This window comes from Streptomyces sp. NPDC001920 (assembly GCF_053594495.1).
In genome coordinates, this window is sequence record NZ_JBSFEP010000020.1 from 1 (window position 1) to 175536 (window position 175536).

Annotated in this window: 149 protein-coding genes and 3 pseudogenes; 78 read left to right on the plus strand and 74 right to left on the minus strand. The window is 71.6% G+C overall.

Going from position 1 to position 175536, the window contains the following annotated elements; translation table 11 throughout:
* Positions 1-343: 343 nt before the first annotated feature.
* The 6 genes from ACWCPI_RS29685 to ACWCPI_RS29710 all read left to right on the plus strand — a co-directional run bounded on the left by ACWCPI_RS29685 (position 344) and on the right by ACWCPI_RS29710 (position 9632).
* Positions 344-1867 carry a LuxR C-terminal-related transcriptional regulator gene (locus ACWCPI_RS29685; RefSeq protein WP_451041035.1) on the plus strand — a complete coding sequence of 508 codons (1524 nt, stop codon included), beginning with the start codon at positions 344-346 and terminating at the stop codon, positions 1865-1867.
* Positions 1868-2113: 246 nt separating this feature from the next.
* A complete protein-coding gene (locus tag ACWCPI_RS29690; RefSeq protein WP_451041036.1) occupies positions 2114-2359 on the plus strand; it encodes a DUF5133 domain-containing protein in 246 nt (81 codons plus the stop codon).
* A gap of 132 nt (positions 2360-2491) precedes the next feature.
* Positions 2492-3478, plus strand: a complete 987-nt coding sequence (locus ACWCPI_RS29695; RefSeq protein ID WP_451041037.1) for a hypothetical protein — start codon at positions 2492-2494, stop codon at positions 3476-3478.
* A gap of 225 nt (positions 3479-3703) precedes the next feature.
* Complete coding sequence (locus tag ACWCPI_RS29700; protein ID WP_451041038.1) at positions 3704-5569, plus strand: HSP90 family protein; 1866 nt, start codon at positions 3704-3706, stop codon at positions 5567-5569.
* Between the two features lie 2 nt (positions 5570-5571).
* Positions 5572-8511, plus strand: a complete 2940-nt coding sequence (locus tag ACWCPI_RS29705) for a hypothetical protein (protein ID WP_451041039.1) — start codon at positions 5572-5574, stop codon at positions 8509-8511.
* Between the two features lie 155 nt (positions 8512-8666).
* Positions 8667-9632 carry a YihY/virulence factor BrkB family protein gene (locus tag ACWCPI_RS29710; protein ID WP_451041040.1) on the plus strand — a complete coding sequence of 322 codons (966 nt, stop codon included), beginning with the start codon at positions 8667-8669 and terminating at the stop codon, positions 9630-9632.
* 76 nt (positions 9633-9708) lie between these two features.
* Here the strand turns inward: ACWCPI_RS29710 and ACWCPI_RS29715 are convergent, their stop codons facing one another.
* A complete protein-coding gene (locus tag ACWCPI_RS29715; protein ID WP_451041041.1) occupies positions 9709-10431 on the minus strand; it encodes a hypothetical protein in 723 nt (240 codons plus the stop codon).
* A 119-nt stretch (positions 10432-10550) separates the two neighbouring features.
* Positions 10551-11975: a Gfo/Idh/MocA family protein gene (locus tag ACWCPI_RS29720; protein ID WP_451041042.1), complete on the minus strand. Its 1425-nt coding sequence runs from the start codon at positions 11973-11975 to the stop codon at positions 10551-10553.
* A gap of 240 nt (positions 11976-12215) precedes the next feature.
* Between ACWCPI_RS29720 and ACWCPI_RS29725 the strand changes: the two genes are divergently transcribed.
* From ACWCPI_RS29725 to ACWCPI_RS29740, 4 genes are all read left to right on the plus strand, one after another.
* The gene (locus ACWCPI_RS29725) at positions 12216-12509 is read left to right on the plus strand and encodes a hypothetical protein (protein WP_451041043.1); all 294 of its coding nucleotides are present in this window, start codon (positions 12216-12218) and stop codon (positions 12507-12509) included.
* Between the two features lie 168 nt (positions 12510-12677).
* Entirely contained in the window at positions 12678-13472 is a 795-nt protein-coding gene (locus ACWCPI_RS29730; protein WP_451041044.1) for a hypothetical protein, read from the plus strand.
* Positions 13473-13545: 73 nt separating this feature from the next.
* A complete protein-coding gene (locus ACWCPI_RS29735) occupies positions 13546-14526 on the plus strand; it encodes a threonine ammonia-lyase (protein WP_451041045.1) in 981 nt (326 codons plus the stop codon).
* Positions 14527-15016: 490 nt separating this feature from the next.
* Positions 15017-16699, plus strand: a complete 1683-nt coding sequence (locus ACWCPI_RS29740; RefSeq protein ID WP_451041046.1) for a hypothetical protein — start codon at positions 15017-15019, stop codon at positions 16697-16699.
* A 53-nt stretch (positions 16700-16752) separates the two neighbouring features.
* Here ACWCPI_RS29740 and ACWCPI_RS29745 read toward each other — a convergent pair whose 3' ends face one another.
* Genes ACWCPI_RS29745 through ACWCPI_RS29755 form a run of 3 tightly spaced genes read right to left on the minus strand, consistent with a single transcriptional unit; the run spans position 16753 to position 19947 of the window.
* On the minus strand, positions 16753-18027 hold the full coding sequence (locus ACWCPI_RS29745) for a sugar ABC transporter permease (protein ID WP_451041047.1): 1275 nt from the start codon (positions 18025-18027) through the stop codon (positions 16753-16755).
* Between the two features lie 5 nt (positions 18028-18032).
* On the minus strand, positions 18033-18806 hold the full coding sequence (locus ACWCPI_RS29750) for an ATP-binding cassette domain-containing protein (protein ID WP_451041048.1): 774 nt from the start codon (positions 18804-18806) through the stop codon (positions 18033-18035).
* 52 nt (positions 18807-18858) lie between these two features.
* Positions 18859-19947, minus strand: coding sequence for a sugar ABC transporter substrate-binding protein (locus ACWCPI_RS29755; RefSeq protein WP_451041049.1), 1089 nt, complete (start codon positions 19945-19947; stop codon positions 18859-18861).
* Between the two features lie 273 nt (positions 19948-20220).
* On the opposite strand from ACWCPI_RS29755, the gene ACWCPI_RS29760 reads away from it, so the two are divergent.
* The 3 genes from ACWCPI_RS29760 (at position 20221) to ACWCPI_RS29770 (ending at position 25263) form a co-directional block, all read left to right on the plus strand.
* Positions 20221-22752, plus strand: coding sequence for a SpoIIE family protein phosphatase (locus ACWCPI_RS29760; protein ID WP_451041050.1), 2532 nt, complete (start codon positions 20221-20223; stop codon positions 22750-22752).
* Positions 22749-23834, plus strand: a complete 1086-nt coding sequence (locus ACWCPI_RS29765) for a substrate-binding domain-containing protein (protein WP_451041051.1) — start codon at positions 22749-22751, stop codon at positions 23832-23834. Before ACWCPI_RS29760 ends, ACWCPI_RS29765 begins: the two co-directional genes overlap by 4 nt.
* Before the next feature lie 169 nt (positions 23835-24003).
* Positions 24004-25263: a hypothetical protein gene (locus tag ACWCPI_RS29770; protein ID WP_451041052.1), complete on the plus strand. Its 1260-nt coding sequence runs from the start codon at positions 24004-24006 to the stop codon at positions 25261-25263.
* 56 nt (positions 25264-25319) lie between these two features.
* Here the strand turns inward: ACWCPI_RS29770 and ACWCPI_RS29775 are convergent, their stop codons facing one another.
* Complete coding sequence (locus ACWCPI_RS29775) at positions 25320-27134, minus strand: ABC transporter ATP-binding protein (RefSeq protein WP_451041053.1); 1815 nt, start codon at positions 27132-27134, stop codon at positions 25320-25322.
* A gap of 484 nt (positions 27135-27618) precedes the next feature.
* Positions 27619-28545, minus strand: coding sequence for an N-acetyltransferase family protein (locus ACWCPI_RS29780; protein WP_451041054.1), 927 nt, complete (start codon positions 28543-28545; stop codon positions 27619-27621).
* A gap of 94 nt (positions 28546-28639) precedes the next feature.
* On the opposite strand from ACWCPI_RS29780, the gene ACWCPI_RS29785 reads away from it, so the two are divergent.
* Positions 28640-29458 (plus strand): DUF817 domain-containing protein, encoded by an 819-nt coding sequence (locus ACWCPI_RS29785; RefSeq protein WP_451041055.1) that lies wholly within the window; start codon positions 28640-28642, stop codon positions 29456-29458.
* A gap of 261 nt (positions 29459-29719) precedes the next feature.
* Here the strand turns inward: ACWCPI_RS29785 and ACWCPI_RS29790 are convergent, their stop codons facing one another.
* The 5 genes from ACWCPI_RS29790 to ACWCPI_RS29810 all read right to left on the minus strand — a co-directional run bounded on the left by ACWCPI_RS29790 (position 29720) and on the right by ACWCPI_RS29810 (position 34746).
* Positions 29720-30013: a hypothetical protein gene (locus tag ACWCPI_RS29790; protein ID WP_451041056.1), complete on the minus strand. Its 294-nt coding sequence runs from the start codon at positions 30011-30013 to the stop codon at positions 29720-29722.
* A gap of 145 nt (positions 30014-30158) precedes the next feature.
* Positions 30159-30488: an antibiotic biosynthesis monooxygenase family protein gene (locus ACWCPI_RS29795; RefSeq protein ID WP_451041057.1), complete on the minus strand. Its 330-nt coding sequence runs from the start codon at positions 30486-30488 to the stop codon at positions 30159-30161.
* Between the two features lie 101 nt (positions 30489-30589).
* Complete coding sequence (locus ACWCPI_RS29800; RefSeq protein ID WP_451041058.1) at positions 30590-31753, minus strand: S1 family peptidase; 1164 nt, start codon at positions 31751-31753, stop codon at positions 30590-30592.
* 189 nt (positions 31754-31942) lie between these two features.
* Positions 31943-33355 carry a M1 family metallopeptidase gene (locus tag ACWCPI_RS29805; protein ID WP_451041059.1) on the minus strand — a complete coding sequence of 471 codons (1413 nt, stop codon included), beginning with the start codon at positions 33353-33355 and terminating at the stop codon, positions 31943-31945.
* A 59-nt stretch (positions 33356-33414) separates the two neighbouring features.
* A complete protein-coding gene (locus ACWCPI_RS29810) occupies positions 33415-34746 on the minus strand; it encodes a cytochrome P450 (protein ID WP_451041060.1) in 1332 nt (443 codons plus the stop codon).
* Positions 34747-35141: 395 nt separating this feature from the next.
* Here ACWCPI_RS29810 and ACWCPI_RS29815 point away from each other — a divergent pair, with 395 nt between their 5' ends.
* Entirely contained in the window at positions 35142-36938 is a 1797-nt protein-coding gene (locus ACWCPI_RS29815) for a serine/threonine-protein kinase (protein WP_451041061.1), read from the plus strand.
* Between the two features lie 25 nt (positions 36939-36963).
* Here the strand turns inward: ACWCPI_RS29815 and ACWCPI_RS29820 are convergent.
* Positions 36964-37796, minus strand: a pseudogene (locus ACWCPI_RS29820) (ATP-binding cassette domain-containing protein); the annotation flags it as partial.
* Positions 37797-37858: 62 nt separating this feature from the next.
* Here ACWCPI_RS29820 and ACWCPI_RS29825 point away from each other — a divergent pair.
* Complete coding sequence (locus tag ACWCPI_RS29825; protein ID WP_451041062.1) at positions 37859-38794, plus strand: polysaccharide deacetylase family protein; 936 nt, start codon at positions 37859-37861, stop codon at positions 38792-38794.
* A gap of 28 nt (positions 38795-38822) precedes the next feature.
* On the opposite strand, the gene ACWCPI_RS29830 is transcribed toward ACWCPI_RS29825, so the two are convergent.
* The gene (locus ACWCPI_RS29830) at positions 38823-39014 is read right to left on the minus strand and encodes a hypothetical protein (protein ID WP_451041063.1); all 192 of its coding nucleotides are present in this window, start codon (positions 39012-39014) and stop codon (positions 38823-38825) included.
* 106 nt (positions 39015-39120) lie between these two features.
* Here ACWCPI_RS29830 and ACWCPI_RS29835 point away from each other — a divergent pair, with 106 nt between their 5' ends.
* Genes ACWCPI_RS29835 through ACWCPI_RS29845 form a run of 3 tightly spaced genes read left to right on the plus strand, consistent with a single transcriptional unit; the run spans position 39121 to position 43081 of the window.
* Positions 39121-39837 carry a FadR/GntR family transcriptional regulator gene (locus ACWCPI_RS29835; protein ID WP_451041064.1) on the plus strand — a complete coding sequence of 239 codons (717 nt, stop codon included), beginning with the start codon at positions 39121-39123 and terminating at the stop codon, positions 39835-39837.
* Positions 39834-41228 (plus strand): hypothetical protein, encoded by a 1395-nt coding sequence (locus ACWCPI_RS29840; RefSeq protein ID WP_451041065.1) that lies wholly within the window; start codon positions 39834-39836, stop codon positions 41226-41228. The genes ACWCPI_RS29835 and ACWCPI_RS29840 overlap by 4 nt, the downstream gene beginning before the upstream one ends.
* The gene (locus ACWCPI_RS29845) at positions 41225-43081 is read left to right on the plus strand and encodes a GMC family oxidoreductase N-terminal domain-containing protein (RefSeq protein ID WP_451041066.1); all 1857 of its coding nucleotides are present in this window, start codon (positions 41225-41227) and stop codon (positions 43079-43081) included. Before ACWCPI_RS29840 ends, ACWCPI_RS29845 begins: the two co-directional genes overlap by 4 nt.
* A gap of 286 nt (positions 43082-43367) precedes the next feature.
* On the opposite strand, the gene ACWCPI_RS29850 is transcribed toward ACWCPI_RS29845, so the two are convergent.
* Entirely contained in the window at positions 43368-43667 is a 300-nt protein-coding gene (locus ACWCPI_RS29850) for a putative quinol monooxygenase (protein ID WP_451041067.1), read from the minus strand.
* Positions 43668-43809: 142 nt separating this feature from the next.
* Here ACWCPI_RS29850 and ACWCPI_RS29855 point away from each other — a divergent pair, with 142 nt between their 5' ends.
* From ACWCPI_RS29855 to ACWCPI_RS29875, 5 genes and pseudogenes are all read left to right on the plus strand, one after another.
* Positions 43810-44769, plus strand: a complete 960-nt coding sequence (locus ACWCPI_RS29855; protein ID WP_451041068.1) for a GlxA family transcriptional regulator — start codon at positions 43810-43812, stop codon at positions 44767-44769.
* Positions 44770-45036: 267 nt separating this feature from the next.
* Entirely contained in the window at positions 45037-45711 is a 675-nt protein-coding gene (locus ACWCPI_RS29860) for a hypothetical protein (RefSeq protein ID WP_451041069.1), read from the plus strand.
* A gap of 270 nt (positions 45712-45981) precedes the next feature.
* A pseudogene (locus ACWCPI_RS29865) lies at positions 45982-46696 on the plus strand (LLM class flavin-dependent oxidoreductase).
* A gap of 101 nt (positions 46697-46797) precedes the next feature.
* Positions 46798-48003, plus strand: a complete 1206-nt coding sequence (locus ACWCPI_RS29870; RefSeq protein ID WP_451041070.1) for a glycoside hydrolase family 64 protein — start codon at positions 46798-46800, stop codon at positions 48001-48003.
* Positions 48004-48199: 196 nt separating this feature from the next.
* Positions 48200-49351, plus strand: a complete 1152-nt coding sequence (locus ACWCPI_RS29875) for a ferritin-like domain-containing protein (protein WP_451041071.1) — start codon at positions 48200-48202, stop codon at positions 49349-49351.
* Between the two features lie 103 nt (positions 49352-49454).
* Here the strand turns inward: ACWCPI_RS29875 and ACWCPI_RS29880 are convergent, their stop codons facing one another.
* From ACWCPI_RS29880 to ACWCPI_RS29895, 4 genes are all read right to left on the minus strand, one after another.
* Positions 49455-49721 carry a transposase gene (locus tag ACWCPI_RS29880; protein WP_451041072.1) on the minus strand — a complete coding sequence of 89 codons (267 nt, stop codon included), beginning with the start codon at positions 49719-49721 and terminating at the stop codon, positions 49455-49457.
* A 78-nt stretch (positions 49722-49799) separates the two neighbouring features.
* Positions 49800-50222, minus strand: coding sequence for a transposase (locus ACWCPI_RS29885; protein WP_451041180.1), 423 nt, complete (start codon positions 50220-50222; stop codon positions 49800-49802).
* A 6-nt stretch (positions 50223-50228) separates the two neighbouring features.
* Complete coding sequence (locus ACWCPI_RS29890) at positions 50229-50771, minus strand: transposase family protein (RefSeq protein WP_451041073.1); 543 nt, start codon at positions 50769-50771, stop codon at positions 50229-50231.
* 176 nt (positions 50772-50947) lie between these two features.
* Entirely contained in the window at positions 50948-51904 is a 957-nt protein-coding gene (locus tag ACWCPI_RS29895; RefSeq protein WP_451041074.1) for a proline dehydrogenase family protein, read from the minus strand.
* A 133-nt stretch (positions 51905-52037) separates the two neighbouring features.
* Here ACWCPI_RS29895 and ACWCPI_RS29900 point away from each other — a divergent pair, with 133 nt between their 5' ends.
* The 3 genes from ACWCPI_RS29900 (at position 52038) to ligA (ending at position 56407) form a co-directional block, all read left to right on the plus strand.
* Positions 52038-53042 (plus strand): GlxA family transcriptional regulator, encoded by a 1005-nt coding sequence (locus ACWCPI_RS29900; protein ID WP_451041075.1) that lies wholly within the window; start codon positions 52038-52040, stop codon positions 53040-53042.
* Between the two features lie 179 nt (positions 53043-53221).
* Entirely contained in the window at positions 53222-54214 is a 993-nt protein-coding gene (locus ACWCPI_RS29905) for an NUDIX hydrolase (protein WP_451041076.1), read from the plus strand.
* Positions 54215-54286: 72 nt separating this feature from the next.
* Positions 54287-56407: an NAD-dependent DNA ligase LigA gene (gene ligA / locus ACWCPI_RS29910; RefSeq protein WP_451041077.1), complete on the plus strand. Its 2121-nt coding sequence runs from the start codon at positions 54287-54289 to the stop codon at positions 56405-56407.
* Between the two features lie 105 nt (positions 56408-56512).
* Here the strand turns inward: ligA and ACWCPI_RS29915 are convergent, their stop codons facing one another.
* Positions 56513-56788 carry a DUF6355 family natural product biosynthesis protein gene (locus ACWCPI_RS29915; RefSeq protein ID WP_451041181.1) on the minus strand — a complete coding sequence of 92 codons (276 nt, stop codon included), beginning with the start codon at positions 56786-56788 and terminating at the stop codon, positions 56513-56515.
* Between the two features lie 256 nt (positions 56789-57044).
* Between ACWCPI_RS29915 and ACWCPI_RS29920 the strand changes: the two genes are divergently transcribed.
* Complete coding sequence (locus tag ACWCPI_RS29920; RefSeq protein WP_451041078.1) at positions 57045-57644, plus strand: 2'-5' RNA ligase family protein; 600 nt, start codon at positions 57045-57047, stop codon at positions 57642-57644.
* 57 nt (positions 57645-57701) lie between these two features.
* On the opposite strand, the gene ACWCPI_RS29925 is transcribed toward ACWCPI_RS29920, so the two are convergent.
* The 3 genes from ACWCPI_RS29925 to ACWCPI_RS29935 form a co-directional block, all read right to left on the minus strand.
* The gene (locus tag ACWCPI_RS29925; protein WP_451041079.1) at positions 57702-58535 is read right to left on the minus strand and encodes an alpha/beta fold hydrolase; all 834 of its coding nucleotides are present in this window, start codon (positions 58533-58535) and stop codon (positions 57702-57704) included.
* Positions 58536-58655: 120 nt separating this feature from the next.
* Positions 58656-59213: a TetR/AcrR family transcriptional regulator gene (locus tag ACWCPI_RS29930; protein ID WP_451041080.1), complete on the minus strand. Its 558-nt coding sequence runs from the start codon at positions 59211-59213 to the stop codon at positions 58656-58658.
* A gap of 10 nt (positions 59214-59223) precedes the next feature.
* On the minus strand, positions 59224-59805 hold the full coding sequence (locus ACWCPI_RS29935; RefSeq protein ID WP_451041081.1) for a sugar O-acetyltransferase: 582 nt from the start codon (positions 59803-59805) through the stop codon (positions 59224-59226).
* Positions 59806-59957: 152 nt separating this feature from the next.
* Between ACWCPI_RS29935 and ACWCPI_RS29940 the strand changes: the two genes are divergently transcribed.
* Positions 59958-60752 carry an SDR family NAD(P)-dependent oxidoreductase gene (locus tag ACWCPI_RS29940; protein WP_451041082.1) on the plus strand — a complete coding sequence of 265 codons (795 nt, stop codon included), beginning with the start codon at positions 59958-59960 and terminating at the stop codon, positions 60750-60752.
* A 212-nt stretch (positions 60753-60964) separates the two neighbouring features.
* Positions 60965-62581, plus strand: a complete 1617-nt coding sequence (locus tag ACWCPI_RS29945; protein WP_451041083.1) for a phospholipase D family protein — start codon at positions 60965-60967, stop codon at positions 62579-62581.
* Between the two features lie 66 nt (positions 62582-62647).
* On the opposite strand, the gene ACWCPI_RS29950 is transcribed toward ACWCPI_RS29945, so the two are convergent.
* Positions 62648-63145, minus strand: coding sequence for a hypothetical protein (locus tag ACWCPI_RS29950; RefSeq protein ID WP_451041084.1), 498 nt, complete (start codon positions 63143-63145; stop codon positions 62648-62650).
* Positions 63146-63206: 61 nt separating this feature from the next.
* Between ACWCPI_RS29950 and ACWCPI_RS29955 the strand changes: the two genes are divergently transcribed.
* Positions 63207-63449 carry a hypothetical protein gene (locus ACWCPI_RS29955; protein WP_451041085.1) on the plus strand — a complete coding sequence of 81 codons (243 nt, stop codon included), beginning with the start codon at positions 63207-63209 and terminating at the stop codon, positions 63447-63449.
* 166 nt (positions 63450-63615) lie between these two features.
* On the opposite strand, the gene ACWCPI_RS29960 is transcribed toward ACWCPI_RS29955, so the two are convergent.
* Positions 63616-64182 (minus strand): GlcG/HbpS family heme-binding protein, encoded by a 567-nt coding sequence (locus tag ACWCPI_RS29960; RefSeq protein WP_451041086.1) that lies wholly within the window; start codon positions 64180-64182, stop codon positions 63616-63618.
* Positions 64183-64413: 231 nt separating this feature from the next.
* Here ACWCPI_RS29960 and ACWCPI_RS29965 point away from each other — a divergent pair, with 231 nt between their 5' ends.
* Both ACWCPI_RS29965 and ACWCPI_RS29970 read left to right on the plus strand, forming a co-directional pair.
* Positions 64414-65619 (plus strand): sensor histidine kinase, encoded by a 1206-nt coding sequence (locus tag ACWCPI_RS29965; RefSeq protein WP_451041087.1) that lies wholly within the window; start codon positions 64414-64416, stop codon positions 65617-65619.
* Positions 65616-66257, plus strand: coding sequence for a response regulator (locus tag ACWCPI_RS29970; RefSeq protein WP_451041088.1), 642 nt, complete (start codon positions 65616-65618; stop codon positions 66255-66257). The genes ACWCPI_RS29965 and ACWCPI_RS29970 overlap by 4 nt, the downstream gene beginning before the upstream one ends.
* A 196-nt stretch (positions 66258-66453) precedes the next feature.
* Here ACWCPI_RS29970 and ACWCPI_RS29975 read toward each other — a convergent pair whose 3' ends face one another.
* From ACWCPI_RS29975 to ACWCPI_RS29985, 3 genes are all read right to left on the minus strand, one after another.
* Positions 66454-66888: a subtilase-type protease inhibitor gene (locus tag ACWCPI_RS29975; protein WP_451041089.1), complete on the minus strand. Its 435-nt coding sequence runs from the start codon at positions 66886-66888 to the stop codon at positions 66454-66456.
* A gap of 474 nt (positions 66889-67362) precedes the next feature.
* Positions 67363-67797, minus strand: a complete 435-nt coding sequence (locus tag ACWCPI_RS29980) for a hypothetical protein (protein ID WP_451041090.1) — start codon at positions 67795-67797, stop codon at positions 67363-67365.
* 28 nt (positions 67798-67825) lie between these two features.
* On the minus strand, positions 67826-68662 hold the full coding sequence (locus ACWCPI_RS29985; RefSeq protein ID WP_451041091.1) for a DUF1206 domain-containing protein: 837 nt from the start codon (positions 68660-68662) through the stop codon (positions 67826-67828).
* A 229-nt stretch (positions 68663-68891) separates the two neighbouring features.
* Here ACWCPI_RS29985 and ACWCPI_RS29990 point away from each other — a divergent pair, with 229 nt between their 5' ends.
* The 3 genes from ACWCPI_RS29990 (at position 68892) to ACWCPI_RS30000 (ending at position 71101) form a co-directional block, all read left to right on the plus strand.
* On the plus strand, positions 68892-69125 hold the full coding sequence (locus ACWCPI_RS29990; RefSeq protein ID WP_451041092.1) for a hypothetical protein: 234 nt from the start codon (positions 68892-68894) through the stop codon (positions 69123-69125).
* Between the two features lie 319 nt (positions 69126-69444).
* Positions 69445-70263 carry a class I SAM-dependent methyltransferase gene (locus ACWCPI_RS29995; RefSeq protein ID WP_451041093.1) on the plus strand — a complete coding sequence of 273 codons (819 nt, stop codon included), beginning with the start codon at positions 69445-69447 and terminating at the stop codon, positions 70261-70263.
* Positions 70264-70384: 121 nt separating this feature from the next.
* A complete protein-coding gene (locus tag ACWCPI_RS30000) occupies positions 70385-71101 on the plus strand; it encodes a hypothetical protein (RefSeq protein WP_451041094.1) in 717 nt (238 codons plus the stop codon).
* 61 nt (positions 71102-71162) lie between these two features.
* On the opposite strand, the gene ACWCPI_RS30005 is transcribed toward ACWCPI_RS30000, so the two are convergent.
* Positions 71163-72026 carry an endonuclease/exonuclease/phosphatase family protein gene (locus tag ACWCPI_RS30005; protein ID WP_451041095.1) on the minus strand — a complete coding sequence of 288 codons (864 nt, stop codon included), beginning with the start codon at positions 72024-72026 and terminating at the stop codon, positions 71163-71165.
* Between the two features lie 489 nt (positions 72027-72515).
* Between ACWCPI_RS30005 and ACWCPI_RS30010 the strand changes: the two genes are divergently transcribed.
* On the plus strand, positions 72516-73892 hold the full coding sequence (locus ACWCPI_RS30010) for a rhodanese-like domain-containing protein (RefSeq protein ID WP_451041182.1): 1377 nt from the start codon (positions 72516-72518) through the stop codon (positions 73890-73892).
* A 94-nt stretch (positions 73893-73986) separates the two neighbouring features.
* Here the strand turns inward: ACWCPI_RS30010 and ACWCPI_RS30015 are convergent, their stop codons facing one another.
* Both ACWCPI_RS30015 and ACWCPI_RS30020 read right to left on the minus strand, forming a co-directional pair.
* The gene (locus tag ACWCPI_RS30015; protein WP_451041096.1) at positions 73987-74649 is read right to left on the minus strand and encodes a response regulator; all 663 of its coding nucleotides are present in this window, start codon (positions 74647-74649) and stop codon (positions 73987-73989) included.
* Positions 74646-75773 (minus strand): sensor histidine kinase, encoded by a 1128-nt coding sequence (locus tag ACWCPI_RS30020; protein WP_451041097.1) that lies wholly within the window; start codon positions 75771-75773, stop codon positions 74646-74648. The genes ACWCPI_RS30015 and ACWCPI_RS30020 overlap by 4 nt, the downstream gene beginning before the upstream one ends.
* A gap of 219 nt (positions 75774-75992) precedes the next feature.
* On the opposite strand from ACWCPI_RS30020, the gene ACWCPI_RS30025 reads away from it, so the two are divergent.
* The 4 genes from ACWCPI_RS30025 to ACWCPI_RS30040 all read left to right on the plus strand — a co-directional run bounded on the left by ACWCPI_RS30025 (position 75993) and on the right by ACWCPI_RS30040 (position 79577).
* Positions 75993-76415 carry a DUF6223 family protein gene (locus ACWCPI_RS30025; RefSeq protein WP_451041098.1) on the plus strand — a complete coding sequence of 141 codons (423 nt, stop codon included), beginning with the start codon at positions 75993-75995 and terminating at the stop codon, positions 76413-76415.
* 194 nt (positions 76416-76609) lie between these two features.
* A complete protein-coding gene (locus ACWCPI_RS30030) occupies positions 76610-77950 on the plus strand; it encodes a ferredoxin reductase family protein (protein ID WP_451041099.1) in 1341 nt (446 codons plus the stop codon).
* Positions 77951-78142: 192 nt separating this feature from the next.
* The gene (locus ACWCPI_RS30035) at positions 78143-78544 is read left to right on the plus strand and encodes a DUF3662 domain-containing protein (RefSeq protein WP_451041100.1); all 402 of its coding nucleotides are present in this window, start codon (positions 78143-78145) and stop codon (positions 78542-78544) included.
* Positions 78545-78713: 169 nt separating this feature from the next.
* Positions 78714-79577 carry an alpha/beta fold hydrolase gene (locus ACWCPI_RS30040; protein ID WP_451041101.1) on the plus strand — a complete coding sequence of 288 codons (864 nt, stop codon included), beginning with the start codon at positions 78714-78716 and terminating at the stop codon, positions 79575-79577.
* A 60-nt stretch (positions 79578-79637) separates the two neighbouring features.
* Here ACWCPI_RS30040 and ACWCPI_RS30045 read toward each other — a convergent pair whose 3' ends face one another.
* Positions 79638-80636 (minus strand): glycosyltransferase family 2 protein, encoded by a 999-nt coding sequence (locus tag ACWCPI_RS30045; protein WP_451041102.1) that lies wholly within the window; start codon positions 80634-80636, stop codon positions 79638-79640.
* 93 nt (positions 80637-80729) lie between these two features.
* Here ACWCPI_RS30045 and ACWCPI_RS30050 point away from each other — a divergent pair, with 93 nt between their 5' ends.
* Both ACWCPI_RS30050 and ACWCPI_RS30055 read left to right on the plus strand, forming a co-directional pair.
* On the plus strand, positions 80730-81200 hold the full coding sequence (locus ACWCPI_RS30050) for a GtrA family protein (protein ID WP_451041103.1): 471 nt from the start codon (positions 80730-80732) through the stop codon (positions 81198-81200).
* Between the two features lie 82 nt (positions 81201-81282).
* On the plus strand, positions 81283-82659 hold the full coding sequence (locus ACWCPI_RS30055) for a hypothetical protein (protein WP_451041104.1): 1377 nt from the start codon (positions 81283-81285) through the stop codon (positions 82657-82659).
* Positions 82660-82741: 82 nt separating this feature from the next.
* Here ACWCPI_RS30055 and ACWCPI_RS30060 read toward each other — a convergent pair whose 3' ends face one another.
* Positions 82742-82945, minus strand: a complete 204-nt coding sequence (locus ACWCPI_RS30060; protein ID WP_451041105.1) for a hypothetical protein — start codon at positions 82943-82945, stop codon at positions 82742-82744.
* A gap of 222 nt (positions 82946-83167) precedes the next feature.
* Between ACWCPI_RS30060 and ACWCPI_RS30065 the strand changes: the two genes are divergently transcribed.
* The gene (locus tag ACWCPI_RS30065; protein WP_451041106.1) at positions 83168-83836 is read left to right on the plus strand and encodes a HEAT repeat domain-containing protein; all 669 of its coding nucleotides are present in this window, start codon (positions 83168-83170) and stop codon (positions 83834-83836) included.
* 6 nt (positions 83837-83842) lie between these two features.
* Positions 83843-84847, plus strand: coding sequence for a HEAT repeat domain-containing protein (locus ACWCPI_RS30070; RefSeq protein WP_451041107.1), 1005 nt, complete (start codon positions 83843-83845; stop codon positions 84845-84847).
* A 78-nt stretch (positions 84848-84925) separates the two neighbouring features.
* Here the strand turns inward: ACWCPI_RS30070 and ACWCPI_RS30075 are convergent, their stop codons facing one another.
* Positions 84926-85255, minus strand: coding sequence for a helix-turn-helix transcriptional regulator (locus ACWCPI_RS30075; protein WP_451041108.1), 330 nt, complete (start codon positions 85253-85255; stop codon positions 84926-84928).
* Between the two features lie 107 nt (positions 85256-85362).
* On the opposite strand from ACWCPI_RS30075, the gene ACWCPI_RS30080 reads away from it, so the two are divergent.
* Together ACWCPI_RS30080 and ACWCPI_RS30085 are read left to right on the plus strand one after the other, a co-directional pair.
* Positions 85363-85767, plus strand: a complete 405-nt coding sequence (locus tag ACWCPI_RS30080) for an STAS domain-containing protein (RefSeq protein WP_451041109.1) — start codon at positions 85363-85365, stop codon at positions 85765-85767.
* A gap of 411 nt (positions 85768-86178) precedes the next feature.
* Positions 86179-86676: a hypothetical protein gene (locus ACWCPI_RS30085; RefSeq protein ID WP_451041110.1), complete on the plus strand. Its 498-nt coding sequence runs from the start codon at positions 86179-86181 to the stop codon at positions 86674-86676.
* 15 nt (positions 86677-86691) lie between these two features.
* Here ACWCPI_RS30085 and ACWCPI_RS30090 read toward each other — a convergent pair whose 3' ends face one another.
* A complete protein-coding gene (locus ACWCPI_RS30090; RefSeq protein WP_451041111.1) occupies positions 86692-88083 on the minus strand; it encodes an NAD(P)-binding domain-containing protein in 1392 nt (463 codons plus the stop codon).
* Between the two features lie 437 nt (positions 88084-88520).
* Between ACWCPI_RS30090 and ACWCPI_RS30095 the strand changes: the two genes are divergently transcribed.
* The gene (locus ACWCPI_RS30095; protein WP_451041112.1) at positions 88521-88895 is read left to right on the plus strand and encodes an ArsR/SmtB family transcription factor; all 375 of its coding nucleotides are present in this window, start codon (positions 88521-88523) and stop codon (positions 88893-88895) included.
* Between the two features lie 98 nt (positions 88896-88993).
* Here the strand turns inward: ACWCPI_RS30095 and ACWCPI_RS30100 are convergent, their stop codons facing one another.
* From ACWCPI_RS30100 to ACWCPI_RS30110, 3 genes are read right to left on the minus strand one after another with little or no spacing between them, the layout of a single operon-like run.
* Complete coding sequence (locus ACWCPI_RS30100; protein ID WP_451041113.1) at positions 88994-89389, minus strand: hypothetical protein; 396 nt, start codon at positions 89387-89389, stop codon at positions 88994-88996.
* Complete coding sequence (locus ACWCPI_RS30105; protein WP_451041114.1) at positions 89328-90113, minus strand: aquaporin; 786 nt, start codon at positions 90111-90113, stop codon at positions 89328-89330. Before ACWCPI_RS30105 ends, ACWCPI_RS30100 begins: the two co-directional genes overlap by 62 nt.
* A 60-nt stretch (positions 90114-90173) precedes the next feature.
* Positions 90174-90488 carry an ArsR/SmtB family transcription factor gene (locus tag ACWCPI_RS30110; RefSeq protein WP_451041115.1) on the minus strand — a complete coding sequence of 105 codons (315 nt, stop codon included), beginning with the start codon at positions 90486-90488 and terminating at the stop codon, positions 90174-90176.
* A gap of 146 nt (positions 90489-90634) precedes the next feature.
* Between ACWCPI_RS30110 and ACWCPI_RS30115 the strand changes: the two genes are divergently transcribed.
* Positions 90635-91054, plus strand: a complete 420-nt coding sequence (locus tag ACWCPI_RS30115; protein ID WP_451041116.1) for an arsenate reductase ArsC — start codon at positions 90635-90637, stop codon at positions 91052-91054.
* Positions 91055-91159: 105 nt separating this feature from the next.
* Here the strand turns inward: ACWCPI_RS30115 and ACWCPI_RS30120 are convergent, their stop codons facing one another.
* Complete coding sequence (locus ACWCPI_RS30120) at positions 91160-92239, minus strand: barstar family protein (protein ID WP_451041117.1); 1080 nt, start codon at positions 92237-92239, stop codon at positions 91160-91162.
* Positions 92240-92426: 187 nt separating this feature from the next.
* On the opposite strand from ACWCPI_RS30120, the gene ACWCPI_RS30125 reads away from it, so the two are divergent.
* The 3 genes from ACWCPI_RS30125 to ACWCPI_RS30135 are packed head-to-tail and all read left to right on the plus strand — an operon-like array spanning position 92427 to position 93876.
* Positions 92427-92771, plus strand: a complete 345-nt coding sequence (locus ACWCPI_RS30125; protein ID WP_451041118.1) for a PadR family transcriptional regulator — start codon at positions 92427-92429, stop codon at positions 92769-92771.
* Positions 92768-93604, plus strand: a complete 837-nt coding sequence (locus ACWCPI_RS30130; protein WP_451041119.1) for an HD domain-containing protein — start codon at positions 92768-92770, stop codon at positions 93602-93604. The genes ACWCPI_RS30125 and ACWCPI_RS30130 overlap by 4 nt, the downstream gene beginning before the upstream one ends.
* Complete coding sequence (locus ACWCPI_RS30135; protein WP_451041120.1) at positions 93598-93876, plus strand: hypothetical protein; 279 nt, start codon at positions 93598-93600, stop codon at positions 93874-93876. The genes ACWCPI_RS30130 and ACWCPI_RS30135 overlap by 7 nt, the downstream gene beginning before the upstream one ends.
* A gap of 86 nt (positions 93877-93962) precedes the next feature.
* Here ACWCPI_RS30135 and ACWCPI_RS30140 read toward each other — a convergent pair whose 3' ends face one another.
* From ACWCPI_RS30140 to ACWCPI_RS30150, 3 genes are all read right to left on the minus strand, one after another.
* A complete protein-coding gene (locus ACWCPI_RS30140) occupies positions 93963-95033 on the minus strand; it encodes an ABC transporter ATP-binding protein (RefSeq protein WP_451041121.1) in 1071 nt (356 codons plus the stop codon).
* Positions 95030-96628: an ABC transporter permease gene (locus ACWCPI_RS30145; protein ID WP_451041122.1), complete on the minus strand. Its 1599-nt coding sequence runs from the start codon at positions 96626-96628 to the stop codon at positions 95030-95032. Before ACWCPI_RS30145 ends, ACWCPI_RS30140 begins: the two co-directional genes overlap by 4 nt.
* Before the next feature lie 94 nt (positions 96629-96722).
* Entirely contained in the window at positions 96723-97769 is a 1047-nt protein-coding gene (locus ACWCPI_RS30150; protein ID WP_451041123.1) for an iron ABC transporter substrate-binding protein, read from the minus strand.
* A 274-nt stretch (positions 97770-98043) separates the two neighbouring features.
* Here ACWCPI_RS30150 and ACWCPI_RS30155 point away from each other — a divergent pair, with 274 nt between their 5' ends.
* Positions 98044-100719 (plus strand): AMP-binding protein, encoded by a 2676-nt coding sequence (locus tag ACWCPI_RS30155; RefSeq protein ID WP_451041124.1) that lies wholly within the window; start codon positions 98044-98046, stop codon positions 100717-100719.
* On the opposite strand, the gene ACWCPI_RS30160 is transcribed toward ACWCPI_RS30155, so the two are convergent.
* Complete coding sequence (locus ACWCPI_RS30160) at positions 100640-101356, minus strand: bleomycin resistance protein (RefSeq protein ID WP_451041125.1); 717 nt, start codon at positions 101354-101356, stop codon at positions 100640-100642. The genes ACWCPI_RS30155 and ACWCPI_RS30160 overlap by 80 nt on opposite strands.
* A gap of 205 nt (positions 101357-101561) precedes the next feature.
* On the opposite strand from ACWCPI_RS30160, the gene ACWCPI_RS30165 reads away from it, so the two are divergent.
* From ACWCPI_RS30165 to ACWCPI_RS30205, 9 genes are all read left to right on the plus strand, one after another.
* On the plus strand, positions 101562-102323 hold the full coding sequence (locus tag ACWCPI_RS30165; RefSeq protein ID WP_451041126.1) for a Crp/Fnr family transcriptional regulator: 762 nt from the start codon (positions 101562-101564) through the stop codon (positions 102321-102323).
* A gap of 212 nt (positions 102324-102535) precedes the next feature.
* Positions 102536-103699: a TRAFAC clade GTPase domain-containing protein gene (locus ACWCPI_RS30170; RefSeq protein WP_451041127.1), complete on the plus strand. Its 1164-nt coding sequence runs from the start codon at positions 102536-102538 to the stop codon at positions 103697-103699.
* Complete coding sequence (locus ACWCPI_RS30175) at positions 103684-104499, plus strand: hypothetical protein (protein WP_451041128.1); 816 nt, start codon at positions 103684-103686, stop codon at positions 104497-104499. The genes ACWCPI_RS30170 and ACWCPI_RS30175 overlap by 16 nt, the downstream gene beginning before the upstream one ends.
* Complete coding sequence (locus ACWCPI_RS30180) at positions 104496-108176, plus strand: CHAT domain-containing protein (RefSeq protein ID WP_451041129.1); 3681 nt, start codon at positions 104496-104498, stop codon at positions 108174-108176. Before ACWCPI_RS30175 ends, ACWCPI_RS30180 begins: the two co-directional genes overlap by 4 nt.
* A 10-nt stretch (positions 108177-108186) precedes the next feature.
* Positions 108187-110040, plus strand: coding sequence for a caspase family protein (locus tag ACWCPI_RS30185; RefSeq protein ID WP_451041130.1), 1854 nt, complete (start codon positions 108187-108189; stop codon positions 110038-110040).
* A gap of 41 nt (positions 110041-110081) precedes the next feature.
* Positions 110082-111395 carry a hypothetical protein gene (locus tag ACWCPI_RS30190; protein ID WP_451041131.1) on the plus strand — a complete coding sequence of 438 codons (1314 nt, stop codon included), beginning with the start codon at positions 110082-110084 and terminating at the stop codon, positions 111393-111395.
* Between the two features lie 76 nt (positions 111396-111471).
* A complete protein-coding gene (locus ACWCPI_RS30195) occupies positions 111472-111897 on the plus strand; it encodes a VOC family protein (protein WP_451041132.1) in 426 nt (141 codons plus the stop codon).
* A 138-nt stretch (positions 111898-112035) separates the two neighbouring features.
* Positions 112036-120069, plus strand: a complete 8034-nt coding sequence (locus tag ACWCPI_RS30200; RefSeq protein WP_451041133.1) for an SDR family NAD(P)-dependent oxidoreductase — start codon at positions 112036-112038, stop codon at positions 120067-120069.
* Positions 120066-120731 (plus strand): TetR/AcrR family transcriptional regulator, encoded by a 666-nt coding sequence (locus tag ACWCPI_RS30205; protein ID WP_451041134.1) that lies wholly within the window; start codon positions 120066-120068, stop codon positions 120729-120731. The genes ACWCPI_RS30200 and ACWCPI_RS30205 overlap by 4 nt, the downstream gene beginning before the upstream one ends.
* 7 nt (positions 120732-120738) lie before the next feature.
* Here ACWCPI_RS30205 and ACWCPI_RS30210 read toward each other — a convergent pair whose 3' ends face one another.
* Together ACWCPI_RS30210 and ACWCPI_RS30215 are read right to left on the minus strand one after the other, a co-directional pair.
* On the minus strand, positions 120739-122406 hold the full coding sequence (locus tag ACWCPI_RS30210; RefSeq protein ID WP_451041135.1) for a carboxylesterase/lipase family protein: 1668 nt from the start codon (positions 122404-122406) through the stop codon (positions 120739-120741).
* 32 nt (positions 122407-122438) lie between these two features.
* Entirely contained in the window at positions 122439-123683 is a 1245-nt protein-coding gene (locus tag ACWCPI_RS30215) for a choice-of-anchor Q domain-containing protein (protein WP_451041136.1), read from the minus strand.
* A 671-nt stretch (positions 123684-124354) separates the two neighbouring features.
* Here ACWCPI_RS30215 and ACWCPI_RS30220 point away from each other — a divergent pair.
* The gene (locus ACWCPI_RS30220; protein WP_451041137.1) at positions 124355-125029 is read left to right on the plus strand and encodes an esterase/lipase family protein; all 675 of its coding nucleotides are present in this window, start codon (positions 124355-124357) and stop codon (positions 125027-125029) included.
* 71 nt (positions 125030-125100) lie between these two features.
* On the opposite strand, the gene ACWCPI_RS30225 is transcribed toward ACWCPI_RS30220, so the two are convergent.
* Both ACWCPI_RS30225 and ACWCPI_RS30230 read right to left on the minus strand, forming a co-directional pair.
* Positions 125101-125475: a hypothetical protein gene (locus tag ACWCPI_RS30225; protein WP_451041138.1), complete on the minus strand. Its 375-nt coding sequence runs from the start codon at positions 125473-125475 to the stop codon at positions 125101-125103.
* A 353-nt stretch (positions 125476-125828) separates the two neighbouring features.
* Positions 125829-126497, minus strand: coding sequence for a DUF4232 domain-containing protein (locus ACWCPI_RS30230; RefSeq protein ID WP_451041139.1), 669 nt, complete (start codon positions 126495-126497; stop codon positions 125829-125831).
* A gap of 269 nt (positions 126498-126766) precedes the next feature.
* Between ACWCPI_RS30230 and ACWCPI_RS30235 the strand changes: the two genes are divergently transcribed.
* Entirely contained in the window at positions 126767-127537 is a 771-nt protein-coding gene (locus tag ACWCPI_RS30235; protein WP_451041140.1) for a hypothetical protein, read from the plus strand.
* Positions 127538-127720: 183 nt separating this feature from the next.
* Here ACWCPI_RS30235 and ACWCPI_RS30240 read toward each other — a convergent pair whose 3' ends face one another.
* On the minus strand, positions 127721-127912 hold the full coding sequence (locus ACWCPI_RS30240; RefSeq protein ID WP_451041141.1) for a hypothetical protein: 192 nt from the start codon (positions 127910-127912) through the stop codon (positions 127721-127723).
* Positions 127913-128693: 781 nt separating this feature from the next.
* Here ACWCPI_RS30240 and ACWCPI_RS30245 point away from each other — a divergent pair.
* Positions 128694-129119 (plus strand): VOC family protein, encoded by a 426-nt coding sequence (locus ACWCPI_RS30245; RefSeq protein WP_451041142.1) that lies wholly within the window; start codon positions 128694-128696, stop codon positions 129117-129119.
* A 162-nt stretch (positions 129120-129281) separates the two neighbouring features.
* Here the strand turns inward: ACWCPI_RS30245 and ACWCPI_RS30250 are convergent, their stop codons facing one another.
* A complete protein-coding gene (locus ACWCPI_RS30250) occupies positions 129282-129533 on the minus strand; it encodes a hypothetical protein (protein WP_451041143.1) in 252 nt (83 codons plus the stop codon).
* 426 nt (positions 129534-129959) lie between these two features.
* On the opposite strand from ACWCPI_RS30250, the gene ACWCPI_RS30255 reads away from it, so the two are divergent.
* On the plus strand, positions 129960-130910 hold the full coding sequence (locus ACWCPI_RS30255) for a serine hydrolase (protein ID WP_451041144.1): 951 nt from the start codon (positions 129960-129962) through the stop codon (positions 130908-130910).
* 114 nt (positions 130911-131024) lie between these two features.
* Here ACWCPI_RS30255 and ACWCPI_RS30260 read toward each other — a convergent pair whose 3' ends face one another.
* Complete coding sequence (locus ACWCPI_RS30260) at positions 131025-131594, minus strand: DUF6328 family protein (protein ID WP_451041145.1); 570 nt, start codon at positions 131592-131594, stop codon at positions 131025-131027.
* A gap of 171 nt (positions 131595-131765) precedes the next feature.
* Between ACWCPI_RS30260 and ACWCPI_RS30265 the strand changes: the two genes are divergently transcribed.
* From ACWCPI_RS30265 to ACWCPI_RS30280, 4 genes are all read left to right on the plus strand, one after another.
* Positions 131766-133775 carry a protein-arginine deiminase domain-containing protein gene (locus ACWCPI_RS30265; RefSeq protein WP_451041146.1) on the plus strand — a complete coding sequence of 670 codons (2010 nt, stop codon included), beginning with the start codon at positions 131766-131768 and terminating at the stop codon, positions 133773-133775.
* A gap of 219 nt (positions 133776-133994) precedes the next feature.
* The gene (locus ACWCPI_RS30270; protein ID WP_451041147.1) at positions 133995-134423 is read left to right on the plus strand and encodes an ATP-binding protein; all 429 of its coding nucleotides are present in this window, start codon (positions 133995-133997) and stop codon (positions 134421-134423) included.
* 42 nt (positions 134424-134465) lie between these two features.
* Positions 134466-134831: a hypothetical protein gene (locus tag ACWCPI_RS30275; protein WP_451041148.1), complete on the plus strand. Its 366-nt coding sequence runs from the start codon at positions 134466-134468 to the stop codon at positions 134829-134831.
* 234 nt (positions 134832-135065) lie between these two features.
* A complete protein-coding gene (locus tag ACWCPI_RS30280; RefSeq protein WP_451041149.1) occupies positions 135066-135959 on the plus strand; it encodes an alpha/beta hydrolase in 894 nt (297 codons plus the stop codon).
* Between the two features lie 105 nt (positions 135960-136064).
* Here ACWCPI_RS30280 and ACWCPI_RS30285 read toward each other — a convergent pair whose 3' ends face one another.
* Entirely contained in the window at positions 136065-136874 is an 810-nt protein-coding gene (locus ACWCPI_RS30285; RefSeq protein ID WP_451041150.1) for a DUF4397 domain-containing protein, read from the minus strand.
* 564 nt (positions 136875-137438) lie between these two features.
* Positions 137439-138350, minus strand: a complete 912-nt coding sequence (locus ACWCPI_RS30290) for a helix-turn-helix domain-containing protein (protein WP_451041151.1) — start codon at positions 138348-138350, stop codon at positions 137439-137441.
* Positions 138351-138380: 30 nt separating this feature from the next.
* Here ACWCPI_RS30290 and ACWCPI_RS30295 point away from each other — a divergent pair, with 30 nt between their 5' ends.
* The 4 genes from ACWCPI_RS30295 (at position 138381) to ACWCPI_RS30310 (ending at position 142032) form a co-directional block, all read left to right on the plus strand.
* A complete protein-coding gene (locus ACWCPI_RS30295) occupies positions 138381-138674 on the plus strand; it encodes a hypothetical protein (protein WP_451041152.1) in 294 nt (97 codons plus the stop codon).
* Between the two features lie 388 nt (positions 138675-139062).
* Entirely contained in the window at positions 139063-139467 is a 405-nt protein-coding gene (locus ACWCPI_RS30300) for a hypothetical protein (RefSeq protein ID WP_451041153.1), read from the plus strand.
* 7 nt (positions 139468-139474) lie between these two features.
* The gene (locus ACWCPI_RS30305) at positions 139475-140704 is read left to right on the plus strand and encodes a hypothetical protein (RefSeq protein WP_451041154.1); all 1230 of its coding nucleotides are present in this window, start codon (positions 139475-139477) and stop codon (positions 140702-140704) included.
* Between the two features lie 116 nt (positions 140705-140820).
* Positions 140821-142032, plus strand: coding sequence for a hypothetical protein (locus tag ACWCPI_RS30310; protein ID WP_451041155.1), 1212 nt, complete (start codon positions 140821-140823; stop codon positions 142030-142032).
* Between the two features lie 101 nt (positions 142033-142133).
* Here ACWCPI_RS30310 and ACWCPI_RS30315 read toward each other — a convergent pair whose 3' ends face one another.
* Positions 142134-142496 carry an STAS domain-containing protein gene (locus ACWCPI_RS30315; RefSeq protein WP_451041156.1) on the minus strand — a complete coding sequence of 121 codons (363 nt, stop codon included), beginning with the start codon at positions 142494-142496 and terminating at the stop codon, positions 142134-142136.
* A 211-nt stretch (positions 142497-142707) separates the two neighbouring features.
* Here ACWCPI_RS30315 and ACWCPI_RS30320 point away from each other — a divergent pair, with 211 nt between their 5' ends.
* Positions 142708-143133 carry an ATP-binding protein gene (locus ACWCPI_RS30320; RefSeq protein WP_451041157.1) on the plus strand — a complete coding sequence of 142 codons (426 nt, stop codon included), beginning with the start codon at positions 142708-142710 and terminating at the stop codon, positions 143131-143133.
* Positions 143134-143334: 201 nt separating this feature from the next.
* On the opposite strand, the gene ACWCPI_RS30325 is transcribed toward ACWCPI_RS30320, so the two are convergent.
* From ACWCPI_RS30325 to ACWCPI_RS30355, 7 genes are all read right to left on the minus strand, one after another.
* A complete protein-coding gene (locus tag ACWCPI_RS30325) occupies positions 143335-143490 on the minus strand; it encodes a DUF6131 family protein (protein WP_451041158.1) in 156 nt (51 codons plus the stop codon).
* 201 nt (positions 143491-143691) lie between these two features.
* A complete protein-coding gene (locus ACWCPI_RS30330) occupies positions 143692-144546 on the minus strand; it encodes an RNA polymerase sigma factor SigF (protein WP_451041159.1) in 855 nt (284 codons plus the stop codon).
* Positions 144547-144778: 232 nt separating this feature from the next.
* The gene (locus ACWCPI_RS30335) at positions 144779-145708 is read right to left on the minus strand and encodes an anti-sigma factor RsbA family regulatory protein (protein ID WP_451041160.1); all 930 of its coding nucleotides are present in this window, start codon (positions 145706-145708) and stop codon (positions 144779-144781) included.
* Positions 145705-146052: an STAS domain-containing protein gene (locus tag ACWCPI_RS30340; protein ID WP_451041183.1), complete on the minus strand. Its 348-nt coding sequence runs from the start codon at positions 146050-146052 to the stop codon at positions 145705-145707. The genes ACWCPI_RS30335 and ACWCPI_RS30340 overlap by 4 nt, the downstream gene beginning before the upstream one ends.
* Before the next feature lie 314 nt (positions 146053-146366).
* Positions 146367-147209 carry an alpha/beta fold hydrolase gene (locus ACWCPI_RS30345; RefSeq protein WP_451041161.1) on the minus strand — a complete coding sequence of 281 codons (843 nt, stop codon included), beginning with the start codon at positions 147207-147209 and terminating at the stop codon, positions 146367-146369.
* 5 nt (positions 147210-147214) lie between these two features.
* Complete coding sequence (locus ACWCPI_RS30350) at positions 147215-147832, minus strand: dihydrofolate reductase family protein (protein ID WP_451041162.1); 618 nt, start codon at positions 147830-147832, stop codon at positions 147215-147217.
* A 108-nt stretch (positions 147833-147940) separates the two neighbouring features.
* On the minus strand, positions 147941-149413 hold the full coding sequence (locus ACWCPI_RS30355) for an MFS transporter (RefSeq protein ID WP_451041163.1): 1473 nt from the start codon (positions 149411-149413) through the stop codon (positions 147941-147943).
* Between the two features lie 119 nt (positions 149414-149532).
* Between ACWCPI_RS30355 and ACWCPI_RS30360 the strand changes: the two genes are divergently transcribed.
* Positions 149533-150120, plus strand: a complete 588-nt coding sequence (locus tag ACWCPI_RS30360; RefSeq protein ID WP_451041164.1) for a helix-turn-helix domain-containing protein — start codon at positions 149533-149535, stop codon at positions 150118-150120.
* An 84-nt stretch (positions 150121-150204) separates the two neighbouring features.
* On the opposite strand, the gene ACWCPI_RS30365 is transcribed toward ACWCPI_RS30360, so the two are convergent.
* From ACWCPI_RS30365 to ACWCPI_RS30385, 5 genes are all read right to left on the minus strand, one after another.
* Entirely contained in the window at positions 150205-155130 is a 4926-nt protein-coding gene (locus tag ACWCPI_RS30365) for a hypothetical protein (protein ID WP_451041165.1), read from the minus strand.
* Between the two features lie 189 nt (positions 155131-155319).
* Positions 155320-155997, minus strand: a complete 678-nt coding sequence (locus ACWCPI_RS30370; RefSeq protein ID WP_451041166.1) for a hypothetical protein — start codon at positions 155995-155997, stop codon at positions 155320-155322.
* 521 nt (positions 155998-156518) lie between these two features.
* Entirely contained in the window at positions 156519-157838 is a 1320-nt protein-coding gene (locus ACWCPI_RS30375) for a CHAT domain-containing protein (RefSeq protein ID WP_451041167.1), read from the minus strand.
* A 515-nt stretch (positions 157839-158353) separates the two neighbouring features.
* On the minus strand, positions 158354-158527 hold the full coding sequence (locus tag ACWCPI_RS30380) for a hypothetical protein (RefSeq protein ID WP_451041168.1): 174 nt from the start codon (positions 158525-158527) through the stop codon (positions 158354-158356).
* Positions 158528-158705: 178 nt separating this feature from the next.
* A complete protein-coding gene (locus ACWCPI_RS30385; protein WP_451041169.1) occupies positions 158706-160889 on the minus strand; it encodes a hypothetical protein in 2184 nt (727 codons plus the stop codon).
* Positions 160890-161661: 772 nt separating this feature from the next.
* Between ACWCPI_RS30385 and ACWCPI_RS30390 the strand changes: the two genes are divergently transcribed.
* Positions 161662-162531 carry a nuclease gene (locus ACWCPI_RS30390; protein ID WP_451041170.1) on the plus strand — a complete coding sequence of 290 codons (870 nt, stop codon included), beginning with the start codon at positions 161662-161664 and terminating at the stop codon, positions 162529-162531.
* 125 nt (positions 162532-162656) lie between these two features.
* Here ACWCPI_RS30390 and ACWCPI_RS30395 read toward each other — a convergent pair whose 3' ends face one another.
* Positions 162657-163775, minus strand: coding sequence for a hypothetical protein (locus ACWCPI_RS30395; RefSeq protein WP_451041171.1), 1119 nt, complete (start codon positions 163773-163775; stop codon positions 162657-162659).
* 802 nt (positions 163776-164577) lie between these two features.
* Here ACWCPI_RS30395 and ACWCPI_RS30400 point away from each other — a divergent pair.
* Entirely contained in the window at positions 164578-166761 is a 2184-nt protein-coding gene (locus ACWCPI_RS30400; protein WP_451041172.1) for a hypothetical protein, read from the plus strand.
* Positions 166762-167038: 277 nt separating this feature from the next.
* Here ACWCPI_RS30400 and ACWCPI_RS30405 read toward each other — a convergent pair whose 3' ends face one another.
* From ACWCPI_RS30405 to ACWCPI_RS30440, 8 genes and pseudogenes are all read right to left on the minus strand, one after another.
* A complete protein-coding gene (locus ACWCPI_RS30405) occupies positions 167039-169795 on the minus strand; it encodes a fumarate reductase/succinate dehydrogenase flavoprotein subunit (RefSeq protein WP_451041173.1) in 2757 nt (918 codons plus the stop codon).
* On the minus strand, positions 169792-170586 hold the full coding sequence (locus ACWCPI_RS30410; protein WP_451041174.1) for an ABC transporter ATP-binding protein: 795 nt from the start codon (positions 170584-170586) through the stop codon (positions 169792-169794). Before ACWCPI_RS30410 ends, ACWCPI_RS30405 begins: the two co-directional genes overlap by 4 nt.
* Entirely contained in the window at positions 170570-171502 is a 933-nt protein-coding gene (locus ACWCPI_RS30415) for an ABC transporter permease (RefSeq protein WP_451041175.1), read from the minus strand. The genes ACWCPI_RS30410 and ACWCPI_RS30415 overlap by 17 nt, the downstream gene beginning before the upstream one ends.
* On the minus strand, positions 171499-172845 hold the full coding sequence (locus ACWCPI_RS30420; protein WP_451041176.1) for an ABC transporter substrate-binding protein: 1347 nt from the start codon (positions 172843-172845) through the stop codon (positions 171499-171501). The genes ACWCPI_RS30415 and ACWCPI_RS30420 overlap by 4 nt, the downstream gene beginning before the upstream one ends.
* Before the next feature lie 15 nt (positions 172846-172860).
* The gene (locus tag ACWCPI_RS30425; protein ID WP_451041177.1) at positions 172861-173088 is read right to left on the minus strand and encodes a 4Fe-4S dicluster domain-containing protein; all 228 of its coding nucleotides are present in this window, start codon (positions 173086-173088) and stop codon (positions 172861-172863) included.
* Between the two features lie 33 nt (positions 173089-173121).
* Positions 173122-173910 carry a GntR family transcriptional regulator gene (locus ACWCPI_RS30430; RefSeq protein ID WP_451041178.1) on the minus strand — a complete coding sequence of 263 codons (789 nt, stop codon included), beginning with the start codon at positions 173908-173910 and terminating at the stop codon, positions 173122-173124.
* 660 nt (positions 173911-174570) lie between these two features.
* Complete coding sequence (locus tag ACWCPI_RS30435) at positions 174571-175353, minus strand: TSUP family transporter (RefSeq protein ID WP_451041179.1); 783 nt, start codon at positions 175351-175353, stop codon at positions 174571-174573.
* A gap of 52 nt (positions 175354-175405) precedes the next feature.
* Positions 175406-175536, minus strand: a pseudogene (locus tag ACWCPI_RS30440) (winged helix-turn-helix domain-containing protein); the annotation flags it as partial.

The following is a 175536-nucleotide window of genomic DNA, read 5'->3' on the forward strand; positions in this document are numbered from 1 at the left end:
CCTCCGCCTTGCAGCTGCACGCACCAGACCCCGCTCGGGTGGGCTGAGAGGCGTGGTTTCTCTCAGCCGACCTGATCCAAACGACAGACCCTAGCGGGAACGGTGGCGGACGCGTGCCGTGCGTCCGCCACCGACGCCCGGGCGGCAGCCCCGACGCCGGCGTCAGGACACCCGGACGTCAGCCTTCCACCCGGCGATACGCGCAAGTAACGTCCCGGGAATGACCGGAGACACGAGCGGTGTTCCGGCGGTTCCCCCGTCAGGGAGCCGGCGGACACGAGACAGTGCCGGCTCCGACCCCGTCAGCCGCGGCCTCGCCCAACTCGCACGGGGGAAACGGCAGTTGGCGGACGGACCGGTGGGCGACGCCCGCGCGTCCCTGCTGCTGGCCGCGTCCCTGCTGGCCGCCCAGGCACCGGATCGGGCCGAGGCCGCCCGCCTCCTCGCCGTGGACGCCGCCTGGGCGGCGGGAGACGTCACGGCCTGCCTGACCATCCTCGACGGCACGGACCACGAGGGCCGTCACGGGGGTGACGCCGGACCGGGCACCGGCGCGGGCAGCGACGCCACCGGAGACATGGCACGCACCCCCGCAGCCGTACCGAACGACGCCCGCACACCACCGCCCGAGTCCTCCGACCGTCCGCAACAGCCTCCGGTCCGCCCCGCGTACGTGCGGGACTACCGCGACGGAATGCGGGCCATGCTGGCCCGGCAGCCGGACCGTGCCACCGGGCCGCTGCGGCGGATCCTGGAGCACGCCCGCGCCGACGACCGGCCGGATCACCTGCTGCGCGCGGCGGCGGCCGCCCTGCTGCTCGGAGACGTCCACGCGGCCCGTACCACGGGGGCCCGCGCGCTCGCGGCCGCCCGCACCGCCCACTGCGCCGCGTTCGAGGCCCGGGCCCTTGAGTACCTGGCCTACGGCGAACTGCGCGCCGGCCGGCACGCGCAGGCGCGCGCCCACGCCGAGCAGGGCGTCCGGGCCGCGCGGGCGGCCGGGCACCGCAACACGGCGGCGAGCCACCATGCGATGCTCGCCCTCTCGGCCTCCATCGAAGGAGACACCACCGCGGTCGCCGGGTACGCCTCGGCGGCGCTGACAACCGCCCGCCGCCACGGCCTGACCCAAACGGCGACGCTCGCCGAATGGGCCATCGCCCGCGCCGACCTGGCACGCGGCCGTCCCCTGGAAGCCGCCGACCGGCTCCGTCCACTCGTCGGGTCCGGCACCCGGCGCGGCCACTTCGCCGTCTGGATGCTCGCCGTGCCCTGCTTCGTGGAGGCCGTGGCGCTCGCCGGGCGTCCGGAGGACGCGCGGCCGGTCGTCACCGACCTCGCCGTGTGGGCCGCCTTCGGCGCGGACCCGCACGCGCCCGCCCAACTCGCCCGCTGCCGAGCGCTGCTCGCTCCCGTGGACCTGGCCGACGACCTCTATCTGCGGGCGCTGGCCCTGCACGACGCGTACGACGGCGGCGACTTCGAACGCGCCCGCACGGAACTGCTGTACGGGCGGTGGCTGCGCCGGCGCCGCCGACTGCGGGAGGCCCGGAGTCGGCTCGGCGCCGCTCTGGTCGGGTTCGAACGCTGCGGAGCCGGCGCCTGGGCCGACCAGACACGCGGCGAGCTGCGGGCCAACGGAGCCGCCGCGTCCGGGAAGGAGGCGAGCGCAGGACTGTCGGCACTGACCCCGCAGCAGCTGCGCATCGCACGGTACGTGGCCGAGGGTGCCACCAACCGGGAGGTGGCGCAGCGGCTGGCCGTCAGCACCCGTACGGTCGACTACCACCTGCGCAACGTCTTCGCCGCCCTCGGCGTGCGCTCCCGCGTCGAACTGGCCCGCATGGTCGACCAAGAGGACCGCTGATCCGCGCGGGCGAGCGCCGGGGCCGTGACGGCGCGTGACGGCCGGCGAGAGCCCGCCGTGAGCAGGGCGATCACCCGGCAGGGGGATCCGAGCCCTCCGCAGGCATAGACCTCTGCGCTCAGGGCACTTGCAGATCCGCTCGACGCCGCCCGGCGTCGAGCAGCGCTGCGAGAGGGGGCAGGCACATGGCCCGTCCCCTGTGCGCACCGACGGACTCGCGAGCCGTGCCCCGAGAGAGGAACCGCCATGCTCCTTCCGGCTGAGAAGCAACTGCGCGCAGGATTGGCCCAGTACGCCCAGGCGCGCATCGAACACGACGTGCTGCCCAGCGGTCGCACCAGCCGCGCACTCGAGGACGCCACCCACACGCTCTGCGCCATGACCGGGGCCGCCGACGCCGCGCAGGCTCTGCTCGCCGCGGACGCGCTGCTGGAGCGGTACCGCGCCGACCGTCGGAGCAATCCGAGAACCGGAGGGACACTGGCCGCCTAGGAGCCCGGCGCGGGGAGCCGCGACGCGCCCCGTCCGGCCCGTGAAGCACGGGTGAAAACCCTGTGGAAGCGGTGTCGGTGGGGCCGTTTATGCTGCACCCGAAGATCACGCGGGACCAGGGGAGGGCGCGGCATGTTCGGCAAGCTGTTCGGCAGGAGTGCGGAGAGACCGGTGGCGGATCCGCACGCCCTTCCCGTCCCGCGCAGACAGAAGCACGGGATGTACACGCTGCGCGCGCTCGGGGACACCCGCGTGCTCGCGCTGGTGGAAGCGGCCGACGCGGGTGACTGGGAGGCGGTCAAGGCGGCGCTGGCCCCCTTCGATCTGGGCCGCGACCACCAGGTCCTGGGCGAACTCGCCGACCTGGACGGGGTGCAGGACTGGATCGGCAAGGCCGTCGACGAGGACAAGGAGCACCGGGCGACAGCCCTGCTGATATCCGGTGCGCGCCACATCAGCTGGGGCTGGGAGGCACGCACCGCCGAGCGTGCCGTGAACGTCACGCAGGAGCAGTGGCGGATCTTCCACGAGCGCCTCCACACAGCCGAGGAGCACCTGCTCGAAGCCGCCGAGCTGCGACCGGAATGGGTCACGCCGTGGCGCCGTCTCCTCACCTCGGGCCGCGGCATGTCCCTGGGCACCGCGATCAACGAGACCCGGCGCGACGCCGCCCTGCGCCGCGATCCGCTCGATCTGGAGACCCACCTCGAGTGGGTGTCGCAGCTGCAGCCCCGGTGGGGCGGAAAGCCGGGGCAGGCCCTGGCGTTCGCACAGAAGTCGTTCGCCCGCGCCCCCGAGGGACACCGCCTCGGCTGCGTGATCGCCATGGCGTACATCGAGGAGTGGGTGGAGTCGGACCGCGGGGACTACCTCGCGACCGACGAGATCCGGGCGCAGCTGCGGGAGGCGGTGGACCACAGCATCCTCCACCCCGCCTACGCGTGGCGTCCTGGCTGGCAGCAGGACTTCAACATGTTCGCCATGGCACTGTCCCTGGCGGACGAGCGCCACACGGTCCGGCGCGTCTTCCAGACGCTGGACGGCGCCTACACCACATGGCCCTGGACCTACTTCGCGGAGCCGGAGAAGCAGTTCGCGCGCCACCATCGCCGCGCCTGAGCGGACGCGATCTGCGCCGCGCCCCGTGCGCGCGCCACCGTCGGTCGCGCCCGCGCGGACACCATCGCCCTGCCCGAGCGCGCGCCGCCATCGTCGCGCCCGCGCGGACACCATCACCGCGCCCGAGCGCGCGCCACCACCGCCGTGCCCGAGCACGTACCGAACCGCCGGGCCCGCCCCTCGCCCCGATCCTCACCCCCCGCCCTTCCCACCCCGGACTGCCCGATGACACTGCCCCACACCGCCGCCAACCCGCCCGGTACCGACCGCACCTTCCAGGTGGATCTGCGCGGCCTCGTCGATCTCCTCTCCCACCACCTCTACTCCAGCCCCCGCGTCTACCTGCGCGAACTGATGCAGAACGCGGTGGACGCGCTGACCGCCCGGCACGGCCTCGAACCGTCCGCCCCCGCCGACGCCTTCGGCGTCCGCCTGTACGCCGACGGTTCGGTGGTACGCGTCGAGGACGACGGCGTCGGTCTCACCGAGGCCGACGTGCACACCTTCCTCGCCACCATCGGCCGCAGCAGCAAGCGCGCCGACCGCATCGCCGAACAACGTGCCGACTTCATCGGCCAGTTCGGCATCGGCCTGCTCTCCTGCTTCCTGGTCGCCGACGAGATCCACGTGGTGAGCCGCTCCGCCCGCACCCCTGACGCGCCCGCCGTGGAATGGCGGGGCCGCGGCGACGGCAGTTACACCGTCCGGACACTGCCCGTCTCGGCCCGCCCCCGTCCCGGCACCACCGTCACGCTGACGCCGCGCGCCGACGCGGGGGAGTGGACCCGCCCGGCACAGGTGCACGCGCTGTCCCGCCACTTCGGCTCCCTGCTGCGCCACCCGGTGACCTTCGACGACGGAACGGGCGGCGAGGACGGCCCCGGCGGGCCGGGCGTCCGCGTCAACCCCGAGCCCGCCCCCTGGGCGCGCACATACCCCACGCCCGGCGCCCGTTCCCGTGCCCTGGCCGCGTACGGCGAGGAGGTCTTCGGCTTCACGCCGCTGGACACCATCGAGCTGGACCTGCCGGCCGTCGGTCTGAAGGGCATCGCCTGCGTGCTGCCCGAGGCCGTGCCGGCCGGGCGCCGCCACGGCCACCGCGTGCACGTCAAGGGCATGCTGCTGTCCGAGCAGGCCGAGGAGATCCTGCCCGACTGGGCGTTCTTCGTCCGCTGCGTCGTCGACGCCGAGAGCCTGCGCCCGACCGCGTCCCGCGAGTCCCTGTACGAGGACGACACCCTCGCCGCCGTCCGCGACGCCCTCGCCGAGCGGCTGCGCGCCTGGATCGCCCGAGCCGCCGCCAGCGACCCGGACCTGCTCCACCGCTTCCTCCAGGTCCACCACCTGGCCGTGAAGTCGCTCGCGGTGCACGACGACGAGATCCTGCGGATGCTGCTGCCCTGGCTGCCCTTCGAGACCACCGACGGGCACACCACCCTCGACGAGTTCTCCCGCACCCACCGCACGGTGCTCGTGACGTCGAGCGTGGAGGAGTTCCGGCAGGTCGCGGCGATCGCCTCGGCCGCCGGTCTCGGCGTCGTCAACGGCGGCTACACCTACGACCGCGAACTGGTCCACCGACTGCCCGAGATCCGGCCCGAGGCCACCGTCGCCGACCTCGACCCGGCCACCCTCACCGCCCACCTCGACCCCGTCGACCGGGAGACGGAACTCGCCGCCGCGGCCTACCTCGCCCAAGCCCGCGACGCCCTCGCCGTCTTCGACTGCGACGTCGCGCTGCGCACCTTCCAGCCGGCCTCCGCTCCCGCCCTCCTCGTCGACAGCCGCGAGGCCCGGCACGAACGCACCCGCTCCCAGCTCGCCCGTGAGCAGGAAGGCGGCCTGTGGGGCGACATCCTCGGCGCCCTGCGTCAGGAGGCCCCGCGCGCCCAGCTGATCCTCAACCAGCTGAACCCGCTCGTCCGCACCGCCGTCACCATCGACGAGCCCGAGCTGGCCCGCACCAGCGCCGAAGCCCTCTACGGGCAGGCCGCGATGCTGTCCCGGCGCCCGCTCAGGCCCGCCGAGTCGAGCCTGATCAACCGCTCCTTCCTCGACCTTCTCGCCCACGCCCTGCGCAAGGACAGCTGACGATGCCCACCACACCCCATCCCCAGAACACGGACGAGCTGTACCAGGCGCTCCAGGAGAACGACCGGCGCCCCTACGGCCGCACCCGCACCGTCATCGCCGAGGAACTCGTCGAGGCCGCCGAGCAGTTCGCCGAACCCGTCCCGCTCGTCCGCGCCCTCCTCGAACTGCAGGAGGCGTACACCTACGGCTCGGAGCCGCGGAAGTCACCCGTCGTCTTCGCCCGGCTGCTCACCCTCTTCGACGAGCAGCCCGACGTCTTCGACGACGGCCTGCGCCACATGCTGTTCTGGCGGTTCAAGTGGGTGGCCAACGCCCTGCGCCACCTGCCCGAGATACCGCTGCCCAGCCTGCGCCAGTGGCTGACGGAGATGCGCGACCGGTACGAGAAGGCCGGCCTCGGGCTGCAGCCCTACTACGGTCAGGCCTACCAGCTCGCGGCCCACGTCGGCGAGGACACCACCCTCGCCTATGAGCTGTGGGCGGGCCGCACCCGCACCCGGCTCAGTGACTGCGAGGCCTGCGAGATCTGCGAGCGCGCCCTGTACCACCTCGCGGCGGGCGACGACGAGCGGGCGCTGCGCGCCTGGGACCCCGTCCTGAACGGCAAGGAGTCCTGCCAGGAGGAGCCCGCCCGCTCCGTCTCGTACGCCCTGCTGCCGCTGTTGCGCACCGGCCGCACCGACCAGGCCCGCGCACTGCACCTGACCGGCTACCGCGGCTGCCGCCGCAACCCCTCGATGTCCGGCGAGGTCGGCCGGCACCTGGAGTTCTGCGCGCTCACCGGGAACGAGGCACGCGGCCTGGAGCTGCTCGCCGAGAACCGGAACCTGTTCGACGAGGTGGACTCACCGCTGGACCAGTCGGACTTCCTCACCGGTGTGGAGGTGCTGCTGCAGCGCGTCGAGATGCTCGGCCACGGCGACCTGCCCGCCGCCGGATACGCGGGCCGCACCTGGACGGTGACCGCCCTGCGCGCCGAGGTGCGGGGCCGCGCCGACGACCTCGCCGCCCGCTTCGACGCCCGCAACAAAACCACGGCCCACACCGACCGCCGCAGGGCCCGCCTCGACCGTGCCCCGCTCCTGGACGCGCTGGAACTGACCCTGCGCACCCGCAGCCTCGACGAGGTGGCCCCGGCCGCCCCCCTCGCCGCGCCCGCCCCCCGCGCCTCGGCCGACACCCCGGAGGCGCTGCCCGAACTCATCCTCCGGGCAAGGACGTTGGAGGAGCAGGGGCACCCGGAGACGCAGACCTGCTGGGCTCGGCTGCGTACGCTCGTGGGCGCCGGCGACTACACCCACCCCGACGACCCGGCCGTGGGCCCGCTGGGCCGGCTGCGCGCGGACCTGCTGGCCGACGAGGCGAGCCGGGCCGGAGAGAAGGACGACCACGCAACCGCCGCCGACCTCCACGAGGAGGCCGCGGGCCTGTACGACGACGCCGGGCTGCCGGGGCACGCTGCGGTCGCCCGCGGCTGCGCCCTGCTCGCCACCGCCGAGATGCCCGCGGAGGGCGCCGACGGAGCCGAGGCGAAGGTCGCCGCGCTGACCGCCGCCCACGCCCGTCTGGTCCGGCTGCACGAGGAGACTTCCGGCCTCGCCCCGTACCAGGAGGCTCGTCTGCTGCGACTGCGGGCGACCGCGCTCGGCCTGCGCCTGCAGACCTCCGGCGACGAGGAGCACGTCGCGCCCGTCTTCGCCGAAGTGGAACTGCTGCACGCGTTCGCCACGCGGCACGACGTCGTCGGGCAGATCTCCGGGGCGCTGCTGCTGCGGGCCAGCACGCACGCCATCTCCGGCGATCTGCCCGCCGCGGTCGCCGAGATCGACGTGCTCCTCGACCGGCTGAAGACGCACGGCCCCGCCTGGCACCTGCCCCGCACCCTCGCACTGCGCGGCCGGCTCCAGCTCGGGCTGCGGGACGCGCAGGCCGCGCACGCGGACCTGGCAGAGGGGCTGCGCCTGGCCGCCGACTGGCAGGGCGACACCGTCGACACCGCCCGTCTGCACGGTGACCTGGCCGAGGCCTGCATGCACCTGGGCCGCACCGACGAGGCACTGCGGCATCTGACGCGGTCGGCGGAGCTGGAGCTGCGCCGCGGCAGCCGGACGGACGCGTTCTGCACCTACAGCAACGCCGCCCAGCTCACCCTCGACCTGGGCCGTGTGGAGGACTGCATCGCCCTGCTCGACTCCCTGCTGGCCGAGCCGGACGTCACCGCCGGCGAACTGGACGACCGGCTCGTCGCCCAACTGCGCCTGACCCGCGCCCGCGCCCTGTACGCGGGGGAGGACCTCAAGGCCGCCACGGCGGAGTTCGTCACCCTCGCGGCCGAGTCGGCCGGCTGGGACGACGACCCCGGCAGCCACGCCATGATCGCCGCCGAGGCGGCCGTACTCCTCGGCGAGTCCGGCGAGTTCGGCCGGGCCCGTGAGGCCGCGGACCAGGCGATCGCCGCCCACGCCCGGGCCCCGCGCTACGAGCAGCTCAGCAACTGCCTGCGCGAACTCGCCCGTCTGCAGACCCAGCGGCAGGGCCCCGACGGTCTGACGGACGCCCTCGCCTACCTCGCCGACGCCGGCCGGATCGCCGACGAGGCCCGCGCCGCCGCGTACGAGGCTCACGGCCGCTCCCTGGACACGGCCCTGGCCTACGAGCACGGGCGGGTCAACGCCTACGCGGGCGAGTACGAGGACGCACTGGCCGCCCTGGAGAAGGCCCTGGACCTGCTCGGCGAGCCGGGGCCGGAGGACGGGCACGCCGGCGAGTGGGCCGAGTGCGTTCGCCTCGCGGGCGCGGTCGAGGGCCTCTACCTCGAACGCCCCGCCCCCGCCCTCACCCGTCTCGACGCGGCGGCCTCCCGCCTGACCGCCCTCGGCCACACCGAGGAGACCGAAGCGCTCTCCTCGTTGGCGGCCCGCCTGCGCGACGAGGAGTGACCCGGTGGACGACGGCGGTCCACCCCTTCCGGGTGTGACCGCCTCGCCGAACGGGGGACGGCCGTACGGGCCGGTGTCGGAGGTCCGAGGACGTAGGGGGAGGTTCACGGGGCATCCGGACCGGTAGCGGCCGCAGAGCAAGGAGCGTTGACGCCATGGGTACTGCCGTCCACGTCCCGCAGACCCGGGACATGATCGGGGACGAGCTCTCCGGAGACGAGGCGCTCGGCGCGTTGCGTCACTACGGGGGGCTGCGGCTGCTGGTCGATTCCTTCACCCGGTTCCGGTACGCGGACGGCTTCACCAACGCGCGGGCGCTCGCCTTCCAGGTGGTGCTCGGGCTGGTTCCGTGCACCGTGGCGCTGGTGGGGCTGGCGACCTCGGTGCACACGGAGGGAGTGGGCCGGATCATCGAGCTCACGCTGGGCCGGATCGTGCCCGGCGCCAGTGCCGAGATCGTCCAGGACGCGTTCGAGGGGACGCGGCGCACCGCTCACGGCGACGTGTGGAGCACGCTCGCGCTGTGGCTCGGTCTGGGTTTCGCGCTGGTGAACCTCGCCTCGGCCATGGGTCAGATCGAGCGCGGCGCCAACCGCATCTACGGCATCGAGCGCGACCGGCCCTTCCCGCGCAAGTACGCACGGGCGGGCGTCCTCGCGCTCGCCGCCGGTCTGCCCCTGGTGCTGGGGTTCGTGGTGCTCGTCGCCGGAGAAGCCGTGGGCGACGCCGTGGCGCGGACCGTCGGCCAGGAGGGCGGTGGCCCGCAGTGGTGGGCCGTGCTCGACCTCCCGGTGGGGCTCGCGCTGGCCTGGGTCGCCTCCGCCGTGATCTTCCGGTGGTCACCCCGCCGGGTGCAGCCCGGTTACACGTGGCTGGCCTTCGGCTCGGCCGTGCACCTGCTGCTGTGGGTGTCGGCCACCTGGCTGCTGGCGCTGTACGTCGAGCACAGCGGGGCCTTCGGCGCCGTGTACGGGCCGCTCACCGCCTTCATCGCCCTGCTGCTGTGGGCCAATCTCACCGCCGTCGCACTCTTCCTCGGCATCGCGTTCGCCGCCCAGCTGGAGGCGGCCCGCGCAGGCATCGAATCAGCCGTCCAGCCGGACCCCGGACCAGGCGCGTAGACGGTCGCGGCCAGTGCACCTCATACGGTGCGGTGCGGTGTGGTGCCGTGTGGTGCGGTCCGGTGCGGCGACGGTGTCAGGGGGCGGGCCTGGGGTCGATCCACAGTGCTTCGGAGAGGGCGCACACTTCACCGTCCGCCGTGGCGAGCGCCACCCCCATCGTGTGCTTGCGGCCGGACTCCGAGAGCAGCCACGCGTAGGAGACGTAACGCTCACCCGCGACGACCGGTCGCAGGATCGTGCCCGTCAGGGATGCCGTGACCGCTCCCGGTTGCTGGGCACCGAGGAAGCGGCCCGCCCAGTGCCCCGGGCAGTCGAGAGCACCCCAGACCAGCGGGGTCGGGAGCAGACCGTCCTGACCGGCGAAGACCCGGGACGGCACCCAGGCGGAGGCCACCAGAGCGCGATCCGGCACCGGGGTGCCGTGCACGCGCAGACCGCGGTCGGCCGCACGCAGACCGCAGCCGAAGCAGTCGGCCACACCCGACGGCGGCGCCGCCCGGAATCTCTCGGCCGCCGCGTAAGCCTCCTCCCAGGAGGGCGCGGCCGGAGGGTCGAGCCGCAGTTCGGCCGGGCGCGCCGCGGTGAGGGGCCGCTCGGCCTCACCCAACTCCGCACCGCCGTTCGCCGTTGCGGCGATCCGCACGGGTACGTCGAGCGGCACCGGCCCACGGAAGTCCACCCGCACCGTGGGCGCCCCCACCCTCTGCGCCAGCAGGCCGGCGACATAGCCGCCGAAGGCCACCCGCGGGTAGCCGGCGTACAGCTCTGGCACCACGATCGTGTCGCTCGTCGTCATGATCACCAGTTCACCACACCCGGGAATCGCGCTCACACCGATCGGCGGGACGCCCTGCCGCCCGCCCCGCGGGCGACGGAGGCGACGTACCCGGGGCCGAGGGCTTGGGTGCGGCGGCCTCAGCCGACGGGCGGCATGTCCGTGGGGTCGGAGTCGAGTCCGGGGCGTCTGCCGGCCCAGGCGCCGCGGGTGAAGTCCGGGATCTCGACCGGGCGGCCCCGCCTCGCCAGCGACGCGGCGCTCAGCGGGACCGCCGCGCACCAGGCCGCCGAGTCGTACACGTCGATGTCCGGTACCAGACCGGCGCGCATCAGCTGGACGGTGCGCCACTGCAGGACGTAGTCCATGCCGCCGTGGCCGCCGTTGTTCGCCGCGTCGTCGCCGACCTTCCGCCACAGCCAGTGGTCGAACTCCTTGCGGTAGTCGGCGAAGTCGCGCCAGGTGTGGCCGCCGTGGTCCGGTTCGAGGTAGACGCGCGCGCCGGTCGGTGCGGGCCCCACGTAGTCCTCGACGATCCCGCGGCTGCCGGCGAGGGTGTTGATCCGGCTGTACGGCCGGGGTGAACTGACGTCGTGCTCGGCCCGGATGATCCTGCCCCGCTCCGTCTCGATCAGGCAGGTCACCAGGTCACCGTTGATGTACGTCTCCTTCCAGGACGGGTGGTCCCGGGGGACGAAGCGCTCGCGGTAGTCGGCCAGCCCCCGGGGCGCGGTCGCGGTGGCGCGCAGGGTGGTCATCCGGTCGCCGCGGTTGATGTCCATGGCCGCCGCGATCGGGGCGAGACCGTGCATCGGGTAGAGGGACGCGGTGCTGCGGGTGTGCCACAGCCGCCGCCAGGAGTCGGTGTAGTACGTGTCGGAGAAGAGGAGTTCACGCAGGTCGTGCAGATAGCCGCCGTGCCCGTGGGTGATGTCTCCGAACAGCCCGGCGTGCGCCATTCTCAGCATGGCCAGTTCATTGCGGCCGTAGCTGCAGTTCTCCGCGAGGAGCAGGTGCCTGCGGGTGCGCTCGGAGGTGTCCACCAGGTCCCACAGCTGGCGCAGTTCGGTGGCGACGGGAAGTTCCACCACGGCGTGCCTGCCACTGTGCAGCGCGGCTCGGCCGTGTTGGTAGTGGAACTCCCAGGGGGTGGCGACGTACACGAGGTCGATGTCGTCGCGTCGGAGCATCCGGGCGTAGGAGTCTGCTGATCCGCCGTATTCGGCGGGGCGAGGCTCACCCTTGCTCACCAGCCGGTCGGCGGCGCGTCGTGCACGGTCGGCGCGGATGTCGCAGACGGCGGTCACGGTGCAGCCCGGTACGGCCGCCCAGCCCGTGATCATGCCTGCGCCGCGGTTGCCCAGCCCGATGACACCGACGCGGACCGTTTCGTGCGCCTCGAACGGCACCCCGATCATCGACTTCTGTCCAGGACGCCTGCGCGGAGTCTGTCCGGTCGCGGCGGCCGCGGCCGGGGCCGAGGCGGCCATCCCGGCCGCGAGCGCACCGCCGGCGACGGCTCCGCCCAGGAGCAGTCGGCGGGAGACAGCGGGTGTTTCGGACATGACGGCAACACTCCTCGTGGGGGGTTCGCATCACTGCCGGGACACTGTCGGGACGTTCGGGCATGACTCTGCGGGCTTCGACGGGGGCATGTCAATACGTGCTCGATGGAAAGCAGTTCCGAGCATGAACGAGCATCAGGGGCCCCCGGTGGCCGCGCGGAGCCGGCTTCTCCGGCAGAGGACGACCACGAGCTTGTCGACATCTGATGCAGAACGCGGAACGGGGGTACCCGCGCACCCATGACTTCGCAAACCGATCACGCCGAATCCGTACGAGGCCTGCGCCAACTGCGCCGGATCCGTGTGTTCTACGCCGGGGGCGCCGTCCTGTGGGCGGTTTCCGCCGCATCGGCTTGGTGGGAGGAGCCCGGGAGCCGACCGATGTGGGTGTCGGTGCTGTTCCTGGTGGTCTTCGTAGGTCTGCTGTCCCTCACGTCCCTGTGGCTGTCCCAGCGGCAGGGCGCCCGCACGGGTACCCCCGTGCACCGCGCCGCGCCGCGCCGGATGGCCTGGCGCCACCACGCCGACGCCTGACCGCGGGGCCCCGCGCCCTTTTGGCCGCTGTCGCCCGCAGCCCACGTCCCGGACGAGGACGTGGGCTGCGGGCGGTCAACGGCGGAACCGGTGTGCCGGGCGGCGCCTCCGGGTTCCGGTCGGCCGGGACCGGGCGCGCTGTCAGTGCGGTGCGCTTCACTGTCCGTCATGGAGCTCACGCAATCGACCGCCGACGCCCTGCTGGCCCGACTCGGCCCCGAGAGCGGCTGCACGTACCTGCCCGCCGACCTGGACCCGCAGGACCTGACCGACCTGCTCGAAGGCAGATACGGCGCACCGCGCACCCTCGTCCTCGACGGCTTCGCCGATCCGACGCCGGACGAGTCGAGCGGCGCGGCTCTGCTCGCCGCCTTCGGCGACCGGGCCGTGACCGTACGGGCGTGGGCGTACGGGAACCAGTGGGTCGGTACCGGCACGGCGCGAGACGCGGACGGAATCGAGCGGCCGGTGCTCGTGGTCGCGCGCAGAGAGGTGCCGGAACTCGCGGCGGTCGCTCAGGCCGAGGACCTTGACTGGATGGAGCGGCTCAGACGCATCACCGGCTGGACCTGGCCCGACCGGCGCCCGGACATCGACTGGACCGAGACACAGGCACGGCTGGGCACCGCGCTGCCGAGCGAGTACAAGCGCATGGTCGAGACGTTCGGCAAGGGCGCCTTCGACGGCTTCCTGAGCTTGCACCAGGAGCCGTGGACCCATCTCAGGGAGGAGGGACTGCTCGTCTGGGCGGGCACGGAGCACGAGAACCTGTACTGCTGGAGGGTCGACGGCCACCCCGACCGCTGGCCGGTCGTGGTCCGGTCCTTCGACGGTGAGGACGTCCCGTTCGACTGCGGGACCGCGGAGTTCGTCTGCCGTGTCCTCACCGATCCGCACCACCCGTTCACGATGGCTCGCCATTTCGACACGCACTGGTTCATGAACCACCGGGAGACCGACTGACCGAACAGGACGGGAACACGTTCTGAGCGGAACACCGGGGAAGCGCCGGCCGACGGCGCTACGCTGCTGTGCCGTGCAGCAGACGCGCCTCGACACCGCTCGGATCCGGGCGGCCCGCCAGGTGATCGACCCGGTGTTCCTCGACACCCCGCTGTACCGATGCGAGGCGCTGGAGCCCGTCCTCGGGTGCACGGTGAGCGTCAAACTCGAAACGGCCAACCCGGTCCGCAGCTTCAAGGCCCGCGGGACCGAGGTGGTCGCGAGCCTGCTCGCCGAGCAGGGGCCGTCGGCCGTGGTGTGCGCCAGTGCGGGCAACCTCGGCCAGGCCCTCGCCTGGTCCGGTCGCGGCCGGGGGCTCGACGTCACCGTCGTGGCATCCCGCTTCGCGACCGCGGCCAAGCTCGATCGCATCCGTGCGCTGGACGCCAGGCTGGAACTGGTCGACGGCGACCACGAGTCGGCCCGGGAGCGGGCGGCGGCCATCGCGCGGCACCACGGCATCAGGCTGCTCGAAGACAGCCTGGACATCGAGACCTGCGAGGGCGCGGCGACCATCGGCCTGGAACTGGTGGACACGGTGCCGTCGTTCGACGCCGTCCTCGTCGCTCTCGGCGGCGGGGCGCTGGCCACCGGTGTGGGTCATGTGGTGAAAGCCATGGCGCCCGGAGTGGAGGTGATCTGCGTCCAGCCGCTCGGCGCACCGGCGATGACACACTCGTGGCACAGGCGCCGCGTCGTCACCACCGACTCGGCCGACACCATCGCCGACGGCGTGGCCGGCCGGTACCCCATCCCGGCCGTCCTGGACGACCTCCTCCTGGTCGCCGACGATGCCGTCCTGGTCCGGGAGGCGTCGATCACCGCCGGTATGCGGATGCTCCTCGAACACGCCGGCCTCGTCGTCGAACCGTCGGCCGCGCTCGGCATCGCGGCGATCCTCGAAGACCGTGACCGCTTCGCCGGCCGCCATGTGGTCACCATCGTGTGTGGCAGCAACGTCGACGTGGACGCCTATCACCGCTGGGTCGGCGCGGCTCCCCGTCACGGGTCGTGACGCAGCGGTCCTCGTGGCCGACGGGAGCCTCGTGAGTCCCCCTGCTCCACCTGCCCTGTTCCCCGGGCGAGGGCCACGGGGTCGCGGCGGCGGTCGAGCAGCGCGTCCACCTGGCGTGTTCCCCGCGGACGCGGCGAGTGGTCCGCACGTCGCCGGGATGATCAGGAGGCTGTGCCCGGAAGGAACGGCGCCCACGCTCACCGGGTGCCACCGTTCGCCGCCTGAGCCGGCTGTGGCCGGCCCGCGCTCGTTCGACCGCCGTCGGCGACGGGCGCCGCGGTGCGTCCGCGTCCGGACCACGCGTCCGGCGGCCCCCTCCGGTACCGCGACGCCGGTGCCGGAGAGTGACGAGCGCGTACCCGCATCTCCGGCTTCGGGACACCGGGATCGCAACCGCGCACGGCTCCGTCCCGTTGTCGGTGCGAGACCCGAAGGGCTCAGGAAGACTCGGGAACAGACCGGCGGGCGCCGCACAGTCAGGAGACAGACGATGGACTACTACGACCTCGGCACCTACAGCCGCCCCGTGACCACGTCCTCCGACCGGGCCCAACTCTGGTTCGACCGCGGGCTGAGGTGGACGTACGCCTTCAACCACGAGGAAGCCGTCGCCTGCTTCGAGGCCGCCGCCGCGGCCGACCCCGACTGCGCCATGGCCCACTGGGGCATCGCCTACGCCCTCGGCCCCAACTACAACAAACCGTGGGAGTTCTTCGACGAGCAGGACCTCGCCCGCACCGTCGACCGCACCCATGCCGCCGTGGAGCTGGCCCACCAGCAGGCCGCGACCGCCACCCCCGTCGAGCGGGCGCTGATCGGCGCACTGCGTGCCCGCTACCCGCGCGCCGAGGCCGTCGAGGACTGCTCGATCTGGAACGTCCCCTACGCCGACAGCATGCGCGCGGTCTACGAGCTCGCCCCCGACGACCCGGACGTCGCCACCCTCTACGCCGACGCCCTGATGAACCTCACCCCCTGGCAGCTGTGGGACCTCAGAAGCGGCGAACCGGCCGAAGGCGCCCGCACGGCGGAGGCCAGGGCGGTCCTCGAACGGGCTCTCGCCACCGACGCGGGGCGCCACCACGCGGGCATCGTGCACCTGTACATCCACCTGATGGAGATGTCCCCGACCCCGGAGGCGGCGCTGGACGTCGCGGACCGGCTGCGCGGGCTGATGCCCGATGCCGGACACCTGCTTCACATGCCCTCCCACCTGGAGGTGCTCTGCGGCGACTACCGGCGGGTGGTCTCGGACAACACGTCCGCGATCGCGGCCGACGAGAAGTACCACGCACAGGCCGGGGCGATGAACTTCTACACCCTGTACCGCTCGCACAACTACCACTTCAAGATCTACGGTGCGATGTTCCTCGGGCAGTGCGAGGTGGCTCTGCGGACCGCCGCCGAGTTGGAGGCGTCGATCCCCGAAGAGCTGCTGCGGGTGCCGAGCCCGCCCATGGCCGACTGGCTGGAGGCCTTCGTGGCCATGCGGGTCCACGTACTGATCCGCTTCGGCCGCTGGGACGACGTCCTGGCCCTGCCGCTGCCCGCCGACCCCGAGCTGTACTGCATGACGACCGCGATGATCCACTACGCCCGCGGCGTCGCGTTCTCCGCCACGCACCGCGTCCCGGAGGCCGAGGCGGAACGCCGGCTCTTCCACGAGGCCCGCGCCCGTGTCCCCGGGACCCGCATGCTGTTCAACAACACCTGCGCCGACATCCTCGCGATCGCCTCGGCGATGCTCGACGGCGAGCTGGAGTACCGCAAGGGCGACCACGACGCCGCCTTCGCCGCGCTGGAACGCTCCATCGAACTCGACGACAACCTGCCCTACGACGAACCGTGGGGCTGGATGCAGCCCGCCCGGCACGCCTACGGCGCGCTGCTCCTCGAACAAGGACGCGTCACGGAGGCCGAGGCCGTCTACCGAGCCGACCTGGGCCTGGACGGCACGCTCCCGCGAGCCCTGCAACACCCCGGCAACGTCTGGTCGCTGCACGGTCTCCACGAGTGCCTGACGCGGCTGGGCAGGACCGGCGAGGCGCAGATGGTGGCCCAGCAGCTGCGGCTGGCCGCCGCGCTGGCGGACGTACCGATCGACGCGTCCTGCTTCTGCCGGCTCGACACCCATCACGGTGCCGCCGCCGGGAGCGGCTGCTGCGCCGACTGACCTTCGGCGTGCCGCGCGTTCCGGGCAGGCCCGTGCCCGCCCGGAGCGCGGCCTCAGGCCCGCCCGTGAGCCTCCTGCGAACGGCGTGACAGCGCGTCGATCACGACGGCGGCGAAGAGCACACCGCCCGTGATCATGAACTGGACGGCGGTGGGCGTGTCCGTGATCACCATGCCCGAGGCGATCGACTGGATCACCAGCATGCCGAGCACCGCGGACCAGGTCGTCCCGCGTCCCCCGAAGAGGCTGGTGCCCCCGATGACGGCCGCCGCGATCGCGTTGAGCAGCAGGATCCCCGAGCCCGCGCCCTGGCTCACCGAGGTGATGCGCGAGGCCAGGAACAGTCCGCCGAGCGCGGCCATGGTGCCGGAGACGGCGAGCACCGCCGTCTGCACCCGCGTCACGCTGAGGCTGGCGCGGCGGGCCGCCTCGATGCTGCCGCCGAGCGCGTAGACCTGCCGCCCGTAGTGCGTGCGGCGCAGGACCACATCCAGACCGGCCACCACCACGAGGAAGATCAGCAGGGCGAGCGGCAGCCCCTGGAACCGGTTGAGCAGGTAGGCGGCGAAGAACGAGACCGCCGCGAGCACGGCCGTGCGCACGATGATCCCGCGCAGCGAGCGGTGCCGCATGCCCATGGCGTGGCGGCGCCGCCGCTCCTGCCAGGACGCGAGGAAGACCAGCCCGGTGCCGACGGCCGCCACGGTGTACGCGGCGACGTCATGGGTGAAGTAGTGGCTCGTCAGCTTGGCGACCAAGCCGTTCTCGTCGAGGTTGATGGTGCCGCTGGTGCCCAGGATGTAGAGCATCAGGCCGTTGAAGGTCAGCAGCCCGGCCAGGGTGACGACGAAGGCAGGCACCCGCGTCTTGGCGACCGAGTACCCCTGGACCGTGCCCGCCACGGTGCCCACGAGCACCGCCACCACGAGGGCCAGCCACTCCGGCACGCCGTTGTTCACGTTCAGTACGGCGAAGACGGCGGCGGCGAGACCGCTGATCGAGCCGACCGACAGGTCCAGCTCGCCGAGGAGCAGCACGAAGACGATGCCGACAGCGATCAGTCCGGTGCCCACGATGTCCACGCTGAGGTTGGACAGGTTCCGCGGCGACAGGAAGCTGTCGTTGAGGGACTGGAAGGTGATCCAGACCGCGGCGAGGACGAGGACGACCGGGAGTGAGCCCAGTTCGCCGGCGCTCAGCCTGCGCCGCAGGACGGCGACGCCGCTCTCCGCCAGCCGGGCGACGGCCGGTCTGCGGGCAGGCCGCCGGGGGCCGTCGGTGGCGGGCTCGTCGAGGGCCGTCCGCGTGCTGTCGTCGCTGTCGTGCATCCCCTTCACCACCCTGCCTCCCGGTGGGCCATCCGGCGGGGCACGTTCTCCGTGGCGCCGGTGATGGACGCGATGATCTGCTCCTGCGACGCGGTGTTCACGTCGAAGAAGCCGTTGTTGCGGCCGAGCCGCAGCACCGCGGCCCGGTCCGCGAGGGCTTTGACATCGCCCATGTTGTGGCTGATGAGCAGCACCCCGAGGCCCCGGTCGCGCAGCTGGTCCACGAGGTCCAGGACCTCGCTGGTCTGCTCGAAGCCCAGCGCCGCGGTCGGTTCGTCCAGCAGGAGGATCCTGGGGTCGCCGAGGAGGGAGCGGGCGATGGCGACCGTCTGGCGCTGGCCGCTGGACAGGGAGACGACGGGCGCGCGCAGATCGGGGATGCCCCGCGTCAGCCGTTCCAGCAGCCGGCCGGTGCGGCGCTCCATCTCGACCTCGTCCAGGAAGCCGTACCTGCGAAGCTCCCGGCCGAGGAAGAGGTTGCCCACGACGTCGAGGTTCCCGCACAGCGCGAGGTCCTGGTAGACGGTGGCGACGCCGAGGTCCCGGGCGTCGTGGGGACGCCTGATCTGGACCGCCCGGCCCTCCCACTCGATCAGGCCCCGGTCCGCGGGGGCCACCCCGGAGATCACCTTGATCAGGGTGGACTTGCCGGCCCCGTTGTCGCCCAGCAACGCGACGACCTCGCCCGCGCGGATCTCCAGCTCGATGTCGGTGAGGACCTCGACCGCACCGAAGCGCTTGCACACGCCGCGCAGCCTCAGCAAGGGGGGACTCGGCACGAAGGACCACTCCTTCCCATGACCGGTACCGGCCCGCCGCGGGGCTGGCCCCTCAGGTGAGTCCGGCCTTCTCGCAGGCGGCGGCGAGCTGCGGGGCGCAGATCTCCTGGACGGTGTACACGCCGTCCTTCACCAGGGTGTCCTCGATGGTCCCGGCGGTCACGGAGAACGGGGTGAGCAGGACGGCGGGAACCGCCCGCCCACTGTCGGTGCGCACGGTGTCCTTGGCGACCCGCTCCAGGTTCTCGCCGCGGGCCGCGGCCACGGCCAGTGCGGCACCGGCGGAGGTCTCCGGCCGGAAGGGCTTGTACACGGTCATGTACTGCTCACCGGCCACGATGCGCCGCAGCGCCGCCAGTTCGGCGTCCTGCCCGGTGATGGGAGGCAGCGGAACGACCTTGTTGGCCTTCAGCGCGGCGATGCTGCCGGCGGCGAGGCCGTCGTTGGCGGCGTAGACCCCGTCTATGCTGTCGGCGCCCAGCGCGGAGATGGCGCCGGACATGTTCATGTGGGCGACCTCCGGCCTCCACTGGCGGGTCTCGTACGTCTTGGCGATCTCGACCTTTCCCTCCAGCACCGACAGTGCGCCCTTCCGGAACGACACAGCGTTGGGATCGGTGGGGTCGCCGTTCATCATGACGATCCGGCCAGGGGGCTCCCGGTCTCCCATGGCCTCCAGCAGCGCCTTGCCCTGGAGCCGGCCCACCTCCTCGCCGTCGAAGGAGGCGTAACCCGATATCGGGCCCTGGGCGAGGCGGTCGTAGGCGATCACGGGAATGCCCGCCTCGTCCGCCTTCTCCACCGAGGGGCGCATCGATCTGGAGTCGACGGCCACGAGCAGGATGGCGTCGACCTCCTCGGTGATCATGGAGTCCATCTGGGCCTGCTGAATGGCGACGTCGTTCTTGGCGTTGGCGTGCTCCACCCGGCACTCGGCGCACAATTCCTCGATGTGCCGGTCGAGCAGCGGTCTGTCGCGGGTCTCCCAGCGAGCCGTGGTGGAGTCCGGCAACAGCACGCCGATCCTCGGCTCGTTCACCCCGTCCGAGCCCGTCGACCCGTCCTCGCCGCAGGCCGCGAGTGCCGCGGCCGTGGCGGCCGCGGCCACAGCAGCGACCGCCCCCCGTACGCGGGCCTTCATGCGCGAGACCTCCCAACGGGCACGAGGTCTGGGTGTCGGCGCCGGGCGTCCCGCCTGGGATCAACTGGCTGAAAGGCGCCAAGACGGTTATGTCGTAAGTGTGACACCGGCCGAAGTGAACTGCGAACGCGGCCGAGGGAGGGCCCGACGGCGGGAAAGAGTGGGTGATATGTACGGATCTGTCCACTTCGTTCTCATGTGAGACGCTGGTAGCTGAGCGCCCCGATCTCAAGCCGGCGGCACCTGTGGCCCGGGCGGGAGGAAGGTGCGGACATGCCTCATGACGGCGGTGCCCGGGCCGGCGTCTCACAGCTGCGGGCATCTCAGCCCGGGGCCGCGAGCACCGGTTCAGCGCCTCCGGCGCGTGAGGCCGTACCGGGGGAGCGGGCCCTCACGTTCGCCGGAGCGGCGCTTGCGGCTGTCTACGCGCCCGGTGCCGGGCAGGACGAACTCCGGCTGCTGGAGACGGCCGGAGACGCCGCTGACCGCTACCGCCTGCCACAACGCCTGCCCCTGGCCGGTGGCTCGCCCGCCGCGCGGGCCTTCAGCGGCGGACGCCCGCTGTGGCTCACCCCGGCGGCCCTCGCCTCCTACGAAGGCGGACCGGCGCCGTCGGGAGCACAGACCTCGCTCGGCGCACTGCCCCTGACGGCCGAGGGCAGGAGACTGGGCTGCCTCGTCGTGGTAGGGGCCTCGGCCGACGGATTCGAGGCCGGGCAACGACGCTTCCTGACGCGGTACGCCGACGCGGTCGCCGACCTGCTCCGGGCCGGGACCGACCGCCCCACGAGGCCGTCGCTGCTGGGCCCCGCCCTGCGCGCGCTGAGTGTCGGCTCCTTCGTCCTGGTACCGGACACCGGAGTGATCGACGCCGACGAGACACTGCTCGACCTGGTCGGCCTCACGCCCGACGAGTTCGACGGCAAGGCGGACAGCCTGATCGCCAACGCCCTCCCGGAGGACATGCACGCGCTCATGTCGGTCCTGGAACCGTCCACCCCCGCCTTCGCCCGGCGGGAGCTGGAGTTCAGGGTCCGCTGCCCCACCGGTGAGATGCGCTGGCTGAGCCTGAGCTGCCGGGTGCCGACCGGCCCCGGCGACCGGCCGCAGCAGGTCCTCGGGGTGGTGACGCCGACCTCGGTCCAGCGCCGCGGCGCCGACGACGTCTCCCGCATCCAGTGGCTCACCGCCGCACTCGACGACGCCACGACCGTCCACGACGTCGCCCGTGTGGCCGTGACCGCGCTGCGCGAGCCGCTCTCCGCCGACCGCGTGGCCCTCGCCGAGCTGCGGGAGGACCGGCTGATCGTCATCGTGCTCGATCCGCCGCAGCCCGCCGCCTGGCCGGAGACCTGGCGCTCCGAATGGCGCTCGGAGTGGCCCGACGCCCCGGTCCGCGCCCTGCCCACCCTCCAGCTGGCCCTGCGGGACGGGCGCATGGACCTGTGGCCCGCCGGCACGCCCCTGGAACCGCAGCTCGCCGGCATCGGCGCCGGCGGCCTGGCCGTCATGCCGCTGCCCGCCAAGGGCGGGGTGGTCGGCGTGTGCCTGGTCGGCTGGGACCAGCCGCACGAGTTCGCCACCGAGGAGCGGTCCGTGCTGACCGCGACCGCGGCGCTGATCGGGCAGGCCCTGGAACGCGCGCACGCCTACGACGCCGAACAGGAACTGGCGACGCTGCTCCAGCGCAGCCTGCTGCCCCGGCGCCTGCCCGAACTGCCCGGCGGGACGGCCGTCGCCCGCTATCTGCCCGCCCGGCGCGGACTCCAGGTGGGCGGTGACTGGTACGACGTCATCGTGATCTCCGAGGACCGGGTGGCGCTCGTCATCGGGGACGTGCAGGGGCACAGCGCCGGAGCCGCGACGATCATGGGCCAGATGCGCACCGCGGTCCGTGCCTACGCGGTGGAGGGCCACCCGCCGGACGTCGTCGTCTCGCACGCCAACCGGCTCCTCGTCGGCATGGAGACCGACCTCTTCGCCACCTGCTGCTACGTCGAGCTGGACCTGGAGGAGGGCAACGCCCTCTTCGTACGGGCCGGGCACCTCGCCCCGCTGCTGCGCCAGCCCGACGGCACGACCGAGGAGGTGGAGGTCGAGGGAGGGCTTCCGCTGGGTGTGCTCGCCGAGGCGGAGTTCCCCATGACCGCCGCCGCGCTGACCCCGGGCACGGTGCTCGCCCTGGTCACCGACGGCCTGGTCGAGGCGGCCGACCTGCCCCTGGACGAGGGGATGGACCGCACCCGCGCGGCGCTCGCCGCGGCCGACCCCGCCGACGCCGGGCGGATGGCCGACGAACTGCTCGGCGACGCCGGCCGCCGGGAGGACGACGTGGCGCTGCTGCTGCTGCGCTACGACGGTATGACGGCCCGGCCGATCCGGTCCGGCTGGGTGGTGTGGCGGCTGCCCGACGCCGTCATGCACGCCCGCCGTTTCACCGCGCGCACCCTGCGCAACTGGAAGGTCGCGGAAGTGGCCGACGGTGTCCTGCTGGTCGTGTCCGAACTGGTCACCAACGCGCTCGTGCACACCCAGGGGCCGGTCCGACTCGACCTGATCCTGCGCGGCGACCTGGTGCGGGTCTGCGTCAGCGACGCCTCGCCGCGCGCACCGGCCAAACCGGTGATCGTCGACTGGGAGTCGACCGGCGGCCGCGGCCTGCTGCTGGTCGAGGCGATGTCGGAGTCCTTCGGCTCGGTGCCGGTCGCCGGCGGCAAACAGGTCTGGAGCGAGATCCGGGTGCCGCGCCGCGAGCCGTCTGCCATGGACTCGGCGCCCCGAGAGGAAGGCGGGGGTCCGCCATGAACACCCGGATCCGTGTGCGGCACCTCGTCGCCGCGTTCGTCGCGGCCCTCATGACCATGTCCCTGACGGCCTGTTCGGAAGACGACGGCGCGCCGGACGCCTTCGCGGTGGGCCTGCTGCTTCCGAGCCGGGCCGTGCCCCGCTGGGAGAACTCCGACAAGCCGCTGATCGAGCAGCGGATCGACGCGCTGTGCCCCCGCTGCACCGTGCAGTACGCCAACGCCGAGAACGACGTCTCCCGGCAGCGGGAACAGATCACCTCCATGATCACCAAAGGGGTCCGGGTCCTGATCCTGGACGCCGTGGACAACAAGGCTCTGCGCTCCTCGATCCAGGAGGCGCGCCGGGCGGACGTGCCCGTCGTCGCCTACGACCGGCTCGCCCAGGGCCCGATCTCGGGCTACGTCAGCTTCGACGGGGGGCAGGTCGGCCGGCTCCAGGGGAAGGCGCTGCTGAAGGGGATGGGGGAGAAGGAGACCAAGGGCAGCGTCGTCATGATGAACGGCGATCCGTCCAGCCCCAACGCGGCCTGGTACCGCGCGGGCGCGCTGTCCGTCCTGCGCGGCAAGGTCAGGATCGGCAAGTCGTACGACACGCCCGGCTGGAGCACGGACAAGGCCCACGCCAACATGGCCGCCGCCATCGCAGCCCTGGGTCCGGACCGGATCGACGGTGTCCTGGCGGCCAACGACGCCATGGCCGCGGGCGTCATCGCGGCGCTGAAGAACGCCGGTGTCGGACGAATGCCTCCGATCACCGGCCAGGACGCGGACCTGGAGGCCGTGCGGCGCATCGTCAAGGGCGAGCAGTACATGACGGTGTACAAGCCGTTCAAGACGCAGGCCTCCGCGGCCGCCGCCATGGCCATGGCCCTGGGACGCGGCGAGGACATCCGGGACGTCGCCAGGATGACGGTCGACAGCCCCACCACCGAGGACATCCCCTCCGTCCTGCTCACCCCGCGCACCGTGACGGTCGACAACATCCGGCAGACCGTCGTCAGGGACGGCGTGTACACCATCGCGCAGATCTGCACGCCGCCGCTGCGGCCCGCCTGTGTGCAGGCCGGGCTCCTGTCGTGACGGACGCACACCTGCAAGGCCGACACCACGTCAAGCGCCGCGCTCCGTGCAACCCTTCGGCCCCGACAGCAGTCTCCTGTGCGGGGACACGTGTTCCCCCGCAGTTCATGCGTACGTCACTGCCGTTCAATCAGAGGATCCCATGCCCCGACCCGCCACCGGCCGCCGCGTGTTCCGACAGACCGCGGGCGTGATCGGCGCCGCCGCCATGGTCTCGCTGGGCGCCACGCCCGCCTTCGCCGAGGACCCCGCACCCACACTGGTGCTGGGTGAGATCGGCCCGTACCAGGGAGTGCAGCCGGGCACCACCTTCAAGGTCCCCGCCGCGTTCACCAACACGGGCACCCAGGCCCTCGACAAGGTGTGGATCACCTACGTCGTCAGCCACGGGCTGAGCCAGGGCGAACTGCCCTCCAACTGCACCGCCTGGAAGATCTGGGGATTCGACGAGATCCCGGTCAGCACCCAGGCGGTCTGCGCGTTCGACCAGACGGTGAAGCCCGGCGTCGTCTACGCCCCCGAGGGGGGCCTGCGGGTCGACGTACTGGACAGCGCGCTGCACGACGCCCTCACGGTGATGGTGACCGAGCACGACAACCCCCCGTCGGACGAAGCCTCTTCGGGGCCCGTCAAGGGCACCGGCCCGGCCCTGAAGCTGGCGGAGCGGCCCGACGCCACCACGGACGACCTCGGCACCGCGGCCGAGGACCCGAACCTCCGCCGGGTGCCGGTGACCGCCGCGAACACCGCCGACTTCAAGGTCGCGGGAGACCGGCTGAAGGGCCGCGTCGGAGACACCGTGGACCTGACGGTCGAGTTCACCAACGCCGGGCCGGCCTGGTACCGGGGCACGGCCGGCACACCGGCCACCCGCGTCCTGATCAAGATGCCCGCCGGCACGAAGGTGACCAAGGGACACGCCTTCTGCGACAAGGCGTCGTCCGGAACCTACGAGTGCGGCACCAGCCAGGCCTGGATCAACGAGGGCGACAGCCAGACGTACACCTTCAAGCTGAGGATCGACAAGGCCGTGCCGGGCGCCAAGGGCTCGGTGGCGCTGGAATCGGAGCCCCGGCCGTTCGACAAGAACAAGGGCAACGACAGGGCCGACATCACGCTCGACGTCGCCGGCACCGGCTCCACGGGCGGCAGCGGCTCGACGACCTCCGGCTCGGGCTCCTCGTCGACCGGGGGTTCCGGTTCCGCCGGCGGTTCCGGGTCGACGGGCGGCGGTTCGGCCACCGGCGGGGGTTCCGCCGGCGGCGGCACGTCGACGACCGGCGCCACCGACTCGACCCCCGTCTCCGGCGACCTGGCGAGCACCGGCTCCGGCTCCGCCCTCCCGCTCGCGGGTGCCGCCGCCGCGGCCGTCGGCGTCGGCACGGGCGCGGTGCTGCTCGTACGCCGCCGCCGCGCGGCACGTCAGTAACGACCGGCCGGGCAGGCGGGCGACGGACCACGTCCGCCGCCCGCTCGGCCCGCCGGTCAGGGCAGTTCGACCCGCGCGGGGCCCTCGTCGAGGAAGCCGCCCGACTGGTGCTGCCACAGCTTGGCGTACGCGCCGTCCAGCGCGAGGAGCTCCTCATGGGTGCCCTGCTCGACGATCCGGCCGCTGTCCAGGACGACGAGCCGGTCCATGGTGGCGACGGTGCTCAGCCGGTGCGCCACCACCAGCGCCGTCCGCCCGTCCATGAGCCGCCACAGCGCCTCCTGCACCAGGATCTCGCTCTCGGAGTCCAGGGCGCTCGTCGCCTCGTCGAGCAGCAGGATCGGCGCGTCCCGCAGGATCGCCCGGGCGAGGGCGACCCGCTGGCGCTGGCCCCCGGACAGCTTGACGCCACGCTCGCCCACCATGGTGTCGAAGCCGTTCGGCAACGTGTCGGCGAACTCCGTGACATGCGCCGCCTCGGCCGCGCGGCGGATCTCGGCATCGGTGGCGTCCGGCCGGGCGAAGGCGATGTTGTCCCGCAGGGTGCGGTGGAACATCGCCGGGTCCTGGGGTACGTACGCCATCAGTCCGCGCAGGTCGGCCTGGCGCAGTGTGCTGATGTCCTGACCGCCGATCAGGATCCGGCCGGCATCGATGTCCGTCATCCGCAGCAGCAGCCGGGTGAGCGTGGTCTTGCCGCCGCCCGACCGGCCGACGAGACCGATCTTCGCCCCGGCGGGCACGACCAGGTCCAGTCCCTCGAACAGCGGCCGGCCGCCGGAGTGCGCGAAGCTCACCCGCTCGAAACGGACATCCGTCGCGCCGGGCGGCAGCGGCTGCGGCTGCGGCGGATCGAGCACGGTGGGCGGAGTCAGCAGCAACTCGGTGAACTGGGCGGCCTCCGTCATCGAGCTCTCCAGCCGACGGTAGATCTGGTTGAACTCGAACATGATCCGCGTCGCGTTGGTGTAGTAGGTGAAGGCCACCACGACCGCCTCCACGCCGTGCTCGCCCCCGCTCAGAGTGACCGCGAGCAGCAGCCCCAGGGCATTGGTCAGCACGGACATCGGCGCGACGAACGTGTCGATGCGCAGATTGCCGTAGTCCCAGGACCGCAGGGTCAGGCGCCGCGACGTCGCGACCCGGGAGCGGTGCTCGGCGGCCTCGCGTCCCTCGGCGGCGAACGCCCTCACCGTGTCCATGTTCATCAGGCTGTCGGCGACATGGCCCGACACCCGGGCGATCGCCTCCTCCCGCTCGTCGACGAGCGCCTGTCGGCGCCGGATCAGGGGCACCACGCACACCGCCGTCAGCGCGATCATCACCAGCAGCCCGACCACGAGCAGCGGTTCGTAGCGCCACAGCACCACCGCCCCGAAGGCCAACGGCACGAAGCTGCCCACGATCTGGAACGTCAGCGTGTCGACGAACTGCTCGAAACGCGAGGCGAAGCTCAGCACGCGCTTGGTCAGCGATCCGGCGAAGTTGTCGTGGAAGAACGCGGCGTCCTTGGCGAACAACTCGTCCATCCCGATCACATACAGATGCTCGATGCCCAAGGCGTCGAGACGGTTGAGGCAGTGCAGGGCGATGCGCCACAGCGCCTCCGAGAACAGCAGCACACCGGCGAACCCGAGGACGTACGGCAGCGTCGAGGCGACCGTGACGTCCTCGTCGCCGGCCAGGTCACCGACGAGCTTGGCGACGATGAGCGGCGCGACGTAGTTGATTCCGATGTTGCCCAGCGCCGAGAGCGACATCGCGGGTACCGTCAGCCGGCGGAGCCGGGCCAACTCCCGTCCGTAGTGACGAAGTGCGAGCAGCACCGAGCGTTTGCCCGGCTGAACCCTGCGAGATTCGGACGTTCCCATCCCACCCCTGGTCCTGTCCGGCGGCGGAAGCCGGCCACGCGCTACCGCGGGCAGGGGCCATCGCCGCAACGGTCGTGTGGATTTCGATTCGAGTCCGGCAGTGTCCCGCGCCGACGAGTGCCGCGTCCAAGCGTTTTCCGGCCGCGCCGGCACGGTGCGCAGGGATACGCCGAACCATCCAACTCCCCTGTCCCGCGCAGGACTTCGTACGACTCCCGCCCCACGCGCGCTGGTTGGATCACGGATGTCCGGCCCCTGCGAGCCACCGGTGCCGCGCCGACGCGCTGGATCCGCAGACGTCGGCCTCGGCCACCGCGCGCCCCTGCGCGGCGCCCCGGCGGGCCAGCCCCACGGCGGCCATGATCCGGCCGGGCCGGCAGCGGCCGCACCGCGCCGCCGTCCCCGGCCGGTGCCATGAGGCGCCCCCGGCTACGGCCGGCTGCCCCGGGCAGGGCTCACGCCCCGGTGCCGTCGCTTCGGGACGTCACGGCAGGACGGCCTCCCAGGTGTCGACGGCGTAATGCACCGCCATGCCATGGCGGGCGTAGAGAGCCGGAGCACCGGTGGCGTTGGAGGTGTCCACCCCGAGTCCCACCGTGTCCCGCCCGCGAGCGGCGAAGGCCGCGAACGCGTTCCGCAGCAGCAGCCCGCCCAGACCCAGCCCACGGGCCTCACGTACGACGCCGAGGCTCCTGATCCAGCCCATCGCCTCACGGTCGTCGCGGGCGAGCAGGAAGCCGACGTCCCCGAGCTCCTCGGTAGCGGCGATCCACACCAGCGACCAGTCGAGCACATCGGCGTCGACGTCCTGCAGCCACTGCTCGTAGCCGCGGGGCTGGAAGTCGAAGTGCTCGGCGAAGCTCGACTGGTACAGGGCATGGACGCGCGCCCGGTCCGCCTCCTCGACGCACGACCGCAGCCGAACGCCGGACGGCACCTCCGGCACGAGGTCCGCTGCGGGGTCCACCGGCCGTCGCAGCACGTGATAGCGGCGTACGACGGACCAGCCCCGCTTCTCGATGAGGCCGGTGTCGAGGGTGGGCTCGGTGTTCAGGTGCAGGTGCACCACCGCCCTGGCCGCCCCGTTCCCCCGGGCCCGGTCCAGGGCGCGGACCTCCATCGCGTCCAGCAGGAGCTGCCCGGCGTGCTGGTGCTCGGGCAGCACGTAGTGGTCGATGTCGACGCGTTCGCCCGCCGACTCGTCCCACAGCAGCCCGTAGGCCACCAGCCGGCCGTCGTGGAAGGCGAGCCAGGAGTCGCGCTCCAGATCGACGTCGGGCCGTTTCAGATCGGCCTCGACGGTGTGCAGATCGGTCTCGGGCCGGCCTATCTCGATCCGGTCGACCTCATTGAGCAGGTCGGTGATGGCGGCCGCGTCGGTGAGGCCGGCCGGGCGAAGGGTGTAGGACATGGGCTCAGCGTCCGGGGAGAGGAAGGCGGTCGCAACGCATTTTCCGCGCGGGCCCGGCAACCGCGGGGGGCGCAGAACCGTCCTCGATCACATCATGGTCACCACAAGCGTCACGGGCCCCATGGCCTCATCGGTTCGTCAACTGCTCGACTTCGCGTGGACACAGACCCGGGCGTGCGCGTTCGCCATCGCCCTGCTGTCCGGCGTGGCGGCGTCCGCACTGCTGCCCGGCCTGCCCATAGCCCGGTACGACCTGCTCGTCGCCTACGGTGTGCTGCTCACCCTGCTGTTCTGGCTGCGCGGCTGGGAGAACGGCCGGGACGTGGCGGTGATCGCGATCTGCCATGTCATCGGCCTGGCGTTCGAACTGGTGAAGGTGTCCCTCGGGTCCTGGAGCTATCCGGAGCCGGCCGTCCTGAAGTTCGCGGGCGTCCCGTTGTACGGAGGGTTCCTCTACGCGGCCGTCGGCAGCTACGTCTGCCGTGCCTGGCGCCTGTTCGACCTGGAGCTGGTGCGCTACCGCCCGCGCTCGACGGCCCTGGTGGCGGCGGCCGTCTACATCAACTTCTTCAGCCATCACTGGCTGCCCGACGCACGGTGGCTCCTGGCCGGCCTGCTCCTCGCCGTCACCACGGGCACCTCGGCGCGCTTCACGGTGCGCGGCGCACCCCGGCGGATGCCGCTCGCCCTCGCCTTCTTCCTGATCGGCTTCTTCCTGTGGGTCGCGGAGAACCTCGCCACCTACCTGGGCGCCTGGCGCTACCCCTACCAACTCGACGGCTGGGAGCCCGTCGGCGTGGACAAGATCGTCGCCTGGTCACTGCTGATCAGCGTCACCGTCGTCCTGGTGGCGTGCAGCCGACCGCACCGCGGGCACAAGGGCCGGGCCCTGCCGCCGAGTTCAGGGCGCTAGGAGCGTGTCTCGGCAACCGGCTGCCCACTTCGCAGCAACGCCTCCCGACGTCACGAAGCCACCCGGGCCGAACACCTGACGGGCAGTACCAACCACCGCCTCACAGGTGCCGCCGGGGCGGCCGCGACCCATCCCGTCGATCACGGTCAGCCGGCCGCTTGCCCGTTCCCGACCCACGCTCCTGGCCCTGAAGGGTCGCACCGGTGCCCACCGAACACCCGGAGAAGGAGTGGGCGTTGGCTGCTGGGGGGCGAAGGCGCGTTACCGGCCCGGTCGGCGGATACGCACCGTGCCGTTGTCCAGGTCCACCTGGAAGGGCGGCTCCTGAGCAGGCCTGACGTTCTTGCGCACGCGCTCCTGCTCCATCGCCCGCTTGAGGGCTTGGGACCCCGGAGCGATCTCCTGCGCGACGTCGGCTCCGATGGAGGACAGGGTCTTGGTCCTGCGCCAGTAGACCCAGCCGCGAGCCTCCAGCGCGAGCAGCGCCCGGTCCGCCAGAAACGCGACGGCGCCCAGCGCGACGACGCTCGCGCCGACGAACAGCAAGGCCCGCATGGTCAGCGCCCCGCCCTCGGAGCGAGGATGATCGGAAAGGGTAAGAGAGCGTCCATGGATCCGACCCTACTGGTCGCCCGCGACACCCGATGAGGCCGGCGCGGCCCGTCGACCGGCCGGCCCCACCGAGCCCGCAGCCAAAGCGTCAGCCGTTCTTCGGTGCCGCCTGCTGGACGACCTCGAAGGACCACAGGGTGGATCCGCTCGCCGCCGGCTTCGGGCGGTCCGCGCTGTCCGCCCCGCCGCCCTGGTGGGCGGCCTTCATGGGGCCCTCCATCCAGGCCTGGAAGGACTCCTCGTCACGCCAGCGCGTGTACACGAGGTAGTTGTCGGTGCCCTCGACGGGGCGCAGGAGTTCGAACCACTCGAACCCGTCGGAGCTCTCCACGGCGTGCGCACGGGAAGCGAACCGCTTCTCGAGCGTCTCGCGCTGCTCGGCCGGGACGGTGAGTACGTTGATCTTGACTACGCTCATGGATCTCATCCTGCCGTACGGATGCCGTCGGCCGGGCAGCGGCTCGGGTTTGTGGCCGGCGGGCCGGACGAAGAAGCCGTCTCCTTCGTCCGGCCGCCGGGTCAGGCCGTGTGCAGCCGCAGCCCGTACCGCGCGAGGATCTCGTTGACGGGCTGGAACCACGTCTGGCCGCCGCCCGAGCAGTTGCCCCAGCCTCCCGACGTGACCCCCTGTGCCTGGTCGCCGCTGATGAACGAACCCCCGGAGTCGCCGGGTTCCGCGCAGACGCTGGTCTTCGTCATCTGGTGCACCGCGCCCTGGCTGTAGTTGACCGTCTCGTTCTTGGCCAGCACGGTGCCGCAGTGCCAGTGCGTCGTGGAGCCGGACCGGCATACGGAGGTGCCGACGGGGGCCTCGGCCGAGCCGCGCACGAGACGGTCGGGGACGGTGCCCCAGCCGAGGACCACCGGCACCGTCCACCAGCCGCTGCCGACGCTCACCCAGGCGTAGTCGTTGTCCGGGAACGAGGAGCCCTGGAAGGTCCCGATGTGGGAACCGTCCCAGCCCCTGACGGAGGCTCCCTGCCGGCCGCAGTGCCCCGCGGTGACGAAACCGCCGTGCACCGAGAAGCCTATGGAGCAGCGGACGTTGCCGGTGTAGTACGGGTCGCCGCCCACCGTGCCCGCCGCGAAGGTGCGGGGCGCGGCGGCCACGGTGCCGACGGTGACGGGGCCGGCTTCGAGGGCGCGCGCCACGAACCGCCGGACATCGTTGTCCGCCTGCCGGTCCCGGACGACGTTCACGACGACCGTGTTGGCCACCGGATCCACGTGCCAGCCGCTCACGCCCGGCGGGGCGGAGAGCCGGTCGATGCGGGCCTGGGTCGCGTCGAGTTCCCGCGCGCTGTGCGTGACGGTGCGCACGGTCGCTCCGGTGGCCCGCACCTGCCGTACGGTCGCGGGCGGCGCTTTCGAGGTGACGGCCACGGTGAGCCGCTCGCTCCGCGCGTCGAACCACGAGCCGCCGTAGGCGGATCCGGCCGCCTCGCGCGCCTTCGCCGCGATGCCGAGGGCGACGCGTTCCGCGGCCAGTCGGGCCTCGGCCCGTTCCTTCGACAGGCCGAGGTCCCGCTGCATGGCCTGCAGCATCCCGGCGGAGATGGGCGCGGATCCGGCCGCCGTCGCCGCGGAGTCGTTCGCGGAGGCCGGTCCGGCGCCGCCGGCGGTCCAGCCGCCGAACGCGAGCAGCGCGGCGAGGCAGGCGTACGTGAGTCTGGTGCGTCTCATGGGAGTTGCCCTTCGTCGTTCCAACGAGGTGGGGTGGAACAACCGCAGTCTGAGAGCGCTCTCACTCAGGTCGGGCAGAGTTTATCGTCGTGGACCTGTCAGGTCCATACCAACAGCACGGTTGAACGGCGGACCGCGGACGCCGCGTCCGCCGGTCCCCGACAAGCTGCGCGGCTTGGGAGCGGCCCCTCAGCGGATCCGGTGCTGCTTCCAGAACCCGCTCAGATCCTGGTCCGTCACGGACTGCGCGGCCTTCTTGAAGTCGGCCGTCGTCGACACGCCGTACCAGTGGTCACGGGCGTACCGGCGCAGAAGCCCGGCCATCGTGTCGGCACCGAGCGTGCGCTCCAGGTCCGCGAGAGCGCAGGGGCCGGCCGAGTAGATCAGGTGGTAGTCGCCCGGGTTCTCGGCCCAGTACGCCATCGAACCGGTCAGCGCGGTACGGCTGCTCGGCCACTGGACGTCCGACCAGCAGTCACCGGTCTCCCAGCCGTAGAACCGCGCGGTGGCGTACTGCGCGAAACTCTCGTCCAGCCAGGGTGCCCGGTACTCGTCGTTGCCGATGATCCCGTACCACCACTGGTGGGCGACCTCGTGGACGACCGCGCTGCCCTCGTCGGTCGTGCCGAGGAGGACCAGGCCGGGATACTCCATGCCGCCGCCGAACCGGCTCGTCATCACGAGGTCGATCTCACCGTACGGGTAGCGGCCGAACTCCTCGCCGAACCGGTCGACGGCGGCGGCGCCCTCCTCGCGGCTGAGGCGCACCCCTTCGGCGGAGGTGCCCGGAGCCCAGAACGACCGCACCCGCACACCGCCGGGTGTGGTCTCCTCGGCGGTGCGGAACGGGCCGGCGGCCCAGGCGAAGTCCCGTACCCGGTGGGCGATGCTGAACGTGAGGCTGCGCCCGTGATCGCCGGTACGGGTCCAGGTGCGGCCGGTCGCCGGGATCTTCAGGGCGGAGGGGTGGTCGAGCGCCACCCGGAAGTCGCCGGCCAGGGCGTAGAAGCTCTCCCCGGTGGACACGTACGGGTCCAGGTGCCATCCCGTGGCGTCGCGCACGGCGAGTACGGGCAGCGCGTTGCCCAGGAAACGGAAGGCGCCCTCGCGGCCGAAGCGGTCGTTGCGCTTCGGCACGGTGACCGACACGTCGAAGGAGACGGCGGTGCGTTCGCCCCGCGTGAGTGGCTTCGGCAGCGCGATGCGCAGTGCCGTGCAGCCCACGGTGAGCCGGCCGGCGACGCCCCCGCGGACCCCGGTCACCCGGACCGGAGAGGGCACGCCGGGCCTGCCGCACCCGTCCACGCCGTTGCCCCACAGGCGTACGTACACCTCACGCAGCGGCCGGTTTGAGCCGTTGCGGAACGACACCCGCTGCCGGCCCGTCCAGCGCGAGCCGTCGGCGTCGGCGCGCAGCGCCACGTCGTAGCGCGGCCGGTCGGGGGTTGCGGCGTCGGTGCTCCGCGCCCCGGCCGCGGAGGCCGGGGCGGCACCGGCCCCGGTGCCGCCCTGCGCCACGAGCAGCATCAGCAGGACACTCACCAGCAGGACGACTCGCGGACGGGCGACGGGACTTGACGAGTACGCGGACAACGGGGACATGACAGCGGATGATGTCATACGGCCGTCGCACCGCGACCGGGATCGCTGCACCCGCCCGTTCAGGCCCGCGGCGGCGCCAGGGTGGCGGGCACGGGTCCGTCGGGGCGGACGGTGAAGCCGAACCGGGCTTTTGTGGGGTTGGCCGCGAGGACCGGGGTACGGACCGGCAGCAGGTGCTCCAGCAGGACGGTCGACTCCTTGAGCGCGAACTGCATTCCGAGGCAGGCGCGCGGACCGATGCCGAAGGGGAAGTAGGCGCCCGGGTGGCCGGGCCGCCCGTCCGGTGCGGTGAAGCGCCGGGGGTCGAAGCGCTCCGGAGCGGGCCACAGTTCGGGGTCGCGGTGGGTGAGGTACGGGCAGACCAGGACGTCGGTGCCCGCCTCGACGGTGTGTCCGGCGAGGAGGTCGTCCTCGGCGGCGTGGCGGGGGAGCAGCCATGCCGAGGGGTAGAGCCGCAGGGCCTCGTGGACCAGGGCCCGTACGGCCTCGCGGCGTTCCGCCGAGCCTTCCTCGCCCGCGTCGAGGGCTTGTTCCCGGGCGGCAGGGTGCTTGTCGAGGAGAAGGTGGAGCCAGGTCAGGGTGGTGGCGGTGGTCTCGTGCCCGGCCGCGAGCAGCGTGACCAGTTCGTCGCGGATCAGCCGGTCGGTGTACTCGGGGCGTTCACCGGCGGCGTCGATCAGGACGTGCAGCAGGCCCGGACCGTCCGGTCCGGCCGTCCCGCGGCGGGCGGCCTCGATGGCGCGCCGGGCGACCTCGTCGATCCGCGCGAGGTCGGCGGCGACGGCGGCCTCGGCGTCCGTGACGTCGGCGGGCAGCGTGGGGAGCGCGGCGCCCACCGCCGAGACGGCTTCCAGTTCGCGCTCGGTCGCGTCATCCAGCGCATGACCGGTCAGGGAGCGCCAGATGGCGTCCAGGGCGAAGCGGCGCATCTCCTGCCCGACGTCGAAGGTCTGTCCGGTACGGGCGTACGACTCCCAGCGCTCGGCGGTGGTCCGGGCCGCCTCGGTGATCCGCCGCTCGTAGCGGCGCATCCCCGTACCCGTGAACTGGGACTGCAGCAGACGCCGTTGCCGCTTCCACGCCTCGCCGGTCGCGGACAGGACGCCGTCGCCGACCAGGAGGCGGGCGCGGTGCGAGCGCTTGACGTAGCGTTCCGGGTGCCGGGCGAGCACGTGCTGGACGGCGTCGGGATCGGTGACGAGCACGGTGGGGTTCGGCCCGAGGCGGAACGCGGCGACGCCGCCGACCTCCTGGCGCACCCGCGTCAGCAACTCCACCAGTTGACCTCCCCCTGCCTGCCACGACCGTACGAGACCCGGCTCGGCTTCGGGGACCGGACGCCGCGTCGCGGGAGCGTGCGGGAGGGAGCCGAGGCCGGCTTCGGTGTCCATGTGTCGTCTCCTGGTGAGGGCGGGCACACCGCCGGGTCTGCCGCGCGGAACACTGCTGCCACGGACTGTACGGGAGCGGACACGTCCGGTGTCACGCCGTGCGACCGGCCGCGCCACGCCCCCGACGATCCCTCAACGCCCCTCGCCCACCCACAGGTTCAGCCACCGGGACCGGTCGGTCCGTGCGGCCTCGGCGGCTTCACCTGAAGGCATGACGGGGGCGGCCGTACCGGACGTGCGCGACCCGGCGCGGCCGGTGCCGCCGCGCCGGCTGTGGGATGCGGGGAGTAGACAGCGGTTGCTGCGCGGCCCTCCGCGTCACGCGGAGAGTTCGCCGGTCAGAGCGGGTACGGGGGGTGCGAGAGGTGTCGGTGGTGGCGGCTAAGCTCCCGCCCATGAGTGAGGGTGACAGAGGTCCCGGCAGACGCGTCGTCGACGGGCGCTTCGAGTTGGAGGGCCGCCTCGGGGGCGGCGGGATGGGGACGGTCTGGCGGGCCAGGGATCTGGCGTTGCACAGGCTGGTGGCGGTCAAGGAGGTCCGTCCGCCCGACGTGGACCTCGCCGAGTACGATCCGGACGGCGCGCGGATGCTGCGCGAGCGGGTGCTGCGCGAGGCGAGGGCCCTGGCCCGGATCGACCACCCGAACGTCGTCACCGTCCACCACATAGTCGACGGCGGTGAAGGCACGTACCCGTGGATCGTGATGGAGCTGGTCAGCGGCGGCTCGCTGGCCGACCGGCTGGCTCAGGGGCCGATGCCCCCGGCCGAGGCGGCGCGGATCGGCAGGGGAGTGCTGGCCGCCCTGACCGCCGCGCACGACGCCGGCATCCAGCACCGGGACGTCAAGCCCGCCAACGTCCTGCTGCGGCCCGACGGGAGACCCGTCCTCACGGACTTCGGCATCGCCGCGATCCGCGAGTCGACCAGCCTCACCGCCACCGGCTCCATCATCGGCACGGCCGACTTCATGGCACCTGAGCGCATCTCGGGGCAGGAGGGCGGATCCGCCTCCGACCTGTGGTCGCTGGCGATGATGCTGTACACCGCCGTGGAGGGCAGCCACCCGCTGCGCCGGGGCACCACCCTGGCCACGCTCGCCGCGGTGCTCCACGAGGACGTACCGCCGCCGACGCGTGCCGGCGCCCTCGGCGACGTCCTGATGAGCGTGCTCGTACGGGACGCGTCGGCGCGGCCGTCCGCCGCCGAACTGGACCGGAGGCTGGCCGAGATCGAGTCGGCGCCGTCCGGTGGGCAGGTCCGCGAGGAGCCGACCTCCTTCCCGCTGATGCCGCCGCCCGGCCCGGCCCCCTCGGCCACGTCGTCGCCGCCGGCAGCCGCCCCGCCGACCACGTTCGGGCCGTACGGCGGTGTCACGTCCCCCGGGTTCGGCCCAGCTGCCGCCCCCGGAGTCCCCGACCCACGGCAAACGGCCACCCCCGCCGGCTTCGGGCCCCCGCCGGTCTATCCAGGACCCGGACAGGTACCGCCCCAGCCGATGACCACGCCCGTGCGGCCGGCAGGCCGGGGCAGCCGCCGCCCGGCCGTGGTGCTGGGCGTCTCGGGGACCGCGCTCGCCGGTGCCGCGGCCCTGCTGTGGTGGCTGCTGCCTCCCGGGGGCGACGCGGGTGGCTCGAACAAGGGCGCCACGTCGCCCTCGACGACCTCCTCCGCCCGGAAGCCGACCGATGCGCCGACCACCCCCGTGCCGGCCGCCCAGCAGCCGCAGGAGGCGGACACCGCCAGCATGCTCACGCCGGACCGCATCCGCGCCGCCATCGAGGCGCTGAAGAAGGAGACCGGCCGGGACAGGTTCGGGGACTTCACCGTCTACGACGACTACGTGTCCGCCGAGGTGATGGTCAAGGGCAGCGACACCAAGCACGACTCCTACACGTACCGTCCCGGAAGGGGCGTGGAGAAGGGCATCATCAGCGGCACCCTGTCCGGTGGCGATCAGCCCGTCACCCTCGACGAGTTCGACTGGGACAGGGTTCCGGCGCTCCTCGAAGAGGCGAAGAAGAAGGTCAACGTCGACAAGCCGAACCTGCGCTACGTGACGGTGAGACTGCCCGACGACCTCTTCGGGACCGCGGCCGGAATGTCCGTCTACCTGACCGACGAGTACTCGACCGGCTTCCTGGAGACCGACACCAAGGGCAAGGTGACCCGCGTCGTACCGGCCGAGGACTGACCCGGCCAGGCCCTGGCCCGGCCAGTCAGCACCTGCGGCCGGCGCTCAGTTCCAGCCGCTCGCCCTCGAACCGCCCCGCCGGAACCCGCGGTCGTGCGAGACCGCCACGACCGCCCCGGGGCAGCCGGCGAGTGCCGCTTCCAGGTCCTCGACGAGGTCGAGCGCGATGTGGTTCGTCGGCTCGTCGAGGACGAGGAGATTTGCGGGCCGGGCGCGACGGCCATGCCGGCGACGGCGGTCGGGTGGCTGCCGACGCCACCAGGCGCGCGATCTGCAGGCGCCGCTGCTGTCCGGCGGACAGCGCCGCGACCGGGACATGCAGATCCTCCTCGCGGAACAGGCCCATCGCCAGCAGCACTTCGGCATACTCCTTGGGCGCTTTGGGCCGCCCGGCCGCGAACGCGTCGAGCAGCGGCAGCGGGCTGGAGCGCGCGGGGCAGCTCCTGCGCCAGGTACCCGATCCGGGCGGGGCGGGACACCGTGCCCGCATCGGGTTCCAGGTCGCCCGCCAGGACCCGGAGCAGGGTCGTCTTGCCCGCCCCGTTCCCGCCCGTCACCAGCAGTCCGCTGCCCGAACGCGATCCTCAACGGCCCGTTGGGACACAGCCGTTCGCCCACCACGACGCCGTCCAGCTCGGCGAGCGGACGCTCGGCGGGACGTCCGCCGACCGCAGCGGTCGGTGCCGCCGTGAACCGCAGCGGTTGCGGCGGCGCCGCCACCGGATCGCGCCGCAGCTGGGCCAGCCGCTCGCGAACCGCCCGCACCTGTCCGCCGAGCTTCGCCTCGTGCGAGCGGCGGTGCTTGCCGAAGCCCTGCCGCGGGTCCTTGCCGGTTCCGGCCAGCCGCCTGGGCGGAGCAGGCGCCCGCGTGCGGCCGGCGCCCGCTCAAGCGGGGGCGAGGGCACGCCGATGGCAGGGGCATGGAAAAACGTTCTTCCCTCGCCGCACCCCGTCTCGTACCCCGTCGGCCCTTCCTGGCCGCCGCGGGGATTCTCTGCGCCCGGTGGGCGCTGCCACCGTGCGTGCCGGGCCTCACGGACGTCCCGGACCAGGCTGACGCGCGGGACCAGGCTGACGTCCGGGACCAGGCTGACGCGCGGCGCCAGGTTGACGCCCTGGACCAGGCTGACCTCCCGGACCGAGCTGACTCACCGCGCCGGGCGGTGGCCGCGGGTGAGGAGGGCCTGCGGGCGCTGTTCGGATCGGAGAACCGCCGGGTCCGCACCCAGGACCGGATCGCCGCCGTGACCTTCAACGCCGCCTGGAACGACGCCGGCCTGGACCACGCCCTCGGTGAACTCACCAGCCGACGCACCCCGGCCACGTTCTTCCCGACCGGCGACTTCGCCGACCGGCACCCCGCGGCGATCAGGAGGATCGCGGCGGCGGGGCACGGCCTGGGCAACCACTCCTACAGCCACCCCCGTTTCCGGGACCTGACCGCGGCCGCGCGGCAGCGCGAGGTTCGGGCAGCCGACCAGGCCCTGCGCGCGGCCGGGGCCGGACGGGCCCTGACCCCGTTCTTCCGGTTCCCCTACGGCGAGACCGGTCCCGAGGAGATCAGGGAGGTCAACGCCCTGGGGTTCGCGGACATCGAGTTCACCACCGACACCAACGGGTGGATGGGCGCCGAGGGCGGCATGACCGTGGACCAGGCGGTGCGCAGGGCGCTGGACGCTTTGCGCCCAGGAGCGATCCTGCAGATGCACGTCGGCGCGTCCGAGGGCCGCACCGAAGTGCTCGACGCCCAGGCACTGCCCCGGATCCTCGACGGCGTCGCGTCCCGCGGCTACCGCGTCATCGACCTCCGCAGCCTCCTCGCCTCCCCGGCCCACCCCGCTCGCTCGCCGAGGTGACCCCCCCCGCCACGATCCGGTCGGCGGCTCACGGTGCGGCGCCCCCGGCCGGGCGCAGCGTGAACACACGGTCCGGACCGGCCAGGGACAGCACGCGCAGCAGACTCGGCGGTACGCGCTCCAGGGCGACGTCGGCCTCGGCTGCCAGGGCGTGCCGGCGGGCGGCGAGCAGGGCGGCGGTGATGCCGGAGGAGTCGAACCCCGGACACCGGCCGCGCAACTCGTCGCCGGGCCAGACCCATTGACGCGCCGTCGACTTCAGTGGTTCAGTGGCTCATCCACTGAGCCACTGAGCCACTGGACCACCGAAGGAACGGGGAGCCGGGATGCCCGCACTGCCACGCGAAAGCATCGTCGATGTCCTGGAGCACCGCCTGCGCCAGCAGATCCTCGCCGGGCAGCACCCGGCCGGCACCTACCTGCCTCCGGAACGCGAACTCGCCGACGAGTTCGGGGTCAACCGCACCACGCTCAAGCATGCCTTCGGCCGGCTGGTGCACGCGGGACTTCTGGAGACACGGCACGGAGTGGGGACCCGCGTACGGGACTTCCTGCGCCTCGGCGGAGCGGATCTGCTGCCCATGCTGGTCCGCCACAGCCCCGACTGGATCGGCGAGATCTTCGAAGTACGCCGCAGCATCGGAGCGTTGATCGCGGAACGCGCCGCCGCTCGCGCCACCGCCGCCCAGGTCACCGAACTGCGGCTGCTGACGGCGGCCGTGCGGGACGCGGCCGGTGGCGAGGACGTGCAACTGGCGGACGCCGAGGTGCACCGGGCCCTGGCCCGTGCCACCGGCAACCGGGTGTACGTCCTGCTGACCAACACCCTGTTCAACGCCTACCTGCCGGTGCGCGCGGCGCTTGTCACGCCCTTCATGGACGCGCGGGCCGCATACGACCGTCTGGCACCTGTCGTCGAGGCCGTGGCCGCCGGTGACCAGGAAGCGGCGCGCGTCGCCGCGGGCGCCTACCTCTCGGCGACCGAGCGCATCATGCTCGAAGGCCTGGCGGGCCCCCGCGAACACGGGGACGGTGCCTCGTGACCGCACGCGCGACGGTCTTCCGGGAGACGCTGCTGGGCCGGGTGCGCATGGCCGACGAGGAGCACGAGCGCCCGGTCCGACTGGACCTCGTGGCCCGGGCCGACGCCGTGCTGCTGCCCCATCGCACGACACGGGCGCGACTGACGGGACGGATACGGGTGGCGGGGCGGGCGGACGACGCCGAAGCCCAGGGGGAGGTGGAGATCTCGCCGCTGGCCCGCCGCAGGATCCGCTACCGGATCACCTTCACCCTGGAGGGCAGGCGCCTGGAACTGGACGGCTGGAAGTCCGTCAGGCCCGCGCGTCCGGTCGCGTCGATGACCGTCCTGCCGTACACCCTGTACGAGGACGGCGACCGGGTGGGCGAGGGCACGCTGCGCTTCCCGCTCGCCACCGGCCTGCTGCCCTTCCTCGCGAGCTTCCGCTTCCCGCGCGCGGCCGCACCGGAGGCCGATCGGCACCTCACGGCGCGCTGGGACGGCAAACCCGGGCGGACGGAGGTCTGGTACACGACCCTGACCGATCCGGCGACCGGCAGCGGAGTCTGGCTGCACCACGAAGTGGTCGCGCCCTCGGACGGTTCCGGGGCCGAGGCGCACGGCTGGATCGCCGTCTTCCCCAAGGACGGCCCCGTCGAGCACGCCCGTTTCGGCCGCGTACCGTTCACCGCACGACCCCAGGGCTTCGCCATCGACGGCGTCCAGGTCGGCCCCCGTCAACTCACCGGATCGGCCGGGAAGTTCAGCTGGTCGCTCACCGAGCACCCCGAGGGCGCCCCGCTCCACACCTTCCCCCGCTGGTCCTGGCGCCGCCCCTGGCTGCCGGCCAGCCACATGCTGCCGTACGCCCGTTGCCGCTACGGCGGACTCGTCCGGTACGGCGACGAAGAGCTGCGGCTCGACGGGGCCGTCGGCGCCAGCGCCCGTATCTACGGGCACGGCAACGCGCGGCGCTGGGCCTGGCTGCACGCGGACCTGGGCGGCGGTGACGTCCTGGAGATCGTCGCCGCCGTGTCCATGCGGCCCGGACTGGACAGACTGCCCCCGCTGGTGTTCCTGCGGCTGCTGCGTGACGGACGCGTCTGGCCCGGGCGCGCGGAGCGCACCGCGGTGGGCTGGGCGGGCGCCGGCCGGTTCCGGGCGGACATCGCACTGCCCGAGTGGCGTGTGGCGGGCCGCGTGGGCAGGCGTCGCATCCGGGTGCGGGTGACCCAGCCGCCGGAGCGGACGCTGGCGCTCGACTACACCGACCCCGACGGTTCCCGCGCGGTGTGCCGCAACAGCGAGACCGCGGACGCGGTGGTCAGCCTGGAGCGCTGGTGGGGCAGGTGGCGGCAGGAGGCCGAATGGCTGCTCTCGGGCACCGCGCACGCGGAGGTCGGCGACCGATGACCCCCGCGCCTGCCTCCACCCTCGCCGCGCTCGCCGCGGCCCTGCTCGCCGACGACGGCTCGGCCGAGTGGATGCGAGCGGTGCCGCGCCGCCTCGAAACCCTCCTGGCGGCCATGCCCGCCCCGGCACGCACAGCGGTACGCGGCGCGACGACGGCGATCGACGGCTACGCCGTGGCCCGCACCGGCCGTCGGCTGAGCTCGCTCGGCGCCGCCGAACGGGACCGCCTCCTGGCCCGACTCGCCTCCCACCGCGCCCTGCTGCCCCTCCTGGACGCGGTCAAGGTGCCGGTGCTGCTGGCGGCCGGCACTGAACGGACGCTGCGGCACGGCCCCCCGCCCTCGTCTGCCGCCCCCGACGACCCGCCGCTCGACTGCACCCCCTCGCAGGCCTGGCCGACACGTTCCACCGCCGACGCCGTCGTCGTCGGATCGGGGGCCGGCGGCGCCATGGCCGCCCGCACACTGGCACGCGCCGGGATGCGCGTCGTCATCGTCGAGGAGGGAGAGCACCACACCACCGCGTCGTTCGGGCGCAGAACCCCGCTCGACCGCTTCACCGACCTCTACCGGGACGGCGGGGCCACCCTCGCCCTCGGCAGTCCTTTGCTGGTCCTGCCCGTCGGCCGCGCGGTCGGCGGCACCACCGTCGTCAACTCCGGAACCTGCTACCGCACCCCGGACCATGTTCTGTCCCGCTGGACGGGCCGCCACGGATTCGCCGCGGCCGAAGACCTCGACGCACATCTCGACGAGGTGGAACGCACTTTGCGGGTGGCAACGCAGCCACTGGACGTCCTCGGCGACAACGGGCTGCTGGCACTCGCCGGCGCGAGAAAGCTCGGCTGGGCCGCGGCCCCGCTGCGCCGCAACGCCCCGGGCTGCCGAGGCTCCTGCCAGTGTGTCGTCGGCTGCCCCACCGGCGCGAAACAGAGCGTCCAGCTGTCCGTGCTGCCGCAGGCGTGCGCGTCCGGCGCCCGTATCGTGACCGGCGCCCGGGTACGCAGGATCCTCACCGACCCGGACCGGCCCGGCGGGCCCCGCGCCGCCGGAGTGGCCGTGAGCCGCCCCGACGGCAGCGAACTGGAGATCCTCAGCCCCCTCGTCGTGGTCGCCGCCGGCGCTCTGCAGACCCCGCCGCTGCTGCGCCGCTCCGGCCTCGGCAGCCACCCCCTGACCGGCCGGAACCTCAGCGTGCACCCGGCCATCAGCGTGGCGGGCCGATTCAGCCGCCCGGTCACCGGCTGGGAAGGCGTGCTGCAGAGCGTGGGCGTGGAGCAGCTGAGGGCCGACGGCATCCTGATCGAGGCCACCGCGGCGCCCCCGGGCATGAGTTCGTTCGTGCTGCCGGGCGTCGGACGCGCACTGCGCCGCGAACTGGAGGACACCGAGCGGCTGGCGACGCTGGGCGCCATGGTCGCCGACCGGCCCTCGGGCCGAGTCCTCGGCAGGGACCGTACGCTGCTGCGCTACGACCTGGCACCGCGTGACGCCGGCCGTCTCCTTCGCGCCCAACGAGCCATGGGCCGCCTGCTGTTCGCCGCCGGCGCCGAAGAGGTCCTCACCGGCGTCCCCCACGCTCCACGCGCTCGCAGCCAGGCCCAACTGGATGCCATGCTGTCATCAGTGACGGCACGTCAGCTGCATGTCTCGGCGTTTCACCCCACGGGTACGGCTGCCGCCGGCGCCGACCCCGAGCGGTTCCCGGCCGACCCGGAAGGGCGTTTGCGCGGTGTGTGCGGCGTGCTGATCGCCGACGGCTCCGTGCTGCCCAGCTGCCCCCAGGTGAACCCCCAGCTCAGCATCATGGCGGCGGCCCTGGCCGTAGCGGACCGCTGTGTCACGGGCCTGTGAGGCTCGGTGCCGGCACCCTCCGCCGCGGACAGCCGGCTCGGCCGTCACGCGTCGACCCGGTCGCGGGCGACGGGCAGGTCAGGTCGTGGGCACCCGCCGCCCCGGCGGCCCACCTCCCGCCCCTGCCGGGTCCGACGGGTGGCCTGCAGATACGCCTCGTCGGCCTCGACTATCCCTGGTGACAGCGTGCCACTTCGCACGGGTGCCTGCTTCCGGCGCACTGCCCGCTCCTCGGCGCAGGCCGGGCGGCGGCACGGGGCACCGCGCCACCGCCCGGCGGTGGGGATCAGGGCAGCTTGACCGCGAGGAGGTCGACCGGCCGGATCTCCGGCGCCTCACTGAGCATGGTCTCGGTGGCTTCCATGAGCGCGCCCGCGATCCGGCCCTTCAGGTGTCCCTGGCGTCCCTCCTCGTCGTCGAAGGTGTCGAAGACGCCGAAGGTCGTGGCGCCCTGCCGGAACGCGAACCAGGTGACGGTGTGGTCCTCCTGTTCCGCGAGCCGTACCGCGTCCCGCAGCAGGGCCTCGACCTTCTCGGCGTACTCCGGCTTGGCCTCGATGCGGGCCAGCAGCCCCAGCTTCGTCATGCTGCGCTCCTGTGTCTGTGATCACCGAATGAACGGGTGGTGCCGGTACCGGGCACCCATGTCGTCCGGACACCACAGAACCTAGGCCTCCTCCACAGCCTCGCCCAGCGTCGCAAACGACTCATCCGATACCGTTTCCGTCATGGATGTCGCTGTACTGACGTACGACGGGGTGTTCGACTCCGGCCTCGCCGCCCTGCTCGACGTGCTCGACGGGGCCAACGCCATGCGCGCGGAACTCCCCGAGCCCCCACCCGCCTGGAACGTGTCCACGGTCGGGTTCCGCCGCCGCGTTCGCACGGGCGCGGGGCACGTGGTCGAGACCCTCCCCGCCGACACGGCGAAGGACGCCGACCTGCTGCTGGTGCCGGCGCTGGCCGAACGGCGGCCCGAGGCCCTGGTCGCGCATGTCTCGGGCCCGCAGTCCGCGTCCGTGCGCCGACTGGTGGCGCAGACACGTGAACGCCGCATCCCCGTCGCCTCCGCCTGCACCGGCACGTTCCTGCTGGCGGAGTCCGGAGTGCTCGACGGGCGCCGGGCCACCACGAGTTGGTGGCTCGCCCCGTACTTCCGCAAGCGCTACCCGGCGGTGACGGTCGACCAGAGCCGCATGGTCATCACGTCCGAAGGGGTGACCACGGCCGGCGCGGCTTTCGGACACGTCGACCTCGCGCTCGCGATCGTACGGATGAACAGCCCGGCCCTCGCGGAGCTCGTCGCCCGCTACCTGGTCGTCGACGAGCGCCCCTCGCAGGCGGCGTACACGATCTCCTCGGCGCTCGCGCAGAGCGACCCGACACTGGCGGCCTTCGAACGCTGGGCCCGGTCGCACCTGGACCAGGCGCTCTCGATCGCCGACGCGGCACGGGCCGTCGGGGTCAGTGAACGCACGCTCCAGCGCTCCGTGCGCCGCACGCTCGGCACCTCGCCCGTCCGCTTCGTCCAGGACCTGCGCGTCGAGCGCGCCTCCCACCTGCTGCGCACCACGGACCTGCCGCTGGAGGTCATCGCCCGCAGGGTCGGCTACGAGCACGCCAACACCCTGCGCATCCTGCTGCGCGAGCGCACCGGAGAGACGGCGAGCGCACTGCGGGGGCGATGACCCGTCGGCCGGAGGCAGGGCGCGGAGAGCCTGCCCCCGGAGCCCGTCGAGCCCGTCGAGCCCGCAGTCGGGCTGCGTCAACGTCCGCTGTGCGCAAGGTGGTTGAGGGCTCACCAGTTCTGGTGATCAAATATGATTTTGCCATTCCTTGGTGTAGGTCGGCCGGTGATTACGTGAGCCTCATGGGCACCAGGCGGTGACCGCGGCCCCGCCAGAACCGAGGGCACCACGGTCACCGTCCCCCCACGTAGGTGAAAGGCACCAACGATGACGATGAACCGCGCCCTGCGGTACGGCGGCCGCACGCTGGCGTTGACCGCGACCGCTCTCGGGACGATCGCGGCGGCGGCCGTGCCCGCGGCGGCCGAGGAACAGCCCACGGCGGAGCAGATCGTGGCCGACTGCGCTTCCGGGGAGGGCAAGTGCACCTTCAACTCCCCTGAGATCGGAGAGGCTTACCTCGGCGAGCCCCGCCAGGTCTCCGAACTGCTCTACAACTGCACCGCCTCGCCCGCGTCCCAGTCGATGTCGTGGGCCGACACCGTGGGCTCCTCCCACTCGGTGGGAGGCTCGGTCACCGTCGGCGGCGGAATCGAGGGCATCGTCACCGCCAGCGTGACCGCGACGTACAACTACACCTGGCAGAGCTCGCACACGGAGACCAGCACCTTCACGGTGTCCGTGCAGCCGGGCGAGGTGGGCTGGATCTCCCGCGCCCAGGTGATGCAGCGGATAACCGGCACCTGGCAGACCCACTACGACGACCCCAAGTGGGGCCACTACTACTGGTTCGTACCCGATGTGATCACCGGCCCCGCCCCGAACGGCACGGACGGCAAGCACAACGCGGTCGTCGTCAAGTCCCGCAAGATGACGGCCGAGGAGAAGAAGCTCTGCTCCAACGGCTCCACCAGGAACGAGGTCTTCACCCGGAGCGCCTGACCGGCACCGCCGGTTCCCCGCAGGGGGAGGGAACGGAAGGGGCCTCGCCGCCGGAGCGGAATCGGCGGGGTCCCTCCGGCGCGATGCCGGCCCGTGAGATCGGCCGGCGAGCATGGTCGCCGACCCCGGGCGCAGCATCTCGTCCGCGGGGGAGCGGCAGCGGACCCGGTCACCTGTCGTCGGGAACCGTGCGGCGCCGCGGGCCGCGAAAGCCGACCCCGGCCCTGGCATCCGATTGCCGCGTCGACGTGGTCGGCGCATCCTGCCGGGATGCGCTTCTCCGTCAACATCCCCGCCTTCGGCGACTTCGCCGACCCCCGCAACGTCGCGACCGTGGCGATCGCCGCCGAACAGGCGGGCTGGGGCGGGCTCTTCGTCTGGGACCACGTGCTGCACCGGTACCACCAAGGGCGCCCCTTCGCGGACCCCTGGATGCTCCTGACGGCAGCGGCGCTGGCGACCTCCCGGATCCGCCTGGGGACCTTGCTGACGCCCGTCCCGCGTTACCGTCCGCAGCAACTCGCCCGACAGGTGGCCACGTTGGACCACCTGAGCGGTGGCCGGGCGATCTTCGCCGCCGGTCTGGGCGGCCCCATCGAGGACGAGTACGGCAGCTTCGGCGACAGCACCGATCCACGCGTTCTCGCCGAACGCTTGGATGAGGGACTGGAGTTGCTCAGGCGCTTGTGGTCCGGGGAACCGGTGGAACACCAGGGGCGGCAGGGTCAGGTGCCCGACGTCGCCCAGGTGCGGGACCTCGTCGCCTACGTACGCAAGCACCGGACAACCGAAGCCGAGCGCCCCTTCGAGTTCGTGCTCGGTGGCGCCACACCGCCCGACGCGACCCGGGCCAAGGACCTCATCGGTCCCCTGTACGAGGCCGGCGCCACCTGGTGGGACGAACGACAGCTCCAGACCGGACCCGACCTGGACCCGCCTGGCCCCGGTGCTGCGCCGGGTCGAGGCGGGTCCGACGGTGCTCTAACGGGTTCGATGCTCAACTCATTGACAGGTCCGGACCAACACGCAAATCTGAGAGCGCTCTCAGGACTTCCTGAATCGGCCGACGTCGAACGGAGACAGAGCATGTTACGAACACTGGGGCGCCGCACCGCCGCCGCGGCCTTGTCCCTGGCGACCGCCGTCGCCGGCGCACTGCTCGCCACCGGAGCGGGTACGCCGGCCCACGCCGCCGTACCGGCCACGATCCCTCTGAAGATCACCAACAACTCGGCCCGTGGCGAGCAGGTGTACATCTACAACCTCGGCACCGAACTGTCGACCGGACGGCAGGGCTGGGCCGACGAGAACGGCACGTTCCACCCCTGGCCCGCGGGCGGCAACCCACCGACTCCCGCGCCCGACGCGTCGATCCCGGGCCCGGCGGCGGGACAGTCGAAGACGATCCGCATGCCGAAGTTCTCCGGCCGCGTCTACTTCTCCTACGGCCAGAAACTGGTGTTCAGGCTCACCACCGGCGGCCTGGTCCAGCCGGCCGTGCAGAACCCGACCGACCCCAATCGGAACATCCTGTTCAACTGGTCGGAGTACACACTGAACGACTCCGGTCTGTGGATCAACAGCACACAGGTCGACATGTTCTCCGCGCCCTACGCCGTCGGTGTGCAACGAGCCGACGGCACCACCGCCAGCACCGGCCGACTCAAGCCCGGCGGATACAACGGCTTCTTCAACGCCTTGAGAGGACAGCCCGGAGGCTGGGCCGACCTGATCCAGACCCGCCCCGACGGCACCGTGCTGCGTGCCCTGTCGCCTCTGTACGGACTGGAGACCGGCGCACTGCCGACCACCGTCATGGACGACTACATCAACCGCGTCTGGCAGAAGTACGCCACCTCGACGCTGACGGTCACGCCGTTCGCCGACCAGCCGGGCACCAAGTACTACGGCAGGGTCTCCGGCGGCGTCATGAACTTCACCAACGGCGCCGGTGCCACCGTCACCAGCTTCCAGAAACCCGACGCCTCCTCGATCTTCGGCTGCCACAGGCGGCTCGACGCCCCGAACGACCTGGTCCGCGGCCCGATCTCACGCACCCTGTGCGCCGGATTCAACCGCTCCACCCTGCTCGTCAACCCCAACCAGCCCGACGCCTCAGCCGCCGACTTCTACAAGGACCGCGTCACCAACCACTACGCCCGCAAGATCCACGCCCAGATGGCCGACGGCAAGGCGTACGCGTTCGCCTTCGACGACGTGGGCCACCACGAGTCCCTGGTGCACGACGGCAACCCGCGCCAGGCCTACCTCACCCTCGATCCCCTCGACTGACCGCCCGTCGCGACCCGACCCGACGCGCGCCGGAGCCACGCGCGTTGGCCCGACAGGGTGGAGGTCGCCGTATCGCTGCTTGTATGCCCAGGTGGTCGCCATGGTGACTGCTAGCTTCGCCTGCTGTTGACAAGGGCCCGGGTTCTGTCCAGTCCTGGTGGACCCATGGCTTCCGACCGAGGCGAGGGTGACGGGTATGAGCGAAGAGTCGGGCAGCCCGGCGGTTGCTCCTTTCAAACGCAGGAGTTTTCTGGCGTCGGCGGCCCTGGCGGCCGGTGCGCCCGCCGCGGTCGCCGGCGCTGCGGAGGCGGCCGCGGTGCCGTCGGCCGCGCCGTCGGCCGCGACCGGCCTAGGGTCCGTGGCCCGGCTGCTGGCCGTTTCCGAGGACGCCCGGGGCGTCGCCTGGATCAGGTCGGCCCTGCAGGTCGCCGTAGGACTCGAACTCGCCACCATCCCGCCGTACTTGTGCGGCTGGTGGTCCGTCAAGGACCGGGGCAGCGAGGTGGCACGGATGATCCGGCGTATCGCCGGTGACGAGATGTACCACCTGGGCATCGTCTGCAACCTGCTCGTGGCCGTGGGCGGCAGGCCCCGTATCAAGGCCGCGGCGCCCGTCTACCCGGGCCCGCTGCCCGGCGGGGTGCGGGCCGGGATCACGGTCTACCTCTCCGGTCTGACCAAGCCGTTCGTCCGCGACGTGATGATGGCGATCGAGGCCCCGGAGGAATCGCTGGTCAGAAGCGCCCAGGCGGCGCCGACCGTCGGTGAGTTCTACGCCGGACTGCAAAGGGCGTTCCAGGTCGTGCGGCCGGACCTGTCCGTGCGCGGGCAGTTGTCCGGGTACGTCGGCGGTGACGACCTGCGGCCGGTGGAGAGCCTGCAGGACGTCGAGCGCGCCATCGGGATCATCAGGGAGCAGGGGGAGGGTACCGCCGGCTCCCCGGCCGACTCGTTCGAGGACGACCACCCCGCGCACTACTACGCGTTCGGCGAGATCTACCACGGTCGGGAGTTGCGCGAGACCGAGGAGGGCTGGAAGTACGTGGGCGGCCCCGTGCCGTTCCCCGACGTGCGCCCCATGGCCCCGGTCCCGGTGGGCGGCTGGCCCCACCCCTCAGCGCGGGTCGGGCAGCTCCTCTACCAGTTCGACGCCACGTACAGCACCGTCCTGGACACGCTCGACGCGGCTTGGGCCGGCGGCGGCCACCGCACACTGGGCGCGGCCCTGCACGCGATGCGGGGCCTGGAGGATCCGGCCGTGGAGCTGATGGAGACCAAGATCCCCTACGCCCCGGGCACCTACGGCCCCCAGTTCCGGGCGCTGCGCAGGCGGACCCAGGCGGGATGAGGTGGCGGCCGAAGCCGCTTCGGGCACGGGGCACGGGCACGGCCTCCTGGGCGGCCGTGCCCCCGGCTGAAGTGGATCTCGACACGTCCGAAAAACGGGGTCTTCAAAGTTGAGCGGTGCGGAGGTGTCCGCGGGCTCGGCGGGTGGTGACGCAGCGTGTGCGTAGGCGTTGGTCCTCTGCGTTGCGGAAGCCGAAGGCGTTGCGGGCGACGAGCTTGATCACGCGGTTGATGCCCTCGCTTTTGGCGTTGCTGTGGCCGGTGTCGAGGAACGCGGCGATCTCCGCCCACCACCGGTCCACGGTCACGGCCAGCCGGACGACCTCGGGGATGCCCGAGTCCGCACCAGGTGAGGAACTTCCATCGGGCATGGCCGACTTGGTGCCGGTCGGCGCCGGTGCGGGCCAGGGCGAGGAGATTGCGCAGGCTCTCTTTCGCGATCCACGCGGTCAGCAGCGTCTGCCCGATCTGCCCCTTGTCCAGCAGCGGGTTCCACATCTTCGCGAACTGCTCATCGGTGAGGTCCTCGCGGTGGCGCAGGAGACGTCGTCTGGCCTTCCACTCCGGGTCACTGGCGCGTCCGCGCGTCCGCGGGCCTCGGCGGTGGTGCGGCGCCGGAGTGTGGAGAGCATTTTGTTGGTGACCTGGACGACGTGGAAGTGGTCGACCACGACGATGGCGTCGGGCAGGCCGGTGCGGATCGCGGCGCGGTACGTGGCCGACATGTCGATGGCGACGTGGGTGATGTTCTTGCGCCAGGTCAGCGGCGTGGTGGACGGCCAGGCCAGGACGTCGAAGACGGTGCGGCCCTCGACCTGGCCGAGCAGCCTCGCCGTGGCCCAGCGCGTCGACGAACCCGGTGTGCCACCGATCCCGGGTCAGGCGCCACTTGCCGCTGTCGGGGTCCTGCTCCCACTTCGTCCGCCCCGTCGGGTCTCGTCGACGCCCAGCACCTTCACCTCGGGCAGCGGGACGTCGACGACCTCGCGCGCCGATGCACGGAAGGCCCCCATCACCGTCGGCCAGGACAGGTGCAGGTCGCGAGCGGCCTGGATGACAGTGGAGCCGGCATCGCGCACCCGGCGCCCGGCCGCCTGGGGCAGCCGGGTGGTGATCCGCGCCCCGGCCGGTATCTGGGCGACGCTCTCGGTAAACGACTTCCTCGGGCACTTCGGCTCGCGGCACCACCAGCGGCGCTTGTGCCACAACAGCACCAGCCCGCGCTCCCCGTAGGGAAGATCCCGAGGACGGGTCCGGGCCGTGCCCTTCACCTTCCAGGCGAAGGTGCCGCACTCCGGGCAGGCACGAGCCGCTTCCTCCGCCGTGGCCAGATGCACCCGGCGGGTGCCGTCCTCAAGCCGCTCGACTCGTCTGACGGACACCCCGTCGAGGTCGAGCAACAACGTCGCTTCGTTGGGCAAGCCCGTGGCTCCTGCTTGATCTCTCCCCTGAGAACAGAAATGATCACGCGCTCGATGGCGAGGCAGCAGCGACCCGGGGCTGTAGTTGCGGCGGATCGGCTCTGGCCGTCGGGTCGCTGGCGCTTCGCAGGGCAGTGTGCTCAGGCGTCATGACGTGGGCCCGGATCAGGTGGTGGTCATGCTGCCGCGTCGACGAGGGCTTGGAGCAGGCGCTGGGGGTCTTCGGCGATGCGGTTGCAGACGTAGAGCCACCATTCCGTGCCGAAGACGATGTACTCCCGGGTGGGGTGGCCGCGCTCGGCCATCGCTTGGAGGCGGTCGGGCCCGAGGCCGAGGAGAGTCTCGAACTCCCAAGGATTGGAATCGGTACCCTTCCCTCCGAGGTGCTGGTCAATGCGGTTGATCAGATCCCAGTCGTGGGTAGCGAAGGAGCACAGATGGCCCGAGTCGGCCAACTGTTGCGCATACGCAAGATAGGCGGCGGTCAGGGCCGGGGCCTCGCGCCGGTGGGCGATGGCCTCAGGTTCGAGGAAGGCGCCCTTGACCAGGCGGATGCGGCCGGGACGGGAAAGCAGCTCCGGCAGGTCGTCTGCGGTGCGATACAGGCGTGCCTGGACGGTGATGCCCACATGGTCGAACCGCTCGCACAGCTTGCGGTGCAGGGCAAGAACCTCATTGGTCCGGTCGGAGCCTTCAGCCGAGATCACCATCTCCCGCCCGGTGTCGGCGGTGGCCTGGGCGATGCGGGAGGCGTTGGCAAGGGCAAGCTCCGCATCGACGGCGAGGCCGATGTGGGACAGGTCGAGGGAGATCGAGCACCCGGGTGGCAGCAGACGGGCCGCGGAGAGGAACGTGTCGGTCTCTTCCGTGGCTCGCTGCGGGTCGCGGCAGCTCTCGCCCATGTACTCCACGTTCACGCGGTGGCCGGCGGCCAGGACCTGCTGCGCCCGATCCACAGCGTCGGGCAGGGTTTCACCGGCCACGTACCGCCGCGCAACTTTGCGGGCCAGAGGGCCGAGGACCGGGTCGCCTGGGACGCGCCACTTCAGCTCCTCGTCGAGCGCAAGCCCACGCAGGACTTGGGCAGCCTGTGACGAGAGGGCAGGGTTGGTGGCGGGGGTCTGCGTGGTCATGCGCTGTGCCTAGCTGTTCGCGGGATGGATGAACGCCTGCGAGCCTTCCAGACCGGTACTCCCACCTGAGAGTGGCAGAAACGTCAGGTAAGCTGAAATTCCTGCCACCGTCGTAAGAAGGGATCGGGAACCTGTGCTTCACGACGTCGCCGTCCTGGCCCTCCAGGGTGCCCACGCGTTCGAGCTCGGCGTGTTCTGCGAGGTCTTCGGGATCGACCGCAGCGACGACGCGCTGCCCGCGTACGACTTCGCTCTTGTCTCGGCCACCGGCGACAGCGTGCCGACCCGCCACGGCTTCGAGGTGCGGGCCCGGCACGGCTTGGAGCGACTGGCCTCGGCGGACCTCATCTGCGTCCCGGCCTACGACCTCAATGTGCGCCAGCCGGACCACCTGACCGAGGAACTGCGGGCTGCTGTGAAGCGTGGCGCTCGGGTCCTGAGCATCTGCACCGGGGCCTTCCTCCTGGGCGAGGCCGGGCTGCTTGACGAGCGACGCTGTACCACGCACTGGCGCTACTCCGACGAACTCGCCCGCCGCCACCCGCGTGCCCGGGTCGAGTCGGACGTGCTCTACGTCGACGAGGACCCGGTCATCACCGGCGCCGGCACCGCCGCCGGCGTCGACACCTGCCTCCACCTCATCCGCAAGGAGCACGGCAGCGCCGTCGCCAACGCAGTCGCCCGCCGCATGGTCACACCCCCGCACCGGGACGGCGGCCAGCACCAGTACCGCCAACGCCCCCTCCCCCGGGAGGGGACCGGGTCCCTCGCCCCTGTCCTGGCCTGGGTGGAAGCCAACCTCGACCAGGATCTGACCGTCGACGCAATGGCCTACCGTGCCCACCTCTCCCCACGGACCTTCGCCCGACGCTTCCGGCAGGAGACCGGGACCACGCCGCTGCAATGGCTGACCGGACAGAGGGTCCTGCTCGCGCAGCACCACCTGGAGACCACGGAGGACCCAGTAACCGCTATCGCCCACCGCACGGGCTTCGGTACCGTCGACAACCTCCGCCACCACTTCGCCCGGCACCTCGGCACGACGCCCCAGGCATACCGGCGGGCGTTCAGAGCCCTGCCCACCAGCCGACGATCCGCGCCCCTCACAGTTTCACAAGGGCCGCGCAGTACTGACTGATCGCTGTCCGGTCTTGAGAACAGAACCAGGTCGGCAAGCCTGTCGCTCACCGTGACTGCACGGCGGTGGCCCAGACGCTGTGTACCGCTCAAGATCGAAGACCCGAAAAACGTGCGTTCGACGGGCTCGCCGGATCGTTGGGCTGAGGGACACTGCATTTCGCGCGACTTCAGGGGGACATGGTGGCGACGGCTCACGACGACATACGCACGCCCGCCGGAACGAGTGGCTCCGACCCGGCCCCGCCACCGGAGCCGGAGAACGCCTCGGTCCTCGTCGCCAATGACGAGGGCGAGTACCTGCTGCACCTGCGGGACAACCTGCCGGGCGTCTGGGAGCCCGGGGCTTGGTCCCTGCTCGGCGGGGGACGGGAGCCGGGCGACCGGTCCTTGGAGGAGACGGCGCGCCGGGAGTTGTGGGAGGAAGCCGGCCTCGTGCTGCCGCTGCTCCAGCGGTTCCGCGTGGAGCTCGTGACGGCCCTGGACGGGGCGACCGTCCCCGTCCAGGTCTTCACGGCACGCTGGAACGGCGACCCCGACTCCCTTCACCTCACCGAAGGGGTCATGCTCCGCTGGTTCGCCCCGGAGATCATGCCCAGGCTGCGGCTGAGCCCCTCGACACTCGACCTGGTGCGCGACCACGCGGCGCGCCGACCGGCCGGACCGCGGAGCACCGCGGGGGACGCGCCCGTCCCGCCCGAGGCACGGCGACCGGCCGAGAGCGCGCACCGTCGAGGCGTCCCCACCGGGGTCGGCGTCCACCTCTACCTGGAGAACGCGCAGGGTGAGGTTCTGCTCGGCCTGCGTCACCCCGACTGCGCGTTCGCGGGCGGCCAGTGGCACTTCCTGGCCGGGCACGGGGAACAGGAGAGCGCGATCGCCTGCCTCGTACGGGAGGCGTACGAGGAAGCGGGCCTGCTGATCCACCCCCGCGACGCCGAACTCGTGCATGTCGTGCACCTCTGCGACGCGCCGGGCAGCCGACCGCGCCTGCAACTGGTCTTCCGGGTACGGCGGTGGGCGGGGAATCCGGTGATCCGCGAGCCCGACAAGTGCCTGACCTGGCGCTGGTGGAATCCCGATGCCTTGCCGGAGCCGATCGTGGACTACACCCGCACGGCCGTCCAACGCCTCCGGGAGGGCCACCGCTACACCGAGACGGGATGGGCGTGAACCCTCACCGTCGACGCCCCGTCCGGATCGCGTCCGGGGGCGTTGTCAGTGGTGGCAGGCAGGATGACAGGCATGACCACACCAGTTGCGCAGATCGTGGACGCCGTCGGCTACGCGCGGGCCGTCGAGGACGTCGTGAAGGCCGCGGCCGCCTACTACACGGACGGCACCTCCCCCCTGGACGACGACACCTACGACCGGCTGGTGCGGGGGATCGCCGCATGGGAGGCCGAGCACCCCGACCAGGTGCTGCCCGACTCACCGACCGGAAAGGTCGCCGGCGGCGCCGTGGAGGGCGACATACCGCACACGGTCGCGATGCTGAGCCTGGACAACGTGTTCTCGGCCGAGCAGTTCACGGCCTGGACGGCGTCGCTGGCCCGTCGCATCGGACATGAACCGCAGCGGTACAGCGTCGAGGCGAAACTCGACGGTCTCGCGATCGCGGCCCGCTACACCCGAGGACGCCTGACGCGGCTGATCACCCGGGGCGACGGGACGGCCGGGGAGGACGTCTCGCACGCGATGGGCACCATCGAAGGCCTGCCCGAGACCTTGACCGAGCCGGTCAGCGTGGAGGTGCGCGGCGAAGTCCTCATGACCGGTGCGCAGTTCGAGTACGCCAACGAGGTGCGCACCGCACACGGCGGACAGCCCTTCGCCAACCCGCGCAACGCGGCCGCGGGCACCCTGCGCGCGAAAGACCGCGCCTACACGGTGCCCATGACGTTCTTCGGCTACGGCCTGCTGCCGCTGCCCGACACGGACGACGCCTCGGCCGCCCGGCTGGACGGTCTCGCGCACAGCGAACTCATGGCGTTCGCGGGGGAGCTGGGGGTGAACACCACCGCCTCCACGGCAGTGCCCGGCATCACCGCGGCCACGACCGACGAGGTCCTGGTCCGGGTGCAGGAGATCGCCGCGCTGCGCGCGGGGCTGCCGTTCGGGATCGACGGGATCGTCGTCAAGGCCGACCTCGCCGCCGACCAGCAGGCCGCCGGCTGCGGATCGCGGGCCCCGCGCTGGGCCGTCGCCTACAAGCTGCCCGCCGTGGAGAAGATCACCCGGCTGCTGGAGGTCGAGTGGAACGTCGGGCGCACCGGCGTCATCGCCCCCCGAGGCGTCCTGGAACCGGTCGAGATCGACGGCTCCACCATCACCTACGCCACCCTCCACAACCCCGCCGACATCACCCGCCGCGACCTGCGTCTGGGCGACCGGGTGATGGTCCACCGCGCCGGTGACGTCATCCCGCGCATCGAGGCCCCGGTCGCCCACCTGCGTACCGGTGTCGAAATACCGATCGCCTTCCCCGAGGTGTGCCCGCGCTGCGGGTCGGCCATCGACACCAGCCAGGAGCGCTGGCGGTGCGAGCAGGGCCGCAACTGCCACCTCGTCGCCTCCCTCTCCTACGCCGCGGGCCGCGACCAGCTCGACATAGAGGGCCTGGGCGCCACCCGTGTCGTCCAACTCGTCGAGGCCGGCCTGGTCACCGACCTCGCCGACCTGTTCACCCTGACCCGTGATCAGCTTCTCGGGCTGGAGCGGATGGGTGAAACCAGCACGGACAACCTGCTGGCCGCTCTCGACACGGCAAAGACGCGGCCACTGTCGCGGGTGCTGTGCGCCCTCGGTGTCCGCGGCACGGGCCGCTCCATGTCCCGCCGTATCGCCCGGCACTTCGCCACCATGGACAACATCCGCGCCGCCGACGCCGACCAACTGCAGCAGGTCGAGGGCATCGGGGTCGAGAAGGCACCCGCCATCGCCGCCGAACTCGCGGAACTCGCCGAACTGATCGACAAACTCGCCGCGGCCGGGGTGAACATGACCGAGCCCGGCGTCACCTTCCCGCCGACGGACGCCGACACCGCCGCCGACACCGCCGCCGACACTGGCGCCCCGCCCGCCGTGACCTCCACCCCGTCCGCCGCGGGCCCGCTGGCTGGGATGACCGTCGTGGTCACCGGTGCCATGACCGGCCCGCTGGAGAACCTCACCCGCAACCAGATGAACGAACTCATCGAACGGGCCGGCGGCCGCTCCTCGTCCAGCGTGTCCAAGAGGACCAGCCTCGTGGTCGCCGGAGAAGGCGCCGGATCCAAGCGCGCCAAGGCGGAGGATCTCGGCGTTCGCCTCACCGCACCCGATGAGTTCGCGGTCCTCGTGGCCGACTACCTCGACGCACCCTGACGGCAGGTCCCGCGCCGCCCCCGGTCAGCAGGCCGGGCGCCGGGGCCCGGGTACGTACCCGGGCCCCGGCCCGCCGGGCTGTGCCCTACGAGGGGCGGCCTGCCGTCAGCACGTGCGGCCGACGTAGTGAGCGCCCTGGATCTTGTCGGCGGAGCCCAGCCAGGTCTTGCCGGGCGCGACGCACCTCTCGTAGTCGGGCGCGAGGGCGACCCGGACCTGGATGATCACCCGCGAGCCGTCGGAGGTGCAGTGGTTGTACCAGGCGTCGGAACTGGTCTCGTAGAAGCCGCACGGATCGGCTGTCGCTGGGCTCGACTGGGCGGTCACCGCGCCGAGGGACGTGAGCACGAGAGCGGCGGCTCCGAGAGCGCCGGTCACCATACGACGAAGACTCAAGGGAACTCCTTGGCCAGTGGCGGCAACAGGCCGTGAAAACGCCCTTGCTCGCCGATGAGTCGGATACGCGCACAAGGATGGCCGCGTCCTGCGGCGCCATTGGTCGGATGTCGCGCCGTTCACCTGGCGAATCGTTCGCCCTGTACGTCGATGGGATGATCTTGCTCCGGCTGTCGGTTCCGGGCCGAACAGGCTGGGTACCTGCGGCGCACTCGCGGTCTTCTTTTGCGACCATGACCGTGTGGACGGTGATGCGGCCTTCGGCACCGGCGACTCCCGCGGTGCGCTCGACGTGGCCCCCACGGCCCGGACGGCCGTGGCCTGGCTGCCGCCACGCGAGGTCTGGCCGGTGATCCAGGACATCCGCTGGGAGCACGACCCGCAGGTACGGCGCTGGCCGCCGCATGTGAACCTGCTGTTCGGCTTCGTGCCCGAGGAGGAGTTCGCTCGGGCCCTCCCGCTGCTCTCGGCCGGGGCCGCGGCGAGCAGGGCGTTCCCCGCGCGGCTGTCCGGTGTGCGGTACTTCCGGCACAGGCGCTGTGCGACGGTCTGGCTCGATCCGGCGGCGGCCGGCCTCGGGCCCTGGACCCGGCTCCAGCGGGAACTGCAGCTGCGGTTCCCGCGCTGCCTCGCACGCGGTGGCCGTTTCACCCCGCATCTGTCCCTCGGCCGCACCCATGACCCGAAGCGCCTGGCAGCCGAGTGTGCCGCCCGGCTCGGCACACTGTCGGCGGTGGTCGGCGAGGTGGTCGTGCTCTCCCGGCGGGACGAGGACCCCATGACGCCCCGGGCCGTGATCGAGCTGGGCACGGGCGAGATCCGCCACCCGCGCACACCGTGAGGAGTACGCGACCGGGCGGTGAGCGGGGGAGTCCGACGCCGTACGGACCGCCGCGAGTCAGCGCGATGGCTGGAGGAAGGCCATGAGCGCGGCCGTGAGTTCGGCAGGCGCGTCTTCCTGCACGAGGTGGCCCGCACCGGCGATCGGCTCGAAGCGCGCTCCAGGGATGCGGGCGGCGAGTTCCCTGCCTTTCGCCACGGGGATCCAGCTGTCGTCCTCGCCCCAGCACACCAGAGTCGGGAGGCCGATCTCGCCGTACCGGTCCTGCACTTCGTCGGTGTACCGCTGGTCGGCCTGAGCGATCTGCCGGTAGAAGGCCGCCTGGCCGAGGCCGTCGAGCCAGGGCCGGACGAGCCGGTCGAGCACGTCCGGGCGCAGGCCGGGGCTGCTGGCGGAACCGACGTACTCACGCACGAGTGCGCGGTGCAGCGGGGGCGGCAGCTGTTCGAAGACCTCGGAGTGCGCGCCGACGAGCCGGAAGAAGGGGGAACCCCAGGGGGCGAGCGCCACCGGATCGACCAGGGCGAGCACACGGTAGCGAGCCCCGTGCAGCAGATGTGCGCGCAGGCAGACGGCACCGCCGAAGTCGTGGGCGACCACCGACGGTTCTTCGAGGCCCCAGTGGGCCAGCAGCTCGGTGAAGATCCGGCTCTGGGCGGCGAGGGAGACGTCCTGGTCGGCGGACTTCTCGGAAGCCCCGTAACCGGGCATGTCCCAGACGAAGACATGGTGGCTGCGGGCGAGCGCGTGGGCGATGCCGCGCCAGACGTACGAGGAGAAGGGGGTGCCGTGCAGGAGCGCGACCGGATCTCGGCCGGGTGTGCCGAGGCTGCCCCAGCGGACGTCGCCCGAGGTGCTGTGGAAGGTCTCGGGCAGGTGCCATTCGGTCACGGTGCGGTTCCTTTCGGCTGTGTGCGTGCCCCGGGCCGGTGAGAGGACCGGTCGTCGGTGATCCGCGTCGACCGTGGTGACGAGGACCGTGATCTCGTCGTGCCCGCGCCGCACGGGCGGTCAGGGGTGTCGCTTGCCGGTTGTGGTGATGCGGGCGATGGCCTCCAGGGTGAGGGCGCGGTCATGAGGCTCGTGGGACAGCGCGCGGTGCAGGGTCAACCCCTCGATGAGGGCGTCGAGTTGGCGGGCGGTGTCGGGGTCGAAGTGCTTCTCCAGGTGGATGCGGCTGCGTCGCATCCATTCATGGGTGAGTGCACGGTACGCGGGCCGGCGGGCGGCGAGCGTGTACAGCTCCTGGGTGAGCACGAGGTCGCGGCCGCCGCTTTCGGACAGGGCGTGGACGAGGTCGGCCACCGCCTGCCGTGCCTGGTCGGGGTCGGACGGCGCGCAGAGGTGGGTGTCGAAGACGGCGACGATGTGGTCGGTGAAGTGCTGGAAGGCTTCCCGCAGAAGCTCGTCCATACCGCTGAAGTAGTAGGTGGTCGACCCCAGCGGGACGCCTGCACGTGCGGCGATCCTGCGGTGGGAGACGTGTTGGATTCCTTCCTCCGCGATCAGGTCGAGGGCGGCGGTGAGGATGCGTTCGCGGCGCTGGGGGTCGGTGTGTCCGGTGGCCATGGCGCTTGGTTCACAGCGTGCGGACGGGGCGCGCGGGGTTGCCGACGGCCACGGTGTTCGCGGGGACGTCCTTGGTGACGACGGCACCGGCACCGATGACGGAGTTGTCCCCTACGGTGACACCGGGCAGGACGATGGCGCCGCCTCCGAGCCAGACGTTGTCGCCGATGGTGATGGGTCTGGCGGCTTCCAACTTGTCGCGACGCGGCTGCGGCTCCAGCGGATGGGTGGGTGTCAGCAGCTGAACACCGGGGCCGATCTGGCAGTCCTCGCCGATGGTGATCGCCGCGACGTCGAGTGCGGTCAGGTTGTAGTTGACGAAGGTCCGCGCCCCGATGCTGATGTTGCTGCCGTAGTCGACGTACAGCGGCGGCCGCACGTGCGCCTCCTTGCCCAGGAAGCCGAGGAGTTCGGCGAGGACCGGCTGTGCGGCCTCGACGTCCTCGGCGTAGGCGGCCTGGTATCGGGCGGCCAGGCGCACGGCCTGCTGCTGCCTGCGGGCGATCTCGGGGTCGTCGGCGATGTAGAGATCACCGGCCAGCATGCGCTCCAGGTTCGTGCGGGGATCCTTCGCGAAGTGGTCCGTCGGCATACGGGCGAGCGTAACCCGAGAGTGTACGAACGTACATTCCTCAGTGGATTTTGTTGCGGCCCGTCACTTCCAGCGTTTGCGTATAGGAGTCGTGTGCAAGTGATCAGGGGGTACCCGGTCGGTCCGCGTCCGCATATGAAAGGGCTGCCAGCATGCACATCGATCTGAAGGGCCGTACCGCCCTGGTGACCGGTTCCACCCAGGGGATCGGAGCGGCGATCGCCGCCGGCCTGGCCCGTGCCGGGGCCCGCGTCGGGGTCAACGGCCGCGACCCGGAGCGTGTGGAGCGCAGTGTCGCCGAACTGGCGAAGGAGGTACCCGCAGCGGAATGGGTGCCCGTGCCGGCGGATGTGAGCACACAGGAAGGCGCCGACCAGGTCGTCGAGAGGCTGCCGGAGGTGGACGTCCTCGTCAACAACCTCGGCGTCTTCGGCGCCGCCGACCCCCTGGAGATCAGCGACGCCGAGTGGCGGCGCTACTTCGAGGTGAACGTGCTCTCCGCCGTACGGCTCACACGGCAGTACCTGCCGGGCATGACAGAACGCGGCTGGGGCCGCGTGCAGTACATCGCCAGCGACTCGGCGCTCGTCACCCCGGCCGAGATGATCCACTACGGCATGTCCAAGACGGCGTTGCTCGCGGTGAGCCGGGGGTTCGCCAAACAGGCCGCCGGCACCGGGGTGACGGTGAACTCCGTCATCGCCGGGCCCACCCACACGGGGGGCGTGGAGGACTTCGTCTACGAACTGGTGGACCGCGACCTGCCCTGGGACGAGGCCCAGCGCGTCTTCATGCGCGAGCACCGCCCGCAGAGTCTGCTGCAACGGCTGATCGAGCCGGAGGAGATCGCCCACATGGTGGTCTACCTCAGCTCCGACCAGGCCTCGGCCACCACCGGCGGTGCCCTGCGGGTGGACGGCGGGTACGTCGACTCGATTCTGCCGTGACCGAACGCGCGTACGCGGGGGAGGCAGCAGATCCGAGGATCAGATCAGGGTGACTTCTCCGACCGATCCGGTCGGCGCCGGGCCGCGTGCCGCTCACGGCAGCCCCGTCCGGCATCGGCGGGCGGCGAGGACGGCGCACGCGGTCACAGCCGCCGCCGCGATGAGACAGCGCGAACGGGGTACCCGTCAGCCCTGTCTGGAGGACCTGTGCTGTGGAACTGACCGACTGGCTGCTGACCTCGGACGAACGCGGCAACAGTGCCACCCGTCTGGACAGGCGCCGACCGGACCGCGCGGCCTGGTCGCGCGGAAACCTGGTGCGGCCCCTCGTCCACGGCGGGACCTACTTCCCGGCACTCCACAGCGCGATCCGTGAGCAGCGCGCCGGGGACCTGCTGCTGTTCACGGACTGGCGCGGCGACCCCGACGAGCGCCTCGACGGCCCCGGCAGCGAGATCGGCAAGGTGCTGGGGGAGGCGGCCGAACGCGGGGTGATCGTCAAGGGGCTGCTGTGGCGCTCCCACCTGGACCGCTTCCAGTTCAGCGAGGAGGAGAACCGCCACCTGGGCGACGAGATCGAGGCGGCGGGCGGCGAGTGCCTTCTCGACATGCGGGTACGGCCCGGTGGCTCGCACCACCAGAAGCTCGTCGTGCTGCGGCACCCCGACCGCCCCGAACGCGACATCGCCTTCGTCGGGGGTATCGACCTGTGCCACAACCGCCACGACGACGCGAGCCACGCCGGCGACCCGCAGGCACTGCCCATCGCCGCCGCGTACGGACCGCATCCGCCCTGGCACGACGTGCAGCTCGCGATACGCGGGCCGGCCCTCGGCGACATCGAGGCAGGGTTCCGGGAACGCTGGGAGGACCCCGCCCCGCTCACCCGCAGCCCGCTGGTCCGCCTGCGGGAACTCGCCCATCATGAGGACACCTACGCCGACGCGCTGCCACCGCAGGCGCCCGACCCCGAGCCGTGCGGCACCCATGTCGTCCAGGTCCTGCGCACCTACCCGAATCGCCTGCTTCGCGGCTACGACTTCGCCCCCGACGGGGAACGCAGCATCGCCCGCGGCTACCGCAAGGCGCTGAGACGGGCCCGAGCGCTGATCTACCTGGAGGACCAGTACCTGTGGTCCCCCCACGTGGTCGAGTGCTTCGCCGAAGCCCTCACCGCCAACCCCGATCTGCGCCTGATCGCGGTCATTCCCTCCGTGCCCGAGCAGGACGGCAGGCTCACCCTGCCGATCAACCTCATCGGGAGGATCACGGCCCTGGACAGACTGCGCCACGCCGGTGGCGGGCGCGTGGCGGTGTATGGGGTGGAGAACCACGCCGGCACACCGGTCTACGTCCATGCCAAGGTGTGCGTGATCGACGACGTGTGGGCCTCGGTCGGCTCGGACAACATCAACCTCCGCTCCTGGACGCACGACTCCGAACTCACCTGTGCCGTCCTGGACGAGAGCCACGACCCGCGCGAGCCGCGCGACCCCGGCGGTCTCGGAGACGGGGCGCGCCGTTTCGCCAGGGAGCTGCGCCTGGAACTCTCGCGCGAGCACCTGGATCAGGAGGCCCCCCGGGGCGCGCAGGCGCCCGACCCGCTCTGCGACCCCCGGAAGGCGTTCGAGACCTTCGCGGCGACCGCTGCCGCCCTGGACGCCTGGTACGACAACGGCCGCCGCGGCCCGAGGCCGCCCGGGCGGTTGCGCACGTACCGCCGACCTAACCTCTCGCGTCCGGCGAGGACGCTCTACGCGCCCCTGCACCGCCTCCTCGTCGATCCGGACGGCCGCCCCTTCCTGCTGAGGCGCCGCAACGACTACTGACGACCACTGAGGGCTGCCGACGCTGGACACCTGCCCACGGCAGGGCGCGGTGCCTTGCGCCGATTCCTACGGGCCCTCGTGGTGGGCCGAGGCTTCCGCGACCTTCTTGAGCGCCGACGTCGTCTCGGGGTCACCGACCTTGGCGGGTTGGTCGTGCCTGCCGTTCTCCGCGTGATCGGGATGGAAATGGGAAGGGGACAGCCGGTCGCCGGGGCCGTGGGACTCCGACCGGTCGCCCGGGCCCTCCGAGGGGGCAGCGGCAGTCCGCCCGTCGCCGTCGACGGTCTCCTGCGGAGTGTCGCGGTGGGGGCGCGGCTGGGTCAGCCATGCGACGGCCGCGCCGGTGAGAGCCAGCGGCCACTCCACCACGCCCGCCACGCCCAGCACACCGGCCCCGGTGTAGACCGCGATCCGGCGGCCACGTGGCGAGACCGCCCCGATCCGGTCCAGCGCACCGTCGGCGACCTTGCTCACCTGCTCTGCTCCGGGCAGGCGGCGGATCCCCGAGCCGAGGGTCCGGAACGGCTGAGGAAGATCCGACGAACTCGTCCTGGCCTGGCTCATTTCGAACTCCCTCCGAGTGTTTTCGGGGTGTTCTGCCCGAGTTTCCCCTGTCACGGCACATATGCGGCGTTCCAGCCTCGTGTGGCCCCCCGAACCTGGGGCCGCCACCGCTGACCGCGACGCCCTCGGGGCGGACGGCGACCTGCTGGCGTCCTGCTTCCGGCTCAGCCGGTCCCTGGGGACGGGCGAGCTCAGGAAGAAGGACTCCGGGATGGAGGACGCCGCCCGGGTCGAGAACGGACTTCGCGTCGGTGAGCGCGGCGGCGAAGGGACCGGGTACCGGCGGTCGTACCAGGGCCGGTGATCGCGGCCCGACCGGTCACGCCGCCGACACCCTGGCGGCGATCTTCACCGCCGCCGGAGCACCGCCGGTACACATGGTCCCGGCTCTACGACCCGGCGCTCCCGCCGGCCGGTCAAGGGCCCTTCGCCTCGTCGGCGGCCGGATCCGCCGGACCCGGCCACACCCCCTAGCGGGCGATCGCCTGTACGCCGGCCTGTGCGAACTTCTCGTCCAGCGCTCCGGACGGGGCGCCCGCGACGCCGATGCCGGCGATCGGGGCCTTGTCGGCGGTGACGGGCACGCCGCCCGCGAGGAACAGGGTGCCGGGGATGTCCTTGAGGTTGGGCGCCTGCTCCAGGCGCTCGGTCAGCTGAGAGGTGGGGGCGTTCCAGGCGACCGCGGTGAACGCCTTGCGCTCGGCGGACTCGTACGACTGCGGGCCGGCGCCGTCGCCGCGCAGGGTGACGACGGTGTTGCCGTTGCGGTCGACGACGGCGACCGTGACGCGCTGGTTCTCCTGCTCGGCGGCGTCGAGCGCGGCCTGCGCGGCCCTGGTGGCGGCGTCGATCGTCAGGTGGGTGGAGGTGGTGGTGGCCCGGTCCGGGGCACCGGCCGCGGCGGCGGTGGACGTCGTGGCGGGCGCCGAGGCGTTCGCGGAGACCGCGCCGAAGCCCGCCAGGGCGGCGACGGCGAGCACCGCCCCGCCGGTGGCGACGCGGGCACGACGCGAGAGGTTCTTGCGTACGCGGTTCATGGTCGGTCGACTCCTTCGGTGGGTGGGCGGCCCGAGTGCCGCCCCGCTTGGTCCGCTCTCCACCCTCGGCCCGCGACGGGGCCCCCGCGGTCGACGTTCCGGCTGCACCGCTCGCACGCGACGGACGACACCGGGGTCATCCGATCGATTGACACGCCCGGACTTCGCACCGGGCCACAATGAAGGTGTTTGCCCAGTTCAGCGCTGACGTGCGGAAGGGAGGCGACCCGTATGGGAGACCGGTCGCGCGCACCGGACACCGTGGACACGCGGTGGCTCGGCGTCGTGATGCACGCGGCGTTCTTCCTGCTGCTCGGCGGAGCGCTGGCCCGCTTCCTGCTGCGGCACCCCGGCGAGCCGCGCACACCGTGGATCATCGCGCTGTGCGGCGTGCTCGCCGCGCTTCACCTGCTGGGCCCCAGGCCCGCGGACTCGACCACGCGGCGTACCAGGCGGCACACCGCCTGGCTGACGCTCGTCGTCATCGTGTGGATGGTCCTCGTCGTCCTCGCGCCCAGCTTCGCCTGGTGTGCGGTGCCCTTGTTCTACGTCGGCCTGCGCACACTGCCGCCTCGCGCCGCCCTCGCCCTGGTGGCACTCCTGACCGTGTTCGTCGTCGCCGCTCAGGTCGAGCTCGCGGGCCGCTTCGACCCCAACCTGGTCCTCGCGCCGCCCGCCGTCGCGGCCCTCGCCACCGCCGTCTTCCTGCAGATGGAACGGCACACCGCACGCCAGCGCCTCCTGATCGACGACCTGATCCGCACCCGGCACGAACTCGCCGCCTCCGAACGCCGCGAGGGCACCCTCGCCGAACGCCAGCGGCTCTCCATGGAGATCCACGACACGCTCGCCCAGGGTCTGTCCAGCCAGCGGATGCTGCTCCAGGCGGCGGACCGGGTGTGGGACACCGAACCGGAAAAGGCCCGCGCCCATGTCCGCACCGCCGCTTCCGTCGCCGAGCACAACCTCGCCGAGGCCCGGCGCTTCGTGCACGACCTGGCCCCCGCCGACCTCGCCCGGGGTGGCGGACTGGGTAAGGCGCTGCGCACCCTGGCGGCGCGGGAGTCCGCGGCGCACCTCACCGTACGCGTTCACGTGGACGACGACGGCCGCCTGCCCGACCTGCCGGACCGGGTGCAGTCCGCCCTGCTGCGCATCGCCCAGGGCGCGCTGGCCAACGTCCGCGAACACGCCGAAGCCACCACGGCGGCCCTCACCCTCACCCTGCTGGACGACACGGTCGTACTCGACGTCACCGACGACGGTCACGGCTTCGACCCCGCGGCACCACCGGTCGCTTCCGGAGGGGAGCGCGGCCACGGACTGCCCGCGATGCGGGCCCGGCTCCGTGCCCTCGGCGGCACCCTGACCGTCGAGTCCGCTCCCGGCCAGGGCACCGTGCTGTCCGCCGCCGTCCCCCTGGAGGCGCCCCGATGACCCCCGACCGCGCTCCCGTGCGGATCCTGGTCTGCGACGACCACGCCGTCGTACGGGCCGGGCTGCTCGCGCTGCTCGACAGCGCCCCGGACATCGAGGTCGTCGGCGAGGCCGGCACCGGCGAGGAGGCCCTCGCGCTGGCCGCGAAACTCGTCCCGGACGTGGTGCTGATGGACCTGCAGCTCGGTGAGGGCATCGACGGCGTGGAGACCACCCGTCGCCTCACCTCCACCCCCGGCTCCTCGACCCATGTCCTGGTCCTGACCACCTACGACACCGACGCCGACATCACCCGCGCCATCGAGGCGGGCGCCACCGGGTATCTGCTCAAGGCCGAGCGCCCCGACGAACTCTTCGCCGCGATCCACGCCGCCGCCGGGGGACGCACCACCCTGTCGGCGCCGGTCGCCGGCCGCGTCATGGCCCACCTGCGCCGGCCCCGCCCCACTCTCACCGACCGCGAACGGGACATCCTCGCTCAGCTCGCCCGAGGCATCGGCAACCGCGACATCGCCCGCGCCCTGTACATCAGCGAGGCCACGGTCAAGACCCACCTCCGGCGCATCTACGACAAGCTCGGCGTCGACACGCGCGCGGGCGCGGTGGCGGTCGCCAAGGAGCGACGTCTGCTGCCATGACCGGCCGTCGCAGGAGGACTGGACCGCCTTCGGTGCGTGCGGAATTGAACGAACGCGAAATTGAACACGAAATTGAACCGTGACATTGAACACGGCATTGAACGCGACATCGACTGTGGAGTTGAAAATCGAACGAGCGGGCCGCCCGTCACCGGGCGACCCGCTCCGTCGATGAGGCTTTACTGAGTCGCGTGACTCAGAAGGCGAATGCCGAAGCCCCCTGGGTTTCCTTGATGCATGAATTGGCGAAGGTGTGCTCGTAGTTTACGCGCGTACCACGCCAGACACCCTGAACGGTGACGACAATGGGGCGGTATTCGCGCGTGCAGGGCTGCCCCGCCTCATTTCCGCGGAGCGTGGCCAGGCGGTCGAAGTCGCCGTTCACGCGGTCCAGGTCCGCACAGGCCTTCCGGGGGTCGGGGTGAGTCCCGGACGTGGTGTACGCGCAGTTCACGGTCACCGCGCGCTCCGGTGTCGCGGTGGCGGCCTGCTCCCCGTGGCCGACGGTCATGACCAGAGCGGAAGGGGCGTACAGCGAGGCCGGGGCGCTGTGGGCGGGCACGCTCAGGGGACCCGCGACAGCCGTGGTGAGCAGAGCTCCTGTCATTGCCCAGCGTGTCATTGGACGCATGATGTGTCTCCTTTCTGTTCGCGGTGCTTCAACGCCTCGCAGTACCCGCGTCGTTGCCGGCGTCTCAGGAAGGAAGGGTTCAAATGTTTCCCGGTGCTGCAATTCGGACCATATTGCTCGTTCAATCAGTGGCCTGATCGGTCGACCCGGACTCGTGACTGAGGAGGTGAGCGGCCTTGCATTTCATTCTTCGGGGAAGGCGTGGCCGATGTGCCTGGGGTGGGATATGGCTCGAAAGTGGTGAGTTCGTTTTCGGCCCCGGGCCAGCCACGCAGGCGTGGGCCCGCCACGCAGGCGTGGGTCCGCTCCGCGGGCGGCCGCACCCGGTTCGACGCAGCCGGAGCGGGGCAGCGGCGGTCGTCGTCCGCACACGCGGACGGGCCCCGCCCGCAGTCCCCGAAGGAGGCTGCGGGCAGGGCCCGTCCCGAGCGTTGAGTGACGCAGACCTCACTCAACGCCCACGCGTGCTGGGGGTCAGAAGTCGGTGGGCAGTCCGCTCACCTCGGCGATGCCCCGTAGCTCTTCCGTCTGCCGATGTCGTTCCCTGATGTAGTCGGCGATCTCGGCAAGGCGGTCGGGGTCGGAAGCGGTACTCGCGTCCGTGACGATCCTGACCGGACCGGAGTCGTCGACGTCGATCTCGATCACTTCGTTGTCGAGGCGGCCGGTGACAGCGGTGGCGATGACGAGGGCGGCCTCGTCACGGACCTCCTGGGGCAGCTCGTCGTCGGACCCGGTGTCGAGCGCGAGGTCGAGGCTGGAGAGGCGCTCCTCTTCGATCGCCTGGAGGACCGGTTCCACCATGCGCAGCAGAAGGCGGTAGTCCTCCGTCTCCATCCGGATGCGCAGGAGGTCCAGGTACGCGTCCACGGGCCGGCCGCCGCCATGCGGAATCTCGGAATCGCTCATTGGCTCCGTGTTCCCCGTGAGGCGCCGCTCAGACCCTTCGCCAGCGAGCCATGGCGAAGGAGAACACACCGAACAGCACCAGACCGGCCGCGACGCAGACCAGCAGCCAGGGGCCGAGCGGAGTGTCGGCGAAGGTACGCAGCGTGTCGTCCAGCCCCTTGGCCTGGTCGGGCTCGTAGTCGATCGCCGCGCGGACCGCGAAGACACCGGCCACGGCGAACACCATCCCGCGGGCGGCGCCGCCGGCCACGCCGGTGATGTCCACCAGCTGACGTGTCCGGTGACTCATCTGCCCGAGCCTGAGCTTGTCGTGGTACTTGCGCAGGACCGCCCGTACCCCGATCCAGCAGCCGGCCGCCACGACGCCGATCCCCGCCGCTGCGACCAGCCACTGACCGGCTGGTATCTCCAGGGCCCTGGCGGTGGCGTCCCGGGACTGCTGGTCGCTGGACCCGCCGCTCTGGTTCCGGCTCACAGCGAACGTGAGCACGGAGTAGGCGACGAAGACGTAGAACGCGAAACGGACGGTGGCCAGCAGGCGCTTCCGGGCGCTGCGGCCGTCCCGCCCGACGGAACCGAAGAGCGCTTCGGACAGCCGCCACAGGGCCATGCCGACCAGCCCGATGCCCAGCGCCCACAGCAGCACCGCACCGAACGGTTTCTGCGACAGCTCCGCCAGGGCGCCCCCGCGGTCCGCCTGCTTGTTGCTGTCACCGAAGGCGATCTGCAGCGCCAGCGCACCGACGAGCAGATAGATCACCCCCCGAGCGGCCAGACCCGCCCGTGCCGCCGTCTCGGTGGCCGAACCCCGGGCCGCCCGTCGGGCCCGCAGTCGCCCCGTCCCTGCCAACGCACTCGTGTCCATGTAGACCTCCCGGCAGTCCGGATGCCCCGGCTCGGCCGCCACACACGCGGCTCGGCCGCCGTCGAGCACGGGAGGAAGCACGGGGGCGCGGCCCGTGTGACGAAGCGGAACCGCTGCTGCTCGGCTGTGCGCGAGGCCCGGACGGGGACCACCCGCCGCGACGCTATGCGCAGCGCCGCAACTGCCCGGCGGTACCCGACTGCGCGAGCAACGCGGCCCCACGATGCCGATGCAGATCTGGCTGGACGACGACGGCCGCATCCGCCGCCGGCAGGTCGACATGACGGTCGAGGCCCCGGCGTCCGCCCAGCCGGACGCCGGAGCCTCGCGCCCACAGGTCAAGGTCACCACGATGATGGAGTTCTCCGGCTTCGGGACGGAGGCCGACGCCGACGCCCCGCCGGACGACAAGGTCGCCGACATGACCGGCCAGGTGCTCCGAAACGGCCAGAAGGAGAGCTGACCCGGCGCGGGCCCGGCCGAACGGTGCCGGGCCCGAGCCAGGTCGCAGGCGGCGGGCGGCGGCCTGCCTCCGGCCCTCTCTTCGGCCCCGGCGGCCCACAGCCCGGCCTTCGACGGCGCGCGGCCGGCCGGCTTCGCTCCGTTGAGCCGATGGGCTCGGACCCGGCGCGCCTCGGCGGTGACGGCGCCCGCCGCTGGAGGATCGATGCGAGGCGGTCCGCGACCGGCTGCCCAGGCACCGCCCCACCGCGAGGAAGAGGTCCGGCCATGAACCTGTTCGACCGTCTCGACGGCACCTTCGGAGCTGAGCGGGCGGCGGCGTGACGGCCGCTCCGCGCGGGGGCGCGGCGGGCGGTGGCCGTTACGGCGAGGCCGTCTTCCGGCCTGAACAGGCAGGAGAGGGCGAGCGTATCGACTTCGGGGCCCTCGCCTACGACGACATCACCATGGCGCGGTTGCGGGCGCTCGGGGTCGGCCCCGGATGGCGCTGCCTCGACGTGGGCGCAGGCACGGGCACGGTCTCCCGCAGGCTGCTGGACGAGGCCCGGGTGGCGAGCGTGCTCGCCGTTGACCGCGACGCACGTTTCCTCTCCGAGCGGCCCACACCCGGCCTCGACGTGTGGGAGGCCGACATCACGGCCCCCGACTTCGATCCCGGACGATTCCACCTCGTCCACGCGCGTTTCGTACTGATGCACCTGCCCGAGCGTGAACGTCTGATCAGGGCACTGGCCGAGTGCGTCGCGCCCGGCGGAGTGCTGGTCCTCAGCGACGCGATCGACCTGACGAGCGAACGGGCGCCCAGCACGCCGTACGCGGTGGCGATACGGGCGATGTGGCAGGGGTTGCGGGCCACCATCGGTACCGATGTCTCCTGGGTGCCCACCTACCCGCAGCTTCTGCGCGGGACACGACTCGTGTCCGTCGCCGCCGAGATCCATGTGCCGCCGCTGCTGCCGGGCAGTCCCATCAGCCGCTTCTGGGCGGACACCTGGGAGCGGAGCAGGTCGGCGATGCTCGCCACCGGCAGGGTCGACGACGCCGCCGTCGACGCGGCGGTCCGGTACCTGGATTCCGACGAGTGCGCCGCGCTGTCAGCGGGGATGCTGACCGTCTGGGGACGGAAGCCCCAGAGATGAAGCCCGCACCCCGCCTTCAGGGCCTGCCCGTCAGGCGGTCCGCGCAGGAGTCGGCCCGGGGGAAAGGCGTACCCGGCGAAAAAGAGTGTGCGGCCGCGAGGCCTCAGCCGATGATGTGGGTATGACCGATGCGCCGACGATCAGCACTTTGACCTTGCGGCACAGGATTCCGGACGACTGGGCGGCGGGCCCCTGGGCCGAAGTGCGGCCTCTGATCGACGGCGTCGACGTCCTGCGGCAGGTCCACCCGGAAGGCACGGCGTCCAGTTGCCGGGACTGGACGGGGCCGGCCGAGAGCTGGCCGCTGGCCGTCTCGGAGAGACCCCGCAGGGTCATGATCACCGAGCCGACGTGCACGGCCGGTTGTTGTGGTGCCCTGTACGTCACGATGCGCCGCGAGGGCGACCGGGTGGTCTGGGACGCCTGGGAGAACACCAGCGACACCGCTGCCGTGCCGGCCGTTCTGCGCTTCGACGCGGCTCAGTACGACGCGGAACTCGCGCGGGCCGCGGCGGACCGCAGTTGGGAAGAACCCGTGGACACCGTCGCCCGGCTCCTTGAGCGGACGCTCGCGGACAGCCGATGGTTCGAACGTTGGGGCTGTGTCCTCACGAGTGTCTCGCCGCGACGCGAGGAGCCCGGCCTTCCCGAGGCACTCACAAGCCCCGAGGGAGTCGATGTCGAGTTCCGTCAGGCCGAAGGACCGGGCAGGCCCGCAGTCGCCTACCGGTACGAGTTGTTCGTCACCCGCGGCGAGTCCGTGCAGGCGCAGGTACGCAGGCTCGCCGACGGCATTCTGGCGGGCGATCCGCGCAAGACCGCTGAGCGGGAAGGCTGAGGCCCGCTGACGCAGAGGCTCTGCTTCCGGGACCACCGGGAAAGCGTCCGAGGACGTCCGCTCAGGTGAGGTCCAGGTCGGTGACGAGCAGGTGGTGATCCGAGTACGGGGTCGGGCGTACGTGGTGTCCGAGCGGGACGATGCCGCGCAGGAAGACGTAGTCGAACTTGCTGTGCCAGTCGGTCGTCGCCTTGCAGGTGCCGGTGGGCAGGGGATGACACCGGCCGTCCGTGTCCGCGGCCAGTGCCCACATCCTGCTGAGTTCGGGCGCCTCCGGAACGGCGTTGAAGTCGCCGAGGACGATCGCGCGGTCGTGCCCGGCGACGTCCGCGGCCAGGACGCCGGTCTGGTGCGCTCGGACCGCCTCCTGACGGCGTTGCGCGAGGTGCGTGTTGAAGACCCGTACGGTCTGACCGCCCACGGTCGTGGTGACCGCCGTGTAACCGCGGTCCTCGGATCCGCCGTCGGGGTATTCCACGTTGAGGGGGTCCGTCATCGGTGCCGCCGAGAGGAGGGCCTGGCCGAATCCCCCCGGGCTCCACGGCGCTCCTCCGCAGCGGCTCCAACTCTGCAGAACCGTCCCGTACTCGACGTGGTAGACCAGCCCGTGGAGGTGCTCCAGATAGTCCCGGATCCTCTCCACGTCACGCACGCACGCTTCTTGCAGACCGATGACCTGGGGCGCGTACGCGGCGATCTGCGCTGCGCGGTCGACGTTGCTCGTGTCGCAGGGATTGCAGATGTTCCAGGTCATGACCCGGTTCGCGACGACATCCCGGGCGGATTCGACGGGCTGTGACCTGGCGGCGAGGGCACCGCTCGGCGCACTGGGGCCGACCAGCATCACGAAGGCCGCGGTCAAGGCGGCCGCGAGCAGCCGTGTGCTTCTTCCGAGCACTGTCCCCTCCTCACCGTGGACATCCATGGCATCCGATGTCCTCCTGCATGAGGTTATGGGACGAGGCTGTGAGCGACGCGTGCCGGTGCGCCCGGCCCCATGGGGCTGAAGGCGCTGCGATGCACCGCCCCGGGCCGGTGTCGGCGGACAGTGGAGGGCGACGCGGACCGGCCCGGCCGTCGCGGTGGCGAGCACGGGGGCGAAAGGCGGGGTTCGCACGGGTTGCCGGGTACGGCAGGGCTACGCGCAGGTGTCCACTTGTGCGCCTCGCTCCAGGTCTCAGCGAGGCTGCGCACCGGGGTACTCGTGAGCGTACGAGCAGACGTGCGGCCACTGTGTGCGCCGATGTCCGGTTCTCAGGACAGGACCGGGTACCCGTCGCAGCGGGCGGCGCGGAGACGGAGCCCGGCGAGGGAGCCGGGCGGAGCCTGCCCACCAAGATACCCCTGGGGGTATTACTGAAAATGGGTGGACCACAGAGACCCCCGGGTGCACCGTCCAAGAGGAGTCGTGATCGTGTTCTCCGTCGACACCTTGGAGTTCGAGGGACTGGGCAACCGCAGCTACCTGGCCGGCGGCGTCAGGGCGGCGGTCGTCATCGACCCGCCGCGCGACGTCGACCAGGTCATCGCCGCCGCGGCCCGACGGGGAGTGCGGATCGCCCTCGTCGCCGAGACCCACGTGCACAACGACTACGTCACCGGCGGCCTGGAGCTGGCCCGGGTGACCGGGGCCCGCTACCTGGTGCCTGCCGCCGCGTCGGTCGCCTACGCCCGCACCCCCGTCACCGACGGCGACATGTTCCCCGTGGACGAGGGCTTGGAGCTGCGGGCGATGGCGACGCCGGGCCACACTCCGCACCACACCTCCTACGCGCTTCAGCGGGACGGGCAGGCGGTGGCGGTGTTCACCGGCGGCTCGCTGCTGATCGGCACCGTGGGGCGGCCGGACCTGGTCGAGCCGCGGCTGACCGAGCGGCTGGCCCGCGACCAGCACGCCTCCGCCCGCCGCCTGGCCGACGAGCTGGACGACGAGGTGCAGGTGCTGCCCACCCACGGCTTCGGCAGCTTCTGCACATCCGCCCAGGCCACGGGGGACACGACCACCATCGGCAAGGAGCGCCGGACCAACGACGCGTTGACCCAGGACGTCGACACCTTCGTCGCCCGGATGCTCGCCGGACTGGACGACGTGCCCGCTTACTACGCCCACATAGGCCCGGTCAACGCCGGGGGCCCCGCACCCGTGGACCTCACCTCACCCGAGGCCGCGGACGCCGAGGAGATCGCCGCCCGGCTGGCGGCGGGGGAGTGGGTGGTGGACGTACGCAACCGGGTCGCGTTCGCCCAGGGACATGTGGCCGGGGCCTTCAACTTCGAGGGCGAGGGCAAACTCGCCACCTACCTCGCCTGGCTGATCCCTTGGGGCAAGCCGGTCACCCTGCTCGCCGGCACCCCCGAACAGGTCGCGGACGCCCAGCGGGAACTGGTGCGGGTGGGCATCGACCGCCCGGCCGCCGCGGCCACCGGCGACCCCACGACCTGGATCCGCTCCGACGAGCAGCTCGCTTCCTTCCCGCGTGCCCGCTTCGCCGACCTCGCCGAAGCGCGCGAGAGGGGCGAGCGGGTGGTGCTGCTGGACGTGCGCCGGGACTCCGAGCGTGCGGACGGCTATGTCGACGGCTCGGTGCACATCCCGATCCACCAGCTGTACGGCCGTCTCGACGACGTCCCGGACGGGGTGGTGTGGGTGCACTGCGCCGGCGGGATGCGTGCGGCGATCGCCGCCTCCCTCCTCGACGCGGCCGGCCGTGACGTGGTCGCCGTCGACGACGGCATCGCCGCGGCCGCCGACGCCGGCCTCACTCTCACCCGCCCCGACACCATCCGCTGAACGACCTGCCCGCCCCCGGGCCCGCAGATCGCGCCATGCTCTCGCTCCTGCGCCGCGGCCCCGTGGGAGGCCGGGCACGCGCCGGCGCCCTGTGTCAGCAGCTGTGCGGGGTGACCAGGCCGGATTCATAGGCCAGGACGACGAGCTGGGCCCGGTCGCGCACGTGCAACTTGGTCATGGCCCGGTTGATGTGGGTCTTGGCCGTCATCGGGCTGATCACCATGCGGCCGGCGATGTCGTCGTTGGACAGGCCCTGGGCGACGAGGACGACCGCCTCGCGTTCGCGACCGGTGAGTTCTCCCAGCGCCTTCGTGCTGCCGGCGGGGAGCGGTTGGGTGACGTACCGGTGGATGAGCTTGCGCGTGATGGACGGGGCCAGCAGGGCGTCGCCGCGCGCTGCCACATGTATGGAGTGCAGGAAGTCCTCCGGCAGGACGTCCTTGACGAGGAACCCGGCGGCGCCGGCGCGCAGCGCGTCGAAGACGTACTCGTCCAGGCCGTAGTTGGTCAGGATGACGACGTGCACCTGGGACAGCGCCGGGTCGGCGGCGATGCGACGGGTCGCCTCGATGCCGTCGAGGATCGGCATCTGGATGTCGATCAGGGCGACATCGGGCAGGTGCTCCCGGGCCAGGTCCAGGCCCTCCTCGCCGTCGGCGGCCTCGGCCACCACCTCGATGTCGTCCTCCAGGTCGAGGAGGGCGCGGAATCCGCTGCGGATGAGCGGCTGGTCGTCGACGAGCAGGACACGGATCATGGCGTCCGGTCCACGGGGAGTTCGGCTCGGACGGTGAAGCCGCCCTCGCCGCGCGGTTGTGCGCGCAGCCGGCCCCCGAGGGCGGTGACGCGTTCGCGCATGCCGAGCAGGCCGAGGCCCGGTGACGTGGTGGTGCCCGGCGTCGCTCTGCCGTCGTCGTCGATGCGTACGGCGAGTGCGTCCGCACGACAGTCGATCCGCACCGACGCCGTGCTCGCGTCCGCGTGACGGGTGATGTTGGTGAGGGACTCCTGGACGATCCGGTAGACGGTCCGGGCCACCGCCGCCGGCACGTGCTGCCGTTGCCCCTCGATGGTCAGTGTCGCGTCCAGACCGGAGGTGCGGGCCCGTTCCACCAGATCCGGGACGTCGTCGAGGCCACGGGGCGGAGCCGTGTCGTCGTCGCGCAGCGCCTCCAGCGTCGCGCGCAGTTCACGGGTCGCTTCCCGCCCGGCCTCCTGGATGGCCAGCAGCGCCTGGGGCACCTCCTCGCCACGTCGGCGGGCCACATGCACGGCGGCTTCCGCCTGCACCTTGATGACCGAGATCTGGTGAGTGAGCGAATCGTGCAACTCCCGTGCGATGCGCAGCCGTTCCTCGTCGGCACGACGTCGCGCGGTTTCCTCGCGGGTGCGTTCGGCCTCGTCCGCCCGCCGTTCGGCCTGCCGCAGCGCCTCACCTGCCGCGCCTGCCGCGACCAGCCAGGCGATTTCGAGGGCGCCACGGGCCTGAGTGAACGCCTCGCTCGTGCTGTTCGGGCCCGAGACCAGGGCCGCGACGGGCAGAGCCGTCAGCATGGCCACGCTCGCGGCCACCGTGACGAGGCGGTGTCCCGCCCGCATGGCCGCGTACACGGCGAACAGGTAGGCCACGGCAGGCACATCGAATCCGGCCGCCTGGTACCCCACCGCACACACCCCGGTGACGGCCAGGACGGCGACCGGAGCCCGGCGGCGCGCGACCAGCGCCAGCCCGCCGGCCGTCAGCAGCGCGTACCCGAGCACGTCCGAACTCGCGGTGGAACGCTGCCCGGACAGCCCGGTCACCAGCAGCGCCACCGCCACACCGACAGCGATGACCCGGTCTGCGACGCGGGCCCGGCCATCGGTATCCCCTGCACTCATGCGCGCACCCTAACCGGCCGCCGTCTCGGGCGAGTCGGCCTCGCGGGGGAGGGGCCCACTACCGCGTACGCAGTACCTGCGGGGCCCGTGCGGCGTGCGCGGCAGCCCGATGCGGGATCGGCGGCAGCGCGAAGTGCCCGCGTTCGCCGGACGACTTGGGGTGGGCCCGGCGGACATGCTCGGCTGACACCCAGTCGCAGGAAGAGAAGGAACCCTTCGATGTCTGCTCGTCGTCTGCTCTCCGCCGCCGCGTTCGCCCTGCTCGCCGGCATCGTTCTCGCCGCACCGGCGGCCGCACAGGCTTCGGCCCACCCCGTCGCGGCCGGTGCCTACGAGTTCGGCGTCGGGCGAGCGGGGACCGTGGCGGGCGCCATGTCGGGGCTCGCCGGTGTGCTTGTGGCCTGGCTGGCACTCGCCCGCCCGTCCGGGCGCCTCGGCACCGGCAACGGACCACTCGGCGGCGTGCTGGCCATCGTGACGGGGCTGGTCGGTATCGCTCTCGGCGGCTTGGTCGCGGCCACCGCCGACGGAGGTCTCGGCACGGGCAACGGGCTGGGCGGTGCCTACGTGGCCATGCTGACGGGGCTGATCGGTACGGCCCTCGGAGGGCTGGCCCTGACTCGTTCCCGCCGAACCGGCTGACCTTCACGGACGCCCGTGGCCCCGGCAGAACCGGGCGGAGAGCCCGGCTCGGCGACCCACTCGACGTGCCCGTTGCGGGGCGCGTGTTCGAGTGAGTGCTCCCGGCTACGCCATCGGACGGGTTGCCGCCGGAGCACGCATGGCGGGAGGCTGCTCCGACGCAGAGCCATCGGCGGGAGATTGGTGGGCAACCCATGACGACGGCGAGTAATGCGGTGCGCACGGGCACCGTGCTTCCGGTGGCTGCGGCGCGCCGGGCGGTGTGGGCCTTCGTCATCGCCAACGTGGTGGTGGTCGAGGCACTGTTCCTCAGCGCCGATGCGGGCAAGAACCAGGTGCTCACGGTCGCCAGGTTCTTCGGCGTGCACGCGGCCCTGCTGATGGTGTTCCAACTGCTGCTGGTGGCCCGGCTGCCGTGGCTGGACCGCCGCATCGGGATGGACCGGCTCACGGTGTGGCATCGCTGGGTCGGCTTCCTCCTGCTGTGGACCGTCCTCACCCATGCGACGTCGGTGGTGCTCGGCTACGCGACACTCGACGACACGTCCATGGGGAGGACGTTCGTCGCCCTGAGCGGTGTGCCGGCCTCCCTGCTGGGCATGCTCGCCGCGGCCGTGATCGTCGTGATCGCCGTGCTCTCCACCCGGGCGCTGCGGCGGCGGCTGCGGTACGAGGTCTGGCACGGTCTGCACCTGTTGCTCTACATCGCCCTGGGCCTGTCGTTCGTCCACCAGTTGCTGGAGACGACGACCTTCACGTCCTCCGCTCCCGCCACGGCCTACTGGTGGATCCTGTGGGTGTTCGCCTTCGGCGCGCTGCTGACCGGGCGTCTTGCCCTGCCGCTGTGGCGCAACGCCTATCACCGTTTCCGCGTCGCGGCCGTGGTACCGGAGTCCGAGAACGTGGTCTCCGTGTACGTGACCGGTCGCCATCTCGACAAACTCCCCGCTCGGGCAGGCCAGTTCTGCATCTGGCGGTTCCCCGGGCACCACCACTGGTGGCTGGCCAACCCCTTCTCCCTGTCGGCGGCGCCGGACGGTCAGGGACTGCGTCTGACGGCGAAGGCGGTGGGCCGCACCAGCGCCGGCCTGCGCGGCGTCCCGGTGGGCAGCCGCGTCTTCGTCGAGGGCCCGTACGGGGCGTTCACCTCGTTGCACCGTACGCGGCCCGGAGCCCTGCTGATCGCCGGCGGGGTGGGGATCACGCCGGTGCGGGCCCTGTTGGAGGAACGGACCAGCGGCGATGTCGTCGTGCTGTACCGGGTCCGCAGCGAAGCGGACGCCGTGCTGCTGGACGAGGTGCGTGACCTCGTCGCGCTGCGGGGCGGACGGTTGCACCTGCTCACCGGCCCGACCGGCGAGTACGGCGTCGCCCCGTTCGCCCCGAGCAGCCTGCACCGGCTGGTGCCCGACATCATCGAACGCGACGTGTACGTCTGCGGTCCGCCCGCCATGACCGAGGCCGTGCTCGGTGGTCTACGCGATCTCCGGGTCCCCGCGCGGCAGGTGCACGCCGAGAAGTTCAGCATGGCCTGACCGCGGCGCGCCGTGCGGGTTCACCGGACCTTCACGCCGGACGGGCCATGATGCACACCCTTACGGACACCCGGCGGATGGAGTCGGCCGGCGGCGCCCGCGCGGCGGCGTACCGGACGGCTCCGGGTGCAGCGCGTGCCGTCGCAAGAGCCGGCACGGTCGTGATGACGAGGAAGGAGTGAGGGAGAGCATATGAGCACGCTCACCGGATGGGAGCGGGCCCTTGAGCGCGCCGAGGGGGCGCTTCTGGCGCAGATCTTCCACAGGGAACCGATCGAGCTGGTGGACGCGCTGCGGCGTGAATGCGACAGCAACGCCGTGGTGTGCAGCCAGACCCGGGTCGTGGTACCGAACGCGTACGAGGTGGAACTCGCCGAACACGTCCACGACGAACTGGCCCCCCGCAAGGGCGAGGTGGGGCAGGTCCTCACCGACAGGCTGGCACAGTACGGAGAGCGCCGGGGTTACGAATGGGCGGGGCCGTTGGCCGTCCATGTCACCAAGTCAAGCGACGTCCCCAACGGCCGATATCGCGTGACGAGCACGGTGATGCCTCATGTCAGCGCCGACGGTTTCCAGCCCCCGCGCGACTGAACGGACTTCGCCGGGCGCGACCGGGTGGAACGCCTCGTACCGGTTGCGCGGATGATCTTCGGCTGCGTAGTGTCCCTCGTTGATATCGGACATCCGTTCGTCAAGTCGCGGGGCGAACCCTCGTGCGCGTGCCGCCTTGGTGGGCGGAGGCCAGAAGGTGAGTGGACAGATGCAGCCGACGTTCGTACTGGTTCACGGAGCGTTCGCGAACTCCTTCTCGTTCGCGCCACTCCAAGCCGAACTCGGCCTTCTCGGACACCGTTCCGTCGCTGTCGACCTGCCAGGCCACGGTTTCGGGGCGACCTACCTGCGTGCCTATCAGGCGCCGCAGGATCTCGAAGGGCTCGCGGCCGCACCCGGCTCGATCAAGGGTGTCACGCTTGCCGACAACGTCGCACATCTGATCGGCATCCTGGAGCGGGCCAAGGAGAACGGGCCTGTCATCCTGGTCTCGCACAGTCGCGGCGGTGTCACCGCCACCGCCGCGGCCAACGCCCGGCCGGACCTGATCGACCGCATCGTCTACGTCGCGGCATGGTGCCCGGTCGAGCTGGACGTCAACGACTACTACGCCGAGCCGGAGATGGCCACGGTCGACGCCGCTTCGCTGGGTCTGGCGATGGTCGGGAACCCGGCCGAACTCGGCCTGCTGCGGGTCAACTTCCGCACCTCGGACCCCGGTGCCCTCGCGGCGTTCAAGGCGGCCTTCCTCGCGGACGGCACCGACGACGAGTTCCTGACCTTCCTGAACACCTTCCAGCCCGACGAGAACCTGGACGTCGGCACGTCCGCCGACCGGGCGCAGGCCGCGAGCTGGGGCCGTGTCCCGAAGACGTACGTGCGTCTGACCGGCGACGCCAGTCTGCCGCTCGCCCTGCAGGACCGACTGATCCGCGAGGGGAACGCGCTGACGCCGGACAACCCGTACGACGTCCGTACCCTGGAAGGCAGCCACCTGAAGTGGTTGGTCGATCCGGCGCCGGCGGCCCGCGTCCTGGGGGAGCTCGCCGCGCTCACGGTCCGCACCGACTGATCACCGGTCCGACTCGGAGCACCTCCGGCGGTCTTCCGGGGGTGTTCGCGGTGTGTGCCGTCAGGGGCTGCCGGGAGTGGTCCGTGCGGGCACGGGGTCGGTGCCGGCCTGCTGTCCGGTGGGGCGCGGGGCGCGGACCGGTGCCGCGTAGGCGAGATGCGCGAGCCTCGACTGCTCCTGACGCATGTGCATGAGTGATTCGAGGATGTACCCCACGAGCAGGACCAGCGTCGCGATCGTCATGATCGCGGCCGCGAGGATCGCCGTGGGGATGCGCGGCACCGTGCCGGTTCGGACGAACTCGGCGATGACGGGGGTCCCGAGGACGACCGAGACGAAGGCCAGGAGGCCTGCGAGCACGGTGTGGACGAGCGAGGGGCGCTCGCGCCGGGCGAGATCCAGAATGGCCCGCAGAATGCGCCAGCCGTCCCGCCAGGTGCGCAGCTTGCTCTCGCTTCCGGCGGGCCTGACGCGGTAGTCCACCACCAGCTCCGCCGTGGGCAGGCGCAGATGGAGGGCGTGGATGGTCATCTCGGTCTCGGTCTCGAACTCACGGGCCAGCGCGGGGAAGGATTTGACGAAGCGTCGCGAGAAGACCCGGTAGCCGCTGAGCATGTCGGTCACGTCATTGCCGAACAGGAAGCGCACCGCGCCCGTCAGCAGCCTGTTGCCGGTGGCGTGGCCGGTCCGGTACGCGGTACTGACCGTCTCGCGGCGGGCGCCCACCACCTGGTCGTAGGGCCCCTCGAAGAGCAGGTCCACCATGTCACGGGCCCGGGAGGCGTCATAGGTGTCGTCACCGTCGATGATCAGCAGGACGTCGGCGTCGACATCGGCGAAGGCCCGCCGGATGACATTGCCCTTCCCCTTGCGCGGCTCTTCCCGGACGATCGCACCCGCCTCGCGGGCGGCCTCCACCGTGCGGTCGGTCGAGGCGTTGTCGTACACGTAGATGTCGGCCTCGGGGAGGGCCGCCCTCAGGCTGCGGACCACTTTGCCGACAGCCGCCTCCTCGTTGTGGCACGGCACGACGCACGCGATGGTGGGTTCCACGGCCACTCCTTACCCGAACCGGCGCCGGATGCAAGAGGAAATAATGCGATATGAGCGCGTCTGGGCGGTGGGGGCGCGCCGTGTCGTTACTCTCGCGGTGTGCCCGTCCTCAGATCCATGACGCTGCGTGTGCGTGAGGCCGTCCGGGACATCTGGCGCGAGGCCGCCAAATTCGGAGTGGTCGGGCTCCTGGCCTTCGTCGTCGACCACGGTGGCTACAACCTGCTGGTCTTCGGTCTCCCCGGCGGCACTGAGGGTGGGGTGATGTGGGCCGCCCCCGTCCAGGCGTCGCTCATCGCGACGGCTGCCGCGACGTTCGCCGGCTGGGTGGGGAACCGCTACTGGACCTATCGTCACCGTCATCGCGAGAAGGTGGGGCAGGAACTGGCCCTGTTCCTGTGCGCGAACGTGGTCGGCGTCGTCATCACGGCAGGCACGGTCTTCGCCTCACGGCATCTGCTCGGGCTGGACTCGGCGCTCAGCGACAACACCGCCCGCCTCTCCGGTTGGGCCCTCGCCACCCTGTTCCGGTTCTTCGCCTACCGGCGTTATGTCTTCGTGGCGCCCTGATCCGGACGGTCCGGTCGGCACTGCTAGCATCCGCCATATGGGACAAAATGCATTAAACCGGATTGAAAGGCGCTGGGTTTGGGTGCTGGCCGCGCTTGCCGCGTCGTGCTGGCTGGCCACCACCGTCGTCTTCGCCCCCGGGTACATGAGTCCCGACAGCATCGACCAACTCCGTCAGGCCATGGGCAGAAGGCCACTGACCGACTGGCACCCCCCCGTGCTGAGCCTGGTGTGGCGTGCGCTCATCGCGGTCACCGGTACGTCCGCCTCCATGGCCGTCCTGCAGTCGGCCCTCTTCTGGGCGGCGCTGTGGGTGGTGGCCTGGTGCGTGTGGGCGATGACCGCACGACGCGGCGGTTCGCTCGCCGTCCTCGCCCTCGGTCTGACACCCCCGGTCCTGACGTTCGTCGGAGTGGTCTGGAAGGACGTCCATGTGGCCGTCGCGCTGCTCGCCGCCTGCGCGGTGGCCTTGGTCGGGCTGCGACTGCGGGACAGCCGTCCTCCCGGCGCGCTGCGCTGGGTTCTGCTCTGGCTGGGCGTGCTCTTCCTCGCCTACGCCGTACTCGTGCGCAAGAACGCGTTCTTCGCGGCGATTCCGGTGTTCGTCCTGCTCGTCCGCGCGCTGTGGCAGGCACCCGGGCGCCGCACATGGGCCACGTGCACGGCGGCACTCGTGGCCGGTGTCGTCCTGCCCGCCGTCGCCATCTCCTGGTTCGCGCGGCCCGTGCAGACCAAGCAGGCCGCACAGATCATGATCGACGACCTGGTGCACGTGCTGACCGCTGAGGAACTGCGCTCGGCGGACGTGCCACGGGATCTGCGGGACCGCCTCGTGGCGGCAGCGCAGAAGTGCGAGCGCACCGGGACCCTGTCGGACGCCTACTGGGCCTGCTACGAACGCCCGGCCGCGGGCCTGACCGAGGACTCGGACCGCATCAGGTCCCTGTGGCTGCGCGAGATGAGCGGACACGCCCCCGAGTATCTCCAGTACCGGCTGCGGCTCTTCGCGGCCCTGCTCTTCGAGACCGGCTACCCGTACCACCCGGGGGTCAGTTCCAACGACCTGGGGATCGAGGTGACCCACCCCTGGCTGGAAGACACGCTGGACGCTTACGTCAGCGGCGTCGTCGAGGATCTGCGACCGCTCTTCCGGGGATGGTTCTGGCTCGCGGTCGCGCTCGTGCTCGCCGTCCGTCCTGGACGGGGGGTCTTCCACCTGCCGATCCGGGCGCTGGGCATCAGCTCCGCGGCCTACGTGCTCGGCTACCTGTTCATCGTGCCGGCGACGAACTACCGCTACGTCTACTGGCCGGCCCTTGCCTGCACACTCGGTCTCGTCCTTCTGTGGACGGGCCGAGACGACACCGCTCCGGCCGGTGCCGGGGGAGAGCGGGTTCACGTCGGCCGAGAGCGATCCGAGGCGTTCCCCGTCAAGCGCCGGCCGCCGGCGTCGCCGTAGCCGCGCGAATCAGCGCCGGCCGCACGGCCGGACCGGCGTCCGCAGCGGGCGGCTCACGTGCCGACCGGTCAGGGCAACGGCGTCACGCGGCGTTGCGGTGCCTCCCGCGCCGCGCGCTCGGACGGCGGTCGACGGACGAACGCTTCGTGGAGTGGACCAGACGCAGATGACGGCGCCCGGCGTGGCGTGCCGCACGCGGCTCGCCGAACACCCAGTCCTCCACACGATCCATCCCGTACAGCAGCAGCCCGAGGACCGGCAGCAGCAGAACAGCAACGATGATCACCAGCAGCCCCTCCCCACCGTGGACACCCGCCGGGTGCCCGCCACGATTGGGGTCATCGCCCGCAGGATGTGAAGGGGTCGTGACGGCCGTACGCCCGGACACCCCGCGCGCGGCCCGGATCACCGACACCCGCACCAGGGGGGTTCTCGACGCGCACGGCGTGACCGCGCCTTGACCTTGACACGGTGACAAGGTCTTCACTGCGGCCAGGAGGTGGTCCCGATGACCATGCTGAATGACGACACGAACCTGGTGCGAGCTCTCCAAGGGCTGGAGCACGGCAGCTCCTCGGTGCGGCTGAAGGCGGCTCTGGCGGTGGGCACGGCCCCGGACCGGCGGTGCGTCGACGCACTCGTCGAGCGTTGCGCGGTCGAGCCCGAGTTCCACGTACGTGAAATGCTGACGTGGGCACTGACACGCCACTCGCCGTCGACGACGGTTCCACGGCTCGTCGACGAACTCCGCTCGGAACGCGCGCAGGCACGAAGCCAGGCGTTGCACACGCTGTCCAAGATCGGCGATCGGCGGGCATGGCCGGCGATCACACGGGCGCTGCTGACCGACACCGACGACGAGGCGGCGCGCAGCGCCTGGCGCGCAGCGGTCGTGCTCGTGCCCGAAGGTGAAGAACCGGAGCTCGCCCGGGTGCTGGCGACGCAGCTGGGGCGGGGTGAACGGGAGATGCGGCTGAGTCTGAGCCGGGCGCTGACCGCGCTGGGTGAGGTGATCATGCCGACCCTGCACGCCGCGATGGCGCACTCCGACCCTCGTGTACGGCAGCACGCGCACGCCACGGAACGGCTGTTGCGGGACCCCGAAGCGGGATTCGACTTCGCGATCGAGGAAGCCAAGCGCACCCTGGTCCTCGGTACGACCGGCCAGGAGGAGTGACAGGCAGTGTTGATCGGTGATGTGGCCCGACGATCCGGGGTCAGCGCCCGCATGCTCAGGCACTACGACACGCTCGGCCTGGTGCGGCCGACCGGGCGTACCGAGGCCGGCTATCGCGAGTACTCCAGCGAGGACATCCGGCGCATCTTCCATGTCGAGAGTCTGCGGTCACTGGGGCTGTCGCTGCGCGAGATCGGGCGCGCGCTGGACGAACCCGGCTTCGAGCCCTCGGCACTCGTCGACGACCTCATCCGCCGGACGCGCGAACGCATCGCGAGCGAGACGGAGCTGCTCACGCGACTGACGCGGATCGGTGCCGCGGAACCCTCCCGCTGGGAGGAGGTCCTGGACGTGGTGGCGCTCCTCCAGGCCCTGGGGTCGCAGAGCCCGGGCAGGCGCCAGCGCGCGGCTCTGTCCTCCACCGGGAAGGATTCGGTGCCGGTGGAGGCCCTGGTCGAGGCGGTACTGAGCGAGACGGACCCGAACGTCGCCGGAGCCCTGCGCTGGGCACTGGCGCGATCGGGAGAGGACGGATTGGCACTCCTGGCGGAGGGCCTCGACTCACCGGTGGCCGAGGTGCGGCTGCGTGCCGTCCAGTCCGTCGCCAAGATTCCGAACGGTGGGGCCACCGCGCTGCTTCGGGGCGCCCTCACCCACCCCGACGGCACAGTCCGCAGGTGTGCGGCTCTGGCGCTCGGTACGCGTGGCGAGGCTGAGGCGGTACCGACGCTCATCGAGATGGTCGTCCAGGAGACGAACGACGCCGACGCGACGGACGCGCTGACCGCGTTGGCCGGCGATCCCGCCTTGACGGATCGGATCGCCACCGGGCTCGTCGACTGCCTCGACCGCGACACCGTCGGATCGTCCGCACGGCGACGGCTCACGGAGGCGCTCGCGGACATCCCGTGCGGCGCCACGACACGCGCCCTCGCGGATCTGTCCCATGACGAGGATCCTGCCGTCGCGCTCACGGCGAGGTACGTTCTCGAACTGCGCAACGAGCGCTGACCGCCCCCGGGGAGCCGGCCGCGCGGCCGGCCGAGCGGCGCGTCGCGCGCCTGGGGGTACGGCACCTACCGGACACCGCTAGCGAGCGATCGGCTCCGCCATGCGTTCGGTCTCATCCCGTACGAGCAGGGAGAGCAGGGAGGCCACGGTGAGGCCGGCTTCGGCCGGGTGGCGCAGGACCTTGTCCGGCTCGATGCGGTAGGTGTTGGTGCGTCCGTCCCTGGTGCGGGAGAGATAACCGTCCTGCTCAAGATCGGAGATGATCCGCGCTACGGCGCGCTCGGTGAGCCTGCAACGGGCGGCGATGTCACGGATGCGGACGTTCGGCTTGTCGGCGATGGCCGCCAGTACACGCGCGTGGCTGGTGATGAACGTCCATCCGGTATGAGATTCGGGCACTCCAACCATGTTCCGCATCTTAAGGGGGCACCGTTGCCTGAACCCAGATACATGACATACTTTTCAGGCAATCAATGACGTGCTCCCGCTGGGGGAGCCGCAGAAGGAGCCCGAAGGTGCCCTGGGACGAGGCCGTCAAGTCGACGTTCATGAGCAACACCGGTGGGAGGCCGTTGCCGGAGCAGGCCGGTGCGTCTGCCTCGGCGGGCGATGGCGTGTTGCAGTACGAATGGCGCGGAGCCTGGGTCGTGGCCGCCCACGGCGAGTACGACATGGACTCGATCGCCCCGTTGGCGGACGCGCTGGAGACCGCCGTCAGGAAGCACGCGAAGGTGGTTCTGGACGCCTCCGGCGTCGTCTTCGGGGACTCGACGCTGCTGAATCTGCTCATCCGCACCCACCAGGTGGGCACCCTGCGCGTGGCCGCCCCGTCACCACAACTTCGGCGGCTCTGTGAGATCACCGGGGCCGACATGCTCCTGGAGCTACGCGGCTCGGTGGACGAGGCTGCCGTCGCCTGAGGCGCCCGGGACGCCGGACCCGGTAGGGGGTGCGGAACGGGGCGCTGCCCGGGGTGTCGTGGGCGAGGCAGGGCCGGGCAAGGCCGCTGACGAACTCCGTCCGTGCGGTGACCGGCTGGAAAGCGGGTGACAGCGACACCTGCCCTGACCGAGTATCGTCCCGTGATACCTGACCTGCAGACTCTCTCCCTTCACGTCGTGGTTCCGGAGCTGCCGTCGCGTGGGGACGTGGTGGAGGTCCGTCCTGTTGTCGATGGGCGGGACATAGTGGCCGAAGCCTTCGACGAAGGCCCCGGGGAGGACCCCCGTCGCCTCCTGATCCCGAACGGTCCGCTGGGAGCCGACAGGGAACCGCGCGAGGTCCGCCTGGCCGAGGCCGGGTGCACCGAACGGTGCTGCGGAGCCCTCTATGTGACGATCCGTCGTGACGGCGACCAGGTGGTCTGGGGCTCATGGCGCAACCCCGACGAACCCGAGGTCGATCTCCCGGAGTTCAGATTCGACGCCCGGCAATACGGAGCAGAGGTGGAGCGAGCGACGTCTGATCATTCCTGGGAGTGGCCGGCTCGGACCGTGGCCCGACTCCTTGAGGGCGAGCTTCGGCAGCGCACCGCCTGGCTGGAGCGCTGGGAATGCGAACTGGCAGGTGTGTCCGCTTGGCTCTGGGAACCGGAGCGGATCAATCTCTTCTTCTTCCATCCAGGCCGTTCCGCCATCAGGGAAGACCGTCCATGGCTCCAGTTCCGCATGCCTGTGGCCGTCTCCGGTGACGCACCGGCGGACCAGGCCGAGCGGCTCGCGGAGCGGCTCACGGCGGGCGACCCGCGCCGGACGGCGGAAGTCTGCGGCGGCGCACCGGAGTTCGCCCGGCAACTCGGCTACCCCTGGCCCCAGGGACGCAGAGGCTGATCCGCCGGTGCGTGCTCAGGAGCCGCAGCCGCCGCCCGCTGCCTCCGCGCCGGCGGCGGCCGTGGCGGGTGCGCCGAGCCGGATCGCCTGCGGTGCCGGGGCGCAGCAGCCGCCTCCCGTCTGCTCGCTCTCCGGGGCGTCGAACAGCCCGGCACCGCCGCATACCCCGGTTTCGGGCAGGGTGAGTTCGACGCGGTCGGCGGCCTGCAGGTCGCCGGCGAGGGCGGCGACGACGGAGCGGGCCTGCTCGTATCCGGTCATCGCCAGGAAGGTGGGGGCGCGGCCGTAGGACTTCATGCCGACGAGGTAGACGCCCTGCTCGGGGTGGGCGAGTTCGCGGTGGCCGTGGGGCTGGACCGATCCGCAGGAGTGCTGGTTGGGGTCGATCAGAGGGGCGAGCGCGAGCGGGGCCTGGAGGCGCTCGTCCAGACCGAGGCGGATCTCGGAGAGAAAGGAGAGATCCGGGCGGAACCCGGTGAGTACGACCACCTCGTCGACCGCGTCGAGACGGCGGCCGTCCTCGGCGGTCAGGACCAGGCGGCCTTCGGCGTCCCGTTCGATCGCCTCGGTCCGGAAGCCGGTGACCGCGTCCGCGTGGCCCGCGTCGACGGCGGCCTTCGCCGCGAGTCCGAGCGCGCCGCGTGCGGGGAGCTGGTCGGCTTCGCCGCCGCCGAAGGTGGAGCCGGAGATGCCGCGGCGCAGGACCCACAGCACCCGCGTGCCCTCCCCGTCGTCGGCCTCGGCCAGCTCGGCGAGGTGAGCCAGCGCGGTGAAGGCGGAGGCGCCGGAGCCGATCACGGCGGTGCGCCTTCCCGCGTACCGGGCGCGTACGGCCGGGTCCTTGAAGTCCGGGACGCGGTAGGTGATCCGGTCGGCCGCGGCGTGCTCTCCGAGGGCGGGGAGCCCGCTGCCGCCGGCGGGGCCAGGGGTGGTCCAGGTGCCGGAGGCGTCGATGACCGCACGGGCGAACAGCCGCTCGTGGCGGCCGTCGGCGTGGGCGACGTGGACGACGAACGGCTGGCTCTCACGGTCGGCGTCGACGATGCGGTCGCGGCCCGCGCGGGAGACACCGGTGACCCGGGCGCCGGTGCGGACGGTGTCGCCGAGGGCGTCGGCGAGCGGCTGCAGGTACTGCTCGGCCCAGTCGCCGCCGGAGGGGTAGGCCGACGTGTCCGGCTTGATCCAGCCGGTGGGGGCGAGGAGCTTCTCGGCCGCGGGGTCGATCAGTTCGCCCCAGGTGGAGAACAGTCGGACGTGTGACCACTCGCGCACTGCCGCACCGGCGGCCGGGCCGGCTTCGAGAACGAGCGGGGTGAGCCCGCGACCCGTGAGGTGGGCGGCGGCGGCCAGACCGGCGGGGCCGGCCCCGATCACGATGACGGGCAGCTCCATGACGGGCGCGTTCACGGCGACTCCTAGCGTGTTTCGACGTTTGTCGATGGCTTGTGCGGATCAGCATGGCATCTGATTCGATAGTCGTCAACATAGACATGTATCGAATTCCGGGTCTCGCTCGCGTGCTGCCGGCATCGCCTTGCCCGGCCCGAGGCAGGTCTGGCCACGGTGTCCGGGGTGGGCCGGGTCGAGGCGCTCCTGGCGGGGGCGGGCGTGAGAAGGGGTGCCGCGCGCGGCGGCCCGGGCCTCGTTCGTTCGTCGGGCTGCCGTGGAGGCCGACCGGCCTCGATGTCTTCGCGTCGGCGGCGCGTTCTGTCGTTCCACTCGCGGGGGCGCGGGGGCGCGGGGGCGCGGGGGCCGGGGTGGGGCCCGTGTCGCCGCCACCCGGCTGTCCGGCCGGGATGCGGGCCCCCTCGCCCCCCTGGTTCGACGTATGTCAACATAGATGCATGTCGAATGGCAAGGTGCTGCCCCTGCTCGAAACCGCCGGCCAGGGCGCGGCGGCGTGCTGCCCGCCGCTGACCGAGCGTCCGTTCACCGCGGAGGAGGCGGAGACGGCCGCGCGGATGTTCAAGGCGCTGGGCGACCCGGTGCGGCTGCGGCTGTTCTCCGCGGTGGCCTCGCACGAGGGCGGCGAGGCGTGCGTGTGCGACATCTCCGACGTCGGCGTCTCGCAGCCGACCGTCTCCCACCACCTGAAGAAGCTCAAGGAGGCCGGACTGCTGACCTCCGAGCGGCGCGGCACCTGGGTGTACTACCGGGTCGAGCCGTCCGTGCTGACCGCCATGGGCCAGCTGCTGGGTACCGCGACGACCGCCGCCTGACCGGGCCCTCGACGGCGACGATGTGCCCGAGTGGACGACCCCACCGGCGCCGGGGCGTGCTTCGTCGAGAGCCCGGCGGCCGGCGGTGGCCGCGTCGATCAGCGCGCGGCCGTCGAGGCCGTCGGCGAGGAAGCGGGGCGGGTGCTGGGTGGCCCAGGCCAGTTCGGTGTCGTACCGAGGTCGGCGGCGATCCCGGCACCGGGGGTGCCGCCGCCGGCCACGATCACACGGCGTCCGGCGAAGTCTCGCGGGCGCCGGTACCTCGCCGTGTGCAGCGGCTGCCCGCCGAAGTGCCCGCGTCCCGGGGCGTGGGCGACGCAGGTGGTGGCCGGCGGTGAGCCCGGTGGCCGCCGGTCACCACCACCTGGAGCGCCACCGTGACCGAGCCGCGTCGGGGGTCGGGGGCGGGGTCGGTACCGGGGGAGGATGCCGTCAGGCGGTTTCCCGGCCGGGCATGAAGATGAGCGCCACCAGGGCCAGCCCGACCGCCGCACCGACCAGTTGCATGCCGACGAACCCGGCGACCGATCCGGGCGCGATGCCCGCGAAGGTGTCGGTGAAGGCGCGACCGATCGTCACCGCCGGGTTGGCGAAGGACGTGGACGAGGTGAACCAGTAGGCCGCGCCGATGTACGAGGCGACAGCCACGGGTGCGAACCGCAGCCTGTCGGTCCTGGCCAGGCCGAAGATCAGCAGGATCAGACCGGCCGTCGCCACGACCTCGCCGAGCAGCAGGTGGCCCGCCGACCGGTCGTGGGTGGACCACTTCACCAGCGGCTCACCGAACATCGCGTCCGCCAGCACCGCGCCCGCAATCGCACCGACCACCTGGGCCGGGACGTAGACGGCCGCTTCCCGCGACGAGACACCGGCGCCACCGCGCCGGGCGGTCCACCACTCGGCCGCGGTGACGGCAGGGTTGAAGTGCGCACCGGAGACGGGGCCGAGCAGGGCGATCAGGACGCCGAGGCCGAAGACGGTGGCCATGGAGTTGGCCAGCAGCTGGAGGCCGACGTCCTCGGTCAGTTCGGTGGCCTGGATGCCGGAACCGACCACGACCGCGACGAGCGCCGCCGTGCCGACCAGTTCGGCGGCGGCCTTGGAGATCAGCGGCGGTGCCACGGGCGGGGTGGCACCGGGGGCGGGCTGCGGTTCAGCGGCGGGAGCCGCGGCGTCCCCGGCTGCTCCGTCGTGCTCGGTGGTCTCGGTGGTGCTCAAGAGCACTCCTCGGTGTGTTCGGGATGGCGTACGGGGCGCGGCGAGGACGGGTGCCGGGGGTCAGGGACAGGACCGCTTGACGTTGTTCTCGGCGGTTGCGCGCGCGGTCTGCGCCAGTTCGGCCAACTGACCGGCGAGCGAGGCGATGACGTCGGGCCTGAGCCGGTAGTAGGTGAACCGGCCGCAGGGCTCCGTCTCCACGACGCCCGCCTCGCGCAGCACCTTCAGATGGTTGGAGAGGTTGGTCTGTCTGGCCCCCGTCTCCTCGGTCAGGTGCGTGGTGCAGAGCGTCTCCTCGGCGAGCAGGGAGACGATCCGCAGGCGGAGCGGGTCCGCGAGAACCCGCATCAGATCAGTGTCGACTGACGTCAGCATGGGCTGATACTGTCACATCACTCCGGGCTGATACCAGCCTGGGCCGACCCCTTGGAACCGCGTCTTCGCCTCCACGGCAACCCGTCACCCGGAGGGCGTCCCTGACCGCGTCACCCCTCCCGTTCCGCCCGACGAAGGAAGAACCGATGTCCTCCAGCCCGCTCGCCTCCGTGCTGTTCGTCTGTGTCCACAACGCCGGCCGTTCGCAGATGGCTGCCGGATTCCTCTCCCACCTCGCGGGCGACCGGATCGAGGTCCGCTCCGCCGGCTCCGTCCCGGGCGACCAGGTCAACCCGGCGGCGGTCGAGGCCATGAAGGAGGTCGGCGTCGACATCTCAGCGGCGCAGCCGAAGATCCTCACCACCGAGGCCGTCCAGGCGTCCGACTACGTCATCACCATGGGCTGCGGTGACGCCTGCCCGATCTTCCCCGGCAAGCGCTACCTCGACTGGGCCCTGGAGGACCCGGCCGGCAAGGGAGTGGAGGCCGTCCGCCCCATTCGCGACGCGATCAGGACCCGCATCGAGGCCCTGATCGCGGAGATCGACTCCGAGCGGGAGGCGTGACCCGAGAGCTGAGCGCCGCCGTCCCGGACGCGTCGCACGGCTGTGCTCGCCGCCGCGGGAAGCGACGGGCCCGGCCGTGAAGCCCGCGGTGTCTCGGGCACCGCTTCACGCGAGGGTGACGCGCATCCCGCCCTCGGTCAGGATCTCGATCACCGTGGCGACCAGGTCGTACGGCTCGCCCTCCGGTGCCAGGACGCGGGAGAGGTGCTCGCGTGCGGTCGCGGCATCCCGCCAGAGCAGGCTTGCCGGCGCGGTGTGGCCGAAGCCGCCGCGCAGGCAGTCCGCGACAGCGTCCAGGCAGCCGCCGAAGTAGCCGCCGGGCCCGTTGACGGCTTCACCGAGTGCCAGATGGAGCGCCGGTTCGTCGGTGATGTAGCGACCGTCCAGTTCGTATGCCTGCCCGGCCGGCCGGCCCCGGTGCCGGAGCCGGCAGCCCCGTTCGCGGACGAGGTCCAGCCAGGCCTCGCGCTGTCGGGTGTCGAGACCGGTCCACTCGCCGGGGGCGTCCGGAGGGCCGGCCAGCCCGCGCTCCCAGACCCGGCGGGCGTGGGTCGGTACGGGTTCGAGCCCTCCGTCGAGTTCCAGGTCGACCAGGTCCGTACCGAACGAGGAGGGCTTGCAGGCGCGGACCTTGGGCCACAACGGTCGGTCGGTGAGCGGTTCGCCGCGGTCGTCCCGTATCTCCAGGCGCACCTCGTCGAGGTGCAGAATGCGCCGGTTGCTCGCCCGCCTCGCCCGTACAAGCGGATCATGCGGGGCGAGCCCCCGCAGGACGAGCGAGGGCTCCGGGAGGTCGGGTGGCAGGATGCGGGTGAACTCCCGGCAGGAACCCAACCACCGGTACCCGTCGTGCAGTCGGACAGGACCCGAGTGCGCTTCGGGCGGGCCCTCGTAGTCGTCCAGGCCCGTGAGGACCAGGCCGTCCGGCGCGTACGATCCGACGCACTGCGCGTCCTCCAGGAGCCAGGCGTCGAGCCTTCTGTCTTCCGGCACCAGCCACACCCGGACGCCGACCCAGCCGCGGACCTCGGCTCCCTGCGGAACCCAGCCGAACAATTCGTACGTCCCACGCCGGGGCTCTGCGAACAGCCCCTCCACCTCGGCGCAGACACCCCAGACACGGCCGGTGTCCGCGTCCGTCAGCCGGTAACGCCCCTGTCCGCGGCGGCCCCTGTCCTCATGCACGGGGGCATCATGCCCGGACCGTGAGCGGACCGCGCCGTATTTTCCCCGGCCCCCGACACCTGCGGCGACCTGCTCCGGCGGATGTGGGGCGACCTCACGCGGTCGAGTGTGGGGGCGCAACTCGGGTGCGGCTGAGGGCCGTTGCTTCCTCTAGACAGGCTGTATATAGTCTATGTAGAGTACGAGTATGGGTACCTTGCGTATGACCCTGCAGACCCAACTGGTCCTGCGGGCCCTGCTGGAGGACCCCGCCAGGCACCGCTACGGCCTTGAGCTGTGCGACCTGGCGGGATTGCCGTCGGGCACGATCTATCCGATCCTCGCCCGCCTGGAACAGGTCGGCTGGGTGGACAGCACCTGGGAAGACCCTTCCGTGCACGAGGAAGCGGGCCGTCCGCGCCGACGCTTCTACCGGATCACCGAGGACGGCGCAGAGCAGGCCCGCGACGCTCTCGCCCGGGCCTACCGTGCCCGCAAACAGCCCCTGCCGGGGTGGGCCGCCCGCCCGGCCGCTGACGGGGGAGTGTCATGAACGCCCCGCGCCGGTCGACGCGGCGAGCAAGCAAGCGCCGTCCCGCCACCGCAACCCTCGACGGCCTGCTGTCCGTTGCGAGGGCGCGCCACTCGGACGCCGGTTCCTCGCTCATCCGGCGCGCCCACGACGAGGCCGCCGTATGGCACGAGGGCCAAACCCGCCGCAGCGGAGACACCGTCCTCAGTCACTGCGTCGCCGTCGCCGCCATCGTCGCCGAGGTCGGCATGCCGCCGTCCGTGATCTGCGCGGCACTGCTGCACGACATCAACGACACTGCCTGCCCGCCGAACCGTGTCACCGAACTCTTCGGGCAGGAGATCGCCGATCTGATCTCAGCCGTCCGCACCGCCGAACTCGGCAGGATCCCACTGAGCGGCCTCACCTTCACCAAGGCGAGCCCCACCGTCCGACCGACCCGGGACGAGGCCGTGTTGGCCATACGCCTAGCCGACCGGCTGCACAACATGCGTACCATCGCGTTCCTGGCCCCCGCCAGGCAGTACGGCCGAGCGCGCGAAACCATCGACGTACTCGCGCCCTTGGCCCGTGCGGCCGGCCTGACCGAGGTGGGCCGTGAACTGCACGACCTCTCCGCGGCCGTCCTCCGCCCCAGGACCTCCGCCCTGGCCGCCGCCACACGCGTGCTGACCGCGCTGACCCTGCTGCTGCCCGCTGCGCATCGAGCACGATGGCAGGAGGAATGGCACGCCGAACTCGCCACCCTCCCCGACCGCCGTGCCCGCGCCCGCTTCACCTGCCGCATCCTGCTCGGCACGCCCAGGCTGTCCCTGACACTGCGCCGCCCTGCTTTCCGGGAGCGGCGATGGTGAGCACCGCCGCCCGCCTGGGCGGTGTGCTGGGGGCGGCGGCCGCTTTCGCGGTCGCCATGGCACGCGGAGGTCTGCCCGCCTGGACGACCGGGGTGCTCACGGCAGGCGCTCTCGTCCTGCTTGCCGTCGTCCTGTTCGTTCCGAGCGAGACACCAGCCCGTCGACTGGGCCAGCTCATCGCGGCATGGCGCACCGCAACCGACAGTCCCCTCAGGTACGAGCCGGTGCGGCCTCCTGAGGCTCCACCCTCTCCGGCCCGCGACGGCAGCTGAAACGGCCCTGCCCGCCCCGGCCTTGAGCCGTGGCTGCCCGGCCTCGGCCCCTCGGCGACGTGAGACGGAGTCGCCTGCGGCAGCGGCTACGGGTGCAGTGTCGCCTCGCCGGTCACCCGGATCGCGGCCTCCTGGCCGGGGCCGACCCGCAGGGGGCCCACGACGCGAACGTCGACCGGGTCGTCGAGACCTTGGACGGCGACGGTCACCTTCGCGTCGTGGCCGTAGTAGAACACGTCCGTGACGGTGCCCCGCACGCCCTGCTCCGCGTCCGGGGACGTCAGTTGCAGTTGCTCGGGGCGCAGGACGACGGTGCCCGCGCTCCGGTCGTGGCGTGGCGCCGCCAGTGCCACGGTTCCCAGCGGCGTGATGGCGGTGCTGCTGTCGCCGCCCACCTTCCCGGGCACCAGGACCGCGTCGCCGACGAACCCGGCGACCCAGGGGTCGGCAGGGCGTCGGTAGAGGTCCTGAGGGGTGTCGCACTGGGCGATGCGGCCCTGCCGTACGACGGCCACGAGGTCGGCGGTGGACAGGGCTTCCTGTTGGTCATGGGTGACCAGCAGGGCCGTGGCACCCGTCGCGCGCAGCGCGGCGCGCACGTCGGCGCGGACCCCGGCGCGCAGCGCGCTGTCGAGGGCGTTGAACGGTTCGTCGAGGAGGACGAGCGCGGGGCGGGGGGCAAGGGCCCGGGCCAGGGCGATGCGCTGCTGTTGCCCGCCGGACAGCTCGTGCGGCATCCGCTCGCCGTATCCGGCGAGTCCCACCAGGTCGAGCATGTCCTGCGTCCTGCGGCGGCGCTCGCCGCGGTCGAGTCCCCTCATGCCGAAGGCCACGTTGCGGGCCACGCTCAGGTGGGGGAAGAGGGCGCCTTCCTGCGGCACGATGCCGATGCGGCGCCGCTCCGGGGGCAGATGGACGGCGGGGCCAGCGAGGGTGCGGCCGTCCAGTGCGACCGTGCCCGCGTCGGCGCGCAGGAACCCGGCGAGGATGCGGAGCAGGGTGGTCTTCCCGCAGCCGGAGGGCCCGAGCACGGCGGCCAGTGCCCCGCCCGGCACGGTGAGGTCCACGCCCTGCAGAACAGGTGCTTCGGGACCGTACGCCTTGGTGAGCCGCTCGATGCGGAGTTCGTTGGAGTGCTCGTCGGGGTGCTCGTTCATGTGCGGTGCCTGCCCAGGAGGTAGGAGGGGACGGCGGCCAGGAGGATGAGGGCTACGGCGTAGGGGGCGGCGGCCGCGAACGAGCCCGCTCCGGTCTCGGTCCACAGCCGGGTGGCCAGGGTGTCCATGCCGGTGGGGCGCAGCAGCAGCGTGGCGGGCAGTTCCTTCATGCAGACCACGAAGGTGAGCGCGGCGCCGGCCGCCACACCTGGCGCGGCCAGCGGCACGGTCACCTCGCGCAGCACACGCAAGGGGGAGCGGCCCAGCGAACGGGCCACGTCCTCCAGCACAGGGGGCGCCTGCAGTACGGCGGCGCGGGTCGCCGCGACCGCGACGGGCAGGAACAGCACGGCGTAGGCGCAGATCAGCAGGGGGAGTTGCTGGTAGAGCGGATAGGCGTAGCGCACCGCGAAGAAGACGAGGGAGAGCGCGACGGTGATGCCGGGCAACGCGTGTCCGGCGTAGGCGGCCTGTTCCAGCAGCCGGGCCCCGCGTCCCCGGTACCGTGCGGCGATCACCCCGACGGGCAGCGCCAGCAGCGTGGTGAGGGCGGCTCCCGCGGCGGCGACGCCGAGCGTGGCCCAGGCGGCCTCCGTGAGCGCGCCGAGGTCCCAGGTCGCCGAGTTGCCGACGGCCAGCCAGTAGCCGAGGGTGCCGAGCGGGAACACCACGGAGGCGGCCACCGACGCGGTGCACCAGGCCAGGGCTGGGATCCGCCAGCGCCCCAAGGGCACAGGGACGGCCGGGCGGGCGGTTCCGCCGCCGGTCCTGGCATGGCCCGCGCGCCCCCGGGTGCGTGCCTCGGCGGCGACCAGCGCCACCGTCATCACCACCAGCACGACGCTGAGGGCGGCTGCCGGGGTGCGGTCGAACGAGGCGCGGTAGGAGGTGTGGATGGCCCGGGTGAACGTGTCGTAGCGCATCAATGAGACGGCGCCGAAGTCGGACAGCACGTACAGCGCGACGAGCAGCGCCCCGCCCGCGGCGGCCGGACGCAGTTGGGGCAGCGTCACCCGCAGGAAGGTGCGCACCGGCCCGAGTCCGAGGGAGCGCGCCGCCTCCTCCTGCGCCGGGTCGATTCCGCGCAGCGCGGCGGCGACCGGCAGTTGGACGTAGGGGAAGCTGACGAGGGTCAGGGCGAGCGCGGCTCCCGCGAATCCGGCGGTCCCCGGTGCGGCGGCCAGCCACGCGAACGCGGCGACGTAACTGGGCACGGCGAGCGGCAGGGTGACCAGTACCGACCAGGCGCGAGCCGCGGGCAGGGCGGTGCGTACGGTCAGCCAGGCCAGGGAAACGCCGAGCAGCAGGCAGGCCGCCACGACGACGGCGGTCAGGCCGAGGCTGCGGGTGAGGAGCTGAAGGGTGCGTTCGTCGGCGACGACGTCCCAGGCGTAGCGCGGCCCGCGTTCGAGGGCGCGGACCGCGAGGTAGCCGAGGGGCAACAGCGCGAACAGGGCGGCGACGCAGGCGGGCACGAGCAGGACCCACGGGGCTCTGCGGCCGGCGGGCGGTGCCCCGCGCTTCGTACGGACGGGCCGGCGCCCGGCGGGAGCGGGAGCTCCGGCCGGGCGGCCTCCGGATGCCGGTGCGGTCACGTCGGTCTCACGGTTTCCGTCGGTCTCACGTGGTCGTCCGTCTCATGTTTCCGTTTGCCTGGAGGTCTTCGGATTTCCGTTTGCCTGGAGGTCCTCAGACCAGCCCGACGTCCTGGAGCATGGCCAGCGTCTCCTGGAGGGATTCGAGCTTGCCCAGGTCGATGTCCGGGGACTGCAGGGAGTCGAACGGCGGCAGGCCCTCGACGTCGCTGGTGACACCGGCGGCCAGCGGGTACTCCTTCGTCTTGTCGGCGAAGTAGGTCTGCGCCTCCTCCGACAGCAGGTAGTCGACGGCCTTCTGGGCGGTCGCGGCCTGGTCGCCGTCCTTGAGGATGCCGACGCCCGCGACGTTGATGAGCGCGCCGGGGTCCTTGCCGGGCAGGAAGTGGAGCTTGGCGTCGACCTTGTCCTCGCCCTTCTCGGCGACGCGCTCGTACCAGTAGTAGTGGTTGACCAGGCCCAGGGAGACCTCGCCGGACTCGACGGCGTCCAGGGTGGCGAGGTTGTTCGTGTACACCTTGCCGTTGGCCTTCAGGCCCTGGAGCCACTCGCGGGTGGCCTCGTCACCGTCCAGGACGCGCATGCCGGTGACGAACGCCTGGAAGGAGGCGTTCGTGGGCGCGAAGCCGACCTTGCCCTTCCAGTCGGGCTTCACCACGTCGTGCACGCTGTCGGGGACCTTCGCCTCGGCGACCTGGTCCGGGTTGTACGCGATGACGCGCACCCGCCCCGACAGGCCCACCCAGTCGCCCGCCCCGCCACGGTAGGCCTCGTCCACCTCGTCCAGACTCGACTGCGGCAGCTTCGCCAGCACGCCCTCCTTGGACAGGGCGCCGAGCGCACCGGCGTCCTGCGAGAAGAACAGGCCGGCCTTGGTGCGGTCGCCCTCCTCCAGGATCTGCGCGGCCAGTTCGGCGCTGTCGCCGTAGCGCACCTCGACCTCGGTGCCGACGGCCTTCTCCAGCTTGTCGAGGATCGGCTTGACCAGCTTCTCGTTGCGCCCGGAGTAGATGACGAGGGCGGAGTCGCCGCCCTCCGCGGAGCCGCCCTTGTCGTCGCCGGAACCGCAGCCGGCAAGGACGGGCAGGAGCAGGCCGGACGCGACGAGCGCGGTGATCCGGCGAGCCGAGGGGCGTCGCATGTGGTGTGCCTTCCTGAGTGGCTCGCCGTACGCCGCGGATCGCGTCGTCGTGCCAGCGAGCGGCGAAGCGATGCTTTCAAGCCAACTGTGAACATGCTATGAATAAGGTAAAGCTTGCCTAACCGTCAAGGGACTGTGCTATTCGCGGACGCTGCCGCAGAAAGGTGACGCGCCCGTGATCGACCCCTCTCGCCCTCTGTCGGCCCCCCTCACCGTGCCGAAAGCACGTTGTCGCCCGGGTTCGAACCCGCAACCGCCCGTGCGGTCGCGCGGGGTGCCGTTCGCCCGCCACCTCTCCTCCTTCGGTGACCGCACCGCTCTGATCACGCCCTCGGGCGAGGTGACCTACCGCGCGCTCGCCGAGCGCGTGGCCGCCACCGCCGAACGCCTCGGCCCCGCACGCCGCCTCGTCCTTCTGGCGGGCGCCAACCGGGCCGACGCCCTGGTGATCCACCTGGCGGCCCTCGCCTGCGGCCACCCCGTGCTGCTCGTGCCCGGCGACAGCGCCGGCACCATCGACGCACTGACCGCCGCGTACGACCCGGACGTCGTGGCGCGCCCGGACGAGCACGGCGGCTGGAACCTCGACGAACGGCGCCGGAAGAGCGCCCACGCCCTCCACCCCGATCTCGCGCTGCTGTTGAGCACCTCCGGTTCGACCGGCTCACCCAAACTGGTCCGGCTCTCGCACGACAACCTCCAGGCCAACGCCGAGTCGATCGCCACCTACCTCGGCATCGGCGACGCCGACCGCGCGGCCACCACCCTGCCCATGCACTACTGCTACGGACTGTCCGTCATCCACAGCCACCTGCTGCGCGGGGCCGGACTGATCCTCACCGAGCGGTCGGTGGCCGACGCCGCCTTCTGGGAGGAGTTCCGCGCCGCCCGCGGTACGTCGCTGGCGGGGGTGCCGTACACCTTCGACCTGCTCGACCGGGTCGGCTTCGCACAGATGCGGCTGCCCCACCTGCGCTACGTCACCCAGGCCGGAGGCCGTCTGGCCCCCGAGCGGGTCGCGCGCTTCGCCGAGATGGGCCGACGGTCCGGCTGGGAGCTGTTCGTGATGTACGGACAGACCGAGGCGACGGCCCGCATGGCCTATCTGCCCCCCGAGCTGGCGACCGAGCGCCCAGGGGCGGTGGGCGTCGCGATACCGGGGGGCTCCTTCCGGCTCCAGCCGGTGGACGGCGTGGACGCGCCCGACACCGGTGAACTGGTCTACTCGGGCCCCAACGTCATGCTCGGATACGCCGAGACCCCGGCGGACCTCGCCCTCGGCCGCACCGTGGAGGAACTGCACACCGGCGACATCGCCCGGCGCGCCCCCGACGGACTGTACGAGATCGTGGGCCGCCGCAGCCGGTTCATCAAGGTCCTCGGCCTGCGCATAGATCCGCACCGCGTCGAGTCGATCCTGGAGGGGCACGGCATACAGGCCGCCTGCGCCGGCGATGACGACGCGTTGGCCGTCCTCGCGGCCCGCACCGCGGGTACCGACGCACCGTCGATCCGGCGTCTGGTGACGGACGCATGCGGTCTGCCGCCGCGCTCCGTACACGTCCGGCTGGTGCCCGAACTACCGCGGCTCGCCTCGGGCAAGACCGACTACGAGGCCGTACGACGACTGGCCCGCGAGCCGCTCGCGCCGACGCCGGACTCCGGGGACGGCGCCGACCTCTGCGCCCTGTACGCCGAGATCCTCGACCGCACCGACGTCACCGAGGACAGCAGCTTCGTGAGCCTGGGCGGCGATTCGCTCTCGTACGTGGAGATGTCGCTGCGGCTGGAAGAGGCACTGGGCGTGCTGCCCGCCGACTGGCACACCACTGCGATCAGCCGGCTGCGCGGCCCGCGTACGCCGGAGCGCACACTGGAGGCCACCCCACGGCGCGGGCTGCGCCGCACCCTGGAGACGGGCATCGCCCTGCGGGCGATCGGCATCGTCCTCGTCGTCGGCTCGCACATCCCCGTCTTCCTCGTCCAAGGCGGCGCCCACGTACTCCTCGGTGTCGCCGGATACAACTTCGCACGCTTCCACGTCTCCGCCGCCGAGCGCGGGGAGCGCCTGCGGAGGATGGCACGAAGCGTCGCGCGCATCGCCGTCCCCAGCATGGTGTGGATCGCCTTCGCGCTGCTGCTGACCGGCGAGTACGACCTGGCCAACGTCGTCCTGGCCAACAGCCTCTTCGAGCAGGACAACTCGGACCCGGAGTGGCGCTACTGGTTCGTCGAGGCGCTGGTGTACTTCCTGGCCGGGCTGGCCGTCGTGCTGGCCATTCCCGCGCTGGACCGGGCAGAGCGGCACAACCCGTTCGGCTTCGCGCTGGCGCTGGTCGCCCTGGGGCTGGTCGGACGCTACGACCCGTGGGGCCTCGCACACGTGCGCACGCATCTGAGCCCCACCGTGGTCTTCTTCCTGTTCGCGCTGGGCTGGGCGGCCGCACGGGCGCGTACGACGGGACAGCGGCTGCTGCTCACCGCCGTCACGCTCGTCACCGTGCCGGGTCTGTTCCCCGGGGAGCAGACCCTGCGGACGTCGGTCGTGGTGGGCGGACTCGCGCTGCTGCTCTGGGTTCCGGCACTGCCCAGCATCGATCCGGTCAACCGGCTCGCGGGCGTTCTGGCGGGCAGCTCGCTGTACATCTACCTGACGCACTTCCACGTCTACCCCCACCTGCGGGACCACTCGCCGGTGGCGGCCCTGCTGGTCTCTTTGGTCTTCGGGGTGGCGTACGGAGCAGTGTCCACCCGCCTGACGCGCAGGCTCGTGCCGAGGTTCCAGGCCCTCATGAGGCCCTCCGCGCCGGGTGCGCCCCTCGCCCCCGGGCCGGTGCGTGCCTACGACGGCCGGCCGTACGGAAGCCGAGTCAGCCGGAACCGTCCTGGACCAGCAGCTCGTCGAGCCGCGTCAGGTCGTCGCGGACCGAGTCCCGTTCCTCGTCCGTGAGGTGGACCGCGGTGGCCTTCGACAGTGCGCAGGCCGCTGTCTCCTCGTCACCGAGGCGCCTGGCGACGTCCGCACGCAGCACCAGCAGGCGCAGCGACTGCACAGGCGTGGGCCGCTCGTCGGTGAGACGCAGTACGTGGTCGAGGACCTTGGCGGCTGCCGCGGGATCGTCGCGGGAGTCCGCGAACAGCGAGGCGTGGTGCAGGGCCCGGGAGAAGGTCTCCTTGGGCGCGGGCCGGTGGTGCAGGTCCTCGCTGATCGGCCGGCCGACGCGGATGCAGTTGCCGCCCGGGTCGGTCATGAGGAACTGGCGCATGCCGTGCGACGCGTCCCGCAGTGCCCCGATGCGGGGCAGTCCACGGTTCGGAACCTTCCCGTACCGGGCTCTGAGGCCGGCGGTGAAGGCCTCGTGCAGTGCGTCGACGTCGTCGGTGAGGATGTAGCAGGTGCTGTACGACTGGGCCGGGTCGTACCTCTTCATCCCGAAGAACTGGAGCTCGATGTCGCCCCGAGCGACAGCCGCGTACGGGTTCGGGCTCGCCTGGTGGAAGGTCACCTCGAATCCGAGGGCGGTGTAGAAGTCGAGGACGGGCTGGATGGTCCGGCAGGGCAGGATCGGGATCGTCTTCTCGCTCATACGGCGACTCTAGTCAAACTTGACTAGATGCAGGAGGTGTTTGCGGTGATCGTCTTCGGCTGAACGGGATGGTCGGTATCGGTCGATGTCGCGACTATGTCGAGAGAGAATCGCGCTACTTCATACGTAAGTTCACACCTTGCATCGAATGTCCTTGTCCGTGGATAGGTTTTGCGCAGGCTGGACGTCTGCGAGGGGGGACGGTGTGCTCGATGCGCGGGAACAAGGACGGGGGCAACCGCCGGGAATTCGTCCGGCCCATGGCGCCTACCCGCGAGGCACCCTGCTGTGGGAGCTGAGCGGCCTGGCCGGCACGGACCCGGCGTCCGCCGGCCACGCGCGGTCCGCCCTGTTGCGGGCCGGTACCGCGCGCAGCTACGAGGCCGGCGAGATCATGCTGCTCGAAGGCGCCACGGACACGTTCGTGCTCGTCCTGCTCAACGGCTTCACCAAAGTGACGACGACCGATGACCAGGACACGACCGCCCTGGTGGACATCCGTGCCGCCGGTGACGTCATGGGGGAGACCGCGGCCTTCGACAACGAGCCCCGTTCGGCCACGGTCAGGGCAGCCGAGCGGGTGTCCGTCCGGCGGATATCGCAGGACGAATGGCTGGCCTGGCTGGCCCGGTACCAGGCGGCCGGACTGGCCGTCAGCCGCAGCCTCGCCCATCGCAGCCGTACCGCGGTCCGTCGCCGCACCCAGTTCACGCGCGGTCCCGTCATCGCGCGGCTGTGTCGCGCCGTACTGGATCTGACGGAGCAGTACGGGACCCGGACACCGGGAGGCCTGTCGGTCAGGCCCGGGCTGACCCACGCCGAATGGGGCGAGTTCATCGGTGCGCGGGAGCGGCGCGTGCAGCACGCGCTGCAGGAACTGAGGGCCGCCCAAGCCGTCAGCTACGGACGCTGCCGCCTCACCGTCCACTCGGTTCCCACGCTGCGGCGGATCGCCGCGACGCCCTGATCCGCAGGGCCCGTCGGCGCCGCCCGGTCGGCCGGCGCGTGCCGGAACGTTTCCTTGACCGGCGGTTCGTCCGAACCCGCACTGCGACCGGTTCGGCCGACCGACGGAACGCTTCACTACCGGAAGGGGTACGGGGGGACGTCCCGCACGGTTCGCCGTACTCGCTCGTGCGACAGGCGAGACCACCAAGTGAAGCCAATGCGAGGCACTGCATGCCGGCCATTCCCGTCACCGTCCTCGGCCCCGCCGAGTCCGGCAAGACCGTCTATCTCGCGAGCCTGTTCCGCAGACTCGCCATCCCACGACCGGACCTGGGATTCCACGTCCAGCTGCCGCCAGAGCAGTCCACCAGGCTGAACCGCATCTACCAGCAGGTCACGAGCCCCGACGCCTGGCCGCTCCCGCAACGCCGCAACGAGATATCGGAGTGGGAGTTCACCTGCTCCGTGCGCACGGCGCGCAACGAGACCTACAGTCCGTTCTCCATCACCTACCTCGACTACTCCGGTGAGCACCTCACCGAGCCGGACGGGCGGGTGGAGACGGGCAACCGGGTCCTGAACCGGATCGAGCAGTCCGAGTTCCTCCTCGTCCTGCTGGACGGGGTCAAGGTGCTGCGGTTCCTGGACGGCGACCCGCGGCTGACGGAGGACCTCGTCGCGATCTTCAGCCACATGATGAAGAGCCGGGGCATCGTTCACTTCGTCATCACCAAGTGGGACGTCCTCGCTGCGGCGGGACACACCGTGCAGGCCGTCAAGGACAGCCTCCTTCGGCACCCGGACTTCAGGGACACGGTCGAAACCCTGCTTCGGTCCCCGGCCGGTGCCACGGGAGTGCGCTTCATACCGGTCAGCTCCGTGGGCCTGGACTTCGCCGCCCTCGATCCCGACGGCGTGACGATGGTCAAGAAGGGCGGGTTCCCCGCACCGCTGAACGTGGAGATCCCGTTCATGGCCGTGCTGATGGACCTCTTCGAAGCACATCTGAAGGGGCTGGCGGAACAGGCCGGACCCGGCACCCAGGAGATCGAGCGGCGCAGCCAGCGGCTCATGTGGGTGCGCATGGCCAAGGACAGGGTGCCGCTGGTACGGACGTTCCTGCGCGCGGCCGTCGCGCGGTCACCCGTGATGCGGCTGGTGCAGGACCACATGGCCGAAGCCTTCCTGCAGTTCGTGGAGGCACAGGTGACCGCCTACGGCGACCGGGTCGAACAGGACATCGGTCAGCTGCGGGACGGCATGCTGCGGGCCACGTCCGAGAAGGAGGCGCTCAACGGTCTGGTCGCACTGTTCCGCGCCAAGCTCGCCGAGTTCGAGGCCGAACACCCGGGCTCGCGGTTCATCGAGGGGGAATCGTCGTGGACGACGGCATGAAGAACTCCGCGCCCGTGCAGGTCTGGCCGTTCGCGCTCACGCGGTCCGTCACCACCGGTTTCCGGATCGTGGCCGCGCCGGACTTCCTCATGCACGGGGGCCGGTACGCCCTGCTCCACGACGTGACGGCCGGCGATCCCGCCGATGACGCCGTCTACCGCCGCGAGTACCGGGGGCAGGGGCCCGAGACGTTGTACCTGCTGTACCGGGTCGTTCACCTCAAGGCCTGCGACGTCGGCCTGGACGGCGAATACGCCATGAGCGGGCCCCGGCGTACACCGCTGGTCGAAGGGATCGTCTGCCGGACGCCTCCGGGGCCGTCGGCCACACAGGAACTCTTCGCCGAGGTCCATCGCCGCTGCAAGGCGGACGTACGAGCGTTCTTCGAGGCGGACACCACCGCCCACCCGGTGGCCCCCTTCCCGTCGTTCGACGCTCCGCAGACCGGTGAGACCGTCCGGGTCGTGGACCTCGACCCGTATGTCGCGCAAGACACCGCTTGGACGAAGGACCTTGACGAAGGGAGGACTTCGACGGCCCGCGCGGGCCGTCGAACACCGGGTGTCCGACGACTCGTCACAGCGGCCCTGTCCGCTGTCCTGTCGGCCCTCGGTCTGCGCGCTGATCGACAGACTGGAACCGTTCCTGGAGACGGCGGACAAGGTCCTGTACGCCCTGAGCCGGCTCGCGGCAGCGGAGCGGGACATCACGCGCCCAGCCGGGCCCGGCGCCTGGCGCGAGCCGCCGGAGCGGTCGTGCTGACCGTCCTGGTCGCCCTGGTCATCAGGAAGCTCAAGTGACCCACGAGCGCCGGCACACGGCGGACGGCATCCGGCTGCTCGTCCATCTCCTGATGACCGACCTGCGGGGCGTGGATCCCGCCGCCGTCAGGCCGCGACTGTGGGCCGAGCCCGTGCGCGGCTGGCTGACGGCGGGGGCCGCCCTCGCCGCGGGCGAGCCCAAGCGGGCGCTGGCCGCGCTGGACGACCCGGAACCCGAGGAGACGTACGACGACCTGGTGACGCGAACCCTGCGGACCGCGGCCACCGCCATGGACGTCAACTGGAGCCCCGGCGGCACGGTCCCCTGGGCTCTGCCGCAGCGGGACGAGTCGGCCCTGCTGCACGCCCTGGACGGAACGCAGGCCCGTCTCACCATCCTCGGCAGGGACCCCGGGCTGCGGCTCGCCGCCTTCCTCGCGGCCCGGTACCTTCCCGACCTGCTCGCCGCCCGAGCCGTCCTGGGGAGCGGGGAGATCCTCGACGCCCAGCCCCCCGAGGTCACCGCGGCCGTCGGAGGAGCCGCGGAAGTCGGTGAGGCCGTGCGGTGGTTCGACGAGGTGCCGCGGGAGATCGCCGAGGGCGGCCTCGCGGCGGCGGTCGCCTACCACCTGCTGATCGCGGGAGACGTACGGGCCCGGGCGGGGGACCGACGCGGCCGCGAGGCGCTGAGCGCTCAGGCTCTGCGGCTCGTGCCCCGGGACCCGGCCTTCGCCGCCATGGCATCCCTGCTGGCCGGTGACGCGGAACTCGGGGCGCCCGGCGCCGCGGAACGCTGTCTGCCGGTACCCGCCGCGCGCAGGACGCTCGACCGTGCCGCGCGGCACTACGAGGCGGCCGACACGCAGTTCCGGAAAGCCCGCGCGGACCGGGGCCGGGCAGCGGCCATGCTGCGCCTGGCCCATGTGGCCAGGCTCCGCCGGAAGCCCACGGACCGCACCGCGTACGTCGACCGGGCGCTGGCCCTGGCCGCGTCCGCCGACGACCGGGCGTGCGTGGCGCTGCTGAAGGCGCACCGCATGCTGGACGCAGTGGAGGACGGCCGGTCGCTGCCCGCCGGCGACGTGGCGGAGGTCCGCCGCTGGGCAGCGACCGTGGGCAGCGGTTCCTGGCTCCGGGGCCTGGGCCACCTCGTCGCCGCCCGCGCCGAAGGCTGGACCCGGCAGGGTCACCTCGTCCTCGGGCGGGAGCTGGGTGGCCTGGCGCAGCGGCTCACGGAGCCGGATGCAGCGCGGGCCACGGCAGTGCCCGTGCCCGGCGCCGTCCGGGCGCCGACCGGACCGATGACGGGTCCCGTCGGGGGCTACCACACGGCCCGTCACCGGCTGGCCTCCCTGGTCCTCGCGGACATCGAACTGCGCGCACGGGAACGGCAACTGGAGGACAGGTGCCGCATGGAGGCAGCCGACGGGCAGGGCACGGGCCCCGGCCCCGCGCCGTGGCGGGTGAGGGTCGCGCTGGCCAACGCCTGGCTGGCCGCGGCGGTCGCGGCCGAACTCCTCCTCGACGAGGCGGCGGGCCTGGGCGACCCGGATCTCGTCGCCACCACGCGGACCCGGCTCCAGCGGGTGATCCGTCTCGGGGAGCGTCTGCTGCGCGGGCCGGGCGGAGATCCGACCGCGGCGCAGGCCGTGCGCGTCTCCCTGGAGGGAATGCGGGCCGGACTGCGTGCCACGCGTGCCGTCGAGAAGCTGCACCGGCTCCGACGGCACAGGTCGGCTGGTATGGCCGCTTCGGCGGCGCGTACCGCCAAGGAGGCCGAGGCGCTGATCGAGGACGGCGCACCGCCCTCCCTCGCGCGCTGCGCGCTCCTGGTGGAGCTGGGCCGCCTGGAGGAGGCGCGGGCGGAGGCCGACGAACTGGAGACCCGGGGGGAACTGACGGCACTGCAGTCGGCGGCGCTCCGGTTGCGACTGCGACAGCCCGAACGGGCCGCCGAGGCGGAACGGCGCATCGGGACGGACGGTGCGGAGCCGGAACACCCCTGGGACCGGCCAGCGATCGCGGCGGAGGCATCGCTCGCGCTCGGCGAACCACGGCGCGCCGCGCAGCGCGCCCTTGAGGCCGTCACCGCCTACGAGGAGCACCGGTCGCGGATGGGACGGGACACCCTGCGGGCGGCATCGGCCGACGACCCGGTGGTGGCCCGCGGCTATCACACCGCCGTACTCGCCCAGTGGGAGTTGCCCGGCGGACAGGCCACCGCGTTCGCCACCGCCGAGCGCGCCAGGTCCGGGTTCCTCGACACCGTGCACGCCCTCGACAGCGCAGCCGGGCGGCCCGACGAGCAACGGGCGGTGCGGGGCTGGCTCCAGGCCGAGGCCCGCTGGGCCGCACGGTTCGAAGAGGCGGCCGACGTGCTGCGGAGCGAGGGGCACGCCGCGGCGGGGCATCAGCCCCCGCAGAAGGCGGACACGGCGGACGAGCGGTGCGTGCGGCGCCGCCTCGCCGAGGCCGAACGGACTCTCGCCGCGGCCGAGGCCGAGGTGCGCCGGCTCGCCCCACGGGCCCTCACCGCCCGGCGGGGGCCCGGCGCGCTGCCCGACGCCGCCCTGACAGGCGCACTGCCACCGGACACCGTGATGCTCCAGTACCACCTCTTCGACCAGGACCTGGTCGGCTGGGCGGTGACCCGCGAAGGGCTGCTCGCCGACCGTCACCGGCGGTCGGCGGACGACCTGGTGGCGACGGCCCGCCGCTTCCACGCAGCCTGCGCGTCGGGCAGCGACGCAACCCGCTCCGGACGAGCGCTCTTCGACGCCCTGCTCGGTTTCTGCGCCCCGCTGCTGACCCGCCACCGCAAGATCCTGGTCGTCCCGCCCGCCCGCCTCGCCCTGGTGCCGTTCCACGCCCTGCCCATGGACGGAGCGGTCCTCGGCCTGACCCACGACGTCTCCTACCTGCCCGCCGTCTCCCTGCTCACCCGGCCCGGCTCCCGCACGCCGGAGCCCGACTGGCGGGAGGCGACGGCACTCCTGGTCGGCGCCCCCGCCACCGCTGACGAACGCGCTCTGGCGTATCTGCCCGGCACCGTGACGGAAGTCGCCACCGTCGAACGGCTGCTCCGTCGCTGCCGGGTCCTCACCGGGCCGGACGCCGACCGGAAGCGGGTCCTGGAACAGGCCGCGGGCTGCTCCGTACTGCACCTGGCGACGCACGGCGATGTCCAGGAACTGACCCCCTACCTCAGCCGCCTGGCGCTCGCCGGCCAGGACCACCTCGGCGTGGACGACCTGCTGAGCTGCGACGTCACCCCCGACCTCCTCGTGCTGTCCGCGTGCGACACCGGGCGCGGGACCGCGACCGCCGGTGGCGATGTGCTCGGGCTGACCCGTACGGCCGTCATCAGCGGGGCCCGGCACGCGGTGGTGTCGCTCTGGCCGGTGGACGACATGACCGGATGCCTGGTGATCACGCGGATGTACCGGTATCTGACGTCGGCCGACCGCCCGTCGGTGGGTACCGCGCTGGCCCGCGCCCAGCGTGAGGTCCGGGCGGCCTCCCCCGACGAGAGGGAGACGGAGTACACCCGACTCGCCGAGCGCGCCGGCCTGACCGCGGACCCCGCCGGCCCGCGGGTACGGGCCCGCGACAGCGGCCCGCGCCCGGCCGGGGCCGCGACCGACCCGTACCACCCGTTCCACTGGGCGCCGTTCATCCATGTGGGCCCGAGCGGTGAACCCGCAACACAGAGGTGAGGAAACCGGTATGACGAGGCGTGCGCTGCTGATCGGTGCCCAGTCCTACGACCTGACCGGCGTGGCCGAGGACGTGACCGTCATGGAACGGCTCCTGGCCGACCGCGGCTTCACCGACCTGCGGGTGCGCCGCGAGACCGCCGAAACGGGCTACCACGGCATGAACGAGGCGCTGACGAGACTGGCCGAGGAGACCGAGACGGGAGACGCGGTCGTCGTCTACTACTCCGGCCACGGTGCCCTCCTGCCCCTGCCCCCGGCCTTGCGCGAGCACCACCCCGGCAGACCCGCCCACCTGCAGTACCTGGTGCCCAGCGACCACGACGCCGGCACCGCCACCGATTTCCGGGGCTATCTGGCCGAGGAACTCACCGCGGTGCTGCGGAGCCTGACGCGGACCACCCCGAACGTCACCTGCATCCTGGACTGCTGCCACTCCGGCGGGATGGTTCGCGCCCCGGGCAGACGGCGGATCAAGTCCGTGCGGTGCGACGTACCCGTCGAAGCGGGCGTGGAGCGGTCGGCCGGCCTCCTCACCGCACCCCGCCTGCCCGATCCGGACGTCGTGCGGCTGGTCGCGTGCCAGCGGCTGGGTGTCGCCTACGAGAACGAGCGGCAGGGCCTGTTCACCGCCGCGCTGGCGCAGGTGATGCAGGACTTCCGCTCGCGTCCCGTTCCCTGGTCGGTGCTGATCACCCGGATCCGCGACCACGTCCAGCTGGCGGAGGCGCTCCAGCATCCCGACGCGGGCGGGCCGTCGGACCGGCTGCCCTTCTCACTCGACACGCCCCCGCAGCCGGAGCGGCTGCGGCTTCGGGCACACGGCGCCGAACTGCGCGTGTGCGGTGGCGCCCTGTTCGGGCTGCGGGCCATGGACCGCGTGCTGACGGTGTTCCCCGCGGACGGGACACGTCCCGGCGGTGAGGTTGAGACGCGGGTGACGGCGGTCGACGGCGCCGACGCCGTGCTGGAGTCACCGCCCGCAGCGCCCGCGTCCCCGCTGCCGCCCGGGTCGTACGCGCTCCCGGTACGTGTCCACCAGCGTCAGCGCGTACGCATCGACATGGGCGGGCCCCTGGCCGATGCCCTCCGTGAGCGCCTCGCGTCGTCCCCACGGCTGATGGAGGCCGACAGTCGGAGCGAGGCTCTGAGCCTGGTCCGGGCACGGGAGGGGAAGGTCGAGGTGGCCGACAGCGCGGGGCGGCCCTACCGCTGTCCGCAGGAGGTGCCCGGCCCGGCCGAGACACCGGCCGCCGCCAGGAGGATCGTCGCTCTGCTGGAGACGGTCGCCCGGGGCGAGCGGCTGCGCGCACTCACCGACCCGGGGCCCGACGACTTCCCCTCGGCGGACCTGAGGGCCCGCATGGAGGTGGAGACCGAGCCGGGCAGCCGCGACTTCCGCGCTTTCCGGTCCGGCGATGCGCTGCGTGCGGGGGACCGCTACCGCATCGACGTCGCCGCCGGTGCCCGCACGCAGTTGTACGTCTGGCTGCTGGGCGTGGGACTGAGCGGTCGCACCACCCTGGTGAGCCACGACCAGCCCAGTGGCATCCCCATGGAGCCGGCCCACGGACACGACGGCGTACTCGCATGGCGGTCCCCTCCGGTGGACGTCTGGTGGCCCGAGGACGTGCCGCCCGTGGGCAGCCGTCCGGAGAGCGTGCTGCTGCTGGTCGGTGACCGTGAGATGGATTTGAGCCCGCTGGGCGGTGCCGCACGCCGGCGCGGGTCGGAGCCCGCCGCACTGAGCGCCCTGCTGGACGAGGTCTGTGAGGGCGTCAGGGACTCACGTCTGCCGGTCACCGCGAAAGCGCTGCGGTACCGGGTGTTCGGCTGGCACACCACCGTCGAGCCGCCGTCGTGAGTCGAGGACGAGAGCCGTGGAACACGGGAAGGAGCGGGTCCGTGGGCGCCGACGCATCACCACCGCACGAGGTCTCCCATCGCCAGGTGCCGCATGACCTGCTGGTCACCACCGAGCTGGTGGCCGGCGGAGCGCTGAGACCCAGGGACCGGCGACTGCGCGCCGGCGTCGCGCTCGGCCGCCCCCTGGCCTACGCCCTGCCCCGCGCCGCCGGGTCACCTCCGACGGCCGACATGACGACGTTGCTGCTCTGCTTCCCGTTCGACCTGGAGGACATGACGGCCGGGTGCGGCTACCGGCGGATCGAGCTGGGAGTCACCTTCGACGACGAGCACCTGCGGGCCCTGGACCTGCAACCGGGACCCGGCTGGGCCGGCCCCGACGGAGCACGGGTGACCGCCTTCGGGCTCGGCCGCAACCGGCTGCGCTGGGTCTTCCAGGCGCCTGACGCCGACGGAACGCTGTCCCCGGACGGACGGTGGACGCAGGCCCTGCTCGCCTCGCCCGCACCGTTCACGCAGCTGTCGGGCCGCATCCAGGTACGAGGGGTGATCGAGCACCCGCTGCTGAGCGGGACCCGGGCCGAGGGCGAGGTGCAGACCCGCGACGACGTGCCCTTCCTGCTGTCCCGTGCGGACGTCTGGGCCGGGGCGCCGCTCGGGCCACGGACATCACGGCCGGGCGCCTGGGCACTCACCGGCGTCGCGAACGCCGCCCCCGCCGACGGCCGGTTGCCGCCCGGCCGCCGCAACCTGTGCCTGGCCGTGGACATCGAGAAGTACAGCACCCGCAGCAACGTGGACATGATCCGGCTGCAGCGCGCACTGCTGCGGGTGATGCGCGCAGCGTGCGAACGGGCGGCGGTCGACTGGGACGCCTGCGGCCGGCAGGCGCAGGGAGACGGCTATCTGCTCGTCCTGCCTCCGGACACCGACGACACCCGTGCCGTCCCGCGGCTGCTGGACGGTCTCGCCGAGGCGCTGGCCGTGGTGAACCGGGAACGGCACGGCAGCGACTCTAGGCCGCAGGTGCGCACCCGCATGCGCGCCGCCCTGCACCACGGAATCGTCCACGAAGGTGAAAGCGGCTACGCGGGGTCCGCCATCGTGGAACTCTTCCGCATCCTCGACTCCGATCCCTTGCGCGCACACCTCGCCGACGACCAGGCCACGGATCTCGTGGTCGCCTTGCACGACCGGATGTACCAGGATCTGGTCGCGCAGGGGTACGAGGGCCTGTCACCCGGCGGATTCGTGCGTGCCGAGGTGCGCGTCAAGCAGTTCGCGGGCGTCGCCTGGATCAGATCGCACGGACACGCCGGGCCCGCTCCCCACGACCCCGGCGGCGCCTTGTGAAACGCGGCTCGGACGGCGCCCGCGACGACGGGAAACTCATGAGCGGCGGACCACCCCCTGTTGCTATGGTGCGCCGATGTCGTCGATCAAGCAGTTCCAAGTCACCTTCGACTGCGCGGAACCCGAGCGCGTCGCCCGCTTCTGGTGCGAGGTGCTGGGGTACGTATCGCCGCCGCCGAAGGGGTTCGCCACGTGGGACGACTACGATCGCTCGCGACCGCCCGAGGAAAAGGGTTCGTGGTTCGCGTGCAGCGACCCGTCGGGCGTCGGTCCCCGCCTGTTCTTCCAGCGCGTTCCCGAAGGCAAGGTCGCCAAGAACCGGGTGCATCTCGACGTGCGGGTCGGCACCGGACTCGTGGGGGAGGAGCGCCTGGCCGCGCTGGAGGCCGAATGCACCCGACTGGTCGCGCTCGGCGCGGTACGCGTGCGCCTGCTGTACGACGGCAACGATTCGTGCATCGTGATGCAGGACATCGAGGGCAACGAGTTCTGCCTCGACTGAACGGCTGCGCCACCGGCTTCGGGACACACCCCGGCCACGGTGTCCTGACACTTCGACAGACAGCGTCCTGGTCACGGCCGCCCGCCGCCCACGTAGGCTCAACCGCACTGAGCCACACGGGACTTGGAAGGCGGGACCATGAGGCGTGAGGAGCTGATCCGGCCGCTGCCGGAGCTGTTGAGGGAGCACGCCGAGGGGGCGGCGCAGCGGATCGCCTACTCCGACCCCTCGCGCAGCGTCACCTACGCCGAGCTGGAGCGTCGCACCCGCGCGCTGGCCGGGTACCTCATCCGGACGGGACTTCGCCGTGGCCGGCGCGTCGCGATCTGTCTCGGCAACCGCGTGGAGACGGTGGAGAGCTGCCTGGCCGTGCTGCGCGCCGGGATGGTCGGCGTCCCCCTGAATCCGCGCTCCTCCGATGCCGAGCTGGCCCACTTCCTCCAGGACAGCGGTGCCGCCTTCGTCATCACCGACGCCACGCACCTCGTACGGCTGCGGCGCCTGGGACCGCCGTACGACGGCCTGGGCGTCCTGGTCACCGGAACCGGCGGCACGATCCCCGACGGTGCCCCGGCGTTCCACAGCGCCGCCGAGTACGACGCGGCCGCAGCACCCGGGGAGATCGACACGCTCGGGCTCGACGACCCGGCCTGGATGCTGTACACCTCCGGCACCACCCACCGGCCCAAAGGGGTGCTGTCCACGCAGCGGGCCGCGCTGTGGTCCGTGGCCGCCTGCTACGCGCCGATCTTCGGCCTCTCGCCCGACGACCGGCTCCTCTGGCCGCTCCCGCTGTTCCACAGCTTCAGCCACTCGCTGGCGATCCTGGGCGTGACGGCCGTCGGTGCGAGCGCCCGGATCGCCGCTGAGCTGCCGGGGCCCGGCGGTCTGCGGCAGGAACTGCTCACCGCGTACGAGGACCTCGGCGGGCCGTTCACCATGCTGGCCGGAGTGCCCGCCACGTATCACGGCCTGCTCGACTCGGCCGGTCAAGCCCCGCCGGCGCTGCGCATGTGCGTCGTGGCCGGCGCCCCGAGCGGCCCCGCACTGCGCGTGGCCGTGGAGGAGACCTTCGGGGCGCCGCTGCTCGACGCGTACGGAAGTACCGAGACCTGCGGCATGATCGCGGTGAACCGTCCGGAGGGCCCCAGGGTCGACGGCTCCTGCGGGCCGCCCGTCCCCGGCATGGACGTCCGGGTCGTCGAACCCGGAAGCGGCGAGGACGTGCCGGACGGGGCCGAGGGCGAGGTCTGGGTGCGTGGGCCGAGCCTGATGACCGGGTATCACCGGCAGCCCGAGGCGACCGCCGCCGCACTGCGGGACGGCTGGTACCGCACCGGAGACCTCGGCCGCCGCGTCGAGCACGGCCATCTCCGGCTCACCGGCCGGCTCAGCGAGCTGATCATCCGTGGCGGGGAGAACATCCACCCGGCCGAGATCGAGCAGGCCGTGTCGCAGTGCGCCGGCGTGGTGGAGGCCGCGGTCGTGGGCGCGCCGCACGATGTGCTCGGCGAGGTGCCGGTGGCCTTCGTCGTACCGGGCCCCGGGTTCGACGCCGGGCGGGTGCTCGCCGAGTGCCGGACCCGGTTGGCCGACTACAAGGTGCCGGCCGAGATACGCGAGATCGCCGCGGTCCCGCGCACCGCGTCCGGCAAGATCGCCCGGCACCACCTGGTCGCCCCCGCGCCCGCCGCCCCGGTCGCGGGCGCAACCGCCCGTCCACGCACGGGCGGGCGCCGCCCCACTGCCCTGGGTGAGCGGATCCTGTCCCTCTCACCCGGTGATCAGGAGCGGGCGATACGGGAGTTGGTGGTCTCCGAGACGGCCGAGGTGTGCCGGCACGGGCACGCGCCGGGCGATCCGCCCGACGCGGACAGCCCCTTCGCCGATCTCGGCATGACGTCCGTCGGCGCGGTCGAGCTGGTGGACCGACTCGGTGCGCTGACCGGCCTGAGCCTGCCGGCGACGCTGGTCTTCGACCACCCGACACCGGCCGGGGTGGCCCGGTACCTGCACATCGCTCTCCTCGGAAGCGGACCCGGAGGACGTACGCGGTCGTACGCCGGACAGGACCGGCCCACGCAGGACGATCCCGTCGTGATCGTCGCCATGGGCTGCCGGTATCCCGGTGACGTCAACTCCCCCGAGGACCTGTGGACGTTGGTGGCGCAGGGACGGGACGCCGTCTCGGAGTTCCCGGCCGACCGAGGCTGGGACCTCGACGCCCTGTACGACCCCGATCCCGACCGGATCGGCACGTCGTACACCCGCCACGGCGGATTCCTGCACCGGGCCGCGGAGTTCGACGCCGGGCTGTTCGGTATCTCACCGCGCGAGGCGCTCGCGATGGACCCGCAGCAGCGGCTGCTTCTGGAGACGTCCTGGGAGGTGTGGGAGCGCGCCGGGATCGACCCGGCGTCGCTGCGCGAGAGCGACACCGCGGTGTTCGCCGGCGTGATGTACGCCGACTACGCCGCCCGCCTCACCCCCCACCACGAGCTGGAGGCGCACCTGGGCCTGGGCTCGGCGGGCAGCGTCGCCTCCGGTCGTCTGTCCTACGTGTACGGTCTGCGCGGCCCGGCGATCACGGTCGACACCGCGTGCTCGTCCTCGCTGGTGGCACTGCACTGGGCGGCGCGTGCGCTGCGCTCCGGCGAGTGCTCGCTGGCGCTGGCCGGCGGAGTCACGGTGATGGCGACGCCCAAGCCGTTCCTGGCGTTCAGCCGGCAGCGCGGGTTGTCACCGGACGGGCGCTGCAAGTCCTTCTCGGCGGCCGCCGACGGCACGGCCTGGGGCGAGGGCGTGGGGCTGGTCCTGCTGGAGCGGTTGTCCGACGCCCGCCGCAACGGCCATCCGGTCCTGGCCGTACTCCGTGGCTCCGCGGTCAACTCCGACGGCGCCTCCAACGGGCTGACCGCGCCCCACGGCCCCGCACAGCAGCGGCTCATCACGCAGGCGCTGGCGGACGCGGGGCTGCGCTGCGGTGACGTCGACGCGGTGGAGGCCCACGGCACCGGCACCCGGCTGGGCGACCCCATCGAGGCGCAGGCCATCCTGGCCACGTACGGCCAGGACCGCGAGGAGCCGCTGTGGCTCGGCTCGGTCAAGTCCAACCTCGGGCACACACAGGCGGCGGCGGGAGTCGCCGGCGTCATCAAGATGGTGCAGGCCATGCGGCACGGCGCACTGCCCCGGACCCTGCATGTCGACGCGCCGACCCCGCACGTCGACTGGGACTCGGGCCGGGTGGAGTTGCTCACCGCGCCCCGCCCCTGGCCGGCCTCGGAGCGTCCGCGGCGCGCGGGGGTCTCGGCCTTCGGGATCGGCGGGACCAACGCGCATGTGATCCTGGAAGAGGCACCGGAGAGCGAGACGGTGCTCTCCTCGAAGGCCGCCGCGCCGCCGCCCGTGCCGTGGCTGCTGTCCGCCGCCGACGAGAACGCGCTGCGCGCCCAGGCCCGACGACTCGCGACCTACGTGGCCGACCGGCCGGAACTGTCGCCCGCCGACGTCGGCCACTCGTTGGCGGTGTCGCGCTCCGCACTCGCCCATCGGGCGACGGTGCCGGCCGGTGACCGGACGCGGACGCTCACGTCGCTCAGGGCGCTCGCGCAGGGCCGGGACGCACCGGGAGTCGTACGAGGACTGGCCGACCCGGAGGTCCGTACGGCCTTCCTGTTCACCGGACAAGGTGCCCAGCGCCCCCGCATGGGCGCCGAACTGCGGGCCGCCTTCCCCGTCTTCGCCGAGGCCTTCGACGACGTCTGCCGGCACCTGGACGACCTTCTCCCGCAGCCGCTGAGCGCGGTGCTGTCCGCCGAGGCGGGCTCACCGCGAGCGGCACTGGTGGACCGTACGGACTTCGCACAGGCCGCACTGTTCGCCTTCGAGGTCGCGCTGTTCCGGCTGCTCGATTCGTGGGGGGTGCGGGCCGACCGCCTCGTGGGCCACTCCGTCGGCGAGCTGACGGCCGCGCACGTCGCCGGCGTACTCGACCTGCCCGACGCGGCCACGCTCGTCGCCGCACGCGGCCGGCTGATGCGGGCGCTCCCCGCGGGGGGCGCGATGGTGGCCCTGGACGCGACGGAGGAGGAAGTCGACACGGCACTGGCCGAGTTCAGGTCACTGGTGGCCGTCGCATCCGTCAACGGCCCCCGCTCAGTGGTCGTCTCCGGCGCGGAGGACGCGGTCTGCGTCGTCGCGGCCGGCTTCGAGGCGCGCGGCCGCAGGGCGGTACGGCTGAGGGTGAGTCATGCCTTCCACTCGCCCCTGATGGAGCCGATGCTCGACGAGTTCCTCGGCGTCGCGCACGGAGTGACCTTCCGGCCGCCGCGCATCCCGATCGTCTCCACCGTGACGGGCCGGCCCGCCGAGCCTGCGGACCTGTGCTCGCCCGAGTACTGGGCCCGGCACGCCCGGCGGCCCGTACGCTTCGCCGACGCCGTGCGCCGGCTCGCGGACGACGGGGTCACGGCCTACCTGGAACTCGGTCCCGGACCCGCGCTCACCGCGGCGGCCGCCGACTGCCTGGCCGACGTGCCCACGGGCGGCCCTGTTCTCGCCGCGGCCGTACGAGGCGGCGCGTACGAACCGGAGACGCTGGTGTCGGCCGTGGCGCGACTGCATGTGGCCGGCGCCGCCGTCGACTGGGCGGCGGTCCACGAGGGCTCCGGCGTCAGGCGCGTGGACCTGCCGACCTACGCCTTCCAGCGGCAGCGGTACTGGCTGGACGCACCGCCCCCGGCAGTCGACACCGGGGCGCTGCTGAGCCCCGCGTTCCCGGTGCCGGACACCGAACGGACGGTGCTGAGCGCCCTGTTGTCCCTCGGGACCCACCCGTGGCTCGCGGATCATGTCGTCGCCGGGCGGGTGATCGTGCCCGCGACGGTGTTCGTGGAGATGGCCGTGCGGGCGGGCGACGAGGTGGGCTGCGGGGCTGTCGACGACCTCGTGATACGGGCGCCGCTCGCCCTGCCCGGTCCCGCGGGGGTGCGGGTGCAGGTCGTGGTGGGTGCCCGGGACGACTCGGGCGGCCGGCCGTTCGACATCTACTCCCGCCCTCAGGAGCCCGCCGACGAGGACACCCCGTGGACCCGGAACGCCTCCGGCCGGCTGGGCCGCGCACGTGCCGCGCAAGGCGATCCGGCCCCGTGGCCGCCTGAGGACGCCGAGGCACTGGATCTCACCGGCGCCTACGCCGCCCTCGCCGACTCCGGGCTCGCCTACGGGCCCGCCTTCCAGGCAGTCACCGCACTGTGGCGGCGCGGTCGTGACGTCTTCGCGGAGGTCCGGCTGCCGGCATCGCACACCTCGAAGGCGGATCGCTTCGGACTGCACCCTGCGTTGTTCGACGCCGCGTTGCACGCACCGCTGCTGGCCGCACCGGGCGCCGACACGAGCGTGGTGCGTGTGCCGTTCGCGTGGAGCGGCGTGAGCCTGCACGCCTCGGGAGCCACTCGGCTTCGGGTCAGGGTGACGTCGACGGGCCCGGACACGGTCTCGCTGACCCTGGCCGACCCGTCCGGCCGCCCCGTGGCGCACGTGGACTCATTGACCACCAGAGAGCTTCCGGCCGCGGCCGTGACCGACGGCACGGCGCACGACATCGTACGAAGGGCTCTGCTGCGCCCCGACTGGGTCGCTGTCGAACTCCCCGGCGACGACGTCGAGCGTGCGTGGGTGGTCCGCGGGCCGGACGAGCTGAATCTCGCCGGGTTCCTGCCAGGCGCCGTGAACCCCGAGGTCGTCGTCGTCACGGCTGTGGCCGGTACCTCCGGAACCGATCCGTTGCCCGCCGTGCACGAGTCGACCGGCCGTGTACTCAAGCTGCTCCAGGACTGGCAGGGCGATCCGGGCACGGCGGGCTCACGGCTGGTCGTCGTGACACGGGACGCCACCGGGCCGGTGCCGGATCTCGCCGGTGCGGCGGTCTGGGGGCTGGTCCGTGCGGCACAGTCGGAGCTGTCCGGCCGTGTCGTGCTGGTGGATGTGGACGGGCGGCCCGAGTCGCTGCGGATGCTCCCGTCGGCCGTCGCCACCGGTGAGCCGCAACTCCGGGTGCGCGGCGGGCAGGTGACGGTTCCACGACTGGCCGCGGCCGATGACGCCTCGGCCACGCGGGCGGCTGCCTTCGGCGCGGACGGTACGGTGATGATCACCGGAGGCACCGGCGCGCTCGGCGCGGAACTGGCACGTCACCTGGTCGCCGAGCACGGCGTACGGCATCTGCTGCTGGCCGGACGCCGGGGGCCGCAGGCGCCGGGAGCCCGGGAACTGAGCGCCGAGCTGGCGGAGTCGGGTGCGGAGCGGGTCCGCATCGTCGCGTGTGACGCGGCCGACCGTGCCGCGCTGGCCGAGGTGGTCGAGCGCTGCGAGCCGCCGCTGACCGCCGTGGTGCATGCCGCCGGGGTCCTCGACGACGGGGTGCTGGACTCGCTGACGCCCGAGCGGATGGCGGCCGTGCTGCGGCCGAAGGCCGACGCGGCCTGGAATCTGCACGAACTGACCCGGGACATTGGTCTTTCGGCGTTCGTCGTGTTCTCCTCCGTCTCCGGTCTGCTGGGCCGGGCGGGCCAGGGCAACTACGCGGCAGCGAACTCCTTCCTCGACGCCCTCGCCCGTCGCCGCGCCGCCGAAGGACTGCCGGCGCTGTCGTTGGCGTGGGGCCCGTGGGAGCACGCCGACGGTATGGCGGCGGAGCCGACCCGAGCCCGCCCGCGGCCACGCGATGTGCTCGTGCCGCTGTCCACTCAGCAGGGCCTTGCCCTGTTCGACGCGGCGCTGCGCTCGACGGAGCCGGTCCTGGCGCCGGTCCTGCCCGACCGGGCGGCGCTGCGGTCCGGCGCGGGGCACCTGCCGCCGCCGCTGCGGGGACTCGTCCGTGACAGGCGCCCGACCGCCGCGGCGGGGCCCTCCGACTCCGCCGGCCCCGCCGGGCAGATGCCGGAGCCGGGAGCCTGGCGGCCACGGCTGGCCCGCCTGTCCCCGGACGAGCGGGAGGCGGCGCTGGTGGGACTGCTGCGCGGCGAGGTGGCCGCGGTACTCGGATACCCGCACGCCGACGCCCTCCCGGACGGCAAGGCCTTCGCCGATCTGGGGTTCGACTCCCTCACCGCCGTGCAGATCCGCAACCGGCTGAGCACGGCGCTGGGGCTGGGGCTGGGGCTGCCGGCGGCGGTCGTGTTCGAGCACCGCACGGCCCAGGAACTGGCACGTCATCTGCTCGGCCTGCTGGACGGCGAACCGGACGCCGCAGCCACCCCCGAGACCCCCGAAGCCCCGGGGGCCGCGCGGCCCGCGTACACCCTGTCCTCGCTGTTCCGGACGGTCAGCGCCGCCGGACAACCGGTGGCGGCCATGCACCTGCTCGTCACCGCGTCCTGGGCACTGCCCACCTTCACGGCCGCGCAGGGCCGCGAACACGCCCTGCCCCCGATCCGCCGCTCCCACGGCCGCCCCGGCTCCGGCACCCCGACGGTCGTCTACTTCCCGGCCTACCATCCCTCGTCCGCCTCGGACGGCGGAGACTTCCCACGCTTCCACCGCGCCTTCCACGACGCCCTGGACGTCCTGGAGTTCCCGCACCCGGGCATCGGCGCCGGGACCGCCGTACCGGAGGACCGCGCCGCGCTGGCGCACACGCAGGCCGAGAACGTGCTGCGGCATGTCGGGGACGGGCCCTTCGTCGTCGCAGGACGGTCGGCGGGCGGCAATGTGGCGCACCTGGTGGCCCACCGGCTTCAGGCCCTGGGGCGGGCACCGGCCGGGCTGGTGCTGCTGGACACCTACCACATCACGGCGGACAACAGCAGCAAGGACTGGCTGCTGTCCCTGGCCGCCCCGCCGCGGCCGAGCACCGAAGAACCGGTCGCCGCCCCCGGGGGCGGGGGAGACGACACCGCGCTGGCCGCGATGGGGGCCTACAACCGGATCTTCCTCGGCTGGGAGCCCGAGCCGGTCACCACGCCCACGCTCCTGGTGCGCGCGCTGCGGCCCACACCCGCCATGGCGGCCTCCGCGGACGCGGACGACTGGCGGACGTCCTGGCCGTCGCCGCACGACGTCGTGGACGTCCCCGGCGACCATGTGACGATGATGCAGGACCATGCGGACACGACCGCGTCGGCGGTCCGCGCCTGGATCGACGCACGAACGACCGAGGGGGACCGGTGAGTTCGGCCAAGCCCGCACGAGACGTCGACGCACCGGCCAAGGACCGCGGCGCACGGTCGCGTGACGCGATTCTCGACACCGCCGGCGAACTGATGTCGAGGTACGGCTACGCCGCCACGTCCATCTCCATGATCTCGGCCGAGTGCGGTCTGCCGCCCAGCTCGATCTACTGGCACTTCGGCAGCAAGGACGGGATCTACGTCGCGGTGCTGGAACGCGCCAGGACCGCGCTGCTGGCCGCCCTGCCCCCGGCCGCGGTACCGGGCGCCGACGTCACACAGCGCCTGGACGCCTTCCTCGCGCATGTCGAGGACGCCTTCCGACGCCATCCGCACGGTCTGAAACTGCTGTTGTGGCTGGGCATGGTGCAGCAGGACGCCAGCGCGGCGGCCGTGGCCGAGGTGCACCACTACCGCGACGCGCTGGTGGCCTGGGCCCAAGACTCACTGAGCGCCGTGTTCGGGCTGCACGAGCGCCCGCAGGTCGCGGACGAACTGGCGCGCTTCACACTCCGAACGGCGAGCGGCACCGCCGTCGCCCGCTGGTTCGAACCGGGCGCCGTCCTGGAGACCGGGCCGTTGCGGGTCGCCTTGCTGGCGCTCGCGGCTCACCACGGCGTTCCAGGAACGCGGCCCTCGGGTGAGGGCGGCAGCCCCGGGTAGCTCGGTGTCATCGCCCGGCGCCCCGGGAAGCGGGGGAGGGGAGCCAGAACCCGCAGTGGTGGTCGGTCGCGAATCCTGTGGTGGGTGCGACCCGGTCCGGAGCCAGCACCTGCACCCGGTCCCCTTCCGCTTCCGTCGTGTGACGGGGCCAGGCGGGCAGGCCGGGCGCATGGGGGTCGCCGGTGGCCGCGAACCGGGCCCAGTAGGCCGTCATCGTGGCGGACAGCCGCTGTTGGGCGGGCGTCAGGCGCAGGGAGTCCAGGGGAAAGAGATAGGCGAGTTCTGAGGCGTGGAACGCGCCCTGCGGCGTGTGCGGCGCCGGGATGAACGGCGGTGCCTGAGCGTCGTGGAATTCGTAGGCGTAGACGGGTGCCCGGGTGCTGTACAGCCGGCTGTCGGCCCGTGCCGGGCAGGCGAACCGTTGGTCGGTGTTGACGGCCGAGTACGCCAGGTTGGGGGACGGGTACGCCGACGCGGGATACGTGGCCAGGACGGCCGGTGCGCGGCCGCCGTACTGGAGCCCGACGGAAGTGGCGTACGAGGCGGCGGTGAGGGGGCCGCCCCCGAGCAGGTCCACGTACAGCGCGGTGAAGTACCGGTACTCGTCGTGGGTGGTGCCGTTCAGGGTCGGTACCGCGTTCACCCGGCCCTCGGCCCACGCCTGGTGCGGAGGGCGCGGCAGGATGCGCGGCCCGGTGTTCGGGAGCCACAGTGAGCCGGTGCCGGTCCCGGCGCCGCGAAGGAGTTCGGTGGTGGGCAGGGCGCGCAGACACCCCGCCGCGGTGGCCGGCTCCGCGCAGCCGACCGAGGCGGCGAAGTCGCGTCCCCTCTGCTCGGCCGCGCTCAGCGTGAGCGGTGTCGGACCGCCTTGCGAGGCGCAGCTCCCGCTTTGCTGCACAGCCCGCTGGAACAGGTTCGCGGCGGTCGGGGAGGCGATGTGGGCGCAGGTGTCCACCGCCCCGGCGGACTGGCCGCCGAGGGTCACCCGGTCGGGGTCGCCACCGAAGGCGCCGATGTTGTGCCGGACCCAGCGCAGCGCGGCCTGCTGATCCATCAAGCCGTAGTCGCCTGAGGCGCGGTCCCCGCTCTCCTGCGACAGTGCGGGGTGGGCGAGGAACCCCAGTGCCCCCAGGCGGTAGTTGACGGTCACCACGACCAGTCCGCGCGCGGCCAGCGCCGAACCGTCGTAATCGCTGCCCGCGCCGAAGGCGTTGCCCCCGCCGTGCAGCCACACCAGCACCGGCAGGGGCCGGCCGCCGGTGCGGGCCGGAGTCCACACGTTGAGGTACAGGCAGTCCTCGGCCGTGCTGCCGGTGCGGTTGGACTCGCCGGGCAGGACGGGGCCGCCGTCGGGGAGCAGCGTCAGCGGGAGTTGGGCGCAGGGAGCGGCCGCAGCGGTGGCGTCCCGTACACCGGTCCAGCGCTCGCCGGGGCGCGGGGGACGCCACCGCAGCTCGCCCGTCGGCGGGGCGGCGAAGGGGATGCCCTGGAAGACCCGGCCGCCGGCGTGGTGGAGCGCACCTCGTACCCAGCCGTGGTCGGTGCGCACGGTCAAGGAGGCGTGAGTGGTGTCGGCGCGGGCCGTGGGCGGGGGAGAGAGGAAGGAGGACAACAGCAGAGCCAGAAGCACGGTCAAGGCGGGGGCCAGGGTGTTGCGTGGACTCGGTGATCTCATCGCATCTCCTGATGCCGGTGTGAGCGGCGTGGTCATGGCGTGTGCTCATAGGCGCCGATGTCGCAGGCGGCACCCTGGGGGCGGGCGACACCGCGCTGGTCGGTGGCCGGGCAGTCGGCGGCCGCGTCGAGGGCGGGGCTTCCCGGCAGCAGAGCGGCGGTGTCCGTGGGGCCGCCGTTGTCGGCGAGGGGGCCGATCAGCGAGGGACGGCTGGGCAGGTCGCCCGGGGCGGTGAGTCGGCAACTCCCGTCGCCGTCGAGGTTGTGGCCCTTCGACGCGATGGTGGCGAAGGCCCTCTTGCAGTCGGCGGCCTCGCCGCCGACGGTGTTGCCGGCCACGACGGAGTTGCGCAGCGTGAGCCGCCCCAGGGGCAGATCCACGATGTCGGGGATGGGGGAGGGCAGGCTGTCGAGGTAGGCGGGGGCGATGTTGATACCGCCTCCGCCGTCGCTCGAAGTGTTCCCGTGAATGGTGGAGTTGAGGATCTCCACGACTCCGAGCCCGCGGATGTCGATCCCGCCGCCGTACCCGGCGAGGCTGCCGGGCCGGTCGCCCGGGTTCGTCACGCGGTTGCCGACGATGGTCGAGTTGGTCACGGTGCCGGTGTCGTCGAACCTGATGCCTCCGGCCTCCCCAGCGGCGTTCCCGCTGACGGTGCTGTCGATCAGATCCAGGTGTGAGCCGGGCGTGTTGAAGATGCCCCCGCCGTAGCCCGCGGAGTTCCCGGTCACGGCGACCCGTCGCAGCGCCATACGGTGTCCGTTGGCGATGCCGCCGCCCCCGGTGTCGGTGATGGGCAGTTCGCGCTGCTTGGCCACGCCTCCGGTGATCGTCAGATCCGACAGTCCCGTGTCCGCCCGCATGCGAAAGACGCGGTCCAGGTGGTTGGCGTCGATGACGGTGGCCCGGGCGCCGGAGCCGCGGATCGTGGTGGGCGCGTCGATGTTCAGGTCGCCGGTGGTCGGGTCGGGGTTGTCTCCGACGATCAGACGGGGATCCGGCGGGATGGTCAGGCGGTAGCGGCCCGGAGGCAGCGTAATGGTGCTGCCGGGGCGGGAGTTGGCGGCCATCACCGCGGCGCGCAGGCTGCAGCCACCCGACGCGGTGCGGCACAGGCCGTCCGACGGGTCGGCGTCGACGGCGTCGGCCGTGGTGTCCACGGTGAACCCTGTCGGTCCGTCGGCCGTGGGCGCGTCGGCTCTGGCGGTGGGGGCGGTCAGGACCGCGGCCGTGGCGAGGACGAGGGTCAGTGCCGCCGGCCTGGTTCGGATGTTCATGCGGTAACTCCTCTCGGCGAGCAGGGAACGAAGGACAGAACCACGAGCGAAGGCAGGAACGAAGGCAGGACGCATCGGCTGAGGTGAGAGCGGGGGAGAGAGTCGCGGAGCGCTCGCAGCCACGAGGACTTCCCGCTGATGCGAGGTGCGGCCCGCGCGGAAACATGGCCGGGCGCGTTCCGCTGCGGTGCTGGAGCGGCGAGGTGGGCCGATGCAGGGGGAGTGCGGCATGTGAGCGGCGCCCGTACGACGGGGTCGCCGCCGTCGGCCATGGGCACCGTCCGCGCTCTGTAGGGAGCGTTCCATTCAAGGAGTTCCGTGTCCACCGGCCGACAGGACAATGACCGGATAGGGACGGCGCCGCAGTCAGGTGGAAGCCGCCGCGGCACAGTCGAGCCCGCGCCATGACGGCGGCGTGCGGGCGGCCGGGCCAAAAACTCGGCGCACACCTCTTGACCACTCGTACCTACTGGTCAGTACGCTCACGCCACCCTCAACGACACCCGGTGTCCTCCCCGTGCGGCCGTGGCGAACCGGTCCCTTCGGCACACCCCCGTATGCCCGCAGGCACCTCCCGTGACCCGGGAGTGCGCCACGCGGCCCCGCTCAGAACGCGCCGTCGAGCGCCTCCCCGAACCCCACCTTGAGAGTCCCCTGTGAAGAAGTTCCTCATGACCGCTGCCACGACCATGGCCGGCGCCCTTCTCGCCGTACAGGCCCCAGGCCCCGCCCAGGCGTCCAGCAGCTCCACCTTCACCTCCGCCGGCAACCCCATCCTTTTCGTGCACGGCTACACCGGTGACGGAAGCAACTGGAACGTCATGGCCAACCGGTTCAGAGCCGACGGCTGGCCCTCCTCCCACCTGGACCAGTGGTCCTACGACTGGCGCCAGTCCAACATCACGACAGCGCAGCAACTGGCGGCCGAGGTCGACCGACTGCTCGCGGCCACCGGTGCCACCAAGGTCGACATCGTCAGCCACTCCATGGGCGGGCTCTCCTCGCGTCACTACCTGAAGAACCTCGCAGGGACCTCCGAAGTCGACGCCTGGGTGTCGTTGGGCGGCCCGAACCACGGGACGGACAGCGCCAACAGCTGCTTCGACGCCTCCTGCACCGAGATGCGCATCGGCTCCAGCTTTCTCACCGCCCTCAACTCCGGCGACGAGACGCCCGGTTCACCCCGCTACGCCACCTGGTGGTCGCCCTGCGACACGGTGATCAACCCCGACAGCTCCGTCTCCCTGTCCGGCGCGGCGAACACCAGGACCGCCTGCCTCAGCCACACGGACCTGTTCCTCGACGCTGTGGTCTACGCCCAGACCAGGGACATGATCAATGGCTGACTTCCCGTCAACCACAGAAGACCGGTGCGTAGCCATGGGCCGTCCCCTCCGGTCGCTCCGCACTCGAGTCGTCAGCCGAAGACGAGCTCCACGTCCTCGTCCACGCAGAACCGCAGGACGGTGATCAACTGGCTGACGTCCTCGATGCGCCGTCGCAGGACGGGGTCGCCGTCGTCAGGCCGGCGTTGCCCGGCGATCGCTTCCAGCCGGGGCAACATCTCCGCGCACTGAGCAGGGGTGAGGCGGGGGCCGTCATCGTCGGGATGGTCGAGCAGCGGCGCCAGCGCAGTGGAGACGCTGCTCCACTGGCGGTCCCCGCCGAAGCCGTCCATTTCGGCGAGCGTGAACCCCTCGGTCCGGGCCAACCACGTCCTGAACATGCTGAAGCCGGTGTAGGACCAGGAGATGTCCGGGCTCGCCACGTCGTCATCCCCTGGGAAGAGCATCAGTCCCACCTTGTCCCCCTTATGTGCTCGTAGCCCAGGATCGTCGTGGGAAGGGGGGTCGGCAACTGAAATGATCTCCGGACGGCTTGCGTGATCACGGCGCCGGAGCCGTCGGCGGTCGGCCGGACTCGGGTTGGCACGAGGAACCGCCGTCGTGAGCGCCGAGCCACCGCGATGGCGATACCTGTGCCGCCACCGTGTCACCCGGCGTCGTCATAGACGTGCCCGGCCGCGGGAGCCGCGGGACGGCAAGGAGACCGGGCGGGCGGCCGGGTCCGTGGTCGCGGACCCGGCCGCCCGGCGCGTCGTCCGCCGTGTCGACCTGGCGCCGGAAACCCGGTGCGCAGGTTCTGTCAGTACGTGAGTGCGTCCTCGGCGCTGCCGAAGAAGCTGGTGACCTGACCGTCGTTGACCGTCACGGGGCCACCGTTGATCGGCACCGTCGTGGGGCTCTCGGCGGCGGTGAGCGCAATCTCCACCTTGTCGGCGCTCTTGCCGCCCGCGGTGTCGGCGCGCGAGAACATGATCCCGGCGTACGCCTTCTCGCCGGCCTTGAGGAGCCAGTCCTTGCCGTCGGGACCCATGTGCTCGGCGGCGCCGTCGAGCCCCGGGATCGTGATCACCAACTCGTTCGCCGGCAGCAGGCAGGGGTCACCGCCCTTGTTCACCGCGGTCAGCAAGGCGTGGTTGACGGGCTTGGACGCGACGGTGACCGTGAAGGTCAAGTCGGTCGTCTCACACATGCCCACGCCTCCGTCCTGGTCGTCGTCGAGGCCGGGCTCGGACGACGGCGGGGTGCCGGCCCCGCTGCCGGAGGAGCCCGCGCTGCCGCTGCTGCCTGGGGTTGCCGTCGCAGGGGTGGCGGAGCTCTTGTCCGTACCCGCTGAGGACGCTTCCGCGGCTGTGCTGGGAGCGGCTGTGCCCTTGTCGGCTTCGCCGTTGCATGCCGTCAAGGCCAGGATGCCGAGTGAGAGAGTGGCCAGTACGGCGGTGGTACGCACCGAACGAGTCGCGTAAGCCATGAGAAGTCCCCCGGGAGTCGGAATGTTCCGGTGATCATGTCGCATGTCAGCCATGCTTCGGCCTGTTCACACCGAGTGGGAGCTGTTTCCGAACACGCCTGTGACACTGCGACAGCAACGAGGCCAAGGCGACACCTGGACGCGGCGGGCCGGGCCGTCGGAACGCACCTCCCGCACGTCCCCCGATCGCGTACGGACCTGCATTTCCGGCTGCACTGCGATGCGGGCTCATGTCGACTGGTGCCCAGCCCATCGATGTGAGGAGCGGCATGGGAGCCCTGCGTCTGAAGAACGGCAACACGACCATCGATCCGCGTCTTGACCGGGTCCCGCAGTTCGACGAGCGCAGCAGGGAGTACCCGATCCGTGCGTTGGTCGCCGAGCGAGCGCCGCTGCGCTCGGCCGGGTGGGCCTGTCCCGGCTGGCTCGACCAGGGCCGCGAGGGCGCTTGCGTCGGCTTCGCCTGGTCGCATGAGCTCATCGCCACCCCTGTGCAGGTCCCCGGTGTGGACGACGGCTTCGCCCGCAAGGTGTACCGGGAGGCGCAACGGCTCGATGAGTGGCCTGGGGAGGACTACGACGGCACGTCGGTGCTGGCGGGCGCCAAGGCCGTCGCCGCCCGTGGATACATGGAGGAGTACCGCTGGGCGTTCGGTGTCGACGACGTGCTGCGCACGCTGGGCTACTTCGGTCCCGTCGTGATCGGGGTCAAGTGGTACGACTCGATGATGGAGCCGGCTCCGAACGGACTGCTGGAGGTGTCCGAGGGTGGCTCTGGTGGCCATGCGATCCTGGTGCGCGGTGTCTCGCTGAAGGCGCGCCTGAACGGCCACAACGGCACGATCCCCGTGGTGCGGCTGCGCAACTCATGGGGACGTGACTGGGGAGTCGACGGTGACTGCTACCTCCGTGTCACGGACCTGGAGAAGCTGCTGGACGACGAGGGGGAAGCGTGTGTGCCGGTCACGCGCACGGCCGGCCCTCTGAGGGCTCCGGAGGCGGACCTCGACCTTCTTCGTGAGACCGGCGAAGTGGACTGAACGGCTGCCTGAGCGCTGCCGCGCCGACCTGGGCCCTGCTCGGGATCTTCCGTGCTCCGCTGGGAACGGGCGCATGGCGCGGCGCCGCGACGCTTGCCGTGTCGTCGGCCGTGACGAGGGCTGCGACCGGGCTGCCGTGAGCCGGTGATGCCGCCCCAGCTCGACGCCTGCGACTCTCGCACGTCAATACCGCTGTGCCTTGGCCAGACGGGGAGTGAGCTGTACGTCGGCAGGCTGGCTGCTCGTCGTCGGCGTAGGCGAGGGGCCGGTGTCCTGGTTGTCGCCGCACCCGGTGAGCGTGACGGCGGACGGAGCGCAGCCGAGGGCCGCCGCGACGGCTCGGTGGCCGCGGCCGGAGAGATCTCGCAGCAGCATCCTGTCACCCTCCGCATGGCCCGGTCGATCATGTTCATCGTCCGTGCCATGCGGGACGGTGCGCGATTCTGCTTGGTCCCTTCGTACGACGGCAACCCCGTTGGGGCCGGTGCAGCCGCCGGGCCGTGGGGGGTTCAACCGTGCGGCCTCGGCTCCTTACCAGTGACGCCTGGGGCGCTGCGGTGACGCGGACGAAGACGCGCGGGATGCGCGACACCCGGGCTGGAGCGGCGTCACACGCCGAGAGCGGTGCGGACGGCCGCGGCCTTCTCCTCCGTGAACACACCGGGGTCGACCGGTGCGAGGGCGGACAGCGCCCCGCCGCTCGCCCCCCAACAGCCCTCGTCGATGCCGCCGTATCAACGCCCCGATGGACGCCGCCACCCTCGTGGCGGCTCTGCTGACGCTGACCGCGGCACCCACCGCCTCGGCTCAGGAGAGGATCTGCGCCATGGTCGCTGTCGCCGACGTCGACGTTCAGGTCGGCACCGGGACCGGGCCGCGGCCCCTGGGCCTGGTGCCCGGTCGCCCTCCGATGCCCCGTCAGATGGGACTCAGGCTGTTCGCGGACGACGGTGGTCGGCGTTGTGGTGATTCGCATGGAAGTACTAAGGTCACTCAGGTGACTGCCGGGTCGGCCATGGGCCATACACGAGTGAGGCACCCGGCCTCGGCGTGAGCACGGGGCGGGCAAGAGCCCCGCCCCCTCTCCCAGTCTTCTCTCCCTGCGCCCGTGACGCGGCGCTCCACAACGGATCCAAGACTCGGAGACACATCCCCCATGCCACGTGATGAGCAGCACCGGCCTGAACTCGAATCGTCGACCACCGTGCAGCTGAACCACATCGCCGTCTACGCCGCGGACCGTCAGCTGTCGGCCGAGTTCATCGCCGCGATCCTGGGGCTGAAGGTCGGCGCCCCCTTCGGGCCGTTCTTGCCCGTCGATCTGGGTAACGGCGTGACACTCGACTACTACGAGAAGCGCGACGAGCCGGTCCAGCCGCAGCACTACGCCTTCCTCGTGCCCGACGATCAGTTCGACACCATGATCGCCCGCCTGGAAACGGTCGGGGTCCCGTATTACGCAGACCCGAGCCACACCGAGCCCGGCCGGATCAACCGCCTCTTCGGCGGTCGCGGCGCGTACTTCGACGATCCCGACGGCCACAACATGGAGATCATGACTCGCCCGTACGTCCGGCCTTAGCAGGCCGCCGAGCGGCGTCGGGTGTTCCGCCCCACGGGGTGTTCCACGCCGGTGACTCCCCAGCCCCCTCGCCACGGCCCAGGGCCGGGTCGCGAGACAACTGGGGAGTCATGTCTGGGCAGGCCCTGCTTCGCCGACGTCGAGCGCCCGCCGGCGACGGCCTCAGGACGTGAGCTCGCCGAACACCTGGCTGGACGGATACTGGTTGGCGTCGCACCGGTCAGCCGCGTCCGTGTGGGCCGTGAGACGAGCCACCACTCCGTGGAGAAGCGAGTCCTCTTCGGCGTTGCACGAGCGGTTGTTGCCGCTGGAGCTGCCGGTGGGAGCCAGGTCGGTGGCGTGGGCGACGGCCGCGCCTGTCAGGGCGAGGAGACCGGTGAGCAGAGCCGTGGCGGTGAGGTTCCGTGTGCGCATGAGGTGCCTTACTGCGGAGCGGTTGGGATACCTCCATCACACCGAGGCCGCACGCCGGTTGCCTGCCGGGTTGCTCCGTTCGGCTCGCCGCGTGCACGGCTCGGGGTATGTTGCCTCCCCCGGGTGGCCGTATGTCCTCGGTTTCCTCGCCGGAGGCCCCGGCATCCTCTGCATCCGTGATCACCAACTGCGGACGGGCCGACGAGGTCGACTTCTGGTTCCGATGGTGTCCCACGGGATGAGACCGCCCTCGACGGCGACGCGGCCGGCCGTCCGGTCGCCTGAGCCGTCGGTCACGTGACGTGACTCTCTCGTCGCCACGCGACACGCCGCTGCTCAGGATGAGCGCTACGAATCACGAAGAGTTCCCATATTTTCGGACTGTTCTCCGTTTCCTCTCCACGGAAAGGCCGCGGCCTGCCCGCCATGCCCGAAGGACAGCCCCACCGGACGTACGACCTCCGCGCGCACGCCCTGAAGATCTGCACCGCAACCACAGTCCTGGCATCGCTCGCCGCCTGTTCGCCCACCGCCATCACCCAGACCGCGCAGTCACCGTCCGTACGTCCGGCTGCAGTTGCTCCGGGGCCGCCGGCGCCACGCGAGAACCTGAGGGATACCCTCGCGCGCGCACTCAAGCCCGTCCGCCCGGGCCGTCACACGCGGCTTGCCGTGGCAGTGCTGGATCTGGACAGCGCCGACCGGGTGATCGCGTCCTACGGGCAGAAGACGACGTTCGACACGGCGAGCATCATCAAGGTGGGCATCCTCGCGACGCTGCTGCTCCAGGCGCAGGACGAGGGCCACACGCCGTCGACCGAGCAGCGCCGGATGGCCGAGGCGATGATCCGGAGCAGCGACAACGGCGCGACGCACGCCCTGTGGCAGGCGATCGGTGAGGCGGAGGGCCTCGACGCGGCCAACGAGCGGCTGGGTCTTTCCTCGACGCGAGGCGGGCACGGCATGCGCTGGGGGCTCACCCAGACCACCGCAACGGACCAGGTCCGCCTGCTGCGCGCCGTCTTCGGCCGAGGCGCGTCCGCCTCCCCCCGTTCGCCCGAGGGCTTGAACCATGCCTCCCGCGCCTACATCAAGAGCTTGATGGGCTCGGTGGAGGAGGAGCAGGACTGGGGGGTCTCCGCGGCCGGCTCGCCAGGCTCCCGATGGGCACTCAAGAACGGCTGGCTGCAACGGACCACAACCGGCTTGTGGGTCATCAACAGCATCGGTCAGGTCACGGTGCACGGGCGCCGGCATCTGGTGTCCGTCCTCAGCGACGGCAACGTGTCGATGCAGAGCGGGATCTCGCTGGTCGAGCGGGCGGCCAGAGCGGCGATCGGCGCAGCCAGCGCTCATGCCCGCCCTTGGCCGATGTGAGCGACACCAGTTGCTGATACGCCGTCCGGTCCCGCCCCGGCCGCCGCAGTCCCTCGACGTACTCGCGGGCATCGCCGGTGCCTGAGTGACCTCACGGCCACGTACGCCGGTGTTCTAGGTCCGGCGCGTGCGGGCGCGCTGGTCGGCACGGCGTCGCAGGTGCAGCGGCAGCACGTACCAGCACAGGCCGAACCACAGCATGACCCCGCCGACGAGTACTTCGGCGAGGACACCGGGAACGACGAAACGCAGGATCAGCAGGAGCGTGCAGCCGATGGTCAGGGCGAGGAGGACCATGCCGCACATCATCAAGCGGCCGGCGGCTTCCACCACCTCGTCCTTCATACGTTGACCGGACAGGAAGCGGTGAATGGAGACGGGCGCTATGAGCGATCCGGTGGCCGCCGCGCCGAGGACCACGGTGGTGACGTAGATGGCGCGGTCCAGCGTTTCCAACTCCCTGAACAAAGGGGTGAAGGCCACGCTGAGCAGAAACCCGAAGAGGATCTGCACGCCCGTCTGGGTGACCCGTGTCTCCTGCAGAATCTCGTTCCAGCGTCGATTGACCCGTTCCCGGGCCGTCTCGGGTGCCTCGGCGCCGGGCTTGTCACCCCGGCTGTCGTGCCGCGCGCAGCAAGCGGTGTTCATGCCTTCCGACTCGGCGGGCCGCTCCGTGATGGTCATGCATCCTCCCCATGTCAGAGGAACCGTTTGCCCGCTCGCGTGTCTTCAATGCACACGCAGGCAGAGGGGACAAGCAGAGGGGAGGAGGGGAGAGTTGCGGCCGGCATACCCCTCGGCCCGTTTCTCTTCGTGTCGGTGCAGTGAACGTACAGCCGCTTCTTCATCTCTTGCATGGTGCACACCCCCCAATGCGAGGAGGAACGCGCTGTGCGCTCATATCGACGTATACGTACGAATCCGGCCGGACCCGTGGTCTTGGTTCTGGCCGCGGTCGGAACGGTCCTTGCCGTGCCGCCCTCACCGGCCTGGGCTGCGGGACCGGCGGCTCGGGCTGATCTGCGCGCCGATGTCAACCGCGACGGGCGGGTCGACGTCGCCGGAGGCACGGACGCGGTAGGTGAGGACAGGTGGGTGGTGGGCCGCGGAGCGGTCTTCCTGCCCAACGTCGACGATGACAGCAGGCGTTGCCCGGTGACCGGGCCCGGCGGCAGACCCCTGTCGGACGCGAAGCTGGCCGCGTGCAACGATGCCTCCGACTCGCGGGTCAACGGTGCTGCCGACGCCACCGATCTCGCCCGGGTCCGGTCGGTACCGATGCGGGATCTGCCCTCGGGCGCCAAGGGCAGCGTCAACGTCACGACGGGAGCCGCGTCCACCCGTGTCTACCTCAAGCGGGCAGGCAACTGGGTCATGGTCACCCCGCGGACGAGGTTGTCGGCCGCTGAGTTGCGCTCGGGCGTGGAGCTCGGGGTCGAGGCCACCGACGTGATCCGGGACACCCGTACATGGGACGGCAGAGCGGTCGTCCGCCTGACCGTGACGTGGGGCGGGCAGACCACGTCCGACGCGGTCACCCTGCGCGTGGCACCGCTTCTGACCCATCATCACGTGCAGCAGGCCCAGCAGGTGATGGTGACCAAACTGAACCGTGATCAGGACTGGAGCGGTCTGCAGGGCAAGTTCGTCACCGACCTGAAGCGCGAGGCGGAGAAGGCCGGCATCACCCGGCCGCTGATCACGTTCGACAAGTACGGGGATTCCTGGGCGCAGGACTTCGTCGAGCCGGCCTATGTGAGCATGACCGCAGCGGGCGGGCGCCGGCATGTGATGCGGGTGATGCTGCGCTCCGCGCAGCCGGGCCGTGAGGCCGGCCGGGAGCTGTTCGAGAAGGTGCGAGGACGCGACATCGGGGTCGTGCAGGCCTTCGACCGGTCGGCTCCGGCGGACTGGTCGCTGAACTCCATGGGGAACCTGGAGACCATCCCGCCCTACGCCTTGGGCGACCGTTCGTTTCCTGCCGGGCGGATCATCATGGGGTGGCGCAAGGACACCGGGCAGCGGCCCTCGCCGGCGATGCGTACGCTGCTGAAGTCCCAGGGACTGCAGGACCCGCTCCTGCTGGACACCTCTTGGCTGGAGGTCGGGCATGTCGATGAGTTCGTGCAGTTCCTGCCTGCCGACACCCCGCGCGGCTGGCGGATCGGCGTGGCCGACCCCGAAGCCGGGCTGCGGCTGCTGCGCGATGCCCAACGTGCGGGCCATGGCAGCACCAGGATGTTCTCCGTGCCGGGCCTTGGAGGCTCCCCGCCGCTTGAGGAGACCATCGACCAGGCCCTCGCCTCCCGGCACCTGGTGGCCGACAACACCCTGGCAGCCGAGCGGATCGCGGCCAACCTTCAGCTCCTCAAGCGTGAGACCGGCGTCGGAGACGACGAGATCGTACGGGTGCCGGCCCTCTACACACGCGGCTCCATGGCCCGCACACACGATGGGCAGAACGTCCCTGTCCCGCGGCTGACACGCATGGGTGGCACCGCGCCTGTGCCGGAGGCGCTGAAGGAGAACGGCCAACAGCGGTGGGTGGCCGGGCAGGCGAACACTCCCGCCGCGGGCGCGCGGGCGAGCGTCGCGACGAGTGCGTACGTGCCCGGCGCGGTCAACGGCATCCTCCTCGGCCGCGACCGTTACCTCGCTCCGCGCCAGTGGGGACCTGTCATCGGCGGCAAGGACATCTTCACCCAGGCCGTCACAGCGGCCTATGCGCGGGCGGGGCTGAAGGTGTCGTACATCGACGACTGGTACACGTACCACCTCGGTATGGGGGAGGTGCACTGCGGCACCAACACCCTGCGTGACGCCTCCGCCGCTTGGTGGCGGCAAGCGGTACCGACGGCGCCGTAGCCGCGACATGCCCCGGACGGCGTGTCCGCCCGGGGCATGCCGGACCGTGTCACCCGAAGCCTCGGCGCGGGCCGGGGGACGCGGTTCGTCGTCGTCGAGACACACGTCCGCGGCGGTCACGAGCGCGAAGTCCGTCGTGTGCATGTCTGTTGAGGCCGGCCCCGGGTACTCGGAGCGTGCACCGGTTCGTGTGCGGATGCAGAAGAGGTGGTCGGGGCTGTGACGGTGAAGGCGATGGGGTGGGCGCACTCGTTCCCCATGTCCCAGGGAGTGCGCGCGGGACGGCAGTGGACACGAGCGCGGGTGGAGTCCCTGCCATGGGCCGCTTCCGAGCCGAACACGGTGGACTCCATCGTGCTGGCGGTGTCCGAGCTGATCACCAATGCGCACATCCACGCGCACAGCGACGCCTATCTCGTCCTCACCTGGGACGGCGACTGCCTGCGCGTGAGCGTCCACGACGAGGACCCGACGCTGCCGCGCCGGCGCGAACCCGAGCCGGGGGCGGTCTCCGGCCGCGGAGTGGGCATCGTGCAAAAGCTCGCCGATGAGTGGGGGGTCCGGTGCCAGCGGCACGGGAAGACGGTCACGGCGTGCTTTCGTCCCGCAGATGCCGACACCGACCGGCCTGATTCCAGCAGCAGTTGACTCCCGCCCACCGGTGCAGCACGTTCCTGGAGGAGAATGGCCGTGTACCTGGCACGAGCGGCGAGCGATGAAGACCCGTACGTCTGGCTCTGGGCCCTGGGCAGTCTCGCGCTGTACGCACTGTTGAGCTACGCGCTGGCCTACCGGACGCGCGCCCGGCGCGGTTCGGCACGTCCGGCCCATGACGCGCTGCACGACCTCAAGGACCAGGAGGATCCCCAGCCGCCGGAAAACCGCTTCGTCAGCCGCGTGATCATGCTGGGCGGAGGGGGGCTCACCGGTCTCGTCGCCTGGTCGACCAGTGGCGTCACACGAGTCCTGGCGGTCGGGCTCACCGCCGTGGTGGCGGTGACCGCGTGGGCGTACTACGACCATCGCACGCAAGGGCGCGCCCGAGCGCAGCGATGACGCCGGCTTCGACCGTGGGCGCGTACCGACGCGCAGCTCCCACGGTGGCGCTGCGGCCCCCTGAGTGGACCTGACCTGTTCTTGACGCCGACCGGTGCCCACTGCCGCCGCGCCCCTGGAGCGGATCTCCCCTCATGCGGCGATGACTCATGTCCTCCTCATTGCGCTGGGCGAGAGGAGCAGGCATCATCAGGAATCCTGATACTTTAATGTTGCAGCGATCGGGGTTCAGTCATGCCGTTCAGTCCTGCCCTCCGGGCCAGAGGGGTCCAGCTCCTGCTCGGCCGCATGATGTCCCGCGTACACAAGGACCTGCGCTTCACCGACATCCCGACGCGCACCGAAGCCCTCCGCGTGGAGACCGGCGCGGGACCCGTGACCTGCACCGTCTTCCACCCGCCGGCCCCGAGCGGAACCCCCGCTCCCGTGTACGTCAACTTCCACGGTGGAGGCTTCGTGGTCGCCCGCCCGGAACAGGACGACCACATCTGCCGCTACATGGCCGCCACGGCCGGCTGCGTGGTGATCAACGTCGACTATGCCGTCGCCCCGCAACGGCACTTCCCCGTGCCGGTCACCCAGGCCTACGACGTCACGGCATGGGCCGCTGCGAACGGCCCGGCGGGCGGCTGGGACGGTGCGCGACTCGCCGTGGGCGGACACAGCGCCGGGGCCAACCTGACCGCGGCGGTCTGTCGCCTGGCCCGGGACCGCGGCACCTTCGCGCCCCGGCTCCAGATCATCGACTCGGCGCCGCTGGACCAGCTCGCCGACCCGGCCACCAAGCAGTCCCTCATCGCCAAGCCGCTGCTCACCCCACAGCTCATGCGGATTTTCACCGCTGCCTACGTCCCGGACCTGGCCGACCGCGCGGATCCCCTCGTCTCGCCCGCGCTCGCCGACGACCTCGCCGGACTGCCGCCCGCCCTGGTCATCACCGCGGAGAACGACCGCCTGCGTGACGAGGGCGATGCCTACGCCAAGGCACTGGATGCCGCAGGCGTACCGGTCACCCACCGTGTCTTCGAGGGCGTCGACCACTACTTCACCCACACCGGCCCGGTGGCGCAGGCCAAGGAAGCCATCCACCTGATGGCCACCACGCTGCGCACCGCACTCAGTCCCTGACACCGGCCGGCAGCGGTGACACGAGTACCGGCCCAGCGGTTCCGGAGGCCGCCAGCGGCGCTGTCACCGCTGTGCGGTCTCCGGAACCGCGGGGCCGGCCCGGTGTCAGACACGGCTGCGGGCCATCGCGCGGCGAGCGGTGAGCGCGCCGGTGAGGGCGAGAAGGCCGCCTCCTGCTGTGTAGACCGTCCAGGTGTCGCTGTTGTTGGTCGTTCCGGCGCTCGCGCCCGAGGGCGCCGAGTCACCGGTCAGCGTCTGCACCTTCAGGGCGAGGTTCTTGTCCTCGGCGCTGCCCCAGGCGTAGACGATGTTGCTGCTCCCTTCGGCGAGTTCGAGGTCGGCGGGCCCGATGACCACCTCCTCGGTGCCGGCCAGCACGACGTCCGCCGAGAGAGCGCCGGCGTTCACGTCGGTGGTGTCCTCCTTGGGGTTCTCCAGCCCCGTGAACACCGGCTGGCCGCCCGCCCTGACATCGACGGCCGGCGCGGCCGCGACATGACGAACGGTGAGCCGGGCCTTGCCGGCCGCCACCTTCGCGGTGTCGTTCACGAAGGCGTCCAGCTGCGGCCGGCCGTCGGCGTTCAGGTGGGCCACGACGGTCGCGTTGCTCCCCGCGGGGACCTCGACCGTCTTCTGGATGGCGGGCTCGCCCTTCGGATCCGCTCCCGCTTCGAAGACCTTGAGGTCGTAGGAGCCGGCGGGCAGGGCCTGGGGCTCGGTCAGCGTGCCCGGCTTGAAATCGGGAAGCAGTTCGTCACCGTTGGCGTACACGTCGACCGTGAGGCCGGGGACGGCGTGGAAGACGGAGACCATGGCCTGGTCGTCGTCGGCAGCGGCCGCGGCGCCGGCGCCGCTCAGTGCGAGCGCGAACACGCCGAGGGAAGCCGTGGCGACCAGGGGAAGCCGAGAGTTCATGACTGTTGTCCCTTCGAACCGCTCACTCCGGCGAGTGAGTTCACATGGTCTTCCTCGGGTGTCGCGAGAAAGGATGCAGGCTTTTTCGCGAGGCCGGCATGCGCGGGCGAGGCCGGCGCGTGTGTGGGGCGCACGGGGTTCGCCATTTCGATCTGTGAACGATGCGGGCGGCGGTCGCGCACCGTGGAGGAGGCCGTGCGGCAGGAGCTGCCCGGTGACCTCGTCCCGGCCTCGTCGGGCGGGCGGCGTCTGCCCACCCGTGGTCCGGCGTTCGTCATCCACTGTCCGGCGTCCCTCCCGTACGCATCGGGTCGGCGAGTGCCGACTCGCCGGCTGATGTGGACCGACTCGCTCACCGGGGGCGACGCGACTCGGCGCGCCCCCCGACTCATGTGCCGAATGTCCGGTCTCACCGCAGACAGCAGTCCCCTTCTGTATACGCCTGCAGAGCACCGCCATCCTCCTCACCCCGCCCTCGCACCGTCTTGAAGAAATACGCGGGCGGCGTCCTCTGGCCGGTTTCGCCTGCCTCCCCCCATGCCCCTCCCCCCATCAGGTGTGCCGTCAGACCAGCACACTGCTCACCTGACCACTCACCCGGTCCGCGGCGGGCGGCCCTTCACGGCTCTTTCCCCGTGCGGCGGTCAGTTGCGGACCGGTGAGGCCCGTCATGGCGCGGATCTCCCGCGTCAGGTGGGACTGGTCGGAGAAGCCGCAAGCCATGGCGGTCCGCGGCATGTCCCGACCGGCCTCAAGCATTTTGAGAGCCCGACGCAGGCGCATGATCCGTGCCGATGTCTTGGCCGTCGCACCGATCTGCTCGCGGAACCGGTGCTCGAACTGCCGCCAACTCCACCCGGTGCGCTCGGCGAGACGACGGATCGGGACGTCACCGGACGTGCGGCACAGCTCCCGCCATGCCCAGATCACCCGGGCCGAGCACGCCGGCCCACCGGCCCCCCACCGGATGAGCGTCTCGTCCAAGAACGCGAAGCGCTCCTCCCAGCACCGCATCGCGGCGAGCGCGTCGTTCGCCGCGGTCATGCGCTCGCCGGTGAGCAGGCGCGGGTCGACGACCTGCTCAGCCCATTCGTGCATGGCGACGCCGAGGAGGTTGAAGGCCGCCCACGGCTCGAGCACGACCTCGATGCCGCTGAGGTGGCCGTCATGATGGCCGATCGTCGCCCATGGCCGCACCGCCGAGACCAGGGAGGAGTACCCGGTGGCCACCGAGGACGCCGCCGCGGTGGCGGCGCCGCCACCGCGGGACAGTTCGGTGAGAAGCAGGCGTCCCTCGAAGCTGAAGAGGAGCGTGACGGTCCCGGTCGGCAGCTCCAGACGGCTCCGCGGCCGCCCCAGCCGCATGTGATACCCGCGGTAGCTCAGCACCCCGGGCCGCAGCCGGGCGTCAGGCGGCCTCCAGGCCACTTCCCAGCCTTCTCCCCCACTGATACGGCACGGTACGTAGGCGTCCATGCCCCCACGGTCCAGTCGGCGAGCACGGACATGCGCATTGCTGCGGCACTCACCGCGGTCGCTTTGTCCGGAGCGCTCGCCGGAGCCGGCCTCGCCGGCACGGCGAACGCCGCACCGAGCGACGGAGCGGGCGCCCTGGCGTGCTCGACGACGAAGATCAGCAGCAAGACGGCGCGCGGATGGTGCTCGGCCGGCTCGGCCTGGCGCGTCGGGGTGAAGTGCACGGACGGCAGGCACTACTACAGCGGCTGGGAGACCGACGCCCGCTACCAGTACGCCACCTGCGGCGCCGGCACGATCACCCATTACTGGATCGACCGCTGACCGGACCGACTCCCGGCCCGCCGGACCACCAGCAGGCCCGCGCTCAGCGCGGGCCTGCTGCCGTGTGCGTCCAGGCCGGCCGCGGCCCGGGGACGCCGCCCGTCCACCCCACGTGCGCGCCGGACCCGTCACCTGGCTGTCGCCCCCGCCGACGCCGCCGGCATCACGGCCATGCGACTCGCTCGACGACGCACGGCAGAACTCATCTGTCGGCCTCGGGCCTCGATGATCACGACAAGTATTGCCTAAAATGATCATGTTTTCAGTAATTCAGTATCTATACCGGTAAGTCTTGCGAAAGAAGCCCATGGAGAGCCCGGTTTTCCTACCGTGAGCGTTCGGCGCGTCCTTCCGCGCGCCTGGCTGTCGTGGGGAAGGAATTCTGCTCATGGACCCTGTCACTCTGGTCACCACCGCACTCGTGGCGGGCGGGGTCGCGGGCATATCCGGTGCGGCGTCCAGCGCGGTCCAGGGTTCCTACCAGGCGCTGTGCGACGCGGTGCGCCGGAAGCTCTCGGGCGGCGAAGGCGGCCCGGAGGGGCAACAGGCGCGGGCGGAGGTGCTGGACGCCTACCTCACCAACCCGGTCGGCCACCACGAAGGCCTGGTGCGTGCCCTGGTCGCGGCGCATGCCGACCGCGACCCGGAGCTGACCGACGCCGCGCGGGCGGTCCTCGTACTGACCCATCCCGGCGTACAGACCGACCAGCGGACCCTCCACATCGATGCCCGCCAGGCTCAGGGATTCATAGCGGGCGACCATGCGCGGCAGACCAACTACTTCTCCGGGTGACGGCCACATGAGCGGCCGGACCGTCGGCGACCAGGACCTCCAGCCGGATCCGGACGGGCGGCTGCCCCTCGATCTGCGCGGCGCTCAAGGCGTGATCGTCGGCACCGGCCGCATACGCCAGCGCAACACTTTCATCAAGTACCTCGTACAACTGCCGCGCAGCGTCCAGGTGCTCCTGGCCGTGCTCCTCTGCCTGGCCGTCATCGCCGGCGGGTGGTCGATCTACTCGCGGTGGGTCATTCCGGAGATCGCCCCCACCTACCGCACACAGTTCCTCGTGGACGCGGCGAAGGGCGCGGACCCCCGCGGAGCGTCTGACGTCGCCGCCGCTGTACGGACGACGGTGGGCAACTCCGGGGACCGTGACGCGCTGTCCCTGCGCGCCTTCGGCGGTGCGTGCGGGCAGAGCGACAACACCCGGCGCCTGGCCGACTTCGCCACCGACAACCGGCAGGAACTCGTCCGTGCCACCGACGGCATCCGCGCCGCCGGGGAACCCACCCTGGTGCGCGGCATCGTGGAGGCGGTGCAGGACTTCTCACGGCCGTTCGACCTCGCTGCCACCCAGATGAACCGCGTCATCGTCATCACGCGTCACGGAGCGGACGCCTGTGACGACGACATCGCCTTCGTGGAGAAGGAGATCCGCGACCGGATCCGTGCGGCAGGGCTGCGCCTGGAGTTCCGCATGATCGGCTATCAGGTGCCGAAAGCACAGCGTGACCCGCTGCGTCGGATCGCCGCGGGCACCGGAGCCCCGGATCCGGTGCTGGCCGACACGCCACAGGAGCTGGAGGCCGCGGTGGACTGGTACGCCAACGACGAGCCGGTCCTTCTCGGGGCCCGGAAGGTCGTCGACGCGCTCAATCCCGCGGTCGAACAAGTCGACGCGGCCGTGCGGGCGATCGACGAAGGCCGGTTCGACGCCGCCGATGAGCACCTGCGTACGGCTCGCGGGGCGGACGCCCGGGTCAGCGCGGTCTTCGAGGACCTGGCCGGCCGTACCAAGAACCCGACCGAACGCGGCATTCACGAGCGCGCCGCACGGCTTCGTGACCGGCAACGGCGTGTCATCGCGGCCGCCGGTGAACTGCTGGACGCCGAACGGTCCTCACCCGCCGGGAGTTCGGGCCCGAGGGCGGCCTACGTGAAGGCCGCTGACGCCTACAACACGGAGGTCGAAGCGTTGAACATGACACTCGCCAAGCTGCGCGCCGAATCCCCGGTCGCCTCGTGACGGGCCGGGGGGCCGCCCAGGGCGCGGAGGACGGGAGGGGCGTGGAGGCGGTCGCTGCCGGCGGTGCCGGGGCGCCCGCAGGGGCAGGGGCACCGCGAACATCCCGGCGACGCAAGGTGATCACATCGCTGATCACGGTGTTCGCGCTGCTCGTGGCGGCCGCCGCGTTCTTCGTGTACCGCTCCGTGCCGGACCACCGCACCGCGTTCCTCGTGGACGCGTCCGTCCCCGTGCCTGCCTCCGCAGCACGCCGGGGAGCCGACTTCGCCGCCGTGGCCGGCGCCGTAGGTTCGGCTGCCCAGAACGCGGGGGAGGGCGACGCCCTGTCGCTGCGCCGGTTCGGAGGCGACTGCGGCGCCCCCGGGAACACGTCGCAGATCGTCGGGAGCGGTACCGGCCACGGACGCGAGATCGCCGACTCCGTGCGCCGGCTGACGCCTGGCGGACAGGCGACGCTGGGCAGCGGAATCGCCGCGGTGATCCAGGACTTCGACGGTCTCTACCCGTTCCGGGGGGAGAAGAGCAACCGCATCATCGTGGTCACAAGCAGCGGCAGGGATGCCTGCACGTCCGATCAGCGTGCCCTCCTCAGGGAGGCGCACGACAACGCGAAGTCCGCCGGTCTTGAGCTGGAGTTCAGGTTCGTCGGCTACAAGGTGCCCGCCGGTGAGCGGGCCGACCTCAGCCGCCTCGCTGCCGCTGTGGGCGCTCCCGCGCCACGCTTTGCGAGCACATCCGCCGCACTCGCCCCGGTACTGCGGAAACTGATGGTGCCGACGGAGCATGAAGCCCGCAAGGTGACGGTGCCCAGCACCCCCGGGGCACCGGAAACGTCCGCACGCCCGGAACACCCCTTCACGGTCGGGCTCTTCACCGGCTGGGCGGTGCACGTGACCGGCACACCGGTACGCTGCGCCGCGGCGACCAACGCGACCACCGATCGGGAGTGCCGCTTCACGATGCGCGAAGGCGATCGCATCACCTTGCGGGCCGCCGTCAGCGGCCCCAACCCCAACCCGATGGGCGACCTCGCCGAGCAGAACAACCCCTACTACCGGGCACACAAGACGCCCTACTGGTACGGCTGCGACGAGGGCCCCCGGTCGCGTACCTGCACGATCACGATGACCAGGCAGCGGGTCGAGACCAGCAAGCGGTGGGCGGACGGCGCCTCCTCACCCACGGGCATGGCGGCCAGTCGACTCCTGGCCTGCGTGACCACCGAGGAGACATCGGTACTGACCCTCGCCCGCACCTGCGCCGCCCTGACCGGCTCCGAGGCGCCGCCGGAGCCTGAGATCACCTACGCCGACGGTTCGACGCAGTGAGCGGTGGCTGGGATGCGGCCCCTGGGGCCCTGATCCCTCGCCCGGCGCGCTCCGCAGGTGCGCGCCAGGCCCCTCCGCCGGGGCCGCCGGCGTGCGGGGAGTCAGTCGGCCAGGGCCCGCTCGACGGTGGGATGGCAGGAGACGATCTGGTCGAGGCCGACGAGCTGCAGGACCCGCGACACCGGATCCGTGGCACCGGCGATTCGCAGCCAGCCCTGCGCGTCACTCATCCTCTGATGGACGGCGATGAGGATGTTGATGCCGCTGGAGTCCAGAAAGGTCACGCCGCTGAGGTCGACCACGGTCCGGGCGGTCGTGTCCCCGTCGGGGAGCAGAGCCTCGCTGAGCTCGTCCTTGGCGGTGTGGTCGATCTCCCCGCGCAGGGTGAACACCCGGATGCCGTCGACGGTGGTGTGGTCGATCGACAGCCGGCCGGACCGGGCTGCTCCGTGGGCGTTGGTCACGGCTGTTCCTTCGACTGCGCTCGCTGATCGGTGCTCGGGCTTGCTGCAGAACGTACTTCGGCAGCCTGCCCCGATGCCACGGCGAACAGTCGTGAGACTTTCGGCCGGATTCAGGAGCATGTGAGGCGTGGTGCGGGGTACGCGCTGGCAGGTGAACGGGGGAAACGACGATGAAGCAGGCGGAATCGGCCGTCGAGGGGAGAGCAGCGCGGTGCCCGGCACCCCTTCGATCCAGGACACCGTCGTGCTGGACGGCGATGGATCCTGCATCGCTCAGGCACGGCACCATGCGGTTGACTTCCTCACTCGTGCGGGGGCTGAGCAGGGCCTGCTGATGTCCACACGCGCGATGGACCTGACCCAGCTGGTGGTCAGCGAACTCGTCACCAACGCGCGCAAGTACGCTCCCGGGCCGGTGCTGATGGAACTGCGCATCTCCGGCGCGATGCTGGAGGTGGTCGTATGGGACAGTGATCCCGTGCTCCCGGTGGCCCGGGCCGCCGACCCGGGGAGAGTCGGCCAGCACGGCCTGGAGATCGTCATGGCCGTCGCGCACGGCTTCGAGGTCCAGCGAGAGCCGGTCGGCAAACGGATCACAGTCCGCATCGCCCTGCCCGACGACCCCTTGGAGGCATGACAGGAGACCGCTGTCACCAGCGGCAGTCGGCGCCCCCCACCCCACAGCTCCGGCGCGCTCGTGGGGAGTGGCAACCGGGGGAAGGCGGGTGCCGCTCGTGGGGCGTGGAGGCGTCGGGAAATCGGGACGTGTTGCTCCGTCACACCGTCGGCATGCGGTGACCATGCGGAACGACGGTGCGCTCCGGCCCGTGGGCCCAGGTCACCAGTAGTGTCGGCGGCCCGCGACCGCGTGCCCCATGGAGCCCATGATCCACAGGACCGCGCCGACGACCGCGAGGATGAGGCCGATCGTCCACAGGATCGATATGCCGGTGATGAATCCGACGACAAGCAGGACGATGCCGATGAGGAGCATGACCGCCTCCTGTGCGGAGTAGTACCGCTTTCACTGTGGACCGCAACGCCCCGTTTGGGAAGGGCTGCGCTCCGTTGCGCCGCCCCTGGCGCGGACGCTCAGCGGGCGGGGGGCGGCGGAGCTTCGGCTGCGGCCGCCCGCTGTCGACCGCTGGGACCGCGGCGGCGCCGGGCGAACTCCGGCGCCTGCCGGGCCGAGCGCTCAGTCAGTGGTGAGCATGCCTTTGCGCAGCCGGGCCAAGGTGCGCGAGAGCAGACGGGAGACGTGCATCTGGGAGATGCCCAGGAGTTCGCCGATCTCGGCCTGGGTGCGTTCCTCCACGAACCGCATATGGATGATCCGCCGGTCACGCTCATCCAGTTCCGCGATCATGGGGGCCAGCGCGTGGAAGTCCTCCACCAGCCCCATCGCCGCGTCATCGGCACCGATGAAATCCGCCAGTACCGTCTCCCCGTCCGCGTCGCCGCCGATGGTGGCGTCCAAGGAGGCCGAGTTGTAGCCGTTGGCGGCCACCCGAGCCTCCAGGACCTCCTCCTCCGAGAGGTTCATCAGCTGGGACAGCTCGGCGACGGTGGGGGTGCGGCCCAGCCGTGAGCTGAGTTCCTCCGTGGCACGGGCGAGTTCGACCCGCGCCTCCTGCAGGCGGCGGGGGACGTGCACGGCCCAGGAGGTGTCGCGGAAGAACCGCTTGATCTCCCCGACGATGTAAGGGATGGCGAACGAGGTGAACTCCACCTCGCGGGAGAGCTCGAACCGGTCGATCGCCTTGATCAGGCCGATCATGCCCACCTGGACGATGTCCTCCAGCTCGTCCGCGCTCCGGTTGCGGAACCTTCCGGCGGCATAGCGCACGAGGGACATGTTCATCTCGATGAGCGTGTTGCGCGCGTACTGGTACTCGTGCGTGCCCTCTTCCAGCACCGCCAGTTGCCGCAGGAACAGCTTCGACAGTTCCCGCGCGTCCCTGGGCGCGACCTTCGCCGGCTCGGCGACCTCCGGCAAGGGCGCAGCCGTGCTCCGGACGGACCCCGTCTTCGACACCGTCACCACCGTCACGTCCGTTCCCTCCCTGTATGTCCGCCTGACCTGCTCTGTCGCCACGTGAAGCGACGAAGCGCGCTTACCCGGACTTCCGCCGACCATGCCTACGCATGTCAATCTTCCGTCCATGAGGCCGCGACGGCGTCGGCTTCGGTGTCCGCTCGACCTGCGCACGCGACTCCGGTCGAGGTGGCCGCCGCCCGAGGCGGCCACGGCCACGGGCGCTTCACAGGGCCGGGTAGAAGCTTCACGGAGCCAGGTAGAAACGGACGACCGTGCCGTGGTCCGTCGTCTGCACCCGCACGAGGTCGGCCACATAGTTGACCAGCAGCAAGCCCCGGCCGCCGATCTGCCCGGGCTCCGGTGGCCTGCGGCCCGCGAGGGGGTCGGTCAAGCGCCCGCTGTCGCGGACCTCGCACACGACCTGTCCTGCCTCGCCCCAGACCCGCAGTGTCCCGTGTCCGCCACCGTGGCGGACGCTGTTGGTCGTCAGCTCCGCGACCGCCAGCTCCGCGTCCTGCAGCCGCTGCCCGGCGAGACCCAGCCGTGCGGCCTGCTCGACGGCGAAGTGGCGGACGGCGGAAAGCTCGCCCGAAGCGTAGGAGAAGGCGGCTGCGTCCGCGGCCGGCACGAGTGCCTCGTTGTAGCGGGCTACGACTGCCTGCCAGTCGTAGCCCTCACTGGCGGCCTCCACGCCCCCTTCGATGACCGTCGGATGAGTGAGACGCGCGTCGGCCACCACGTCCGCGTCCAGCCGGGACGCGTCGTACGGACACAGGATCGTCACCGCCCGCCCCACGAAAGCCGCGTTGATCAACGCCTCGTGCTGCGCACACGCCGGGTACTCCACTCGGCTGCGCCCGGCCCAGATCGGCTCTCCGATGATCCGCACACGCCCCTGCGGATGGGCATCGGCGAACCCTCTGAGCACGCGGGGGATGATGCGCCCCGGATTGCGGCCCGCCTCGGTCATGTCCAGGAACATAACGCCCTGGCCGTCCGCACCCAGAGCGGCTTGCAGAATCTTCAGATTGGGTCCGGGCACTGCCACCGCCACCGGCTCACCCGCGACCAGGCCCTCGCGCACGAAGGACGCCGTCTGCTCGGCGTACTCCTGTTCGGTGCGGTAGAACAGCGCGGGGTGGGAGAACACATCGTCGACGGTCCCTGTACTCATCGCGGCGCCACCTCGATCCCCGGCAGACCCGGCCAGAACAACTCCAGCACCCGGAGCAGATGGGGAGGCGGCTCCTCGACCACGATCCGTCCGTCCGCCAGATTCATGGCCGTGACCGCGAACGCGGACACCCCCGCCACGTCGACGAAGCCGACCTCTGACAACTCCACGTAGGACACGTCAGTGTGCCGCCGGGCCAGCTCGGTCAGTGCCCGCTCCCAGGACGGGAGTGTGGACGCGCTGATCTCGCCACTGACACGAATTCCGGGACGACCCGGCAACGGTCTCACCTCCAGTACGGCGCCGCCCGGTACTGGAGCGGGCCCCCCACCCTCGTGCGCCATACTCACACGCGGTCCCATCGATAGTCCCCGACCGTCTGCTCCCCGGACGCGGGGCTGGGCGGCCTCTTCCCAGCCAGGGAGCTTAACCCGGCCCGTCGATGTCGGTGTCGTCGCCGTGGACCGTCTTGCCCGAACAGGTCGAAGCATGCTTGAAGGCTCACGACCGATCTCCACGGCTCGACGCGCACCTACCAAGTGGACGGGGCGACTTGTGCCAGCGGGCTTGGTGCGGCGGGTGCGGCCGCGCCTCCCCGATGACCACGACGTTCGACACGGAGCACTGGAGGCCGGACCCGGGCGGCACCCGCCATCCTCTATCCGAGCGCGAGCATTGCCTCGGCGACCTCACCGACCGCCGTATCGGGGATCGCAGTGGCGGCCTCCTTCAGGACGAGCAGGCGTGCCCCGGGGATCTCGCGTGCGATCGCCTCGCCGTTGCCGACGGGGAAGAACCGGTTGCGGCGGCCGTGGACGACGAGTGTGGGGACCTCGATCCCGGGCAGGCGCTCGCGCCAGCGGGGTGTGCAGTCGAGCGTGGCGAACACCGTGCCCAGCTGGTTGGCCATCTGGACCGGGGGAGCGGTGCCGGGCGTGCGGTCCCAGATACGCGCGGCGGCCGCGCTCGCGGCGACGGGGTCGTCGCCCAGGATGTCCGCGCCGGCGGCGGCGAACCGGGCAACCTCCTCGCGGTCGGTCCAATCGGGCATCGGGCGCGCGAACAGCCGGCTCATCGTCGCCTTGTCATGGTCGGGGAGGTCATCGTCGGGCGGGCCCGGGGCAACCGGCCGGGTGCCCACCAGGGTGAGCGCCGAGAACGCGCCCGGATGGTCGAGCACGGCCACCTGGGCGACCATCCCGCCGACGCCGATCCCCGCGAGGTGCGCCGGCCCTCCGCCGAGCACGTCGACAAGGGCCGCCGTGTCGGCGGCGAGGTCGCGCAGCGTGTAGGCGGGCGCCTCGGGACACGTCGTCGTCGATTCCCCGCTGTCGCGCAGGTCGTAGCGCACCACACGGCGCCCACCGGCGGCGAGCCGCTCGCACAGCGCGTCGGGCCAGGAGAGCATCGTCGTCCCGCCCGCGAGCAGGACGAGCGGCGCGTCGCCGTCACCGAACGACTCGATACCCAAGGTGACTCCATGGGCGTTGACGGTGGTCATCGGGATCACCGGACGACGTCGTAGATCAGGTGCGTCGCCGTCGATGTCGGGCTCACGCTGCGCTGCACCAGCGTGCGTGGCGCTGCACCGGTGAACAGTGGTGTCCCGGCCCCCAGCACGACGGGCGCGAGGTGCAACGTCAGCGCGTCGACGAGCCCGGCCTCCAGCGCCGAGCCGATCGTGGCGCCGCCGCCCATGAGGATGACGTCGAGGTCCTTGCCGCTGTCGGACGACGCCGCCCGGGCCCGCTCGCGTGCGGCGGTGACGGCGTCGGGCAGACCGGTGGTGACGAACGTCCAGTCGAGGTCGGCCGTCCGCACCGACTCCGGCGTCGAACTCGTCACGACGAAGAACGCGGGCTTGCCGACCTCGCCGGCGCCGTAGCCGGTCGTGTCGTCCCAGCCTCCCGGCCCGTCGACGATGTCGAAGAGGTGGCGGCCGAGGACGACAGCGCCGGAGCGGGCGGTCCCCTCGCGCAGCACCCGGCGGTCGTCGGGGTCGTCGGAGAACGCCCACGTGTGCAGGGCCTCGCCGCCGGTGCCCAGACCGTTGTCCGGGCCGGGGTCGGGCCCGGTGACGAAGCCGTCGAGAGAGACCGAGATGTCAGCGATGATTCGAGTCATGCCAGGGCAGACCCGATCGGCCGCCCAAACTCATCGCCCACCGTGAGAGGTGTGGCGGGTGCGGAATCGCGCGCACGACGACCGAGGGGGCCGACCTGGGACGCTCGGTCACCGCCGGGGGTCTTCCCTGCCTGTCGTCGTCGTGGTCGTGGTCGTGGTCGTGGTCTTGGCCTTGGCCGTGGTCCGTGGGGCGCGCGGGGTACGTGCCGCGGCGAATGCCACGGCGAACAGGAAGAGTCCGCACGCCGTCACGATCAGCCATCCCGCCCGGGAGGCCCGTGCGAGCCCCGTCGGCGCGACCCCGGTGACCAGGGCTCCAGCGACGGCGATGCCGACTGCCGAACCGAGTTGTCGTGCGGTGGAAGTGATCGCCCCGGCCACTCCCGCTCTCGACGGCGGGAGTCCGCCGACGGCGGTGTTGGTGAGCGGGGCGTTCGCGAAGCCGAAGCCGATGCCGATGAGCAGGTAGGCGAGTCCGAGCAGCGCCACGCCGGTGTCCTGGTCCAGGCCCACCAGGCTCAGGCCCCCGGCGGCGATGAACGCGCCGGCGAGGAGCAGCGGGCGGCGCGGCCCCATACGTCCCACCAGGACACCGGACCAAGGCGCGCACAAAGTGGCCCCGACGGCCATGGGGAGGGTCGCCGTGCCCGCGGCGAGCGGAGTCCAGCCACGGCCGTGCTGGAGGTGGAACGTGGTGAGCAGCAGGCTGACGTTGAGCGCGACGAACACCGCCACCGCGCCCAGCACCGCTGTGGCGAACGCCGGCCGGCGAAAGAGCTGGAGGTCCATCAGGGGTTCGGACCGGCGGAGTTCGACTCGGACGAAGGCGGCGACGGTGACGGCGATCAGGGCATAGCCGGTGAGCACCGCCGGTGAGGCCCAGCCGAGGCGGGGGCCTTCGATGAGGACGCCGACGGTGAGGAACAGGGCCGCAGTGAGCAGCGCCTGCCCGCGCAGGTCCAGCTGCCGGGCGCGCGGCCCGCGTGACTCCGGTACGAAAACGGCGACCAGGACGAGCGCGGTGACCACGACCGGAACGTTGATCCAGAACACCGACCGCCAGCCGAACGCGGCGATGAGCGCTCCGCCGGTGACGGGGCCCGCGGCCATGCTGAGTCCGAAGACGGACGCCCAGATGCCGATCGCCCGGGCCCGCTCTCGTGGGTCGGGCATCGCGTTCACCACGATCGCCAGCGCCACGGGACTGAGCATCGAGGCCCCGATCCCCTGGACGGCCCGCGCGGCGACGAGAGCACCGAACGAGGGTGCCAGCGAGCAGGCCAGTGAAGCCAGGCCGAAGACGACCAGGCCGCACTGGAAGACCCGCCGCCGTCCGAACCGGTCCGCGAGCGCGCCGGACACGATCAGGAGGCTCGCCAGGACCACGGTGTAGGCGTCCACGATCCATTCGAGACCTCGGGTGCTGACGCCGAGGCCGTGCCCGATCTCGGGCAGGCCCACGTTCACGATGGTGGTGTCCACTCCCACGAGGAACATGCTCAGTGCACAGACGGCGAGCACCGTCCAGCGCCGACGGGCGCCTAGCGAGGATGGTGGGGCGGACAGGGTCGTGGTCGCCATGGAGGCTCCCCTTCGGTCGAGCCGGGATCTTTTGCGAGCTCAGGCTCGGGGGCAGCAAGCGCGGCGGCCTACAATTTTTGCGAAGGCTGCAAAACGGCACGGGGCGCGGACGGGCGGTCATGGACGCTGAACTGGCGGAGATACTCGACGGCATCGGGCCACGGCTGCGGACGCTACGGCGTGACCGCGGGCTCACCCTGGAGGCGGTCGCGGACGACACCGGCATCTCGGTGAGCACCCTGTCGCGTCTGGAATCGGGCCGACGGCGCCCGACACTGGACCTGCTCATCCCGCTCGCCCGCGCGCACCGCGTCGCTCTGGACCAGCTCGTGGCCGCTCCCAGCACCGGGGACCCACGCGTCCATCTGCAACCCCGCAGCCGCGGACGCGGCAGCGTTCTCGTACCGCTGACGCAATACCCGGGCCGCGTACAGGTCTTCAAGCAGGTCCTCGCGCACCGCGAACCGAAGCTCGTCACTCACTCCGGCTACGAATGGCTGTACGTGCTCGCCGGTGAACTCCGCCTCGTCCTCGGCTCACGTGAGGTCGTCCTGCGGCCGGGCGAGGTCGCCGAGTTCGACACCACCGAGCCGCACTGGTTCGGTCCCGCCGGAACGGACGCGGTGGAGATACTGCACCTGTTCGGCCCGCACGGCGACCAGGCTGTCATCCGCACCGGCCCGTCGGCCCACGCGGTGAACACCTGAGCCTGTCCGGCGGTCGTGTGACGGTGTGCTGCCGGGCCTGGTCGAGCTCGACGGTGCCCACGACGTCGTCGCGGTACGCCATGATCATCGATCGTCCCGGTCACCCTGGCCGAAGGGTGCCATGGGCAAGAGATCGTTGCCCTTCCTGGCGATGAAGGGCAGTTCCTCATCGTCCGGGAGGGGCGCTGGGGCACCGGTGCCGGGGAACAGGTGGTTGATCACACGCATGGCCAGCTCCGACACGTGGGGTGGAGTGATGCCGATGGTCAGGGCCAGCATCGTCTGGGTCGCCGCAGCACGGTCACCGGCTCGGAGCCTCACCAGCCCCGCGTTGAGGGCCAGCAGAGGGGTGAAGTCCGGTGCGAGGGCCCGACTGGCCTTCCAGGCGGCCTCGGCGCCGGCGCATGCCTGGTCATGCCGGCCGATGCGGCTGTGAGCCTGCGCGTGATTCGCAATGAGCACCATCTGGCCGACCTTGTCGCTCGGCGGACACCGGTCGAGCGCCTTGCTGAGGAGGGCCGCGGCCGCGGGCATGTCCTGCCGAGCCATCGCCCGCATCCACCCCGTGGTGTCGCCGTACTCGACAAGGTCGATCACGCTTCTTCCCTCAGGCCAGTGGTGAAGGTAGCCGAGCCGGAACGCGCGCCAGGCCGAGGGTGACAACGACGGGAACATGGGCGCCAGGTCCGTCGCGCATTGGGCTGGTGTCGGTGGCCTGCACAGAAAGCGCGCGTCGTGCTCGATGATGACGGCCTTGCCGCGCTCCGGAACCCACCCGAAGTTCTCCCAGCGCGCGTCGCCGTGCAGGGCGCCGTTGCGATGCCCGGTCGCCAACAGCTCGGCCACCGCGTAGGCGAGCACGCCGTGTCCGTCGCCCCGGCGCAGTCGTTCCATGACACTCGCGGCCGGTTCCTCACCGTTCTCCGGCGCCCACAGGTGCGCCCACTCCCGAAAATCGGCGCGTACAGGCCGTGACCGACGCATCAGTCCATCGGGGACGACCACGCCGCTGTCCGACAGCAGAGTGCGGATGGTGGCGACACCGGCGAGCAGGCAAGGGAAGACCGCAACCCCGACGAGCGGTGAGAACGCGCCGTCCGGCAGGCCGGCGAGGCCGGCGGGCAGGCCGGAGACGACGCTCAGCGGTACGGCCGCGCAGTCACCCACGGACTCCACAAGGCATTCGAGGTCCATGGGACCTGACGCCCCGCCCCGTTCCTCTTCGCGCAGAACAGAAGGGCGCTTCCGCACGAGCACCACCCCTCCGGTCCGGCAGATCCGCCCGACGGTGGTCAGATAGCGATCGGCATCGCTGTCGTCGACAACGGTCGCCGCGACGGCCGCGGACCCGAAGGCCAGATCGGTCGCGTACGTGGCGGCCGCCGGGAGGTCGTCCGGCGGCCAGACGGGAGACTCGTCCTCAGCGGGCGCTCGGCCCGCTCCCGCCACCCCAGGGCCGCTCACCGCCCCGTCCTGCGTCGTCGTCTCGGACGGCATCGGCATGCCGGTCAGGGTGATCAGTCCCTGGCACAGCAAGAGGGCCTGCTCCAGGCGGCCCGGGTGGTCCGACCGCTTGTTCACCTCCTCCAGTACCGAGGAGACCACCTGCCGGGCTCCCGGATGGTCCGGACGGTCGGGCGTCAACAGGCTGAACATGGTCAGACACACCCTGACCGCCTCATCGAGGTCGGACTCGGCGCCCCGTGAGCGGTACCTCGCCATCAGGGCGCGTGCCAGTTGCGCGACAGAGCTCAGGCGCCGCCCGCGGTGTGCCGTCACCTCGTGCTCTGGCCTCTTCCGCGACTGATCGTCCTCGACCGACTTCGCGAGTGCGACAGCCTCCCGCAAGAGATCCACGGCCTCGTCAGAGGCGCGGATGTCGCCGGCGGACGCGCCGCCGGCTTCCAAGCCGGCGAGGAGGGCGTCGCCCAGCACGGACAGTCCCATCAGCCTGAGGACGGGGCTCTTCCCACTGGCGACCACGCCACGGGCGCACCGGATGGCCTCGTTCAGATCCGCATCCTCCTGGGACTCCCCGAACCGGGACAGGTGCACCCTGCTGGCGTGAGTCGAACAGAGGGGACGGAACGGGTCGTCCTCGTCGATGCATCGGGCCAGCCGCCCGAGATCGGCACTCGCCCGGGCCAGGCCCACGCGATCCCGGGTGCGCAGCGCCCGCTCCGAGATCCTCAGGACGGCCGGAGGATCGGCTGGCTGCAAGGAATCCGTCTCAGGGTGCGGCTCCCTCAGCAGGGCAGCGGTCTCCGCGCCCACCAGACCCGGTGCGACGTCCTCAAGGCCCACTCCCCACACATCCTGGAACAGTTCGAGTGCCGCCGACGTCTCCTTCGCGGCCTGCTCCTCGGGCAGTTGCCGGCCTCGGTGCCAGCGGAGCCAAGCGACCGCGTGCAGCGCCGTCACGGCATCCACGGGGTCCTCGCCGGTCTTGCCCGCGAGCTCCAGGATCTTCAGGGCCTCTTCGGTCGCCTCCGCGTGGAGAACCGGCCCCGGATCGTGCCGTGTGACGTAGACGCGCACCCGTCGGTTGACTGCCTCGGTGAGGGCACGCAGTTGCTCTCCGTCTGCGGGGCACGGCCCAGATGCCGAGGCGGCAGGGTCCGGTTCCGTAAGACCCCGGCCGAGGGGGTCGGGAGGGATACGCGGTGCCTCAGGGCGGTGGGCAGGAGAGGAAGAGTCCGGGACGACCGGTGCCTGCTCGAACCATGCGGGAGGTACCCGATCGAGCTCATCGCGGATGTCCGTGAGCCGTTCTGCGAGCTCCGGGTGCTCGGCCCGGAGCCTCGTAAGATCACCGCGAGTGGCGAGGAGTTGGCTCCACAACACCGCACGGCCCTGCTCAAGCTGTTCCACGGCGTGCCCGATCCGGCGGGCGTCGGTACTGGCGGCGGTCGCCTCGCAGACCAACCGGGGCCAGTGGCTCAGCAGACGTTCTCGGGAGGACCGCCCCAGCCCGTGCCAGGCGAGCAGCGGAAGCAGTTCCACCACGTCGTAGTCGTCCGCCGCCGCGCCGGGTTGCCCGCTGATGAGGGTGATGAGATCGCCGGCGGACCGGGCGGCGCTGAGCCGGGCGGACACGTCGGCCGTCGGGCTGCGTGCGACCTCCCGCAGAAGCCCGACAGCGGAGAACGCGTCCGAGGCGGTCGCGTTCCGAGCGAATCGGTCGGTGAGCGCATGGGCCGCCGCCATCAACTCGTAGGTGCGGTCGGGCCGTTCGGAGACCGGTGTCTGCAGTGCTGCCAGGGCGGCGTCGATGGCCCGGTCGAGATCATCGGCGCGGTCTTCGGCGTGGAACCTTGAGCGCAGGAGAAGACTCAGCTTGACGAGCATGGCGGGCCGGGCAGGGCTCTCGGGTGCGATGGTGTCCACCGCTGACTGGACGGCATCGATCGCCTGGGTGAGGTCTTCGGGACGGCCACTGCGACCGGCTCGGTGATACAGCGTCGAGGCGAGGTTGGACAGCACGCCGGCGTGGTCGGGACCGCCGATCGGGCTGATGCGCAGGCACTCCAGCAGAGTCCGGTGAGCCCGCTCAAGGTCCTCGGGACCCTCGGTCACCGTGTAGCGCACCTGCAGCGCCGACCCCAGCGTGTTGAGGATGGACCGCCGGTCGATGTGTGTGCTCGGCACGGTGTCGGCCGCTGTCTGCAGGGCGTGGATCGCGTCGTCGATGTCCTGCAGTTCGTGAAGGCGGATGAACCGCCGGTACAGAGCGCCTCCCAGCTGGCCGAGACGGGAGTACCACCCCTGGTCTGCCGGTGACACCAGATCAGCCGCCTCACGAAGCAGCGTGATGCCTTCGTCGAGGTCCTGGGCCGAGGCCCGGAGCACGGACCGGTTGACGTAGGCGTTGCCCAGGTCGGCGAGCGTCGCGGGTCGATCGGGGTGGTCGGCGGGCATGGAGTCGATCGCGCCCCGGAGCAGTTCGATCGCCTGCTGGAGGTCGTCCTGCTTTCCGAAACGTTCGTAGCGGGTACGCAGGACTACTCCGAGATTGCCCTGCACGGCGGGCCGGCCCACATCGTCCGCCGGCAGTCCGTCCAGGGCCTGGCGCCCCAGGGCGGCACCGCGGTCCAGATCACCGGAGTTCCCGGTCGTCTCACAGCGCCGCAGTAGCGCGGTCGACAGCAACGAACGGGCCTTCGCCCGGTGCGGGCCGTCCTCCAGCAGGTCGATGGCCTCCTCGAAGAGGCCGATGGCCTGTTGCAGGTCGTCGAGGCGCCCGGTCCACTCGAAGTGGTGCTGCAGGGCGGTGCCGTGGCTCGTCAGGATCGTCGTCCGGACGGTCTTGTCGTCGGCACATGCGGCGAGAGCTTCTCGACCTGCGTCGATCGAGCGCCTCAGGTCGTCGAGGGACCGTGTGTGCTCCGCACGTGTCTTCAGACCGACCGCGAGGTTCTGCAGCAGCGCCGCCCGATGGGGGTGGTCAAAAGCGGCGACCTCGACGGCGGCACGGCAGAGGCGGACCGAGTCGTCGATATCGGTCACTACGCGCAGTTCCTCGAACAACTCGCCGGCGTGGTTGCCGCACCGGGACAGGAAGGCGGCGCGGTCCGTTCCGTCGGTCAACGTGGGCCGTCTGTCCGCCGCACTCCGCGGAGCCGGATGTCCGAGGATCGCGCTCGCGGCCAGTGGCCCCCATGCGTCCGGGTCGGAACTGGCAATCACGCTCGTGGCCATGAAAGGGCGCAGTTGCTCCGGGACGCTCCCGGGGTCGCGTGCATAGATCAGGGCGAACAGACCGGTGCTGGCGTACATATCGCCGATACGCCTCTCCGGATCGACGGAGTACCGGCACCGGAGGAGCTCGGCGAACACGACCACCGCCCGAACAGGCGGTGCCCCGGGCCAGGCGGCCTGCGCGATCGCGACCAGACGTTCCCAATCTCGTGAAGCCTGCTCGTCGAGCACCTCCGCAGGGTCGGCGCCCTGCGCCCAGCGGTCCACCCGAGCCCGCAGCTCCGACAGCAACCGTTCCGCCTCGTCCCGCATACGCCGAGCCCCCCTCGTTCGACCGGGACACACGCACGCTGAGCCCACCCTCGGTCAGCTCGCGAGTCCGACAAGCGTGATGTCCCGCCCCGGAACCGAATGGACAGGTTGATTCCGGCTGTCCCCGGACAGAAAGTAGCGGAGCGCGCACGCGGGCGCAGGCCTCCGTCACAAAGTGCTCGCACCCCGTCAGGCCGCTACGGGCGGCCGTACTTCTCCCATCGACGATGCTCCGGGTGCGCAGGAGTCGACGGCCCGCAGGCCGTCGGAACGGGTCAGATCGATCGTCACCTCGCCGCTGTCGGTCTTGAGGGTCAGACGCCCCGCGGTCATCCGGACCACCTCACCGCAGCGGGCGCCGGCGGGAGTGGTGACCTCGATGACGGGACCCTTCTTGGCAGGGCCGTACCAGGTCACTCCCACGGCTGTGACGAGCAGCGCGGTGCAGGAGAGCGACAACACCACACCCCAGAACAGCGCGCCCGCGGCGCGGAGGGCTTCGGTGTGGTCGGCGCCGAGCGCAGATCCCCCGCTGTGGGCCCGGTACTCCTCGACCGTGGTCGCCGCGGGACGGCCGTGGGCGGCGCGCAGGAGCAGTACGGCCGCTGCCGTTCCGGCCAGCAGAGCCACCAGGAGCAGCAGACCGACCACCGCGTCGTACGGCGAGGCCAACTGCCTCACGTCCGTACGGCCTTTGAGCAGCCCGAAACCGATCAGGCCCGCCAGCAGGGCGCCGACACCGTTGCGCCAGGCGAGTGCAGCAGCCCGCACCCGCGGCAGCGAGTCCTTGACCAACTGGTAGTCCTGTCGTGCGGCCACCTGGTCGGCGGGGCCGGCCGGAGGGCCCGGCCTCACGCGGGGGGTCACGGTCCCACTTCCAGAACGACGTTCCAGTACGCGCCGCAGCCTTCCTGCCCCTCGGAACGCCCGGGATGGAACACGGAGCATGTGCAGATCATGCGCACGACGGCGCGCTCAGCCGCTGCCCCCTGCTCGGGCCTCCGGCGCCAAAAGGACCGGACGACACTGCTGACGTACGGGTAGTCCATCGGATCGCCGCACCGTGGGCAGGGACCCTTGAGGATGACCCCACCACGGGTGGTGACGGCGACGAAGGAGGTCGCCTGCTCGGCGAAGGACGGGTGCGTGACCTCCTCGTAGAGCTCGGGATCCCCCGGCGTATCCCGACCGGCCGATTCCGGCCCGGAAAGTGCGCCGGGCCCACCCGGCTCCTCAGGAGGTGGGGACACATGCGGGGCCGGCGGCCGCGGCGCCGAGCTCGGGGCGGGCCGGGGATCCGACAAACCATCGGACATGGGCATTCCTCCCGTGTGTGTGGCAGGGGCCCTCACCGGGCCCAGGCGCTGCGAGGATCCGGTACGGGGCCTCTACGGCCCGATGTGGGTGAAGGGTGTCCATAGCCGGGGCTGGTCGGGCGCGTCGTCCCGTAGAGCCCGTACGGCCCGGTGAAGAGCCGGTGCGGCGGCCTCGGACCGCAGGCGTCCGTCGCCGATGACGTCCCTGTACAGCGCGCTGAATACGCGTGCCGCGACCTCGTCGTCGACGGACCACAGGGCCGCGACGACATGCCGGTAGCCGGTGTAGTGCAGCGCGGCCGCCAGTGTGATGCTCTCGTCGAGCAGGTCCACTCCGCCGACGGCCGTCTTGCAGGCGGACAGACCCGCGAAGTCCCCGCGGAACCGGTGGGCGGCGAGGTCGGCGATGCCGAGCATCCCGTCATGCAGCAGCAGACCTCCGCGGGACGGCTCGGCGAGGTCCTGGTCGCCGTGGCAGCTGAAGTGCACCCAGCGGTGTCGGCCGAGTTCGACGTCTACGGCAGCACGTGTGGCGGCAGGACCCTCCAGGAGGGTGCGGCGCTCGGGCGGAAGGAGCGCCGTGAGCGCGTCGCGTTCGGCTGCGGCGTTGCGCAACCGGGGTTGGCCCGGAGCGTCGTCCACGGAGACCACGAGCATGCGTTCGTCGGCGACGGTCCCACCCGTGGGGGAGCTCGCCGACGGGGTGTCGTCACCGATGTGGGTACCGCCGGCGACCCGTCCGGCGCGCGCCTCCAGCAGCGCGCGCAGCGTCGGCGTGTACGAGGACACGACGCGGTCGAGCACCGTACGGGGGACTTCCTCACCGGCTGCCTCGGTGTGGTGTCCGGCAGTGTGGAGGGGGAGCAGGGTGAGAGGCCCCGTCGGGCACCACCACAGCCGGGGCCAGGGCGCGTTGTCGGGTGGGACCCGCTTCAGATCCAGTTCGTCGACAACGGGCCCGGCAACGCTGTCCCACAGGTCCTTCTGCAACGTCGTGAGCATCTCGTCCGTACGGCTCTCCGCCTCCAACACGGCCCTTGCCGCATGGAGTTCGGCCCGGATCGTGACGGGGTTCGGGTCCTTCTCGGCCGAGTCCCGCTTCAACTGGTGGTCGTGCCGGGCTAGTTCCGCGGCATGGAGGACGTCCAGATACGTGTTGGTCCACTCGGTGGCTTGATGGAGCGTCAGATCGGGCAGTGCGCGGTCACGTACGCCCTGCTCGGTCACGATCAGCGCGTCGCACCGCCATCGACTGACATTGACGATGACGACGGGGCCGCCGCTCGCGGCCGGTAACAGCCCTTCGAGGCGGGGTGGGCGCAGGAAGTCCTCGAACCCCTCCAGCTTGCGCACCCGCTCGATCAGGCCGTCCCACTCACGAGCCAGAGCCATGCGCCGGTCCACGGGCCCGCCCGGACTCGTCTCGGCCTCCGCCACGCAGTGCCCCCTTCCTCGTCCCGGAGGCTGGTCGGCACGCCGGGCCCCACTCCGGCCAGCCTAGGGAGTCCCGCACGCCGGCGGCCGGTTTTCCCGCGCATACGCGGTTCCTCCTTCGCACTTCGGGGCGGTGTCGAGGAACCGGGTTGAGGATCGCGGAGAAGCGTGCGCCGAGCCTCGGCGGGCCGATGACGACCACCGGCAGACACGGCACGACAGGGATGAGCGGGTGCGCGAACGGCCATTGCGGCGTGAAAGCGCGTATCGAGGTCAGCACGCCGCTCGCGGCGGAGCCGACACGCACGGGAGACAGTGGCCGCCCTGTCCGGCGCGGCGGCTGCCGGTGGCCGAACTGCTCAGAGGGCGCAGGGAACCCGGGCGCCACCCGCTGCCCGGCCGCCCGGACCCATGGCTTGTCGATCGCGTCCGGGACCACGAAGGCACGGGAATGTCGGACGGGCCGCGACCGCTCACCAGCGAATGGCCTGTGTCGATGACACCAGCAGTCCGAGCAGGCTCACACCGACGATGCTTCCCATCATCCTCAGCAGTTCCTTCCGCTGGTCCGGCAGCTTCCACGCCAACAGGCCCAGGCCCAAGAAGCTGATGGCGGTCAAGCCGATGAAGAACTGAATCAGGGTCATTGCCCCTCCGCCCCCGATCGGGCGCCTCCCACTTCGGTTGGCGCCGCTGTGCCAAGCGTCCACCCGGCGGTGCGTGATGTCCCTTCCGGGTCATGGACCTCGCTCCGAGCGGCCACACCCGCTCGGAGCGAACTCGATCCCGCATGCGACACGGGCATGGTGACCGGGCAGCCATCCCCTATTCAGACAGGTGTGCCGCGTCTGCGCGTACCTTCTCCACGACCGAGGCGAGGACTCCCCGTGCCTGCAGGCTGTCGGCCACGCCGGTGGTGAGTTCCCTCCTCGTTTCGGCAGGGACCTCGTCGGCCGGGGCCAACGCGAGCGCGGTCTGGTGGATCTGTTGGGCCAGTGCGATGTGCCCGAGGGTGTCGGCCGCGGCGTCCGGGGCTCCGTACGCCTTCTTGAGGAGGGGGAGCGCCTGCGCGAGGTCGGGCTCGACGGCCATGAACTCCTTGCTGCGAGGGTCGTGGGGGTCCTGGAGGAGGACGCGGCCGGGCGTAGCCGCGGTACGGCCCAGTGCCGCGGCGGCGTGAACTGCCAGGGCGCTGTCCGGGATCCGCTCCACGACATCACGCAGGACATCGATGGCGTGTTCGAGTGAGGGTGCGTGACCCCGGCTGCCGCCGAAGGCGAGCACCCTGCCGACCTCGTCGGTGTGGACGTCGGCGGCCAAGCGCTCTGCTTCCCGGCTGGTGGGCGGTCGTACCTCGACGGGCAGGGCCGCGGAGAGGATGGTGCCCGAGTCGCTGCTGAGGAACGCGCGTATCTCGTAGTGTCCTGGTTCGGCCAGATCGCACCCGTTGAGACCGGCGCTGAGGAACAGCGGCGCGTACAGCGACTCGCCCGGCTGGAGGAGGCACGGGTCGGGCCGGCGGCAGTAGCGGGCATAGGGCAGCCACTGGCGGGCCGGCTTGCCCGCGCGGGTGATGATGACCGCGAGTTCGTCAGTGGTCAGGGTGTTGCGGTCGATGGCGATGGGCACGGTCGAGGTGTTCTTGAGCTTCACCTCGGCGACCACCGGCTCCAGCGCCTCGAATCGCGGCGAGGGCCGGTTGACCCGGAGGGTCAGTTCAAGGGCGTGGGGTGTCGTCTCCCGGAACTCCTCGAAGGCATGCTCGCTGAACCACGGGGCGGCGCCAGGCTGTACCAGGCGCTCCGGCGCGTGGCGCATGAACAGAAGCTCGCTCTGGCTGAACACATAGCGGAAGAGCGAGAAGAAGCGGGGTTCACCGCCCTGCGGGTAGATGAACGGGTAGTTCATGAAGCTCAGAGCCCACGGGTCGTTCGTCTGCGGCACCCACGGGTTGCCGAGTTCCTTCTGCCACGAGTGCGCGAGGTTGAAGCAGTGCCCGATCTCGTGCACGGCGGTCCAGAAGCGCAGCCGTTGAACGGCCTGGTCGGAGTGCGGATCGCCGGGCCGCGGGTCGGAGATGAAGGAATTGCTGAAGATCGCGCAGCCTTGGCGCTGGGCCGCGCCGATGTCGTCGAACATGATGCCGCCGAGGCCGGGACCCATCTCGTGCTGTCCCGCGAACAGCGTCCACAGCTGCCACTGCGGAGCGTCGACCCAGCGGGACCAGTGGACCTGCATCGCGTCGTGCATCTCGATGTCGCTCCACAGCGCGTCGGAGCCCGCCTTGACGATCGGGACCACGTCGTCGCCGCCGGTCTTCGTGACGGCGATCCCCAGCCGGGTGAAGACGTCCTCGACGGTCAGCCTCTCGTTCGGCAGATCAGCGGGCCGGTTGGGGTGCGCCCGCAGGTCGTACGAGGTGACGGCGGTCGCGTCGCTCACGCAGTCGTACTCGATGCCGACCTCCCGGAACGCCGCCTTCTGGAAGACGTACGTCCGCGTCGCGTCGGACGCGCCACCACCGGTGAACGTCACTCGCACCGTGCGCTGACTCCGGGAGGACAGCTCCAACCGGACATGGGTGTGCGGCACGAGGAACGCGGCGCCGTCGCGGTAGCGGATCTCTCCCGCCCAGACGAGCCGGTTGTCGTCCCAGCTCACCGGGGCGATCCAGGTCACGCTTCCCCCTATCAGCAGGGAGCGCGTACCGCTGAGGACCATGGTGGGGGCCAGACCGTCCAGGTCGACACGCAGGATCTCGCGTATCCGGAGCGAGGGCGCGGCAGCGAGCGGGCTGCCCGGGCCGCCGTCCGCCTCCGGCGCACTCTCGGCCGACGGGAGCTCCGGGCCCGGCCAGGGCCAGGGGCGCGGCCGCGGTACCTCCAGCACATAGACACCGCTGCGCGGCCGGGGCGGGGGCCCCGACGCGCCGGCCGCGGCACCGGCCGCATCACCCGCAAGGGCCTGTGCAGCGGACGACCTGACATCACGGTCTTGGTCAGCGGACATGCCTTCCTCCCCCATACGTGGCGGAGCCTGGGTCACCCGGGCTCCCGGCCGATCCACCGTCCAGGTGCCGCGTAAGCACGTCAATGCGCAGAAAAGCGGATTGACCAGGGTTTGCGCACCACTGGAAGGCGTAAGTGAGGGAAGACGTAGGCGACTTACGCTCCCCATCCACGGCAGCTCAGGCCTTCCTCCGGATACTCACCCGGTCCAACACCACAGGAGGAAGCAGCCATTGATGTCAGTCCTCGACCACTGCGACTACTGCGCCGAGCGGCTTGCCGGGTACAAACGGCCCAGGACTCTGCCGAGGTGCCACAGGGCGGTCGCATGCTTGTGCAAGGCGACGTGATCATGCGGGGGCCTCCATGTCCTTGGTCGAGGGAAACGAGGGTGCGTCGGGGCAGGGGAGCCGGGCAGCATGGCGGGGCGGCTGAGCTGCTGTGGGATGACGTTCCCTCCGGGAAGGCGTCCTCGCCGCCGATCGCCCGCGGCGTGTGCGGCATCGCGCGGGAGCCGGACGCCTGAGGCGGAGGCGCACCACCGGCTGCATGGGAGCCCCGCGACGTCACCTTCCCGCCGGTGGCGTGAGCGGCGTCGATGGAGCTGCGGCTGCTGGGACCGATCAGGTGCACCGTCGGCGACCTGAGTAAGCAGGGTTCTGGTCCGCCGATCCACCAAGTGAACGGGCTTGATACCCATCCGGACCAATCGCGCTGCACGGACACCGGCGGTGGGTCACGGTGAGACCAGAACGCGACCGCGAGGAGACGCCATGCCGATGCTGCTGATCAAGGGCACGTACAAGATCATAGGAGCGAGTCCCGATGGGGATTCCGTCCGCTTCTACCCCCACGATCCGGATGAGTGGGACCTCCTTCGCGGGCGGCGGGTGCGGCGCAACCGCAGCGGTGGCGCACAACTCCGCCTCGACGGCATCGACACCCTGGAGACCCACTACCGCCCGCCCCGAGGCCCCGAGCTCCACCAGCCGGCGCCGTTCGCCGACAAAGCCGCCGACGAGTTGCTGTCCTGGCTGGGCTTCGAGGACGTGCAGCGAAACGCCGACGGCATCGTCACCAGCAGCACCCCGGAGTCCCGGCCCGGCTACATCCTCACCCGCAATGCCGACGTCCACGGGCGGTGTGTCGCCCTCGCCGGCCGCGGCACGGACGCACCGGGCAGCAGCGGCACCTTCATCAACGTCACCACCAGCCATCTGCGCGATACGGCCAACCACCACCAGCTGGCCGAGGGCTTGGCCTTCCCCACCTTCTACCGCAAGCTCTTCGTCGACCTGCGCGAGGAGATGACCGCTGCGGCCCAGCAGGCCCGGCAGGGCGGCAACGGCCTGTGGTCCAAGGACCAGACGCAGAGCGGTGTGAAGGTGGAGGGGATGTCCACCCTGACCGACGCCGCAGTGCTGTGGCCCAAACTGTTCCGCCGCCTGGCCGACTACCTCCAGCTCAACGACGGCGACCCCGCACTCGACGGCTTCCCCGACTACCTGGAGCAGCGGGACGACCGGCTCTTCATCCTCTCCACCGGACAGTGGACGGCACTCGACACAGTCGTCGACATCACCAACGGCAATACCGTACGGCTCACCCACACACCCGAGGACCTGGTCTTCGACGAGAAGTGACCAACGCCGCGGGCTCCGACAGATGTGCCGATCAGGCTGACTCGGGCCTGTGCGAGCCGGGTGGCTCAAGGACAGGTGCGATCGGCTGCCGCCTGCCGTGACCGGGGCAGCCGGTCGTCCGGCGCTCACGTCCGCTCGCCGTGTTCGGTCACCGGTGCTGCCGATCCGGCAGGCCACATCCGGTGCCGCCGCAGGGGCTGCGTCGCCCTGTCCCTGACGAGGAACAGGTGCACCGCCAGTGGGAGCAGGAGGAGGGGCAGGGTCGCCCACAGCACCCCGGGCAGACGGAACCGGCCCAAAGAGGTCAGAGCGTTGGCTTCGTACCCGATGGTCACGTACGCGTCGTCCCCGATGGCCCGGGTGTCCAGGGTGACCAGGGTCGGGTCGTTGTCGTCTCCGGGTTCGTAGAAACCGTAGAGCGCGTAGTAACGCCCGTAGCGGGACCAGCCCTCCGCGCTGAAGTGGACCGTGACTTGCTGGCCGTGTTCGAAGACGGAGGAAGGGCCGCTGTCCGGCTGGTTCCATGTGATCCCGCACGCCATTTCCTCGTTGCCCGCGCAGCTGGCGGGCAACGCCATGCGCACGGGGTGTCCGTAGCGCATGGCGTAGCCGGCCGAGTCGTGGACCGAATCTGAGACCGCACCGAATACGGCCGTCAGTACGGCGACGGCGACCGGCACGACGGTGAGCGTCACCTGAGCCCGGACCAGAGCCAGAACGGAGGTGGTGGCCGCACCGGCACCGGCGACGATGATCAGGATCCACGCCGGTCCGTGCGCCCGTGGCTCGGTGACCAGGGCGCCGACGCCCCCGCACACCGCTGCCAGCGTGAGCGCGCCCGACACGTGCACGGCCAGCGGCAGACCGCGTACACCCTTGGCGTACCGCACGACCGGTACCGCCGCCACCATCAGCACGCAGAGGGCGGCGATCGCCCAGACGCAGCCGTTGTCGGGTCCGGGGTCGGCCACTGCCAGTTCCACCAGGACGATGGCCACGGCGACGACGAGGAGCATGCAGCAACCCGACGTCGCCTCGCTGTCCCAGCCACTGTCTGTGTCCGTCGTGTCCTTCTCCAGGGTGACGCGCCCGGCTGTCGTGCCGGGCCGAGCGGGAGGGCTGGACGGGAGCTGCTTCTCACCTGCCTCCGTGTCCCCTGTCGCCCACACGGCGAGTACTCCCACAAAGGGCACTCCGACCAGGGCTGTTGCGATCGCCGCCACGATGCCCTGAGCCACTGTCATGTGTCGTCCCCCGTTCGCCGTCCAGATCGTCGGAGAGCCCAGCCTGTCAAGGGCCGGACGCCGGGGAGCACCAAGAGGAGAGAGACAACCGGTTCGAGGGAATCGGACCGCGAGTCGACCGTCTGGCGCGGCACTCAGCGATCCTCGCGACTCCGGCGTGCCGACGGCCCTCGCGGACACCGCCCTGGCCGCCGTGTCGCCTCGCAGGGTGCCGTGACCCGGGGACACCCGGCCCACCAACCTCTCCGACCAGCGCGCGACCCATCACTGCGAGCCGCCGCTGCGCCACGGCCGCCCCGCCCTGCCCGCGCCGTCCTTCCCGCGGACGTCTTCGGGTCTACGACATGCCGCCGTGCTCAGCTGTCGGCGTGACCGCCTCGGCGGCCTTGTAGACCCTCTGCACGAGCACCGGCAAGCTGCGTGACCAGCATGGAAGTGGTTCTTGACACCTACAGCCCCGAACCGGAAGCGTACGCATTCCGAGACATCACTGTCCGTACCGGGAAGGGTCGTCGAGCCACTCACCGGAACGGACATCTTCATCGCGATTCACCGCGTATACGGGGGATGTGTCACCGTGACTCACCGCACTCGGCACCGCCTGACGACAACCGTCGGCTCCATCACCGCCGCCTTAGCCCTCACTCTCCCGCTTGCGGGCAGTGCGGCATTCGCGTCGCCCTCCGCGGTGGCCCGCCCCAGCGCGGGCCGCCCGGACACCGCTGTCGCACCTGCCTCGGCGCCTGCCCTGCCGGCCGGCGTACCGGACAGCGGGAAACTGCCGTACTACGAGGACAAGCTCATGAAAGAGCTTCTGATGATCCGGCTCGCCATGGAGAAGGGGCAGGCGGGCAAGGCGTTCAGCGAGTGGTCCAACGCGGCCTTCGCCCTTGTCGACCCGAGCGGCCTGAGCGAGGAGCAGCTGGACGCCATCGTCGACAACCCGCCCCAGGGCAGCGGGCCGCTGGTCGTCTACCGGAAGGTCGACCTCTTCGAGTTCCGCGACTACCTGCCCGAGGGGGCGTACCAGCGTGTGCGCGACGCGGGCCTCGACCACCTGCTGATGGTCGGCGGAATGAGCTTCCCGAAGCGCCAGAACTCCGCCTCCGACGAGACCACCGACCCCGGCAGCCACTCCGAGACCCTCGTACTGCGCGCCCTGGAACGTCTCAAGGCCGACCCGGACTACGCCGACGCCTCCTTCGACGAGTTCACCTGGGCGTCGGAGAGGGCGTTCTGCCAGCAGTGCCGCAAGCTCGTCGACGGCGCCGCCCGCCGCTTCTACTCCTACGACTACGACCTCACCGACGCGGAGGTCTCCGAGCGCAACCAGAAGATCGCCGTGGCGATGAAGAAGCACACCACGGACAAAGCCCGGGACCGGGCGGTGAAGGCGATCAACGCCAAATACGACAAGATCGCGTCCCAGCGCAACCAAGCGACCCGGTTGCAGCTGGGCAAGGACATCCGCAAGGCAAGGGACGAGTACGGAAAGGAGCAGCAGCGCGAGAAGAAGTACCAGGAGGAGACCAAGGACACCATGAAGGTCCCGGCCGCCCCGTGCCCCGGAGGCGCCGTCAACAACGCCTCGCTGCACAGCAGTTCGTCCGTCACTCTGGCGAACCCCGCGGTCTTCACCCGCTCCGGTGCCGCGCTCGCCCAACCCTGCGACGAGGACGAGGGCTCATCCGCACCGCGCAGCAGCGGCCTGGCGAAGGCCCTGGCCGATCCGGCCTCCGCACCGGGCGGCATCGACTTCACCACCCTGGAGTTGCGTTACCTCTCCGACGGCGGACAGGGGCTGCAGTACGCCTTCAGCGCAGGTCCCGGCGGCCCGAGCACCGAGAAGAACTCGGCGGCGGGCGTGAAGGCCGCGAAGGAGAGCTCGGACGCCTTCTTCGTCTGGCTGTCGATGCCGCGCTCCACGTTCTGGGTGAACCTCAATCCGACCGAGCCGGATCGCATCGTCGACGCGGATCTGGGCCGTACCGACGTGGGCCGCATCATGCTCCAGGCCGACCTCCAGCTGAAGAAGACGACGGCCGCCCTGATCCATCCGAAGACCGAGCTGGGCAAGAAGTTCTGGAACCGGATCGGCGGCAGGTGCATGTCGTTCCGTACCTGGATCGTGCCCGGTCAGGCGCGCGTCAACGTTCAGGGCGACCAGCTCTACATCCTCGACGCGCCGCTGGAAGTGAAGATGGAGTCGCAGCACCTGTCAGGGGAGGGCAGCTCAGGCGCTGCCTCCTGCAAGGACCGCAGCGACCCCGGGGCCGAGAAACGCAACGACAAGACGTTCCGGGACCTGATCCTGCCGGGCATCGAGCGGGCCGTGAACCACGGATCGCAGTACGCCGATCTGCGTCGCGTCTACCTCTCCAGGGTCGCCGCGGAGTGGTACCGCGAACGCGACACCCAGCGGCCCTCCACGTACGGCGACCTCATTGACCAGGGTGACGTGAGCCGTTGGGAGACGCGGACCAAGTGGAAGCCGCGCGACACCTTCGACGCGTACGTGCGCTCGTACAAGGAGGGCGAGTTCAAGGTCAACGAGCGCACCCGCAAGGGCAACTACGTGTACACGCGCACCTACATCTACGGCGGAGTCGACCTCTCCCGGCTCCAGCTGCAGAAGGTCGCCTCCGCCGACGCCTTCCGCGACCGCTGGGCGGGCATGCAGCAGGACACCGCCCGGTCCGCTCAGGAGGCCCGCCCCGCCGCCGACGGCTCGCACATCTGGATGGGCGGCGACAACTCGACTGCCGGCGAGGGCGGTTCCCGGGGTGAGGGCGGCAAGAGGTCGGGCAAGGACTACGGCGGCGGGGGCAGCGACAAGGGCGGCCAGAACTCCGCGCAGCCCGCCGGGAGTTCGTCCGGCATCCTCGGCGGCTGGATGCTGCCGCTTCTGGTCGGCGCCGGGCTGTTGGTCGTCGTGGTCCTGGTCCGCCGGCGGGCAGGACGGATGCGGCCGGGCCGGGGCAGGTGACGGGAGGGCGCGCCCCCGGCCGGGGGCGCGCCCTCCGCCCGGTGCAGCGCCGTTCATGCCGCAGTGACCGACCCGCCCTCTGCGAGGACTTCGGCGTCACGGTGGCGAGCTGGTGTTGACCGCGAGCGCAGGCAGGCGTGCAGGGCTCGGGTCTGCACCGCTGAGGCAGTTCACCATCGCCAACCCCGTTCTGGTGCGCTGGAGTTGATGCCGCGGCGGGCGAGCAGGCGGCGTCACGCCTCGCGGCCGATGCGGATCACTCGGCCGTGGACTTCGTTCACAGCGCACGCGCCGCATACGCCCTGACGTCCGCGTCCGAGTCCGTCGTCGCGGCGACCAGGGCCGCTCGGGCGTCCTCGACGGCACGGTGGCGGGTCAGGGCCAGCACGGCGGCCTTGCGGACGTCGGCGTTCGAGTCGGTGAGGGCCTTGGCGAGGGCCGGCACGGCCAGGTCGGATTCCGCGACGGACAGAGCGGTGGCGGCGCCGGCCCGCACCTGCCAGGCCAAATCGGACAGGGCTGCCTGGGCGCGTGGGGCCAGGGCGTCCGGGCAGCCCGTCGTGCCCAGAGCCTCATAGGCGGCCCCACGTACCAGGGCGTCCGGATCGTCGACCAGCGCGGCGAGGGCCGAGCGGGCCAGGTCCGAGCCTGTGCCCAGGGTGGCCAGGGCCTTGGCGATGGTGACACGGACCTCGCGCGACGGTTCGGTTGCTGCCGCACCGGCCAACTCGGCGGCGGCGTCGACCGACACCAGCGCGCGCACCGCGGCGATACGGACGGTGATGTCGGAGTCCGACAGGGAGAGGGCGAACACCTCGGCGTCACCGAGCCGCAGAGCACGCAACACGTCCAAGGCGGCGGCACGGACGGCGGGGTCGGTTTCGGACAGGGCGGCGCCGAGGCCGTCGCGCAGGGCCGGTTCCGGTACCAGCGTCTCGACCAGTTCGCGCAGTGAGGCGACCGCGGCGGCACGGACGCCGGCGTCGGGATCGGTGAGCGCCGCGGCCAGTGCCGGGCCGGTGCCTGGCGGCACGGTCTCCGTGAGGACCGTGACGGCCGTCCGGCGCACACTGGGCTCGGGGTCCGACAAGTAGGCGGTGAGTACGGAGAGATCGGGCTCGTCCTCTGCGAGAGAGAGGAGTTCGAGCAGGCGAGGTGTGGCCGGCCCGTCCGCGTCGGCACGGGGGTGGGCGGCTGTGTCGGCCACCGCGGGTTCCTGCCGCAGAGCCACCGGCGCCGCTTCCCGGGCTCCTGCCGTCGCCACATGTTCGGGGTGGACCACGCCGAGATGCCGGGAAGGGCCGTCGGCCGGGGTGAAGCCGTCGACCGGGACCAGGTAGGGGGCCACGGGGCGAGCCGTGAACTCCATCGCGCCGGTGGGGGACTTGCGCAGGTCGAGGTGGTGGAACCAGGACGCGTCGTCGCGCTGGGGATGGTCGAGACGGTCGTGGTAGAGGCCCCAGCGGGACTCCGTACGGGCCAGGGAGGCGCGGGCGGCCATCTCCGCGCAGTCGCGGATGAAGGTGACCTCGGCGCAGCGCATGAGTTCGTGCGGGGTGCGGGCGCCCATGGCCGCGATGTCGGCGTGCATCCGCTCGAAGGCCTCCACGGCCAGGGACAGGCGGGCGCCGGACTTCGGCGGGGCCACGTAGTCGTTCACGAAGCGGCGCAGCTTGTACTCGACCTGGGGCTGGGGCGGGCCGTCCGGGTTGCGCAGCGGGCGGTAGACCAGCTCGTGCGCCTCGCGGAGCTGGTCGGCGGGCAACTCCCCTTCGTACGCCGTGTACCGGGACGCGTCCGCGCCCGCCAGGTCGCCGAAGACGAACGCGCCGATCATGTAGTTGTGCGGGACGCACGCGAGGTCCCCGGCGGCGTACAGGCGGGGTACGGTCGTACGGGCGTGGTCGTCGACCCGTACGCCCGAGGCCGAGTGGCCGCCGCACAGGCCGATTTCGGAGATGTGCATCTCGACGTCGTGGGTGCGGTAGTCGTGGCCGCGGCCCGCGTGGAACGTGCCGCGGGTCGGCCGTTCCGTCGAGTGCAGGATCGACTCCAGGGCGGAGACGGTCTCCTCCGGCAGATGGCTCAGCTTCAGGTACACCGGCCCGCGGTCGCTGGCCACCTCCGCCGCGAACTCGGCCATCATCTGACCCGACCAGTAGTCGGAGTCGACGAAGCGTTCGCCGTGCCGGTTGACCTGGTAGCCGCCGAAGGGGTTGGCGACGTAGGCGCAGGCCGGGCCGTTGTAGTCCTTGATCAGAGGGTTGATCTGAAAGCACTCGATGCCGGTGAGCTCGGCGCCCGCGTGGTACGCCATCGCGTAGCCGTCGCCCGCGTTGGTCGGGTTCTCGTACGTGCCGTAGAGATAGCCCGACGCGGGCAGTCCGAGGCGGCCGCAGGCGCCGGTCGCCAGGATCACGGCGCCCGCGCGCACCACCACGAACGCGCCCGTGCGGGTGTGGAAGCCCACCGCCCCCACGGCCCGCCCTTCCGCCGTCAGCACCCGCACCGGCATCACCCGGTTCTCGATGCGGATCTTCTCCCGCATCTCGCGCCGCCGCAGCTGCCGGTACAGGACCTTCTTGACGTCCTTGCCCTCCGGCATGGGCAGCACGTAGGAGCCGGAGCGGTGGACCTGGCGGACCGCGTACTCGCCGTGCTCGTCCTTCTCGAACTTCACGCCGTAGGACTCCAGGCGCTGCACCATGGCGAAGCCGCGGGTGGCGGTCTGGCGGACGGTCGTCTGGTCGACGATGCCGTCGTTGGCGCGGGTGATCTCGGCGACGTAGTCGTCGGGCTCGGCGCGGCCCGGGATGACCGCGTTGTTCACGCCGTCCATGCCCATGGCGAGCGCGCCGGAGTGGCGGACGTGGGCCTTCTCCAGCAGGAGCACGTTCGCACCGTGCTCGGCCGCGGTCAGCGCGGCCATGGTGCCGGCGGTGCCGCCGCCGATGACGAGGACGTCGCAGGTCAGTTCCTCGGCGTCGGTGAGGGCGGGGATCTGCAGGGGGGTGTCCACCAGGGTGCCTTTCAAGAACCGAGTGACGTGAGGACTTCGCGCCGCAGGGCGATGCGCGCCGGATCGTCGTGCGCGGTACGGTCGCGCGGGCGCGGCACGTCCCGTACGGCGAGGAGGCGGCCGGAGCCGAGCAGGGCCACACGGTCGCCGAGGAACAGGGCCTCGTCCACGTCGTGGGTGACGAAGACGACGGTCGCGCCCGTGCCCCGCAGCACCTCCACCAGCAGGTCCTGCATGCCGGCGCGGGTCTGGGCGTCGAGTGCGCCGAACGGCTCGTCCATGAGGACGGCGTGGGGCGCTCCCGCGAGGGCGCGGGCCAGCTGGGCACGCTGACGCTGCCCGCCGGACACGCGGTGCGGCAACTGCCGGGCCTGCTCGGCGATTCCGACCCGGCCCAGCCAGGCCTCCGCCTGCCTGCGGCGTTCGGCGCGCGGCACCCCGCGTACGGCGAGCGGGAGTTCCACGTTCGCCCGCAAGGTGCGCCAGGGGAGCAGCGCGTCCTCCTGGAAGACCAGGGCGCGTTCGGCGGACGGGCCTGCCAGGGACTGGCCGTCCTGGCTGATCTCTCCGGCGATCGGGGGCAGCAGACCCGCAAGCGTGCGCAGCAGGGTCGACTTGCCGCAACCGGAAGGGCCCACGACCGTGAGGATCTCGCCCGGCGTGATGTCCAGGGTGATGCCGGCCAGCACGGGAGCGTCGGGGCGGCCGAGCGTGGCCCCGCGGAGGGTGAGCCGGGTTCCGCCTGCGGGGGACGGTGCCTTGGCCACCGTACGGAGGTCGGGCTCGGTGTCAGACGAGGTGCTCATCGCGTGCCTCCTCGGCGTCGGAGGGCCGGTCGGTGCCTGCGGCGGTGGGCGCCGGCAGGGCTCGCGCGGGCGTGCGGGGTGTCGTAGGGCGGGCTCCGGGGACGTACGCCGTACGCGGCAGCCACCGGGTCAGGCGTCGGCCGAGGAGCTCCACCGCGGTGGAGGTGAGCCAGCCGAGGACGCCGATCGTGACCATGCCGACGAAGACGCCGGGGTAGTCGACGATCGTGTAGTCCTGCCAGGTGCGGTAGCCGACGCCGTACTGGCCGGAGATCATCTCGGCCGAGATCACACAGATCCAGGAGACGCCGATGCCGACCGACAGGCCGCCGAAGATGCCGGGCAGGGCGCCCGGCAGGACGACCGAGCCGAGGATCCGCCACCGGCCGCCGCCCATCGTGAGCACGGCCTCCTCCCACACGGGGGTCAGCGCGCGCACCGCGTGCCGGGTGGAGACCAGCACGGGGAAGAAGGCGGCGGTGAAGGTGATGAAGACGATGCCCTGTTCGTTGGAGGGGAAGAGGAGGATCGCGACGGGGACCAGGGCGATCGCCGGGATCGGGCGGACCACTTCCAGCAGGGGGCCCAGCAGGTCCTCGGCGAGACGGGAGCGGGCCACGAGCACGCCCACCGCCACGCCCAGCACGGCGGCCAGCACAAAGCCGGTGAGGATGCGGGTCAGGCTGTTGGTGAGGTCCGTCCAGTAGTCCGCCCCGAACAGGCGGTCGGCGAAGGCGTGGGCGACGTCGGTGACCGTGGGGAACTGCGAGAAGCGCAGCCACAGATCGACATCCAGGCCGGTCAGGAGTTGCCACAGGCAGAGGGCGGCCGCGAGGGCGGCCACCCGCAGCGTGTACCGGCCGATCGGCGGGAGCGGCCGTTGGTAGCGGCTCGTCGGCGGCGCGGGTCGGCTCATGCGGCCCGCTCCAGGGCCTCGGCGTAGGTGATGACGCGGGCACCGCTGTGCGCGGAGACGTACGCCTTTGCGGTCGCCGGGGCGACGAACGGCAGGAGCTGGTCTCCGTCGGCGACCCACACCGCCTTGTCGGCGAACCACAGGGTGCCGGTGGTGGCGTCGGGGACGTAGGCGGCGCGGATGCCGTCGCGGTGCGCGGCCACATACCTCAGGAGGTCCGCCGGGGACTCGAAGGACTCGGTCTCGTCGGCATCCTTCGGCCACGCCTCGCTCGCGGCCGCCGGGGGAGCGGCGGTGAGCCGCTTCGCGTACGACGCTCCGAGGGCCTTCTTGACGTACCGGTCGTCGACGAAGGAGTCCACGTCCACGTCGCCGGTCAGCTTCGCCGCCTTCAGAACCGACACATCCTGCTTGAGCGCGTCGACGAGCTGGGGCTTGAGGGCCGGGTCGAAGGTGGAGATGCCGTGGGCGCCGTTGTAGAGGTAGACGACCTCGGCGGGCAGACCGGTGGCCTTCGCGACCTTCTCGGCGGCGCCCACGGGGTGTTCGTTGAGATAGTCGGTGGCCTGCGACTGGGCCTTCAGGAAGGCATTCAGCACGGCCGGGCTCTTCTTCGCGAAGTCCTCGCGGGCGGTGACGCCGTGGAAGGTGGGCAGGTTCAACTGGGCGCCGTCGTACAGGGCCTTCGCCTTGCCCTGGTAGGCGAGCAGTCCCGGCCAGGCGACGAACTGGGACAGCGCGTCCGCGCTGCCCGCCGCCAGGGCCGACGCGCCCACCGCGGGCTGCTGGTTGAGCTTCTCGATGCCGTCGTTCGGGTCGATGCCGGCGCGTTGCAGGGCCCGTACGAGGGTGCCGTCGGCGGCGGAACCGACGCTCGTGGAGACCTTCTTGCCCTTCAGGTCCTTGAGCGAGGCGAGCTCGGAGTCGGGGCCGGTGACGATGGTGTTGAGGCCGCCGCGGAGGTTGTAGCCGGTGACCGAGACCAGGTGGGTGGGACGGTTCAGCTGCTTGCCGCGGGCGGCGTTGATGAGCAGGGGGAAGTCGCCCATCGAGCCGATGTCGATCTTCCCGGCGGTCATCTGGGCGGTGATGGGGGCGCCGGTGGCGTAGTCCTGCCAGTCGACCTTGTAGGTGCGGCCGTCGCCGAGGGAGTTCAGCTGCTTCTCGAAGTAGCCGAGGGAGCGCAGGAGTGTCCCCGCGGTGACCGTGTTGATGGTCTTGGACTGGTAGCCGACCGTGACCGTGACGGTGGAGCCGTCACCGTCTGCCGCGGCATTGCCGCCGCAGGCGGTGAGCGGCGCGAGAAGCAGGGCGGCGGCTGCGGCAAGAGCTGTGCGTTTCATGGGTGGTGTGACCTTTCACCGGAGCAGGTAGGGCATGTTGACCGTGACGGCTCCGGTGGGACAGCGGTCCGCGCACGGGCCGCAGTACCAGCACTCGTCCACGTGCATGTACGCCTTGCCGCTGCTCTCGTCGATGGCGAGGGAGTCCAGCGGACACATGTCCACGCAGAGCGTGCAGCCTTCGATGCACTTCGACTCGTCGATGGTCACGGGCACGTCGGCCCGCTGGGGCGCCAAGGGCATGGCTGTCTCCAGGAATGTGCGCGAGCGGGGTGTTTACAGGGACCGGTGCAGCAGGCCGCTCATCGAGATGCGGTCGCCACGGAAGCGGATGAACTCCAGGTCGACCGGTCGGCCGTCGGCGAGGTGGGTGAGGCGTTCCAGCATCAGGACGGCCGCACCGCGCGGTGCCTGCAGTACGGCGGCGGAGTGGGCGTCCGCGTTCACCGCCTCCAGGCTGATGTCGGCGTGGCCGAGGTGCCGGCCAGTGAGTGTCTCCAGGAGCCGGAAGATGTCGGTGTTCTCCAGGTCCTCGCCGAGCAGTGCGGCGCCGATGTCGAGGGGGATGTACGTGAGGTCGAGGGACAGGGGCAGACCGTTCAGCCGGCGCAGGCGTTCGATGTAGAGGACGTCGGTGCCGGAGGGGAGGCGCAGGCGGTCGGCCACCGGGGACGGGGCGGGTACGGAGCCCACGGTGCGGACCTCGTTGGTGACGCGGCCGTGCTCACGCAGTGTTTCCGCCAGGCCCATCAGCCGGTCGAGTCCGTGGGTGTACTTCCGGGCCACGACGACGGTGCCGACGCCGGGGAGGCGTTCGACCAGGCCTTCGGCGCGCAGAAGGTCGAGGGCTTGGCGAACGGTGTTGCGGGAGGCGCTGTACTCCGTGGCGAGGGTCGTCTCGTGCGGAAGCGCGGCGTCCGGGAACCTGCCGGCCAGGAGTTGGTGGCGGAGCAGGTCAGCGAGCTGGCGTGCCCGGTCCGCACGCAGCCGCCGCCGCGCACGGTGGGCGGCGACGGTGGTCGCGCCCTGGCCGGCGTGGTCTCGGATGCGGTCGGTAGGGGGCATGTTTCGAACCATACCTATCGGGTGGGAAAAGCGGTGTTGCTGGAGTGTTGCGCCACCTGACACATGACCAGGTACGCCCCTGACCTGGGGTTTCGTCGAACGGGCGGGAAGATCTGCCAGTGCCGGGGCCCTCAGCCCAGCCCGCACGGGAGGACAGCGGCACGACCCGCTGGGCCAGCCGTGCACGACCTGGCGTACGGGGTGCGTCACGCTACGGGCGGGCCGCCGGGTGGGAGCTGCCGCGTGCATCCGCGGTTCTGCAGGGCCCGGTCCCCGACCACGAGGACGGACCGGGGCACGCATTCTTCGGCGAGCCCGGTTCACGCGGCAGATCTGCCCAGGACGCGCTCGGACGCGAAGTAGCCGTCCGGGAGAGCCACGAGGTTCTCGGAGCCGTAGGGCACGGACTCCGATGAGCACCAGGATGCGGCAGCCTTGGAAGTCCTCCAAGCGGCCGAACGCTGGTGGTGACCGGTGCGGACGACGAGCCGCCGACCGTTGCGTTCGAGCTTGCCGGCCACCGCGCCGGAGGCCGAAGTCGATGCACACACAGCCGAGTCGGCCGAACACCGGTCTTGTCCGCCGACCTATGCATCAGTCACCCGGGAAGGTACGTCCTTGCCGGGCCGATCCGCTGGTCCTGAGCACTGCTGCCGTTCGTCAGCGCAGTGACTGTACGGCGTAGAGGGCCCCGAGGACGGTGGCCAGGGCGCCGAGCAGGAGACGCAGTGCCGTTTCGGGCAGCCGAGGTTGCAGGTGCGCCCCGAGGTAGCCGCCGATCAGTCCGCCGAGGCCACAGGCCAGACCGAGGTACCAGTCCGGGGCGATGTCACCGGAGCCCGTCAGGGACAGCAGCGCGAAGGCCGCGGCCCCGGTGAGGGAGGCGGCGAACGTGGAGGCGAGGGCGGCTGGTGCCACCCGGGCGAGGGGTATGCCCCGGCCGACCAGGATGGGGCCGAGGATGGATCCGCCTCCGATCCCGTAGATCCCGCCGACGACCCCCACGACCAAGGCGAGTTGGGTGACGGTCCGGGGTGAGGGTTCCGCGGCCCGAGCCGGACGGGTGGGCCGGAGGGTGCGCCCGATGAGCCACAGGCCGAGCGGCACCAGCAGCGCGGCGACCAGGAGGCGGAAGACGGTGACGCCCGGGATGGCGAAGACCCGTATCACGGCGCCGATGACCACGCCGGGCAGGGTGCCGGTCACCAGTCGGAACGTCAGCGGGTCGTGCAGCAGGCCCTTGCGGTGGTGCCGCAGCAGGGCGCCGGGTCCGGCCACCACGTTGAACAGCAGGTTCGTGGGGGTGACCGCAGGGCTGGGCACCCCGAGTACGCTCAACTGCACAGGCAGCAGGAACACCGCACCCGAGACGCCCACCGGCGCGGTCACGACCGCTATGAGCAGGCCGACGGCCAGACCGGCCAGCGCCGTCGACCATGTCACGGCAGTCGTCGGATCGGGGAAGATCGCGGAATCGATCTCCGCGGTGATGCACTCAAACTCGGCTGTGGAGCGCGGAGTCGGGGCTGTCCTGCTGGTCGGGCACGTACTTGTAGCCCACGCGCCGAACGGTGACGATGCGGTGCCGGTGAGCCGCACCCAGTTTGCGGCGCAGGCGGGCGATGT

Coding starts and splice junctions, on each gene's coding strand:
- ACWCPI_RS29765 (WP_451041051.1), top strand. CDS start 22,749: ATGAACACCCGGATCCGTGTGCGGCACCTCGTCGCCGCGTTCGTCGCG.
- ACWCPI_RS30400 (WP_451041172.1), top strand. CDS start 164,578: ATGAAAGAGCTTCTGATGATCCGGCTCGCCATGGAGAAGGGGCAGGCG.
- ACWCPI_RS29845 (WP_451041066.1), top strand. CDS start 41,225: ATGACCCCCGCGCCTGCCTCCACCCTCGCCGCGCTCGCCGCGGCCCTG.
- ACWCPI_RS30345 (WP_451041161.1), bottom strand. CDS start 147,209: ATGACCACCGTCAACGCCCATGGAGTCACCTTGGGTATCGAGTCGTTC.
- ACWCPI_RS29815 (WP_451041061.1), top strand. CDS start 35,142: ATGAGTGAGGGTGACAGAGGTCCCGGCAGACGCGTCGTCGACGGGCGC.
- ACWCPI_RS29905 (WP_451041076.1), top strand. CDS start 53,222: ATGGTGGCGACGGCTCACGACGACATACGCACGCCCGCCGGAACGAGT.
- ACWCPI_RS30390 (WP_451041170.1), top strand. CDS start 161,662: ATGCCGATGCTGCTGATCAAGGGCACGTACAAGATCATAGGAGCGAGT.
- ACWCPI_RS29875 (WP_451041071.1), top strand. CDS start 48,200: ATGAGCGAAGAGTCGGGCAGCCCGGCGGTTGCTCCTTTCAAACGCAGG.
- ACWCPI_RS29810 (WP_451041060.1), bottom strand. CDS start 34,746: ATGGACACCGAAGCCGGCCTCGGCTCCCTCCCGCACGCTCCCGCGACG.
- ACWCPI_RS29775 (WP_451041053.1), bottom strand. CDS start 27,134: ATGGGAACGTCCGAATCTCGCAGGGTTCAGCCGGGCAAACGCTCGGTG.
- ACWCPI_RS30230 (WP_451041139.1), bottom strand. CDS start 126,497: ATGGCTTACGCGACTCGTTCGGTGCGTACCACCGCCGTACTGGCCACT.
- ACWCPI_RS30410 (WP_451041174.1), bottom strand. CDS start 170,586: ATGAGCACCTCGTCTGACACCGAGCCCGACCTCCGTACGGTGGCCAAG.
- ACWCPI_RS29935 (WP_451041081.1), bottom strand. CDS start 59,805: ATGCCGACGGACCACTTCGCGAAGGATCCCCGCACGAACCTGGAGCGC.
- ACWCPI_RS30140 (WP_451041121.1), bottom strand. CDS start 95,033: ATGAACGAGCACCCCGACGAGCACTCCAACGAACTCCGCATCGAGCGG.
- ACWCPI_RS29805 (WP_451041059.1), bottom strand. CDS start 33,355: ATGTCCCCGTTGTCCGCGTACTCGTCAAGTCCCGTCGCCCGTCCGCGA.
- ACWCPI_RS29755 (WP_451041049.1), bottom strand. CDS start 19,947: ATGAAGGCCCGCGTACGGGGGGCGGTCGCTGCTGTGGCCGCGGCCGCC.
- ACWCPI_RS30160 (WP_451041125.1), bottom strand. CDS start 101,356: ATGAGCGAGAAGACGATCCCGATCCTGCCCTGCCGGACCATCCAGCCC.
- ACWCPI_RS30365 (WP_451041165.1), bottom strand. CDS start 155,130: ATGCGGGACGAGGCGGAACGGTTGCTGTCGGAGCTGCGGGCTCGGGTG.
- ACWCPI_RS29895 (WP_451041074.1), bottom strand. CDS start 51,904: ATGACCACGCAGACCCCCGCCACCAACCCTGCCCTCTCGTCACAGGCT.
- ACWCPI_RS30375 (WP_451041167.1), bottom strand. CDS start 157,838: ATGGCTCTGGCTCGTGAGTGGGACGGCCTGATCGAGCGGGTGCGCAAG.
- ACWCPI_RS30360 (WP_451041164.1), top strand. CDS start 149,533: ATGGACGCTGAACTGGCGGAGATACTCGACGGCATCGGGCCACGGCTG.
- ACWCPI_RS30125 (WP_451041118.1), top strand. CDS start 92,427: ATGGGTACCTTGCGTATGACCCTGCAGACCCAACTGGTCCTGCGGGCC.
- ACWCPI_RS29705 (WP_451041039.1), top strand. CDS start 5,572: ATGCCCACCACACCCCATCCCCAGAACACGGACGAGCTGTACCAGGCG.
- ACWCPI_RS30255 (WP_451041144.1), top strand. CDS start 129,960: ATGCCCGAAGGACAGCCCCACCGGACGTACGACCTCCGCGCGCACGCC.
- ACWCPI_RS30210 (WP_451041135.1), bottom strand. CDS start 122,406: ATGAGATCACCGAGTCCACGCAACACCCTGGCCCCCGCCTTGACCGTG.
- ACWCPI_RS29955 (WP_451041085.1), top strand. CDS start 63,207: ATGCGGCGTTCCAGCCTCGTGTGGCCCCCCGAACCTGGGGCCGCCACC.
- ACWCPI_RS30030 (WP_451041099.1), top strand. CDS start 76,610: ATGACGACGGCGAGTAATGCGGTGCGCACGGGCACCGTGCTTCCGGTG.
- ACWCPI_RS29860 (WP_451041069.1), top strand. CDS start 45,037: ATGACGATGAACCGCGCCCTGCGGTACGGCGGCCGCACGCTGGCGTTG.
- ACWCPI_RS29745 (WP_451041047.1), bottom strand. CDS start 18,027: ATGCACGACAGCGACGACAGCACGCGGACGGCCCTCGACGAGCCCGCC.
- ACWCPI_RS29880 (WP_451041072.1), bottom strand. CDS start 49,721: ATGCCCGATGGAAGTTCCTCACCTGGTGCGGACTCGGGCATCCCCGAG.
- ACWCPI_RS30285 (WP_451041150.1), bottom strand. CDS start 136,874: ATGAACTCTCGGCTTCCCCTGGTCGCCACGGCTTCCCTCGGCGTGTTC.
- ACWCPI_RS29930 (WP_451041080.1), bottom strand. CDS start 59,213: ATGGCCACCGGACACACCGACCCCCAGCGCCGCGAACGCATCCTCACC.
- ACWCPI_RS30425 (WP_451041177.1), bottom strand. CDS start 173,088: ATGCCCTTGGCGCCCCAGCGGGCCGACGTGCCCGTGACCATCGACGAG.
- ACWCPI_RS29730 (WP_451041044.1), top strand. CDS start 12,678: ATGGAGCTCACGCAATCGACCGCCGACGCCCTGCTGGCCCGACTCGGC.
- ACWCPI_RS29985 (WP_451041091.1), bottom strand. CDS start 68,662: ATGGACACGAGTGCGTTGGCAGGGACGGGGCGACTGCGGGCCCGACGG.
- ACWCPI_RS30380 (WP_451041168.1), bottom strand. CDS start 158,527: ATGACCCTGATTCAGTTCTTCATCGGCTTGACCGCCATCAGCTTCTTG.
- ACWCPI_RS30305 (WP_451041154.1), top strand. CDS start 139,475: ATGAGCGGCCGGACCGTCGGCGACCAGGACCTCCAGCCGGATCCGGAC.
- ACWCPI_RS30385 (WP_451041169.1), bottom strand. CDS start 160,889: ATGTCCGCTGACCAAGACCGTGATGTCAGGTCGTCCGCTGCACAGGCC.
- ACWCPI_RS30245 (WP_451041142.1), top strand. CDS start 128,694: ATGCCACGTGATGAGCAGCACCGGCCTGAACTCGAATCGTCGACCACC.
- ACWCPI_RS30420 (WP_451041176.1), bottom strand. CDS start 172,845: ATGAAACGCACAGCTCTTGCCGCAGCCGCCGCCCTGCTTCTCGCGCCG.
- ACWCPI_RS30265 (WP_451041146.1), top strand. CDS start 131,766: ATGGTGCACACCCCCCAATGCGAGGAGGAACGCGCTGTGCGCTCATAT.
- ligA (WP_451041077.1), top strand. CDS start 54,287: ATGACCACACCAGTTGCGCAGATCGTGGACGCCGTCGGCTACGCGCGG.
- ACWCPI_RS29970 (WP_451041088.1), top strand. CDS start 65,616: ATGACCCCCGACCGCGCTCCCGTGCGGATCCTGGTCTGCGACGACCAC.
- ACWCPI_RS29720 (WP_451041042.1), bottom strand. CDS start 11,975: ATGTCCGAAACACCCGCTGTCTCCCGCCGACTGCTCCTGGGCGGAGCC.
- ACWCPI_RS29800 (WP_451041058.1), bottom strand. CDS start 31,753: ATGAGACGCACCAGACTCACGTACGCCTGCCTCGCCGCGCTGCTCGCG.
- ACWCPI_RS30395 (WP_451041171.1), bottom strand. CDS start 163,775: ATGACAGTGGCTCAGGGCATCGTGGCGGCGATCGCAACAGCCCTGGTC.
- ACWCPI_RS30200 (WP_451041133.1), top strand. CDS start 112,036: ATGAGGCGTGAGGAGCTGATCCGGCCGCTGCCGGAGCTGTTGAGGGAG.
- ACWCPI_RS30290 (WP_451041151.1), bottom strand. CDS start 138,350: ATGGACGCCTACGTACCGTGCCGTATCAGTGGGGGAGAAGGCTGGGAA.
- ACWCPI_RS29695 (WP_451041037.1), top strand. CDS start 2,492: ATGTTCGGCAAGCTGTTCGGCAGGAGTGCGGAGAGACCGGTGGCGGAT.
- ACWCPI_RS30065 (WP_451041106.1), top strand. CDS start 83,168: ATGACCATGCTGAATGACGACACGAACCTGGTGCGAGCTCTCCAAGGG.
- ACWCPI_RS30075 (WP_451041108.1), bottom strand. CDS start 85,255: ATGGTTGGAGTGCCCGAATCTCATACCGGATGGACGTTCATCACCAGC.
- ACWCPI_RS29725 (WP_451041043.1), top strand. CDS start 12,216: ATGACTTCGCAAACCGATCACGCCGAATCCGTACGAGGCCTGCGCCAA.
- ACWCPI_RS30280 (WP_451041149.1), top strand. CDS start 135,066: ATGCCGTTCAGTCCTGCCCTCCGGGCCAGAGGGGTCCAGCTCCTGCTC.
- ACWCPI_RS29715 (WP_451041041.1), bottom strand. CDS start 10,431: ATGACGACGAGCGACACGATCGTGGTGCCAGAGCTGTACGCCGGCTAC.
- ACWCPI_RS29710 (WP_451041040.1), top strand. CDS start 8,667: ATGGGTACTGCCGTCCACGTCCCGCAGACCCGGGACATGATCGGGGAC.
- ACWCPI_RS30325 (WP_451041158.1), bottom strand. CDS start 143,490: ATGCTCCTCATCGGCATCGTCCTGCTTGTCGTCGGATTCATCACCGGC.
- ACWCPI_RS29690 (WP_451041036.1), top strand. CDS start 2,114: ATGCTCCTTCCGGCTGAGAAGCAACTGCGCGCAGGATTGGCCCAGTAC.
- ACWCPI_RS30250 (WP_451041143.1), bottom strand. CDS start 129,533: ATGCGCACACGGAACCTCACCGCCACGGCTCTGCTCACCGGTCTCCTC.
- ACWCPI_RS30095 (WP_451041112.1), top strand. CDS start 88,521: ATGTCGAATGGCAAGGTGCTGCCCCTGCTCGAAACCGCCGGCCAGGGC.
- ACWCPI_RS30195 (WP_451041132.1), top strand. CDS start 111,472: ATGTCGTCGATCAAGCAGTTCCAAGTCACCTTCGACTGCGCGGAACCC.
- ACWCPI_RS29795 (WP_451041057.1), bottom strand. CDS start 30,488: ATGAGCGTAGTCAAGATCAACGTACTCACCGTCCCGGCCGAGCAGCGC.
- ACWCPI_RS29975 (WP_451041089.1), bottom strand. CDS start 66,888: ATGCGTCCAATGACACGCTGGGCAATGACAGGAGCTCTGCTCACCACG.
- ACWCPI_RS30355 (WP_451041163.1), bottom strand. CDS start 149,413: ATGGCGACCACGACCCTGTCCGCCCCACCATCCTCGCTAGGCGCCCGT.
- ACWCPI_RS29700 (WP_451041038.1), top strand. CDS start 3,704: ATGACACTGCCCCACACCGCCGCCAACCCGCCCGGTACCGACCGCACC.
- ACWCPI_RS30240 (WP_451041141.1), bottom strand. CDS start 127,912: ATGCTGCTGCGAGATCTCTCCGGCCGCGGCCACCGAGCCGTCGCGGCG.
- ACWCPI_RS29980 (WP_451041090.1), bottom strand. CDS start 67,797: ATGAGCGATTCCGAGATTCCGCATGGCGGCGGCCGGCCCGTGGACGCG.
- ACWCPI_RS29835 (WP_451041064.1), top strand. CDS start 39,121: ATGCCCGCACTGCCACGCGAAAGCATCGTCGATGTCCTGGAGCACCGC.
- ACWCPI_RS30350 (WP_451041162.1), bottom strand. CDS start 147,832: ATGACTCGAATCATCGCTGACATCTCGGTCTCTCTCGACGGCTTCGTC.
- ACWCPI_RS30225 (WP_451041138.1), bottom strand. CDS start 125,475: ATGCTCTTCCCAGGGGATGACGACGTGGCGAGCCCGGACATCTCCTGG.
- ACWCPI_RS29870 (WP_451041070.1), top strand. CDS start 46,798: ATGTTACGAACACTGGGGCGCCGCACCGCCGCCGCGGCCTTGTCCCTG.
- ACWCPI_RS29990 (WP_451041092.1), top strand. CDS start 68,892: ATGCAGATCTGGCTGGACGACGACGGCCGCATCCGCCGCCGGCAGGTC.
- ACWCPI_RS30415 (WP_451041175.1), bottom strand. CDS start 171,502: ATGAGCCGACCCGCGCCGCCGACGAGCCGCTACCAACGGCCGCTCCCG.
- ACWCPI_RS30170 (WP_451041127.1), top strand. CDS start 102,536: ATGCCGGCCATTCCCGTCACCGTCCTCGGCCCCGCCGAGTCCGGCAAG.
- ACWCPI_RS30135 (WP_451041120.1), top strand. CDS start 93,598: ATGGTGAGCACCGCCGCCCGCCTGGGCGGTGTGCTGGGGGCGGCGGCC.
- ACWCPI_RS29915 (WP_451041181.1), bottom strand. CDS start 56,788: ATGGTGACCGGCGCTCTCGGAGCCGCCGCTCTCGTGCTCACGTCCCTC.
- ACWCPI_RS30040 (WP_451041101.1), top strand. CDS start 78,714: ATGCAGCCGACGTTCGTACTGGTTCACGGAGCGTTCGCGAACTCCTTC.
- ACWCPI_RS29785 (WP_451041055.1), top strand. CDS start 28,640: ATGGTCACCACAAGCGTCACGGGCCCCATGGCCTCATCGGTTCGTCAA.
- ACWCPI_RS29760 (WP_451041050.1), top strand. CDS start 20,221: ATGCCTCATGACGGCGGTGCCCGGGCCGGCGTCTCACAGCTGCGGGCA.
- ACWCPI_RS29825 (WP_451041062.1), top strand. CDS start 37,859: ATGGAAAAACGTTCTTCCCTCGCCGCACCCCGTCTCGTACCCCGTCGG.
- ACWCPI_RS30295 (WP_451041152.1), top strand. CDS start 138,381: ATGCGCATTGCTGCGGCACTCACCGCGGTCGCTTTGTCCGGAGCGCTC.
- ACWCPI_RS30015 (WP_451041096.1), bottom strand. CDS start 74,649: ATGATCCGTGTCCTGCTCGTCGACGACCAGCCGCTCATCCGCAGCGGA.
- ACWCPI_RS30300 (WP_451041153.1), top strand. CDS start 139,063: ATGGACCCTGTCACTCTGGTCACCACCGCACTCGTGGCGGGCGGGGTC.
- ACWCPI_RS29965 (WP_451041087.1), top strand. CDS start 64,414: ATGGGAGACCGGTCGCGCGCACCGGACACCGTGGACACGCGGTGGCTC.
- ACWCPI_RS30020 (WP_451041097.1), bottom strand. CDS start 75,773: ATGAGTGCAGGGGATACCGATGGCCGGGCCCGCGTCGCAGACCGGGTC.
- ACWCPI_RS30430 (WP_451041178.1), bottom strand. CDS start 173,910: ATGCCCCCTACCGACCGCATCCGAGACCACGCCGGCCAGGGCGCGACC.
- ACWCPI_RS30110 (WP_451041115.1), bottom strand. CDS start 90,488: ATGCTGACGTCAGTCGACACTGATCTGATGCGGGTTCTCGCGGACCCG.
- ACWCPI_RS29940 (WP_451041082.1), top strand. CDS start 59,958: ATGCACATCGATCTGAAGGGCCGTACCGCCCTGGTGACCGGTTCCACC.
- ACWCPI_RS30130 (WP_451041119.1), top strand. CDS start 92,768: ATGAACGCCCCGCGCCGGTCGACGCGGCGAGCAAGCAAGCGCCGTCCC.
- ACWCPI_RS30185 (WP_451041130.1), top strand. CDS start 108,187: ATGACGAGGCGTGCGCTGCTGATCGGTGCCCAGTCCTACGACCTGACC.
- ACWCPI_RS29960 (WP_451041086.1), bottom strand. CDS start 64,182: ATGAACCGCGTACGCAAGAACCTCTCGCGTCGTGCCCGCGTCGCCACC.
- ACWCPI_RS29780 (WP_451041054.1), bottom strand. CDS start 28,545: ATGTCCTACACCCTTCGCCCGGCCGGCCTCACCGACGCGGCCGCCATC.
- ACWCPI_RS30005 (WP_451041095.1), bottom strand. CDS start 72,026: ATGGATGTCCACGGTGAGGAGGGGACAGTGCTCGGAAGAAGCACACGG.
- ACWCPI_RS29740 (WP_451041046.1), top strand. CDS start 15,017: ATGGACTACTACGACCTCGGCACCTACAGCCGCCCCGTGACCACGTCC.
- ACWCPI_RS30220 (WP_451041137.1), top strand. CDS start 124,355: ATGACCGCTGCCACGACCATGGCCGGCGCCCTTCTCGCCGTACAGGCC.
- ACWCPI_RS30000 (WP_451041094.1), top strand. CDS start 70,385: ATGACCGATGCGCCGACGATCAGCACTTTGACCTTGCGGCACAGGATT.
- ACWCPI_RS29950 (WP_451041084.1), bottom strand. CDS start 63,145: ATGAGCCAGGCCAGGACGAGTTCGTCGGATCTTCCTCAGCCGTTCCGG.
- ACWCPI_RS30335 (WP_451041160.1), bottom strand. CDS start 145,708: ATGAGTACAGGGACCGTCGACGATGTGTTCTCCCACCCCGCGCTGTTC.
- ACWCPI_RS30215 (WP_451041136.1), bottom strand. CDS start 123,683: ATGAACATCCGAACCAGGCCGGCGGCACTGACCCTCGTCCTCGCCACG.
- ACWCPI_RS29790 (WP_451041056.1), bottom strand. CDS start 30,013: ATGCGGGCCTTGCTGTTCGTCGGCGCGAGCGTCGTCGCGCTGGGCGCC.
- ACWCPI_RS30235 (WP_451041140.1), top strand. CDS start 126,767: ATGGGAGCCCTGCGTCTGAAGAACGGCAACACGACCATCGATCCGCGT.
- ACWCPI_RS29855 (WP_451041068.1), top strand. CDS start 43,810: ATGGATGTCGCTGTACTGACGTACGACGGGGTGTTCGACTCCGGCCTC.
- ACWCPI_RS30115 (WP_451041116.1), top strand. CDS start 90,635: ATGTCCTCCAGCCCGCTCGCCTCCGTGCTGTTCGTCTGTGTCCACAAC.
- ACWCPI_RS29850 (WP_451041067.1), bottom strand. CDS start 43,667: ATGACGAAGCTGGGGCTGCTGGCCCGCATCGAGGCCAAGCCGGAGTAC.
- ACWCPI_RS30340 (WP_451041183.1), bottom strand. CDS start 146,052: ATGGCGCACGAGGGTGGGGGGCCCGCTCCAGTACCGGGCGGCGCCGTA.
- ACWCPI_RS30150 (WP_451041123.1), bottom strand. CDS start 97,769: ATGCGACGCCCCTCGGCTCGCCGGATCACCGCGCTCGTCGCGTCCGGC.
- ACWCPI_RS30035 (WP_451041100.1), top strand. CDS start 78,143: ATGAGCACGCTCACCGGATGGGAGCGGGCCCTTGAGCGCGCCGAGGGG.
- ACWCPI_RS30025 (WP_451041098.1), top strand. CDS start 75,993: ATGTCTGCTCGTCGTCTGCTCTCCGCCGCCGCGTTCGCCCTGCTCGCC.
- ACWCPI_RS30260 (WP_451041145.1), bottom strand. CDS start 131,594: ATGACCATCACGGAGCGGCCCGCCGAGTCGGAAGGCATGAACACCGCT.